General features: G+C 55.5%; 153 protein-coding genes, 2 tRNA genes and 3 pseudogenes (1 of these 158 only partly in view). 97 read left to right on the top strand and 61 right to left on the bottom strand.

Going from position 1 to position 175,943, the window contains the following annotated elements; translation table 11 throughout:
* The coding region (locus tag ACOTYN_RS07465; RefSeq protein ID WP_421634570.1) for an IS1 family transposase at nucleotides 1-466 on the top strand (466 nt) is incomplete at its 5' end.
* Between the two features lie 14 nt (nucleotides 467-480).
* Here ACOTYN_RS07465 and ACOTYN_RS07460 read toward each other — a convergent pair.
* From ACOTYN_RS07460 to ACOTYN_RS07425, 8 genes and pseudogenes are all read right to left on the bottom strand, one after another.
* Nucleotides 481-621 (bottom strand): annotated as a pseudogene (locus tag ACOTYN_RS07460) (maltose acetyltransferase domain-containing protein); the annotation flags it as partial.
* Between the two features lie 65 nt (nucleotides 622-686).
* Nucleotides 687-1,940, bottom strand: coding sequence for a lactose permease (gene lacY / locus ACOTYN_RS07455; protein ID WP_064181444.1), 1,254 nt, complete (start codon nucleotides 1,938-1,940; stop codon nucleotides 687-689).
* A 51-nt stretch (nucleotides 1,941-1,991) separates the two neighbouring features.
* On the bottom strand, nucleotides 1,992-5,066 hold the full coding sequence (gene lacZ, locus ACOTYN_RS07450; RefSeq protein WP_015386474.1) for a beta-galactosidase: 3,075 nt from the start codon (nucleotides 5,064-5,066) through the stop codon (nucleotides 1,992-1,994).
* 121 nt (nucleotides 5,067-5,187) lie between these two features.
* Nucleotides 5,188-6,270 carry a DNA-binding transcriptional repressor LacI gene (gene lacI, locus ACOTYN_RS07445; protein WP_007851507.1) on the bottom strand — a complete coding sequence of 361 codons (1,083 nt, stop codon included), beginning with the start codon at nucleotides 6,268-6,270 and terminating at the stop codon, nucleotides 5,188-5,190.
* A gap of 236 nt (nucleotides 6,271-6,506) precedes the next feature.
* Nucleotides 6,507-6,728: pseudogene (locus ACOTYN_RS07440) on the bottom strand (transposase); the annotation flags it as partial.
* A 143-nt stretch (nucleotides 6,729-6,871) separates the two neighbouring features.
* Nucleotides 6,872-8,071, bottom strand: a complete 1,200-nt coding sequence (locus ACOTYN_RS07435; RefSeq protein ID WP_007851503.1) for a tyrosine-type recombinase/integrase — start codon at nucleotides 8,069-8,071, stop codon at nucleotides 6,872-6,874.
* A gap of 175 nt (nucleotides 8,072-8,246) precedes the next feature.
* Nucleotides 8,247-8,321, bottom strand: a tRNA-Arg gene (locus ACOTYN_RS07430).
* A gap of 75 nt (nucleotides 8,322-8,396) precedes the next feature.
* On the bottom strand, nucleotides 8,397-9,326 hold the full coding sequence (locus ACOTYN_RS07425) for a formate/nitrite transporter family protein (protein WP_063433924.1): 930 nt from the start codon (nucleotides 9,324-9,326) through the stop codon (nucleotides 8,397-8,399).
* Nucleotides 9,327-9,641: 315 nt separating this feature from the next.
* Here ACOTYN_RS07425 and mlaA point away from each other — a divergent pair, with 315 nt between their 5' ends.
* Complete coding sequence (gene mlaA / locus ACOTYN_RS07420) at nucleotides 9,642-10,394, top strand: phospholipid-binding lipoprotein MlaA (RefSeq protein ID WP_023338584.1); 753 nt, start codon at nucleotides 9,642-9,644, stop codon at nucleotides 10,392-10,394.
* Nucleotides 10,395-10,438: 44 nt separating this feature from the next.
* On the opposite strand, the gene fadL is transcribed toward mlaA, so the two are convergent.
* Entirely contained in the window at nucleotides 10,439-11,722 is a 1,284-nt protein-coding gene (fadL, locus tag ACOTYN_RS07415) for a long-chain fatty acid transporter FadL (RefSeq protein WP_014884687.1), read from the bottom strand.
* 372 nt (nucleotides 11,723-12,094) lie between these two features.
* On the opposite strand from fadL, the gene ACOTYN_RS07410 reads away from it, so the two are divergent.
* The 4 genes from ACOTYN_RS07410 (at nucleotide 12,095) to sixA (ending at nucleotide 16,768) form a co-directional block, all read left to right on the top strand.
* Complete coding sequence (locus tag ACOTYN_RS07410) at nucleotides 12,095-12,379, top strand: YfcZ/YiiS family protein (protein ID WP_014884686.1); 285 nt, start codon at nucleotides 12,095-12,097, stop codon at nucleotides 12,377-12,379.
* A gap of 236 nt (nucleotides 12,380-12,615) precedes the next feature.
* Nucleotides 12,616-13,926 carry an acetyl-CoA C-acyltransferase FadI gene (gene fadI, locus ACOTYN_RS07405; RefSeq protein ID WP_071922003.1) on the top strand — a complete coding sequence of 437 codons (1,311 nt, stop codon included), beginning with the start codon at nucleotides 12,616-12,618 and terminating at the stop codon, nucleotides 13,924-13,926.
* Nucleotides 13,926-16,073 carry a fatty acid oxidation complex subunit alpha FadJ gene (gene fadJ, locus ACOTYN_RS07400; protein WP_332957102.1) on the top strand — a complete coding sequence of 716 codons (2,148 nt, stop codon included), beginning with the start codon at nucleotides 13,926-13,928 and terminating at the stop codon, nucleotides 16,071-16,073. Before fadI ends, fadJ begins: the two co-directional genes overlap by 1 nt.
* Nucleotides 16,074-16,282: 209 nt before the next feature.
* Nucleotides 16,283-16,768, top strand: a complete 486-nt coding sequence (gene sixA, locus ACOTYN_RS07395; protein WP_014884683.1) for a phosphohistidine phosphatase SixA — start codon at nucleotides 16,283-16,285, stop codon at nucleotides 16,766-16,768.
* A 47-nt stretch (nucleotides 16,769-16,815) separates the two neighbouring features.
* Here the strand turns inward: sixA and smrB are convergent, their stop codons facing one another.
* Nucleotides 16,816-17,367, bottom strand: a complete 552-nt coding sequence (gene smrB / locus ACOTYN_RS07390; protein ID WP_014884682.1) for an endonuclease SmrB — start codon at nucleotides 17,365-17,367, stop codon at nucleotides 16,816-16,818.
* 145 nt (nucleotides 17,368-17,512) lie between these two features.
* Here smrB and prmB point away from each other — a divergent pair, with 145 nt between their 5' ends.
* Genes prmB through ACOTYN_RS07360 form a run of 6 tightly spaced genes read left to right on the top strand, consistent with a single transcriptional unit; the run spans nucleotide 17,513 to nucleotide 22,061 of the window.
* Nucleotides 17,513-18,445 carry a 50S ribosomal protein L3 N(5)-glutamine methyltransferase gene (prmB, locus tag ACOTYN_RS07385; protein WP_332957100.1) on the top strand — a complete coding sequence of 311 codons (933 nt, stop codon included), beginning with the start codon at nucleotides 17,513-17,515 and terminating at the stop codon, nucleotides 18,443-18,445.
* Between the two features lie 60 nt (nucleotides 18,446-18,505).
* Nucleotides 18,506-19,591, top strand: a complete 1,086-nt coding sequence (gene aroC / locus ACOTYN_RS07380; protein ID WP_014884680.1) for a chorismate synthase — start codon at nucleotides 18,506-18,508, stop codon at nucleotides 19,589-19,591.
* 2 nt (nucleotides 19,592-19,593) lie between these two features.
* The gene (gene mepA / locus ACOTYN_RS07375; RefSeq protein WP_014884679.1) at nucleotides 19,594-20,418 is read left to right on the top strand and encodes a penicillin-insensitive murein endopeptidase; all 825 of its coding nucleotides are present in this window, start codon (nucleotides 19,594-19,596) and stop codon (nucleotides 20,416-20,418) included.
* Nucleotides 20,418-21,227: a sulfite exporter TauE/SafE family protein gene (locus ACOTYN_RS07370; RefSeq protein WP_241820109.1), complete on the top strand. Its 810-nt coding sequence runs from the start codon at nucleotides 20,418-20,420 to the stop codon at nucleotides 21,225-21,227. The genes mepA and ACOTYN_RS07370 overlap by 1 nt, the downstream gene beginning before the upstream one ends.
* Nucleotides 21,227-21,772 carry an elongation factor P hydroxylase gene (locus ACOTYN_RS07365; RefSeq protein ID WP_071922004.1) on the top strand — a complete coding sequence of 182 codons (546 nt, stop codon included), beginning with the start codon at nucleotides 21,227-21,229 and terminating at the stop codon, nucleotides 21,770-21,772. The genes ACOTYN_RS07370 and ACOTYN_RS07365 overlap by 1 nt, the downstream gene beginning before the upstream one ends.
* 13 nt (nucleotides 21,773-21,785) lie before the next feature.
* The gene (locus ACOTYN_RS07360; RefSeq protein WP_014884676.1) at nucleotides 21,786-22,061 is read left to right on the top strand and encodes a YfcL family protein; all 276 of its coding nucleotides are present in this window, start codon (nucleotides 21,786-21,788) and stop codon (nucleotides 22,059-22,061) included.
* 97 nt (nucleotides 22,062-22,158) lie between these two features.
* Here ACOTYN_RS07360 and mnmC read toward each other — a convergent pair whose 3' ends face one another.
* Nucleotides 22,159-24,156, bottom strand: a complete 1,998-nt coding sequence (mnmC, locus tag ACOTYN_RS07355) for a bifunctional tRNA (5-methylaminomethyl-2-thiouridine)(34)-methyltransferase MnmD/FAD-dependent 5-carboxymethylaminomethyl-2-thiouridine(34) oxidoreductase MnmC (protein ID WP_332957097.1) — start codon at nucleotides 24,154-24,156, stop codon at nucleotides 22,159-22,161.
* A gap of 158 nt (nucleotides 24,157-24,314) precedes the next feature.
* Between mnmC and fabB the strand changes: the two genes are divergently transcribed.
* Nucleotides 24,315-25,532 (top strand): beta-ketoacyl-ACP synthase I, encoded by a 1,218-nt coding sequence (gene fabB / locus ACOTYN_RS07350; protein WP_014884674.1) that lies wholly within the window; start codon nucleotides 24,315-24,317, stop codon nucleotides 25,530-25,532.
* A 68-nt stretch (nucleotides 25,533-25,600) separates the two neighbouring features.
* Nucleotides 25,601-26,779 (top strand): MFS transporter, encoded by a 1,179-nt coding sequence (locus ACOTYN_RS07345; protein ID WP_014884673.1) that lies wholly within the window; start codon nucleotides 25,601-25,603, stop codon nucleotides 26,777-26,779.
* An 84-nt stretch (nucleotides 26,780-26,863) separates the two neighbouring features.
* Here the strand turns inward: ACOTYN_RS07345 and flk are convergent, their stop codons facing one another.
* A complete protein-coding gene (flk, locus tag ACOTYN_RS07340; protein ID WP_014884672.1) occupies nucleotides 26,864-27,868 on the bottom strand; it encodes a flagella biosynthesis regulator Flk in 1,005 nt (334 codons plus the stop codon).
* Between the two features lie 113 nt (nucleotides 27,869-27,981).
* Between flk and pdxB the strand changes: the two genes are divergently transcribed.
* The 15 genes from pdxB (at nucleotide 27,982) to hisP (ending at nucleotide 42,043) form a co-directional block, all read left to right on the top strand.
* A complete protein-coding gene (gene pdxB / locus ACOTYN_RS07335; protein WP_023338578.1) occupies nucleotides 27,982-29,118 on the top strand; it encodes a 4-phosphoerythronate dehydrogenase PdxB in 1,137 nt (378 codons plus the stop codon).
* Between the two features lie 67 nt (nucleotides 29,119-29,185).
* Nucleotides 29,186-30,199 (top strand): aspartate-semialdehyde dehydrogenase, encoded by a 1,014-nt coding sequence (locus ACOTYN_RS07330; protein ID WP_023330985.1) that lies wholly within the window; start codon nucleotides 29,186-29,188, stop codon nucleotides 30,197-30,199.
* Nucleotides 30,199-31,011, top strand: coding sequence for a tRNA pseudouridine(38-40) synthase TruA (truA, locus tag ACOTYN_RS07325; protein WP_014884669.1), 813 nt, complete (start codon nucleotides 30,199-30,201; stop codon nucleotides 31,009-31,011). The genes ACOTYN_RS07330 and truA overlap by 1 nt, the downstream gene beginning before the upstream one ends.
* 28 nt (nucleotides 31,012-31,039) lie before the next feature.
* Nucleotides 31,040-31,699: a DedA family protein gene (locus ACOTYN_RS07320; RefSeq protein ID WP_014884668.1), complete on the top strand. Its 660-nt coding sequence runs from the start codon at nucleotides 31,040-31,042 to the stop codon at nucleotides 31,697-31,699.
* A gap of 154 nt (nucleotides 31,700-31,853) precedes the next feature.
* Nucleotides 31,854-32,759 (top strand): acetyl-CoA carboxylase, carboxyltransferase subunit beta, encoded by a 906-nt coding sequence (accD, locus tag ACOTYN_RS07315; protein WP_014884667.1) that lies wholly within the window; start codon nucleotides 31,854-31,856, stop codon nucleotides 32,757-32,759.
* 70 nt (nucleotides 32,760-32,829) lie between these two features.
* On the top strand, nucleotides 32,830-34,098 hold the full coding sequence (gene folC / locus ACOTYN_RS07310; RefSeq protein WP_332957093.1) for a bifunctional tetrahydrofolate synthase/dihydrofolate synthase: 1,269 nt from the start codon (nucleotides 32,830-32,832) through the stop codon (nucleotides 34,096-34,098).
* Nucleotides 34,088-34,774 carry a cell division protein DedD gene (gene dedD / locus ACOTYN_RS07305; RefSeq protein WP_014884665.1) on the top strand — a complete coding sequence of 229 codons (687 nt, stop codon included), beginning with the start codon at nucleotides 34,088-34,090 and terminating at the stop codon, nucleotides 34,772-34,774. Before folC ends, dedD begins: the two co-directional genes overlap by 11 nt.
* Nucleotides 34,775-34,992: 218 nt before the next feature.
* Nucleotides 34,993-35,481 carry a colicin V production protein gene (cvpA, locus tag ACOTYN_RS07300; protein WP_000262116.1) on the top strand — a complete coding sequence of 163 codons (489 nt, stop codon included), beginning with the start codon at nucleotides 34,993-34,995 and terminating at the stop codon, nucleotides 35,479-35,481.
* A 33-nt stretch (nucleotides 35,482-35,514) separates the two neighbouring features.
* Nucleotides 35,515-37,032, top strand: coding sequence for an amidophosphoribosyltransferase (gene purF / locus ACOTYN_RS07295; protein WP_014884664.1), 1,518 nt, complete (start codon nucleotides 35,515-35,517; stop codon nucleotides 37,030-37,032).
* Nucleotides 37,033-37,121: 89 nt separating this feature from the next.
* Nucleotides 37,122-37,691 (top strand): UbiX family flavin prenyltransferase, encoded by a 570-nt coding sequence (locus ACOTYN_RS07290; protein WP_014884663.1) that lies wholly within the window; start codon nucleotides 37,122-37,124, stop codon nucleotides 37,689-37,691.
* A 290-nt stretch (nucleotides 37,692-37,981) separates the two neighbouring features.
* Nucleotides 37,982-38,764: a lysine/arginine/ornithine ABC transporter substrate-binding protein ArgT gene (gene argT, locus ACOTYN_RS07285; RefSeq protein ID WP_332957090.1), complete on the top strand. Its 783-nt coding sequence runs from the start codon at nucleotides 37,982-37,984 to the stop codon at nucleotides 38,762-38,764.
* Nucleotides 38,765-38,990: 226 nt separating this feature from the next.
* Entirely contained in the window at nucleotides 38,991-39,773 is a 783-nt protein-coding gene (gene hisJ, locus ACOTYN_RS07280) for a histidine ABC transporter substrate-binding protein HisJ (RefSeq protein WP_008502592.1), read from the top strand.
* Between the two features lie 88 nt (nucleotides 39,774-39,861).
* On the top strand, nucleotides 39,862-40,548 hold the full coding sequence (locus ACOTYN_RS07275; protein ID WP_332957089.1) for a histidine ABC transporter permease HisQ: 687 nt from the start codon (nucleotides 39,862-39,864) through the stop codon (nucleotides 40,546-40,548).
* Nucleotides 40,545-41,261: an ABC transporter permease gene (locus tag ACOTYN_RS07270; protein WP_008502590.1), complete on the top strand. Its 717-nt coding sequence runs from the start codon at nucleotides 40,545-40,547 to the stop codon at nucleotides 41,259-41,261. Before ACOTYN_RS07275 ends, ACOTYN_RS07270 begins: the two co-directional genes overlap by 4 nt.
* A gap of 8 nt (nucleotides 41,262-41,269) precedes the next feature.
* Nucleotides 41,270-42,043, top strand: coding sequence for a histidine ABC transporter ATP-binding protein HisP (gene hisP, locus ACOTYN_RS07265; protein ID WP_014884660.1), 774 nt, complete (start codon nucleotides 41,270-41,272; stop codon nucleotides 42,041-42,043).
* Nucleotides 42,044-42,547: 504 nt separating this feature from the next.
* On the opposite strand, the gene ACOTYN_RS07260 is transcribed toward hisP, so the two are convergent.
* The 4 genes from ACOTYN_RS07260 to yfcG all read right to left on the bottom strand — a co-directional run bounded on the left by ACOTYN_RS07260 (nucleotide 42,548) and on the right by yfcG (nucleotide 45,082).
* On the bottom strand, nucleotides 42,548-43,057 hold the full coding sequence (locus ACOTYN_RS07260) for a GNAT family N-acetyltransferase (protein WP_332957087.1): 510 nt from the start codon (nucleotides 43,055-43,057) through the stop codon (nucleotides 42,548-42,550).
* 44 nt (nucleotides 43,058-43,101) lie between these two features.
* Nucleotides 43,102-43,995 carry a TIGR01777 family oxidoreductase gene (locus ACOTYN_RS07255; RefSeq protein WP_273960689.1) on the bottom strand — a complete coding sequence of 298 codons (894 nt, stop codon included), beginning with the start codon at nucleotides 43,993-43,995 and terminating at the stop codon, nucleotides 43,102-43,104.
* 13 nt (nucleotides 43,996-44,008) lie between these two features.
* A complete protein-coding gene (gene folX, locus ACOTYN_RS07250) occupies nucleotides 44,009-44,377 on the bottom strand; it encodes a dihydroneopterin triphosphate 2'-epimerase (protein WP_023330977.1) in 369 nt (122 codons plus the stop codon).
* 75 nt (nucleotides 44,378-44,452) lie between these two features.
* Nucleotides 44,453-45,082 (bottom strand): GSH-dependent disulfide bond oxidoreductase, encoded by a 630-nt coding sequence (gene yfcG, locus ACOTYN_RS07245; RefSeq protein WP_014884653.1) that lies wholly within the window; start codon nucleotides 45,080-45,082, stop codon nucleotides 44,453-44,455.
* Nucleotides 45,083-45,223: 141 nt separating this feature from the next.
* Between yfcG and yfcF the strand changes: the two genes are divergently transcribed.
* From yfcF to yfcD, 3 genes are read left to right on the top strand one after another with little or no spacing between them, the layout of a single operon-like run.
* The gene (yfcF, locus tag ACOTYN_RS07240; protein WP_071922009.1) at nucleotides 45,224-45,868 is read left to right on the top strand and encodes a glutathione transferase; all 645 of its coding nucleotides are present in this window, start codon (nucleotides 45,224-45,226) and stop codon (nucleotides 45,866-45,868) included.
* 56 nt (nucleotides 45,869-45,924) lie between these two features.
* Nucleotides 45,925-46,476: a phosphodiesterase gene (yfcE, locus tag ACOTYN_RS07235; RefSeq protein WP_332957083.1), complete on the top strand. Its 552-nt coding sequence runs from the start codon at nucleotides 45,925-45,927 to the stop codon at nucleotides 46,474-46,476.
* A gap of 55 nt (nucleotides 46,477-46,531) precedes the next feature.
* Nucleotides 46,532-47,098, top strand: coding sequence for an NUDIX hydrolase YfcD (yfcD, locus tag ACOTYN_RS07230; RefSeq protein ID WP_006811396.1), 567 nt, complete (start codon nucleotides 46,532-46,534; stop codon nucleotides 47,096-47,098).
* A gap of 3 nt (nucleotides 47,099-47,101) precedes the next feature.
* Here yfcD and ACOTYN_RS07225 read toward each other — a convergent pair whose 3' ends face one another.
* Nucleotides 47,102-48,121: a LacI family DNA-binding transcriptional regulator gene (locus ACOTYN_RS07225; protein WP_048997210.1), complete on the bottom strand. Its 1,020-nt coding sequence runs from the start codon at nucleotides 48,119-48,121 to the stop codon at nucleotides 47,102-47,104.
* A gap of 232 nt (nucleotides 48,122-48,353) precedes the next feature.
* Here ACOTYN_RS07225 and ACOTYN_RS07220 point away from each other — a divergent pair, with 232 nt between their 5' ends.
* The 5 genes from ACOTYN_RS07220 to ACOTYN_RS07200 all read left to right on the top strand — a co-directional run bounded on the left by ACOTYN_RS07220 (nucleotide 48,354) and on the right by ACOTYN_RS07200 (nucleotide 52,335).
* Entirely contained in the window at nucleotides 48,354-48,797 is a 444-nt protein-coding gene (locus tag ACOTYN_RS07220) for a PTS sugar transporter subunit IIA (RefSeq protein WP_014884649.1), read from the top strand.
* 79 nt (nucleotides 48,798-48,876) lie between these two features.
* Nucleotides 48,877-49,149, top strand: coding sequence for a PTS sugar transporter subunit IIB (locus tag ACOTYN_RS07215; protein ID WP_014884648.1), 273 nt, complete (start codon nucleotides 48,877-48,879; stop codon nucleotides 49,147-49,149).
* Nucleotides 49,150-49,170: 21 nt separating this feature from the next.
* Complete coding sequence (locus ACOTYN_RS07210) at nucleotides 49,171-50,562, top strand: PTS ascorbate transporter subunit IIC (RefSeq protein WP_014884647.1); 1,392 nt, start codon at nucleotides 49,171-49,173, stop codon at nucleotides 50,560-50,562.
* Nucleotides 50,559-51,389: a transketolase gene (locus tag ACOTYN_RS07205; RefSeq protein ID WP_071922011.1), complete on the top strand. Its 831-nt coding sequence runs from the start codon at nucleotides 50,559-50,561 to the stop codon at nucleotides 51,387-51,389. The genes ACOTYN_RS07210 and ACOTYN_RS07205 overlap by 4 nt, the downstream gene beginning before the upstream one ends.
* Nucleotides 51,382-52,335, top strand: a complete 954-nt coding sequence (locus ACOTYN_RS07200; protein ID WP_071922012.1) for a transketolase family protein — start codon at nucleotides 51,382-51,384, stop codon at nucleotides 52,333-52,335. Before ACOTYN_RS07205 ends, ACOTYN_RS07200 begins: the two co-directional genes overlap by 8 nt.
* A 114-nt stretch (nucleotides 52,336-52,449) precedes the next feature.
* Here the strand turns inward: ACOTYN_RS07200 and pta are convergent, their stop codons facing one another.
* The gene (pta, locus tag ACOTYN_RS07195; protein ID WP_014884644.1) at nucleotides 52,450-54,591 is read right to left on the bottom strand and encodes a phosphate acetyltransferase; all 2,142 of its coding nucleotides are present in this window, start codon (nucleotides 54,589-54,591) and stop codon (nucleotides 52,450-52,452) included.
* A 76-nt stretch (nucleotides 54,592-54,667) separates the two neighbouring features.
* A complete protein-coding gene (ackA, locus tag ACOTYN_RS07190; protein WP_014884643.1) occupies nucleotides 54,668-55,870 on the bottom strand; it encodes an acetate kinase in 1,203 nt (400 codons plus the stop codon).
* Nucleotides 55,871-56,207: 337 nt separating this feature from the next.
* On the opposite strand from ackA, the gene yfbV reads away from it, so the two are divergent.
* The 4 genes from yfbV (at nucleotide 56,208) to ACOTYN_RS07170 (ending at nucleotide 59,829) form a co-directional block, all read left to right on the top strand.
* A complete protein-coding gene (gene yfbV, locus ACOTYN_RS07185) occupies nucleotides 56,208-56,663 on the top strand; it encodes a terminus macrodomain insulation protein YfbV (RefSeq protein ID WP_014884642.1) in 456 nt (151 codons plus the stop codon).
* A gap of 92 nt (nucleotides 56,664-56,755) precedes the next feature.
* The gene (locus ACOTYN_RS07180) at nucleotides 56,756-57,250 is read left to right on the top strand and encodes a YfbU family protein (RefSeq protein ID WP_008502874.1); all 495 of its coding nucleotides are present in this window, start codon (nucleotides 56,756-56,758) and stop codon (nucleotides 57,248-57,250) included.
* An 11-nt stretch (nucleotides 57,251-57,261) separates the two neighbouring features.
* A complete protein-coding gene (locus tag ACOTYN_RS07175) occupies nucleotides 57,262-57,921 on the top strand; it encodes a sugar phosphatase (RefSeq protein ID WP_071922013.1) in 660 nt (219 codons plus the stop codon).
* Nucleotides 57,922-57,996: 75 nt separating this feature from the next.
* Nucleotides 57,997-59,829, top strand: a complete 1,833-nt coding sequence (locus tag ACOTYN_RS07170) for an SLC13 family permease (protein WP_023338572.1) — start codon at nucleotides 57,997-57,999, stop codon at nucleotides 59,827-59,829.
* 52 nt (nucleotides 59,830-59,881) lie between these two features.
* On the opposite strand, the gene yfbR is transcribed toward ACOTYN_RS07170, so the two are convergent.
* Together yfbR and alaA are read right to left on the bottom strand one after the other, a co-directional pair.
* Complete coding sequence (yfbR, locus tag ACOTYN_RS07165) at nucleotides 59,882-60,481, bottom strand: 5'-deoxynucleotidase (RefSeq protein WP_014884639.1); 600 nt, start codon at nucleotides 60,479-60,481, stop codon at nucleotides 59,882-59,884.
* Between the two features lie 118 nt (nucleotides 60,482-60,599).
* Nucleotides 60,600-61,814: an alanine transaminase AlaA gene (alaA, locus tag ACOTYN_RS07160; protein ID WP_003861471.1), complete on the bottom strand. Its 1,215-nt coding sequence runs from the start codon at nucleotides 61,812-61,814 to the stop codon at nucleotides 60,600-60,602.
* Nucleotides 61,815-62,754: 940 nt separating this feature from the next.
* Here alaA and lrhA point away from each other — a divergent pair.
* The 14 genes from lrhA (at nucleotide 62,755) to nuoN (ending at nucleotide 79,263) form a co-directional block, all read left to right on the top strand.
* Nucleotides 62,755-63,693: a transcriptional regulator LrhA gene (lrhA, locus tag ACOTYN_RS07155; protein WP_014884638.1), complete on the top strand. Its 939-nt coding sequence runs from the start codon at nucleotides 62,755-62,757 to the stop codon at nucleotides 63,691-63,693.
* Nucleotides 63,694-64,323: 630 nt separating this feature from the next.
* The gene (nuoA, locus tag ACOTYN_RS07150) at nucleotides 64,324-64,764 is read left to right on the top strand and encodes an NADH-quinone oxidoreductase subunit NuoA (protein ID WP_014171000.1); all 441 of its coding nucleotides are present in this window, start codon (nucleotides 64,324-64,326) and stop codon (nucleotides 64,762-64,764) included.
* Between the two features lie 15 nt (nucleotides 64,765-64,779).
* The gene (nuoB, locus tag ACOTYN_RS07145; protein ID WP_003861482.1) at nucleotides 64,780-65,454 is read left to right on the top strand and encodes an NADH-quinone oxidoreductase subunit NuoB; all 675 of its coding nucleotides are present in this window, start codon (nucleotides 64,780-64,782) and stop codon (nucleotides 65,452-65,454) included.
* A gap of 89 nt (nucleotides 65,455-65,543) precedes the next feature.
* Nucleotides 65,544-67,346 (top strand): NADH-quinone oxidoreductase subunit C/D, encoded by a 1,803-nt coding sequence (nuoC, locus tag ACOTYN_RS07140; protein ID WP_332957078.1) that lies wholly within the window; start codon nucleotides 65,544-65,546, stop codon nucleotides 67,344-67,346.
* Between the two features lie 2 nt (nucleotides 67,347-67,348).
* Entirely contained in the window at nucleotides 67,349-67,849 is a 501-nt protein-coding gene (gene nuoE, locus ACOTYN_RS07135) for an NADH-quinone oxidoreductase subunit NuoE (protein WP_014884636.1), read from the top strand.
* Nucleotides 67,846-69,183 carry an NADH-quinone oxidoreductase subunit NuoF gene (gene nuoF, locus ACOTYN_RS07130; RefSeq protein WP_003861487.1) on the top strand — a complete coding sequence of 446 codons (1,338 nt, stop codon included), beginning with the start codon at nucleotides 67,846-67,848 and terminating at the stop codon, nucleotides 69,181-69,183. The genes nuoE and nuoF overlap by 4 nt, the downstream gene beginning before the upstream one ends.
* A 54-nt stretch (nucleotides 69,184-69,237) precedes the next feature.
* The gene (nuoG, locus tag ACOTYN_RS07125) at nucleotides 69,238-71,961 is read left to right on the top strand and encodes an NADH-quinone oxidoreductase subunit NuoG (RefSeq protein WP_332957076.1); all 2,724 of its coding nucleotides are present in this window, start codon (nucleotides 69,238-69,240) and stop codon (nucleotides 71,959-71,961) included.
* Entirely contained in the window at nucleotides 71,958-72,935 is a 978-nt protein-coding gene (gene nuoH / locus ACOTYN_RS07120) for an NADH-quinone oxidoreductase subunit NuoH (protein ID WP_008500211.1), read from the top strand. Before nuoG ends, nuoH begins: the two co-directional genes overlap by 4 nt.
* 13 nt (nucleotides 72,936-72,948) lie before the next feature.
* Complete coding sequence (gene nuoI / locus ACOTYN_RS07115) at nucleotides 72,949-73,491, top strand: NADH-quinone oxidoreductase subunit NuoI (RefSeq protein WP_003861491.1); 543 nt, start codon at nucleotides 72,949-72,951, stop codon at nucleotides 73,489-73,491.
* Nucleotides 73,492-73,501: 10 nt separating this feature from the next.
* The gene (gene nuoJ, locus ACOTYN_RS07110; RefSeq protein ID WP_008500212.1) at nucleotides 73,502-74,056 is read left to right on the top strand and encodes an NADH-quinone oxidoreductase subunit J; all 555 of its coding nucleotides are present in this window, start codon (nucleotides 73,502-73,504) and stop codon (nucleotides 74,054-74,056) included.
* The gene (nuoK, locus tag ACOTYN_RS07105) at nucleotides 74,053-74,355 is read left to right on the top strand and encodes an NADH-quinone oxidoreductase subunit NuoK (RefSeq protein ID WP_003861496.1); all 303 of its coding nucleotides are present in this window, start codon (nucleotides 74,053-74,055) and stop codon (nucleotides 74,353-74,355) included. Before nuoJ ends, nuoK begins: the two co-directional genes overlap by 4 nt.
* Nucleotides 74,352-76,193: an NADH-quinone oxidoreductase subunit L gene (nuoL, locus tag ACOTYN_RS07100; protein WP_014884634.1), complete on the top strand. Its 1,842-nt coding sequence runs from the start codon at nucleotides 74,352-74,354 to the stop codon at nucleotides 76,191-76,193. Before nuoK ends, nuoL begins: the two co-directional genes overlap by 4 nt.
* Before the next feature lie 76 nt (nucleotides 76,194-76,269).
* Nucleotides 76,270-77,799, top strand: coding sequence for an NADH-quinone oxidoreductase subunit M (nuoM, locus tag ACOTYN_RS07095; RefSeq protein ID WP_071922015.1), 1,530 nt, complete (start codon nucleotides 76,270-76,272; stop codon nucleotides 77,797-77,799).
* Between the two features lie 6 nt (nucleotides 77,800-77,805).
* Complete coding sequence (gene nuoN / locus ACOTYN_RS07090) at nucleotides 77,806-79,263, top strand: NADH-quinone oxidoreductase subunit NuoN (protein WP_332957072.1); 1,458 nt, start codon at nucleotides 77,806-77,808, stop codon at nucleotides 79,261-79,263.
* 90 nt (nucleotides 79,264-79,353) lie between these two features.
* Here the strand turns inward: nuoN and ACOTYN_RS07085 are convergent.
* A pseudogene (locus tag ACOTYN_RS07085) lies at nucleotides 79,354-80,357 on the bottom strand (chemotaxis protein).
* A gap of 64 nt (nucleotides 80,358-80,421) precedes the next feature.
* Nucleotides 80,422-81,339, bottom strand: a complete 918-nt coding sequence (gene rbn, locus ACOTYN_RS07080; RefSeq protein ID WP_071922016.1) for a ribonuclease BN — start codon at nucleotides 81,337-81,339, stop codon at nucleotides 80,422-80,424.
* A gap of 71 nt (nucleotides 81,340-81,410) precedes the next feature.
* Between rbn and ACOTYN_RS07075 the strand changes: the two genes are divergently transcribed.
* The 8 genes from ACOTYN_RS07075 to menE all read left to right on the top strand — a co-directional run bounded on the left by ACOTYN_RS07075 (nucleotide 81,411) and on the right by menE (nucleotide 89,322).
* Nucleotides 81,411-81,872 carry a GNAT family N-acetyltransferase gene (locus ACOTYN_RS07075; protein WP_071922017.1) on the top strand — a complete coding sequence of 154 codons (462 nt, stop codon included), beginning with the start codon at nucleotides 81,411-81,413 and terminating at the stop codon, nucleotides 81,870-81,872.
* A 53-nt stretch (nucleotides 81,873-81,925) separates the two neighbouring features.
* Nucleotides 81,926-82,231 carry a stress response protein ElaB gene (gene elaB / locus ACOTYN_RS07070; protein ID WP_008500219.1) on the top strand — a complete coding sequence of 102 codons (306 nt, stop codon included), beginning with the start codon at nucleotides 81,926-81,928 and terminating at the stop codon, nucleotides 82,229-82,231.
* 86 nt (nucleotides 82,232-82,317) lie between these two features.
* A complete protein-coding gene (gene menF, locus ACOTYN_RS07065) occupies nucleotides 82,318-83,613 on the top strand; it encodes an isochorismate synthase MenF (protein WP_071922018.1) in 1,296 nt (431 codons plus the stop codon).
* 88 nt (nucleotides 83,614-83,701) lie between these two features.
* Nucleotides 83,702-85,372, top strand: a complete 1,671-nt coding sequence (gene menD / locus ACOTYN_RS07060) for a 2-succinyl-5-enolpyruvyl-6-hydroxy-3-cyclohexene-1-carboxylic-acid synthase (RefSeq protein WP_332957068.1) — start codon at nucleotides 83,702-83,704, stop codon at nucleotides 85,370-85,372.
* Complete coding sequence (gene menH / locus ACOTYN_RS07055) at nucleotides 85,369-86,145, top strand: 2-succinyl-6-hydroxy-2,4-cyclohexadiene-1-carboxylate synthase (RefSeq protein WP_332957066.1); 777 nt, start codon at nucleotides 85,369-85,371, stop codon at nucleotides 86,143-86,145. The genes menD and menH overlap by 4 nt, the downstream gene beginning before the upstream one ends.
* Nucleotides 86,142-86,999 (top strand): 1,4-dihydroxy-2-naphthoyl-CoA synthase, encoded by an 858-nt coding sequence (gene menB, locus ACOTYN_RS07050; RefSeq protein WP_013098093.1) that lies wholly within the window; start codon nucleotides 86,142-86,144, stop codon nucleotides 86,997-86,999. Before menH ends, menB begins: the two co-directional genes overlap by 4 nt.
* Nucleotides 86,999-87,964: an o-succinylbenzoate synthase gene (gene menC, locus ACOTYN_RS07045; protein ID WP_032635987.1), complete on the top strand. Its 966-nt coding sequence runs from the start codon at nucleotides 86,999-87,001 to the stop codon at nucleotides 87,962-87,964. Before menB ends, menC begins: the two co-directional genes overlap by 1 nt.
* Entirely contained in the window at nucleotides 87,961-89,322 is a 1,362-nt protein-coding gene (gene menE, locus ACOTYN_RS07040; RefSeq protein WP_332957062.1) for an o-succinylbenzoate--CoA ligase, read from the top strand. The genes menC and menE overlap by 4 nt, the downstream gene beginning before the upstream one ends.
* Here menE and ACOTYN_RS07035 read toward each other — a convergent pair whose 3' ends face one another.
* The 3 genes from ACOTYN_RS07035 to ACOTYN_RS07025 are packed head-to-tail and all read right to left on the bottom strand — an operon-like array spanning nucleotide 89,323 to nucleotide 92,272.
* Nucleotides 89,323-90,837 carry a tripartite tricarboxylate transporter permease gene (locus ACOTYN_RS07035; protein WP_014884623.1) on the bottom strand — a complete coding sequence of 505 codons (1,515 nt, stop codon included), beginning with the start codon at nucleotides 90,835-90,837 and terminating at the stop codon, nucleotides 89,323-89,325.
* Nucleotides 90,838-90,848: 11 nt separating this feature from the next.
* Complete coding sequence (locus ACOTYN_RS07030; RefSeq protein ID WP_014884622.1) at nucleotides 90,849-91,280, bottom strand: tripartite tricarboxylate transporter TctB family protein; 432 nt, start codon at nucleotides 91,278-91,280, stop codon at nucleotides 90,849-90,851.
* A gap of 11 nt (nucleotides 91,281-91,291) precedes the next feature.
* Nucleotides 91,292-92,272: a Bug family tripartite tricarboxylate transporter substrate binding protein gene (locus ACOTYN_RS07025; protein ID WP_032635989.1), complete on the bottom strand. Its 981-nt coding sequence runs from the start codon at nucleotides 92,270-92,272 to the stop codon at nucleotides 91,292-91,294.
* Between the two features lie 141 nt (nucleotides 92,273-92,413).
* Between ACOTYN_RS07025 and tctD the strand changes: the two genes are divergently transcribed.
* From tctD to ACOTYN_RS07005, 4 genes are all read left to right on the top strand, one after another.
* Entirely contained in the window at nucleotides 92,414-93,088 is a 675-nt protein-coding gene (gene tctD, locus ACOTYN_RS07020; RefSeq protein WP_014884620.1) for a transcriptional regulator TctD, read from the top strand.
* Nucleotides 93,075-94,484 carry a sensor histidine kinase gene (locus ACOTYN_RS07015; protein WP_023330956.1) on the top strand — a complete coding sequence of 470 codons (1,410 nt, stop codon included), beginning with the start codon at nucleotides 93,075-93,077 and terminating at the stop codon, nucleotides 94,482-94,484. The genes tctD and ACOTYN_RS07015 overlap by 14 nt, the downstream gene beginning before the upstream one ends.
* A gap of 129 nt (nucleotides 94,485-94,613) precedes the next feature.
* Complete coding sequence (locus ACOTYN_RS07010) at nucleotides 94,614-95,153, top strand: YfaZ family outer membrane protein (protein WP_023330955.1); 540 nt, start codon at nucleotides 94,614-94,616, stop codon at nucleotides 95,151-95,153.
* A gap of 93 nt (nucleotides 95,154-95,246) precedes the next feature.
* Nucleotides 95,247-96,446 carry a nicotinamide mononucleotide deamidase-related protein YfaY gene (locus ACOTYN_RS07005; RefSeq protein ID WP_071922021.1) on the top strand — a complete coding sequence of 400 codons (1,200 nt, stop codon included), beginning with the start codon at nucleotides 95,247-95,249 and terminating at the stop codon, nucleotides 96,444-96,446.
* 32 nt (nucleotides 96,447-96,478) lie between these two features.
* On the opposite strand, the gene glpC is transcribed toward ACOTYN_RS07005, so the two are convergent.
* The 3 genes from glpC to glpA are packed head-to-tail and all read right to left on the bottom strand — an operon-like array spanning nucleotide 96,479 to nucleotide 100,501.
* Nucleotides 96,479-97,669, bottom strand: coding sequence for an anaerobic glycerol-3-phosphate dehydrogenase subunit GlpC (gene glpC, locus ACOTYN_RS07000; RefSeq protein ID WP_071922022.1), 1,191 nt, complete (start codon nucleotides 97,667-97,669; stop codon nucleotides 96,479-96,481).
* The gene (gene glpB, locus ACOTYN_RS06995; RefSeq protein WP_071922023.1) at nucleotides 97,666-98,883 is read right to left on the bottom strand and encodes a glycerol-3-phosphate dehydrogenase subunit GlpB; all 1,218 of its coding nucleotides are present in this window, start codon (nucleotides 98,881-98,883) and stop codon (nucleotides 97,666-97,668) included. Before glpB ends, glpC begins: the two co-directional genes overlap by 4 nt.
* Nucleotides 98,873-100,501 (bottom strand): anaerobic glycerol-3-phosphate dehydrogenase subunit A, encoded by a 1,629-nt coding sequence (glpA, locus tag ACOTYN_RS06990; protein ID WP_047026911.1) that lies wholly within the window; start codon nucleotides 100,499-100,501, stop codon nucleotides 98,873-98,875. The genes glpB and glpA overlap by 11 nt, the downstream gene beginning before the upstream one ends.
* Nucleotides 100,502-100,753: 252 nt before the next feature.
* Here glpA and glpT point away from each other — a divergent pair, with 252 nt between their 5' ends.
* A complete protein-coding gene (gene glpT / locus ACOTYN_RS06985) occupies nucleotides 100,754-102,106 on the top strand; it encodes a glycerol-3-phosphate transporter (RefSeq protein ID WP_014884613.1) in 1,353 nt (450 codons plus the stop codon).
* Nucleotides 102,107-102,117: 11 nt separating this feature from the next.
* Entirely contained in the window at nucleotides 102,118-103,176 is a 1,059-nt protein-coding gene (gene glpQ / locus ACOTYN_RS06980; RefSeq protein WP_059372080.1) for a glycerophosphodiester phosphodiesterase, read from the top strand.
* Nucleotides 103,177-103,279: 103 nt separating this feature from the next.
* Here the strand turns inward: glpQ and yfaE are convergent, their stop codons facing one another.
* The 4 genes from yfaE to ubiG form a co-directional block, all read right to left on the bottom strand.
* Entirely contained in the window at nucleotides 103,280-103,534 is a 255-nt protein-coding gene (gene yfaE / locus ACOTYN_RS06975; RefSeq protein WP_008500234.1) for a class I ribonucleotide reductase maintenance protein YfaE, read from the bottom strand.
* Nucleotides 103,534-104,664: a class Ia ribonucleoside-diphosphate reductase subunit beta gene (gene nrdB, locus ACOTYN_RS06970; protein WP_059372078.1), complete on the bottom strand. Its 1,131-nt coding sequence runs from the start codon at nucleotides 104,662-104,664 to the stop codon at nucleotides 103,534-103,536. The genes yfaE and nrdB overlap by 1 nt, the downstream gene beginning before the upstream one ends.
* A 100-nt stretch (nucleotides 104,665-104,764) precedes the next feature.
* A complete protein-coding gene (nrdA, locus tag ACOTYN_RS06965) occupies nucleotides 104,765-107,050 on the bottom strand; it encodes a class 1a ribonucleoside-diphosphate reductase subunit alpha (protein ID WP_014884610.1) in 2,286 nt (761 codons plus the stop codon).
* Between the two features lie 347 nt (nucleotides 107,051-107,397).
* On the bottom strand, nucleotides 107,398-108,126 hold the full coding sequence (ubiG, locus tag ACOTYN_RS06960) for a bifunctional 2-polyprenyl-6-hydroxyphenol methylase/3-demethylubiquinol 3-O-methyltransferase UbiG (RefSeq protein WP_023330949.1): 729 nt from the start codon (nucleotides 108,124-108,126) through the stop codon (nucleotides 107,398-107,400).
* A 146-nt stretch (nucleotides 108,127-108,272) separates the two neighbouring features.
* Here ubiG and gyrA point away from each other — a divergent pair, with 146 nt between their 5' ends.
* Together gyrA and rcsC are read left to right on the top strand one after the other, a co-directional pair.
* Nucleotides 108,273-110,909, top strand: coding sequence for a DNA topoisomerase (ATP-hydrolyzing) subunit A (gene gyrA / locus ACOTYN_RS06955; RefSeq protein WP_014884608.1), 2,637 nt, complete (start codon nucleotides 108,273-108,275; stop codon nucleotides 110,907-110,909).
* Nucleotides 110,910-111,043: 134 nt separating this feature from the next.
* On the top strand, nucleotides 111,044-113,890 hold the full coding sequence (gene rcsC, locus ACOTYN_RS06950; RefSeq protein WP_332957051.1) for a two-component system sensor histidine kinase RcsC: 2,847 nt from the start codon (nucleotides 111,044-111,046) through the stop codon (nucleotides 113,888-113,890).
* Nucleotides 113,891-113,969: 79 nt separating this feature from the next.
* On the opposite strand, the gene rcsB is transcribed toward rcsC, so the two are convergent.
* Nucleotides 113,970-114,620: a response regulator transcription factor RcsB gene (gene rcsB / locus ACOTYN_RS06945; RefSeq protein WP_003859405.1), complete on the bottom strand. Its 651-nt coding sequence runs from the start codon at nucleotides 114,618-114,620 to the stop codon at nucleotides 113,970-113,972.
* A gap of 16 nt (nucleotides 114,621-114,636) precedes the next feature.
* The gene (gene rcsD, locus ACOTYN_RS06940) at nucleotides 114,637-117,309 is read right to left on the bottom strand and encodes a phosphotransferase RcsD (protein ID WP_014884607.1); all 2,673 of its coding nucleotides are present in this window, start codon (nucleotides 117,307-117,309) and stop codon (nucleotides 114,637-114,639) included.
* 743 nt (nucleotides 117,310-118,052) lie between these two features.
* Between rcsD and ACOTYN_RS06935 the strand changes: the two genes are divergently transcribed.
* The 6 genes from ACOTYN_RS06935 to mgtE all read left to right on the top strand — a co-directional run bounded on the left by ACOTYN_RS06935 (nucleotide 118,053) and on the right by mgtE (nucleotide 125,424).
* Complete coding sequence (locus ACOTYN_RS06935; protein ID WP_014884606.1) at nucleotides 118,053-119,168, top strand: porin OmpC; 1,116 nt, start codon at nucleotides 118,053-118,055, stop codon at nucleotides 119,166-119,168.
* Nucleotides 119,169-119,283: 115 nt separating this feature from the next.
* A complete protein-coding gene (gene apbE, locus ACOTYN_RS06930) occupies nucleotides 119,284-120,339 on the top strand; it encodes an FAD:protein FMN transferase ApbE (protein WP_332957050.1) in 1,056 nt (351 codons plus the stop codon).
* 72 nt (nucleotides 120,340-120,411) lie between these two features.
* Complete coding sequence (gene ada / locus ACOTYN_RS06925) at nucleotides 120,412-121,470, top strand: bifunctional DNA-binding transcriptional regulator/O6-methylguanine-DNA methyltransferase Ada (RefSeq protein WP_071922025.1); 1,059 nt, start codon at nucleotides 120,412-120,414, stop codon at nucleotides 121,468-121,470.
* The gene (alkB, locus tag ACOTYN_RS06920) at nucleotides 121,470-122,126 is read left to right on the top strand and encodes a DNA oxidative demethylase AlkB (RefSeq protein ID WP_023330945.1); all 657 of its coding nucleotides are present in this window, start codon (nucleotides 121,470-121,472) and stop codon (nucleotides 122,124-122,126) included. The genes ada and alkB overlap by 1 nt, the downstream gene beginning before the upstream one ends.
* Nucleotides 122,127-122,195: 69 nt before the next feature.
* Nucleotides 122,196-123,839, top strand: a complete 1,644-nt coding sequence (locus tag ACOTYN_RS06915; RefSeq protein ID WP_071922031.1) for a multidrug ABC transporter permease/ATP-binding protein — start codon at nucleotides 122,196-122,198, stop codon at nucleotides 123,837-123,839.
* Nucleotides 123,840-123,987: 148 nt separating this feature from the next.
* The gene (gene mgtE / locus ACOTYN_RS06910; RefSeq protein ID WP_014884601.1) at nucleotides 123,988-125,424 is read left to right on the top strand and encodes a magnesium transporter; all 1,437 of its coding nucleotides are present in this window, start codon (nucleotides 123,988-123,990) and stop codon (nucleotides 125,422-125,424) included.
* Here mgtE and ACOTYN_RS06905 read toward each other — a convergent pair.
* Nucleotides 125,387-126,676, bottom strand: a complete 1,290-nt coding sequence (locus ACOTYN_RS06905; protein WP_071922026.1) for a SulP family inorganic anion transporter — start codon at nucleotides 126,674-126,676, stop codon at nucleotides 125,387-125,389. The two genes, mgtE and ACOTYN_RS06905, sit on opposite strands and share 38 nt — an antisense overlap.
* A 187-nt stretch (nucleotides 126,677-126,863) precedes the next feature.
* Here ACOTYN_RS06905 and mqo point away from each other — a divergent pair, with 187 nt between their 5' ends.
* Entirely contained in the window at nucleotides 126,864-128,513 is a 1,650-nt protein-coding gene (gene mqo / locus ACOTYN_RS06900) for a malate dehydrogenase (quinone) (RefSeq protein ID WP_014884599.1), read from the top strand.
* Between the two features lie 80 nt (nucleotides 128,514-128,593).
* Here mqo and eco read toward each other — a convergent pair whose 3' ends face one another.
* On the bottom strand, nucleotides 128,594-129,094 hold the full coding sequence (gene eco / locus ACOTYN_RS06895) for a serine protease inhibitor ecotin (protein ID WP_045134317.1): 501 nt from the start codon (nucleotides 129,092-129,094) through the stop codon (nucleotides 128,594-128,596).
* A 208-nt stretch (nucleotides 129,095-129,302) separates the two neighbouring features.
* Here eco and ACOTYN_RS06890 point away from each other — a divergent pair, with 208 nt between their 5' ends.
* Nucleotides 129,303-129,563 carry a DUF2534 family protein gene (locus ACOTYN_RS06890; protein WP_008500962.1) on the top strand — a complete coding sequence of 87 codons (261 nt, stop codon included), beginning with the start codon at nucleotides 129,303-129,305 and terminating at the stop codon, nucleotides 129,561-129,563.
* A gap of 92 nt (nucleotides 129,564-129,655) precedes the next feature.
* On the opposite strand, the gene ACOTYN_RS06885 is transcribed toward ACOTYN_RS06890, so the two are convergent.
* From ACOTYN_RS06885 to ACOTYN_RS06875, 3 genes are all read right to left on the bottom strand, one after another.
* Nucleotides 129,656-129,732: transfer RNA gene (locus tag ACOTYN_RS06885), tRNA-Pro, on the bottom strand.
* Between the two features lie 71 nt (nucleotides 129,733-129,803).
* Complete coding sequence (gene yejM / locus ACOTYN_RS06880; RefSeq protein ID WP_023330941.1) at nucleotides 129,804-131,564, bottom strand: LPS biosynthesis-modulating metalloenzyme YejM; 1,761 nt, start codon at nucleotides 131,562-131,564, stop codon at nucleotides 129,804-129,806.
* A gap of 19 nt (nucleotides 131,565-131,583) precedes the next feature.
* Complete coding sequence (locus tag ACOTYN_RS06875) at nucleotides 131,584-131,811, bottom strand: YejL family protein (protein WP_071922027.1); 228 nt, start codon at nucleotides 131,809-131,811, stop codon at nucleotides 131,584-131,586.
* A gap of 134 nt (nucleotides 131,812-131,945) precedes the next feature.
* Here ACOTYN_RS06875 and yejK point away from each other — a divergent pair, with 134 nt between their 5' ends.
* Complete coding sequence (gene yejK, locus ACOTYN_RS06870; protein WP_014884595.1) at nucleotides 131,946-132,953, top strand: nucleoid-associated protein YejK; 1,008 nt, start codon at nucleotides 131,946-131,948, stop codon at nucleotides 132,951-132,953.
* Between the two features lie 51 nt (nucleotides 132,954-133,004).
* Here the strand turns inward: yejK and rplY are convergent, their stop codons facing one another.
* The gene (gene rplY, locus ACOTYN_RS06865; RefSeq protein ID WP_014884594.1) at nucleotides 133,005-133,289 is read right to left on the bottom strand and encodes a 50S ribosomal protein L25; all 285 of its coding nucleotides are present in this window, start codon (nucleotides 133,287-133,289) and stop codon (nucleotides 133,005-133,007) included.
* Nucleotides 133,290-133,414: 125 nt separating this feature from the next.
* Entirely contained in the window at nucleotides 133,415-135,175 is a 1,761-nt protein-coding gene (locus ACOTYN_RS06860) for a DEAD/DEAH box helicase (RefSeq protein WP_071922028.1), read from the bottom strand.
* A 151-nt stretch (nucleotides 135,176-135,326) separates the two neighbouring features.
* Between ACOTYN_RS06860 and rsuA the strand changes: the two genes are divergently transcribed.
* From rsuA to ACOTYN_RS06845, 3 genes are all read left to right on the top strand, one after another.
* Nucleotides 135,327-136,034: a 16S rRNA pseudouridine(516) synthase RsuA gene (gene rsuA, locus ACOTYN_RS06855; protein WP_014884592.1), complete on the top strand. Its 708-nt coding sequence runs from the start codon at nucleotides 135,327-135,329 to the stop codon at nucleotides 136,032-136,034.
* A 15-nt stretch (nucleotides 136,035-136,049) separates the two neighbouring features.
* Entirely contained in the window at nucleotides 136,050-137,246 is a 1,197-nt protein-coding gene (locus tag ACOTYN_RS06850) for a Bcr/CflA family multidrug efflux MFS transporter (protein ID WP_023330939.1), read from the top strand.
* A gap of 279 nt (nucleotides 137,247-137,525) precedes the next feature.
* Nucleotides 137,526-137,870 (top strand): YejG family protein, encoded by a 345-nt coding sequence (locus ACOTYN_RS06845; RefSeq protein WP_014884590.1) that lies wholly within the window; start codon nucleotides 137,526-137,528, stop codon nucleotides 137,868-137,870.
* Between the two features lie 3 nt (nucleotides 137,871-137,873).
* On the opposite strand, the gene yejF is transcribed toward ACOTYN_RS06845, so the two are convergent.
* From yejF to ACOTYN_RS06800, 9 genes are all read right to left on the bottom strand, one after another.
* The gene (gene yejF / locus ACOTYN_RS06840) at nucleotides 137,874-139,463 is read right to left on the bottom strand and encodes a microcin C ABC transporter ATP-binding protein YejF (protein ID WP_071922029.1); all 1,590 of its coding nucleotides are present in this window, start codon (nucleotides 139,461-139,463) and stop codon (nucleotides 137,874-137,876) included.
* Nucleotide 139,464: 1 nt separating this feature from the next.
* Nucleotides 139,465-140,490: an ABC transporter permease gene (locus tag ACOTYN_RS06835; protein WP_014884588.1), complete on the bottom strand. Its 1,026-nt coding sequence runs from the start codon at nucleotides 140,488-140,490 to the stop codon at nucleotides 139,465-139,467.
* Nucleotides 140,490-141,584, bottom strand: coding sequence for a microcin C ABC transporter permease YejB (locus ACOTYN_RS06830; RefSeq protein WP_032636009.1), 1,095 nt, complete (start codon nucleotides 141,582-141,584; stop codon nucleotides 140,490-140,492). The genes ACOTYN_RS06835 and ACOTYN_RS06830 overlap by 1 nt, the downstream gene beginning before the upstream one ends.
* A gap of 9 nt (nucleotides 141,585-141,593) precedes the next feature.
* Nucleotides 141,594-143,399, bottom strand: coding sequence for an extracellular solute-binding protein (locus ACOTYN_RS06825; RefSeq protein WP_332957042.1), 1,806 nt, complete (start codon nucleotides 143,397-143,399; stop codon nucleotides 141,594-141,596).
* A gap of 74 nt (nucleotides 143,400-143,473) precedes the next feature.
* Nucleotides 143,474-145,030, bottom strand: coding sequence for a cyclic di-GMP phosphodiesterase (locus ACOTYN_RS06820; RefSeq protein ID WP_332957041.1), 1,557 nt, complete (start codon nucleotides 145,028-145,030; stop codon nucleotides 143,474-143,476).
* 127 nt (nucleotides 145,031-145,157) lie between these two features.
* Nucleotides 145,158-145,727: a bifunctional murein DD-endopeptidase/murein LD-carboxypeptidase gene (gene mepS / locus ACOTYN_RS06815; RefSeq protein ID WP_014884584.1), complete on the bottom strand. Its 570-nt coding sequence runs from the start codon at nucleotides 145,725-145,727 to the stop codon at nucleotides 145,158-145,160.
* A gap of 415 nt (nucleotides 145,728-146,142) precedes the next feature.
* Nucleotides 146,143-146,856: a phosphatase PAP2 family protein gene (locus ACOTYN_RS06810; RefSeq protein WP_014884583.1), complete on the bottom strand. Its 714-nt coding sequence runs from the start codon at nucleotides 146,854-146,856 to the stop codon at nucleotides 146,143-146,145.
* A gap of 33 nt (nucleotides 146,857-146,889) precedes the next feature.
* Entirely contained in the window at nucleotides 146,890-147,876 is a 987-nt protein-coding gene (locus ACOTYN_RS06805) for a CobW family GTP-binding protein (protein WP_071922034.1), read from the bottom strand.
* 123 nt (nucleotides 147,877-147,999) lie between these two features.
* Nucleotides 148,000-149,466: a mannitol dehydrogenase family protein gene (locus ACOTYN_RS06800; protein ID WP_071922035.1), complete on the bottom strand. Its 1,467-nt coding sequence runs from the start codon at nucleotides 149,464-149,466 to the stop codon at nucleotides 148,000-148,002.
* A 205-nt stretch (nucleotides 149,467-149,671) separates the two neighbouring features.
* Between ACOTYN_RS06800 and uxuA the strand changes: the two genes are divergently transcribed.
* Nucleotides 149,672-150,862, top strand: coding sequence for a mannonate dehydratase (uxuA, locus tag ACOTYN_RS06795; protein WP_071922036.1), 1,191 nt, complete (start codon nucleotides 149,672-149,674; stop codon nucleotides 150,860-150,862).
* Nucleotides 150,863-150,979: 117 nt separating this feature from the next.
* Here the strand turns inward: uxuA and yeiP are convergent, their stop codons facing one another.
* Nucleotides 150,980-151,552, bottom strand: coding sequence for an elongation factor P-like protein YeiP (gene yeiP, locus ACOTYN_RS06790; RefSeq protein WP_014884579.1), 573 nt, complete (start codon nucleotides 151,550-151,552; stop codon nucleotides 150,980-150,982).
* 161 nt (nucleotides 151,553-151,713) lie between these two features.
* On the opposite strand from yeiP, the gene ACOTYN_RS06785 reads away from it, so the two are divergent.
* Nucleotides 151,714-151,968 carry a YkgJ family cysteine cluster protein gene (locus ACOTYN_RS06785; protein ID WP_014884578.1) on the top strand — a complete coding sequence of 85 codons (255 nt, stop codon included), beginning with the start codon at nucleotides 151,714-151,716 and terminating at the stop codon, nucleotides 151,966-151,968.
* Here ACOTYN_RS06785 and setB read toward each other — a convergent pair.
* Nucleotides 151,965-153,146, bottom strand: coding sequence for a sugar efflux transporter SetB (gene setB / locus ACOTYN_RS06780; RefSeq protein WP_071922037.1), 1,182 nt, complete (start codon nucleotides 153,144-153,146; stop codon nucleotides 151,965-151,967). The two genes, ACOTYN_RS06785 and setB, sit on opposite strands and share 4 nt — an antisense overlap.
* Nucleotides 153,147-153,507: 361 nt before the next feature.
* On the opposite strand from setB, the gene fruB reads away from it, so the two are divergent.
* Genes fruB through fruA form a run of 3 tightly spaced genes read left to right on the top strand, consistent with a single transcriptional unit; the run spans nucleotide 153,508 to nucleotide 157,284 of the window.
* Nucleotides 153,508-154,638 (top strand): fused PTS fructose transporter subunit IIA/HPr protein, encoded by a 1,131-nt coding sequence (fruB, locus tag ACOTYN_RS06775; RefSeq protein ID WP_023330930.1) that lies wholly within the window; start codon nucleotides 153,508-153,510, stop codon nucleotides 154,636-154,638.
* Nucleotides 154,638-155,576: a 1-phosphofructokinase gene (gene fruK, locus ACOTYN_RS06770; RefSeq protein ID WP_008500936.1), complete on the top strand. Its 939-nt coding sequence runs from the start codon at nucleotides 154,638-154,640 to the stop codon at nucleotides 155,574-155,576. The genes fruB and fruK overlap by 1 nt, the downstream gene beginning before the upstream one ends.
* A 16-nt stretch (nucleotides 155,577-155,592) precedes the next feature.
* Nucleotides 155,593-157,284, top strand: a complete 1,692-nt coding sequence (fruA, locus tag ACOTYN_RS06765; RefSeq protein ID WP_047625337.1) for a PTS fructose transporter subunit IIBC — start codon at nucleotides 155,593-155,595, stop codon at nucleotides 157,282-157,284.
* Nucleotides 157,285-157,329: 45 nt separating this feature from the next.
* Here fruA and nfo read toward each other — a convergent pair whose 3' ends face one another.
* Together nfo and ACOTYN_RS06755 are read right to left on the bottom strand one after the other, a co-directional pair.
* On the bottom strand, nucleotides 157,330-158,187 hold the full coding sequence (nfo, locus tag ACOTYN_RS06760; protein WP_014884574.1) for a deoxyribonuclease IV: 858 nt from the start codon (nucleotides 158,185-158,187) through the stop codon (nucleotides 157,330-157,332).
* A 64-nt stretch (nucleotides 158,188-158,251) separates the two neighbouring features.
* Nucleotides 158,252-159,298, bottom strand: coding sequence for a YeiH family protein (locus ACOTYN_RS06755; protein ID WP_014884573.1), 1,047 nt, complete (start codon nucleotides 159,296-159,298; stop codon nucleotides 158,252-158,254).
* 97 nt (nucleotides 159,299-159,395) lie between these two features.
* Here ACOTYN_RS06755 and yieE point away from each other — a divergent pair, with 97 nt between their 5' ends.
* Nucleotides 159,396-160,262: a DNA-binding transcriptional regulator YeiE gene (yieE, locus tag ACOTYN_RS06750; protein WP_014884572.1), complete on the top strand. Its 867-nt coding sequence runs from the start codon at nucleotides 159,396-159,398 to the stop codon at nucleotides 160,260-160,262.
* A gap of 170 nt (nucleotides 160,263-160,432) precedes the next feature.
* Entirely contained in the window at nucleotides 160,433-161,902 is a 1,470-nt protein-coding gene (gene lysP / locus ACOTYN_RS06745) for a lysine-specific permease (RefSeq protein ID WP_014884571.1), read from the top strand.
* Nucleotides 161,903-161,956: 54 nt separating this feature from the next.
* Here the strand turns inward: lysP and ACOTYN_RS06740 are convergent, their stop codons facing one another.
* Nucleotides 161,957-163,942, bottom strand: coding sequence for a ligand-gated channel protein (locus ACOTYN_RS06740; RefSeq protein WP_063434523.1), 1,986 nt, complete (start codon nucleotides 163,940-163,942; stop codon nucleotides 161,957-161,959).
* Between the two features lie 259 nt (nucleotides 163,943-164,201).
* On the bottom strand, nucleotides 164,202-165,029 hold the full coding sequence (gene fghA / locus ACOTYN_RS06735) for an S-formylglutathione hydrolase (protein ID WP_045268786.1): 828 nt from the start codon (nucleotides 165,027-165,029) through the stop codon (nucleotides 164,202-164,204).
* Nucleotides 165,030-165,167: 138 nt separating this feature from the next.
* On the opposite strand from fghA, the gene ACOTYN_RS06730 reads away from it, so the two are divergent.
* From ACOTYN_RS06730 to mglC, 7 genes are all read left to right on the top strand, one after another.
* Entirely contained in the window at nucleotides 165,168-166,316 is a 1,149-nt protein-coding gene (locus tag ACOTYN_RS06730; protein ID WP_032636021.1) for a YbfB/YjiJ family MFS transporter, read from the top strand.
* Nucleotides 166,317-166,418: 102 nt separating this feature from the next.
* Nucleotides 166,419-167,087 (top strand): GTP cyclohydrolase I FolE, encoded by a 669-nt coding sequence (gene folE, locus ACOTYN_RS06725; RefSeq protein WP_014884567.1) that lies wholly within the window; start codon nucleotides 166,419-166,421, stop codon nucleotides 167,085-167,087.
* Nucleotides 167,088-167,105: 18 nt separating this feature from the next.
* Nucleotides 167,106-168,263, top strand: a complete 1,158-nt coding sequence (yeiB, locus tag ACOTYN_RS06720; RefSeq protein WP_023338540.1) for a DUF418 domain-containing protein YeiB — start codon at nucleotides 167,106-167,108, stop codon at nucleotides 168,261-168,263.
* Between the two features lie 155 nt (nucleotides 168,264-168,418).
* Nucleotides 168,419-169,441 carry an HTH-type transcriptional regulator GalS gene (galS, locus tag ACOTYN_RS06715; protein ID WP_014884565.1) on the top strand — a complete coding sequence of 341 codons (1,023 nt, stop codon included), beginning with the start codon at nucleotides 168,419-168,421 and terminating at the stop codon, nucleotides 169,439-169,441.
* A gap of 295 nt (nucleotides 169,442-169,736) precedes the next feature.
* Nucleotides 169,737-170,735 carry a galactose/glucose ABC transporter substrate-binding protein MglB gene (gene mglB, locus ACOTYN_RS06710; protein WP_014884564.1) on the top strand — a complete coding sequence of 333 codons (999 nt, stop codon included), beginning with the start codon at nucleotides 169,737-169,739 and terminating at the stop codon, nucleotides 170,733-170,735.
* Between the two features lie 79 nt (nucleotides 170,736-170,814).
* The gene (gene mglA, locus ACOTYN_RS06705; RefSeq protein ID WP_014884563.1) at nucleotides 170,815-172,335 is read left to right on the top strand and encodes a galactose/methyl galactoside ABC transporter ATP-binding protein MglA; all 1,521 of its coding nucleotides are present in this window, start codon (nucleotides 170,815-170,817) and stop codon (nucleotides 172,333-172,335) included.
* Between the two features lie 15 nt (nucleotides 172,336-172,350).
* Entirely contained in the window at nucleotides 172,351-173,361 is a 1,011-nt protein-coding gene (gene mglC, locus ACOTYN_RS06700) for a galactose/methyl galactoside ABC transporter permease MglC (protein ID WP_013097952.1), read from the top strand.
* A 37-nt stretch (nucleotides 173,362-173,398) separates the two neighbouring features.
* Here mglC and ACOTYN_RS06695 read toward each other — a convergent pair whose 3' ends face one another.
* From ACOTYN_RS06695 to cdd, 4 genes are all read right to left on the bottom strand, one after another.
* Nucleotides 173,399-173,836, bottom strand: a complete 438-nt coding sequence (locus tag ACOTYN_RS06695) for a helix-turn-helix transcriptional regulator (RefSeq protein WP_045134301.1) — start codon at nucleotides 173,834-173,836, stop codon at nucleotides 173,399-173,401.
* Nucleotides 173,833-174,120 (bottom strand): hypothetical protein, encoded by a 288-nt coding sequence (locus tag ACOTYN_RS06690; protein WP_071922039.1) that lies wholly within the window; start codon nucleotides 174,118-174,120, stop codon nucleotides 173,833-173,835. Before ACOTYN_RS06690 ends, ACOTYN_RS06695 begins: the two co-directional genes overlap by 4 nt.
* Before the next feature lie 296 nt (nucleotides 174,121-174,416).
* The gene (gene sanA, locus ACOTYN_RS06685; protein ID WP_032636024.1) at nucleotides 174,417-175,130 is read right to left on the bottom strand and encodes an outer membrane permeability protein SanA; all 714 of its coding nucleotides are present in this window, start codon (nucleotides 175,128-175,130) and stop codon (nucleotides 174,417-174,419) included.
* 127 nt (nucleotides 175,131-175,257) lie between these two features.
* A protein-coding gene (cdd, locus tag ACOTYN_RS06680) for a cytidine deaminase (protein WP_063862112.1) crosses the window boundary here: on the bottom strand, nucleotides 175,258-175,943 show its 3' portion. Its footprint extends 199 nt past the window's final position; only the last 686 of its 885 coding nucleotides appear in the window; its start codon lies off the right edge, out of view; its stop codon occupies nucleotides 175,258-175,260.

Genomic DNA, 175,943 nt, shown 5'->3' with positions numbered 1-175,943 from the left:
ACACGATTTTACGACACTTAAAAAACTCAGGCCGCAGTCGGTAAACTCACGCATACAACCGGGCAGTGACGTCATTGTTTGCGCGGAAATGGACGAACAGTGGGGTTACGTCGGGGCTAAATCACGCCAGCGCTGGTTGTTTTACGCGTATGACAGGATACGGAGGACGGTTGTGGCGCACGTATTCGGTGAACGCACGCTGGCCACGCTGGAGCGTCTTCTGAGCCTGCTGTCGGCCTTTGAGGTCGTGGTATGGATGACGGATGGCTGGCCGCTTTATGAATCACGCCTGAAGGGAGAACTGCACGTTATCAGCAAGCGATATACGCAGCGCATTGAGCGGCATAACCTGAACCTGAGGCAGCATCCGGCAAGGCTGGGCAGGAAGTCACTGTCGTTCTCAAAATCGGTGGAGCTGCATGACAAAGTCATTGGGCATTATCTGAACATAAAACACTATCAATAAGTTGGAGTCATTACCCTTTTTTCAACTTCTGATGGATGCGAGTGATTGAACTCATACATTAATGTTTTCCCACGAAGTCTTTTTTCAGGTAAGCCTTCGCACATATCGGTAAATAGCTTGCCTGCTTTTATTTTTTCTGTCATCGACATGTTCATTTTTAACATTCCGTCCTGATAAGTTGGTCGGATAAGGCGCTCGCGCCGTATCCGACATTAATTTCTTAAGCGACTTCATTCACCTGGCGACGCAGCAGAGAAAGTGGGCCGGGGCCGCTAAGCGTGAACACGGAAATTAAGGTGAAGCCCAGCGCCACCAGACCCAGCACCAGGTAAGCGCCCTGGAAACCGATGCTTTCATACATATTGCCCGCCAGAATAGACATAAAAATCATCGCCAGTTGCTTAAAGAAGCAGAAACAGACCAGATAAATCGTCGCTGAAAAACGCACTTCAAACTGGCTGGTAATATATTTAAAGCAGCCCACCAGCAGGAACGGTACTTCAAACATATGCAGCGTTTTCAGAATAACCACTTCCAGTGCTGAGGTAGCGAACGATGAGCCAATAATACGTACTGACATAATAGTGCCAGCCAGCAGCAGGGCGTTTTTCCCACCGATGCGATTAATGATCAGTGGCGCAAAAAACATAATCGAGGCGTTAAGTAATTCGCCCATTGTCGTTACGTAGCCAAATACCCGCGTACCCTGTTCACCGGTAGCAAAGAACGAAGTAAAGAAATTAGCAAACTGTTGGTCAAAAACATCGTAGGTGCAGGAAACGCCAATAACATACAGTGACAAAAACCACAGTTTTGGCTGTCTGAACAGTTCCAGCGCCAGCTTAAGGCTAAATGCCGAATGGTTGGCACCTACCGCATTGGCAACCGTGGCAGAAGAGGGCGCATCCGTTTTGGCGAAAAAGAGTAAAATGGCGAGGATGAATGCACAGCCAGAACCCAGCCAGAAAACAAACTGATTATTGATGGTGAACATGATGCCGACAATCGAGGCACACAGCGCCCAGCCAACACAGCCAAACATCCGCGCGCGACCATATTCGAAATTACTGCGACGGCTGACTTTCTCGATAAATGCCTCTACTGCTGGCGCACCGGCGTTAAAACAAAAGCCTAGATAAATACCACCAACAATCGATCCTACTAAAATGTTGTATTGTAACAGTGGCCCGAAGATAAAAATAAAGAACGGCGCAAACATCACTAACATGCCGGTAATAATCCACAGCAGGTATTTGCGCAGCCCGAGTTTGTCAGAAAGCAGACCAAACAGCGGTTGGAATAATAGCGAGAACAGAGAAATAGCGGCAAAAATAATACCCGTATCACTTTTGCTGATATGGTTGATGTCATGTAGCCAAATCGGGAAAAACGGGAAGTAGGCTCCCATGATAAAAAAGTAAAAGAAAAAGAATAAACCGAACATCCAAAAGTTTGTGTTTTTTAAATAGTACATAATGGATTTCCTTACGCGAAATACGGGCAGACATGGCCTGCCCGGTTATTATTATTTTTGACACCAGAGCAACTGGTAATGGTAGCTACCGGCGCTAAGGTGGAATTCCGCCGACACTGACGGGCTCCAGGAGTCGTCGCCACCAATCCCCATATGGAAACCGTCGATATTCAGCCATGTGCCTTCTTCCGCGTGCAGCAGATGGCGATGGCTGGTTTCCATCAGTTGCTGTTGACTGTAGCGGCTGATGTTGAACTGGAAGTCGCCGCGCCACTGGTGTGGGCCATAATTCAATTCGCGCGTCCCGCAGCGCAGACCGTTTTCGCTCGGGAAGACGTACGGGGTATACATGTCTGACAATGGCAGATCCCAGCGGTCAAAACAGGCCGCAGTAAGGCGGTCGGGATAGTTTTCTTGCGGCCCTAATCCGAGCCAGTTTACCCGCTCTGCTACCTGCGCCAGCTGGCAGGTCAGGCCAATCCGCGCCGGATGTGGCGTATTGCTCGCCACTTCAACATCAACGGTAATCGCCATTTGACCACTTCCATCAATCCGGTAGGTTTTCCGGCTGATAAATAAGGTTTTCCCCTGATGCTGCCACGCGTGGACCGTGGTAATCAGCACCGCGTCGGCAAGCGTATCTGCCGTGCACTGCAACAACGCTGCTTCGGCCTGGTAATGGCCCGCCGCCTTCCAGCGTTCGACCCAGGCGTTAGGGTCAATGCGGGTCGCTTCACTTACGCCAATGTCGTTATCCAGCGGTGCGCGGGTGAACTGATCGCGCAGCGGCGTCAGCAGTTGTTTTTTATCGCCAATCCACATCTGTGAAAGAAAGCCTGACTGGCGGTTAAATTGCCAACGCTTATTATCCAGCTCGATGCAAAAATCCGTTTCGCTGGTGGTCAGTTGCGGGATGGCGTGGGGCGCGGAGGGGAGTGTCACGCTGAGGTTTTCCGCCAGACGCCACTGCTGCCAGGCGCTGATGTGTCCGGCTGCTGACCATGTGGTCGCGTTCGGTTGCACTACGTGAACCGTTAGCCAGAGTTGTCCGGCGCTCTTCGGCTGCGGTAGTTCAGGCAGTTCAATCAACTGTTTACCTTGTGGAGCGACATCCAGAGGCACTTCACCGCTTGCCAGCGGCTTGCCATCCAGCGCCACCATCCAGTGCAGGAGCTCGTTATCGCTATGACGGAACAGGTATTCGCTGGTCACTTCGATGGTTCGCCCGGATAAACTGAACTGGAAAAACTGCTGCTGGTGTTTTGCTTCCGTCAGCGCCGGATGCGGCGTGCGGTCGGCAAAGACCAGACCGTTCATGCAGAACTGGCGATCATTCGGCTTATCGCCAAAATCACCGCCGTAAGCCGACCACGGATTGCCATTTTCATCATATTTAATCAGCGACTGATCCACCCAGTCCCAGACGAAGCCGCCCTGTAAACGGGGGTACTGACGAAACGCCTGCCAGTATTTAGCGAAGCCGCCAAGACTGTTACCCATCGCGTGGGCGTATTCGCAAAGGATCAGCGGGCGCGTCTCTCCAGGCAACGAAAGCCATTTTTTGATGGACCATTTCGGCACAGCCGGGAAGGGCTGGTCTTCATCCACGCGCGCGTACATCGGGCAAATAATATCGGTTGCGAAGGTGTCGGCTCCGCCGCCTTCATACTGTACCGGGCGGGAAGGATCGACAGATTTGATCCAGCGATAGAGTGCGTCGTGATTAGCGCCGTGGCCTGATTCATTCCCCAGCGACCAGATGATCACACTCGGGTGATTACGATCGCGCTGCACCATTCGCGTTACGCGTTCGCTCATCGCGGGTAGCCAGCGCGGATCATCGGTCAGACGATTCATTGGCACCATGCCGTGGGTTTCAATGTTGGCTTCATCCACCACATACAGGCCGTAGTGGTCGCACAGCGTGTACCACAGCGGATGGTTCGGATAATGCGAACAGCGCACGGCGTTAAAGTTGTTCTGCTTCATCAGCAGGATATCCTGCACCATCGTCTGCTCATCCATGACCTGACCATGCAGAGGATGATGCTCGTGACGGTTAACGCCGCGAATCAGCAACGGCTTGCCGTTCAGCAGCAGCAGACCATTTTCAATCCGCACCTCGCGGAAACCGACATCGCAGGCTTCTGCTTCAATCAGCGTGCCGTCGGCGGTGTGCAGTTCAACCACCGCACGATAGAGATTCGGGATTTCGGCGCTCCACAGTTTCGGGTTTTCGACGTTCAGACGTAGGGTGACGTGATCGGCATAACCACCACGCTCATCGATAATTTCACCGCCGAAAGGCGCGGTGCCGCTGGCGACCTGCGTTTCACCCTGCCACAAAGAAACCGTCACCCGCAGCTCATCGCGCAGCTCGCCGTACATCTGAACGTCTGCCTCCAGTACAGCGCGGCTGAAATCATCATTAAAGTGAGTGGCTACATGGAAATCGCTGATTTGCGTGCTCGGTTTATGCAGCAACGAGACGTCACGGAAAATGCCGCTCATCCGCCACATATCCTGATCTTCCAGATAACTGCCGTCACTCCAGCGCAGCACCATCACCGCGAGGCGGTTTTCTCCGGCGTGTAAAAATGCGCTCAGGTCAAATTCAGACGGCAAACGACTGTCCTGTCCGTAACCGACCCAGCGCCCGTTGCACCACAAATGAAACGCCGAGTTAACACCATCAAAAATAATTCGCGTCTGGCCTTCCTGTAGCCAGCTTTCATCAACATTAAATGTGAGTGAGTAACAACCCGTCGGATTCTCCGTGGGAACATACGGCGGATTGACCGCAATGGGATAGGTCACGTTGGTGTAGATAGGCGCATCGTAACCGTGCATCTGCCAGTTTGAGGGGACGATGACAGTATCGGCGTCAGGAAGATCGCGCTCCAGCCAGCTTTCTGGTACCGCTTCTGGTGCCGGAAACCAGGCAAAGCGCCATTCACCATTCAGGCTGCGCGACTCTTGGGAAGGGCGATCGGTGCGAGCCTCTTCGCTATTACGCCAGCTGGCGAAAGGGGGATGTGCCGCAAGGCGATTAAGTTGGGTAACGCCAGGGTTTTCCCAGTCACGACGTTGTAATACGACGGCCAGTGAATCCGTAATCATTGTCATAGTTGTATCCTGCGTGAATTGTTATCCGCTCACATTTTCGCATAACATACGAGCCGGACACATAGAGTGTAAAGCCTGGGGTGCCTAATGAGTGAGCTGACTCACATTAATTGCGTTGCGCTCACTGCCCGCTTTCAAGTCGGGAAACTTGTCGTGCCAGCTGCATTAAGGAATCTGCCAACGTGCGGGGAGAGGTGGTTTGCGTATTGGGCGCCAGGGTGGTTTTTCTTTTCACCAGTGAGACGGGCAACAGCTGATTGCTCTTCACCGCCTGGCCCTGAGAGAGTTTCAGCAAGCGGTCCACGCTGGTTTGCCCCAGCAGGCGAAAATCCTGTTTGATGGTGGTTAACGGCGGGATATAACACGAGCTGTCTTCGGTATCGTCGTATCCCACTACCGAGATATCCGCACCAACGCGCAACCCGGACTCGGTAATGGCGCGCATTGCGCCCAGCGCCATCTGATCGTTGGCAACCAGCATCGCAGTGGGAACGATGCCCTCATTTAGCATTTGCATGGTTTGTTGAAAACCGGACATGGCACTCCAGTCGCCTTCCCGTTCCGCTATCGGATGAATTTGATTGCGAGTGAGATATTTATGCCAGCCCGCCAGACGCAGACGCGCCGAGACAGAACTTAATGGGCCCGCTAACAGCGCGATTTGCTGGTGACCCAATGCGACCAGATGCTCCACGCCCAGTCGCGTACCGTCTTCATGGGAGAAAATAATACTGTTGATGGGAGTCTGGTCAGAGACATCAAGAAATAACGCCGGAACATTAGCGCAGGCAGCTTCCACAGCAATGGCATCCTGGTCATCCAGCGGATAGTTAATGATCAGCCCACTGACGCGTTGCGCGAGAAGATTGTGCACCGCCGCTTTACAGGCTTCGACGCCGCTTCGTTCTACCATCGACACCACCACGCTGGCACCCAGTTGATCGGCGCGAGATTTAATCGCCGCGACAATTTGCGACGGCGCGTGCAGGGCCAGACTGGAGGTAGCAACGCCAATCAGCAACGACTGTTTCCCCGCCAGTTGTTGTGCCACGCGGTTGGGAATGTAGTTCAGCTGCGCCATCGCCGCTTCCACCTTTTCCCGCGTTTTCGCAGAGACGTGGCTGGCCTGGTTCACCACGCGGGAAACGGTCTGATAAGAGACACCGGCATACTCTGCGACATCGTATAGCGTTACTGGTTTCACATTTACCACCCTGAATTGACTCTCTTCGGGTGCTATCATGCCATACCACGAAATGTTTTGCGCCATTCGGAGGGGGCACGCCGAAGTGAGATTCAAAATGCCGACGTCAGTTCACAGGTGGGTAATGATACCAACGTGTTGATTTCGTATTTTCACTGACACCAGGATCATCCTGATGTTACAAGGATTGAATGACTACAGATTAAAATAGTCATCAACAGGTTGACAGCATTACCGGTAACCCGTTTCAGCTCTTTCTGGAGACGGTGGATCTCGGCCTGAGCATCTGACTGTTCTTTATTAGTGGAAGAATCCGGACCGTACTTCTTTATCCATGCATAAAGGCTGTGGGTGGTGATATCGAGACGTGTTGCAACTCTGGAAACAGAATAACCGCGATCAACAACCTGTTTGACTGCTTCAGTTTTAAACTCTTCGGGATAACGCTTACCGCTCATGGGCACCTCTCTTTAAGCCATCTTAAATGACTCTGAGGTGTCTGTTAAACCCGTGGCGATTCATTTTAGGCATAAAAAAAGACCTCAGTTGAGGTCTATTTACATACTGTTGGTGCGAAGGCCGAACTCGAATCGGCTCTTCATTAACTAACTCTGGCAACGTTTCCATCCAATCGCAATCCATCCAAATAGTCCCCATACCACTGCATCATCTCTTTCCTCCCTTCAAGATACTGCGCATGGTTATAGGTCCCGCGAATCGCGTTCTTGTCCACATGCGCGAGCTGGGTCTCAATCCAAGCAGTGTTGAATCCTTCCTCATGCAAGATTGTGCTCATGGTGTGACGAAAACCATGTCCGGTTGCTCTCTTATCGTAACCAATCCTTTTAATAACCATATTGATGCTGGCTTCGCTCATTGGTTTATTAACATCGTTTCGACCTGCAAAGATAAACTGGTAAGTACCGGTCAATTGCTTTAGTTGCCGAAGTGCTGCTAAGGATTGAGCAGAAAGGGGCACTATGTGGGGTCGCCTCATCTTCATTCTACTTTTCGGTATTTCCCAGATATGGTTTTCGAAGTCGATTTCACTCCATTCTGCCATACGTAATTCGACGGTTCGTAAGCCCGTAAGCATGAGTAGTCGGGTCGCCAGAAGCGTTACTAGACTGCCGGTGTATTGTGAAAGCTTTTGTAAAAACTCGGGTAGCTCAGCAGCAGTAAGAAAGGGATAATGTTGTTTCTCGTACCCCTGTAAAGCACTACCAAGATCAGCCGCAGGGTTGTACTCGGCTCGGCCAGTAACAATAGCGTAACGGAACACTTCGCTACAACGTTGGCGCACTTTACTGGCAAGCTCCGGCGCACCTCGCTTTTCCATACGCTGCAATACAGACAGAAGCTCCAGTGGCTTTATCTCATTAACCGGCTGCGATCCAACAAAGGGAAATACATTGTTTTTGAAGGCCCGGTTAACATAGTCAGCGTAGTTTTTTGACCAGCCAGAAACTTTTGCGTTGTACCACTCAACCGCTATCGCTTCAAAAGTATTCGTAACCGATAGTTTTTGGGCAAGTAGTTCGGCTTTTTTAACTTCACCGGGATCTTTATCATTTGCCAATGTTTTTCTCGCTTCATCGCGCTTAGTGCGGGCTTCCGCAAGTGAGATGTCAGGATAGGTTCCGAACGAGAGTTTTTTCTCTTTACCGGCAAATCGATACTTCATTCGCCAGTACTTTGAACCGTTAGTATTGACCATGAGATAGAGCCCTCCGCCATCAGCGAGTTTATAGGCTTTATCTCTGGGCTTTGCAGTCTCGACCTGACGAGCATTCAGTGGCATTTGGGGGCCTCATTTTCCGTTGAACAGGATAAGCCCCCACTTAGGCCCCCAAACGTTTATTGATTCACGTAGATATGGGTAGACTTCAGTTGACGTCGCATAGCCTGAGAAGAGGGGTTATGGCTGATTATAAAAGGTTTTTATTGAATTCGGTAGACATCAGGAGAGTTATATCTGGTGTCCCCTGCAGGAATCGAACCTGCAACTAGCCCTTAGGAGGGGCTCGTTATATCCATTTAACTAAGGGGACGAGGCGGCACGAGTATAGCGTTATTTACACTTTGCGTTAAGCGCATCGCCGCCTGACTGCTCAAAGAGTCACCATTCAGTCCGTTTTTTTTGCCGAATTGCCCTCATTCTCTTGCGCCTTTAGCTCAGCTTTGCGTTTGTTAGACATGTCGTTACGGATTTGGGCATGGCTTAACAGCGCGAAGATAAACGTTCCGCCGCAGATATTCCCGGCCAGCGTCGGAAGGGCGAACGGCCAGAAAAAATCAGTCCAGTGAAGCGTACCATTAAAGACCAGATAAAGTATTTCAACGGTACCGACCACAATATGCGTGGTGTCCGCCAGGGCAATCAGCCAGGTCATCAGTATGATCACCACAATTTTGGCGCTGCCTGCGGAAGGAAACATCCACACCATCGTGGCGATAATCCAGCCGGAGATGATGGCGTTTGCGAACATTTCGGCCGGCGTGTTTTTCATCACGTCCATGCCAATTTTCACAAACGCATCCCGGGTAGGTTCATCAAAGATCGGCATATACTCAAACGCCCAGGCGGCGATACCCGTGCCGATAATGTTACCCAGCAGGACCACGCCCCACAAACGCAACAATAAACCGAAATTGCCGAGGGTAGGATTTTGCATCACTGGCAGAACGGCAGTCACCGTGTTTTCAGTAAACAGCTGCTGGCGGGCCATGATGACAATAATAAAGCCGAAGGTATAGCCGAGGTTCTCCAGTAAAAAACCGCCGGGTACACCCTCAAGTTGAACATGAAATATCCCTTTTGCGAGCAGTGACGCGCCCATTGACAGTCCCGCAGCGATGGCTGACCAGAAGAGGGCCATGGCATCGCGCTCCATCTCCTTTTCGCCATCCTGGCGTATATGTTCGTGAATTGCCATCGCGCGGGAGGGGAGGCGATCTTCATCAACTTCTATCTTCTCGCCGCGCGCTTTCTCCTCGCTCTCAATTTCAATATCCTCTTTGCTCTCTGCAATTTTGTCTTCACCCACTTCTTTCATAACGGCTCCCGGAGGTTGATCTTTCTTTTAAGCGTAGCGGCTTTTATCAGGATGCCTGTGGGGATGCTCTTAAATTGGCGGCAATGACAACAAAGGTGAGACATCTCTTTCAAAGGCATTATAAAATTGCCAGCGAAACGAATTCCAAAAGCCAGGCTATGCTGAGATCAGAGCCACGGTGTTTATTGCCCGTACTTGTGCTCATAGACATCGGTAAACGTGCTGTTACAATCACTTGCACGTTTACAGACGGAGCGCCAGATGCTTCGTTACGGATGGCAATCAACGATAGCCATACTGAACAGGGAGATATTTATGAAACTTCGGCTGTCGGCGCTTGCGCTGGGCATGACGATGCTTGTGGGCTGCGCCAGCTCCGGGGAGCAAACGGGACGCTCCGATCCTCTCGAAGGATTTAACCGCTCCATGTATAGCTTCAACTACAACGTGCTGGATCCGTATGTGGTTCGGCCGGTGGCAGTGGCATGGCGCGATTATGTTCCACAGCCTGCGCGTAACGGGCTAAGCAATTTTACCAGCAACCTCGAAGAGCCCGCGGTTATGGTGAACTACTTCCTGCAGGGCGATCCGTATCAGGGGATGGTGCACTTTACTCGCTTCTTCCTGAACTCCCTGCTGGGGATGGGCGGCTTTATTGATGTCGCTGGCATGGCAAACCCGAAACTGCAGCGTGAACAACCGCACCGCTTCGGCAGCACCCTGGGGCATTATGGCGTAGGTTATGGTCCGTATGTCCACCTGCCGTTCTATGGCAGCTTCACCGTGCGTGATGATGGTGGCGATATGGTCGATACGCTGTATCCGGTCCTGTCGTGGCTGACCTGGCCGCTGTCGATTGGTAAATGGACGGTGGAAGGGATTGAAACCCGTGCGCAACTGCTCGACTCAGACGGTCTGCTGCGCCAGTCTTCCGATCCTTACATTATGGTGCGCGAAGCATACTTCCAGAATCACGATTTTATTGCCAACGGTGGCAAGCTGAAGCCGGAGGAGAATCCAAACGCGAAGGCTATCGAAAACGAACTCAAAGATATCGATTCGGAATAAATAAAAAAGGTGAGCGATGCTCACCTTTTTCGATTTCAGTGCGCTTAGAACGCGTAGTTAAAGTTCGTACCGAACAGCCAGGCTTTACCTTCAGAGGTAAACTCGTACGGACCTTCCTGGAACGTCACTTTCTGACCGTGCATATAAGATACGCCCGCATCGATGGACGCATTCTCGTTGAACGCATATGTCGCACCAGCACTTAACCAGAAGCGGTCCTGATCCGGAATGGAAATGGAACGTTTGTCTGCCGGAACCGGGCTGTCGTCAAATGCGATACCGGAGCGGAAAGTCCAGTTTTTATCGTAGTAGTAGGTGGTACCCAACGCAATACGATAGGCGTCGTGGAAGCTTTCATCCTTATAGAACAGCGTTTGACCATTGTTGCCGGTTGCTTTCAGCTCCTGGAACTGGCTCCAGCTGGTGTAGGCCAGGCTATAGTGAATAGCCCATTGTGGTGCCACGCGGTTGTAACCGGAGACTTCCCACATTTCTGGTAAATGCAGCGACAGTGAACCTGGAACTGTCTGGTTTGAAGTACCCCATGGAATGGTGGTACCCGCGCCTGGAACCAGGTTGTTGACTGGCGCCAGGATGCCGCTCTTGTAATCGCCGTCAAAGTCAATTTTTACTTCGGAACGATAGGTCAGGCCCCAACGGTTGTTTTTGTCCAGCTCATACAGGATACCGGCGTTCCAGCCATAGCCCCACTCATCACCTTTCAGGCTGGCAATTTTATTGCTGTTTTTCGGCAGGCTGGCAGTCTGCTCGCCGGAGTAACGCTCAATTTTTGCATCAGCGTAGACGGCATCAAAGCCCAGACCAAAGCTCCAGCTGTCGTTCAGACGATAAGCACCGCTCAGGTTCAGGTTCAGCGTCGTCAGATCGGTTTTACCGCCGTATTCACCTGCCGGATAGTTGTTATTGAATTCAGTTGCAAGGCCGTAGTTGGACGTGACGGACGCCCCCCAGCCAAATTGCTCATTAATAGGTGCAACGAAGTGCAGGTTGGGTACCCATGCGGTCGGGGCAATATTGTCCGCTTTCAGGCTCGCACCTGTGTAAGGCGACTTGCCAGAAATGTTGACATCAGGATCGATATATACCGCACCCGCAGAGAAGGTCGGGCGATCGAACATCATGATCAGTGCAGGGTTACGGCTGGCGTTACCTGCATCATCAGCAATTGCACCTTCCCCAGAATACGCGCGGCCAAGGCCAGAGGAAGAAAATTCGTTTAACTGAAAGCCCGCTGACCAGGCGGAAGTGGAGACGATTGCCACTGCGACTGCCAGCGCAGTCTTGTTGAACAGGGTTTTCTGGCTCATGACCATAACCTCATTGAGTTATTTTTATTCAATAATTGTTACATACCGTAACAGGAGCGCGAAGTGTAGGGTCTGAGGTTTGACAGACAAATCAGACCAGTGGCCAGAGTATAGGTCTGACCAGCTAGGATGTTGCAAGTTTGTTTATTAATATTTTCAAACATGTTTCATGAAACGAGATCTGGTTGGCAAAAATGTGACCATCGCGACTCAGTCAAAAGGGTGGTTTTTGTTTTAGATCATTTTTTAGTGTGATATTGGTCACTTATCCGATTTTGCGCCATTAACGGCTGGAGAGAGCCTGCGCCGGGGCGTAAAATAGCAGCATCGTGTTTATCTCGCGCGCTGCGCGAATACAGAGGAAATTGAGCTATGAGTAAATGCAGTGCTGATGAAACCCCGGTTTGCTGCTGTATGGATGTTGGCACCATCATGGACAACTCCGATTGCACAGCGTCTTACAGCCGTGTGTTCACCAACCGCGCTGAAGCGGAAGAGACCCTGTCCGCGCTGAGCAAGCGTGCGCGTGATGTTGAATCCGATCCGTGCGAAATCAAATCTACCTTCACCGAGGTGGACGGCGGCGTGAAGCTGGATATTGACTTCGTGTTTGCCTGCGAAGCAGAAACGCTGATTTTCCAGCTGGGCCTGCGTTAATTCCTGCGGGCTGGTGCCCTCACCCCGACCCTCTCCCACGGGAGAGGGTGCAAACACTAAAAACGGTAACCTACGGGTTACCGTTTTGCTTTTTCCTCGGGGCATTTTCTTTTTCTTCTCTGTGTCTTACCTCGCACTTTTTCGTTTCCCCAATTGGCTGAATGTAAAAAAATGGTTAAGACTATTATCAGGTCAGACCACTTAACGTTTGCGTCAATTTTTTACAGGGGAGTGTTATGAGTCAGGCATTACCGCTTATTACCCGTCAGGGCGATCGCATTGCCATTGTCAGTGGTTTGCGTACGCCGTTTGCGCGTCAGGCAACGGCGTTTCATGGCATACCGGCTGTCGATCTGGGGAAAATGGTGGTGGGGGAGATGCTGGCTCGCAGCGAAATTCCGCCTGAGGTCATTGAACAGCTGGTTTTCGGCCAGGTGGTTCAGATGCCTGAAGCTCCCAATATTGCGCGAGAAATTGTCCTCGGCACCGGGATGAGCGTTCATACGGATGCCTATAGTGTCAGTCGCGCCTGTGCGACCAGTTTCCAGGCGGTGGCTAACGTGGCGGAAAGCCTCATGGCGGGCACCATTCGCGCCGGGATCGCCGGAGGTGCTGATTCCTCTTCGGTACTGCCTATTGGCGTCAGTAAAAAGCTGGCCCGTATTCTGGTGGATGCAAACAAAGCCCGCACGACCGGTCAGAAGCTCAAACTCTTCTCGCGTTTACGTCTGCGCGACCTGATGCCTGTACCCCCTGCTGTCGCAGAATATTCTACCGGCCTGCGCATGGGCGATACCGCGGAACAGATGGCGAAAACCTACGGCATTACCCGTGAGCAGCAGGACGCGCTGGCGCATCGTTCACATCAGCTGGCGGCGAAAGCCTGGTCAGAGGGCAAGCTCATCGACGAGGTGATGACCGCCTATACGCCTCCTTATCGGGAACCACTGGTTGAAGACAACAATATCCGCGGTACCTCGACGCTGGCGGATTACGCCAAACTGCGTCCGGCGTTCGACCGTAAACATGGCACCGTGACTGCGGCCAACAGTACACCGTTGACGGATGGGGCAGCCGCCGTGATCCTGATGACCGAATCCCGCGCGAAAGAGCTGGGCATCACCCCTCTGGGCTATTTGCGCAGCTATGCCTTCACCGCCATTGATGTCTGGCAGGACATGTTGTTAGGTCCGGCCTGGTCCACGCCGCTGGCGCTGGATCGCGCAGGGCTGTCGCTGGCTGATTTAACCCTGATTGATATGCACGAAGCCTTCGCCGCACAAACCCTGGCAAACGTACAGCTGCTGGCAAGCGAGCGTTTTGCACGTGATGTGCTGGGGCGCGCCCATGCCACGGGTGAAGTGGATCAAAGCAAATTCAACGTGCTGGGTGGTTCGATTGCCTACGGTCATCCGTTTGCGGCGACAGGGGCGAGGATGATAACTCAGACATTACACGAGCTACGTCGCCGCGGTGGCGGGTTTGGCCTGGTGACCGCCTGTGCGGCGGGTGGACTGGGTGCTGCAATGGTTCTGGAGGCTGAATAATGGAAATGACATCTGCATTTAACCTGACGGTTCGCCTCGACAACGTCGCCGTGATCGCCATTGATGTGCCTGACGAAAAAATGAATACCCTGAAGGCGGAGTTTGGCACTCAGGTTCGCGCGATGCTCAGGCAGATCCGCGAAAACAAGGCCATTCGCGGTCTGGTGTTTATCTCGGCCAAGCCGGATAACTTTATTGCCGGGGCCGACATTAACATGATCGCCCGGGCGCAAAGCGCGCAGGAAGCGGAAGATCTTGCGCGTCAGGGGCAGCAGGTAATGGCCGAGATCAACGCGCTGCCGATCCCGGTGATTGCCGCGATCCACGGTGCTTGTTTGGGTGGTGGACTGGAGCTGGCGCTGGCCTGCCACAGCCGCATTTGTACTGACGATGCGAAAACCGTTCTGGGCCTGCCGGAAGTGCAATTAGGTCTCCTGCCTGGTTCTGGTGGCACGCAGCGTCTGCCGCGCCTGGTAGGGGTTAGCACCGCGCTGGAAATGATTCTCACCGGCAAGCAGCTGCGCGCCCGTCAGGCGCTGAAAGCCGGTCTGGTTGACGATGTCGTTCCCCACGCGATTTTACTGGAAGCTGCTGTAGAACTGGCGCTGAAAGGTCGCCAGCCAAAACGTCCTCTTCCGGTGCGAGAGCGTGTGCTGGCGGGTCCTCTGGGAAGGACGATCCTGTTCAACATGGTGGGCAAAAAGACCGAACAAAAAACCAAAGGCAACTACCCGGCGGCGAAACGGATCCTGGAGGTGATTGAAACCGGGTTGTCACAGGGAAGCAGTAGCGGCTATGCCGCTGAAGCCAAAGCCTTTGGCGAGCTGGCGATGACGCCGCAGTCACGGGCGCTGCGCAGCATTTTCTTCGCCAGCACAGAGGTGAAAAAAGATCCGGGCAGCGAGGCTGAGCCTGCTCCGCTGCGTGCAATTGGCGTGCTCGGGGGTGGGCTGATGGGCGGCGGCATTTCTTTCGTTACCGCAAGTAAAGGGAAACTGCCGGTACGCATCAAAGACATTAACCCTAAGGGAATCAACCACGCGCTGCAGTACAGCTGGCAGAACCTTGATCAAAAGGTCAAGCGCCGCCATATCAAGGCAAGCGAGCGTGATAAAACCCTGGCGATGATCTCCGGCACGACGGACTACAGCGGTTTTGCGCACCGCGATCTGGTGATTGAAGCCGTATTTGAAGATCTGGCGCTCAAGCAGCAGATGGTGGCGGACGTTGAACAGCATTGCGCGCCGCATACCATTTTTGCCTCAAATACGTCGTCATTACCCATCGGCGATATCGCAGCGAAAGCCGCGCGTCCTGAGCAGGTGATTGGTCTGCACTTTTTCAGCCCGGTAGAAAAAATGCCGCTGGTGGAGGTGATCCCTCACGGTACAACCAGCCCGCAAACTATCGCTACCGTGGTGAAGCTGGCGAAAAAACAGGGCAAAACCCCCATCGTGGTTGCGGACAAAGCCGGCTTCTACGTCAACCGTATTCTGGCGCCGTACATCAACGAAGCGATGCGGCTGCTGACGGAAGGGGAGAAGATTGAGCACGTCGATGAGGCACTGGTAAAGTTTGGCTTCCCCGTTGGTCCTATCCAACTTTTGGATGAGGTGGGAATAGACACCGGCACTAAAATTATACCTGTACTGGAAGCCGCTTATGGCGATCGTTTTGCGCCGCCTGCAAATATTGTTTCTGCAATTTTGAAGGACGATCGCAAAGGCAGAAAAAATGAACGCGGTTTCTATCTTTACGGCGCGAAAGGGCGTAAAAGCAAGAAACAGGTCGACCCTTCTGTTTATGGGCTTATCCCGACCTCAGGTCAGGGGAGACTCTCCCCCGTTCAGTGTGCTGAACGTTGTGTGATGATGATGCTCAATGAAGCGGCACGCTGCTTTGGTGAGCAGGTGATCAAGAGCGCACGGGATGGCGACATCGGCGCCGTATTTGGTATTGGTTTCCCGCCTTTCCTTGGCGGCCCGTTCCGTTACATGGATACACTCGGTGCGGGTGAAGTGGTGGCTATTCTGCGACGTCTGGCATCGCAATATGGCCCGCGGTTTACACCGTGTGACGAATTATTGCAGATGGCGGAACGGGGCCAGACATTTTGGCCTGCAAGGGAAACTGTCCTCGTAAGCTGAGGTCAAAGAAGGGTAAATCCCGACGTGAATGAACCTGTTCTGGCGATTTTGTAAACAGAGATTGACTATACTTACGCCATTGAGGTAAAAAACAGCGTTTCATTCACCGAATGGATCAGGCACAATGCCCGGCCATCGGGTTTTCTACCTCAGAGCATTTATCGCGGGTAGTCAACGCCGGTGATTCTGGTTAACAAAAGCGGTGCAATATGCAAGTTTTTATCATGCGTCACGGCGACGCGGCACTCGATGCCGCCAGTGACTCAGTACGTCCTTTAACAGTCTGTGGTTGCGACGAATCTCGTCTGATGGCAACCTGGCTTAAAGGCCAAAAAGTGGATATCGAACGCGTTCTGGTGAGTCCGTTCCTGCGTGCAGAACAGACGCTGGACGTGGTAGGGGAGTGTATGAACCTGCCATCCAGTGTCGATGTTCTTCCTGAACTGACGCCATGCGGTGATGTCGGCCTTGTCAGCGCCTACCTTCAGGCACTGTGCAATGAAGGTGTCGCTTCCGCACTGGTCATTTCCCACCTGCCACTGGTTGGCTATCTGGTTTCTGAGTTGTGCCCGGGCGAAACGCCGCCAATGTTCACCACATCCGCCATTGCCAACGTCACCCTCGACGAAACCGGCAAAGGGGTCTTTAACTGGCAAATGAGTCCGTGTAACCTGAAGATGGCAAAAGCTATCTGACGTGACGTGCGACAGGGCGGGGTGCAAATGTGCTTCCCGCCATGCTGTCAGGGCAACTCAGGCGGTTGCCACTCCTCAACTTCTATCAACACCAGCAATGCGGCATCTCCGCCGTACTCTTTGGGTGCCTGATGAAACGCCATAACATGTGGATGCTGAGCCAGCCACAGCGGCGTTTGCTGCTTAAGAATATGTTTCCCATGGCCGTGCATCACGCAGGCGCAAAACACGTGTTCGCGGCGACAGGCGGCGATCAGTGCCCCCAGCTCCTGTTTTGCCTGCATCTGCGTTAACCCGTGCAGATCGAGAAACAGCTCCGGTGAATAATCTCCGCGACGTAATTTTTTCAGCTCAAAGTGGCTGACGTCCTCGCGCACGTATTTCACCGCGCCCTGCGTATTTAGCAGCGGTTGAAACTCATCTGAAAAATAGTGGCTGTTATCAGCCTGCTCCTGCAGCAGTCGTTTGACCGGAACGTCGCTGATTTTTTTACGCTGCGGGCGATGGACAATGGTGTCCTGCGTGATTTTACGCGTCCCGGTCATCAGCTGGCGGAAGAGAGCCTGATCCTCCTCGCTGAGCGATGTTTTCTTTTTCATTCGTCATTCTCATCTCGTATTTCCGATAGTGTACCCGACTAAACGCATTTTTTAACCTCAAGCGCGACGCGTCATTGCTGATTTATCGCCGTCTTCATGGCAAACTAGCCGCCGAAAATTATGCGAGCATGCCCTGGAGGAAAGAGTGGATAAAATATTTGTCGATGAAGCAGTAAACGAGCTGCATACCATACAGGACATGTTGCGCTGGTCGGTTAGCCGCTTCAGCGCCGCCAACATCTGGTACGGTCATGGTACCGATAACCCGTGGGATGAGGCCGTTCAGCTGGTGCTGCCGTCTCTTTATCTGCCGCTGGATATTCCGGAAGACATGCGCACCGCGCGCCTGACCTCCAGTGAAAAACACCGCATTGTTGAGCGGGTGATCCGCCGCGTCAACGAACGCATTCCGGTCGCCTACCTGACCAACAAAGCCTGGTTCTGCGGCCACGAATTCTATGTTGATGAGCGCGTGCTGGTGCCGCGTTCACCGATTGGTGAGCTGATCAACAACCACTTTGAAGGCCTGATTCACCATCAGCCGCAGCACATTCTGGATATGTGCACCGGCAGCGGCTGCATCGCGATTGCCTGCGCCTATGCCTTCCCGGAAGCGGAAGTGGACGCCGTCGATATCTCTACCGACGCGCTGGCCGTCACCGAGCACAACATTGAAGAGCACGGCCTGATCCATCACGTTACGCCAATCCGCTCGGATCTGTTCCGCGACCTGCCGACGCAGCAGTACGACCTGATCGTCACTAACCCGCCGTACGTCGACGCGGAAGACATGTCCGATCTGCCAAATGAATACCGTCATGAGCCGGAGCTGGGTCTGGCGTCAGGCACTGACGGCCTGAAGCTGACTCGTCGCATTCTGGCCTGCGCGCCGGATTACCTGACCGACGACGGTGTTCTGATTTGTGAAGTGGGCAACAGCATGGTACATCTGATAGAGCAGTACCCGGATGTGCCGTTCACCTGGCTTGAGTTCGATAACGGCGGTGACGGCGTCTTTATGCTGACCAAAGCGCAGCTGCTCGACGCGCGCGAATACTTCAGTATCTATAAAGATTAATCCAGCGGGCTTCGGCCCGTTTCACAACGCTCAAACACAAACAACAACATCGGAGCCGTGATGGCAGGAAACAGTATTGGACAGATATTCCGCGTGACCACCTTTGGTGAGTCGCACGGGCTGGCTTTAGGTTGTATCGTTGACGGCGTACCGCCCGGCATCGAACTGACTGAAGCTGATTTGCAGCACGACCTTGACCGCCGTCGTCCGGGCACCTCTCGCTACACCACGCAGCGTCGCGAGCCGGATCAGGTCAAAATTCTCTCTGGCGTCTTTGAAGGCCGCACCACCGGGACCAGCATTGGTCTGCTGATCGAAAACACCGACCAGCGTTCTCAGGACTACGGCGCTATTAAAGACGTATTCCGTCCGGGCCACGCTGACTATACCTACGAGCAAAAGTACGGTTTCCGCGACTATCGCGGCGGCGGACGCTCTTCCGCGCGTGAAACCGCGATGCGCGTGGCGGCGGGTGCCATTGCCAAAAAATACCTGCAGCAGAAATTTGGCATCGTCATTCGCGGCTGTCTGACCCAGATGGGCGATATTCCGCTAGCCATTAAAGACTGGGACCAGGTTGAGCAAAACCCGTTCTTCTGCGCCGATGCCGACAAGCTGGATGCGCTGGACGAGCTGATGCGTGGCCTGAAAAAAGAGGGTGACTCCATTGGGGCGAAGGTCACCGTGGTGGCCGACGGCGTGCCGCCAGGCTGGGGCGAGCCGGTGTTTGACCGTCTCGACGCTGACATTGCGCACGCGCTGATGAGCATCAACGCGGTGAAGGGTGTAGAGATTGGCGACGGGTTTGATGTGGTTCAGCTTCGCGGCAGCCAGAACCGCGACGAAATCACGAAAGCGGGCTTCCAGAGCAACCATGCGGGTGGCATCCTCGGCGGGATCAGCAGCGGGCAGCAGATTGTTGCGAATATTGCCCTGAAGCCAACCTCCAGCATTACCGTGCCGGGCCACACGATTAACCGCTCTGGCGAAGAAGTTGAGATGATCACCAAAGGACGTCACGATCCTTGCGTGGGGATCCGTGCGGTGCCGATCGCAGAAGCGATGCTGGCGATCGTGCTGATGGATCACTTCCTGCGCCAGCGCGCGCAGAATGCGGATGTGACGACCACCATTCCACGCTGGTAACCATGAAAAAAACCGCAATTGCTCTGCTGGCGCTGCTCGCCAGTGGAGCCAGTCTGGCCGCCACGCCGTGGCAAAAGATCACCCATCCGGTGGCGGGCAGCGCGCAGTCTATCGGCGCCTTTTCGAACGGCTGTATCGTCGGCGCGCAGGCACTTCCGCTGCAATCGGATACTTATCAGGTGATGCGTACCGACCAGCGCCGTTACTTCGGTCACCCTGACCTGGTGCTGTTTATTCAGCGACTGGGAAACCAGGTACATAACCTGGGGCTGGGGACGATGCTGATTGGCGATATGGGCATGCCTGCGGGCGGGCGCTTTAACGGCGGGCACGCCAGCCACCAGACCGGACTGGATGTCGATATCTTCCTGCAGCTACCGAAAACACGCTGGACGTCCGCGCAACTTCTGAAACCGCAGGCGCTGGATCTGGTGGCGAGTGACGGTAAGCGCGTGGTGCCCTCCCTGTGGACGCGGGATGTGTCCAGCATGATCAAGCTGGCAGCAGAAGATAATGACGTCACGCGGATCTTTGTGAATCCGGCCATCAAACAACAGCTCTGCCTGGATGCCGGAACTGACCGCGACTGGCTGCGCAAAGTGCGCCCGTGGTTCCAGCATCGTGCGCACATGCACGTTCGTTTGCGTTGCCCGGCAAACAGCCTGGAATGTGAAGATCAGCCGTTACCTCCGCCAGGCGATGGCTGCGGTGCGGAGCTGCAGAGCTGGTTTGAACCGGCAAAACCTGGAACCTCTAAGCCTGAGAAGAAGACACCGCCTCCGTTGCCGCCTTCCTGCCAGGCGCTACTGGATGAGCATGTACTTTAATGGATAATTTCGTCGATCTGTTTATGGTGTCCCCGCTGCTGCTGGTGGTGCTGTTTTTTGTTGCCATGTTAGCCGGGTTTATTGATGCGCTTGCTGGCGGCGGCGGGTTGTTAACGGTACCCGCGCTGCTGGCGGCGGGCATGAACCCCGCTCAGGCACTGGCCACCAACAAACTTCAGGCCTGCGGCGGCTCGCTTTCGGCATCGCTCTATTTTATCCGCCGCAAGGTGGTGAGCCTCGCCGATCAGAAGCTCAATATTCTGATGACCTTTATCGGCTCGACGTCGGGCGCGCTGCTGGTGCAGCACGTACAGTCCGATATTTTGCGCCAGATCCTGCCGATTCTGGTTATCTGCATCGGTCTCTACTTCCTGCTGATGCCAAAGCTCGGTGAAGAAGACCGTCAGCGTCGCTTGCATGGCTTGCCGTTTGCCCTGATAGCCGGGGGCTGCGTCGGTTTTTACGACGGCTTCTTTGGCCCGGGCGCAGGCTCGTTTTACGCGCTGGCGTTTGTGACGCTGGCCGGGTTTAACCTCGCTAAATCTACCGCCCATGCCAAAGTGCTTAATGCGACCTCTAACCTTGGTGGCCTGTTGCTGTTTATCATTGGCGGCAAGGTCATCTGGGCAACCGGTTTTGTCATGATGGCAGGGCAGTTCCTGGGCGCGCGCGCGGGCTCGCGCCTGGTATTAAGCAAAGGTCAGAAGCTGATCCGCCCGATGATCGTCATCGTTTCGGCGGTCATGAGCGCAAAGCTTCTTTATGACAGCCATGGACAGGAGATCCTCCACTGGTTGGGGATGAACTAATGTACAGTACGCATAACTACGAACAGCTGATTGAGATTTTTAACGGCTGCTTTGCTGATGATTTTAATACCCGTCTGATTAAAGGCGACGACGAACCGATCTATCTTCCTGCTGATGCCGAAGTGCCGTACAACCGGATCGTCTTTGCGCACGGCTTTTACGCCAGCGCGCTGCATGAAATTTCGCACTGGTGCATTGCGGGGAAAGCGCGTCGCGAGCTGGTGGACTTTGGCTACTGGTACTGTCCGGACGGACGCGACGCCGCAACCCAGGGCCAGTTTGAAGATGTGGAAGTGAAACCGCAGGCGCTGGAATGGCTATTCTGTGTCGCGGCGGGTTTCCCGTTCAACGTCAGCTGTGACAACCTCGAAGGCGACTTCGAGCCAGACCGTATCGTCTTCCAGCGCCGCGTGCATGCACAGGTGATGGAATATCTTGAGAAAGGCATCCCGGAACGTCCGGCCCGCCTGATCGAGGCTTTACAGAATTATTACCACACGCCGGTGATCACGGCGGAATGCTTCCCCTGGCCGGAAGATCTTTAACTGAGGAAAAAAGATGATCGCAGAATTTGAATCACGCATTCTGGCGTTAATTGATGACATGGTGGAACACGCCAGTGATGATGAGCTGTTCGCCAGCGGTTATCTGCGTGGTCACCTGACGCTGGCTGTTGCCGAGCTGGAGGCAGGAGACGATCATTCTGCCGAAGCAGTGCATGATGAAGTCACCCGCAGCCTGGAAAAGGCGATTCAGGCGGGTGAACTGTCCCCGCGCGACCAGTCTCTGGTGCTGGGCATGTGGGACACGTTGTTCCAGCAGGCTAAACGCTAAGTCATCGTATTTCGCTCGGTGGCGCTGCGCTTACCGGGCCTACGAATATCCCCTCTCCCTGTGGGAGAGGGTTAGGGTGAGGGCATCCGTCCGCACCCTACTTAACCTTCTTCCCCTTCAGCAGTTTTCGCACCCACAATCGATTCGGGTTCAGCCCCGCAAGCGTTGTTCTGTCCAGCGGTAGCGGTTCGTTGCTCATTTGTGCGGCTAAGGCTTCAGCCAGTAGCGGTGCAGAACACAATCCACGCGAACCCAGCCCACCCAGCATAAACAGTTCGGGATAAACCGGTGCAGCTACCGCCGTTTCCTGGTGGTTTGCAAGATCGTGATAGGCTTCAAGCGTTGCCTCATAGTTCGGCACATTCCCCATCATCGGCAGATGATCGCGCGTTGCGCAGCGCACGCCACAGCGGGCCGCGCCTTCGCTGACGTCAACCTCTTTCGCCCACGCTGCATCCGGGAAGCAGTCAATCAGGCGCTGGCGGTTTTGCTGTTGATCCGCCTCGCTGTAGCGCATATCCGCTTCGCCACGATGATAGCTCGCCCCGATGCAGTGATGACCATTAGACGGATTTTGTGGCGTCAGATAGCCGTCATAGCACAGCACCTGACGCAGTTTGCCCAGTTCGGACGTAGTAGGGATATGACTCACCTGGCCGCCGACCGGATAAACCGGCACGGGTTCTGTCTGGATAAACTGGTTGATGCTATGTCCGTTCGCCAGCACAACGCTGGCATGGCTTGCCTCTTTGCCATCAGCAAAACGCAAATTCCAGCGTTCTGTTCGGGACAGCGATTCAACCTTGTGGGCATAGTAGACCGTCAGCCCGCGTGACTGCGCAAGGTCAATCGCCGCAGCGGTCAGTTCAGCCGGGCACAGCCAGCCGCCGAGCGGATACTGAATGCCCTCGCAGCAGGTTTCAACGCCGGTGGTGTCGGCGGCCTCTTGCGCGCTTACCGCCCGCGCAATGTCTTCCGGCAGTCCCAGGGACAGCATCTGCGCGATTTTTTGCTGACTTCTCTCATCCCAGCCGAGCTGCGTCACGCCGCACCATTCATGATCGAACGTCACCGGCAGGGCATCATACAGGCGACGGGCAAAGGTAAAGGCCGCCGGGAAAAACTGGAACAGTGCCGGATCGTGCGCGCTTAAAAGGGGATAGAGCGCCCCCTGGCGGTTGCCGGAGGCCCCACCTGCTGGCGCATCGTCAGCACAATAAAGCGTCACCTGCCAGCCACGGTGGATAAGCGCAAGAGACAGCAGGGCGCTGGCGATCCCTCCGCCTGCTATCGCCACTTCCCGTGACGCGCTGGCGCTGCGCGCAAACCAGGGTGCACTGGCGGGGATGTCCAGCGTCTGCTCCATCCTGCCGACCAGCATGTCGCGCTTGCGGCCAAAACCTTTGGTTTTCTGCATGGTAAAGCCCGCTTCCTGCAAGCCGCGGCGAACAAAGCCTGCTGAGGTGAAGGTGGCGAGCGTTGCGCCCGGACGCGCAAGTCGCGCCATTGCGTTAAACAGATGCTGGCTCCACATATCCGGGTTTTTGGCAGGCGCAAAACCGTCCAGGAACCACGCGTCCACCGTCTGATTCATCGCATCATCAAGCTTATCGGTAAGGTCGTTGATGTCGCCCAGCCACAAATCCAGCGTCACGCGTCCGCCGTCCAGAATCAGGCGGTGGCACCCCCCAATGTGAGGCGGCCATTGTGCCTGAAGCTGTTCAGCCCAGGTTGCCAGCTCCGGCCAGCGTTGATGGGCCAGGCGCAGATCGTGCGCGGTGAGCGGGAATTTTTCGAAACTGATGAAATGTAATCTTTGTAGCGTAGCCTCAGGGTGGGCAGCGTGAAACTGGTCAAACGCCTGCCAGAGGGTCAAAAAATTGAGCCCGGTGCCGAATCCGCTTTCCGCGACCACAAACAGGCTCCGCGGATGCTCCGGGAAGCGGGTGCTGAGCTGGTTTCCGTCGAGGAAAACATAGCGAGTTTCTTCGAGTCCGTTATCATTAGAAAAATAGACGTCATCAAAATCTCGGGAAACAGGTGTACCCTCAGCGTTGAATTCGAGGTTGGCGGGTTGTATAGCGTTTTGTTTCACGTAAGTTACTCGTCTGACAGGCAGTGGCACGATCTTAACGATGTGAGTCCATCGGTGCAAATTTCCGCAGAAAATGTCTGATCGGACTTGTTCGGCGTACAAGTGTACGCTATTGTGCGACTCGAAACTTACTATAGTGCGACTTACAGAGGTATTGAATGAAACGTGCAGTGATTACTGGCCTGGGCATTGTTTCCAGCATCGGTAATAACCAGCAGGAAGTCCTGGCATCTCTGCGTGAAGGACGCTCCGGGATCACTTTCTCTGAAGAGTTTAAAGATTCAGGTATGCGTAGCCACGTATGGGGTAACGTCAAACTGGACACCACCGGTTTGATTGACCGCAAAGTGGTTCGTTTCATGAACGATGCCTCTATTTATGCTTATCTCTCCATGCAGGAAGCGATTGCAGATGCAGGTCTGAGCGCGGAAGTTTACCAGAACAATCCCCGCGTAGGTCTTATCGCTGGTTCCGGCGGCTCATCTAAAGCGCAGGTATTCGGTGCTGACGCAATGCGTAGCCCGCGTGGTCTGAAAGCGGTAGGTCCGTACGTGGTCACCAAAGCCATGGGCTCTGCGGTTTCCGCATGCCTGGCCACTCCGTTCAAAATCCACGGTGTGAACTACTCCATCAGTTCCGCGTGTGCGACGTCCGCACACTGCATCGGTAACGCGGTTGAGCAGATCCAGCTGGGTAAACAGGACATCGTCTTTGCTGGCGGCGGCGAAGAGCTGGGCTGGGAAATGGCCTGTGAGTTCGACGCGATGGGCGCTCTGTCCACCAAGTACAACGAAACCCCGGAAAAAGCGTCCCGTACTTACGACGCGCACCGTGATGGCTTCATCATCGCAGGCGGCGGCGGTATGGTTGTGGTTGAAGAGCTGGAGCACGCGCTGGCACGTGGTGCGCATATCTACGCTGAGATCGTGGGCTACGGCGCAACGTCTGATGGCGCTGACATGGTTGCGCCATCCGGTGAAGGTGCGGTGCGCTGCATGAAGATGGCGATGCACGGCGTTGATACGCCAATCGACTACCTGAACTCTCACGGTACCTCTACTCCGGTAGGCGACGTGAAAGAGCTGGGTGCAATCCGCGAAGTCTTCGGCGACAACAGCCCGGCAATTTCTGCCACCAAAGCAATGACCGGTCACTCTCTGGGTGCTGCGGGCGTGCAGGAAGCGATCTACTCTCTGCTGATGCTGGAAAACGGCTTTATCGCCCCAAGCATCAACATTGATGAGATGGACGAGCAGGCTGCTGGCCTGAACATCGTAACGAAACCAACGGAAGCGACACTGACCACCGTCATGTCTAACAGCTTCGGTTTCGGCGGCACGAACGCGACGCTGGTAATGCGTAAGTACAAAGCATAAGCGTTTGAATGTATAGTAGAAGGGAACCGGAAGGTTCCCTTTTTTTATGCCTCAACACGGAGTTATGCATGAAGGCTGTTATCCCAGAGAAGAGCGCCCCTTCCGGTAACCTTTCCCTTTTCCGAATCGCCTTTGCGGTATTTCTGACCTACATGACCGTTGGCCTGCCGCTGCCGGTGATCCCACTGTTCGTTCATCAGGAACTCGGCTATGGCAACACTATGGTCGGCATTGCCGTGGGCATTCAGTTTTTAGCCACGGTGTTAACCCGCGGGTACGCCGGACGGCTGGCAGATCAGCATGGTGCAAAACGCTCGGCGTTACAGGGGATGTTTGCCTGTGGTCTGGCGGGCGGGGCATGGCTGTTAGCCGCGCTTTTGCCGGTAGACGCAGGGTATAAATTTGCGCTGCTGGTGCTGGGACGTTTAATCCTTGGCTTTGGTGAAAGCCAGCTGCTGACCGGTACCCTGACCTGGGGAATGGGTCTGGTGGGGCCTGCTCGTTCGGGCAAAGTGATGTCCTGGAACGGCATGGCTATTTATGGCGCGCTGGCCGCTGGCGCACCGCTGGGACTGCTGATCAACAGCCAGTTTGGTTTTGCGGCGCTGGCAGCCACCACCATGGTGTTGCCGCTGCTGGCGTGGGCGTTTAACGGCTCGGTACGTAAGGTACCCGCTCACAAAGGGGAGCGTCCTTCCCTCTGGAGCGTGATCGGCCAAATCTGGCAGCCGGGTCTGGGCCTGGCGCTGCAGGGCGTAGGTTTTGCGGTGATTGGCACGTTCGTCTCGCTCTACTTTATGAGCCGCGGCTGGGCGATGGCCGGATTTACGCTCACCGCGTTTGGCGGGGCGTTTGTGCTGATGCGCGTGTTCTTCGGCTGGATGCCGGATCGCTTTGGTGGCGTGAAGGTGGCGGTGGCATCGCTGATGATAGAGACCGTTGGCCTGCTGCTGCTGTGGCACGCACCGGTCGCCTCTGTCGCGCTGATTGGCGCAGCACTCACCGGCTGCGGTTGCTCGTTGATTTTCCCGGCGCTTGGCGTGGAAGTCGTGAAGCGTGTGGCCCCGCAGGTGCGTGGCACAGCACTCGGCGGCTATGCGGCGTTTCAGGATATCTCATACGGAGTAACCGGACCGCTGGCCGGACTGCTGGCCACCTCGTTTGGCTACCCGTCCGTCTTCCTGGCCGGTGCTGTTTCTGCAGTGATGGGTATTGTGGTGACGCTGGTGGCGTTTCGCCGGTCGTAGTTTTTGCCCGGTGGCGCTTCGCTTACCGGGCCTACAACCGCACTGGCCTTAGGCCGGGTAAGGCGAAGCCGCCACCCGGCAGTGTTAAGCAACCAGCCAGAAAATCGCCAGCGCAATCAGTAACGCAATAAACAACAATCCCGGACGGGCAGAAAGCGTTCTGAACGTCTCCACAACGGGCGCAAAAAGCGGGCTGTAGATCGGCTGAATGTTTCTTGCCTCCGGTACGCCGCCTTCCCGCTCGGCGCGGCGCACGAAGATCTGATTGAGCACATCCTGCACCTGCGCGGTGGTCAGTACCGTTTGCGGTGTCGCCTGCCAGTTCTGCTGGGCGTAATCCCGAATCGCCTCGAACTCGTGCGGTTCCAGCGGCTGTTTAAGCGCAGCCTGAACGGTATGCAGGGTAGGGGCGCTCTGGGTGCTGAGCGTCTGGCGCGCCTGTAGCCAGGTCACCAGATGGGGAAACTGTTTGGCCGGGATCAACTCGCCCGCCTTTACGCCGGACAGTTCGAGCATGGATTGCCAGATAAGCTTTGTTGACTCGCCGGTGGCGGCGGCCAGTTTGGTCACCATTTGATTCAGCGTGTTGTGCTCAGCAGGCAGCAGCGAACGCTCGGTCGCTGGCCGCAGCTGCGGCTGTGGGATCGACAGCTGATTGTTCTGCAACAGCGTCAGCACGGTTTTAAGCTGGTCTGGCGTCAGCTGGCTCAGGGCAGTCTGGCCATACTGCTGGCGGATAAAGTCGCTGACCGCCTGACGGTTATTTCCCTGGCCGAGCAGCTCGGTCAGTTGCGTGACAATCTGCCGTGTGGTGTGGTTCTGCTGTGCGGTCGTAATACGCTGGTTAAGATTTTGCTCGGCAGCAGGGAAATGTCGCGACTGCAGCGGTGCGTCGTTCCTTACGCCTAAATCATGCTTTACCCCGGCCCAGACTTCCGCGTTTTGCTGTGAAGTCAGCGCAATCAGGCGCGTGATCAGTCGCTCCAGCACGGTGCGCTGTTGCGTGGATAGCGGTTGTTCACCGGCAACGTTTGGCGTGACAGGGCCTTCACCCGGAGGGCGTGGCGGCGTACCTGAAATGGGCTGCATCGTCAAAAATCCTTAAAGTCAAAACTCAGCGTAAACCTGGCAGACGTATATGCCTGGCGGCCAGATTATGGCACACTTGGCAGGTTTACTTCCTCTCAAACAGGTACTCAGACGTGAAAATCCTCGTTGATGAAAATATGCCTTATGCCCGTGAGCTGTTTAGCCGCCTGGGTAACGTTAAGGCTGTCCCTGGTCGCCCGATCCCGGTCAACGAACTGGATGACGCAGACGCGCTGATGGTGCGCTCGGTGACCAAAGTAAATGCGTCGTTGCTCGCCGGAAAAGCGATTAAGTTTGTCGGAACCGCAACGGCAGGGACCGATCATGTGGATGACCAATGGCTGAAGCAGGCGGGGATCGGCTTTTCCGCCGCGCCCGGCTGTAATGCTATTGCCGTCGTGGAATATGTCTTCTCCTCTTTGCTGATGCTGGCCGAGCGCGACGGTTTTGTGCTGAAAGACCGCACCGTGGGGATCGTCGGGGTGGGTAACGTGGGTGGACGCCTGCAAAAGCGCCTGGAGGCGTTAGGTATTCGCACACTGCTGTGCGACCCACCGCGTAAAGACAACGGTGACGAAGGGGATTTCCGCTCGCTGGATGAGCTGGTTGAACAGTGCGATGTGCTGACGTTCCACACGCCGCTGTTTAAAGAGGGCCCCTATACGTCCCTGCATCTTGCCGATGAAGCACTGATCCGTCGTCTGAAGGCTGGCACTATTCTGATAAATGCCTGCCGTGGCCCGGTGGTGGACAACGCCGCGCTGCTGAAATGTCTGAATGAAGGACAAGACCTCCGCGTTGTGCTGGACGTCTGGGAGCCGGAGCCGGATCTTAACGTTGAACTGCTTAACAAGGTGGACGTAGCCACTGCGCATATCGCGGGCTATACGCTTGAAGGCAAAGCCCGCGGCACAACGCAGGTGTTTGAAGCCTACAGCACGTTTATTGGCCATCCGCAGCAGGTGGCGCTGGATACCTTACTTCCCGCACCTGAATTTGGCCGCATTACCCTGCACGGCCCGCTCGATCAGGCAACGCTGAAAAGGCTGGTGCATTTGGTGTATGATGTGCGCCGCGATGATGCGCTGCTGCGTAAAGTGGCGGGGATCCCGGGTGAATTTGACAAGCTGCGTAAGAACTATGTTGAGCGCCGCGAGTGGTCGTCCCTGTATGTGATGTGCGACGACGCAACGGCCGCGACGCTGCTGAAAAAACTGGGTTTTAACGCCGTTCATCACCCGGCGCATTAATGTCTTCTTAATGCTCCCTGTCGGATACTCCGACAGGGACGCTTTTTTATTTCTGGAGTAAACCACCATGTCTGAAGGCTGGAACATTGCCATTTTAGGTGCCACCGGTGCCGTGGGCGAAGCCCTGCTCGAAACCCTTGCTGAGCGTCAGTTCCCGGTGGGCGATATCTATGCGCTGGCGCGTACCGATAGCGCGGGTGAGCATCTGCGCTTTAACGGTAAATCCGTCATGGTCCAGGATGCGGCTGCGTTTGACTGGACCCAGGCGCAGCTGGCATTTTTCGCCGCGGGTGCTGAAGCCACGGCGTCTTACATCGAAGAGGCGACTAATTCAGGTTGTCTGGTGATCGACCTGAGCGGTCTGTTCGCCATGGAGCCGGACGTGCCGCTGGTGGTGCCGGACGTCAACCCGTATGTCCTGGCTGACTACCGTAACCGTAATATCATCGCGGTACCGAACAGTCTGACCAGCCAGCTGCTGACCGCGCTGAAACCGCTGATTGACGACGGTGGCCTGTCGCGTATCACCGTCACCAGCCTGCTGTCTGCCTCCGCAAATGGCAAAAAGGCCGTCGATGCGCTGGCCGGGCAGAGCGCGAAGCTGCTGAACGGTATCCCGATTGATGAGGATGATTTCTTCGGTCGCCAACTGGCGTTCAACATGCTGCCACTGCTGCCGGATCGTGAAGGTTCCGTGCGCGAAGAGCGCCGTATCGTCGATGAAGCGCGCAAAATTCTCCAGGATGAGGGGCTGATGATCTCCGCAAACGTCGTGCAGTCGCCGGTATTCTACGGTCACGCGCAGATGGTAGGTTTTGAAGCCCTGCGCCCGCTGGCGGCGGAAGAAGCGCGCGATGCGTTTGGCCGCGGTGAAGATATCGTACTTTCCGAAGAGAGCGAGTTTCCGACGCAGGTGGGTGACGCCACCGGTAGCGCCCATCTTTCAGTCGGTTGCGTGCGGAACGATTACGGTATGCCGGAGCAGGTTCAGTTCTGGTCCGTTGCGGACAACGTTCGTTTTGGCGGCGCGCTGATGGCGGTCAAAATTGCTGAGAAACTGGTGCAGGAGTACCTGTACTGATGTCAGAAGTGGAACAAAAGCCGGTTCATAAAATTGCCCTCGGTATCGAGTACGATGGCAGTAAATATTATGGCTGGCAGCGTCAGAATGAGGTGCGTAGTGTCCAGGAAAAGCTGGAGAAAGCGCTCTCTCAGGTGGCAAACGAGCCGATTAACGTTCTGTGCGCAGGCCGTACGGATGCGGGTGTTCACGGTACCGGGCAGGTGGTCCACTTTGAAACCACTGCCGTGCGCAAAGATGCCGCCTGGACGCTGGGTGTAAATGCGAATTTACCTGGTGACATTGCGGTGCGTTGGGTGAAAGCTGTGCCGGATGATTTTCACGCGCGCTTCAGCGCGACGGCGCGTCGCTACCGCTATGTCATCTACAACCAGCGTCTGCGTCCGGCGGTGCTAAGCCAGGGCGTAACGCATTTTTATGAACCGCTCGATGCTGAACGCATGCATCGTGCGGCGCAGTGTCTGATTGGTGAAAATGACTTTACGTCGTTTCGTGCGGTGCAATGTCAGTCCCGTACGCCGTGGCGTAACGTTATGCACATAAACGTCAGCCGTTTTGGCGCGTATGTGGTGGTGGATATCAAAGCCAATGCCTTTGTACATCATATGGTGCGGAATATTGTAGGCAGCCTGATGGAAGTGGGTGCCGGACACCAGCCGGAGAGCTGGATTGCAGACCTGCTGGCAGCGAAGGACAGAACGCTTGCGGCAGCCACGGCGAAAGCAGAAGGACTGTATCTGGTTGCGGTAGACTATCCGGATCGGTTTGACCTGCCAAAACCGCCAATGGGCCCGCTGTTTTTAGCGGACTAAACAAAGGTGCAATTAAGGCTTAGACAATATGGACGTAATACGTTTTCTGATTGATTTCATTCTGCATATTGATGTTCACCTGGCGGAACTGGTCGCGCAGTATGGCGTCTGGGTTTATGCCATCCTGTTCCTCATTCTGTTCTGTGAAACCGGTCTGGTCGTTACCCCCTTCCTGCCGGGGGACTCCCTGCTGTTTGTTGCGGGTGCGTTATCGGCCCTACCGACCAATGACTTGAACGTGCATCTGATGGTGGTGTTGATGGTGATTGCCGCAATTATCGGGGATGCCGTCAACTATACCATTGGCCGGGTGTTCGGTGAGCGCTTGTTCAGCAATCCTGATTCGAAAATTTTCCGTCGCAGCTATTTAGATAAAACCCATGCGTTTTATGAACGTCATGGCGGAAAAACCATTATCCTTGCGCGTTTTGTGCCTATTGTGCGCACATTTGCACCGTTTGTGGCGGGAATGGGGCATATGTCCTATCGTCATTTTGCGATGTATAACGTCGTTGGCGCGCTGCTGTGGGTGCTGTTGTTTACCTATGCAGGCTACCTGTTTGGCGACTTGCCGGTGGTTCAGGAAAACCTTAAGTTACTGATTGTAGCGATTATTGTGCTTTCCGTACTGCCTGGCGTTATCGAGATTATTCGTCACAAACGCGCGGCGGCAAAGCAAGCGAAGTAAATGCACGCTGGCGGTTCGACCACTTTTTTATCCAAAGTTTCGGGCTGTTATGTTTTAATGTGCAACATTCATGGTCTGTTGGAGGCAAAAATGGCATTATTCGCCTCTTATAGCAAAACTGGCATACGACCAGGTTCAGGCAGAAAGGTTATCAATGAGCTGGATTGAACGAATTAAAAGCAACATTACCCCAACGCGCAAAGCGAGCATTCCTGAAGGGGTATGGACGAAGTGTGATAGCTGCGGCCAGGTTCTGTACCGTGCAGAGCTGGAACGCAATCTTGAAGTGTGTCCGAAGTGTGACCACCATATGCGTATGTCGGCGCGTAACCGCCTGCATAGCCTGCTGGACGAAGGTTCACTGGTAGAACTGGGCAGCGAGCTTGAGCCAAAAGATGTGCTGAAGTTCCGCGATTCCAAAAAATACAAAGATCGTCTGGCCTCTGCACAGAAAGAGACTGGCGAGAAAGACGCGCTGATCGTCATGAAAGGCACCCTGCATGAAATGCCGGTTGTCGCCGCGGCGTTTGAGTTCTCCTTTATGGGTGGCTCAATGGGCTCTGTCGTGGGCGCACGTTTTGTGCGTGCCGTTGAGCAAGCGCTGGAAGATAACTGCCCGCTGATCTGCTTCTCTGCCTCTGGCGGAGCACGTATGCAGGAAGCGCTGATGTCTCTGATGCAGATGGCGAAAACCTCTGCGGCGCTGGCGAAAATGCAGGAACGCGGTCTGCCTTACATTTCCGTGCTGACCGACCCAACCATGGGTGGCGTCTCTGCAAGCTTCGCGATGCTGGGCGATCTGAACATTGCTGAGCCAAAAGCACTGATCGGTTTCGCTGGTCCTCGCGTCATTGAGCAAACCGTTCGTGAAAAACTGCCGCCGGGCTTCCAGCGCAGTGAGTTCCTCATTGAGAAAGGCGCCATCGATATGATCGTCCGCCGTCCGGAAATGCGCCTGAAACTGGCAAGCGTTCTGGCGAAGCTGATGAATCTGCCCGCGCCAAACCCGGATGAGCCGCGCGAAGGCGTGGTGGTACCGGATCAGGAACCCGAGGCCTGATAACTGAAAAGGGCAGGGCCAGATGGCGCTGCCCTTTTGCTTTATAACCTGCTAATGACAACCGGGCATCATGGAAAATAAAAGCATTCCTCAAGCCACGTCGCCCCTGGCCGCGTGGCTTTCTTATCTGGAAAACCTGCACAGTAAAACCATTGATATGGGGCTTGAGCGCGTAAGCCAGGTTGCCGCGCGTCTGGACGTGCTGAAACCTGCGCCTTTCGTTTTCACCGTCGCAGGCACCAACGGTAAAGGCACTACCTGCCGTACGCTGGAATCCGTCCTGATGGCGGCGGGTTACAAGGTAGGCGTTTACAGCTCACCACACCTGGTACGTTACACTGAGCGGGTTCGCGTGCAGAACAGCGAGCTGCCGGAATCGGCGCATACGGCGTCGTTCGCGGAAATCGAAGCCGCGCGAGGTGATATCTCGTTAACCTATTTCGAGTACGGCACGCTTTCGGCATTGTGGCTGTTCAAACAGGCGCAGCTGGATGTGGTGATTCTGGAAGTGGGTCTTGGCGGGCGGCTTGATGCCACCAATATGGTGGATGCGGACGTGGCGGTGGTCACCAGTATCGCGCTGGACCATATCGACTGGCTGGGGCCGGATCGTGAAAGCATTGGTCGCGAGAAGGCCGGTATTTTCCGGGCGAATAAACCCGCCGTGGTCGGTGAGCCGGATATGCCGCACACTATTGCTGACGTGGCCCAGGAGAAGGGCGCTCTGTTGCTGCGCCGTGGCGTTGACTGGCAATATGAGGTTCAGGATAACGGCTGGCGTTTTAGCGATGCGCAGGGAATGCTGGACAACCTGCCGCTGCCGCAGGTGCCACAGCCTAACGCGGCAACCGCGCTGGCGGCATTGCGCGCCAGCGGATTAGCGGTCAGCGATCAGGCGATCCGCGACGGCATTCAGAATGCGCTGCTGCCGGGACGTTTTCAGATAGTGAGTGAGTCACCGCGCCTGATCCTGGACGTGGCGCACAACCCACACGCAGCGGCGTACCTCGCAGGACGTCTCAAATCGTTACCAAAAACCGGGCGCGTGCTGGCGGTTATCGGTATGCTTCATGATAAAGATATCGGTGGCACGCTGGCCTGCATGGAGAGTGTGGTCGATAGCTGGTATTGTGCTCCTCTTGAGGGGCCGCGTGGTGCGACGGCCGAGCAGTTGATGGAACATCTCGGCAAAGGCGCAATCTATAGTAGCGTGGCTCAGGCCTGGCATGCCGCGATGGCGGATGCTAAACCAGAAGATACCGTGCTGGTGTGTGGCTCTTTCCACACGGTGGCACATGTCATGGAAGTGATGGACGCGGGGAGAACCGGTGGCGAGTAAGTTTCAGAACCGTTTAACAGGAACCATTGTGCTGGTCGCGCTCGGGGTGATTATTCTTCCCGGGTTGCTCGACGGGCAGAAAAAGCATTATCAGGACGAGTTTGCAGCCATTCCGCTGGTGCCGAAACCGGGCGACCGTGATGAACCGGATATGCTGCCTGCGGCGACACAGGCGCTGCCTGCCCAGCCGCCGGAAGGGGCGGCTGAAGAAGTTCGCGCGGGCGATGCCGCTGCGCCGTCGCTCGACCCGTCGCGTCTGGCGGCGAATAACAACATCGAGATTGATCCGGTACCGGTAGAGAAGCCGAAGCCTGTTGAAAAACCGAAGCCGGTAGAGAAACCGCAGCCGAAGCCACCGCGTGATAAAGCGGCAGAGCAACTGGCTGCAGCGTCAGAAACCCCTCCGCCAGCGAAGCAAGACGCAGCCCCGACCGGCAAAGCCTATGTTGTGCAACTGGGAGCGTTGAAAAACGCCGATAAAGTTAACGAGGTCGTGGGTAAACTGCGCAGCGCGGGCTATCGTGTTTACACTTCACCTTCCACGCCGGTGCAGGGTAAAATTACCCGTATCCTTGTGGGGCCGGAAGCGTCTAAAGATAAGCTGAAAGGCTCGCTGGGTGAACTGAAGCAGATCTCCGGTCTGAGCGGTGTGGTGATGAACTATAGCGCGAACTGATAAGATCTCCCCCTCACCCTAACCCTCGCCCTCAAGGGAGAGGGCCGGGGTGAGGGGGAGAAGACGTCCACAGAGATGTCAAAAGGACCGTGGCGTTGATTATTTTTTCAGCGCCTTTTTTATTTACGCGCGGGAAGGAAATCCCTACGCAAACGTTTTCTTTTTCTGTTAGAATTCGCCCCGAACTGGATGACAGGGCGTTAAATCGTGGGACACATATGGTCTGGATTGATTACGCCATCATTGCGGTGATTGGTTTTTCCTGTCTGGTTAGCCTGATCCGTGGCTTTGTTCGTGAAGCGTTATCGCTGGTGACTTGGGGTTGTGCTTTCTTTGTTGCCAGTCATTACTACACTTACCTGTCTGTCTGGTTCACGGGCTTTGAAGATGAACTGGTCCGAAATGGAATCGCCATCGCGGTGCTGTTTATCGCGACGCTGATTGTTGGTGCTATCGTCAATTACGTGATAGGTCAGCTGGTCGAGAAAACCGGTCTGTCAGGAACGGACAGGGTACTCGGGATCTGTTTCGGGGCGTTGCGAGGTGTGCTGATTGTGGCCGCCATCCTGTTCTTCCTGGATACCTTCACCGGGTTCTCCAAAAGTGAAGACTGGCAGAAATCGCAGCTCATTCCTGAGTTCAGCTTCATCATCAGATGGTTCTTTGACTATCTGCAAAGCTCGTCGAGTTTTTTGCCCAGGGCATAAACCCTGAGATGTGGCTTAACGAGGAAAAGACGAATGTGCGGTATTGTCGGTATCGCCGGTTTCATGCCGGTAAACCAGTCGATTTATGACGCGTTAACGGTGCTTCAGCACCGTGGGCAGGATGCTGCGGGTATCATCACCATTGATGCAAACAACTGCTTCCGTTTACGTAAGGCGAATGGCCTGGTAAACGATGTGTTTGAAGCCCGCCATATGCAGCGTCTGCAAGGTAATATGGGGATCGGTCACGTTCGTTATCCTACTGCTGGCAGTTCCAGCGCCTCTGAGGCACAGCCTTTCTACGTCAACTCACCGTATGGCATCACCCTTGCCCATAACGGCAACCTGACCAACGCCCATGAGCTGCGTAAAAAGCTGTTCGAAGAGAAACGTCGCCACATTAACACCACCTCTGATTCTGAAATCCTGCTCAACGTGTTCGCCAGCGAGCTGGATAACTTCCGTCACTACCCGCTGGAAGCAGACAATATCTTTGCTGCCATTGCTGCGACCAACCGCCAGATCCGCGGTGCATACGCCTGCGTGGCGATGATTATCGGTCACGGTATGGTTGCCTTCCGCGATCCAAACGGCATTCGTCCGCTGGTGCTGGGCAAGCGCGACCTTGGCGATGGCCGTACCGAATATATGGTTGCCTCTGAGAGCGTGGCGCTGGATACCCTGGGCTTCGAATTCCTGCGTGATGTTGCGCCGGGCGAAGCGGTGTATATCACCGAGAAGGGCCAGCTGTTTACCCGTCAGTGTGCCGACAACCCGGTCAGCAACCCGTGCCTGTTTGAATACGTCTATTTCGCCCGCCCGGACTCCTTCATCGACAAGATTTCCGTCTACAGCGCGCGCGTAAATATGGGCACGAAGCTCGGCGAGAAGATTGCTCGCGAATGGGACGATCTCGACATCGACGTGGTTATTCCTATCCCGGAAACCTCCTGCGATATCGCTCTGGAAATTGCCCGTATTCTGGATAAACCTTACCGTCAGGGCTTCGTGAAGAACCGCTACGTTGGCCGCACCTTCATCATGCCGGGCCAGCACCTGCGCCGTAAGTCTGTACGTCGTAAACTGAACGCCAACCGCGCCGAATTCCGTGATAAGAACGTTCTGCTGGTGGATGACTCCATCGTGCGTGGTACCACCTCTGAGCAGATTATCGAGATGGCGCGCGAAGCGGGGGCGAAGAAAGTGTATCTGGCGTCTGCCGCACCGGAAATTCGCTTCCCGAACGTGTACGGCATCGATATGCCAACCGCCAATGAGCTGATTGCCCACGGTCGCGAAGTGGACGAAATTCGTCAGATTATCGGCGCCGATGGCCTGATTTTCCAGGATCTGAACGATCTTATCGACGCGGTGCGCGCCGAGAACCCGGAGATTCAACAGTTCGAATGCTCCGTGTTTAACGGCGTCTATGTGACGAAAGACGTCGACCAGCAGTACCTTGACTATCTTGATTCGCTGCGCAACGACGATGCGAAAGCCGTTCAGCTGCAAAACGATCTCGAAAGTTTAGAGATGCACAACGAAGGTTGATCTCTCTGCAGGTGAGGGCGCTTGCCCTCACTTGCAACTCCCCGCGAAATCCTGCACAGTCTGCCCTGAAATCAGTAAGGGCGAAAATCATGAAACGACTCATTGTTGGGCTCAGCGGTGCCAGTGGCGCCATTTACGGCGTACGTCTGCTGCAGGTTTTGCGCGACGTAGCGGAAGTCGAAACCCATCTGGTGATGAGCCAGGCGGCGCGACAAACCCTCTCTCTTGAAACCGATCTCTCCCTGCGTGATGTTCAGGCACTGGCCGACGTCGTGCACGACGCGCGCGATATCGCCGCCAGCATCTCCTCAGGCTCGTTTAAAACCGCTGGCATGGTGATCCTGCCCTGTTCAATTAAAACGCTCTCCGGCATTGTGAACAGCTATACCGACACGCTGGTGACGCGCGCGGCGGATGTCGTGCTGAAGGAACGTCGCCCGCTGGTGCTTTGCGTGCGGGAAACGCCGCTACATCTGGGGCATTTGCGCCTGATGACCCAGGCCGCCGAGCTGGGCGCCGTGATCATGCCGCCGGTACCGGCGTTTTATCATCGCCCGCAGTCGCTGGATGATGTGATCAACCAGACCGTCAACCGCGTGCTGGATCAGTTTGATATCGACCTGCCGGAAGATCTCTTCACCCGCTGGCAGGGAGCCTGATTCTTTGCACACATGCTGTGCATGAAAAGAGACGTTGCCCTGTTTCAGGGCAATTATGCAACGGCGATCATATCCTCGACATTTAATTCGTTTTTTCCCTTTTTCTCTCTCCGGTTCGTTCGGCAGACCTGCTATCTTTCACCATTAAGGCAATATCGCAACGTTTTATTAACATATTTAACGTCGAAGTTTTGACCAGACGGCAATGTGGCATAAGACCTGCAAGAGAAGCCTGCAACACAACACACAACACAATACATAATAAAATCACGGTACTTGAGGGTAAATGTATGAAGAAGACGGTTCTGGCTCTGTCTTTGCTGGTGGGGTTAAGTGCGGCGGCAGGTAGCTATGCAGCGCTTCCACAGACGGTTCGTATCGGTACAGACGCAACCTACGCGCCATTCTCTTCCAAGGATGCGAAAGGCGATTTCGTGGGGTTTGATATCGATCTGGGAAATGAAATGTGCAAACGCATGCAGGTGAAATGCACATGGGTGGGCAGCGACTTTGACGCATTAATTCCGTCGCTGAAAGCCAAGAAAATCGACGCCATTATCTCTTCTCTCTCTATCACCGAAAAACGTCAGCAGGAGATTGCCTTCTCAGACAAGCTCTACGCCGCTGATTCACGTCTGATTGCTGCTAAAGGCTCCCCGATCCAGCCGACCATCGACTCCCTGAAAGGCAAGCATGTTGGCGTGCTCCAGGGGTCAACGCAGGAAGGTTATGCCAATGCCAACTGGCGCGAGAAGGGTGTCGACGTGGTTGCCTATCAGAATCAGGATCTGATTTACTCTGACCTGTCGGCGGGCCGTCTGGATGCTGCATTCCAGGATGAAGTCGCCGCGAGCGAAGGCTTCCTGAAGCAGCCAGCCGGGAAAGACTACGCTTTTGCAGGCCCGTCCGTGAAAGACAAAAAATACTTTGGTGACGGCACCGGTATTGGCCTGCGTAAGGATGATATCGAGCTGAAAGCCGCCTTTGACAAAGCGTTTACAGAGCTGCGTAAAGACGGTACTTACGACAAACTGGCGAAGAAATACTTCGACTTCAACGTCTACGGTGACTGAGACCTGACGGTGATGCTCTGAAAAGAGGCATCAGGCGAAGGGGTGATCCAGTATGGTGCGTTAAATGCACTATATTGGATCGCTTTGTGCATACTTACGCATTTATAATGCAAAATATCCCGGCCCGAAGGCATTAATCTTTGCCTGTAGGTGGGGATTAATGGCACATTAGCACCACCCCGTCGTCGTAAAAATCCCGTATGAAGACAGTTTGTTGAGGACAAATATGAAAAAACTCGTGTTGTCACTATCTCTGGTGCTGGCCTTTTCCAGCGCCACCGCGGCATTCGCAGCCATTCCGCAGAAAATCCGTATTGGTACCGATCCAACCTATGCGCCGTTTGAGTCGAAGAATTCAAAGGGTGAATTGGTGGGTTTTGACATCGATCTGGCCAATGAGCTGTGCAAACGCATCAAAGCGCAATGTACCTACGTTGAGAACCCGCTGGACGCGCTGATCCCATCCCTGAAAGCAAAAAAAATCGACGTAATTATGTCCTCGCTTTCCATCACTGAAAAACGCCAGCAGGAGATTGCCTTCACCGACAAACTCTACGCGGCCGATTCACGTCTGGTGGTGGCGAAGTCTTCTGATATTCAGCCAACGCTTGAGTCGCTGAAGGGCAAACGCGTGGGCGTGCTGCAAGGCACCACCCAGGAAACCTACGGTAACGAACACTGGGCGCCGAAGGGGATCGAAATTGTCTCCTATCAGGGCCAGGAAAATATTTACGCAGACCTGACGGCCGGCCGGATTGATGCGGCATTCCAGGATGAAGTCGCGGCAAGCGAAGGCTTCCTGAAAACGCCGGTGGGCAAAGATTACAAGTTCGGCGGTCCGTCCATTAAGGATGTGAAGTTGTTCGGTGTGGGTACCGGTATGGGCCTGCGCAAAGAAGACAACGAACTGCGCGAAGCGCTGAACAAAGCGTTTGCGGAAATGCGCGCTGACGGTACCTATGACAAGCTGGCGAAAAAGTACTTTGATTTCAATGTGTACGGCGGCTAATCGCTCCGTCAAATAACGTGCGGCCCCTCCCGATGCGGGAGGGGAAAAGACACGGTTTCACCACTCACGATACGACAGGGCTCGCGGTATGCTGTACGGATTTTCTGGCGTCATTTTACAGGGCGCGCTTGTCACCCTTGAGCTGGCTATCAGCTCCGTGGTGCTGGCGGTGCTGATAGGTCTGGCGGGCGCAGGGGCGAAGCTTTCGGCTAACAAACCGCTGGCGCTCATTTTTGAAGGCTATACCACGCTCATTCGCGGCGTACCCGATCTGGTGCTGATGCTGCTCATCTTTTATGGTCTGCAGATTGCGTTAAACAGCGTAACGGATGCGATGGGACTGGGACAAATTGATATCGACCCGATGGTGGCCGGTATTATTACCCTCGGTTTTATCTACGGTGCCTACTTCACCGAAACCTTCCGCGGTGCTTATATGGCCGTGCCGAAAGGTAACATTGAGGCGGCAACCGCATTTGGTTTTACCTCTTCACAAACGTTTCGCCGGATCATGTTCCCGGCCATGATGCGCTATGCGCTGCCGGGCATTGGTAACAACTGGCAGGTTATCCTCAAAGCGACGGCGCTGGTCTCTTTGCTCGGTCTGGAAGATGTGGTCAAAGCCACTCAGCTGGCGGGTAAAACCACCTGGGAGCCCTTCTACTTTGCGGTGGTCTGTGGCGTGATCTATCTGGTCTTTACGACCGTCTCCAATGGTGTGCTGCTTCTGCTTGAGCGTCGCTACTCCGTGGGTGTGAAGAGGGCTGACCTGTGATTGAGATTATTCAGGAATACTGGAAATCCCTGCTGTGGACGGATGGCTATCGCTTTACCGGCGTGGCGATCACGCTGTGGCTGCTGATTTCGTCCGTGGTGATGGGCGGCATTCTGGCGGTGTTTCTCGCCATTGGCCGCGTGTCGAACAATAAATTTATTCAGTTCCCCATCTGGCTGTTTACCTATGTCTTTCGCGGTACGCCGCTGTACGTGCAGCTGCTGGTCTTCTATTCAGGCATGTACACGCTGGAAATCGTAAAAGGCACGGAAATGCTGAATGCGTTCTTCCGTAGCGGCCTGAACTGTACGGTGCTGGCGTTGACGCTCAACACCTGTGCCTATACCACCGAGATCTTCGCCGGGGCTATTCGTTCCGTGCCTTATGGCGAGATTGAAGCGGCGCGGGCGTATGGCTTTTCGTCGGTAAAACTTTACCGCTGCATTATTCTGCCATCGGCGCTGCGTATTGCGCTGCCTGCGTACAGCAACGAAGTGATTCTGATGCTGCACTCCACTGCGCTTGCCTTTACCGCGACGGTACCGGATCTGCTCAAAATCGCGCGCGATATTAACTCTGCGACCTATCAGCCGTTTACCGCGTTTGGCATTGCGGCGGTGCTCTATTTAATTATCTCTTATGTCTTGATTAGCCTGTTCCGCAAGGCTGAAAAACGCTGGTTGCAGCATATAAAACCTTCTTCGACGCACTGAGAAAGATGATGGCTGAGAACAAATTAAACGTTATTGATTTGCACAAACGCTACGGCGAACATGAAGTGCTGAAAGGGGTGTCGCTGCAGGCGAATGCAGGCGACGTAATCAGTATCATCGGCTCATCCGGCTCGGGTAAAAGTACCTTCCTGCGCTGCATTAACTTCCTCGAAAAACCGAGTGAAGGCTCGATTGTGGTGAGCGGGCAGAATATTAATCTGATACGTGATAAAGACGGCCAGCTGAAGGTGGCGGATAAGAATCAGCTGCGTCTGCTGCGCACGCGTCTGACCATGGTGTTCCAGCACTTCAACCTCTGGAGCCACATGACGGTGCTGGAGAACGTGATGGAAGCGCCGATTCAGGTGCTGGGCCTGAGCAAACAGGAAGCCCGCGAGCGCGCGGTGAAATACCTGGCGAAAGTGGGTATCGACGAGCGTCAGCAGATGAAATACCCGGTGCACCTCTCCGGCGGTCAGCAGCAACGTGTCTCCATCGCCCGCGCGCTGGCGATGGAACCCGAAGTGCTGCTGTTCGATGAACCGACCTCAGCGCTGGATCCTGAACTCGTTGGCGAAGTGCTGCGCATCATGCAGAAGCTGGCCGAAGAGGGCAAAACGATGGTGGTGGTGACGCACGAGATGGGCTTTGCCCGTAACGTTTCTAACCACGTCATCTTCCTGCATCAGGGCAAAATTGAAGAGCAGGGCCATCCGGACGACGTCTTAGCGAATCCGCAAAGCCCGCGTCTGCAGCAGTTCCTGAAAGGCTCCCTGAAATAACGGGGGTTTTCCCTCTCCCTTGAGGGAGAGTGCTGGGATGAGGGGGAACATACGGCTGTAGTGGTCATTCCGTTCACTTTATGTACCATGCTACTCTGTAACGACATGACCGGTGAACGTGCCAGGGTGGCTCAGTCGCCACCACCCTGGCGACCCGGGCTCCCGGCGGTAAATCGCCGCTTCGCGGTGCCCTCGGCTTATTCCTTCCGGCTTATCGGGTACGGGCGGAGGCAACGTCCCTGTAAAGCCCGCCCTCTCGGCGCATCCATGCGCCTCGCCCCGGCCTACAGGAAACGCCTTAGCGATTTACAGCCGGACCAGGGCGTCGCAGTAAGTTATTCATTTTTCATAAGAAGCGTTCATCGCTTCAGGAAAAAAATTACTGGGGATCCCTCAGCCCTGTGGGAGAGGAGCGGGGATGAGGGCATCAGACCGCAGTACAGCCCAATCGCCCGGTGGCGCTTCGCTTACCGGGCCTACAAAAACCGCAGTGCCGCCCGGCATTCAGACCGCACCACACTCCAGCCGATAGACCCAGTCGTCATACCGCACCCCATTAATTTCATATGCCTTTTCCAGTACCTGCGTACGCACAAAACCGGCTTTCTCCAGCACGCGCACCGACCCGCCGTTATCCGCCAGCACAAACGCGTTAATGGCCTTCACGCCGGTCTGGTTAAAGGCGTAACCACACACCGCGCGTAGCGCCTCGCTGGCAATACCTTTCCCCTGCGCAGCAGGCACAACCGTATAGCCGATATCTGCCTCTTCATGATTCGCCGGGCTAATTTGCAGGCCAATATCGCCAAGCGGGGTCTCCTCATCCCGAAAACGGATCACGAAAACATGCTCGGCCATCAGGCGCGCGGCAAACACGCGTCGGGTCTCTTTTTCCGGCGCGATGGCGGACATATAGCGCATGATGTCGCGGTTTTCACGCAGCGAGCGGAAAAAGGCCCAGTCGGTGGGTTCGAAAGGGGTGAGATGAAGCCGGGGAGTGGTGATGGTTGCCATTGTTACGCCATTTCATCGGAACATGGCGTACAACTGTAACATATTCACCGCACCACATCCCCCAGCGCCTCTTCTAAGTCATACCAGCGGAACGCGAACCCCGCCGCTTCCAGCCGTTTGGGGAGCGCCCGTTGTCCGCCTAATACCAGCACGGACGCTTCACCCATCATCAGGCGAATCACCGTGGCAGGTACGCGCAATATCGCCGGGCGATGCAGGGCGTGCCCCAGAGCGTGAGCAAACTGTTCATTACGCACGGGATATGGCGCGACCATATTAAACGGTCCGCGCAGATCGTTATCCAGCAGCCAGAGAATGCCGTTGATCATATCGTCGATATGGATCCACGCCAGATACTGACGGCCGTTGCCAATGGGTCCACCGAGTCCCAGCTTAAAAGGCGGGAGCATTTTGCCCAAAATACCGCCGTTCGGCGCAAGTACCACACCGGTACGCAGCAGGCAGACGCGGGTACGATCGCTTTGCGCCGCACAGGCGATGCGTTCCCACTGGGCACAGAGTTTATGGGTAAATTCGTTGTGGGGCGGCTCTTCCTCGGTCACCACCACTTCGCCAAGATCGCCGTAATAGCCCGTCGCTGAGCCCGAAATCAGCACCGACGGCGGCGTGTGGCTGTTGCGAATCAGCTCAACCAGCTTCTCGGTGATGTTCCAGCGGCTGCTGCAGAGCCGCTGTTTCTGCTCTTCGGTCCAGCGCTTATCGGCAATGGGTTCACCCGCGAGGTTGATGACGGCATCAAAGCCGTCCAGATTTTGCTGCTCAGCCAGCCCTTTCCAGATGTCGACGCCTGCGCCGAGCACCTGACGCGCTTTTTCCGGGCTGCGCGTCACCACGGTGATGTCATGATGCAGCGCCTGAAGACGCGCAATGAGATGGCGACCAATCAGGCCCGTACCGCCGGTCAGCAAAATCTTCATACAACCTCCAGGTTTATCCCTGGCGTCGCCAGCTTAACGTCATAGAGACGGAGTCGGCGTAGCGCAGGGCGTGAAGTTTATCGATCTCTACTTCAGCATAAGTGACCCAGTGATGATCGCGTGCGATATCGAGCACATCCTGAGTTAATTTCTCCAGCAGAGAGAAGCGGTTGTTCTCCACGTACTGAATGATGTTTTTGGTTATCGTGCGATAGTTCAGCGCGTCATTGATGTCTTCGCTGGCCCGCGCTTTGTCGGCGGGATAGTGAATAACCACATTAATGACAATATCCTGACGGTTGGCAATCTCTTCCTCTTTGATACCGATGAAGGTACGCAAGCGTAAATTTTTTATACGAATAATAGCGTCTGGCTGTGACATTGCAGGTCTTCTCCGTGTCAGTAATTGCCGCCCATAATACATGAGAGGCTCGCAGGCACACAGCCTCCTATAAGGTTAAATCTGCTGGATTTTTTGCAGTGCGCGTTCGGTGGCCGGGCGGGTACGGATACGTTCAAACCAGTTGTTCACCGCCGGGTAGGACGCGAGATCAATCCGGTGTTTTTCATGGGTATTCACCCACGGCCAGCAGGCGATATCGGCAATGCTGTAATGATCTCCCCCAAGCCACGGCGTTTTTTCCAGCCGCTGGTTTAGCACGCCATACAGACGTTGCGTCTCCACCTGATAGCGTTCTATCGCATAAGGGATGGGCTGCGGGGCGTAAGCGGTAAAATGGTGATTCTGTCCCAGCATGGGCCCAAGTCCGCTCGCCTGCCAGAAGAGCCATTGCAAGGTATGGTGACGTTCACGCAGCTCCCCGCTCAGGAGTTTGCCGGTTTTCTCCGCCAGATAGAGCAAAATTTCGCCGGATTCAAACAGGCTCAACGGTCTTCCTCCGTCGGCCGGCTGATTATCAATAATGGCCGGAATTTTATTGTTCGGCGAGATAGCCAGAAAGAGAGGACTGAACTGTTCACCTTTGCTGATATCCACGCGAATGATTCTGTAATCCAGTTCGGCTTCTTCGAGAAAGAGGGTGATCTTATGGCCGTTTGGGGTAGGGGCGTAATAAAGGTCAATCATTCTCAACTCCTGTCCATGCGAATAGTAGTGCCACGACAACTGAGTATAGGTAATTGTTGTAAATCGTGAGTTTTCATCAAGTGACAGCGGGGCAAAGAGATTATATGTTGAGTAAAAAACCGATCAGCCGATGAGGATGTTATGAACCAGCCCCTAATCACGTTGTGGTCCGATGCGAATTTCTTTTCCCCCTATGTCATGAGCGTGTACGTTGCGCTGGCTGAAAAAGGGCTTACTTTTACGCTGAAGACCGTTGATCTCGACGGCGGGGAACATCTCAAACCGCAGTGGCAGGGTTACGATCTCACCCGACGCGTACCGGTGCTGGAGGTTGACGGCTTTGCGATGAGTGAATCATCAGCGATCGATGAATACCTGGAAGATCGTTTTGCGCCGCCCGAGTGGGAACGGATCTATCCTCACGATCTGCAAAAACGCGCCCGTGCGCGGCAGATCCAGGCGTGGCTACGTAGCGACCTGGTGCCGATTCGTGTAGAGCGCTCGACGGATGTCGTGTTTGCCGGGGTGAAAAAGCCAGCTCTGAGCGCGGAAGGCACGAACAGCGCCCAAAAACTGATTGAAACGGCCACGTCGCTTCTCGCGCATGGCAATCCGAACCTGTTTGGTGAATGGTGCATTGCCGATACCGACCTGGCGCTGATGCTGAACCGCCTGATCCTCAACGGCGATGAAGTCCCTCAGCTGCTGGTGGATTATGCAGCGTTCCAGTGGCAGCGCGCCTCTGTGCAGCGCTATGTGGCACTCTCCGCTAAGCGCGCGGGCTGATAAGCCCTGACGCTTCAGGTATGATAAGGGCAGTGAGTTTTCCGAGGGAGAGACGAATGAAATTGATGTTTGCGTCGGATATCCATGGATCGCTGCCCGCGACCGAGCGCCTGCTTTCTCTGTTTGCGCAAAGCGGCGCGCAATGGCTGGTGATTCTGGGGGATGTGTTAAACCATGGCCCGCGCAATGCGCTGCCGGAAGGCTATGCCCCTGCGCAGGTCGCGGAGAAGCTCAATCCGTTTGCCTCGCGCATTATTGCCGTGCGCGGTAACTGCGACAGCGAAGTCGACCAGATGCTACTGCACTTTCCCCTTACCGCTCCGTGGCAACAGGTACTGCTGGAAAACAGCCGCCTGTTCCTGACCCACGGGCACCTTTTCGGCCCGGATAATCTCCCGGCACTCGCGGCTGGCGATGTCCTGGTTTACGGTCATACTCATATTCCGGTGGCTGAAAAACGCGGTGAAATTTATCACGTTAACCCGGGGTCGGTCAGCATACCCAAAGGCGGATATCCTGCGAGCTATGGCATGCTGGATGGAAATACCCTGAGCGTTATCGCACTTAATGATCAGCAAGTTATTGCGCAGGTAGCGATTAATCCGTAAGTTACACCCCAACTGCAAACGCGCCGAAAGAGCGCTTAGACGAGAAGGTTTCCCGATGGTGGAGCAGAATCATTTGGCAAGTACTGAATGGGTTGACATTGTCAGCGAAGAAAATGAAGTGATCGCGCAGGCCAGCCGCGAACAAATGCGTGCAGAGCGTCTCCGTCACCGTGCAACCTACATTGTTGTGCATGACGGCATGGGCAAGATTCTGGTTCAGCGTCGCACGGACACGAAAGATTTTCTGCCAGGTATGCTGGATGCCACAGCGGGTGGTGTCGTGCAGGCCGATGAAGTGCTGCTGGATTCCGCGCGTCGTGAAGCGGAAGAAGAGTTAGGGATTGCCGGTGTGCCATTTGCTGAACACGGGCAGTTCTATTTCGAAGACGAACATTGCCGCGTCTGGGGCGGACTGTTTAGCTGCGTTTCCCACGGGCCTTTCGCCCTGCAGGAAGAGGAAGTGAGCGAAGTCTGCTGGATGACGCCGGAAGAGATTACCGCGCGTTGCGACGAGTTCACGCCGGATTCGTTAAAAGCACTGGCGCTGTGGATGACCCGCAACGCCAAAAACGAATCCGCTAAGCCGGAAAATAAAGCGGAAAAAGAGGAAGAGGCTGAATAAGCCTTAACAGCTTTCCCGCAGACACAGGCTGGACGCGATAGGTTTATGGTCGCGCCAGTCTCCATCATTCAGACGTTCCAGTAACGCTTTCCCGGCCTCAATTCCAATCTTTCGATGCGGTACCGCCATGGTCGTCAGCGGCGGCTGACAGACGCGGCTGACGTCGCTATCCCCAAAGCCCACGACGGCAAGATCGTCCGGCACTTTGATTCGCCGACGCTGACACTCATACAGCACACCACAGGCCAGTTCGTCTGAAACGCATACCAGCGCATCCAGCTCCGGCCACGCCAGCAGAAACTCAGGCAGCTGCGCCGCACCGGTCGAGAAGCTCGGCGGCATGGCGGCGTTAATTACCCGGTTCGGCGACAGATGATGGCGCAGCATCGCTTTGTACCAGCCCTGCAAATGCTGCTGGAAAATCCACTGTTCCTGGTTGGCGCACAGCAGGCCGATATTCTGGTAGCCGCGCTTAATAACCATTTCTGTTAGCTCATACATGGCCGCCACGTTATCAATCCCGATATTCATATCAATCGGGTCGGCGCGCATAGCACCCATCTCCATCACCGGGATGGAGGCATTTTTCAGCCAGTGGCGAACGGTGTCGGTATGCTCCACGCTGAGCAGGATCGCGGCGGCAATATTTGACGCCAGCAGCGTTTCCAGCAGCTTTTCCTCCTGTTCAAGACGATGCTGAGACTCGGCCAGCATGATCTGGTATCCGGCAGGCTGAAGCACCTGCTGTAGCCCGGCAAACATCTCTGAACACCCAGCTTCGGAAAGATTAGGAACAACCATTGCGATCGTCCATGACGACGCCGATGCCAGTGCGCTGGCGGCGAGATTGGGCATATAACCCAGTTCCTGCACCGCAGCTTCAATTTTTTCACGCAGTTTATCGGAAACCTGTTCCGGCGTGCGGAGCGCACGGGAGACGGTCATCGTGCCAACTCCGGCAAGCTGTGCGACATCCGCGAGCGTGACTTTTCCGGTACTGCGCCGTTTTCGGGTTAAAGACATACACCTTCCTGCTGACCAGACGCGTTCTTATTTCCTTCATTCCAGGTGACAGGCAGTATACGCCTTAAATCCCTTTTTTGCTGTGATTTCACACGATGATGGCATTTTGATAGCGCTATCACACTTCTGCATGTTAATCGTTGGTAGCGCTATCTTTGTGACCGGGATCGCAGTCAAGGATTGATGGGTTGAATAAAGTTTGCTCATCTTTGGCGTGACGACGGAGTGAAAAGTGCTCAAAAAGTGGATATATGATACAACCATCACGCTTCAGGAGAGCGTTGAAAGCTGGCCGCAGGCGCTGGAGATATGCGCGAAACCGTTACTGGAGCTGCAGGTGATTGAACCGGAATACGTGACGGCAATCATTCAGCAGCACCATGCTTTAGGACCGTATTATGTGCTGGCACCAGGGCTGGCCATGCCGCATGCGCGGCCGGAAGAAGGCGCCAAAGGACTGGGGTTGTCATTACTAAAACTAAAACAGGGCGTCTCTTTTGGTGCCGGGGAGTTTGACCCTGTCGATGTCATTATTATGCTCGCGGCACCGGACAAACATAGCCATATCGAGATGATCTCATCGCTGGCAGAGTTATTTTCCAGCGACGAAGATATGGAAAAATTACATCAGGCGAATACCCTGGAGGACATTAAAACCATTATTGACCGCTTCTGATTTAATTCTTTAATCCGATTATTCACAACATTACGCGCCAGCGTGATGGGGCGTGCTCTACTCATAAAAGGGGACAACAATGAAAATCATGGCTATTTGTGGGTCTGGCCTGGGCAGCAGTTTTATGGTCGAAATGAACATTAAAAAGGTGCTCAAAAAGCTGGAAATTGACGCCGAGGTTGAACACTCCGATCTCTCCTCCGCCACGCCGGGCGCGGCTGACCTGTTCGTGATGGCAAAAGATATTGCCGCCAGCGCCAGCGTACCGGAAAGCCAACTGGTGGTGATCAATAACATCATTGATATCAACGAACTTGAAGCGCAACTGCGCGCCTGGTTCGAAAGACAATAATCCTGATAAGGCGAGGTGGATATGTTTATCCTTGAAACGCTGAATTTCGTTGTTGATATTTTAAAAGTCCCTTCGGTGCTGGTCGGATTAATTGCCTTGATCGGTCTGGTGGCGCAGAAAAAAGCGTTTTCAGATGTGGTGAAGGGAACCATTAAAACGATTCTTGGTTTTATTGTGCTGGGCGGTGGCGCCACGGTGCTGGTGGGGTCATTAAATCCATTGGGGGGTATGTTCGAGCACGCCTTTAATATTCAGGGCATCATTCCCAATAATGAAGCGATTGTTTCGATTGCGCTGGAAAAATACGGTGCCTCTACCGCGCTGATTATGGCGTTTGGGATGGTAGCGAATATTATCGTCGCGCGCTTTACCCGTCTGAAGTACATCTTCCTGACCGGGCACCACACGTTTTACATGGCGTGCATGATTGGCGTAATTCTCACCGTGGCGGGCTTTGAGGGGGTAGGGCTGGTCTTTACCGGATCGCTGATCCTCGGCCTGATTATGGCTTTCTTCCCGGCCATTGCGCAGCGTTACATGAAGCGCATCACCGGTAACGATGAGATCGCCTTCGGCCACTTCGGCACCCTGGGCTACGTGCTGTCTGGCTGGATTGGCAGCAAGGTCGGCAAAGGCTCTCGTTCAACCGAAGAGATGAACCTGCCGAAGAACCTGAGCTTCCTGCGCGACAGTTCGATCTCTATCTCCCTGACGATGATGATTATCTACCTGATCATGGCGGTGAGCGCCGGGCGGGAGTACGTCGAAGCCACCTTCAGCGGCGGTCAGAACTACCTGGTTTACGCCATTATCATGGCGATCACCTTCGCGGCGGGCGTTTTCATCATCCTGCAGGGCGTGCGCCTGATTCTGGCGGAAATCGTCCCGGCCTTTACCGGCTTCTCTGAAAAACTGGTGCCGAACGCACGCCCCGCGCTGGACTGCCCGGTGGTCTACCCGTATGCGCCAAATGCCGTGCTGATTGGCTTCCTGTTCAGCTTCCTCGGGGGAATTGTCGGGCTGTTCATCTGCGGGCAGTTCAGCTGGGTGCTGATCCTCCCGGGCGTCGTGCCGCACTTCTTTACCGGTGCAACGGCGGGCGTGTTCGGTAATGCCACCGGCGGACGTCGCGGGGCGATGATAGGCGCCTTCGCCAATGGTCTGCTGATTACCTTCCTGCCGGTTCTGCTGCTGCCGGTGCTGGGCGCGATTGGCTTTGCTAACACCACCTTCTCGGACGCCGATTTCGGCGCGGTGGGGATTGTGCTCGGTAACCTGGCGCGCTTCCTGTCACCGCTTGCCATCACCGGGCTGGTCGTGGCGCTGTTCGCGCTGCTGGTGGCCTACAACCTGTTTGCGAAAAACAAACCTGCGGGCGGTAACGCGCAGGAAAATACCGGAGCCAAATCATGAATGAGAATGAGATAACCGAGCTGGCGCGCCAGATTCGCCTTGAGACGCTGAAATCGCTGACGCAGCTCGGATTTGGACACTACGGCGGCAGCATGTCGGTGGTCGAAACGCTGGCCGTGCTGTACGGCGCGGTGATGAAAATCGACCCGGCGGATCCGGACTGGCCAGAGCGCGACTACTTTGTCCTGTCGAAAGGCCATGCGGGCCCGGCGCTGTACAGCACGCTGGCGATCAAGGGCTACTTCCCGGTGGAGGAGCTGAGCACCCTGAACCAGAACGGTACGCGCCTGCCGAGCCATCCGGATCGCCTGAAAACGCGCGGCGTGGATGCGACCACCGGTTCGCTGGGGCAGGGGATTGCCATTGCTGGCGGGATGGCGCTATCGCACAAGCTCGCGGGGCGACCGAATCGGGTTTTCTGCATTGTCGGTGACGGCGAGCTGAACGAGGGACAGTGCTGGGAAGCCTTCCAGTTTATTGCCCACCATCGTCTGAACAATCTGACGGTATTCGTCGACTGGAACAAACAGCAGCTGGATGGCGAACTGGATGAAATCATTTGCGCGTTTGACCTCGAAGGGAAATTCCGTGCCTTTGGTTTTGACGTGGTGACCGTGAAGGGAGACGACATTTCGGCGCTGCTGGACGTGACGTCGCGCGTGCCGGCGAAAGACGCCCGCCCGCAGGTGGTGATCCTCGACAGCATTAAAGGGCAGGGGGTGCCGTATCTCGAACAGCTCAGCAATTCGCACCACCTGCGATTGACCGCGGAGAGCAAAGCGGCCCTCAACGAGACGATTCGCCACCTGGAGGCTTCACATGATTAAGGTTGCACCGGCAGGACAGAAAGACGCCGTTGAGATGCGTAAGGTCTACGCGGGCTTCGTGGCAAAGCAGATTGAGGCCGGAAGCGACATTATCGCCCTGGAAGCGGACCTGATGAGTTCGATGGCGATGGACGGCGTGGCGCGCGATTATCCGCAGCACGTGATTAACTGCGGCATCATGGAGGCCAACGTGATCGGTACAGCTGCCGGGCTGTCGCTCACCGGTCGCAAACCGTTCGTGCATACGTTCACCGCGTTTGCCAGCCGACGCTGCTTCGACCAGTTGTTTATGTCCCTGGACTATCAGCGTAACAACGTGAAGGTGATAGCCTCGGATGCTGGCGTGACGGCCTGTCACAACGGCGGGACGCATATGTCGTTCGAGGATATGGGCATCGTGCGCGGTCTGGCGCACTCGGTGGTGCTGGAGGTGACCGACGCGGTGATGTTTGACGATGTGCTGCGCCAGCTTATCGATCTGGAAGGCTTCTACTGGGTACGCACCATCCGTAAGCAGGCCCCGAGCGTGTATGCGCCGGGCTCAACATTCACCATCGGCAAAGGCAACGTGCTGCGTGAGGGAAGCGATATTACGCTTATCGCAAATGGCATTATGGTAGCGGAAGCGCTGGAGGCGGCGCGTCAGCTGGAGCAGGAGGGGGTCAGTGCAGCGGTTATTGATATGTTCACCCTGAAGCCCATCGACCGCATGCTGGTGAAAAACTACGCTGAGAAAACCGGGCGCATCGTGACCTGTGAAAACCACAGCATTCACAACGGCCTTGGCTCGGCGGTGGCGGAAGTGCTGGTGGAAACCTGCCCGGTGCCAATGCGACGCGTGGGGGTGAAAGAGCGTTACGGTCAGGTGGGGACGCAGGACTTCCTGCAGAAGGAGTACGGCCTGACGGCACATGACATCGTGTCGGCGGCGCGAGAGCTGCTGTAATAAAAAAGGCGACCCTTTGTGGTCGCCTTTTTGTTGCCCGGTGGCGCTAGCGCTTACCGGGCCTACGGTCCTGTAGGCCGGATAAGCGAAGCGCCATCCGGCAAGACCTTACAATTACTGCTGCTGTGAAGACTGGATCGCCGTCAGCGCGATGGTATAGACGATATCGTCAACCAGCGCACCACGGGACAGGTCGTTCACAGGTTTGCGCATACCCTGCAGCATTGGCCCGATGGAGATCAGGTCTGCTGAACGCTGTACCGCTTTATAGGTGGTGTTACCGGTGTTCAGATCCGGGAAGATGAACACGGTAGCGCGACCTGCAACCGGAGAGTTCGGCGCTTTGGATTTTGCAACGTCAGCCATCACGGCGGCGTCGTACTGCAGCGGACCGTCGATCATCAGATCCGGACGTTTTTCCTGAGCAATACGGGTCGCTTCACGCACTTTCTCTACGTCGCTACCTGCACCAGAAGTACCGGTGGAGTAGGAGAGCATCGCAACGCGCGGCTCGATGCCGAAGGCAGTCGCGGAATCTGCGGACTGAATAGCGATCTCAGCCAGCTGCTCTGCGGTTGGATCCGGGTTGATCGCGCAGTCGCCGTAAACATAAACCTGTTCAGGCAGCAGCATGAAGAACACGGAGGAGACCAGAGAGCTGCCCGGTGCGGTTTTGATCAGCTGCAGCGGTGGACGGATGGTGTTTGCGGTGGTGTGAACTGCACCGGAAACCAGACCGTCAACTTCGTCCTGCTCCAGCATCAGCGTACCCAGCACCACGTTGTCTTCCAGCTGCTCGCGCGCAACGGCTTCGGTCATGCCCTTGCTCTTACGCAGTTCAACCAGACGGGCAACGTAGCTTTCACGAACCACTTCAGGGTCAACGATTTCGATGCCCGCACCCAGCTCAACGCCCTGAGACGCCGCAACGCGGTTGATCTCATCCGGGTTACCCAGCAGCACACAGGTCGCGATGCCGCGCTCTGCACAGATAGCCGCCGCTTTAACGGTACGTGGCTCGTCACCTTCTGGCAGAACAACGCGTTTGCCCGCTTTACGCGCCAGCTCGGTCAGCTGGTAACGGAATGCAGGAGGAGACAGACGGCGGCTGCGCTCGGAGGTCGCGGTCAGGGATTCGATCCAGTCTGCGTTGATGTAACCTGCAACGTATTCCTGAACTTTCTCGATACGCTCGTGGTCATCAACCGGCACTTCCAGGTTGAAGCTCTGCAGGCTCAGGGAGGTCTGCCAGGTGTTGGTATTCACCATGAAGACCGGCAGGCCAGTGGCAAACGCGCGTTCGCACAGCTTGCTCACGCGTGGGTCCATCTCGTAAGCGCCGGTCAGCAGGATGGCACCGATCTCTACGCCGTTCATCGCCGCCAGACACGCTGCAACCAGCACGTCAGGACGATCGGCAGACGTTACCAGCAGGGAACCTGCGCGGAAGTGTTCCAGCATGTGCGGAATGCTACGCGCACAGAAGGTCACGGACTTCACGCGGCGGGTATTGATATCGCCTTCGTTAACGATGGTCGCGTTCAGGTGACGCGCCATATCGATTGCACGGGTGGCAATCAGATCGAAGCTCCAGGGTACCGCGCCGAGAACAGGCAGCGGGCTGGAATCCTGCAGTTTCGCCGGATCAACTTTGATGACCTTCGCTTTGGAAGAGTCGTCGAAGATCTCAGACAGGTCTGGGCGAGTACGGCCCTGATCGTCAACCGGGGCGTTCAGTTTGTTCACGATCACGCCGGTGATGTTGGTGTTTTTCGTGCCGCCGAAGCTGCTGCGTGTCAGTTCGATACGCTCGTTCAGCTGTTCCGGGGTATCAGTGCCCTGGGACATGACGAAAACGATCTCTGCGTTCAGGGTTTTCGCGATTTCAAAGTTCAGAGACTGAGCAAACTGGTGTTTGCGCGTCGGAACCAGACCTTCAACCAGCACCACTTCTGCGTCCTGCGCATTTGCATGGTAGTTGGCGATGATCTCTTCCATCAAAACGTCTTTTTGGTTGCTGGAGAGCAGCGACTCAACGTGACTCATCTTCAGCGGTTCAGCCGCTGGCAGATTGGAGTTTTTGCGAACGATGGTGGTGGTCTGGTCAGGCGCATCGCCACCGGCACGAGGCTGGGCGATTGGCTTAAAGACGCTCAGACGAACGCCTTTGCGTTCCATAGCACGGATTACGCCAAGGCTGACGCTGGTCAGGCCGACGCTGGTTCCGGTAGGGATCAGCATAATAGTACGGGACACGGTTTATCCTCTTTCGTTACCGCCGACACGGGGCGGGTTACAAAACAGCACCGCCAGCATTGCTGGCGGTGTGGAATCAGGCAGTCAGGCGGTGTGCGTCTTGCGCGATGACCAGCTCTTCGTTAGTTGGGATAACGATAGCCGGACGGGTGCCTTCTTTGTTGATGAAGCCAGACTTGCCGAAACGCGCAGCCAGGTTACGCTCGTGATCAACGTCGAAGCCCAGAACGCCCAGTTTGCCCAGGGACAGTTCACGAACCATAGCCGCGTTCTCACCGATACCACCGGTGAAGATAACCGCGTCCAGACGACCGTCCATCAGCGCAGTGTAAGAACCGATGTATTTCGCCAGACGGTGGCAGTAAACGTCCATTGCACGTTTAGCGTCTGCTTTCTCTGCGTAGTTGTCTTCAACATAGCGGCAGTCGCTGGTGACTTCGGTCAGACCCAGCAGGCCAGACTCTTTAGTCAGCATTTTGTTGATGTCGTCAACGCTCATGCCCAGAGTGTCGTGCAGGTGGAAGATGATCGCCGGGTCGATGTCACCGGAACGGGTACCCATCACCAGACCTTCCAGCGGGGTCAGACCCATGGAGGTATCAACACATTTACCGTTGCGGATAGCAGAAACAGAACCACCGTTGCCCAGATGGCAGGTGATGATGTTCACTTCTTCAACAGGTTTGTTCAGGATTTTTGCGGCTTCCTGAGTCACAAAGAAGTGGCTGGTGCCGTGCGCGCCGTAACGACGTACGCCGTGCTCTTTGTACAGGCTGTATGGCAGGGCATAGAGGTAAGACTCTTCCGGCATGGTCTGATGGAACGCGGTGTCGAACACGGCCACGTTTTTGTCTTTCAGATTCGGGAAGGATTTCAGCGCTTCAGCGATACCGATCAGGTGCGCCGGGTTGTGCAGCGGAGCAAAAGAGGCAGAATCTTTGATGCCCTGGATAACAGATTCGTCGATCACGACGGAGCTGGTGTATTTTTCGCCGCCGTGGACGATACGGTGACCAATCGCAGTCAGCTGAGCAGACAGTTCTGGTTTTTGTGCCAGAATAGTGTTAACGATAAAGTTCAGCGCTTCACTGTGAGCGGCGCCTGCACCTAAAGCCGCTTCTTGTTTGCTGCCGTCCATCTTCCACTTGATACGTGCTTCAGGCAGATGGAAACATTCGGCCAAACCAGAGAGGTACTCGTCACCGTTGAGCGCATCGATGATGGCGAATTTCAGTGAGGAGCTACCGCAGTTCAGAACCAGTACTAACTTACTCGACATGGAAGTACCTATTATTGATACGTGGCTAAAAAAACGTCAGTGAGTCTAACAGCGTAACGCATAATGACTCGGACATTTATGATTAACATCATGCCAAACGAACATTGTGGCATGATGGAAGAAATAACTATGATTTTATGCCATTTTGCACAATTTTCAGCCAATGGCATAATGTGCGATAATTTGACGAGTGAATGATTCTCGTCTATGGCCCAATCAGGCTGGCACAGGATACCCGATACGGGGTAGCGATGACAAAATATTTTGAACGTTGTCATAGCCTGTTGTGGTTTTGCACAAAAATTTTAATTTTTATACGTGAAGTTGAGGTACAGCCATGTCGACACCCGAAACCCCTACCGTGAATTTCTTCAGTCTGTTTCGTCGGGGACAGCATTACGCAAAGACGTGGCCGATGGAAAAGCGCCTTGCGCCAATGTTTATTGAGAATCGCACCATCCGCGCCACGCGCTACGCGATTCGCTTTATGCCCCCTGTCGCCATTTTTACCCTGTGCTGGCAAATAGCGTTAGGCGGACAGCTTGGCCCGGCCGTGGCGACAGCACTCTTTGCGTTAAGCCTGCCGATGCAGGGGCTGTGGTGGTTAGGAAAACGGTCCATCACGCCACTGCCACCTTCTATTTTACACTGGTTTTATGAAGTCCGTGGAAAACTGGAGGAGGCCGGGCAGGCGCTTGCTCCGGTTGAAGGCAAGCCTGATTACCAGGCGCTGGCGGACACGTTAAAGCGCGCTTTTAAGCAGTTGGATAAAACATTCCTCGATGACTTGTGATTGATCATCGAAACGACCAACAAAAAAAGGCACAGTAACAAACCGTTACCGTGTCTTTTTTTTACAGTGCAATGCGCTACAGGAGTCGAAAGATGGAAATGACCCATGCTCAACGTCTGATTTTGTCTAACCAGTACAAAATGATGACAATGCTTGATCCCGATAACGCTGCGCGCTACAGCCGCCTGCAGACTATCGTCGAACGGGGGTTTGGTTTGCAAATGCGCGAACTGGACCGCGAGTTTGGTGAGCTGAAAGAAGAAACCTGCCGCATCGTGATCGACATTATGGAGATGTACCACGCCCTGCATGTTTCCTGGACTAATCTCAAAGATCAGCAGTCCATTGACGAGCGCCGTGTCACCTTCTTAGGCTTTGATGCAGCGACGGAAGCGCGTTATCTGAGCTATGTCCGCTTTATGGTGAATACCGAAGGGCGTTATACCCACTTCGATGCGGGTACCCACGGCTTTAACGCGCAGACCCCAATGTGGGATAAATACCAGCGCATGCTGAGCGCGTGGCACGCCTGCCCGCGCCAGTACCATTTAAGCAGCAACGAAATTCAACAAATCATTAATGCCTGACGGAGGTGCGTGTGCAGTGTAGAGGTTTTCTGTTTGATCTGGACGGTACGCTGGTGGATTCGCTGCCGGTTGTGGAGCGTTCATGGTGCCATTGGGCTGACAGACAGGGTATCGACCATCAGGACGTACTGAATTTCATCCATGGCAAGCAGGCCATAACCTCATTGCGGCACTTCTTAGCGGGGCGTTCTGAGGAAGAGATTCAGGCGGAGTTCAAATACCTGGAGCAGATTGAAGCCACCGATACGGAGGGTATCACTGCACTGCCTGGCGCACGCGAGCTGCTTGAACATCTTAACGACGCGCAGATCCCGTGGGCTATCGTCACGTCCGGCTCTGTTCCGGTCGCGCATGCCCGTCACAAAGCGGCCGGTTTACCGAAGCCCGAGGTGTTCATTACCGCTGAGCGCGTTAAGCGCGGCAAGCCAGAGCCGGACGCGTTTCTGCTTGGCGCTGAACTGCTGGGCCTCGCTCCCGCTGAGTGCGTGGTCGTGGAAGACGCGGCGGCCGGCGTGCTGGCCGGGCTGAACGCCGGGAGTCACGTCATTGCCATTAACGTTCCGGCGGGGTCTCCCCGGCTGAGTGAGGCGGACTTTGTGCTGGATTCCCTGACGGCACTGGCGGTGTCTAAGGCGCCCGATGGCGTTGTAACCGTCTCGCTAAAAATGTAATCCCATGATTTAGCCCCACGTTGCTGGGGCTTTTTTATGGCAAAATTCCTCATCTTCCACTGACAAGGATAGGTTGTGAACGGTGAACTGATTTGGGTCCTGAGCCTGCTTTTAATCGCCATTATTCTCTTCGCCACAGGCAAGGTGCGCATGGATGCCGTTGCCCTGTTTGTCATCGTCGCGTTTGTGCTGAGCGGCACGCTTACGCTACCGGAAGCTTTCTCCGGGTTCAGCGATCCTAACGTTATCCTGATTGCCGCCCTGTTTATTATTGGCGACGGCCTGGTGCGCACCGGTGTGGCGACCATCATGGGCGCGTGGCTGGTTAAAGTGGCCGGCAGCAGTGAAACCAAAATGCTGATCTATCTGATGCTGACGGTTGCCGGGCTGGGGGCGTTTATGAGCTCAACGGGCGTGGTCGCTATTTTTATCCCGGTGGTACTGAGCGTCTCCATGCGGATGCAAAGCTCGCCGTCGCGACTGATGATGCCTCTGAGTTTTGCCGGTTTGATAAGCGGTATGATGACGCTGGTGGCGACGCCGCCGAACCTGGTCGTCAACAGTGAGCTGCTCCGGGAAGGTTTTCAGGGCTTCAGCTTTTTCAGCGTCACCCCGTTGGGTCTGGTGATTCTGGCGATGGGCGTGGTCTATATGCTGCTGACCCGTTTTGCCCTGAAAGGCGAGAACCAGGACAAAAACAAAGACGGGTGGAAGCGGCGCACTTTCCGCGATCTCATCAAAGAGTACCGCCTGACCGGGCGGGCACGGCGTCTGGCCATTCGCCCCGGCTCGCCGATGGTCGGCCAGCGTCTTGACGACCTGAAACTGCGCGAGCGCTATGGGGCGAACGTGATCGGCGTGGAACGCTGGCGCCGTTTTCGCCGGGTGATCGTCAACGTCAATGGCGTATCGGAATTTCGGGCGCGTGACGTCCTGCTGATCGATATGTCCACTGCGGATGTGGATTTGCGCGAGTTCTGCAGCGAACAACTGCTGGAGCCAATGGTGCTGCGCGGGGAGTATTTCTCCGATCAGGCGCTGGATGTCGGTATGGCTGAAGTCTCGCTGATCCCCGAGTCCGAACTGTTGGGCAAAACCGTGCGCGAAATGGGGTTCCGCACCCGGTATGGCCTGAACGTCGTGGGGCTGAAGCGCGACGGCGTGGCGATGGAAGGGGCCGTCGTGGATGAACCGATCCTGCTGGGGGATATCTTCCTTGTGGTGGGAAACTGGAAGTTGATTAGCCAACTCGGGCAAAAAGGGCGTGATTTTGTGGTGCTCAACATGCCGGTTGAGGAGAGCGATGCGTCTCCGGCGCACAGCCAGGCGCCGCACGCGATTTTTTGTCTGGTGCTGATGGTCGCGCTGATGCTGACTGATGAAATTCCAAACCCCATAGCCGCCATCATTGCCTGTCTGCTGATGGGGAAATTCCGCTGTATCGACGCCGAGAGCGCTTATAAAGCCATTCACTGGCCGAGCATCATTCTTATCGTGGGGATGATGCCTTTTGCCCTCGCGCTGCAAAAAACCGGCGGGGTAGATTTAATCGTTAAAGGGCTCATGGACATGGGCGGTGGGTACGGACCGTATTTGATGATGGTGTGCCTGTTCATTATGTGCGCCACGATCGGGTTGTTTATCTCCAATACCGCCACGGCGGTGCTGATGGCGCCCATTGCGCTGGCGATGGCGAAATCCATGGGCGTGTCACCCTACCCGTTTGCGATGATGGTGGCGATGGCGGCTTCCGCGGCATTTATGACGCCGGTTTCATCCCCGGTCAATACGCTGGTGCTGGGGCCAGGAAATTATAAATTCAGTGATTTTGTAAAGATTGGCGTGCCATTCACCGTGCTGGTGATGGTGGTGTGCGTGGTGTTAATTCCGGTTTTATTCCCGTTTTAGCGTGAGCGCAGAAACGTAGGCCGGGTAAGGCGAAGCCGCCACCCGGCTAAAATTACAACGGTGAATCCTGGCTAATCTCATCCAGCGATAAATGGAAGCTCGGCACAAATACCTGCATAAAATAATCCATCTCGTCGCTGCGGCGGGATGCCAGGGTTTTTTCCAGACGCGTTTTCGCCAGTAAAAACTCGTTATTGCCCGCAGACAACTCTTCAAGACACTTCAGATAGGCGCACAGCGCGTCGGCCTGTTTGACCAGCGACTTTTCATCTTCCGTATACTGATGCTCGTCGATGAGCGGTTCAAAGATATCGCGCAGCTCCTCCGGCACCATGTCGATCAACTTCTGCTGGGCGATTTTCTCAATGGCCTTATATTCCTGCGCAATCTGTGAGTTGAAATATTTCACCGGCGTCGGCAGATCACCGGTTAACACTTCTGACGCGTCGTGGTACATCGCCAGCAATGCGATGCGCTCGGCATTCACCTGCCCGTTAAATTTGCGGTTTTTAATGGCGGCCAGCGCGTGCGCGACCATGGCAACCTGAAGACTGTGCTCTGATACGTTCTCTGTGCGCACGTTGCGCATCAGCGGCCAGCGGTTGATGAGTTTCAGGCGGGAGAGGTGGGCAAAGAAATGACTCTGACTCATAGGTTACCTTTTGTCTTCACTGCGACAGGACTTCATTGTGCGGAGAGGGGAGGCAAGATGCAAATTTGCGGATTTTGTAGGCCGGGTAAGCGCAGCGCTACCCGGCAGAATGGCTACATTACTGATGATAACCTGAGAGGAATCGCCCGAAGCGGCTGATAGCCATTTCGAGATCGTCCTCGCGCGGCAGCGTCACGATACGCACATGGTCCGGCCACGGCCAGTTAAATGCTGTCCCCTGAACCAGCAGCACTTTTTCCTGCAACAGGAAATCGAGCACCATCTTCTGATCGTCGTGAATATTGAAGCGCTTCGCGTCAATTTTCGGGAACATATAGAGCGCCCCATTTGGCTTCACGCAGGAGACGCCCGGGATATCGTTGATCAGCTCCCACGCGCGGTTACGCTGTTCGTACAGGCGGCCTCCAGGGACGATAAACTCGCTGATGCTCTGATAGCCACCGAGCGCGGTCTGGATTGCATGTTGTGCCGGCACGTTGGCGCAAAGACGCATAGACGCCAGCATTTCCAGCCCTTCAATATAGCCTTTGGCGTGCTTTTTCGGGCCGTTGAGTACCATCCAGCCCTGGCGGAAACCGGCCACACGGTAGGTTTTAGACAGGCCGTTAAAGGTAACGGTCAACAGGTCTGGGGCCAGCGCGGCAATGGAGTGGTGTTGCGCCGCGTCATAGAGGATCTTGTCGTAAATTTCGTCGGCAAAAATGATCAGGTTGTGCTGGCGGGCGATCTCAACGATCTCCATCAACAGCTCTTTTGAGTAGACCGCGCCCGTCGGGTTGTTCGGGTTGATAATTACGATGCCGCGCGTGCGAGGGGTAATCTTCGCGCGAATATCATCCAGATCCGGGAACCAGTCAGAGGATTCGTCGCAAAGATAATGGACAGCTTTACCGCTGGACAGTGATACGGCAGCCGTCCACAGCGGATAGTCTGGCGCGGGAACCAGCATTTCGTCACCGCTGTTCAGCAGCGCCTGCATGGCCTGGACGATCAGTTCAGATACACCGTTGCCAATGTAGATATCTTCTACGGTAACGTCACGCATGCCGCGAGCCTGGTAGTGCTGCATAATGGCTTTACGTGCGGAATAAAGTCCTTTTGAGTCGCAATAGCCTTGCGCTGTGGGCAGGTTGCGGATCACATCAACCAGAATCTCATCCGGCGCTTCAAAACCAAATGGCGCAGGGTTACCAATGTTGAGCTTCAGAACCTTATTGCCTTCTTCCTCAAGGCGTTTTGCCTCTTTCAGAACCGGGCCACGGATGTCATAACAGACGTTATCTAGCTTGCTGGATTTTTCGATAGGGGACATGAACCTTTAACCTTTTCGCTATTATTGCCACTCCCTGCCGTGGAAGTCAGCACGGAATAATGTACTCCCCCCACGCTTCGTTTTGAAGGGTGTGCAGTAGAAGATTTTGTGCATGTTGTGAAATTCTGGTGAATCTTTTTTGCTGTTTGTTGACGCTTTTACTGTTGTAACGTAAGGTCAAATGCGCTAGTTAAGGGTGATTGTGCTGAAAATCATTATAAAAAATGGATATTATCCCGGTGTGAAATAAATGACCCGTAGAGGAGAGACAGAAGTCACGCTGCGTGACTTTTCGTAAAACCTGAGTGTTGAAAAAATCTTGCAGTAATAGCCTGCAGCGGCTAAAAGTTACTCATGTGAAAATAATGTTAAGTGTTATTAATGAATGACCTTAATCGAAATTAAAATTTATTTATTATTAACCAACAAAATGCAACTTTAGTTAATTTTAATAAAATTAGTTGAGAAGCTTAACAAAGCGCTTTACTCCTTAATATTGCAATAAGACTTATAAATAAAGTGGATTTGGGTTAAGATGTCTTTAGGTAAAGCAGATGAAAGATACCCAAATGTTGTATATCTGAAACTGGTTTTCCGATTTAATTGATTGTTATTGTTAGAGTTATCTCTGGCTGGAATGTGTAAAACATCTCCTGCTACGTTGACAGCGCTGCGATAAAGATGGCAGAAAAGGTGTCACGCCTTTAATGTAATTTACATAAACCTGCGAACATCTAAATATCCTGAACGTTTAAGAGAATAAAAATATCGTCATGAAACGTGCTTTCTGACTGTTGATATAAAGCAGCACAATAACTATCTGTCAGGCAGTCTGCCGGGCCGGGATGCGAGGGAAAATCTTCAGAGGGAATTGCTTAACTGTTACACACACAGCTTCAACCCGGGCAGCTCCGCACGAGCAACCTGAAAGTGAATAGATATGATAAATGCAAATCGTCCGATAATGAATCTCGACCTCGATCTGCTGAGAACGTTTGTTGCGGTCGCCGATCTCAACACTTTTGCAGCAGCTGCTGCCGCCGTCTGCCGAACTCAGTCCGCCGTTAGCCAGCAAATGCAGCGGCTGGAGCAACTGGTCGGTAAAGAGCTTTTTGCCCGTCACGGACGCAATAAGCTCTTAACGGAACACGGTATTCAGCTACTGGGTTATGCCAGGAAAATTCTTCGCTTTAATGATGAAGCATGTATGTCACTTATGTTTAGCAACCTTCAGGGGGTGTTAACCTTAGGGGCATCTGATGAGTCAGCGGATACGATATTACCGTTTCTTCTCAACCGAATTAGTTCGGTTTATCCGAAACTTGCGCTGGATGTGAGCGTCAAGCGCAATGCTTTTATGGTTGAGATGTTAAATGAGAATAAGGTCGATCTGGTGGTCACCACGCATCGTCCCGGGCAGTTTGATTGCCTGACGTTGCGCAGATCGCCAACGCACTGGTATTGCGCGGCTGAATATGTGTTGCAAAAAGGGGAGCCCGTTCCACTGGTTTTACTGGACGATCCGAGCCCTTTCCGCGATATGGTGCTGACGGCATTAAATGAAGCCAATATTCCATGGCGTCTGGCGTATGTAGCGTCCACGCTGCCTGCGGTGCGTGCCGCCGTCAAAGCAGGACTTGGCGTAACGGCCCGTCCGGTGGAGATGATGAGCCCTGACCTGCGCGTTCTCGGTAAATCTGATGGTCTTCCTGCGCTGCCAGATACTGAGTATCTGCTTTGCCATAATGCGTCCAGTCATAACGAGCTGGCGAAAGTGGTGTTCGAGGCGATGGAAAACTACCATAACCCGTGGCAGTACGAGCATGTTACCTCCGAAGGAGGGGATGATTCCCTGATCGTTGAAGGTGACTTTGAGTGATCAAACGCTCAAAATTCTGGTAACAAAATGTAAGTGTAAAAAAAAGCCACTCGTGTCGTTTTCGCACGCAGTGGCTTTTTTTTGTCAATATTATCCCTGTTTGACGAAGGGGCTTCATAAATAGGGTCTATTTATCAATGTCATAAATGCTTTTGCTTAAATTCTGTTCGTTTTCAGTTCTAACTTCATCCATAACCTAACGATGTTAAAAAAACAGCAAATATGTTGCTGGTTTTTTGGTTGAATTAACAAAAGCGTGTCTCAGATCAAGAAAATACTCCTATTTGGGGGGAGGAATCGTTGGCAAATCCTGTCAAAATAGGAGGGTTATTTTTTTTACTTCCAAAACGGACACGATTCAACAACCTGCATTTGACGGAAAGTCATGTACCCACCAGGGTTAAAGGGCACCAAATGTTAATGAGAATCGCTCGATGTAATTTAATGTGAAGAAACCTTTGTTAAAGTTGACAAAAGGTTATAGAAAGGAGTAAAAAACCCCATCATTTTGCTGTCTACGTCTCATTTCAGACAGTTAGTGTAAGGTTATTTGTTCCTCCCCATGAATCGATGTGATGCCTATCTGCCAGCAAGAGCAGTGTCGTCGGTATCACTTTTGATGAGTAAGCAATGAGTATGTCAACATCCACAGAAGTCATCGCTCATCACTGGGCATTCGCAATCTTTCTTATTGTAGCCATTGGCCTGTGCTGCCTGATGTTAGTCGGCGGCTGGTTCCTGGGCGGTCGCGCCCGTGCAAGGCACAAAAACACACCTTTCGAATCAGGTATTGATTCAGTAGGTTCCGCTCGCTTACGCCTGTCTGCCAAGTTCTATCTGGTAGCGATGTTCTTCGTCATCTTCGACGTGGAAGCGCTCTACCTGTTCGCATGGTCGACCTCCATCCGCGAAAGTGGTTGGGTGGGCTTTGTCGAGGCCGCAATTTTCATTTTAGTGTTACTGGCCGGTCTGGTTTATCTGGTGCGTATTGGCGCGCTTGACTGGACGCCTGCGCGTTCACGTCGTGAACACATCAACCCGGAAAACAGTATCTCTAATCGTCAGCAGTAACAGCGAGGCAATAAGATGGATTATACGCTCACCCGCATAGATCCTAACGGTGAGAATGACCGTTACCCCCTGCAAAAACAGGAGATCGTAACCGACCCCCTGGAGCAAGAAGTCAACAAAAGCGTGTACATGGGCAAACTCGAACATGCCATGCACGATATGGTCAACTGGGGTCGTAAGAACTCTATCTGGCCCTACAACTTTGGCCTTTCTTGCTGCTACGTTGAAATGGTGACGTCATTCACTGCGGTGCATGACGTTGCGCGTTTTGGCGCCGAGGTACTGCGTGCATCCCCGCGTCAGGCTGACCTGATGGTGGTAGCCGGTACCTGCTTTACCAAGATGGCACCTGTTATTCAGCGTCTTTATGACCAGATGCTGGAGCCAAAATGGGTTATTTCCATGGGCGCATGTGCAAACTCTGGCGGCATGTACGACATTTATTCCGTTGTGCAGGGCGTTGATAAGTTCATTCCGGTGGATGTTTACATCCCGGGCTGCCCGCCGCGTCCAGAAGCCTATATGCAGGCGCTGATGCTGCTGCAGGAGTCTATCGGTAAAGAGCGTCGTCCGCTTTCATGGGTTGTTGGCGATCAGGGTGTCTACCGCGCGAACATGCAATCTGAGCGCGAGCGTAAACGTGGTGAACGTATTGCCGTCACCAACCTGCGTACGCCTGACGAAATTTAATTTGCGCCTGTGGGCCTGGAGAACACCTTCGCATATCACTACTCAAATAGCGCGAAGCCAGGCTTAACAGTCACCACGGACCATTTGCAATGGTGAACAATATGACCGACTTAACCGCGCAAGAAGCCGCATGGCAGACACGGGATCATCTGGATGACCCCGTCATTGGCGAACTGCGCAACCGTTTTGGGCCGGATGCCTTTACCGTTCAGGCGACCCGCACCGGGGTACCCGTTGTTTGGGTGAAGCGTGAACAATTACTGGAAGTGGTCGATTTCCTCAAGAAATTGCCAAAACCTTACGTCATGCTGTTTGACTTACACGGCATGGATGAGCGTCTGCGTACTCACCGCCAGGGTCTCCCTGCTGCGGATTTTTCCGTTTTCTACCACCTGATCTCAATAGACCGCAACACGGATATCATGCTCAAGGTGGCATTGTCTGAAAACGACATGCATCTGCCGACGATCACCAAACTTTTCCCGAACGCGAACTGGTATGAGCGTGAAACCTGGGAAATGTTCGGCATAACCTTCGACGGCCACCCACATCTGACGCGCATCATGATGCCGCAGACCTGGACCGGCCACCCGCTGCGTAAAGACTACCCGGCACGTGCAACCGAATTCGATCCGTTTGAGCTGACCAAAGCCAAGCAGGATCTGGAGATGGAAGCGCTGACCTTCAAGCCGGAAGACTGGGGCATGAAGCGCGGTACCGAAAACGAGGACTTCATGTTCCTCAACCTCGGTCCGAACCACCCGTCTGCGCACGGTGCATTCCGTATTATTCTTCAGCTTGATGGCGAAGAGATTGTCGACTGCGTTCCTGACATCGGTTACCACCACCGTGGTGCTGAGAAGATGGGCGAGCGTCAGTCCTGGCACAGCTACATTCCGTATACCGACCGTATCGAGTACCTCGGCGGTTGCGTCAACGAAATGCCTTACGTGCTGGCCGTTGAGAAACTGGCGGGTATCGTTACGCCGGATCGCGTTAACGTGATTCGCGTCATGCTGTCAGAACTGTTCCGTATTAACAGTCACCTGCTGTACATCTCCACGTTCATTCAGGACGTCGGCGCGATGACCCCGGTCTTCTTCGCCTTTACCGATCGTCAGAAAATCTACGATCTGGTGGAAGCGATTACCGGTTTCCGTATGCACCCGGCCTGGTTCCGTATCGGCGGTGTGGCACACGATCTGCCGCGCGGCTGGGATCGTCTGCTGCGTGAATTCCTTGACTGGATGCCAAAACGTCTGGCCTCTTACGAGAAAGCCGCACTGCGCAACACCATCCTGAAAGGCCGTTCCCAGGGCGTTGCTGCCTACGGCGCAAAAGAAGCGCTGGAGTGGGGGACGACAGGTGCAGGTCTGCGTGCGACCGGTATTGATTTCGACGTGCGTAAAGCCCGTCCTTACTCTGGCTATGAGAACTTCGACTTTGAAGTCCCGGTGGGCGGCGGTGTTTCCGACTGCTACACCCGCGTGATGCTGAAAGTGGAAGAACTGCGCCAGAGTCTGCGCATCCTTGAGCAGTGCCTCAACAATATGCCGGAAGGCCCGTTCAAAGCGGATCACCCGTTGACCACGCCGCCACCGAAAGAGCGCACGCTGCAACATATCGAAACCTTGATCACTCACTTCCTGCAGGTTTCCTGGGGCCCGGTCATGCCGGCGCAAGAATCCTTCCAGATGATTGAAGCGACCAAGGGTATTAACAGTTACTACCTGACCAGTGATGGCAGCACCATGAGCTACCGTACCCGCGTGCGTACGCCGAGCTTTGCGCACCTGCAGCAGATCCCGTCCGCCATTCGCGGCAGTCTGGTCTCCGACCTGATTGTGTATCTGGGTAGTATCGATTTTGTTATGTCAGATGTGGACCGCTAATTATGCACGAGAATCAACAACCACAAACCGAGGCTTTTGAGCTGAGTGACGCAGAGCGTGCCGCCATTGAGCACGAGATGCACCACTACGAAGACCCGCGTGCGGCGTCCATTGAAGCGCTGAAAATCGTACAGAAACAGCGTGGTTGGGTGCCGGATGGGGCGATCTACGCGATCGCAAAAGTGCTGGGTATTCCGGCCAGTGACGTAGAAGGCGTAGCCACGTTCTACAGCCAGATCTTCCGTCAGCCGGTGGGCCGCCATGTGATCCGCTACTGTGACAGCGTGGTCTGCCACATTACCGGTTATCAGGGCATTCAGGCTGCCATTGAGAAGAAACTCAATATCAAGCCGGGCCAGACCACGTTCGATGGTCGCTTTACTCTGCTGCCAACCTGCTGCCTGGGTAACTGCGACAAGGGGCCGACCATGATGATTGATGAGGATACTCACAGCCATCTGACGCCGGAAGCGATTCCTGACCTGCTGGAGCAGTACAAATGAAAACTGTAATTCGTACTGCTGAGACGCATCCGCTGACCTGGCGTCTGCGTGATGACAAACAGCCGGTATGGCTTGACGAATACCAGAGCAAAAACGGCTATGCCGGTGCGCGTAAAGCCCTTGGCGGCATGGCGCCGGACGACATCGTTAACGCGGTGAAAGAGTCGGGCCTGAAAGGCCGCGGCGGCGCAGGTTTCTCCACCGGTCTGAAGTGGAGCCTGATGCCGAAAGACGAATCCATGAACATCCGTTACCTGCTGTGTAACGCTGATGAAATGGAGCCGGGCACCTATAAAGACCGCCTGCTGATGGAACAGCTGCCGCACCTGCTGGTGGAAGGCATGCTGATCTCCGCGTTTGCGCTGAAAGCCTACCGTGGCTATATCTTCCTGCGCGGTGAGTACATCGAAGCGGCGGAAAACCTGCGTCGCGCGATTGCCGAAGCCACCGAAGCCGGCCTGCTGGGTAAAAACATCCTGGGCACGGGTTTTGACTTTGAACTGTTCGTGCACACCGGTGCAGGGCGATATATCTGCGGTGAAGAGACCGCGCTGATTAACTCCCTGGAAGGCCGCCGCGCGAACCCGCGTTCCAAGCCACCGTTCCCGGCAAGCTCTGGCGTATGGGGTAAACCGACCTGCGTCAATAACGTTGAAACCCTGTGTAACGTTCCGGCTATCCTCGCCAACGGCGTGGAGTGGTATCAGGGCATCTCTTCAAGTAAGGATGCCGGTACCAAGCTGATGGGCTTCTCCGGTCGCGTGAAAAACCCGGGTGTCTGGGAACTGCCGTTCGGTACCACCGCACGCGAAATTCTTGAAGACTACGCGGGCGGCATGCGTGATGGCCTGAAATTCAAAGCCTGGCAGCCGGGTGGGGCAGGGACAGACTTCCTGACCGAAGCCCATCTTGACCTGCCGATGGAATTCGAAAGCATTGGTAAAGCAGGCAGCCGTCTGGGTACGGCACTGGCGATGGCCGTCGACCACGAGATCGGCATGGTTTCGCTGGTGCGTAACCTGGAAGAGTTCTTTGCCCGCGAGTCCTGCGGCTGGTGTACACCTTGCCGTGACGGACTGCCGTGGAGCGTGAAGATCCTGCGTGCTATCGAACGTGGCGAAGGTCAGCCGGGCGATATCGAGACACTTGAGCAACTGTGTCGATTCCTTGGCCCTGGTAAAACCTTCTGTGCCCACGCACCGGGTGCCGTCGAGCCGCTGCAGAGCGCGATTAAATATTTCCGCGACGAATTCGAAGCAGGCATCAAGCAGCCGTTCAGCAATACCCATTCTATCAATGGGATTCAGCCGAACCTGCTGAAAGCACGCTGGTAAAGACAGAATTTTGATTAACGCTCGGTTACGACCGAGCCAACTGGAAGCATGCTAATGGCTACGATTCATGTAGACGGCAAAGAATACGAAGTCAACGGGGCGGACAACCTTCTGGAAGCTTGTCTGTCTCTTGGCCTCGATATTCCGTACTTTTGCTGGCATCCGGCGCTGGGCAGCGTCGGTGCTTGCCGCCAGTGTGCGGTGAAGCAATATCAAAACGCGGAAGACACGCGTGGTCGCCTGGTGATGTCCTGTATGACGCCAGCCACCGAAGGCACCTTTATTTCGATTGATGACGAAGAAGCCAAACAGTTCCGCGAAAGCGTGGTGGAGTGGTTGATGACCAACCACCCGCACGACTGTCCGGTCTGTGAAGAGGGCGGTAACTGCCACCTTCAGGATATGACCGTAATGACCGGTCACAGCTTCCGTCGCTATCGCTTTACTAAACGTACCCACCGTAACCAGGATCTGGGGCCGTTCATCTCTCACGAAATGAACCGCTGCATCGCCTGCTACCGCTGCGTGCGTTACTACAAAGACTACGCAGACGGTCAGGATCTGGGCGTGTATGGCGCGCATGACAACGTCTACTTCGGTCGCCCGGAAGACGGAACGCTGGAAAGCGAGTTCTCCGGTAACCTGGTAGAAATTTGCCCGACCGGCGTATTCACGGATAAAACCCACTCCGAGCGTTACAACCGTAAATGGGACATGCAGTTTGCGCCTAGCATCTGCCAGCAGTGTTCCCTCGGCTGTAACACCAGCCCGGGTGAGCGTTACGGCGAACTGCGTCGTATCGAAAACCGTTACAACGGTACCGTTAACCACTACTTCCTGTGCGACCGCGGTCGTTTCGGCTATGGCTATGTGAACCTGAAAGACCGTCCGCGTCAGCCGGTTCAGCGCCGTGGTGACGACTTCATTACCCTGAACGCTGAGCAGGCGATGCAGGGCGCGGCAGATATTCTGCGTCAGTCTAAGAAAGTGATCGGTATCGGTTCCCCGCGCGCCAGCATCGAAAGCAACTTCGCGCTGCGTGAGCTGGTTGGGGCTGAGAACTTCTATACCGGCATCGCCGAGGGCGAGCAGGAACGTCTGCAGCTGGTTCTGAAAGTGCTGCGTGAAGGCGGTATTCATACCCCTGCGCTGCGCGAAATTGAATCCTACGATGCGGTTCTGGTGTTGGGTGAAGACTTGACTCAGACCGGCGCACGCGCGGCTCTGGCGGTTCGTCAGGCGGTGAAAGGAAAAGCACGTGAAATGGCTGCCGCGCAGAAAGTGGCTGACTGGCAGATTGCGGCGATCCTGAACATCGGTCAGCGTGCGAAGCATCCTCTGTTTGTGACCAACGTCGACAACACCCGTCTGGACGATATCGCTGCGTGGACCTACTGCGCGCCGGTTGAAGATCAGGCACGCCTTGGCTTTGCCATCGCCCACGCGCTGGACAACAACTCTCCCGCCGTTGAACTGGATCGCGATCTGCAAAACAAGGTTGACGTGATTGTTCAGGCTTTGGCTGGTGCGAAGAAACCGCTGATTATTTCCGGTACCAACGCCGGTAGCGCGGAGATCATTCAGGCGGCAGCTAACGTGGCTAAAGCGCTGAAAGGCCGTGGTGCAGATGTTGGTGTGACCATGATTGCCCGTGCGGTGAACAGCATTGGTCTGGGTATGATTGGCGGCGGCTCGCTGGAAGCGGCGTTAAGCGAACTGGAGTCTGGTTCTGCGGATGCCGTTGTGGTGCTGGAAAATGACCTGCATCGCCATGCTTCTGCCGCTCGCGTTGACGCCGCGCTCTCCAAAGCGCCGCTGGTCATGGTCATCGACCATCAGCGCACCGCGATCATGGACAAAGCACACCTGGTGCTCTCTGCGGCAAGCTTCGCAGAAAGTGACGGTACCGTTATCAACAACGAAGGTCGCGCACAGCGTTTCTTCCAGGTCTATGATCCGGCGTACTACGACAGCAACACCGTGATGCTGGAAAGCTGGCGCTGGCTGCACTCTCTGCACAGCACCGTACAGAGCCGTGAAGTGGACTGGACGCAGCTTGACCACGTTATCGACGCGGTGGTGGAAAAACTGCCTCAGCTGGCGGGCATTAAAGATGCAGCCCCTGAAGCAAGCTTCCGTATTCGCGGCCAGAAACTGGCACGTGAACCGCACCGCTACAGTGGCCGTACCGCAATGCGTGCCAACATCAGCGTACACGAACCGCGTCAGCCGCAGGATAAAGACACCATGTTCGCCTTCTCAATGGAAGGGAACAACCAGCCGTCTGCGCCGCGTTCGCAAATCCCGTTCGCATGGGCTCCGGGCTGGAACTCCCCGCAGGCGTGGAACAAGTTCCAGGCTGAAGTGGGCGGTTCCCTGCGCCACGGCGATCCGGGCGTGCGTCTGATTGAAGCGTCTGAAACCGGTCTGGATTTCTTCACGACCGTGCCAGCAAGCTTCCTGGCCCAGGACGGTAGCTGGCGTATTGCGCCGTACTACCATCTGTTCGGTAGCGACGAGCTGTCCCAGCGTTCACCTGTCTTCCAGACCCGTATGCCGCAGCCGTATATCAAGCTCAACCCGGCGGATGCCGCAAAGCTTGGCGTTAACGCGGGTGCGAATATTGCCTTTAGCTATGACGGCCAGACCATCAGCCTGCCGCTGATTATCTCTGAAAGTCTGACAGCAGGGCAGGTGGGTCTGCCGATGGGTATGCCAGGCATCGCGCCGGTTCTGGCGGGTGCGCGTCTTGATAATCTGCAGGAGGCAAAAGCATGAGTTGGTTAACGCCGGATCTTATCGACATCCTGCTGAGCATTCTGAAAGCGATTGTTATCCTGCTGGTGGTGGTCACCTGCGGCGCGTTCATGAGCTTCGGTGAACGTCGTCTGCTCGGTCTGTTCCAGAACCGTTACGGACCGAACCGCGTGGGCTGGGGTGGTTCACTCCAGCTGGTCGCGGACATGATCAAGATGTTCTTTAAAGAGGACTGGATCCCGCGCTTCTCGGACCGCGTGATCTTTACGCTGGCGCCGATGATCGCCTTCACCTCGCTGCTGCTGGCATTTGCTATCGTTCCCGTTAGCCCGACCTGGGTGGTCGCAGACCTGAACATTGGCATTCTGTTCTTCCTGATGATGGCAGGCCTCGCGGTTTACGCGGTCCTGTTCGCAGGCTGGTCCAGTAACAACAAATACTCGCTGCTGGGTGCGATGCGTGCTTCCGCGCAGACGCTGAGCTACGAAGTGTTCCTGGGACTCTCCCTGATGGGCGTGGTGGCGCAGGCCGGTTCATTCAACATGACCGACATCGTCAACAACCAGGCTGACATCTGGAACGTTATCCCGCAGTTCTTTGGTTTTATTACCTTTGCTATCGCGGGCGTGGCAGTGTGTCACCGTCACCCGTTTGACCAACCAGAAGCCGAACAGGAACTGGCCGACGGTTACCACATCGAATATTCCGGTATGAAGTTCGGTCTGTTCTTCGTGGGCGAGTACATCGGTATCGTCACCATTTCCGCGTTGATGGTAACGCTGTTCTTTGGTGGCTGGCATGGCCCGTTCTTACCGCCGTTCATCTGGTTCGCGCTGAAAACCGCGTTCTTCATGATGATGTTCATTTTGATTCGCGCAGCGTTACCGCGTCCACGTTATGACCAGGTAATGTCCTTCGGCTGGAAAGTGTGCCTGCCGCTGACGCTCGTCAACTTGTTGGTAACGGCAGCTGTCATTCTCTGGCAGCAGCCATAAGGGGCTATAGACCATGACCTTAAAAGAATTACTGGTAGGCTTCGGTACCCAGGTACGCAGTATCTGGATGATCGGCCTGCACGCGTTTGCCAAACGCGAAACCCGGATGTACCCGGAAGAGCCGGTATATCTGCCGCCGCGCTACCGTGGCCGTATCGTGCTGACGCGCGACCCGGACGGTTCCGAGCGCTGCGTTGCCTGTAACCTGTGTGCGGTAGCGTGTCCGGTCGGCTGTATCTCTTTGCAGAAAGCAGAGACGGTAGATGGCCGCTGGTACCCTGAGTTCTTCCGCATCAACTTCTCACGCTGCATTTTCTGTGGTCTGTGTGAAGAAGCGTGCCCAACCACGGCGATTCAGCTGACTCCAGACTTCGAGCTGGGTGAGTACAAGCGTCAGGACCTGGTGTACGAGAAAGAGGATCTGCTGATTTCCGGTCCGGGCAAATACCCGGAATATAACTTCTACCGGATGGCGGGTATGGCAATCGACGGCAAAGATAAGGGCGAAGCAGAGAACGAAGCTAAGCCTATCGACGTCAAGAGCCTGTTACCGTAAGGAGAGGGCAATGGAATTCGCTTTTTATATCTGTGGCCTTATCGCCATCCTGGCTACGCTGCGAGTGATTACGCACACCAATCCGGTGCATGCGCTGCTGTACTTAATCATCTCGCTGCTGGCTATCTCCGGGGTGTTCTTCGCACTGGGCGCGCACTTCGCCGGTGCGCTGGAAATCATCGTCTACGCCGGGGCCATTATGGTGCTGTTCGTGTTCGTGGTGATGATGCTGAACCTGGGCGGCTCTGAAATTGAGCAGGAACGTCAGTGGTTAAAACCGCAGGTGTGGATTGGCCCGGCAATTTTGTCGGCCATCATGCTGGTGGTGATTGTTTACGCCATTCTGGGCGTGAACGATCAGGGCATCGACGGCACGCCGATCGGCGCTAAAGAGGTGGGTATCACGCTCTTTGGCCCATACGTTCTGGCGGTGGAACTGGCCTCTATGCTGCTGCTGGCAGGCCTGGTGGTTGCTTTCCACGTTGGTCGCGAAGAGCGTGCTGGCGAGGTGCTGAGCAACCGCACTGACGACCGCGCGAAAAGAAAAACGGAGGAGCGCGCATGATCCCCTTAACACATGGACTGATCCTCGCTGCGATTTTATTCGTTCTGGGTCTGACCGGTCTGGTTATCCGCCGCAATCTGCTGTTTATGCTGATCGGTCTGGAAATCATGATTAACGCCTCCGCGCTGGCCTTCGTGGTCGCCGGAAGCTACTGGGGCCAGACCGATGGTCAGGTGATGTACATTCTCGCCATCAGCCTCGCGGCTGCTGAAGCGAGTATTGGCCTGGCGCTGTTGCTGCAGCTCCATCGTCGCCGCCAGAATCTGAACATCGATTCAGTAAGTGAGTTGCGTGGATGAACATGCTTGCCTTAACCATTATTTTTCCGCTGATTGGCTTCGTGCTGCTGGCGTTTTCTCGCGGCCGCTGGTCTGAGAATCTGTCTGCGACCGTGGGCATTGGCTCAATCGGTCTGGCTGCGCTGGTCACAGCGTATGCGGGGATCGACTTCTTTAACAACGGACGTCAGCCTTTCAGCGTGCCGCTGTGGACCTGGATGTCGGTCGGTGATTTCAACATCGGCTTCAACCTGGTGCTGGACGGCCTCTCGCTGACCATGCTCTCCGTGGTCACCGGCGTTGGCTTCCTGATCCACATGTTCGCCTCCTGGTATATGCGCGGTGAAGAGGGGTACTCCCGCTTCTTCGCCTACACCAACCTGTTTATCGCCAGCATGGTGGTTCTGGTGCTGGCCGATAACCTGCTGCTGATGTATCTGGGCTGGGAAGGCGTGGGTCTGTGTTCTTACCTGCTGATTGGCTTCTACTACACCGATCCGAAGAATGGCGCAGCGGCCATGAAAGCGTTCGTCGTGACCCGCGTGGGTGACGTCTTCCTCGCTTTCGCGCTGTTCATTCTTTACAACGAACTGGGCACGCTGAACTTCCGCGAAATGGTGGAACTGGCGCCAGCGCACTTCGCTGCAGGCAACAACATGCTGTGGTGGGCAACGCTGATGCTGCTGGGTGGCGCTGTGGGTAAATCCGCACAGCTGCCGTTGCAGACATGGCTGGCCGACGCGATGGCGGGTCCAACCCCTGTCTCCGCGCTGATCCACGCCGCGACCATGGTCACCGCCGGTGTCTACCTGATTGCGCGTACCCATGGCCTGTTCCTGATGACCCCGGAAATTCTGCATCTGGTGGGTATCGTCGGTGCGGTCACGCTGGTGCTGGCAGGCTTTGCTGCGCTGGTACAGACCGACATCAAACGCGTTCTCGCGTACTCCACCATGAGCCAGATTGGTTATATGTTCCTGGCGCTGGGCGTTCAGGCGTGGGACGCGGCCATTTTCCACCTGATGACGCACGCGTTCTTTAAAGCGCTGCTGTTCCTCTCATCCGGTTCGGTGATTCTGGCCTGCCACCACGAGCAGAACATCTTCAAGATGGGCGGACTGCGTAAGTCCATTCCGCTGGTGTATGTCTGCTTCCTGGTGGGCGGCGCGGCGCTGGCGGCACTGCCGCTGATCACCGCGGGCTTCTTCAGTAAGGACGAAATCCTTGCGGGTGCTATGGCGAATGGTCATATCAATCTGATGGTTGCGGGTCTGGTCGGTGCATTCATGACCTCCCTCTATACCTTCCGTATGATTTTCATCGTATTCCACGGTAAAGAACAAATTCACGCTCACGCAGGGAAGGGGATTACCCACCACCTGCCGCTGATTGTGCTGCTGGTACTGTCCACCTTCGTTGGCGCAATGATTGTGCCGCCGCTGCAGGGCGTACTGCCAGACACCACCGAGCTTGAGCACGGTCGTGTTCTGACGCTTGAAATCACCTCCGGTGTAGTCGCTATTGCGGGCATCCTGATTGCGGCATGGCTGTGGCTGGGCAAACGCACGCTGGTGACCGCCGTTGCCAACAGCGCGCCTGGCCGTCTGCTGGGCACCTGGTGGTACAACGCGTGGGGCTTCGACTGGCTGTACGACATGATCTTCGTTAAGCCGTTCCTGGGCATCGCGTGGCTGCTGAAGCGCGACCCACTGAACAGCCTGATGAATATCCCGGCGATCCTCTCCCGCTTTGCAGGTAAAGGCCTGCTGTACAGCGAGAACGGTTACCTGCGCTGGTATGTGGCGTCCATGAGCATCGGTGCGGTTGTCGTGCTGGCGCTGCTGATGGTGTTGCGTTGATCGTTAAGTGAATTTTATTCGAATTCGTTGAAAATCAGGCCCCTGCTGGGGGCCTTAAAAAGGAATGTAAATCGCCATGTTACTACCCTGGCTAATATTAATTCCCTTCATCGGCGGCTTCCTGTGCTGGCAGACTGAACGCTTTGGCGTGAAGATGCCGCGCTGGATCGCGCTGATCACCATGGGATTGACGCTCGCGCTTGGCCTGCAACTGTGGTTGCAGGGCGGTTACTCACTGACCCAGTCTGCGGGCATCCCGCAGTGGCAGTCTGAGTTCATCCTGCCCTGGATCCCACGTTTCGGTATTACCATCCACCTGGCGATTGACGGTCTGTCGCTGCTGATGGTGGTGCTGACCGGTCTGCTCGGTGTTCTGGCGGTACTCTGCTCCTGGCGAGAAATCGAAAAATACCAGGGCTTTTTCCACCTGAACCTGATGTGGATCCTGGGCGGCGTGATCGGCGTGTTCCTTGCCATCGACATGTTCCTGTTCTTCTTCTTCTGGGAGATGATGCTGGTGCCGATGTACTTCCTGATCGCGCTGTGGGGCCACAAGGCATCCGACGGTAAAACGCGTATTACGGCGGCGACCAAGTTCTTCATCTACACCCAGGCGAGCGGTCTGGTGATGTTGATTGCCATTCTGGCGCTGGTGTTTGTTCACCATAACGCGACGGGCATCTGGACCTTCAACTACGAAGAACTGCTGAAAACCCCGATGTCGCACGGCGTTGAATACCTGCTGATGCTGGGCTTCTTCATCGCATTCGCGGTGAAAATGCCGGTGGTTCCGCTGCACGGCTGGCTGCCAGACGCGCACTCTCAGGCACCCACTGCGGGTTCCGTTGACCTGGCGGGCATCTTGCTGAAAACCGCGGCCTACGGTCTGCTGCGCTTCGCGCTGCCGCTGTTCCCGAATGCGTCCGCTGAGTTTGCCCCGATTGCCATGTGGCTCGGTGTGATCGGTATCTTCTACGGTGCCTGGATGGCCTTCACGCAGTACGACATCAAGCGTCTGATTGCCTACACCTCCGTTTCCCACATGGGCTTCGTGCTGATTGCCATCTACACCGGCAGCCAGCTGGCGTACCAGGGCGCGGTGATCCAGATGATTGCGCACGGTCTGTCCGCTGCCGGCCTCTTCATCCTGTGTGGTCAGCTGTACGAACGTCTGCACACGCGTGACATGCGCATGATGGGCGGTCTGTGGAGCAAAATTAAATGGCTGCCAGCGCTCTCCATGTTCTTCGCGGTTGCCACCCTGGGGATGCCTGGCACCGGTAACTTCGTCGGCGAATTTATGATTCTGTTCGGCAGCTTCAAAGTGGTGCCGGTGATCACCGTGATCTCCACCTTTGGTCTGGTGTTCGCTTCCGTCTACTCGCTGGCGATGCTGCACCGCGCTTACTTCGGTAAAGCGAAGAGCGAAATTGCTGCTCAAGAACTGCCGGGGATGTCGCTGCGTGAGCTGTTCATCATCCTGCTGCTGGTCGTACTGCTGGTGCTGCTGGGCTTCTTCCCGCAGCCGATTCTGGATACCTCGCACAGTGCGATGGGCAACATCCAGCAGTGGTTTGTTAATTCTGCTTCTACTACAAGGCCGTAAATCGCCATGACAATAACTCCACAACAACTGATTGCGCTGCTACCGCTGCTGATCGTCGGATTGACGGTGGTGGTTGTGATGCTCTCCATTGCGTGGCGACGCAATCACTTCATGAATGCCACGCTGTCGGTCATCGGCCTGAACGCCGCGTTAGTCTCTCTCTGGTTTGTTGGCCAGGGCGGTGCGATGGACGTCACGCCGCTGATGCGCGTTGACGGCTATGCCATGCTCTACACCGGTCTGGTGCTGCTGGCGAGCCTGGCGACCTGTACCTTTGCGTACCCATGGCTCGAAGGCTACAACGACAACAAAGAAGAGTTTTATCTGCTGGTTCTGATTGCCGCGCTGGGCGGCATTCTGCTGGCGAATGCTAACCATCTGGCCGCGCTGTTCCTCGGTATTGAGCTGATCTCTCTGCCGCTGTTCGGTCTGATTGGTTACGCCTTCCGTCAAAAGCGCTCTCTGGAAGCAAGCATCAAGTACACCATCCTGTCTGCTGCTGCGTCCTCGTTCCTGCTGTTTGGTATTGCGCTGCTGTACGCACAGTCCGGTAACCTCTCTTTCATGGCGCTCGGCAAGAGCCTCGGCGACGGCATGCTCCACGAGCCGCTGCTGCTGGCGGGTCTGGGCATGATGATTGTAGGCCTTGGCTTTAAACTCTCACTGGTTCCGTTCCACCTGTGGACACCAGACGTATACCAGGGCGCGCCTGCGCCGGTGTCGACCTTCCTGGCGACAGCGAGCAAAATCGCTATCTTCGGTGTGGTCATGCGTCTGTTCCTGTACGCGCCGGTGGGTGACAGTGAAGCGGTTCGCGTGGTGCTGGGCATCATCGCGTTCGTCTCCATCATCTTCGGTAACCTGATGGCGCTGAGCCAGACCAACATCAAGCGTCTGCTGGGCTACTCGTCCATCTCTCATCTGGGCTACCTGATGGTGGCGCTGATTGCGCTGCAGAGCGGTGAAATGTCGATGGAAGCCGTGGGCGTGTATCTGGCCGGTTACCTGTTCAGCAGCCTCGGCGCCTTCGGCGTGGTGAGCCTGATGTCCAGCCCATACCGTGGCCCGGATGCCGACTCACTGTTCTCTTACCGTGGTCTGTTCTGGCACCGTCCGATCCTGTCCGCGGTGATGACCGTGATGATGCTCTCTCTGGCGGGTATCCCGATGACGCTGGGCTTTATCGGTAAATTCTACGTGCTGGCCGTCGGTGTGCAGGCACACCTGTGGTGGCTGACTGCCGGTGTGGTTATCGGTTCCGCGATTGGTCTCTACTACTACCTGCGCGTTGCCGTGAGCCTCTACCTGAGCGCGCCTCAGCAGCTCAACCGCGATGCGCCATCTAACTGGCAGTACAGCGCCGGTGGTATCGTAGTGCTTATCTCAGCCCTGCTGGTGCTGATCTTCGGTATCTATCCGCAGCCGCTGATTGATATCGTGCAGCGAGCGATGCCATTAATGTAAAAGTAAAACCCGCCTCGGCGGGTTTTTTTATGGTTTTCTCCCTCTCCCTGTGGGAGAGGGACGGGGTGAGGGCACCAGCCCGCACCAGACCTAAGCCAGCTGCTTCCGGCTAATCAACGGCCCATCAATCTTCTTCATCGAGCGATCCAGCACCTCTTCAATCACCGACGACAGCTCGTTCAGCTCAAACTTCGCCACGTACCCGTCCGCCTTCACCTTGCGAATATGGTCTTCGTTGGCGTTGCCGGAAAGGGAAGAGTGGATCACCACCGGAATATCCTTCAGTACCGGGTCGGTTTTGATTTTGCGCGTCAGCGTAAAACCGTCCATCTCCGGCATTTCGAGGTCGGTCAGCACCAGGGCAATCTTATCGGTGATCGGCACACCTTCGGCCTGCGCCTGAGCGGCCAGCAGGCTAATTTTTTCCCACGCATCTTTGCCGGTGATATGCAGCTGCGCCGGGATCTCCATCGCCTGCAAACCTTTCTCCAGCATCGAGCCGCCACTTTGGAATCTTCCGCCACAATCGCCACAGAACCCGGCTTGATGTTGAATTTAGTGGTCTTCAGATTCGTGGCGTGCAGGTCGTGGTTCGCCGGGGTGATGTCATACAGGATCTGCTCAACGTCCAGCACCATCGCCAGTTCGTTGGTATCGGCCTTCTCGTCCAGGCAGGCAATACTGGTGATGTAGCGCCCGCTGACGGCAGTTTCCGCCGCGTGCACCTGCTTCCAGTCCAGACGCATGATGTTCTCAACCGACTCCACGGCAAACGCCTGCACGCTGCGGGCATATTCGGTAATCAGCAGGATGTTCAGCCCGGTGGTGGGTTTACAGCCCGCCACGGCGGCCAGATCGATAACCGGGATCACCTGATCGCGAATATTCACCATCCCCATCAGCGGAGACTTCATCCCGGCAGGTTTCGTGAACTCCGGCATCGGTACAATTTCGCGCAGCTTGAAAACGTTAATACCAAACAGCTCGGATTTGTTGTCGTTCAGAGAGGTGCCAAGACGGAACAGCAACAGTTCAAAACGGTTCGACAGGGTCAGATTCGCCCTGTCATCAATATCTTTCTGGAAATTATCCATTCTACCCTCGAGAGAAATGCTGGCCTTTTAATCGTTATCGGCATCCTGAGGGAAAAATGAAGGGCTAAACGCTGACCTTAGCGAAATCTTCGGCCAGCTCACATTCCGGGAACAGCGCCCGACACTCTGCCAGCAGGCTTTCGCACCCCCGCGCGTCGTAACGCGAGCTGACATGGGTGATAATGAGCCTGCCGACAGCCGCGTCACGGGCAAGCAGCGCCGCCTGACGCGTTGAGCTATGGCCCCGACTGTTGGCTTTCTCTTCCATCGCCGTCTCCAGGGTGGCTTCATGCACCATCACGTCCACGCCCTGAGCAAGCTGAACGGCGGCAGGGCACGGTGCCGTGTCGCCAAAAATGGCCAGTTTTTTGCCCGGCTGCGGTGCGGCGAGATAATCCTGGCCGTTGATGACGCGCCCGTCCTCCAGCGTAACGTGCTGTCCGTGCTTCAGGCGCTGGAACAGCGGTCCAGGCTTTACGCCATCGGCGATGAGCGCGGCGGCATCCAGCGCGCCGGGTTTGTCGTGTTCCTCAATGCGGTAGCCATAGCACTCCACCGGATGATTAAGCGGTCGGGCGGTGACCTGATAATCCCCATCGTCGAAAACCAGGCCTTCGGTAATCTCAACGACCTCGAGCGGATAGTCGGTCCAGGAGCCGCTGAGGCGTAGCGTGGTTTCAACAAACTCCCGGATCCCCGCAGGCCCATAAATCGTCAGCGGGTTGGCATTACCGGCCATTGAGCGACTGCAAAGCAAACCGGGAAGGCCAAAAAGATGGTCGCCATGCAGGTGAGTGATGAAAATTTTATCCAGCTTGCCGGGGTGATAAGCGGTATGTAAAAGCTGATGTTGTGTCCCTTCACCACAGTCAAACAGCCATAGCCCGCCACGGGTGGGATGTTTAAGATCCAGCAGTATCGCGGTCACATTTCGTGATCGGGTTGGCACGCCAGCAGACGTCCCCAGAAAAATCAGTTCCATAATGCAATCAGCCCTTTGCCGAACGGGAAGGGGTTTAGTATAACGTGATGAACCCCAGGAAGGAGAAAGAGATGATCCAGTGGCAAGATTTACACCATAGTGAGCTCACCGTTCAGTCGCTCTACGCGCTGCTCAAACTGCGCTGCGAAGTGTTTGTGGTTGAACAAACCTGTCCATATCAGGATATCGACGGTAATGACCTGGTCGGCGAGAACCGCCATATCCTCGGCTGGAAGGATAACGAGCTGGTGGCGTATGCGAGGATTCTGAAAAGCGAGGACGATTTTGAGCCCGTCGTGATAGGTCGCGTCATTGTCAGCAACAAAGCACGGGGCGAAAAACTCGGCTATCAGCTGATGGAAAAAACGCTGGATGCGTGCCGGAAACAGTGGCCGGACAAGGCGTTATACCTGGGCGCGCAGGCGCACCTGCAACCCTTCTACGGCCATTTTGGTTTTACGCCGGTTACCGACGTTTATGACGAAGATGGCATCCCGCACATCGGCATGGCACGGGAAGTGAAACAGGCGTAATGGCACGTCGTTGTCTATAGTTAGCGGACTGGTGTACTAACATGGAGAAAAATATGTCATTTCAATCCTGGGATACCCGTATCGACGACGACCTGGCTTTGCTGAGCGAAACGCTGGAAGAGGTGTTACGTTCCTCGGGCGACCCTGCCGATCAGAAATATATTGAGTTAAAAGCCCGTGCTGAACAGGCGCTGCATGAAGTGAAAAACCGCGTCAGCCATGCGTCTGATACTTACTACTACCGTGCCAAAAAAGCGGTTTATCGTGCCGATGACTATGTCCATGAAAAACCGTGGCAGGGCATTGGGGTGGGTGCTGCCGTAGGGCTGGTGCTGGGTCTGCTGCTGGCCCGTCGTTAAGCCGCTTAACCACTCCCTATACGTGGGTACTGCTATTTATGTTCAGTACCCCGTATAATATGCGGTTTTAACAGGGAGAGGTTCGCGTGAATTCGATTTTCCTTGCGCTGGAGCAACTGCAAAGCCAGCTTTCGCAAGCGTTACCCGCCACACCCGGCCTGCGTCATTTCGACGTATCTTTCCCGTTAAACGACGCCTTCGATCCTCTCGCCTGGCTTGGCGAGCAGCAGTGCTATCCGCAATTTTACTGGCAGCAGCGTAACGGTGATGAAGAGCTGGCTGCGCTGGGGGCGGTCACCCAATTTTCCTCTCTGGCGCTGGCCTCACAGTTTTTGAGTGCAGAACATGCGCCAAAAGAGACTCGCATCTGCGGCCTCAACGCATTCAGCCCGGAGCAGGGCAGTCTTTTTCTGCCGCGCCTGCTCTGGCGACGTACCGCTGGCAACGCCACCTTGCGCCTGCAGCTGTGGAGTGATCGCTCGCTTCAGGACGACGCGCGCACTGCCCTGGAATTACTCCAGCAACTCCGTCCAGCCAGAGCCATTCGTCCGCTGTCTGTCCAGGTTGAGCGCGAAACGCATCTGCCGCAAAAACCGGAATGGTTGACCCTGATCGGCAAGGCGACGGAGACTATCGCGCGCGGCGATTTCGAAAAGGTCGTGCTTGCCCGGGCCACCGATCTGCAGTGTAAACAGCGGGTTAATCCTGTCGCTCTGATGGCCGCCAGCCGCGCCCTGAATCTCAACTGCTATCATTTCTGCATGGTATTCGACGCCCGCAACGCGTTCCTCGGCTCCACGCCCGAGCGCCTCTGGCGGCGACGTGGCAAGCTGCTGCGCACCGAAGCGCTGGCGGGCACCGTCGCCAGCCATACGGATGATAAACAGGCGCAGCGCCTGGGCGAGTGGTTGCTGAATGATGATAAAAACCAGCGTGAAAATATGCTGGTCGTGGAAGATATCTGCCAGCGTCTTCAGCACCATACGCAGACGCTTGAGGTATTGCCTGCTCAGGTCGTCCGGCTGCGTAAAGTCCAGCATTTACGACGCTGTATCTGGACGGAGCTAAAACAGGCCGATGACGAATTGTGTCTGCATGTGCTCCAGCCGACAGCCGCCGTTGCCGGGCTTCCGCGACAGCCCGCGCGTGCGTTTATCCACAACGTTGAGCCTTTCAACCGCGAATGGTACGCCGGTTCGGCCGGGTATTTATCGCCCGATCAAAGCGAGTTCTGTGTGGCGTTGCGCTCGGCGCGCGTCCAGGATGACGCCCTGCGGCTCTACGCCGGGGCGGGCATCGTCAGCGGATCTGACCCGGAGCAGGAGTGGCAGGAGATCGAAAACAAAGCCGCTGGCTTGCGCTCTCTGCTCCTTAGGGATTAATACTGATTCGCGCAATCCCGATTCATATCAAAATTCCAATTTTTTCTATTATTTATACTGTGTCGCATTCTTGATACCGGACAATCTCATGTCAGTAAGTTCTTTTAACCGACGCTGGGCGGCGGTGATCCTTGAAGCCCTGACGCGCCATGGCGTCAGGCACGTGTGTATTGCACCGGGTTCTCGCTCAACGCCGCTGACGCTGGCGGCCGCCGAAAATCGGGCAATGATTCATCACACCCATTTTGATGAGCGTGGCCTTGGGCATCTGGCGCTTGGGCTGGCAAAGGTCAGCAAAGAACCTGTGGCGGTGATTGTCACCTCCGGTACCGCCGTGGCGAACCTCTACCCGGCCCTGATTGAAGCCGGGCTAACTGGTGAAAAGCTGATCCTGCTGACGGCCGACCGTCCTCCTGAGCTTATCGACTGCGGAGCGAATCAGGCCATTCGTCAGCCGGGACTCTTTTCCTCGCATCCTTCGCAGACGGTTTCGCTGCCGCGTCCTACCCAGGATATTCCGGCAAGCTGGCTGGTCTCCACGGTCGATCACGCCATGGAGACATTGCGCAGCGGGGCGTTGCACATTAACTGTCCATTTGCCGAGCCGCTGTATGGCGAACTGGACGATACCGGCCTTGACTGGCAGCGCTCCCTCGGTAACTGGTGGCAGAGTGAAAAACCGTGGCTGCGCGGGCAAACGCATCTTGAGAGCGCGAAACAGCGCGACTGGTTCTTCTGGCGCCAAAAACGCGGCGTGGTTATTGCCGGGCGCATGAGCGCCGCCGAAGGCAGGCGGGTCGCCGAATGGGCGCAAACCCTCGGCTGGCCGCTGATTGGCGACGTGCTTTCCCAGACCGGTCAGCCGCTGCCGTGCGCCGATCTCTGGCTCGGGAATGCGAAGGCGGTCACTGAGCTTTCACAGGCGCAGATTGTGGTCCAGATCGGCGCCAGCCTGACCGGGAAACGCCTGCTGCAGTGGCAGGCGACCTGCACGCCGGAAGAGTACTGGCTGGTCGACCCGCTGGAAGGGCGGCTTGACCCGGCGCACCATCGCGGCCGCCGTCTGGTGAGCAACATTGAGAGCTGGCTGGAACTGCATCCGGCGGAAAAACGTCAACCCTGGGCGGTGGCAATCCCCGAATTGTCTCGTCAGGCGTGGGAAATCACCAAAGCGCACTGTGAGACATTCAGCGAAGCCGGTCTGGCGCACCGTATTGGTCAGTATCTGCCTGAACAGGGCCAGCTGTTTGTCGGTAATAGCCTGGTGGTGCGTCTGATTGATGCCTTTTCGAAGCTGCCTGCGGGCTACCCGGTTTACAGCAACCGCGGCGCCAGCGGCATCGACGGGCTGATCTCGACGGCGGCGGGCGTGCAGCGCGCCAGCGCGAAATCGACGCTGGCGATCGTGGGCGATCTCTCCGCGCTCTACGATCTCAACGCGCTGGCGCTGCTGCGTCAGGCTTCCGCACCGTTTGTGCTGATCGTCGTGAACAACAACGGCGGGCAGATTTTCTCTCTGTTGCCAACGCCCCAGAGCGAGCGTGAGCGTTTCTATCTGATGCCGCAGAACGTGCAGTTTGAACATGCCGCGGCAATGTTCAGCCTGAAATACCACCGCCCGGAGAGCTGGGAACAGCTGGAAGCCGCGCTAAGCAGCGCCTGGAAGCAACCGGGCGCGACGCTGATTGAGCTGGTCGTGAACGATGCCGACGGTGCGCAGAGCCTGCAAAGCCTGCTGGCACAGGTGAGCCAGCTGTGATCCTCGCAGGCGTGCAGCAGACCGGAAAACCAGGCTATCCCTGGCTGGTCTTTTTGCACGGTTTTTCCGGAGACTGCCGCGAGTGGCAGGTTGTCGGGGAGACGCTGAGCGAGTATCCCCGGCTCTATCTTGACCTGCCGGGGCACGGTGAATCCCGGAATATTACCGTGACGGGGTTCGAGGAGATGAGCGATTTGCTGACCCGGACTCTGCTTAGTTACAACATACTGAGTTTCTGGCTGGTGGGGTACTCCCTCGGCGGCCGCATTGCGATGTTTCACGCCTGCCAGCAGCCGAAGGGGCTGTTGGGCGTGGTGGTTGAGGGCGGACATCCGGGCCTGCAGAACGCCGACGATCGCCATGCGCGGCGGGTATCCGACCACCGCTGGGCGACACGTTTTCGCACCGAACCGCTGGATAAGGTCTTTGCTGACTGGTACCAGCAGCCGGTGTTTGCCTCTCTCCCGGACGCTGAGCGGAAGGCGCTTATTACCCTGCGCAGCCAAAACAACGGCATAACGCTGGCGAAAATGCTTGAAGCGACCTCGCTGGCCGGGCAGCCGGATTTACGTCCCGCGCTCAGCACCCGCCATTTCTCTTTTGATTACCTCTATGGCGAACGTGATAAAAAGTTCGCGGCCCTTGCCGCCGAACTGCACGCCGTTCGCCATGCAATTCCAAACGCCGGACACAACGCCCACCGGGAAAACCCCGCTGCGGTCGCCGCGAGTCTGGCTCAGATACTGCGTCTTCGAACAAAGGACACTCTATGATCTATCCTGATGAAAACATGCTTTACGCGCCGGTCGAATGGCAAGACTGCTCCGAAGGCTACACCGACATTCGTTACCACAAATCCGCTGACGGCATCGCTAAAATCACCATCAACCGTCCGCAGGTGCGTAACGCCTTCCGTCCGCTGACCGTCAAGGAGATGATCCAGGCCTTGGCGGATGCTCGCTATGACGATAACATCGGCGTGATTGTCCTGACCGGCGAAGGTGAGAAAGCCTTCTGCTCCGGTGGCGATCAGAAAGTGCGCGGTGACTACGGCGGATACCAGGACGATGCGGGTACGCATCACCTGAACGTGCTTGATTTCCAGCGCCAGATCCGCACCTGCCCGAAACCGGTGGTGGCGATGGTGGCGGGTTACTCCATCGGCGGCGGTCATGTGCTGCACATGATGTGTGACCTGACCATTGCCGCCGAGAATGCCATCTTCGGCCAGACCGGTCCAAAAGTGGGCTCTTTCGACGGCGGCTGGGGCGCTTCCTACATGGCGCGCATCGTCGGGCAGAAAAAAGCGCGTGAAATCTGGTTCCTGTGCCGTCAGTACAACGCCCAGGAAGCGCTGGATATGGGCCTGGTGAATACCGTGGTACCGATTGCCGATCTCGAAAAAGAGACCGTCCGCTGGTGCCGTGAAATGCTGCAAAACAGCCCAATGGCGCTGCGCTGCCTGAAAGCGGCACTCAACGCTGACTGTGACGGTCAGGCGGGCCTGCAGGAGCTGGCGGGCAACGCCACCATGCTGTTCTACATGACCGAAGAGGGTCAGGAAGGACGCAACGCGTTTAACGAAAAACGCCAGCCTGATTTCAGCAAATACAAACGGAACCCGTAATGCGTCGCGCGCAGGTTTACCGCTGGCAGATACCGATGGACGCGGGCGTGGTGCTGCGTGAACGGCGGTTAAAAACCCGTGATGGCTTCTTTGTGTATCTTCAGCAGGGTGAGCGAGAAGGCTGGGGCGAGATTTCGCCGCTGCCGGGCTTTAGTCTGGAATCGCTCGATGATGCACAGGCTGCGCTGCTGGCGTGGGCAGGTGCGTGGCGTGAGGGCGCGAACCCGGCGTTGCCGGACGTGCCTTCTGCGGCCTTTGGTATCAGCTGTGCGCTGGCAGAACTGGAGGGCAGCCTGCCGGAAGAGGGCAATTACCGCGCGGCACCGCTGTGCACGGGCGACCCGGACGAGCTCTTTGCTTTGCTCTCCACCATGCCGGGCGAGAAAGTGGCGAAAATTAAGGTCGGTCTCTACGAAGCGGTGCGCGACGGAATGGTCGCCAACCTGCTGCTGGAAGCGATTCCCGATTTGCACCTGCGTCTTGACGCAAACCGCGCCTGGACGCCGCTTAAGGCGCAGCAGTTTGCGAAATACGTCAACCCGGCGTACCGCAGCCGCATCGCCTTCCTGGAAGAGCCGTGCAAAACCCGCGACGATTCGCGCGCGTTTGCTCGTGAAACGGGGATTGCTATCGCCTGGGATGAAAGCCTGCGCGAAGACGATTTTGAATTTATTGCCGAGCCGGGCGTCAGCGCAGTGGTGATTAAACCGACGTTAACCGGCAGCCTGGCGAAGGTCCGCGAGCAGGTTGCCGCGGCGCATGCGCTGGGTCTGACGGCGGTGATCAGTTCGTCGATTGAGTCCAGCCTTGGGCTGACCCAGCTGGCACGTATTGCCGCCTGGTTAACGCCTGACGCTGTCCCCGGCCTCGATACGCTGAACCTGATGCAGGCTCAGCTTCTCCGCCAGTGGCCGGACAGCGCGCTGCCGTGCCTCAGCGTTGAGGCGCTGGAGCCGCTGCTATGAGTTTTATCGACTGGCCATGGCGGCACTGGTGTGCGCAGTTTGCCGACAAACCTGCTCTCAGGCTGAACGACGACGCGCTGAGCTGGCGACAGCTGTGCACGCGTATCGATCGCCTTGCAGCGGGCTTTCATCAGCAGGGGGTGGAGGAGGGTGACGGTGTTCTGCTGCTGGCCTATAACCACCCGCAAACGCTGATGGCATGGCTGGCGCTGCTCCAGTGCGGCGCGCGTATTCTTCCAGTGAATCCACAGCTGCCGCGTCCGCTGCTGGACGTGCTGCTCCCCCAGATGACCCTGCGCTTGGCGCTGGTGCTGGACGGCAGCTACGACGCTCTTCCTGCCCTGAGCATGCGTGAGCCAGCCGATGCATACCGCGTTGCATGGCAACCGGCGCGGCTGGCCTCGATGACGCTCACCTCCGGCTCGACCGGGCTACCGAAGGCGGCGGTGCATACCTGTGCCGCCCACCTTGCCAGCGCACGCGGCGTGTTGTCGCTGATGCCCTATGGGGACAACGACGACTGGCTCCTTTCGCTGCCGCTGTTTCACGTTTCCGGTCAGGGAATTTTATGGCGCTGGCTGGTGGCCGGGGCACGCTTAACGGTGCGCGAGAAACAACCTCTGGAACAGGCGTTACGCGGCTGCACCCACGCCTCGCTGGTGCCGACCCAGCTCTGGCGTCTGCTTAATCGTCACAAGCCTGTTGCACTGAAAGCGGTGCTGTTGGGCGGGGCTGCAATCCCCGTTGATTTAACACAGCAGGCGCGCGAACAGGGTATTCACTCCTTCTGCGGTTACGGCCTCACCGAGTTTGCCTCTACCGTCTGTGCGAAAGAGGCAGACGGCGAGCCGGACGTAGGGTATGCGCTGCCGGGCAGAGAGGTGCAGGTCGTTGAAGGTGAAGTCTGGATCAGGGCTGAAAGTATGGCTTCCGGCTACTGGCGGGACGGTGCGCTGATGCCGTTGACCAATGCGCAGGGATGGTTCGCCACCCGCGACCGTGGGGAATGGCATAACGGGCGACTGACGATTTTAGGCCGCATAGACAATCTCTTTTTCAGCGGAGGAGAGGGGATCCAGCCGGAATCGCTGGAACGTGTTATCGCCGCACACCCGCAGATTAACCAGGTGTTTATCGTCCCGCTGGACGATGCCGAGTTTGGACAACGTCCGGTGGCGGTGGTGGAGTGCGAGCCGGGAACGGATATCGCGCAATTTCCTGACTGGATCCAGGGCAGACTGGCGCGCTTTGAGCAGCCGGTCCACTGGCTGGTACTGCCGGCTGAGCTAAAAAATGGCGGGATTAAGATCTCCCGCCAGGCGTTAAAACAGTGGGTGAATGCCCAGCTGTCGGCGTAATTAACCGATATCCGGCTCCGGTTTGCGCTGGCGACGGCGCAGCAGGCGTAATACCGGCGGCACCACAATCACCATGATTGCCAGCGCTAACAGGACCTTCGCGACGCTGCTGTCCCACAGGATCGACATATTGCCGTTACTGATGGACAGCGCGCGGCGCAGGTTCTGCTCCAGCATCTCGCCAAGCACGAACCCCAGAATCAGCGGTGACATCGGGAAGTGCATCTTACGGAGTATGTATCCCAGCACGCCCAGGACCACCATCAGCACCAGGTCAAACGTGGTGCTGTGCACCGCGTACACCCCTACAGCAGAGACGGCGGCAATCGCCGGGACCAGGAACCACAGGGGAATGGTCAACATGCGGGTGAACAGCCCAATCAGCGGGATATTCATCACCAGCAGCATCACGTTAGCGATCAGCAGGGCGGCAATCAGCCCCCAGACAATATCCGGCTGCTCGGTAAACATTGCCGGTCCCGGCGTGATGTTGTAGAGCGTCAGGGCGCCCATCATCACCGCCGTGGTGCCGGAGCCCGGTACGCCAAGGGTCAGCATCGGGATAAACGAGCCACAGGCCGAGGCGTTATTGGCCGCCTCAGGCGCCGCCACGCCGCGAATATCGCCTTTACCAAAGCTGTCGCTGTTGCCGCTGAGCTTTTTCTCGGTCATGTAGGTAATGGCGCTGGCGATGGTGGCCCCGGCGCCCGGCAGGATGCCGACAAAGAAGCCAATTACCGATGAGCGCAGCGTGGTGCCGATGCACTGTGCGCCCTCTTTAGCGCTAAAGAGCATCCGGCCGGTTTTGCGCACCAGCGTCTGCCCGCTGCTGGTATGTTCCAGCATCAGTAAGATTTCAGAGACAGAGAACAGACCAATCACGACCACGATAAACTGCACGCCGTCGGACAGGTGAACGCTGTCGAAGGTAAAGCGATAGACCCCGGTGTTGGCATCCACGCCGACGGTGGCTAACCCTAAGCCAATCAGCGCGGACAAAAACGACTTGAGCGGATTTTGCGCCATCATGCTGCCGAGACAGGCAATGGCAAACACCATCAGGGCAAAATATTCTGCCGGACCAAACGCCAGCGACCACTGGGCCAGCGCAGGCGCAAACAGAATGATGCCGCCAATGGCAACCAGCGAGCCAAAGAACGAACTGACCGCTGAAATGGAGAGCGCCACGCCCCCGCGACCCTGTCGCGCCATCGGATAGCCATCCAGCGCGGTCATGATCGCCGCCGCATCTCCCGGCACGTTAAGCAGGATCGACGAGATGCGCCCGCCATATTCACAGCCGATATAGACCGTTGCCAGCAGGATCAGCGCCGATTCCGCAGGCAGATGCAGGGCAAAGGCCAGCGGAAGTAAAATTGCTACCCCGTTGATCGGCCCAAGACCCGGCAGCAGGCCGACAATCGTGCCCACGAAACAGCCGATCAGGGCGATCACCAGGTTTTCCGGGGTCATCGCCACGGCGAACCCCTGTGAGAGGTAAATCCAGGTATCCATAGCGTGCTCCGTTAATTAAGCCAGGCGCCGAGCGGTAACGTCACGTCCAGCAGGCGGTCAAAGGCGTACCACAGTAAAATCCCCATCACCACGCCTGAGATCCCTGCCGCAGGCAGGGTGGCGTTAAACAGCATGCCGATCACCATCGTCAGGATGGCGGTCGCCACCGGGAAGCCGAGCCATTCAAAGCCCCAGGCGTACATCAGCAGGACAATGACCATCACCAGCAGACGCTGCAGAATGCGACGCGGTGGCCACTCGACGGTGTCCGGGTGGCGCAACAGCAGCGCCACCGAGCAGAGCAGCATCAGGCCGACGATGCCCATCGGGAAGGGGCGTGGCCCTACGGGTTCATAGCTGTATTCGCTGTGGATCTGCCAGGCGACAAACATCCCGCCAACGCAGAGCAGCAGCCATATCCCGGCAAAAATACGATCGCTCATAGCGCCTCCGGTTATTTCGCCAGACCAAAGGCTTTCGCCTGCTCGCGGTAGTCATTCACCTGTTTTTTGACGTACTCATCCAGTGGCTTACCGGTCAGGTTAAATTCAAACAGCCCGCGCAAATCGCGCTGTTTCTTAAACTCTTCGGTCTGCTGGAGTGTGTTGAACGCGTCGACCCACCATTGGTACTCGGCATCGGTCACTTTTGGCCCGACGAAGAACCCGCGGATGATCGGCCAGACCAGGTTGTAACCCTGCTCTTTGGCGGTCGGCACGTTAGCCAGCTGTCCCGGCAGACGGTTTTCCGAGAAGACCGCCAGCACGCGGATTTTGTCCCCGTTCAGGTAGGGCACCATCTCGCTAAGATCGCCGGAAACGGCCTGAACGTGGTTGCCCATCAGTGCCGTAACCGGCTCGCCGCCGCCTTCAAAGGCCACGTAGCGCATTTTGTGTGGGTCAACCTTCGCCTGTTGCGCGAGAAGGGCGGCTTTCATCCAGTCCTGGCTACCGATCGACGCGCCTGCGCCAATCACCACGCTGTTCGGATCTTTTTCCATGGCGGTGAGCAGGTCTTTCAGGGACTTCCACGGTGAGTCGGCACGCACGGCAATCATCCCGTAGTCGGTACCGACGGTCGCCAGCCAGCGCACGTCATCCACGCCATAACGGCCAAACTTGCCCTGAGACAGGTTCAGCAGTGAACCACCGGAGAAGGCCACCACCGTCCCCGCTTCCGCAGGTCGTTGTGCGACGATGGCGTTATAGGCCACCGCGCCCACGCCGCCGGGCATGTAGGTCACGCGCATCGGTTTCTCGATGGCCTTCGTCTCCAGCATGCTGACCTGAATCAATTTGCAGGTGAGATCGAAACCGCCACCCGGTTTGGCCGGGGCGATACATTCGGTACGGGACGGGGCGTCCTGCGCCTGAACGACAGAGGTACTCAACAGGAATGCGCTTGCAGCAAGGGTAGAAAGTAAGTGTTTTTTCATCGTTTATCCTCACGCCGGGGTACGGGTATGGGTCTTTTTTCTGATTATGTGAACCGCCTTGTAGCGGTTCCGTTGCGTGATTGTTAAAACAATAACCTTTCATTTCCCTTTCAATGGGGAACCAACTTTACAGGATGTGACATGCGTCTCTTACTCGCAGAAGATAATCGTGAGCTGGCTCACTGGCTGGAGAAAGCGCTGGTGCAGGAGGGCTTCGCCGTGGATTGCGTGTCTGACGGGCGTGCCGCCGACCATCTGCTGCAGGGAGAACATTACGCGGTTGCTATTCTGGACATCGGCATGCCCGGTTTTGACGGCCTGGAAGTGGTCCATCGCCTCAGAAAACGGGGGCAGACGCTGCCCGTCCTGTTCCTGACTGCGCGCAGCAACGTGGCGGACCGGGTAAAGGGCCTGAACGCCGGGGCGGATGATTATCTGCCAAAACCGTTTGAGCTGGAGGAGCTTGACGCCCGGCTGCGTGCCCTGTTGCGAAGAAGCGAGGGGCGCACGCAGGAACGTCAGCGTCTTGGGGAGCTGGAGTATGACGACGAGGGCTTTTTCCTGCTCCGCGATGAACCGCTTTCCCTGACGCCGCGCGAGCTCTCTCTGCTGAAAGTGCTGATGCACCGCCGCACCCGTCCGGTTTCGCGGCAGCAGCTTTTTGACCAGGTGTTCAGCCTGAACGACGACGTCAGCCCTGAAAGTATCGATCTTTATATTCACCGCCTGCGAAAGAAGCTCACCGGCAGCGGCGTGCGGATCACCACGTTACGGGGGCTGGGATACGTGCTGGAGTGCGGCGATGAGAGGGTTTAAGCCGCAGTCGCTCTACCTGCAACTGCTGCTTTTCCTTGGCCTGCCGCTACTGTTGCTGTGGGGATTGTCAGCCTTTAACAGCTACGTCAGCGCGTTGCAGGCGGCCACGCAGGCTTACGACCGCACGCTGTTATCCTCTGCCCGCACCATCTCGGAACGGCTGGAGGTACGCGACGGCAAGCTGGCGGTGGACGTGCCCTGGGTGGTGCTTGATAGCTTTGAGCTCAACATGAACGACCGGCTCTATTACAAGGTGGTCGACCCCGACGGGCGGGTGATCTCCGGCTATGACGATCTGCCGAAGATGCCGCCTGCAACGTCGCGTACCACGCTCTACCCCGCGCTGGCGTGGTTTTACCATACCGAATATCGCGGGCAGGCGATTCGGGTGGCGCGTCTGCTGCAGCCCGTGAATCAAGATTCTATTTTTGGCATGGCGGAAATTTACGTTGCGGAGACGCTCCAGTCACGCCGCTATCTCGCCAGCCAGTTGCTCTTTTCATCCTGGGTTTCGCAGGGGCTGCTGGTGCTGCTGACGCTGGTGCTAACCGCCTGGATGCTGCGCCGCGTGTTGCGCCCGATGCGCCAGCTCTCCTCGCTGATGGTGCGGCGCGAGCCGGGCCTGCTGGCACCGCTGCCGGAGCTGTTGCCCTGGTCCGAGACCCGGCTGCTGATTGTGGCTTTTAACCGCTATATCGACCGTCTGCGCGGCGTGCTTTCGCGTCAGGAACGTTTCAACGCGGATGCATCGCACCAGCTCAAAACGCCACTGGCGGTACTTAAAACACAGGTGTCTGTCGCGCTTACTCGCCAGGATCCCGCTTTGTGGCAGGAGAGTCTGCGGGCAATGAACGCCACGCTGGATGAGACTATCGTACTCACCGAGCGGCTGTTGCAGCTTTCGGCGGTGAAGGGGAGAGAGCAGGGCGATCGTCAGTTCTCGCCTGTGGATTTGGTTCAGGTGGTGCAGAACTGCTGCTTCTCCCGACTGGCGCAGGCGCGGAGCAAAGGGATCGATCTGGGTTATGACGGTGTGGAGCAGCCGGTCATGATCGAAGGCGATGACGTCCTGCTGGGCGAACTGTGCGCTAACCTGCTGGAGAACGCGATTAAATATACCCCAGCAGGCGGGACCGTGACCGTTTTCCTGCGTGCGGAGGCCGGTGCCGTTGAGCTGCGCGTTGAAGATAGCGGCCCCGGCATTGAAGAGGATCAGATCCACCAGGCAATGCTCCCTTTCCACCGCCTGGACAACGTCGGGGATGCTGCCGGTTCCGGGATCGGGCTGGCACTGGCGGGTGATATTGCCCGGCTGCACCGCAGCCATTTGCAACTCAACCGCAGTGAATCCCTGGGTGGCCTGTGTGTCAAAATGCGCTTTCTGTTGCTTGCATAAAAAAGCCGCAAGTTTCAAATCGTTACAATCTTCCCCCCCGCCGCACGCAGAGTGCTTGATCCCCGGGAGACTCAGGTTAAAATCTCGCGGTTTTGGGACTTCTCTATAAAATTGCGCGGGATCATGACAATGAAAAAAGTGGCATTACTGGGCTTCGGCCTGATGGTTGTATCGGCGGCGGCTAACGCCATCAGCTTCAACGGCTCGGCGGGTCAGGACTATACCCACCTGGGCTTCGGCCTGGGAACAGAGACTTCCGGCCTGGCGATGACCGGTGGCTGGACGCATAACGATGACGACGGCGATGCGGCAAGCCTCGGTCTGGGTCTGAACATTCCTCTTGGTCCATTCCTGGCGACCGTCGGCGGTAAAGGTATCTATACCAACCCGAACGACGGTGACGAAGGGTATGCGGCAGCGGTGGGTGGCGGCCTGCAGTGGAAAATTGGCGACAGCTTCGGTCTGTTTGGCGAGTATTACTACTCTCCGGACTCGCTCTCCAGCGGTATCGACAGCTATGAAGAAGCCAACGCCGGCGCGCGCTGGACCATCATGCGTCCGATTACCATCGAAGCGGGCTATCGCTACCTGAACCTGGCGGGCAAAGACGGCAACCGCGACAACGCGCTGGCCGACGGTCCCTATGTGGGCGTAAGCGCAGGCTTCTAATCCTGTCGGCGCGGCGTTCCGTCGCGCCAGTTTCTCTCTTCTCCCTCCCGCGTTTGCGCTATAGTGTTTTCACTAAATAAGCGGGAGAACACAATGATTAACGTGGAGATGTTATCCACCGGCGACGAAGTGCTGCATGGACAAATTATTGATACCAATGCTGCCTGGCTTGCCGATCTTTTCTTTGAGCAAGGATTACCGTTAACGCGTCGCAATACGGTAGGCGACAATCTTGAGTCGCTGGTCAGCATTCTGCGTGAGCGGAGCGAACACTGCGATGTGCTGATCGTGAATGGCGGACTCGGTCCTACCAGTGACGATCTCAGCGCGCTGGCCGCCGCAACCGCAAAAGGTGAAGGGCTGGTGCTGCATGAGGCATGGCTTTCACAGATGGAACGCTTTTTCTCCGAACGTGGCCGCGTGATGGCCCCCAGCAACCGCAAGCAGGCTGAAATCCCCGCCAGTGCTGAGCTGGTTGATAACCCGGTCGGCACCGCGTGCGGGTTTGCCCTGCAGCTGAACCGTTGCCTGATGTTCTTCACGCCCGGCGTACCTTCCGAATTTAAAGTGATGGTTGAGCAGCAGATCCTGCCGCGCCTTCGCGACCGTTTTACCCTGCCTGAACCTCCGCTGTGCCTGCGACTGACCACGTTTGGCCGTTCTGAAAGCGATCTGGCCCAGAGTCTTGACCACCTGCAATTGCCGCCGGGCGTGTCCATGGGCTATCGCTCCTCTATGCCGATCATTGAGCTCAAGCTGACAGGACCGGCGACGCAGAAAGCGGCGATGCTGGCCCTGTGGCCCGAAGTGCAGCGCGTGGCGGGCGAGAGCCTGATCTTTGAAGGGACGGAGGGGTTGCCTGCGCAGATTGCGAAGCACCTGCAGGATCGTCAGCTGAGCGTGACCTTAAGCGAGCAGTTCACCGGTGGCCTGCTGGCGCTGCAATTGTCGCGCGCCAGCGCGCCGCTGCTGGCCAGCGAAGTGGTGCCGTTCCAGCAGGAGACCCTGGCGCAAACCGCCCGCTGGGCCTCGGAGCGACGGGTTAAACATTTTGCCGGTCTGGCGCTGTTCGTGGGTGGGCTGGATGAGGAGCACCTTAACGTCGCGTTGGCGACGCCGGAGGGGACCTGGGCTCTGAGGGTTAAAATGAGCATCACTCGCCACAGTCTGGCGGTGCGTCAGGAAGTCTGCGCCATGATGGCGCTGAATATGCTGCGCCGCTGGCTCAATGGCAAAGAGGTCGCCAGCGAGCACGGCTGGATTAACGTTATTGAGTCGCTGTTCGTCGAGTAATGTTTGTGCCGGGGCGTTCGCCCCGGCCATGTTCAGCCCAGCGCGTTCGCCAACAGGGTAATCGGATGCTCACAGCGCTTGCTGGTGGACATCTCGATCTGCCATTTACAGGTTTCGCAGTCGGTCACCACGATATCCGCGCCGCTCTCTTCGATCTGTCGGAACAGCGGGGCGCCAATCGCCTGGGAGGTTGCGTAGTTTTCGCGCTTAAAGCCGTAGGTTCCCGCAATCCCGCAGCAGCGCGAATCCAGCACCGTCAGCTCAAGTCCGGGAATTAACCGCAGCAGCTCAAGCGTATAGAGCGACCAGCCCATTTTCTCCATATGACACGGGGTGTGATACACCACTTTCAGGGGCAATTTCCCCAGCGGCAACGTCTGCCCGCTATCGAGCTTGCGCCACAGGAAGCGTGTCGCCAGCTCGATGTGCTCGCGCAGGCCGGTATTATCCACGTCCAGCAGATGCGGGTACTCATCGCGCAGGGTGAAGGTACAGGTGGACGAGGTCGCCAGCACCGGAATACCTTTATCGACAATCGCTTCGCGCAGTGACGTGACATTGCTCTGAGCCTGCATGCGCGCTTTATCGGTAAACCCGTTGGCGATCAGCGGTACGCCGCAGCACTTCTCTTTGTTCAGTAGCTGAACGCCCGTTCCCATGGCGTTCATCACCTTCAGCAGATCTTTGCCCAGCTGCGGGTGGTTGTAATTCACATAGCAGCCGTGGAAAAAGGCCACCTGGTCGGCGTACTGCGCCTGCTCCGCCGCGACGGATTTGTACCAGCGGCGGAAGGTGCCGTGAGAATATTTCGGCAGGCTGCGGTGATGGTCTATCTTCAGCGTGGCATCCAGCAGCTGGCGCACCGGTTTGAGGGCGGTCGCGGCATTGACCAGCGGGGCAAACGGCGTTGAGACGCTGCCCATCAGGTCGGTATGGCTGAGGATGGCATCGCGCAGGGACGGCTTTTGCGTGCTGTAGCGCGCCCTGGCGCGCTGGATGATATCGCCGATTTTCACATCCGACGGGCAGGCAACTTCGCAGCGTTTGCAGTTGATACAGTATTTCAGCGCCTCGTCGTACAGCTTACCGTCCTTCAGACGCAGACGCTCGCCGTCAGGCCCGGCCTGTTTCGGTCCGGGATAGCGCGGGTTCACGCCGCTGACCGGGCAGACGGTCGTGCAGACCGTGCATTTAATGCAGCTTTCAAAACGGGTATCGTTCATTGTTCCGCCTCCGCGCGCTGGCTAATCTGCTCTGCCACATACAGCGCCGTGACGGCGCAGACCCCGCCACCGCACCCCTGAGTTATGGGATCGTACCCGCCCAACAGCGAGCCAATGGCAAAGAGATTCCTGACGGGCTTACCGGACAGTTGCGGGTGCAGCTGGTTATCAACCATCACGCCGAACTGTTGCCAGGGCTGCGGCGAGAAGAAATCACTCTGATACCAGTCCGCGCGGGACGCGCCTTGCCGGACATCAAGCCCCATAATGGCTTCCCGGATGCCCTCCCGGCTGCTCAGCAGCCCGTTGCTGAAGAAACTGCCGCTTGCCAGCACCGTATAGCGGGCGCGAAGCGGAATATCACCGTGGTTGCGGGTCCAGATTTCACTCACCGCGCCGTCCGTCAGGGTGATTTTTTTCACCTCGTCACCCGCCATCCACACGCCGCCCAGCGCCACAAACTGGCGCTGGAGCTGGGTATGCAGGCGAATGCCGGGCACGGAAGGGGGAAGCGTTGGCAGCAGGCCGAGCGAGCAGGGCAGACGGTCCGACAGCCAGCGCCACAGGCGGTTATCGCTGAGTCCAAAGCAGGCAGGCATCAACAGCGTATCGCAGGTTTCACCGAGCGGTCTGAGCGCCTCATACAGCAGCGGCCATCTGTCTTCGTTATCCAGAAAGCGGGCGATATTCACCGCGCGAAACTCGCTCGGGTTTTCGCGCAGGACATCCAGTTCAGGCAGTTCTATCTCTGCCGTCTCGGCGTTCACGCCCTGGCGACACAGTGACGCCGCCGCTAGATGGGGCTGAAAATCCAGAAAGCCGCTAATACCCACGACCCTTACCCGTCCTGTGCTCACAGGGGCAACGGGGACCTCCTCCGGGCTGAGCCACGCGGAACGCAGGGTGCCAAGCGGCGTGATGCGTTGATGATTTTGCCTGGCGCTCCCCTTCAGACGCGCACCGCAGTCAGCCAGCAGCGCTTCGGTTTCCAGCGCAAAGCGGTCAATATGCTGCGCGCCAACCCGATGATACGGGTGCTCCGGCGGCAGTTTGTCGCGGTACGTGTCGTCCACCAGATCCAGCGATCCCGACGAGAAGTGCAGGGCACTCTGGCCCCGGGTGATAATGGCGCAGCGCAGCCCCTGCTTCGTGAGCTTGATGCCACAGAGCAAGCCCGCCAGCCCGCCGCCGACAATCACGGTATCAAATTTCATCGTGTTGCTCCTTCTCAAGACCGCAAAGCCCCTGGTAGACCCAGCGGGTAAACTCGCTCTCACGCAGGGCATCGCCCCAGGCGACAGGCTGAATGCCTTTCCAGCGCTCGTTTAAAAAGGCGCTGAGCTGATCGAGCGACTGGGTGGCAGTCGTGGTATGAAAACGCTGCAGCAGACCCGCCGCACGGCAGGCGCACAGTTCACCCTGGCAGGTTCCCATGCCGACGCGGGTGCGACGGCGGAGATCGAGCAGGCTCTTGACCGTCAGGTTCTCCACCGCGTATTGCACCTCGCCCGCGGTGACGGCTTCGCACTCGCACACCAGGCTGCGGCTCAGCCGACCTTCGCCGAGCCAGACCGGCGTTCTGTCCCCGTGGCGGTAAATCGCGGAACCGCGCAGCGGGGCGGGCAGGGAGATGATTTTTTGCAACGTTTTTTCGGTGGACTGACGCGATCCTGGCAGCGGTTGTTCTGCCGTCACGCACGGCTCGGTATTCCCCAGCTTGCGGCAGACTGCATCGGTGGCCCATTCGGCCATCAGGCGGTAGGTCATTAATTTGCCGCCTGTAATGGTGATAAATCCGTCCATGCCGTCGCGTTCGGCGTGGTCGAGCAGCACGATGCCCCGGCTAACGTTACGTCCGCTCGGATCGTTATCGCTGGCGACAAGAGGACGCACGCCCGCGTAGGCACGCAGAATACGCGTCTGGGCCATCACCGGGGCCAGTTTCTCGCCTTCACGCAGCAGGATATCCACCTCTTCGGCGGTCACGCGGTTGTAGTCAATGTCGCTGTAGTCGACGTGGGTTGAGGTCGTACCAATCAGCGAAATGGTATCGCCCGGCACGAGGATATCGGCATCAGACGGTTTGCGGCAGCGGTTGATCACATGGTTATTGATGCGATGGTCGAGGATCAGCAGCGAGCCTTTCGCCGGGAACATGCGCACCGACAGGTCAGCGTATTCTGCAATGCGCTGCCCCCAGATCCCCGCGGCATTAATGACGACGGAGGCAAACAGCTCGCTGTGTTCGTGGTATTGCGTATCAAACACCCGCACGCCGCAGACGCGATGGCCTTCGCGGATAAGTCCGGTCACTTCATGTCCGGTCAGAATGCGCGCCCCATGTTCCCGGGCATCCAGCATATTGGCGGCGGTCAGGCGGAACGGATCGACGGTGCCATCCGGGACTTTCACTGCGCCAATAAGCGCCGGGTTGACCGACGGTTCCAGCTGCCGTGCCCGCGCCGGATCCATGGCCTCCGCCTGAATACCTGCTGCGTTACAGGCGGTGATAAAGGTTTCCTGAAAGGCGAGGTCATCTTCGGGAAGGGTGATAAAGAGGCCATCGGTCGGTTCAATGCAGTGGCGGGCGATACGCTTGAGGATCTGGTTTTCCGCAATACATTCCCGTGCCGACTCACCGTCAGTGACGGCGTATCGTGCGCCGCTGTGAAGCAGGCCGTGGTTACGCCCGGTCGCGCCCGTGGCAATATCGTGGCGTTCCAGAAGCGTGACGCTTAATCCGCGAAGGGCGCAATCGCGAGCGATACCGGCGCCGGTGGCACCACCGCCAATGATAATCACATCGCTGTAGCGAGGATCGTGAATTGTCATTGTCTTCCCTTAATGTTCGTTTTTTTATCATTTAGCCACATGAAAACTGTGGTTTGTTTGATTGCGAACATAAACGCGCGAAATTCGAAAGTGAAACGTGCTTTCATGCGCTTTTTTGCGCATTCTGTCATATTTCTGTAACAATCTGTGCGTTGATTCACAGTAACAATCACCATGATTTCTTAACATCCCCGGCTCTGGAATTCAGGTGCGAGCCACCTGCTCATTCAATTCAAGGCCACGGAGGCTGTCATGCTCAGTATTTTCAAACCCGCGCCGCATCGGGCGCGTCTGCCAGAGGCAGAGATTGATCCGCTATACCGTCGTCTGCGTTGGCAAATTTTCCTGGGGATCTTCTTCGGGTACGCGGCGTACTATCTTGTGCGTAAAAACTTTGCGCTCGCCATGCCGTATCTGGTGGAGCAGGGCTTTTCACGCGGCGATCTGGGGTTCGCGCTGTCGGGGATCTCTATCGCGTATGGTTTTTCCAAGTTCATTATGGGGTCCGTGTCAGATCGCTCGAATCCGCGCGTGTTTCTGCCCGCCGGTCTGATTCTGGCGGCTGCGGTGATGTTGTTCATGGGTTTTGTGCCGTGGGCAACCTCCAGCATTGCCGTTATGTTCGTGCTGCTGTTCCTCTGTGGCTGGTTCCAGGGGATGGGATGGCCGCCATGCGGACGTACCATGGTGCACTGGTGGTCGCAGAAAGAGCGCGGCGGCATTGTGTCGGTGTGGAACTGCGCGCATAACGTGGGTGGCGGTATTCCGCCGCTGCTGTTCCTGCTGGGGATGGCCTGGTTCAACGACTGGCACGCTGCGCTCTACATGCCTGCGTTTGGCGCCATTCTGGTGGCGATTATTGCCTTCGCGCTGATGCGCGATACGCCGCAATCCTGCGGCCTGCCGCCGATTGAAGAGTATAAAGACGACTATCCGGATGATTACAGCGAGAAGCACGAAGAAGAGCTGACCGCGAAGCAGATCTTCATGAAGTACGTGCTGCCTAACAAACTGCTGTGGTACATCGCGGTGGCCAACGTGTTCGTTTATCTGCTGCGTTACGGCATTCTGGACTGGTCACCGACCTACCTGAAAGAGGTGAAACACTTCGCGCTGGATAAATCCTCCTGGGCCTACTTCCTGTATGAATACGCGGGGATCCCGGGCACGCTGATCTGCGGCTGGATGTCGGACAAAGTGTTTAAAGGTAACCGTGGTGCAACAGGCGTGTTCTTCATGACCCTGGTGACCATCGCCACCGTGGTGTACTGGCTCAACCCGCCGGGCAACCCGGGCGTAGACATGGCCTGTATGATCGTCATCGGCTTCCTGATTTATGGCCCGGTCATGCTGATTGGCCTGCATGCCCTGGAACTGGCACCGAAAAAAGCGGCGGGCACGGCGGCAGGCTTTACCGGTCTGTTCGGCTACCTGGGCGGTTCAGTCGCGGCGAGCGCCATCGTGGGCTACACCGTGGACTTCTTCGGTTGGGACGGCGGCTTTATGGTGATGATTGGCGGTAGCGTGCTGGCGGTACTGCTGTTGATTGTCGTAATGATCGGTGAGAAACGTCACCACGCTGAAGTGCTGGCGCGTCGTCAATAAGGAACATGACCATGAAATTATCTCATTTAACCACCGGTCTGCTGCTGGCGGGCCTGATGACAGGCTCCGCGCTGGCGGCGGATAAAATCGTGATTGCCCACCGCGGCGCGAGCGGCTATCTGCCGGAGCATACGTTGCCGGCGAAAGCAATGGCCTATGCGCAGGGCGCGGATTATCTGGAGCAGGATCTGGTGATGACGAAGGACGACCAGCTGGTCGTCCTGCATGATCACTATCTTGACCGCGTAACGGACGTGGCGGAGCGTTTCCCGGACCGCGCGCGTAAAGATGGCCGTTTCTACGCCATTGATTTCACCCTGGCGGAGATCCGCTCCCTGAAGTTTACCGAAGGGTTCGAGATTGAAAACGGCAAGAAGTTACAGGTCTATCCGGGACGTTTCCCGATGGGCAAATCTGACTTCCGTATTCACACCTTCCAGGAGGAGATAGAGTTTGTTCAGGGGCTGAACCACTCGACCGGTAAAAATATCGGTATCTACCCGGAAATCAAAGCGCCGTGGTTCCATCATCAGGAAGGGAAGGATATTGCCGCGAAAACCCTGGAGGTCCTGAAGCAGTACGGCTACACCAGCAAGAAGGACAAAGTTTACCTGCAGTGTTTTGACGCCGCCGAGCTGAAGCGCATTAAAACCGAGCTGGAGCCGAAGATGGGGATGGATCTCAATCTGGTGCAGCTGATTGCCTACACCGACTGGAATGAAACCCAGGAGAAACAGCCAGACGGGAAGTGGGTGAACTACAACTACGACTGGATGTTTAAGCCGGGCGCGATGAAGCAGATTGCGCAGTACGCTGACGGCATCGGACCGGATTACCACATGTTGGTGGCAGAAGGCTCCACGCCGGGTCACGTGAAGCTGACGGCGATGGTGAAAGAGGCGCATGCCAGCAAGATGCAGGTCCATCCGTATACCGTGCGTGCAGACCAGCTGCCGCCGTATGCCACGGACGTGAATCAGCTTTATGAGGTGTTGTATAACCAGGCGGGCGTGGACGGGTTGTTTACGGATTTCCCGGATAAAGCGGTCGAATTCATTCACCGGAAGTAGGTTTGGCAGGTCGGGTAAGGCGAAGCCGCCACCCGACAATCAGGCTCTGCGGCCTGATGCCCTCACCCTAACCCTCTCCCACAGGGAGAGGGAACCAGGGCAATCACATCTCGATCTCAATATCGCCTTTTGCCCGGCAGCAGCAGGGTAAAATTTCCCCTTCGTTGATAAAGGCCAGCGGTTCGGTCAGCCAGTCCACCTGGCCGGCGACCAGACGGCAGCGGCAGGAGCCGCAATAGCCGGAACGACACTGGTACTCTACTTCTACCTGATGCGCCTCAAGCGCCACCAGCAGAGAAGGGTGCTCCTCCCGACACAGCACCTCAGTGCCGGAAAGACTTAACGTGACGCGTGACATCAGAGCTGGAAGTCGCTCAGGTCGTCAGTGTTGACTTCAGAATCAATCTGACCGACCAGGTAAGAACTCACCTCCACTTCCTGAGGCGCAACCTGCACGTTATCGGACACCAGCCAGGTGTTGATCCACGGGATTGGGTTAGAACGCGTCTGGAACGGCAGGTCGAGACCGACAGCCTGCATACGGATGTTGGTGATGTACTCAACGTACTGGCAGAGAATGTCTTTGTTCAGGCCAATCATGGAACCGTCGCGGAACAGGTAGTCTGCCCACTCTTTCTCCTGCTGAGCCGCCAGCACGAACAGATCATAGCACTCCTGCTTGCACTCTTCGGCGATTTCCGCCATCTCCGGGTCATCCGTACCGCTGCGCAGCAGGTTCAGCATGTGCTGGGTGCCGGTCAGGTGCAGGGCTTCGTCACGGGCGATCAGACGGATGATTTTGGCGTTGCCTTCCATTAGCTTGCGCTCGGCAAAGGCGAAGGAGCAGGCGAAGCTCACGTAGAAGCGGATCGCTTCCAGCGCGTTGACGCTCATCAGGCACAGGTACAGCTGTTTTTTCAGCGCGCGCAGGTTCACGGTAACGGTTTTACCGTTCACGTTATGCGTACCCTCGCCCAGCAGGTGCCAGTAGCTGGTCATCTTGATCAGTTCGTCGTAATAGTGCGCAATGCCTTCCGCACGCTTCTGGATCTGCTCGTTGGTGACGATATCGTCAAACACCACCGCCGGATCGTTCACGATGTTGCGGATGATGTGTGTATAAGAGCGGGAGTGAATCGTCTCGGAGAACGCCCAGGTTTCCACCCAGGTTTCCAGCTCGGGAATGGAAATCAGCGGCAGCAGTGCCACGTTCGGGCTACGGCCCTGAATGGAATCCAGCAGCGTCTGGTACTTCAGGTTGCTGATGAAGATATGCTTTTCGTGATCCGGCAGCGACTGGTAATCAATGCGATCGCGGGAGACGTCTACTTCTTCCGGACGCCAGAAGAAGGAGAGTTGCTTTTCAATCAGCTTTTCGAAGATGTCATATTTTTGCTGATCGTAGCGTGCCACGTTGACCGGCTGGCCAAAGAACATCGGCTCTTTGAGCTGGTCGTTTTTCGTCTGTGAAAATGTGGTGTATGCCATTGCGGTGAGTCCTGTTGAGATTTTATTGCCCGGCAACACTGCGTTTGCCGGGCCTACAAAACCGTAGGCCGGGTAAGCGTAGCGCCACCCGGCGAAGTGCTTAGATCTTACATGCGCCGCTTTCGCAGCCATCGTCCTGAATTGACGGTACCATGTCGTCCTGCGCGTCTTCTGCACCGTCACGGGTGTTGTGATAGTACAGCGTTTTCACGCCAAATTTGTAGGCGGTCAGCAGGTCTTTCAACAGCTGCTGCATCGGTACCTTGCCAGACGGGAAACGCGTCGGGTCATAGTTGGTATTGGCAGAGATCGACTGGTCGATAAACTTCTGCATGATACCCACCAGCTGCAGGTAGCCGTCGTTGTTTGGCATTTCCCACAGCAGCTCGTAGTTGTTCCCGAGTGTTTCGTAGTCCGGTACCACCTGACGCAGCACGCCGTCTTTCGACGCTTTAATGCTGACGTGGCCGCGCGGCGGCTCAATACCGTTAGTGGCGTTGGAGATCTGCGAAGAGGTCTCAGACGGCATCAGGGCAGAGAGCGTGGAGTTGCGCAGACCGTGAGTCTTGATGGACTCGCGCAGGCCTTCCCAGTCAAGGTGTAGCGGCTCGCTGACGATCGCATCCAGGTCTTTCTTGTAGGTGTCGATCGGCAGAATGCCTTTTGCATAGGTGGTTTCGTTGAACCACGGGCATGCGCCTTGCTCTTTCGCCAGCTCGTTAGACGCTTTCATCAGGTAATACTGAATGGCTTCGAACGTCTGGTGCGTCAGGTTATTGGCGCTGCCGTCGGAGTAACGCTTACCGTTTTTCGCCAGCCAGTAGGCGAAGTTAATCACGCCGATACCCAGGGTACGACGACCCATCGCGCCACGTTTAGCGGCCGGAATTGGGTAATCCTGGTAGTCCAGCAGGGCGTCGAGCGCGCGAACCGCCAGCACGGCCAGCTCTTCCAGCTCGTCCAGGCTTTTAATTGCACCCAGGTTGAACGCAGACAGCGTACACAGCGCAATTTCGCCATTTTCGTCGTTCACGTCTTCCAGCGGCTTGGTCGGCAGGGCGATCTCAAGGCACAGGTTAGACTGGCGTACTGGCGCAACCACCGGATCAAACGGGCTATGGGTGTTGCAGTGGTCAACGTTCTGGATGTAGATACGGCCGGTAGAGGCACGCTCCTGCATCATCAGGGAGAACAGATCGACCGCCTTCACGCGCTGCTTGCGGATGCTGTCGTCTTTTTCATATTTGGTGTACAGACGCTCGAACTCGTCCTGATCGGCGAAGAACGCGTCGTACAGGCCCGGGACGTCGGACGGGCTGAACAGGGTAATGTCTTCCCCTTTCAGCAGACGGGTGTACATCAGTTTGTTGATCTGTACGCCGTAGTCCATGTGACGCACGCGGTTGCCTTCCACGCCACGGTTGTTTTTCAGCACCAGCAGGCTTTCCACTTCCAGGTGCCACATTGGGTAGAACAGGGTCGCAGCACCGCCGCGCACGCCGCCCTGAGAGCAGGATTTCACTGCCGTCTGGAAGTGTTTGTAGAACGGGATACAGCCGGTGTGGAACGCTTCACCGCCGCGAATCGGGCTGCCCAGTGCACGGATGCGACCGGCGTTGATGCCGATACCGGCGCGCTGGGAGACATATTTCACAATGGCGCTGGAGGTCGCATTGATGGAATCCAGGCTGTCGCCACACTCGATCAGTACGCAGGAGCTGAACTGACGGGTAGGGGTACGCACGCCAGACATGATTGGCGTTGGCAGAGAAATCTTGAACGTCGATACCGCATCGTAGAAACGCTTCACGTAATCCAGACGGGTGTCACGCGGGTAGTTTGAGAACAGGCAGGCGGCCACCAGAATATAGAGGAACTGGGCGCTTTCGTAGATCTCACCGGTAACGCGGTTCTGAACCAGGTATTTGCCTTCGAGCTGCTTCACCGCCGCATAGGAGAAATTCATATCGCGCCAGTGATCGATAAACCCGTTCATCTGCTCGAACTCTTCTTCCGTATAGTCTTCCAGCAGATGCGTGTCGTATTTGCCCAGCTCAACCATTTTCACCACGTGATCGTAAAGCGCAGGCGGCTCAAACTGGCCGTAGGCTTTTTTACGCAGGTGGAAAATCGCCAGACGTGCAGCAAGGTACTGATAATCCGGTGCGTCGCGGGAGATCAGATCTGCCGCTGCTTTGATAATCGTTTCGTGGATATCAGACGTTTTGATGCCGTCGTAGAACTGAATGTGGGAACGCAGTTCAACCTGGGAGATAGATACGTTGTTCAGTCCTTCTGCTGCCCAGTCGAGAACTCGATGGATTTTGTCCAGATTGATACGCTCGGTCGTCCCGTCGCGCTTTGTCACCAGCAGACTCTGATTCATGTGGGTTTTACCTGTCCGTGAAATAAAAAATATCCCCCGTTTATCCACAGAACCGTCTTGTGACTAACTCTGTGGATAAATACTACATATAGGGGGTTTGCGATAAGAAAAACGCTATATGGTGAGTATTCTAGTATCGAATCTTTTCAGCACAAGGGTTGATTTTGACGTTAAATTGAGGTTGTGAAAGGGTAAAAAAGGCTAAGTCCTCGTACCGTAAGGCCTGGACGACATGTCAATAATTAAGAAAAAAAATTCAAAATTTGATCGAGTGCTGATTTCTTCAACGGGAGGGCAGAATTGCGCAACATGATGTCGCGCAATCTTTATAAGAAGAACGAATGACGTTAGTCGTTTTTGGCGGTTGTATGCAACATATAGTTAACATCTACGCCCGGGGCGAGTTTGAATTTATCGGTCAATGGATTGTAGTGCAGGCCGGTAATGTGCTGCTCTTTAAGCCACGTCTCGTCAACCCAGCTTAACAGCTCCGCTGGCTTAATGAATTTCTTCACGTCGTGCGTGCCTTTTGGCACCATGCGCAGCACATATTCCGCGCCGACGACGGCCATCAGCCAGGCTTTACCGTTACGGTTGATGGTTGAGAAGAAGACCTGACCGCCCGGTTTCACCAGTTTTGCGCAGGCGTTCACCACGGATTGCGGATCGGGAACGTGTTCCAGCATCTCCATGCAGGTCACCACATCATACTGGTGGGCATGTTTTGCCGCGTGTTCTTCCACGGTTTCCTGCACGTATTCAACCTGGATCCCTGACTCCAGCGCATGGAGACGGGCCACCTGCAAGGGTTCAAAGCCCATATCCAGACCGGTGACCGTCGCGCCTTCGCGCGCCATGCTCTCCGCCAGGATGCCGCCGCCGCAGCCGACATCAAGCACCTTCTTACCGAACAGGCCGCCGGAACGCTCCGCGATATAGCCCAGACGCAGCGGGTTAATGCGATGCAGCGGTTTGAACTCACCTTCGAGATCCCACCAGCGGGACGCCACCGCTTCAAATTTGGCAATCTCTTCGTGGTCAACGTTGTGAGCCACCGGGGATTTTTCGGCATTCATGGGCGCTTTTACTCCTTATTTAGCAAGACAAAGGAGTATATCAGGCAATCCCCATGAATAAAGCGTATAGGTTTACCTCAATCACTGCGGCTGTGTTATAATTTGCGACCTTTGAATCCGGGATACAGTAGAGGGATAGCGGTTAGATGAGCGACCTTGCGAGAGAAATTACACCGGTTAACATCGAGGAAGAGCTGAAGAGCTCCTATCTGGACTATGCGATGTCGGTCATTGTTGGCCGTGCGCTGCCGGACGTCCGCGATGGCCTGAAGCCGGTACACCGTCGCGTACTATACGCCATGAACGTATTGGGCAATGACTGGAATAAAGCCTACAAAAAATCTGCCCGTGTCGTTGGTGACGTAATCGGTAAATACCATCCCCATGGTGATTCCGCGGTGTACGACACTATCGTCCGTATGGCGCAGCCATTCTCGCTGCGTTACATGCTGGTAGATGGTCAGGGTAACTTTGGTTCTATCGACGGCGACTCCGCCGCGGCAATGCGTTATACGGAAATCCGTCTGGCGAAGATTGCCCATGAGCTGATGGCCGACCTGGAAAAAGAGACGGTTGATTTCGTTGATAACTACGACGGCACGGAAAAAATCCCTGACGTCATGCCGACGAAAATCCCTAACCTGCTGGTGAACGGCTCGTCCGGTATCGCCGTGGGTATGGCAACTAACATTCCGCCGCACAACATCACGGAAGTGATCAACGGCTGCCTGGCCTATATCGAAGATGAAGACATCAGCATTGAAGGGCTGATGGAGCACATCCCGGGCCCGGACTTCCCGACGGCGGCGATCATCAACGGTCGTCGCGGTATTGAAGAAGCGTACCGCACCGGTCGCGGCAAGATTTACATCCGTGCCCGCGCCGAAGTGGAAGCGGACGCTAAAACCGGCCGTGAAACCATTATTGTTCACGAGATCCCGTATCAGGTGAACAAAGCCCGTCTGATTGAAAAAATCGCCGAGCTGGTAAAAGAAAAACGTGTTGAAGGCATCAGCGCGCTGCGTGACGAGTCTGACAAAGACGGTATGCGCATCGTGATTGAGATCAAACGCGACGCGGTGGGTGAGGTTGTACTGAACAATCTGTACTCCCAGACTCAGCTTCAGGTCTCCTTCGGTATCAACATGGTGGCACTGCACCATGGTCAGCCGAAGATCATGAACCTGAAAGAGATCCTGAGCGCGTTCGTGCGTCACCGCCGCGAAGTGGTGACCCGCCGTACCATCTTTGAACTGCGCAAAGCGCGCGACCGTGCGCACATCCTTGAAGCGCTGGCGGTTGCGCTGGCCAACATCGACCCGATCATTGAACTGATCCGTCGCGCGCCAACCCCGGCAGAAGCAAAAGCCGGACTGGTATCCCGTCCGTGGGATCTGGGTAACGTGGCGGCGATGCTGGAGCGTGCGGGTGATGACGCGGCGCGTCCTGAGTGGCTGGAACCTGAGTTCGGCGTACGTGACGGTCAGTACTACCTGACTGAACAGCAGGCCCAGGCGATTCTGGATCTGCGTCTGCAGAAACTGACCGGCCTTGAGCATGAAAAACTGCTCGACGAATACAAAGAGCTGCTGGAGCAAATTGCCGAGCTGCTGCACATTCTGGGCAGCGCAGAGCGCCTGATGGAAGTGATCCGCGAAGAGCTGGAGCTGGTCCGCGACCAGTTTGGCGACGAGCGCCGCACCGAAATCACCGCGAACAGCTCTGATATCAACATTGAAGATCTGATCAACCGCGAAGATGTGGTGGTCACCCTGTCTCACCAGGGCTATGTGAAGTATCAGCCGTTGACCGACTACGAAGCACAGCGTCGTGGCGGCAAGGGCAAGTCTGCGGCACGTATTAAAGAAGAAGACTTTATTGACCGTCTGCTGGTGGCCAACACCCACGACACGATCCTCTGCTTCTCCAGCCGTGGCCGTCTGTACTGGATGAAAGTCTATCAGCTGCCTGAAGCGAGCCGTGGCGCGCGTGGTCGTCCAATCGTCAACCTGCTGCCGCTGGAAGCGAACGAACGTATCACCGCCATTCTGCCGGTACGCGAGTACGAAGAGGGCGTGAACGTCTTTATGGCGACCGCCAGCGGTACCGTGAAGAAAACCGCGCTGACCGAGTTCAGCCGTCCACGTTCCGCCGGGATCATCGCGGTGAACCTGAACGAAGGCGACGAGCTGATCGGTGTGGATCTGACCTCCGGTTCTGATGAAGTCATGCTGTTCTCTGCGGCTGGTAAAGTGGTGCGCTTCAAAGAGAACGCCGTGCGCGCAATGGGTCGTACAGCGACCGGTGTACGCGGTATCAAACTGGCGGGTGAAGATTCCGTTGTTTCCCTGATCGTTCCTCGCGGCGAAGGTGCAATCCTGACCGTCACCCAGAACGGTTACGGTAAACGTACCGCGGAAAGCGAATACCCGACCAAATCACGTGGCACGCAGGGCGTTATCTCTATTAAGGTTACCGAGCGCAACGGTTCCGTTGTGGGTGCGGTACAGGTCGATGATGCCGACCAGATCATGATGATCACTGATGCCGGTACGCTGGTGCGTACACGCGTATCTGAGATCAGCGTGGTGGGTCGTAACACCCAGGGCGTTATCCTCATCCGTACTGCGGAAGATGAAAACGTGGTGGGTCTGCAGCGCGTGGCTGAGCCGGTGGATGACGAAGAGCTCGATTCCATCGACGGTAGCGTTGCGGAAGGTGACGATGAAATCGCGCCGGAAGCGGACACCGACGATGATGCAGCGGATGACGCTGACGAGTAATGTCTCCTGACGCAAAAAGGGCCGGATTCCGGCCCTTTTCTTTTACGTAAGCAGACAAGTGAACGTTGCGGCAAGCCGCGTTTACCGCTACCTTAACCACATTCTTTTGACCCCGACGGCGGAGCCTCGCCCCTTTGAAATACCTCGTCTCCTTTCGTACCACGCTGAAAGTTTCTCGCTATCTGTTCCGGGCGCTGGCGCTCCTGCTTTGGTTGCTGGTGGTCCTGCTGTCGGTGTTCTACATCGTCAACGCGCTGCACAAGAAAGAAGCGGAGATCCGCCAGGAGTTTAATTTAAGCTCCGATCAGGCCCAGCGTTACATTCAGCGAACATCTGATGTAATGAAGGAGCTGAAGTATATTGCCGAAAACCGACTGACGGCGGAAAACGGCATCCTGGCGCTTCGCGGGCGTAATGACAAAACCGAAGTGCCGGAATTCCAGCCGCTGTTCCCGGACTCCGACTGCTCCACCATGAGCAACACCTGGCGCGGGTCGCTGGAATCCCTCGCCTGGTTTATGCGCTACTGGCGCGACAATTTTTCCGCCGCCTACGATCTCAATCGCGTCTTCCTGATTGGCAGCGAAAATCTCTGCATGGCTGACTTCGGCCTGCGCGATGTGCCCGTCGAGCGTGATGATGCGCTGAAAAGCCTGCATGAGCGTATTGTGAAATATCGCAATGCGCCGCAGGACGAGCGCGTGAATAACATCTTCTGGATTAGCCAGGGACCGCGCATGGGCGTGGGCTATTTCTACGCGCTGACGCCGGTTTACCTCGGTAACCGCCTGCAGGCGCTGCTGGGCATTGAGCAGACCATCCGCATGGAAAACTTCTTCACCCCAGGCAGCCTGCCGATGGGTGTGACCATTCTGGATGAAAACGGACATCAGCTGATCTCGCTTGCCGGGCCGGATAACCGTTTGAACGTCGATCCGCACTGGATGCAGGAACGCTCGTGGTTTGGTTACACCTCCGGCTTTCGTGAGCTGGTGCTGAAAAAAAGCCTGCCACCGTCGTCGCTGAGTATCGTCTACTCGCTGCCGGTCGATATGGTGCTGGAGCGGATACGCATTCTGATTATGAATGCAATTCTGCTCAACCTGCTGGTGGGAGGGGCGCTGTTTACGCTGGCGCGCATGTATGAGCGAAGAATCTTTATTCCCGCCGAAAGCGACGCCCAGCGTCTGGAAGAGCACGAGCAGTTTAACCGTAAGATAGTCGCCTCCGCACCGGTGGGGATCTGTATTCTGCGTACTCAGGACGGGACCAACATCCTGAGTAACGAGCTGGCGCACAACTATCTGAACATGCTGACGCATGAGGATCGTCAAAGGCTGACGCAAATCATCTGCGGTCAGCAGGTAAACTTTGTCGACGTGCTCACCAGCACCCATACCAACCTGCAGATCAGCTTTGTTCACTCCCGCTATCGTAATGAAAACGTGGCGATTTGCGTGCTGGTGGATGTCTCCGCACGCGTGAAGATGGAGGAGTCGTTGCAGGAGATGGCGCAGGCGGCGGAGCAGGCCAGCCAGTCGAAATCTATGTTCCTTGCCACCGTCAGCCACGAGTTGCGTACGCCACTGTACGGGATTATCGGTAACCTCGACCTGTTGCAGACGAAAGAGCTGCCGAAAGGGGTCGACAGGCTGGTGACGGCGATGAACAACTCCTCCAGCCTGCTGCTGAAAATCATCAGCGATATTCTCGATTTCTCTAAAATTGAGTCTGAGCAGTTGAAAATCGAACCGCGGGAGTTTTCGCCGCGTGAAGTGATGAACCACATCAGCGCCAACTATCTGCCGCTGGTGGTGCGTAAACAGCTGGGTCTCTACTGCTTTATTGAACCGGATGTGCCGCTGACGCTGCACGGCGATCCGATGCGCCTGCAGCAGGTCATCTCTAACCTACTTAGCAACGCCATCAAATTCACCGATATTGGCTGTATCGTGTTACACGTCTGCCGGGCGGGGGATTACCTGAGCATTCGCGTCCGTGACACGGGTGTAGGCATCCCGGCGAAAGAAGTGGTTCGCCTGTTCGACCCGTTTTTCCAGGTCGGCACCGGCGTGCAGCGTAACTTCCAGGGTACCGGTCTGGGGCTGGCGATTTGTGAGAAGCTCGTCAGCATGATGGACGGTGATATCTCGGTGGATACCGAGCCCGGCATGGGTAGCCAGTTCACCATCCGTATTCCGCTCTATTCGGCGCAGTATCCGGCAAAAGCGACGGTTGACGGGCTGAGCGATAAGCGCTGCTGGCTGGCGGTGAATAACGCTTCGCTGAATGATTACCTGACGGCGCTGCTTACCCATAGCGGCGTGAGGGTGTGCCGCTATGAAGACCAGACGCCGGACGCGGATGACGTGCTGATCGCCGACGAGATGCCGGAACAGGCGTGGCAGGGGAGAGGAACGGTACTCTTCTGTCGTCGCCACATTGGCATACCGGTTGAACGTGCGCCGGGAGAGTGGGTACACAGTGTCGCCACGCCGCATGAGCTGTTGAGCCTGCTGGCACGCATCTACAAAGTGCAGCTGGAAGAGAACGACGGAGCCGGTGAATTGCCGTCACCGGAAGGTCTGGCGTCAGTGAATGACGATATGATGATTCTGGTCGTGGATGACCATCCGATTAACCGCCGACTGCTGGCAGACCAGCTCGGGTCGCTTGGCTACCAGTGCAAAACGGCCAATGACGGCGTGGATGCGCTGAATGTGCTGAGTAAAAATCATATTGATATCGTTCTCAGTGACGTCAACATGCCTAACATGGACGGCTACCGTCTGACGCAACGTATCCGCCAGCTTGGCCTGACGTTGCCGGTGGTGGGCGTCACGGCGAACGCGCTGGCGGAAGAGAAACAGCGATGCCTGGAGTCAGGCATGGACAGCTGTCTGTCGAAACCGGTCACGCTGGACGTGCTGAAGCAGACCTTGTCGGTCTATGCGGAACGCGTCAGGAAAACGAGGATCTAAAAAAGGCCCTTTCGGGCCTTTTTTATTTGCCCGGCGGCGCTTCGCTTGCGCGAACACCACCCGGCATTTACTGCGGTGATCAATCCTTGTCCGTTGCGCTCAGCGTCACGGAGGAGAGATAGTTCAGCAGGGCAATATCGTTGTCCACACCCAGCTTCATCATTGCGGATTTCTTCTGGCTGCTGATGGTTTTAATACTGCGGTTCAGCTTCTTGGCAATCTCGGTCACCAGGAAACCTTCAGCGAACAGGCGCAGAACTTCGCTCTCTTTCGGTGACAGACGTTTGTCACCGTAGCCACCCGCGCTGATTTTTTCCAGCAGACGAGAGACGCTCTCAGGCGTGAACTTCTTGCCTTTCTGCAGCGCAGCGAGCGCTTTTGGCAGATCGGTCGGTGCGCCTTGTTTCAGCACAATCCCTTCGATGTCCAGATCCAGCACGGCGCTCAGGATCGCCGGGTTGTTGTTCATGGTCAGAACAATGATCGAGATGTCCGGGAAGTGACGTTTGATATATTTGATGAGCGTAATCCCATCACCGTACTTATCTCCAGGCATGGAGAGATCGGTAATGAGCACGTGCGCATCAAGCTTTGGGAGGTTATTGATCAGTGCTGTAGAGTCTTCAAATTCACCGACTACATTCACCCACTCGATCTGTTCAAGCGATTTGCGAATACCGAACAGTACAATCGGATGGTCATCGGCAATAATTACGTTCATATTGTTCATGTATAAGGCTACCTTGCTACAGCAAGCTTTTGACGTAGTCGTCAATGTCGCTGATGTATTTTTCAATGCCAGAGGCATCTTTCTCACGAATTAGATGTTCCAGCGTTTCACATAACTGCTTGCCGGGAACCAGATTAAGCATGGCAAACACCCCTTTAAGCCGGTGTGCTGTCTGCGCCAGCGCTGCAAAATCATTCGCAGCGGACTCAGTATACAACCGCTTAACATCATCTGGTACTGTATCAACAAAGAGTGAATAGTATCCGCTGGCGTGAAGCTCGGCGTTTTCATTGCCGCCTAACGGGGATTCCGTTATCTCATCCTGCGCCAGCTGCTCTTCTATTAGTTGTAGTACAGCTTCCTGCATCGCATTGCTTATATTAAAGTTGACGCGCAGCTGGCCAGGGCCGATTTTCCGCACGCCTGACTCATCATCGCTTAAAAGCAAGCCCGAGGCAGTAAGATTAGACGGATTATCCGTTAAAAACAGATCAAATTCTTGACTTGCCAGTCGTTCATCCGGCGTGATGCAGGCCGCGCCCCAGTTTTCTAACTGACGCACCACGATGTTGCGAATCTCGTTTGAGGTCACATCCACCATCGCCACCACGTCATCCAGCAGGCGCTCTTCATCTTCTTCCTGCGGATTGACGGCCATTTTCACGTGCAGAGAGTAGCGAGTGCCGAGCGATTCACGTGCTTTGATATTCAGGTGGCCGCCGAGCTTACGCGCCAGCTGATCGCACAGCCAGAAGGTCAGGGCATTAGCCTTACCGTAATGATCGCTTTGTGTGTCATTCAGGAACGGGAAGTGCAGATTATCAATTTCACTCGTCGTGACGCCTTCACCGGTGTCCAGAATGCGGAACGTCAGGCGATCTTCTGCCGACTCGTCGGTGCTCACTTCGAGGGTGATCTTGCCGATCTGCGTGGTGGTCACGGCATACTGAATAATCATCAGCAGAATGCGACGTAGCGCTTCGCGATCGCCATGGCGTTCGTCATTTGCCGGTAAATGGTTGTTGATCAGCAGCTGCAGACCTTTACGCTTGATCACCGGCAGGACTTCCGGAACCACTTCATCGATCAGATCCTGAATGGAGAAGAGGGAAGGCGTACCTTTCCAGAAATCATTCTCCAGCATGTTCGCTAACTGGATCTCATCCACCATACGAACCAGCGAGTCGGCCTGGCAGGCTAGCTGGTGGCTTTCAGAGGTGTTTAACGCCGCCGCCTGGGTTGCCAGCGTTTTTAATGGCTGTTTGAAGGCGTCGCCAATATTCTGCATAAAGGCGGCGCGCCCCTGCTGGTTCTTCTCATACAGCCTTTGCGCCTGCTTGAGTTTCTTATTCACCAGCACTTCGCGATCCTGGTCGCGGATAATGAAGATTTGCGTGCGTGGGGCTACCTGACTGCGGAACTGACGGATCTCGTACAGTTCATTATTGATGGTGGCCTGAATAACCCCCTGGTGCTGATCCGCCATGGTGGTGATGTTCTGCAGGTTAAGATGCGGCAGCAGATGGTCTGCAATTTTATTGCTCATCACCGTGCGGTTCGCTTCCTGATCGTGGACTAATACGCCCAGCGGCAGTACGGAAACAATCTCTTCATTGAGCGCGCGTAACACGCGAAGTTCATTCGTGTTGCCCGCGGTGACCGCAGAGGCGTCGCTCTGACGTCCCGGCTGGAAGCGGAAGGTGCTGTAGCCAAACAGGGCCAGCGCCAGCAGGCCGATATTCAGCAGCAACGGCAGCAAAATATTTTGCAGGGTATCGAGCAGCAGGGTGCCAAACGGTACCTGCCACACCAGGCGCATGCCGGTTGAGTTCAGTGACGAGGCAATTTCAATTTTCGAGCCGTTAAAGGAGATGGTGACGCTCTCTGCGGCCTCTTTGTCGGACGCCGCGCGCATGTTCTGGGTACTGCTGTCTGGCTCCATACGGAAGCTGTCGAGCGGCATATCCGGCGGGATCAAATCATTAATAGGCAAATCAAACGCCACGACCGTCGCCAGATGTCCCGGCTGGTTGAACGTGGTACGCAGGGTAAAATAGTGACCATTTTGCCAGGCCAGGCGGCGCAGCGATGAGAAACTTTCACGCTCATCAAGGGCATTCGCCTGCTGCAGCATTTCTGCACGGCGGGAATCGACAATGCCGCCAACGGTCGTCTCTTTAAAACCAGAAGAGAGATCTTTCAATGGCAGCGTCGAGATCAGGATCATGCTGTTGTCCTGACCATTCAGATAGTACATCGACCACGGCACCGTCTCGGCACCCCAGAGGGTATCCAGATAGGTTGAAATACGCTGCGTCATCTCAAGCGTTGCGCTGTCGTGAGAGCCAAAGATAAGCGCCTCAGTCTTACGCTGCGGTTTTTCGAGATAGTAGACATCCTGCTTAAGCCGGGTCTCCTGAAGCCCATCCCCCGATGCGCTTGCAGGCGCTGCGGCAATATTGTCGTAAATCTGCCAGGTGGCGTAGCGCCAGGTATCAATGCGCTTGTGGACGGCATGAGTGATATCAACCACCTGGTAGCTCTTGTCCTTCAGCCAGGCGTTTACCGCGCTCTGCACCATCACGCCCAGGGTGACTAATAACACAACGATCAAAAGAAGAAAGAAACGGGTGATGCTCCCGGGAAGAAGGGAGAATTTGCTCGGGGCGGTAGTTTCAGTCTGACTCATTGATATCTTTAACCCGTAATGGTCGTGCTCTGTGGCGATAGGGCAGTATAAAGGGTAATACCTGAATTTCCAGCGCCACTGGCCTGGAACAGGCGACTTTTTCAGGGAACACTGAGGAAGAGGCGATGTGCGTTAAAAGTGTACAAGTTCACGATGCGTGTACAAATAAAAGAAACTTCTCGCCAGTAAATAGCACGAATTAACAAGAAATTAAGTTTCTGCTGAATTTTTACACGTTGGTTGACCCTCGTAACGGGATTAGTTAATAGTCGTTACAATTTCGTGCTGGTAGCACATAAAAAGAAAAGTTACGTAAAGAAGGGTAAAAAAAAACCGAATGCGATGCATTCGGCTCAATTAGGGATAAACAGACATTCAAAACTGAATGACGGTAATAAATAAAGTTAATGATGATAGCGAGAGTTATTTTAGAGATTAGGTGCGATCTTGTTTTGTCATTCAGTGCTGTAACGATTTATATCTCAACCAATTGAAATTTAATGGAATAATATTAATTTTGATAATAAATGCTAATTTTCTAAGCTATTTGTGCTTTGTAAAAGTTCCTTGATATTAACATTTTGAAACATGTTGATAGATGAATGAAACATCTTCAAAGTTTTCGTATCATATTCGCATTGGATTATTCTGTAATTTTGCGGAGAATGAAATTGCCGACTGGTTAATGAGGGTTAGCCAGTAAGCAGTGGCAATTATAAGGCATATAACAGAGGGTTAATAAAATGAAAGTTAAAGTACTGTCCCTCCTGGTACCAGCACTACTGGTAGCAGGCGCAGCAAATGCGGCTGAAATTTATAACAAAGATGGCAACAAATTAGATCTGTACGGCAAAGTTGATGGTCTGCACTATTTCTCTGACGACAAGAGTGCTGACGGTGACCAGACCTACATGCGTCTTGGCTTCAAAGGCGAAACTCAGGTTAACGATCAGCTGACCGGTTACGGCCAGTGGGAATACCAGATCCAGGGCAACACAACAGAAAGCGACAACCAGGCCTGGACCCGTGTGGCGTTTGCTGGTCTGAAATTCGCTGAAGCGGGTTCTTTCGATTACGGTCGTAACTACGGTGTGATCTACGACGTAACATCCTGGACTGACGTGCTGCCAGAATTTGGTGGTGATACCTACGGTGCAGACAACTTCCTGCAATCTCGTGCTAACGGCGTGGCAACCTACCGTAACCAGGACTTCTTTGGTCTGGTGGATGGCCTGAACTTTGCTCTGCAGTATCAGGGTAAAAACGGTAGCGTAAGCGGTGAAAACGACACCGGTCGTAGCACCCTGAAACAGAACGGCGACGGTTACGGTGCGTCCCTGACCTATAACCTGGGCGAAGGCTTCAGCATCGGTGGTGCAATGTCTTCTTCCAAACGTACCGCCGATCAGAACAACACGGCTAACCCAGCCCTGAAAGGCGAAGGCGATCACGCCGAAGTCTATACGGGTGGCCTGAAATACGATGCCAACAACATCTATCTGGCCGCGCAGTACTCTCAGACTTATAACGCAACACGTTTCGGCAACTCTCAGAGCAGCAGCGATATCTACGGTTTCGCTAACAAAGCGCAGAACTTCGAAGTGGTTGCTCAGTACCAGTTCGACTTCGGCCTGCGTCCATCCGTGGCTTACCTGCAGTCTAAAGGTAAGGACATCGAAGGGTATGGCGACCAGGATCTGCTGAAATATGTTGATGTGGGTGCGACTTACTACTTCAACAAAAACATGTCCACCTACGTGGATTACAAAATCAACCTGGTTGATGAAAATGAGTTCACCCGTCAGGCCGGTATCGGTACTGATGATATCGTCGCGCTGGGTCTGGTTTACCAGTTCTAATCGCGTCGTAGTATGACTCAGGGGCCTGATGGCCCCTTTTTTGTGCGTGTTTTTGGATCTCACAATTGACCCGTTTTGGTGTACTCTTGCCGCCCTGGCATGAGGATAATAATGAATGGATATGACTTTTTTACGCGCCAGCTTTCTGGCTATGCTTTTTTTCCTGACCGCATGTAACGATCCCGCCCCCGTGGCGAAAACCGACGCACCCGCTGCCACGGTGCTGGAAGGCAAAACGATGGGCACCTTCTGGCGCGTGAGCGTGATGAATCTCGATAAAACGCGCACGGAAGAACTTCGCGGCAAAATCCAGGCTCAGCTGGACGCCGACGATCAGCTGCTGTCGACCTACAAAAATGACTCGGCGCTGATGCGCTTTAACCTCTCCACCAGTACGTCTCTGTGGCCGGTGAGTGAAGCGATGGCTGATATCGTCACCGAGTCCATTCGCGTGGGATATAAAACCAACGGTGCGATGGACGTGACCGTCGGGCCGCTGGTGAACCTCTGGGGATTTGGCCCGAATAAACAGCCGGTGGCGACGCCCGATCAGGCGGCTATTGATGATGCCCGTGCCCGGACAGGGCTGCAGCATCTGACGGTGATCAATCAGTACGGCCAACAGTACCTGCAAAAAGATATCCCCGATCTGTTTGTCGATCTGTCGACGGTAGGGGAAGGCTACGCGGCGGATCACCTTGCCGCGCTGATGACGCAGGAAGGCATTTCGCGCTATCTGGTCTCCGTGGGCGGTGCGTTAGTCAGCCGGGGCATGAACGCCAGCGATAAACCGTGGCGCGTAGCGATTCAAAAACCGACCGATCGGCAAAATGCCGTGCAGGCGATAGTCGATATCAACGGACATGGCATCAGCACCTCCGGGAGTTACCGTAACTATTACGAGCTTGACGGGAAGCGCATCTCGCATGTTATTGATCCGCAGACCGGGCGGCCGATCGCGCATAATCTGGTCTCGGTGACGGTGATTGCGCCGACGGCGCTGGAAGCCGATGCCTGGGATACCGGCTTAATGGTCCTCGGCCCGGAAAAAGCGAAAGAGGTGGCTCGTCAGGAAGGGCTGGCGGTGTACATGATCACCAAAGAGGGCGACGAGTTCAAAACCTGGAGCTCGCCGCAGTTCAACAGTTTCCTGGTGAGCGACAAAAATTAAAAAGCAAGGTTGCGGGTTTTTTATCAGTGGCACTCAGGCACGCTACAGGTATGCTTGTAAGAGGAGCTGATGATGAAAAATCCAACCTATATGACCGATGAGGATCGCTGGCAGGCTGTACTGGCTCGCGATCCGCGTGCTGACGATCAGTTTGTCTTTGCCGTGCAAACGACGGGGATTGTCTGTCGTCCGTCATGCCGGGCACGTCACGCCCTGCGAAAAAACGTCCACTTTTATCCTGATGTTCACCATGCCATTGAGGCTGGGTTTCGCCCGTGCAAGCGCTGTATGCCGGATAAACGCGATCCGCAGCAGCAGAAGCTGGCGAAAGTGGAGCACGCCTGTCGCCTTCTGGAGCAGGATCCTGCGTTAACGCTGGACGGTCTGGCGCAGCAGGTGGCCATGAGTCCTTTTCACTTCCACCGGCTGTTTAAGTCCGTCACCGGAATGACGCCAAAAGCCTGGCAGCAGGCGGCGCGCGGTCAACGTCTGCGCACGGCGCTTGCCCAGGGGGATACCGTTACCGATGCCGTGCTGGCCGCAGGCTTTCCCGACAGCAGCAGCTATTATCGTAAAGCCACAGATGCGCTGGGTATGACGGCGAAACAGTACCGCAAAGGCGACGTGGCGGTGCAGTACGCCATCAATGACTGCTCATTAGGACGCTGTCTGGTTGCTGAAAGCGAGCGGGGGATTTGCGCAATACTGCTCGGTGACGACGATGCCGAATTAGCCGGGGAGCTGGCGACGCTGTTTCCAAAAGCAGAGCCCGCGCCGCAGGAAGATGCCTTCGCGCAGCGTATCCGCCAGGTGATTGCCAGTATTGATAACCGCGCAGCGCCGCTTGAACTGCCGCTGGATATACGCGGAACCGCGTTCCAGCAGCGAGTCTGGCAGGCCCTTCGTGAAATTCCCTGCGGTGAAACGGCAAGTTATCAGCAGGTGGCGCAGGCGATTGGACAACCCAACGCGGTACGTGCCGTCGCGGGAGCCTGTGCGGCAAACAGGCTGGCGATTGTGATCCCCTGTCACCGCGTTGTCCGTAACGATGGCGCACTGTCGGGTTACCGATGGGGGACGGCGCGAAAAGCGCTATTGCTAAAACGTGAGGCGAAACGCCAGGAGGGATAATGCTCGATCTTTTTGCAGATGCGGAACCCTGGCAGGAACCACTGGCACCGGGGGCGGTTATTTTGCGTCGCTTCGCGCTCTCCCGTGCGGCGGCGCTGCTTGCGGGTATAGAAGAGGTGACGGCGGTTTCCCCGTTTCGCCATATGGTCACGCCGGGCGGTTACACGATGTCGGTGGCCATGGCGAACTGCGGCGAATTAGGGTGGGCGACGAATGAACGAGGCTACCTGTATGCGCCTAACGATCCCGCGACCGGCCAGCCGTGGCCCCCGATGCCTGCGGTTTTTCAGGCTCTCTGCCACGAGGCTGCCGTTGCCGCTGATTATCCTGACTTCCGACCGGATGCCTGCCTGATTAACCGCTACGCCGTCGGCGCGAAACTCTCCCTGCATCAGGATAAAGATGAACCCGATCTCCGCGCGCCCATCGTCTCGGTATCGTTAGGGCTTCCTGCCGTCTTCCAGTTTGGCGGATTACGCCGTAACGATCCGCTCAAACGCATTATGCTGGAGCATGGCGACGTGGTGGTGTGGGGCAGGGAATCGCGGCTGTATTATCACGGCATTCAGCCTCTGAAACCCGGGGTGCATCCCCTCACTGGCGAGTACCGTTTTAACCTGACGTTTCGCCAGGCAGGGTTTAGTAAACAAAAATAAGAATTATTCTTGATGTACACGCCGGGCAGTTTACACTGCTGGCTGATTTTTATTGTCCGGATTGCCTGCATGCAACTACTTCTCCTTGTCTGGCGTCAGTATCGCTGGCCCTTCATTGCCGTCATGGCGTTAAGCCTTGCCAGCGCCGCATTGGGTATTGGCCTGATCGCGTTTATTAACGTGCGGTTGATTGAAATGGTCGATACCTCACTCTCTGTTTTGCCAGAGTTTCTCGGCCTGCTGCTGCTGTTGATGGCGGTTACGCTTGGCTCTCAGCTGGCGCTAACCGCGCTCGGCCACCATTTCGTTTTCCGTTTGCGCAGCGAATTTATCAAGCGGATCCTGGACACTCAGGTTGAACGGGTAGAGCAACTTGGCAGCGCCTCCCTGCTGGCGGGGCTGACCAGCGACGTGCGGGCTATCACCATCGCGTTTGTTCGTCTGCCGGAGCTGGTGCAGGGGATCATTCTGACCTTTGGCTCGGCGGCTTATCTTGCCTGGCTCTCCAGTAAAATGCTGGCGGTGACCGCTCTGTGGATTGCCATTACCATCTGGGGCGGCTTTGTGCTGGTGTCACGCGTCTATAAACACATGGCGGTGCTGCGCGAAACGGAAGATAAACTGTATAACGATTACCAGACGGTGCTGGAAGGCCGCAAGGAGCTGACCCTGAACCGCGAGCGCGCCGAGTATATCTTCAATCACCTCTATATCCCGGACGCGCGCGAATATCGGCATCACATCATCCGCGCCGATACTTTCCACCTGAGCGCGGTGAACTGGTCAAATATCATGATGCTGGGTGCCATTGGCCTGGTATTCTGGATGGCGAACAGCCTGGGCTGGGCGGACACCAACGTGGCGGCAACCTACTCACTGACGCTGCTGTTTTTACGCACGCCGCTGCTCTCGGCGGTCGGCGCATTGCCCACCTTGCTGAGTGCGCAGGTGGCGTTTAACAAGCTCAAAAAATTCGACCTCGCGCCATTTAAGGCGGAATTCCCGCGCCCGCAAGCCTTCCCGGGCTGGCAGACGCTGGAGCTGCGCGACGTGACGTTTCGCTATCAGGACAACGCCTTCTCCGTGGGGCCGGTCAACCTGACGATTCACCGCGGCGAACTGCTGTTCCTCATCGGCGGTAACGGCAGCGGTAAATCCACGCTGGCGATGCTGCTCACCGGACTCTACCAGCCGCAGTCGGGCGAGATTTTGCTGGATGGTAAGGCGCTGAGTGCCGGGAAACCTGAGGACTACCGCAAGCTCTTTTCGGCGGTATTTACCGACGTCTGGCTGTTCGATCGGCTGCTCGGCCCTGAAGGGCAGCAGGCCAATCCTGTGCTGGTGGAAAAATGGCTGGCACAGCTGCAGATGTCGCACAAGCTGGAGCTTCAGGACGGTAAAATTCTCAACCTGAAGCTCTCTAAAGGGCAGAAGAAGCGCGTGGCGCTGCTGCTGGCGCTGGCGGAAGAGCGCGATATCATTCTGCTGGACGAATGGGCGGCGGATCAGGATCCCCACTTCCGCCGTGAGTTCTATCAGGTGCTGCTGCCGCTGATGCAGGAGATGGGCAAAACCATTTTCGCCATTAGCCACGACGATCACTACTTCATTCACGCCGACCGTTTGCTGGAGATGCGCGATGGCAAGCTGAGCGAGTTGACCGGTGACGAGCGTGAGGCGGCCTCGCGTGATGCGGTGGCGCGCACGGCCTGATGTCCTCACCTTAACCCTCTCCCACAGGGAGAGGGGATAGATCGTGGCCGTAATGCCGTTTTTTTCTCCATCCCGTCCCGTTGTTTATTCTTATTTACATATCCTCGCGCTATGCTTAACGCCAACTCATTTAATGGATTTATGATTGATGTCGGTATTAAAGAAAAACAGCGCCAGGCAGCGCGATCAGGAGCGTGCGCGACTCATCTGGCTTCTCACGACCGATAAAGCGGTCACTTCTACGTTATTAGGCAAACTGACCCTGGCTGAGCAATATGATGTCGGCACTTTAGCCGACGATATTGCTGAGGTAGGTGCGCTGGTTGCTCATTTACCCCCGCCGGATCTGGCGGATACGCTCGAAGCACTTCCCTCCGAAGAGCGTCACGCCCTGTGGCGTCTGGTGCAGGATCACGAGCGCGGGCAGGTACTGCTTGAAGCTTCGGAAAACGTCTGGGATGACCTGATCGACGAGATGAGCGACCGGGACATCCTCGATGCGCTGCAAACGCTGGATATCGACGAACAGATTTACCTTGTACAACACCTGCCGCGTAACCTGACCGGTCGCCTGCTGGCCTCCCTGCCTGCCGATGAGCGCGCGCGTGTCCGTCAGGTGATGCACTACGAGAAAAATAGCGTCGGCGCGATCATGGAGTTTGGCGTTATCACGGTGCGTCCGGACGTCACGCTCGGTACCGTGCAGCGCTACCTGCGTCGCCTGGGCAAGATGCCGGATAACACCGATAAACTGTTCGTTACCTCGCGGGATAAAACCCTGCTGGGCGAGCTGGAGCTGAAAACGATCCTGCTTAACAGCACCCAGCGGCGAGTCAGTGAGGTGATGGAAAACGAGCCGATGGTCTTCTCTCCGGAAGACGATGCTGAAAAAGCGGCACGTACCTTCGAACGTGACGACCTCGTGAGTGCGGCCGTCGTGGATTCCGTCGGCAAGCTGATGGGCCGTCTGACGGTTGATGAGATCGTTGACGTGGTCTACGAAGAGACCGATAACGACCTGCGCGCGCTCGGGGGGATCAGTGCCGAAGATGACGTCCACGCCTCCGTCGGTAAGGCGGTGAAAACGCGCTGGGCGTGGCTTGCCATTAATTTGTGTACCGCCTTTATCGCCTCCCGCGTAATCGATGGCTTTGAACACACCATTTCACAGCTGGTGGCCCTGGCGTCATTGATGCCGATTGTGGCCGGGATTGGCGGCAACACCGGAAACCAGACCATCACGATGATCGTCCGCGCGCTGGCGCTGGAAAATATTCAGCCCGGCAATTTCGCCTTTCTGATCTTCAGGGAGATGGGGGTGGCGCTGATCAACGGCCTGGTGTGGGGCGGCATTATGGGGGGCATCACCTGGTGGCTGTATGACGATATGGCCTTAGGCGGGGTGATGATGCTGGCGATGGTGCTGAATTTACTGGTGGCATCGATGATGGGGGTCATTATTCCACTGACCATGACCAAACTGGGGCGCGACCCCGCGGTGGGGTCGAGCGTGATGATCACTGCCATCACCGATACCGGTGGTTTCTTTATTTTTCTTGGGCTTGCAACGCTTTTTCTGCTTTAAGACGACGTTTAATGCGGGCGGGAAGCAGTGCCATGACGATAATCCCCCCCAGCACGCCAATCGCCAGGTTACCGGTTGATACCGTTGCGGCGACCGTCACCAGCATCACGACGGTTTCCGCAACCGGTGCATTTTTTACCGTTGCGGGCTGAATGCTGTGCCAGCTGAAGGTTTTGATGGCGACTATCGCCATAATGCCTGCCAGCACCGCCATCGGAATTTTAGCCATCACGTCGCTCAGCGCCGTCACCAGCACCAGTAAAACGATGCCAGCCGCTAACGTTGAAATACGGCTTCGGCCTTTCCCCATCTCCACGTTGACGATGGTTTGTCCAATCATCGCGCAGCCTGCGATCCCGCCATAGAGCCCGGCCAGGATATTGCCCACGCCCAACCCGATGCTTTCACGGCGTTTACTGGACGGTGTGACGGTCAGTTCATCCACCAGCTTCGCCGTCAGCAGTGACTCCAGCAGCCCGACGAACGCAATGCTTAACGCGCACGGCCAGATAATGCTTAACGTTTCTATGTTCAGGGGGACCAGCAGTTGCGTCAGTCCCGGTAACCCGCCACTCATCGAGCCTTCATCACCCACCGTCGGCAGAATTTGCCCGCTGGTAACGGTGAACACCGTGAGCACCACTATCGCAATCAGCGGGGAAGGGATGCTTTTGATATAGCGCGGCACCCACAGCACGATAAGCAGCGTGAGCACGAACAGGCCGACGATTAACGGGCTTCGGCTCCAGAAGTGCGGAACCTGAGCAAAGAAAATTAAGATGCCGAGGGCGTTAACAAACCCGGTCATCACCGACTGAGGGATAAAGCGCATCAGCCTTGCCATGCCCAGTGCGCCAAACAGTATTTGGATCACCCCCGCCATGAGAACCGCCGGAAGAATGTACTGCACGCCGTGCTGGTGCACCATCGGGCCAATAACCAGCGCCACGGAACCGGCCGCCGCCGTGACCATCGCCGGACGACCGCCCAGCACAGACAAAGCAAAACACAACACCACGGAGGCGATCAGGCTGACTTTGGGATCAACGCCTGCAACCACCGAAAATGAGATCACTTCAGGGACCAGGGCCAGGGCGGTAATGACGCCCGCCAGAGTTTCACGCATCAGAAGTTTTGGCGAGCTAAGGACCGTGGTGACGCGGTCTTCGCCGGGTACAGCAGAATGGGGTAAGGACATAACTTTTCGCAGATTAGGGCAGGCTTCCGTGCGCGCGATCACAAAACGCCACATACTAGCCAGTAAACCCACGATTTACCAGCCACATCGATAATTCCTTACAAACAACCCACCATTAAATTTCACAATTACAATAATTTCGTAACCTTTAAACAATATTTAAAAGTTGTTACCGTGCCTCCGCAGCTTTTTTCACCTGCAATTTCCACGCATCAAGCACTTTTACACTAAGGCATAAATTATGAAAAAAATGACTGCCATGCTCTTTTCTCTGGCCGTGGGGCTTAACACCGTCTCTATGGCGGCGAAAGCTGACACCCCTAAAGAGCAGGAAACGGACGTCCTTTTAATTGGTGGCGGTATCATGAGCGCCACGCTGGGAACCTATCTGCAAGAACTTCAGCCGGACTGGTCCATGACCATGGTCGAGCGCCTTGATGGCGTGGCGCAGGAAAGTTCGAACGGCTGGAACAACGCCGGTACCGGACATTCGGCACTCATGGAACTGAACTATACGCCGCAGAAAAAGGACGGTTCCATTAGTATCGAGAAGGCGGTAGAGATCAACGAAGCGTTTCAGATCTCACGCCAGTTCTGGTCTCACCAGGTCAACAGCGGCGTGATGCATGACCCGCACTCCTTCATTAACACCGTACCGCACATGAGCTTTGTGTGGGGCGAGCAGAACGTCAACTTCCTGCGCGCGCGTTACGCTGCGCTGCAGCAGAGCACGCTCTTCCGTGGGATGAAATACTCTGAAGACCACGCTCAGATCAAAGAGTGGGCGCCGCTGGTGATGGAAGGTCGTGACCCGAACCAGAAAGTGGCCGCGACCCGGACCGAAATTGGTACCGACGTTAACTATGGCGAAATTACCCGTCAGCTGGTGACGTCTCTGAAGAAGAAAGAGAACTTCAACCTGCAGCTCAGCACCGAAGTGCGTGGTTTTAAGCGCAACGCGGATAACAGCTGGAGCGTGACCGTTGCCGATCTGAAAAACAACGAAGCCGAGCACGTCATCAAGGCGAAGTTTGTCTTTATTGGTGCCGGTGGGGCGGCGCTGAAACTGCTGCAGGAGTCCGGTATTCCTGAAGCTGACGACTATGCGGGCTTCCCGGTTGGCGGTCAGTTCCTGGTATCCGAGAACCCGGAAGTGGTGAATCGTCATCTGGCAAAAGTGTACGGTCAGGCTTCCGTCGGTGCACCGCCGATGTCTGTTCCACACATCGACACCCGTATGCTTGACGGTAAGCGCGTGGTGCTGTTCGGACCGTTCGCGACCTTCTCCACCAAGTTCCTGAAAAATGGCTCCCTGTGGGATCTGCTCAGCGCCACGACCACCTCTAACGTCAAGCCGATGATGGACGTGGGTCTGGATAACTTCGATCTGGTGAAATATCTCATCAGCCAGGTGATGCTCTCTGACGAGGAACGCTTCGAGGCGCTGAAAGAGTACTATCCGCAGGCGAAGAAAGAAGACTGGCGTCTGTGGCAGGCGGGACAGCGCGTTCAGATCATCAAGCGTGACCCGAAAGAGGGCGGCGTGCTGCGTCTGGGTACGGAAGTGGTGAGCGATAAGGATGGCACGATTGCCGCGCTGCTGGGCGCGTCACCGGGTGCATCTACTGCTGCGCCAATCATGCTGCACCTGATGGAAAAAGTGTTTAAAGATAAAGTTGCCAGCCCGGAATGGCAGGCGAAGCTGAAAACGATTATTCCATCCTACGGTACGAAGCTGAACGGGAATGTCGACGCGACGGAGCAGGAGCTGGAATACACCAGCCGCGTATTGCAGTTGCAATATGTGAAGCCGCAGGCAGCGGATGCTGCGCCAAAGGCGGAACTGAAGCCTCAGGCTGAAAACAAACCGGTTGCGGATATCGCCCTGTAAGGTAAAAGCAAAACGGTAACATTCGTTACCGTTTTTAGTGTTGTAGGTCGGGTAAGGCGAAGCCGCCACCCGACTTAATTTCAACGTACTACCGCTTGTCCGACATTCTCATCCGCTTTCCATACGCGGTATTTCACTTCTACGTTTTCAGGCGTATACACCACGACAGGCAACTTGCTGTTATAGCGCAGCAGACTGTTATCACCCAGATATGCCGTTACAAATTTCTTCTCTTTCTTGCCGTCCGGGCACGCCATCATGGTGGAGACGGGGGAGGTCACTTTGTCGAAGACGTAGTAATCGTAGCCCCAACCTTCCAGCGTTTTGCTCTCCAGTTGGCCGCCCAGTCGGTGCTGGTTACAATCCACTTCCAGCGTTTTACCAATCAACAGCTCCACTTTGTAGTTCGCTTCGTCCTGCAGAACCGGTAGCTGAATCACCTGACGTTTCATCCCTTTGTCCGCTTTCGGATAGGGGGCAACTTTTTCCAGCGGCTGCTCTTTTTGGGTTTCGCTGGCGAAAGCGCCGGTGCTGATGCACGCGGCAATCAGGGCGATGGCAAATTTAGGTGCGTTTTTCATTGTCATTCCTTTATGTCAAAACGAGCCGAATCAGATTAGCATAACACTTATGAATGATTAGCGTCATTTACTTACATTTTCAATATAAGTGGTGTAATAAACCTGGCTTATACTATAAATCCAGTTTTTTGTGCTGAAATGGTATCTGGCGGCAGATCGTGTTATTTTGAACGCCACATAATGTTATTCATCTGTAAAGGGAAGAGAGATGGTTCGTGCAAAACTGAAAACACCTGAAGGCCGCAAGTTCCTCCTGGCGCTACTGGTTGTGTTTATGATTGCGGCCGCGTGCGTGGGGCGGGCGACCATTGTTGGCGTTATCGAACAGTACAACATTCCTCTCTCCGCCTGGACCACCAGCATGTATGTTCTGCAATCGGCGATGATCTTCGTTTACAGCCTTGTCTTCACCGTTCTGCTTGCCATCCCGCTGGGTATTTTCTTCCTGGGTGGACGTGAGAAGCACTAAGCGCCGACGTGCGATAAGGAAGCCATCCTGCGGGGTGGCTTTTTTATGCATAAAAAAAACCAGCCATAAGAGGCTGGTTTTCAATGTATTTTTGGTCGGCACGAGAGGATTTGAACCTCCGACCCCCGACACCCCATGACGGTGCGCTACCAGGCTGCGCTACGTGCCGACGCATAAAAAGATACTACTCGATTCCGTTTCGAATGCAAGAGAATCTGTCGCTAACTGGTTTATAATTAATCAGTTAGCGATAAAGCGCTTCTCATCCGTCAGGACCTGCAGCAACAGGCTCAGCTGCGGTTTCTGGTCCTTCAACCGTTCACCCTGCAGATTATACGTCTGGTAATTTCCGTTACTGTTCAGCACCAGCGTCAGCGTCGGTGTGGTCACCGCCAGCGTGTTACCGTCTGCTGATGTCACCCAATTATGGCGACGCGCGGCGCTGAAGAGATCCTGCCCCTGCGAATACTCGTTTGCTGGCGTACTGACGTGCAGCAGGCGTTGCATCAGGGTCGTCATAACATCTTTATGTTCAGTGAGCATATTGATGCGCTGCGCCGGCGTTCCCGGCCAGTGGATCACCAGCGGTACATGCAGGTTCGGGCGTGACCAGCTCATGCTCTTCGTTTCGTCGCCGAGCGGTACACCATGGCCTGCGGTCACAATCACGACAGTGTTATCGAGCTTGCCTGATTCGCGTAGCGCGTCAAGAACGCGGCCAATCTGCGCGTCAACATTGCTGGCCGCACGGCTGTATCGGCGGGCAAAGCCAGTCTGGTTGCTGTCGTCAAGCGTGGTGCCGTTAAAGGCCACCCACGAGAACCAGCGGTTATCTTCCTGGGCGTAGCGCTGCAGCCAGTTTATCCACTGGTTTGCGGTCTGGGTATCAGACTGGCTCTGCGCAGCAGGCAGCGAGAAATCAGACAACAGCGCCTGGCGGTAGAGTGGGCTGTTAAAGCCATCGGATGAGAACAACCCTAACTGATAGCCTTGCTGATTCAGTCCGGTAATTAGCGCCGCAGGAATGCGCGCAGCCAGAACGCCATCCATGTATCCGGCAGAAATGCCATAGAACAGGCCAAAGATGCCCGCATCGGTAGTGTTCCCGGAACTCATATGCTGGGTGAACGAGACGTTTTGACTCGCGAAATCGGCCAGCGCAGGCATCTGCTTCTCGTAACGGGAATAGTTCAGACCATCGACGGTAATCAGCAGGACGTTTTGTCCGCGGCCCATATCGCGATAGCGCAGTTCACTCAGCGGATACTGAACGCTGACCGCTTCCGGATTACCCTGTTCGACCAGACGACGCTGATACTCCTGGGCATCTAACAGGCCGTGTTTCTCAAGGAAGCGACGGGCCGTCATGGGGTACGAGAGCGGCAGGTTGGCACGCTGCATCGTAATGGGGCGATAGAAGTTCGCATCCGCCCAGATGTACATGATGTGCGAACTGATAAATGAGATGAAAAAGAGTGCGGCGACGGGCTTCGCGTAGTGGCGGCGTCGGGTCAGGCTGCGGAGCTTTTGCCAGCTCCAGGTGGCGAACAACATCTCAATCAGCAGGATCACCGGGACGCTGATAAACATCAGCTGCCAGTCACGGGCCGTTTCGTTCTGGTCAGGGTTGATCACCAGTTCCCAGACGATAGGGTTAAGATGCAGGTGGAAACGGGTGAAGACTTCACTGTCGATAAGCAGCAGCGTCATCCCTGCTGTGGCAAGGATTGCGGATAAGAACCGCATCAGACGCTGCGACATGACGATAAACGTCAGAGGAAACAGGATCAGCAGATAGGTGGCGAATACCAAAAAGCTAAAGTGACCGACAACGCTTATCCAGGAGTAGATACGCCCGGTTAGCGTGGTTGGCCAGTCTGCGACAAACAGATAACGACAGCCAATCACCGCCGCTAACAGAATGTTAAACAGGGCAAACCAGTGTCCCCAGCTGACCATCTGGGAGACTTTTTCACGGTAGCGCTGACGATTCGTCACCATAAACTGTTGTTCGTTTCCCTTAATGGGCCTTGTCGTTGCTGACGGATGACTGTAAAGCCTGGGCGAAAGATTTTGCGATCGCCTGACGCTGAGCCGGAGCAACGCTGGTGTTGATAAGGTTGGTGACCATATTTCCCAAAACCATCAGGGAGAGATCGGTCGGCGTTTTATGTTTTTCCAGTACGTTGACCAGCTCACTGAGCAGTTGTTCAACGTGTTCATCACTGTAGCGGGAATGTTGTGGCATAAATCAAAATCAGTTTGTTGATGAAAGGGCAACATATTACCGTAGCAACAGCTTTTTTTCCCCTTTTTTATCTGTTGTTGCACACATGTCCTGGTGGTGGTTGAATACCGCCCGGTCTAAAAGGAGAGTTTATCATGAGTCTGGAAATCAACCAGATTGCCTTGCACCAGCTTATCAAGCGTGATGAGCAAACCCTTGAAGTGGTGCTACGCGATTCGTTACTGGAACCCACGGCGACCGTTGTGGAAATGATGGCTGAGTTGCATCGCGTCTACAGCGCCAAAAATAAAGCCTATGGTCTGTTCAGCGAAGAGAGTGAACTGGCTGATAGCCTGCGCCTGCAGCGTCAGGGGGAAGAGGATTTCCTGGCGTTTAGCCGCGCGGCCACCGGGCGTCTGCGCGACGAGCTGGCAAAATATCCGTTCGCTGACGGCGGCATCGTCCTGTTCTGCCACTATCGCTACCTGGCGGTAGAGTATCTGCTGGTTACCGTGCTGAATAACTTAAGCAGCATGCGCGTGAATGAGCAGCTGGATATCAGCTCGACGCATTATCTGGATATCAACCATGCGGATATTGTGGCGCGGATTGATTTGACCGAGTGGGAAACCAACCCGGAATCGACCCGCTACCTGACCTTCCTGAAAGGGCGTGTGGGCCGCAAAGTGGCCGATTTCTTTATGGATTTCCTCGGCGCCAGCGAAGGACTTAACGCCAAAGCGCAGAACAAAGGGCTGTTGCAGGCGGTAGATGACTTTACGGCTGAGGCGCAGCTCGATAAATCTGAACGCCAGAACGTGCGTCAGCAGGTTTACAGCTACTGCAACGAACAGCTGCAGGCGGGGGAAGAGATTGAGCTGGAGTCGCTCTCAAAAGAGCTGGCGGGCGTCAGCGAAGTCAGCTTCCAGGCGTTCACCGCAGAGAAAGGCTATGAGCTTGAAGAGAGCTTCCCGGCGGATCGCAGTACGCTGCGTCAGTTAACCAAATTTGCCGGGAGCGGCGGTGGGTTAACCATCAACTTCGATGCCATGCTGCTGGGGGAACGTATCTTCTGGGATCCTGCCACCGATACGCTGACCATCAAAGGCACGCCGCCAAACCTGCGCGATCAGCTTCAGCGTCGCACCTCGGGCGGTAAATAATCGCCATAAAAAAACCCCGCCGAAGCGGGGTTTTTCTCGACAGGTTTGCGATTACGCGCGAACGAAGTCGATGTGAGTCAGTTTTGGCTTGAACGCGTGACGCTGAACAGCCTGAACTTTCACTTTTTCTTCTTTACCGCCAACAACGATGGTCAGAACTTCGCTGTAGAATTCAGCTTTGGTCTGCAGGTTCCATACTTTGTCGTGATCCAGTTCGATTGCAACTGGAGCAGCTTCGCCACCGTAAACGATAGCCGGGAACTTGTTAGCGGTACGCAGGCGGCGGCTCGCACCCTTACCCTGCACGTTACGTACTTCTGCTTCGATAGTGAACATTGATTTCTCTCTGTATTTAAAACCCTACTACAGGCGACCCAGCAGCAGGTGAGTGTTCTGCCCCACGGATGTGAAGCGGGCGGCATTTTATACTCAAACGCTGTCCACATCAATGAAAAGTCCTGCTAACCACGCAATTCATTTGCCCGACGATAGCGACCTTCATAGTCAAAGACCTTCTCACGTACCTGCCAGAACTGGCCTTTTTTGCGGGCGACAACAAAATCCGGATGGCGCAGCAGCGCCTGCTGATGCACGATATCCGCCACGGTGATCCAGCGCAGCGGCACGCCAGGCGTGCGGGTATGTGGGCGGATAAACAGTTGCTCAAATGCCGTGCGCTGGGCTGGCGTCTGTACCCGGAACCGCTCGCTGACGTCAGCGCCGTCCTCGTCGTAATAGGTAATTTTTAGCCACTCGCCTTTTTCATCCGCGCCCGGCTGTAAGGCCATGCCGGAACAGCGCAGCACCAGCGCATCTTTCAGCTTCAGCGCCGCTTTCAGCATGTCGTCCGGGTCGACCAGCACCGTGTCGCACTCACGGCAGCGGCGGGCGGCAATGTCATTTTCGGCGTTGCACTGTGGACAGTTTTTGAAACGAAAACGGAAATCGCACTGCTCGCGATGCCCGTCACCATCTTCAAACCAGCCCTGACAGCGGCGGCCAAAGTGTTCAATCAGCGTGCCGTCGGCGGTGGTTTTCCCCCAGAAGGTGTTGGCAAACCCGCAGGCTGGACAAAACACCTGTACCGGCACGTTGTCACTTTTGCCTTTTGGCGTGCCCACTTCGGGAGAGTAAAGATCGTGCGGGTTACCGGCGTAATCGAGGATCAGACAGTCAGTTTTGCCCGGTGCCAGGCGCAGACCACGACCGACAATCTGCTGATACAGGCTGACGGATTCCGTCGGGCGCAAAATCGCAATCAGGTCGACGTGCGGGGCGTCAAAACCGGTGGTTAGCACGGAAACATTCACCAGATAGCGGAACTGCTGGGCTTTAAACGCCTCAATCAACCTGTCACGCTCAGGGCCGGGCGTTTCGCCGGTAATTAACGCGGCATCGTCAGCGGGGAGCAGTCCGGTAATTTCTCGCGCGTGCTCGACTGTCGCGGCAAAGATCATCACCCCTTTGCGCGCCGCGGCAAACTCCTCAATCTGGCTGATGATATGCGGCGTTATGCGCTTTTGCTTATTCAACTCCTGGTTGAGATCCGCTTCGCTGAATAAGCCGTTGCTCTGCGCCTGTAACCGGCTGAAGTCGTACTGTACCACCGGCATATCCAGCCGCTCGGGCGGCGTCAGGTAGCCGTGTTTAATCATGTAGCGCAGCGGAAGTTCGTAGATACAGTCGCTGAACAGCGCTTTTTCATCGCCACGCACCATGCCGTGATAATGAAAGCGGTAAATCCAGCCTTTGCCCAGGCGAAACGGAGTTGCCGTCAGGCCCAGCAGGCGTAAGTGAGGGTTCACCTCTTTCAGGTGCGTGAGGATTTGCTGATACTGGCTGTCGTCGTCATCGCTGATGCGGTGACACTCGTCGACAATCAGCAGCGAAAATTCGCTGCGAAACAGATCCAGGTTGCGGGCGACCGACTGCACGCTGCCAAAGACAACCTTACCGTGGCTCTCTTTACGCTTGAGCCCGGCGGCGAAAATATCGGCCTCCAGCCCCAGCGCGCAATACTTGGCGTGGTTCTGCGCGACCAGCTCTTTGACGTGCGCCAGCACCAGCACGCGGCCACGCGCCAGGCGGGCCAGCTCGGCAATGACCAGGCTTTTGCCTGCGCCGGTCGGGAGGACAATCGCCGCCGGTTCCCGGTGTTTGCGAAACCAGGCGAGGGTAGCGTCAACGGCTTCCTGCTGATAGGGACGAAGTGTAAAAGTCATGGTGTCTCAGTTTCGTTAATCCGCATATAGTATGCCACGAAACTTTTTCCCTTGAGTGGCGCAACCAGACCATTATACTGAACCGTTCCTGACTGCTTCTTTTTCGGACGCACGGTCCGACTTCCAGCACCATTAAGGCTAAAAAGATTTCATGCGACTTGATAAGTTTATCGCTCAGCAACTCGGCGTAAGCCGCGCTATTGCCGGGCGCGAAATTCGCGCCAGCCGCGTTACCGTGGATGGCGACATTGTGAGAGACAGCGCTTTCAAACTTCAACCTGAGCATCAGGTTGAATACGACGGCAATCCGCTGACCCAGCAGAACGGCCCGCGCTACTTCATGCTCCACAAGCCGGAAGGCTACGTCTGCTCAACGGACGATCCCGATCACCCGACGGTACTCTATTTCCTCGACGAACCGGTGGCGCATAAGCTGCATGCCGCGGGCCGCCTCGACATCGACACCACCGGGCTGGTGCTGATGACCGACGACGGGCAGTGGTCACACCGTATTACTTCCCCACGCCACCACTGCGAGAAAACCTATCTGGTCACGCTGGAGTCGCCGGTTGCGGATGACACGGCAGAGCAATTCGCGAAAGGCGTTCAGCTGCATAATGAAAAAGACCTGACTAAACCGGCGGTGCTGGACGTGATCACGCCGACGGAAGTCCGTCTGACCATCAGCGAAGGGCGCTACCATCAGGTTAAACGCATGTTTGCCGCAGTGGGTAACCGCGTTGTCGGTCTGCATCGCGAACGTATTGGCGCAATCGCGCTCGATCCCGACCTGGCGCCTGGCGAATATCGCCCGCTGACGGAAGAAGAGATCGCCAGCGTCGGTCTGCCTTCGCACTAATTTCAGGAGATTTCTGTGACCACCAGGCCACACTCGTCGTTCAAAATTGTCTTCATTCTTGGCCTGCTGGCCATGTTGATGCCGCTGTCTATAGATATGTATCTGCCCGCGCTGCCGGTCATTTCCGCGCAGTTTGGCGTACCGGCTGGCAGCGCACAGATGACGCTCAGCACCTATATTCTCGGCTTTGCTCTCGGCCAGTTATTGTACGGCCCGATGGCCGACAGCCTGGGGCGCAAACCGGTTATTCTGGGCGGAACGCTGGTCTTTGCCGGGGCGGCGGTGGCCTGCGCGCTGGCGCAAACCATCGATCATCTGATTTTCATGCGATTTTTGCACGGTCTGGCCGCTGCTGCAGCGAGTGTGGTGATCAACGCCCTGATGCGTGATATCTACCCGAAAGAAGAGTTCTCCCGCATGATGTCGTTTGTCATGCTGGTGACGACGATTGCGCCGCTGGTGGCTCCGATGGCCGGTGGGGCGGTTCTGGTGTGGTTTAGCTGGCATGCGATTTTTTGGATCCTGGCGCTGGCTGCACTGCTGGCCTCTGCAATGATTTTCTTCTTTATTGATGAAACGCTTCCTGCCGAGCACCGCCAGAAATTCCACATTCGCACCACAATAGGTAACTTTGCCTCGCTGTTTCGCCACAAGCGCGTGCTGAGCTATATGCTGGCAAGCGGGTTCAGCTTCGCCGGGATGTTCTCCTTCCTGAGCGCCGGGCCGTTTGTTTATATCGAGCTGAACCATGTTTCTCCGCAGCACTTTGGTTATTACTTTGCGCTCAATATCGTCTTCCTGTTTGTACTGACTATTATTAACAGCCGCTTTGTCCGGCGGGTCGGCGCGCTGAACATGTTCCGCGCCGGGCTGTGGATCCAGTTTGTGATGGCTGTCTGGCTGGTGGTCAGTGCATTCCTGGGCGTGGGCTTCTGGGCGCTGGTGATTGGCGTGGCGGCCTTTGTGGGCTGCGTGTCGATGATATCCTCAAATGCGATGGCGGTGATCCTCGATGAATTCCCGCATATGGCGGGAACCGCATCGTCACTGGCGGGGACGTTCCGCTTCGGAATTGGCGCTATCGTCGGGGCATTACTGTCTATGGCGACCTTCACCACGGCCTGGCCTATGCTATGGGCGATGGCGTTTTGCGCAACCAGCTCCGTCCTCTTCTGTCTTTATGCCAGCCGGCCACGAAAAGTGGCTCATTGATGAGCAGATAAGGCCCGACAGGGCCTTTTTTGTTGATACATATCAACCAAACCCGCGTTCGTTTATCCCGTGTTTGTTTATTTTATGTAAAATCTATTTATGTAAAAAGTCACATCATTGTATTCAAAAAGGTTGAGTTAGATCGCAGAAACGGGTACATATAGCGCCGACGCGAACCTCTATACCGATAAAAAAGCGCTGAATAGTGCAGGTTAGCGATGATGTGTTACTATAAATGTAAATAAATTGTGAAGTAAATTTTGCTTCCGGGGAACGAACGTGAATACATTACAACTCTCCATTGTCCATCGCTTGCCCCAGAGCTATCGCTGGTCGGCGGGTTTTGCAGGTTCGAAAGTTGAACCGATTCCGCAAAACGGCGCGGGCAGTGACAATTGCCTCGTGGCGCTCAAACTGTTGAGCCCAAGCGACGAAAATGCGTGGCGGGTGATGGAGCGTCTCAGTCAGGCCCTGACGGATATCGAAGTGGACAGCTCCGTACTGGAGTGCGAAGGCGAGCCGTGCCTGTTTGTTAAAAGCCAGGATGAATTTGCCGCCACCTGCCGTCTGAAAAACTTTGGTGTTGCGATTGCTGAGCCTTTTTCCGGCCAGTACCCGTTCTGAGCGCTAGTCTGCTGCCAGCAGCTGGCGCGTGTAGCTCTGCGTTGGCGCAGTAAATACGGGCTGGCATTCCCCCTGTTCGACCACCTCACCCTGTCGCAAAACAATCACCTGATGGCATAGCGCCCGCACCACCTGCAGATCGTGGCTGATGAAGATATAGGCCAGCCGATGCTTTTCCTGTAGCCCTTTCAGCAATGCCAGAATCTGCGCCTGGACAGTTCTGTCCAGAGAGGAGGTGGGTTCATCCAGAATAATCAGCTCCGGTTTCAGGATCAGCGCACGGGCGATGGCGATACGCTGGCGCTGCCCGCCGGAAAATTCCGCCGGATAACGGTGACGGGTATCGGGATCTAAGCCCACTTCGGCCATCGCCTGGATGACCTCCTGCTCACGCTGCTGCGCGTTCAGGCCGGGCTGGTGAACGCGCAAACCCTCTTCGACAATCTGCAACACGCTGAGGCGCGGGTTAAGCGAGGAGTTGGGATCCTGAAACACCACCTGCATACGCGGGCGCACCGGCAGCATCTGGCGGCGGTTCCAGCGATGCAGCGGCATGTCGTCAAAAAGGATCTCGCCCTGAGAGGCAATTAAGCGCAGCAGTGCCAGACCGGTGGTGCTTTTACCCGAACCGGATTCGCCCACCAGCCCCAGGGATTCACCGGGACGCAGCGAGAAGCGGATATTTTTCAGGACCGGGTTTGGGTCGACGATACGCCGCAGAATGCCTTTGCGGATCGGGAAGGAGACGGACAAATCCTCAACGCGCAGCAGCGGAGTGCTGTCCGCCGTGAGCGGAACCGGGTCGCCGGAAGGTTCGCTGTTGAGCAGACGCTGCGTATAAGGGTGCTGTGGCGCGTTCAGCAGCGTGGATGCGCTATTCTGTTCAACGCATCGGCCGTTTTGCATGACCGCGACGCTGTCCGCCAGCTTTTTCACAATACTCAGGTTGTGCGTGATAAACAGCAGGCTCATGTTCAGCTCGTCGCGCAGCTCCCGCAGCAGCGTCAATATTTGCGCCTGCACCGTCACGTCCAGCGCCGTCGTCGGCTCGTCGGCAATTAACAGTTCGGGCCGGGTGAGCAGAGCCATGGCAATCATCACTCGCTGGCGTTCACCGCCGGAGAGCTGATGCGGAAAATCATTCAGCCGTTTGGCCGCATTGCGTATGCCCGTCCGTTCAAGACAATCCAGTATTTCCCCCCGCGCAGCCTCTTTGCGCATGCCCCGGTGCAGAGACAAGACTTCATAGAGCTGTTTCTCCAGGGTATGCAGGGGGTTGAGAGAGACCATGGGCTCCTGGAAGATCATGGCAATTTTATTGCCGCGAATACCGCGCAGGGTATGTTCGTCGGCATGAAGCAGTGAACTGCCGTGAAAAAGAATATCCCCCTGCGCATAGCTCGCCGGTGGTGAAGGCAGCAGCCGCAGGATAGAGAGCGCTGAAACACTCTTACCTGAACCGGATTCCCCCACCAGGGCCAGCGTTTCACCTCGCTGGATCTGCAGCGACAAATCGGTGACCACGGTGCGCGTCTCACCCTGTTTCGAGAAAGCAATCGACAGGTTATCAATACTGAGAAGAGGCTGGGTCATCTTATACCGCCTTATTGGGGTCAAAGGCATCGCGCACGGCTTCGCCAATAAAAATCAGTAGCGAAAGCAGCACGGCCACGGAAAGAAAGGCGGTGATGCCTAACCACGGTGCCTGAAGGTTATTCTTGCCCTGCAGCAGCAGTTCGCCGAGCGACGGTGAGCCCAACGGCAGGCCAAAGCCCAGAAAATCCAGCGAGGTGAGGGTGGTAATGGAGCTGCACAGAATAAACGGCAGGAAGGTGAGCGTGGCCACGACGGCATTAGGCAGCATATGGCGGAAGATGATCCCCCGGTCGCTCACCCCAAGCGCCTGCGCGGCGCGAATATAGTCGAAATTACGGGTGCGCAGGAACTCCGCCCGCACGACACCCACCAGCGCCATCCAGCCGAACAGAACGGTGATGCCGAGCAGCCACCAGAAGTTCGGCTGTACCACGCTGGACAGCAGGATGATCAAAAATAGCGTTGGCATACCGGACCAGACTTCGATGATACGCTGGCCCCACAGGTCGATTTTCCCGCCGTAGTAGCCCTGAACGGCACCCGCCACCACGCCCATCACGCTGGAGAAGAGTGTCAGCATCAGCCCAAAGAGAATTGAAATCCGTGTGCCATAGAGGATGCGTGCCAGCACATCACCACCGTTAGCGTCCGTCCCCAGCCAGTTTTGCGTCGAGGGTGGGGAAGGGAAGGGGGTCGTGGTGGCAAAGTTTATGCTGTTCGCACCAAAACGCACCGGCGCCCAGAGGGCCCAGCCGTGCTGCTCAATCTGCTGGCGCAGCCACGGATCCTGATACTCCGCCGGTGTTGCAAACGGGCCACCAAAGTCGCTTTCACTGTAGTTAGCCAGCACCGGCACATACCAGCGGTCGTTAAAATGCACCAGCAGCGGTTTGTCGTTGGCGATAAGCTCCGAACACATGCTCAGGACAAACAGGACGGCAAAAATCCACAGCGACCAGTAGCCGCGACGGTTGTGGCGAAAACGGGCCCAGCGGGCCTGGTTGACGGGGCTTAAACGCGGCATCAGCGGCCCTCAAAATCAATTCGGGGATCGACCAGCGTATAGCTGATATCGCTGACGATATTCAGCAGCAGGCCAATCAGGGTGAAAATATAGAGTGTGCCAAACATCACCGGATAATCACGCGACACGGTGGCCTCATAGCCCAGCAGCCCCAGACCGTTGAGCGAGAACATCACCTCTATCAACAGTGAGCCGGTAAAAAACATACTGATGAACGTGGCGGGAAATCCGGCAATCACCAGCAGCATGGCGTTGCGGAAGACGTGTTTCCACATAATCTGCTTCTCGCTGACCCCTTTGGCGCGGGCCGTGACAACATACTGCTTGCGGATTTCATCGAGAAACGCGTTTTTGGTCAGCATGGTCAGAGCGGCAAACCCACCGATCACCGTTGCCAGAACCGGCAGCGTGATATGCCAGAGATAGTCGGTGATTTTCTGATACCACGGCAGCGTGCTGAAATCGGCGGAGACTAAACCTCGTAGCGGGAAGATGTCGAAATAGCTGCCCCCGGCAAAGAAGACGATCAGCAGGACGGCAAACAGGAACGCCGGGATGGCATAGCCGATGATGATGAAGGTGCTGCTCCAGATATCGAAGCGGCTGCCGTTGTAAACCGCTTTACGGATCCCGAGCGGGATAGAGACCAGGTAGATAATCAGCGTTCCCCACAGCCCCAGCGTGACCGAAACCGGCAGGCTTTGCTTGATCAACGTTAACACTGACGCACTGCGAAACAGGCTATCGCCAAAATCAAAGCGGATATAATCCCAGAGCATCTTGAAATAGCGTTCGTGAATGGGCTTATCGAAGCCGTAGCGGTGGGTGATCTCGGCGATCACCTCAGGATCAAGCCCGCGCCCGCCGCGATAGTGGCTTTCACTGATATTCCCCACGCCGGTACGCGCATGGCTCGCGCCCATGCCTTCGCCGCCGCCGCCGGGCATGCCGCCGTTGTTACCAAACTCAATAGCAGCAATCGCCTGATCGACCGGGCCGCCGGGGGCGATTTGCACGATAAAAAAGTTAATGGTGATGATGGCCCACAGCGTGGGAATGACCAGCAGCAGACGGCGAATCAGATAGGCACCCATGATGATTCCTTATCGCCGCTCAGCGGGCAGTCTGGCGGCTTTATTGACGTCATACCACCAGGTGTCAAAGCCCAGCGAGTAGACAGGGCGCACGGCAGGTACGGAGAATTTATCCCAGCGTGCCAGACGGTCTTCGCCCATATACCACATGGGCAGCATGTAGTAGTTCCAGGTTAAGACCCTGTCGAGGGCACGGCCGAGCGGCAGGAGTTTTGCTTTATCGCCCTGCGCCTCCACAATTTTCGCAATCAGCGCATCAATCGCCGGGCTTTTTACGCCTGGCGCATTGTATGAGGAGTCAATGTAGCTGGAAGCCCAGGAAATTTGCAGGTCCGAGCTCGGCCACGGCTGAGCCGGCCACAGACGCTGCATCATGTCGTAATCACGGTTGCGCATGCGGTTGGTGATCTGCGCGTTATCGACCTGGCGAATGTTCATGGTAATCCCCAGTCGCTCCAGGTTGTGCTTAAACGGCAGTACCCACTGATCGTTGCCCCCGGATGAGAGCAGCAGCTCAAAGCTGAGAGGCTTACCCGTTTTGGCATCCACGCGCTTTTGATTTTTAAGGTGCCAGCCCGCCTCATCCAGCAGCTTGCTGGCCTTAAGCAGGTTGTCGCGGTCGTAGCCGTCACCGTTTGAGGCCGGGGGCTGAAAGACCGTGGTAAACACCTCCGGCGGCACTTCCGCCTTCAGCGGGGCCAGCAGAACCAGTTCGTCGGCTTTCGGATAATCACGCGCGGCATATTCCGTATTCTGGAAATAGCTGTTCGCACGGCTGTAAGCCCCGTAAAACAGCGCTTTGTTCATCCATTCAAAATCAAAGGCCAGGGAAATCGCTTCCCGAACGCGGCGGTCAGCGAATACCGGACGCTGAATATTAAACGCCAGCCAGCGCGTGTCCTGGGCGGATTCGTTTTTCTGCTCGTCTTTAACGATATAGCCTTTCGCGAAATTCTTGCCGATATAACGGGTCGCCCAGTTTTTCGCGCTGCTCTCCACGCGTAAATCGAAGGCGCCCGCTTTGAACGCTTCAAATGCGACATTATCGTCAAGGTAGTAATCATAGCGAAGGGTATCGAAATTCCAGCGCCCACGGTTTACCGGCAGGTTTGCCGCCCAGTAATCTTTCACCCGGGAATAGACCACGTACTGCCCCATGCGCCAGTCGGTGATGCGGTAGGGGCCGCCGGCCAGCGGCGGCGTGGAGAGCGGGTCGCTGAGCTTATGCTTTTTCCAGAACGATTCAGGCATAACCGGCAGCGAAAACAGGCTGAGCATATTCTCTTTATTCGGCTCGCTCAGCTCAATGCGCACGGTCAGGGGGGCAATGGCGCGCACCGTTGCGCCTTTATACACAATGCGGAACTGGGGTACGCCTTCGGTCATAAATTTATGAAACGTAAAGGCCACATCGCTGGCCTTAACCGGCGTGCCATCGTGAAAACGGGCCCGGGGGTTGAGCGAAATTTCGGCCCAGGCGAAGTTATCCGCATAGCGGACATTATCAGCAATCAGCGGATAGTAGCTGCCGGGTTCATCATCGGAGGTCACAAAAAGCGTATCGTAAAGGGATTCCGTTCGCGCCGCCGCGACGCCACGCAGGGCGAAGCGGTTAAAGTTGTCAAATGTTCCCGTGGCGGAGAGCGTGACCTTTCCGCCTTTGGGGGCGGCAGGATTGACGTAATCGAAGTGCGTAAAATTGACCGCGTACTTTGGCTCGCCAATCACGGCGAACGCGATGTTTTCTTTGATGGTTTGCGCCTGGCTCGACAGGCTTGCTAATACCAACAAAAGCAACATGAAGCGCATAAACATCTCGCGGCGACTCCCTTTTTTACAGACCGGCTCAGTTAAGCTGAATAATAAGTGACGTCACAGGCAATGTGAAATTATTCGGCCTGAGACGACACCTTATTTTGCCAGGTGCGGAATTGTTCCAGCGGCATAGGACGGCTAATCCAGTATCCCTGCAGGAAGTGGACGCCATGCTCACGCAGCCAGGCTGCCTGTTCCGGCGTTTCCACCCCTTCCGCAACGGTTAACATATTCAGCTTTCTTGCCAGCGTCAGCACAGCATCCAGCACCGGAGAGGTGACGGTTTCGGTGCCAATTGCGTTGACAAACCCACGGTCGATTTTCAGGTAGTCCATGGTGAAATGTTCAAGATAGATCAGCGCACTGTGGCCGGTACCGAAATCATCAATGGCGATTTCGAATCCTTCGTTATGTAGCCATTCGAAGAGGCTGCTGGCTTCCCGATGGTTAAGCATGTCGCGCTCGGTGATCTCCAGCACGATCTGGAAGTAATCTGGCGGCAGTAAGCTTTTGAAGGTGCGCATATCATCTTTGAAGCTTTCCGCATGCAGATGCCCCGGCGCGATATTGATCCCCAGTTTTGCGCCCGGCGGCAGCACGGTTTGTAACACCGGCGCATCGCGAATGATGAGGTCAAACAGATGCAGCGTCAGCGGGACAATCAGCTTTTGCGCTTCGGCAAAATTGATAAAGGCGTCCGGTGGGATCTCACCCATGGTCGGGTGTTTCCAGCGCATCAGCACTTCAACGCCCCGCATCTGCAGTGCATCCGTATCCACCACTGGCTGATAAACCACATAAAACTGACCGCGCTTGATGGCGCTCAGAATTTCTTTGCCCGGGTTGAGACGCAGGGTGAGGATGTAGAAGTTAAGCGACCCTGCCGCAATCCCGCATAACAGTCCGAAGAACAGGGCGAAGAGGATCTCGTCGCTCGTCCACTCCCTGGCGTACAGTTTGATGGTCAGAGGGACCTCTGTGAGCGTCGCGGTGCGCGCAGGCGTTTGATGTAAATCACGCGCCCTGACGAGGGTGCTTGAGGAGGTGGATAGTGCATTGTCGCCGATGATAATCGCGATGCCGGCAAACTCTTCCTGGCGCGCGGTATAAAGCAGGTACGGCGTCAGGTTGAGATTCACCGAGGTGAATACGCCGCCGTCCTTCACTAACGGATTACGATACCAGATGGCAATGGCGGGTCTGTTGGGCAGCATGGGCGTGCCGGGCAGCAGTGCGATATCAATCTGCTTGTTGATGTGCAGTTCGGGTATCAGCTCCTCCATCGGCGTATTCATCGGCCCTGTGGCTGACGAGCAGAACGCCATTTTGTTTCTGACCAGCAGAAAGGCGCGCACGTTGATGCTGAAGGCCGCGCGCGAGGTAAGCTCCGCGTTAACGTCCTGGCAATTATTCAGCGTGAGCGGCTGGAGTACGTCGATCGAGGTTTTCAGCTCCTCGAAATAGTTCTCCATGTAGATGCTCACATCCTTAATTAGCGTATCGAATCGGATTTCCCGCTTATGGTAGCTCCAGAAAAATTGCAATGAGCCCAGTAGGATAGCCGCGATCAGGCCGGTAATAATGCTGAAGAACAGTATCTTGCGATGACTGGCGAAGTAGCGGGTGAGCATAAACGTCGTGATTCCTGAATTGCCGCTGATTATATTCAGTGTAACGGGCAAAAAAAAGCACCGCCTAAGCAGTGCTTTTTTTTATTATATCGCCAGCCAAGGGATAACCAGCGATACAATCATGATATTAACTGCGTGTCAGTACGCGGCGCGCTTCGTTGTAGCGCTTCTTCCAGTACGGTTCGTTCATGCTGGAGATGGTGACGCCGCTGCTGGTGGAGGCATGTACAAACTGGTCATTACCAATGTAGATGCCAACGTGTCGACCTGTTGAACCAGCACGGAACAGAACTAAGTCACCGGTGCGCAGCTTGGTGCGGGAAATTGACTTGCCCATCTCCTGCTGTTCGTAGGTCGAACGCGGAAGATCTAATCCAAATTGCTCACGGAACGTACGTTGTACAAAACTGGAACAGTCAATACCTTTTTTAGTATTGCCGCCAAGACGATAACGCACGCCTTTCCAGTCAGCATACTGGTCCATAATACGGGACTTCACGTCCAGATTACGTACCATATTTTCAAATTCATCCTGAGAAGCTTGCAGTGAAGAGGAATCTTCCGTTCCCACAACACGCGTCTCAGGATGCATATTCTTTGCGGTGTTCGATGTACTACATGCAGATAACAGTACCGCGACTGCTATCGCCGGGATCCCCCGTAAGATATATCTCAGAAACGGTTGAGATTTGACCATTTTGTTTATTTTCCCTTGAAGTCCTTAACGACAAATATCGTTATAAAAATGCCAAACGTGACGAGACTAATTATCTGTACACAATGAGACAATTGTTTCTGATGACATTTGTGGCACAGCGCACAAAATTATTCACCATCGAAATAATTATCCCTATGGGGCAAAACGAGTTCGAGATTAACCGATTGCCTGGGGTATTGCGAGTAAAAAAACCGTTTTTTTTATAAGAAATTGTGATACAGAAAGTAAAAATGGGCAATTGCTCAAAATAGCGGCAGATCCGCAGCGTTATCGCGCAATTGCTTCATTTTTATCATGAATACGATGACGAGAATATGACAGCGTGAAAGGATCGGGGGACGTGATCTATCAGGGATCGCAATGATCCCTGACGGTTAACGTTAAAAAACGGTAGTTATTTGTTTAATACTTGTTGCTTTCTGCGCGGGAGATAGCGATCAAAAACGGCAATCAGGCGATCGCTCAAGGGGGTCATCAGCACCCACGGCAGACCAATCAGCACTGCTGAAAGAGAACCCACGACAATATCTGTCAGCCAGTGAGCGCCAATCATCACGCGCGGGAAGGCAAATATCACCACAATAAGCAGGGCAATAGTGAATGCCTTCTTGCCGAAATAGCGCAGCATGAAACCCGAAAAAATAAGCAGCATCATGCCGTGATCGCCCGGAAAACTGTCTTTCGACGCATCTTTCGTTGGAATATGCAGCAATTCGCTGACGCGGTAAATATTCGGGAAAGAGAGCGACGGGCTGGCGCGTTTTACCGGCATCAGATGTTGCGCCAGCTGATTAATAACCACCGCAGCCAGAAGCATCACCAGACCGATGATCAGGATACGGCGACGCCCTGTGCCATCCTCTTTGAGCCAGAAAGAGAGCATCAGACCGCCCATCGCCAGCAAGGAAATGCCGTCGAAGGCGCGGTTGTTGGTGATTGCCACCAGCCACAGGAACGCATCGCTCTTCACCAGCGCCTGGTTGAAGAAATGAAACAGGCCTGAATCCAGCGGGAACCAGAAACCGTGATTCGCCGGGATATACCAGGAGAAAAAGAGCGCCAGACCGGCGACATTAAGCAGTAATATCAGGGGAAATCGAGTTGTCATAACGTTCAGCATAGAGTGAAAACTGGGGCAACGTTAGCCGCCTGAACTTAAACGAAGTTTCAACAGGCTGGACTGCAGGGCATTCCAGTCGGCGTTAACCGCACTAATTAACTCTATTCGGCTATCCGGCGGCGCGACGTTTTGCGTTTCGATAAAGAAATCCTCGCCCTGGCGGTTGATCCGCACCAGCCCGTCTGGCGTGCGCATAATGCCTTTTACGCGATCAACCGGCGCAAGTCTGGCCCACTCAAGGGTGCCTATGGTGTCGAAAACCGTATCGGCATCGAAAATCCATCCGCAGGCCTGATATCCCTGGCCGCTATTCAGATTACGCCGCCAGCGCTGGTGCTCTGGCAGGCTAAGCGCCGCCAGTCCCTGTTTAACGGGATGGTGATGAGCATGCTCTGCGCTGGCCGGGAGTTCCGCCAGATTCTGGCGAGGCAGGTCGAGCAGGGCGCTATCGATTTTTCCCTGGGTGGTCTGCACGCGGGTACGATTGCCGCCGAAATGTTGCCACCACGCCTCCAGCGCGGCCTGGCTTTCCGCCGTGGCGCGATCTTCTTTATTAGCGACAATAACGTCCGCCGAGGCGAGCTGATCGCGGAAGTTCTCATTGGCCACCGATTTTTCATCAAGCAACAGACGCGGGTCGAGCAGGCACAGGGTGGCGCGCAGATCGATCCACGGCTCGTAGACCGGTGCGGTCAGCAAATCGAGGATCTGCTTCGGATGGCCCAGACCGGTAGGCTCAATCAGCAGGCGGTCCGGTTTACCCTGACGCAGCAGCGTATTGAGCCCGACCTGCATCGGCAGGCCATTGACGCAGCACATGCACCCGCCGGGGATCTCTTTAATCATTGCGCCACTCTCTGACAGCAGCGCACCATCAATGCCCACTTCGCCAAATTCATTGACCAGTACGGCCCATTTCTCTGCAGGATTTTTATTCGCCAGCAGATGGAGAATTGAGGTGGTTTTACCGCTGCCGAGAAAACCGGTGATGAGGTTCGTTTTGGTCACATGCACTCCAGACGAGAATTGTGATGCTATAACACTATTCTCTTATCCTGGCGAAAAACGTACCCAATGAGAAGGGGAAGGGCGAACGGAGGCGACGTCCGTTCGCGTTAAGCGCAATAATCGTTAAATATTTAACGTTTCTATAACAGCCTGACGGGCGCCGTGGCGGGTGATGCGCGCGTATGCCTCGCTCACCGCCTCAATAAATACGCCATTCTGGGGGAGATCGTGGCCAAAGACCTCGCTCAGCCCCAGCAGCGCGTTAACGCGGTCAGCGTCGTGGCTGGCCCCGACAATCGCGCGAATTTTATCGCTGAGGGGATCGCGAACATCAATCGCATTGCCGCGTTCGTCGGTACCGCTGACGTACCGTATCCAGCCGGCAACGCCCAGTGCCAGAAGAGGCCAGTCGGTATTTCGCTCAAGGTGGATGCGGATGCCATCCAGCATCCGTTGCGGCAGTTTCTGGCTACCGTCCATCGCAATCTGCCAGGTCCGGTGTTGCAGCGCCGGGTTGGCGAAGCGCGCAATCAGGCTGTCGGCATAGGCGGTCAGGTCCACATCCTTTATACGCAGCGTAGGCGCCTGCTCCTCCAGCATTAACCGCCGGGCGGCTTCACGGAAGGCGGCATCCTCCATACATTCATTAATATGCGCGTACCCGGCGAGGTATCCCAGATACGCCAGGAAAGAGTGGCTGCCGTTGAGCATGCGTAATTTCATCTGTTCCCACGGCAGAACGTCCTGCACCATCTGGACACCTGCCACTTCCCACTCCGGACGCCCGGCAACAAAATTATCTTCCACCACCCACTGAATAAACGGCTCGCAGCTGATGGCACACGGATCGTCGACGCCGAGCGCATCGGCGATTTCTGCAAGCGAGGCCTCCGTCGCCGCGGGAACAATTCTGTCGACCATCGTGCCCGGAAAACTCACGTGGCCTTCGATCCACTCCGCCAGCGCCGGGGAACGTTTCTGCGCTATGCCAAGCACGGCATTTTTCACCACGTGGCCATTGTCGGGAATATTGTCACAGGAAAGCACGGTAAACGCTGGCAAACCTCGCTCGCGGCGGCGATGTAGCGCCTCGACCAGGATCCCAGGCGCAGAATGCGGTTCGGCGGGGTTGTCCAGGTCGTGCTGGATCCGCGCGTTTTGTCGATCCAGCTTACCGGTCGCGGGATCGATGCAGTAGCCTTTCTCGGTGATGGTGAGCGATACAATCGCCACCTGGGGCTCACAAAATTTCTCAATAATGGCGGACAGGGAGTCAAGCTTTGCATTCAGACATTCATGAACGGCGCCGACAATGATTGGCTGATTTCCTTCAGCACCTTTCTCCAGCACGGTAAACAGATGATCCTGCGCGCGCAGCTGGCCCATCAGCACATCACCGCTAAAGAGGCTAATCTCACAAATCCCCCAGTCGCCGCCTTTTTCATTCAGCACCCGGTTTGTTAACAGCGCCTGGTGCGCGCGGTGAAATGCGCCAAAGCCAAAATGGACGATCCGGGAGCGTAATTGCTTGCGATCGTAGCGAGGTTGCTGAACATGGGCAGGAAGCGAGGTGGAGGCAATTGTCTTCATGAAATACACACCTGATTAACCATTAATTAACAATGCCAGTGTAAAGTTATATGACAGCAAATAAAATTGGTGAGCCGTAAATATCCCCGTTCTGTGAGTTAGATCAATCAACGTGTGGCGGTATGTTGACCCTGTACGCTAAACATGTATGGTAGTCGTCATTGCGGTAACACATATTGGTATAACAACTTTAGAGGGTGAGGCAATGGAACAAACCTGGCGTTGGTACGGGCCGAACGATCCGGTTTCTCTTGATGATGTGCGTCAGGCTGGCGCAACGGGTGTCGTGACGGCGCTGCATCACATTCCTAACGGCCAGGTCTGGCCGGTTGAGGAAATTCAACAGCGCCAGGCGCTGCTGGCGGAGAAGGGATTAACCTGGTCTGTCGTGGAGAGCATTCCGGTCCACGAAGATATCAAAACCCATTCCGGGGATTACCAGACCTGGATTGCGAACTACCAGCAGAGCATTCGCAACCTGGCGGCCTGCGGCATTGATACGGTTTGCTATAACTTCATGCCTATTCTGGACTGGACGCGGACCGATCTGGAATACCCGATGCCGGACGGCTCAAAAGCGCTGCGTTTCGACCAGATTGCCTTTGCGGCATTTGAGCTGCACATCCTGAAACGCCCTGGCGCCGACGCGGATTACACCGCTGAAGAGCAGCAGCAGGCGCTTCAATGGTTTAATGACGCGAGTGCAGCGGATATTGAAAAGCTGACCCGCAACATCATTGCGGGCCTGCCGGGCGCAGAAGAGGGGTACACGCTGGACCAGTTCCGCGCGCGTCTGGCGGAATACGGAGATATTGATAAGAACCAGCTGCGTGAAAACATGGCTTATTTCCTGCGCGCTATCGTACCGGTTGCGGAAGAAGTCGGCGTGCGTCTGGCCGTGCATCCGGACGATCCACCGCGTCCTATCCTCGGTCTGCCGCGCATCGTTTCCACTATCGAAGATATGCAGTGGCTGAAAGAGACGGTCAACAGCATCTATAACGGCTTTACCATGTGTACGGGCTCCTACGGTGTTCGCGCGGATAACGACCTGGTGCAGATGATTGAAGCCTTTGGCGATCGCATTCACTTCACGCATTTGCGCGCGACCTGCCGGGAGGATAATCCTAAGACCTTCCACGAAGCCGCGCACCTGGGCGGAGACGTCAATATGGTCGCGGTGGTCGATGCCATCCTGGCAGAAGAGGTGCGTCGTAAGCAGGCTGGCGATGTCCGTCCTATTCCGTTCCGCCCGGACCACGGGCACCAGATGCTGGACGATCTGCGCAAGAAAACCAACCCTGGCTATTCGGCGATAGGCCGACTGAAAGGGATGGCGGAAGTGCGCGGCGTTGAGCTGGCGCTGAAGATGACGAAATACCCGGAGCTTCTTTAAGTTCTGTTGCCCGGTGGCGCTACGCTTACCGGGCCTACAAAAAAACCGGCCTGAGAGCCGGTTTTTGTGTTTTTGTAGGTCGGGTAAGGCGAAGCCGCCACCCGACAAACGCCGCGATCAGTCAGCGCGACCCATATAGCGTTTTTCTTCGATATGGATGCGGATCTTCTCGCCTGCGGAGAGGTATTCCGGCACCTGCACAACCAGACCGGTGGTCAGAGTGGCAGGTTTGTTGCGGGCACTTGCGGATGCGCCCTTGATGCCAGGTGCCGTCTCAACGATTTCCAGATCGACGGTCTGAGGCAGTTCCAGCGCCAGCAGCACGCCATCCCAGGTCAGAACCTGCATGTCAGGCATACCGCCTTCAGGGATGAACAGCAGCTCTTCTTCAATCTGATCTTTGGTGAAGATATACGGGGTGTAATCTTCTTTATCCATGAACACGTACTCGTTGCCGTCGACGTAAGAGAAATCAACATAGCGACGGGTCAGGGTCACGGTATCGACAATATCGTCACCTTTAAAGCGCTCTTCCACTTTCAGGCCGGTACGCACATCGGCAAAACGCATTTTGTACAGCGTGGCAGCACCACGGGCGCTGGGAGCCTGAATGTCGATGTCTTTCACAATCAGCAGTTTGCCGTTGTAATTCAGTACCATACCTTTCTTAATTTCGTTCGCTCTTGGCATTGCAATAATCCTGTTTACGGGAGGTAAAAAATATCGCGCCAAATTACTCGTGCGCGGCCTTTCAGGCAAGCGGAATTCGTGGCTTTTGCTATCAACGCACAAAAGGTGTTACTGTGCGCCCGATGCCCGACTGCACGGGCTTCGTCACTGAGAGAGCATGTATGGATTGTCGTCCAGATTGCGGCGCGTGCTGTACCGCTCCGTCCATTTCAAGCCCGATACCCGGAATGCCGGAGGGCAAGCCCGCCAATACCCGCTGTGTTCAGCTCTCTGAATCCAACCTGTGTATGATCTTTGGTTCGCCCCTGCGCCCGAAGGTCTGCTCCGGGCTACAGCCTGGGGTCGAGATGTGCGGCAGTTCGCGCGCGCAGGCGATGATCTACCTGCTTGAGCTGGAAGCGCTCACCGCGCCTTAAACGTCTTTGATTCTCGCCAGACAGCCAATGGTCAGCGTACACATCACCAGCGCAATCCAGAACACCGTGTGGTAGTTCCAGATCTCAGCAACGACCCCGGCCATGGAGCCTGCTATAATCCAGCCCACGCGCGTGGTATTAGTATAAAGGGTGGTCGCTGAGCCTGCCTGGCCCGGCATCAGATCCTGGAAGTAGAGCATGCCAATCCCCGCCAGAATCCCGATATAGATGGCGTTCAGCAGCTGTAAAGCCAGCAGCAGCCCCGGCGTATGGACCGTCAGCATACCAACGTAGAACAGCAGCCCGGCGACGGCCGCGATGCGCATCAAAAAACGTTTTCCGAAACGCTTCGCGTAATAGCCCGCTATCAGCATGGTCGGGATCTCCAGACCGGCAGCGGTGCCCATCATTATGCCGGCCAGTTTCTCCGGCAGATGCAGTTCATCAATAATAAACAGCGGCATGTTAATGATATACAGGCTGTTGGTGCCCCACATCAGCGTGCAGATAATAAACAGCAGCAGGGCATCGCGACGATTACGGCGCGGGGCCTCCAGGACGCCTGTCGCCACTTTGGGCTCTTTGCGCATTGACGGCAGGAAGCACCACACCATCGCACCGCACGCCACAAACGCGACCGCCGCGCTCAGGTACATCATCGTAAAGCCAAACCCCATCGCCAGCGCGTAAGCCAGCGGCGGGCCAATCACCCACGCCAGCGACACCTGAGCACGTAGGACCGAGCTGAACATCACCGCTTCACGCCCGGTATGGTCGGCATGCTCGCGGGCGAGGGCAAACAGCTGCGGGTTGGCGGTTGAGCCAAAGCTGCTCAGAAAAACCCCCACGAACAACAAAATGAAGTAGCTACGGTTCCAGGCAAACAAAACGCAGGCCAGGACGCCCATCAGGCAGCAGAAAACGATCAGGCTTTTACGATCGCCTTTTCGGTCGGAACGGCCCGCCAGGAACTGGCTTACCAGGATGCCGATAATGGCGCTCCCGGTAAAAAAGAAGCCAACCATCGCAGGACGGGCGTGAACCTCGTTGGTCAGGAATAAGCTCAGTGTTGGGGTTTGCAACGCGCCAGCAATGCCCGTGAAGAAGGCAACAATCAGGAACGCCGTTGACGTCAAATCGAAGGGCTTCGGCGAGGTGGCCGCAGGGGTGTTATGCATGTTTTATAATTAGCGAGTAACAGAGAGGGGCGGAGTTTACGCCGTTAGCTAAAAAATAAACAGTGGACGAGGTCAATGATGCCACGAAAAATCAAAATGGCATTTCAACTTCTCATCCTGCTGGCTGAACTTAGCTGAAACTGATTTGCTGAACTTCAGCAAAATTCAGCTGAATGCGGAAGAAATGTGCTGCATCTCTAAATTCTGAGATCGGAAATACGACTTTTCTTGCAAGACATTGCAGAAAGCGCAAGACTTTTTGAAACGTTTCAGCGCTATCTTGTTTTAGCAAACGGAGCAGGCTAGCGTATTTTTTCTCATGTAAGCTGAAACGATTCACTTTCAGCAGGAGAGGAGAACCATGTTCCAGTTATCTGTTCAGGATATTCACCCGGGCGCTCAGGCCGGGGATAAAGAAGAGGCTATTCGTCAGGTTGCCGCTGCCCTTGTGCAGGCAGGCAACGTCGCGGACGGCTACGTAAACGGTATGCTGGCGCGCGAGCAGCAGACCTCCACCTTCCTCGGTAATGGGATTGCCATTCCGCACGGTACAACAGACACCCGCGACCAGGTGCTGAAAACCGGCGTGAAGGTTTATCAGTTCCCGCAGGGCGTGCTCTGGGGCGAAGGTCAGGTAGCGTATGTGGCTATCGGCATTGCGGCCAGCAGCGACGAACATTTGGGCCTGCTGCGTCAGCTAACGCATGTCCTGAGCGATGACGCCGTGGCAGAACAGCTGAAGTCAGCGACAACCGCTGAAGAGCTGCGTGCCTTGCTGATGGGTGAAAAACAGAGTGAAGCGCTGAAACTGGATAATGACACGCTGACGCTGGATGTTGTGGCTTCGGATCTGGTCACGCTGCAGGCGCTGAACGCGGGTCGTCTTAAAGAAGCCGGGGCGGCTGATGCCACCTTTGTGACGCGCGTGATTAACGACAAACCGTTGAATCTTGGCCAGGGTATCTGGCTGAACGACAGTGCTGAAGGCAACCTGCGCAGTGCTATCGCGGTGAGCCGTGCAGCCACAGCGTTTGACGTTGAGGGTGAGCCTGCCGCCATGCTGGTCACCGTGGCGATGAACGATGAGCAGCCAGTGTCGGTGCTGAAGCGTCTGGGCGATCTGCTGCTGAATAACAAAGCTGAAAAACTGCTGAACGCGGATGCTGCCACCGTGCTGGCTCTGCTGACCAGTGATGACGCGCTGACGGATGACCTGCTGACCGCTGAGTTCGTGGTACGTAACGAACACGGCCTGCACGCCCGTCCAGGCACCATGCTGGTGAATACCATTAAACAATTCGAAAGTGAGATCACCGTGGCTAACCTTGATGGCACGGGCAAACCGGCCAACGGCCGTAGTCTGATGAAAGTGGTCGCGCTGGGCGTGAAGAAAGGTCACCGTCTGCGTTTCACCGCGCAGGGTGCTGATGCTGAACAGGCGCTGAAAGCGATTGGCGACGCCATCGCGGCAGGTCTGGGGGAGGGCGCATAATGAGCAGACGTGTTGCGACTATTACGCTGAACCCGGCATATGACCTGGTGGGGTTTTGCCCGGAGATTGAGCGCGGCGAAGTAAACCTCGTGCGTACCACTGGCCTGCATGCTGCGGGCAAAGGGATTAACGTCGCGAAAGTGCTCAAGGATCTCGGTATCGATGTCACCGTGGGTGGATTCCTCGGTAAAGATAACCAGGACGGTTTCCAGCAGCTGTTCAGCGAGCTGGGCATTGCTAACCGCTTCCAGGTCGTTCAGGGCCGTACCCGTATCAACGTCAAGCTGACGGAGAAAGACGGTGAAGTGACTGACCTGAACTTCTCTGGCTTCGAAGTCACCCCGTCAGACTGGGAGCGCTTTGTTAACGACTCTCTCACCTGGCTCGGTCAGTTCGACATGGTGTGCGTCAGCGGCAGCCTGCCGTCTGGCGTGAGCCCGGAAGCGTTTACCGACTGGATGACGCGCCTGCGTAGCCAGTGCCCATGCATTATTTTCGACAGCAGCCGTGACGCACTGGTTGCGGGTCTGAAAGCGTCTCCATGGCTGGTGAAGCCGAATCGCCGCGAACTGGAGATTTGGGCTGGCCGTAAGCTGCCAGAATTAAAAGATGTGATTGATGCAGCCCATGCGCTGCGTGAGCAGGGTATCGCTCACGTCGTGATCTCGCTGGGTGCAGAAGGCGCGTTGTGGGTTAACGCTTCTGGCGAATGGATTGCCAAACCGCCGTCAATGGAAGTTGTGAGTACCGTTGGCGCTGGGGATTCGATGGTTGGCGGCCTGATTTACGGCCTGCTGATGCGTGAATCCAGTGAACATACGTTACGTCTTGCCACCGCCGTTGCAGCCCTGGCCGTGAGCCAGAGCAATGTCGGTATTACCGATCGTACCCAGTTAGCCGCGATGATGGCGCGCGTTGACTTAAAACCTTTTAACTAACAGCAGGAGAGGAATAATGAAAACGCTGCTGATCATTGACTCCGGTCTCGGACAGGCTCGCGCCTATATGGCGAAGACCCTGCTGGGCGCGGCGGCACAAAAAGCACACCTGGACATCATTGATAACCCGGGTGATGCTGAACTGGCGATTGTTCTGGGTGATAAAATCCCTGCGGACAGTGCGCTGAACGGTAAAAAAGTGTGGCTGGGCGATATTAATCGCGCGGTGGCACATCCAGACCTGTTCCTGAGTGAAGCGAAAGGCCACGCGTCGGTTTACAGCGCACCTGTCGCGACAGCACCGACCGCGGCTGCGGCCACCGGGCCGAAACGCATTGTGGCGGTAACGGCGTGTCCAACTGGGGTAGCGCATACCTTTATGGCGGCTGAAGCCATTGAAACCGAAGCGAAAAAACGCGGCTGGTGGGTAAAAGTCGAAACCCGTGGCTCCGTGGGTGCCGGTAACGCCATCACCCCGGAAGAAGTGGCGGAAGCCGATCTGGTGATTGTGGCGGCCGATATCGAAGTCGATCTGGCGAAGTTTGCCGGTAAGCCGATGTACCGCACCTCAACCGGCCTGGCGCTGAAAAAGACCGCTCAGGAATTTGATAAAGCGCTGGCGGAAGCCAAACCTTACCAGGCTACCGGTGCGGCTAAAACCGCCACCGAAGGGAAGAAAGAGTCTGCGGGGGCCTACCGTCACCTGCTGACGGGTGTGTCTTACATGCTGCCGATGGTGGTGGCGGGTGGTCTGTGTATCGCGCTGTCGTTTGCGTTTGGTATTACAGCATTTAAAGAAGAAGGTACGCTTGCGGCTGCGCTGATGCAGATCGGCGGGGGGTCAGCGTTCGCGCTGATGGTGCCGGTTCTGGCAGGCTTTATCGCTTTCTCCATCGCTGATCGTCCTGGTCTGACGCCGGGTCTTATTGGCGGTATGCTGGCCGTCAGCACCGGTTCCGGCTTTATCGGCGGTATCATTGCTGGCTTCCTGGCCGGTTACGTCGCGAAGCTGATCAGCTCGAAGCTGAAGCTGCCGCAGAGTATGGAAGCGCTGAAACCGATTCTCATCATCCCGCTGATTTCCAGCCTGGTGGTGGGTCTGGCGATGATTTACCTCATCGGTAAACCGGTAGCGGGCATCCTGACGGGTCTGACCCACTGGCTGCAAACCATGGGTACGGCGAACGCGGTTCTGCTGGGCGCAATCCTCGGCGGTATGATGTGTACCGATATGGGCGGTCCGGTGAACAAAGCGGCATACGCGTTTGGCGTTGGCCTGCTGAGTACCCAGACCTACGCGCCGATGGCGGCGATCATGGCGGCCGGTATGGTGCCACCTCTGGCGCTCGGCCTGGCGACCATTATCGCCCGTCGTAAGTTCGACAAAGCGCAGCAGGAAGGCGGTAAAGCGGCGCTGGTGCTGGGTCTGTGCTTCATTACCGAAGGTGCAATCCCGTTCGCGGCGCGTGATCCAATGCGTGTGCTGCCATGCTGTATCGTGGGCGGTGCGGTGACGGGGGCCATCTCCATGGCGATTGGCGCGAAGCTGATGGCACCACATGGTGGTCTGTTCGTCCTGCTGATCCCAGGCGCAATCACCCCGGTACTGGGTTACCTGCTGGCAATCATTGCCGGTACGCTGGTGGCGGGACTCTCTTACGCGGTGCTGAAACGTCCGGAAGCGGAAGTGGTTGCAAAAGCAGCGTAAGCGATAAGCAACAAAAAAGCCGGGTGCGAAGCAACCCGGCTTTTTTTATGCCGCCTGTTCAGCGGTCTGCTGTGCCTTGAGCCAGGCGATCTCTTCCGCCCAGATATCCGGATTGATGGTTTCCAGCACCATGGGGATACCGTCGAAACGGGCATCCTGCATAATAAAGCGAAATGCATCGTGACCGATATTGCCTTCGCCCAGGCTATGGTGGCGGTCAACCCGGCTACCAAAGGCGCTTTTCGCATCGTTGAGGTGCATACCGCGCAGGTACTTGAAGCCAACGATGCGCTCAAACTCATCGAACGTGTTTTTCGTTGCCTCGGTTGTACGCAGATCGTAACCGGCCGCAAACGCGTGACAGGTATCAATGCACACGCCCACGCGGGATTTATCTTCCACGCCGTCGATGATCGCCGCCAGATGTTCGAACTTAAAGCCGAGATTGCTGCCCTGACCGGCGGTGTTTTCGATCACCGCGGTCACGCCGTTGGTTTTCTCCAGGGTGATGTTGATGGACTCAGCAATACGCGCCAGACAGGCGTCTTCGTCGATCTGCATCAGATGGCTACCCGGATGGAAGTTCAGCAGCGTCAGCCCCAGCTGTTCACAGCGCTGCACTTCATCAAGGAACGCCTCGCGGGATTTATCCAGCGCTTCCTGAACCGGATGACCGAGGTTAATCAGATAGCTGTCGTGGGGAAGGATCTGGCCCGGCCCGTAGTGGTATTTTTCACAGGCGGCTTTGAAATCATCAATCACGTCGGTGGTGAGCGGTGCGGCGCGCCACTGGCGCTGATTTTTGGTGAACAGGGCGAAAGCGGTTGCCTCGATTTCGGCGGCGCGAATGGCGGCGTTTGCAAGGCCACCTGCAGCGCTGACGTGCGCTCCAACATATTTCATAAAAAGACTCCTGTTAACCCGAAACGCTTATCATAACGGGTTAACAGGAGAACGACGAGAGGGTTTATGCCATCAGGCTGTGTACGGCGAGGTTAATCGCGCCGCCGCCCACAATCAGCCAGATAAAGAGCACCAGCGCCATCAGCAGCGGTTTTGCACCGGCTTTTTTCAGGGCGCTGACGTGCGTGGTCACACCCAGAGCCGCCATCGCCATGGCCAGCAGCACCGTATCCAGCGTCACCAGCATATCCACGACCGCTTTTGGCAGCAGGTGGAACGAGTTAAAGATAGCGACCACGATGAACAGGATCGCAAACCACGGAATGGTGATTTTGCTTTTCTCGCTGCCACCTGCCGGAGCCAGTTGCTTAACCCGCGCGGCCAGGAAAATCAGGAACGGGGCCAGCATCATGACGCGCAGCATTTTGGCGATGACCGCGGCATTTTCCGCTTCCGGATTGATGGCGTGACCTGCTGCGACCACCTGTGCTACCTCGTGCATCGTCGAACCGATATAGATGCCGTAGGTTTCCGGGCTAAACCAGTGCGCCACCAGCGGATACATAGCCGGATAAAGGAAGATCGCCAGCGTACCGAAGATGACCACCGTCGCGACGGCCACCGTCACTTTACTGGCTTCAGCTTTAACGACCGGTTCCGTTGCCAGTACCGCTGCCGCACCGCAAATGCTGCTGCCTGCGCCAATTAACCAGCTGGTCTGCTTGTCCAGGCCAAACACCTTCTGGCCGATAAAGCAGGCCAGCATAAAGGTGCTCGAAAGGGTCAGGACATCAATGGCAATCCCGCTCACGCCGACATCCGCAATCTGCGAAAAGGTCAGGCGGAAACCGTAAAGAATAATGCCCAGACGTAATAAATGTTGTTTGGCGAAAATGACGCCCCCGTCGCAGGATTTCCAGATGTGCGGGTAGACGGTATTCCCGACCACCATGCCGAGCAAAATAGCCAGCGTTAAGGCACTAAACCCGGCACCGGCCACTGCCGGTATACTGCCGCCCCATAAGGCCACACCGGTGACGACGGCGCTGAGCGCGAGACCCGGCACGAAGTGCCACACTGTACGATGATGTTGTAAGGTGAGTTCTGACATAACCTTCTCCTTTGTCTGGCTAAAGGTTACGGCGATCTGGCTTAAAAATAAAATTGATTATATACTTATAATCAATCTATATAAGTGGTAAGTGACTATGCACATTACATTGCGTCAGCTGGAAGTGTTTGCCGAAGTGCTGAAGAGCGGCTCTACGACTCAGGCGTCACAAATGCTGGCGCTCTCTCAGTCTGCCGTTAGCGCGGCGTTGACCGATCTTGAAGGACAGTTAGGCGTTCAGCTTTTCGACAGGGTAGGGAAGCGTCTGGTGGTCAATGAGCATGGCCGCCTGCTTTACCCGCGCGCGCTGGCCCTGCTGGAGCAGGCTATCGAAATTGAACAGCTGTTCCGCGAAGACAACGGCGCGATCCGCGTTTTTGCCAGCAGTACCATCGGTAACTACATCCTGCCGGAAGTGATTGCCCGCTATCGCCGGGATTTTCCCTCGTTGCCGCTGGAGATGAGCGTGGGTAACAGCCAGGACGTCATCAACGCGGTGATCGATTTTCGCGTGGACATCGGTCTCATTGAAGGTCCGTGCCACAACGTCGATATCATCGCTGAGCCCTGGCTGGAAGACGAGCTGGTGGTGTTTGCCTCCCCGGCCTCTTCTTTATTACAGGGCGAGGTGACGCTGGAGCGCCTGGCGCAGGCTCAGTGGATCCTGCGCGAGCAGGGTTCCGGCACGCGTGAAATTGTCGATTACCTGCTGCTGTCTCATTTGCCGCATTTCCAGCTGGGAATGGAGCTGGGGAACTCGGAGGCGATTAAGCATGCGGTGCGTCATGGACTGGGTATCAGCTGCCTTTCCCGACGCGTGATTGCCGAACAGCTTGAGACGGGATCGCTGGTGGAAATTCCTGTTCCATTGCCGAAACTGGTGCGCACGCTGTGGTGCATCCATCATCGTCAGAAACACCTTTCCAGTTCGCTGCAGCGTTTTCTGCGCTATTGCGAGATGTGAAATTGCCCCTCATCCTGGCCCTCTCCCCAAAAGGGGGAGGGAAAAATGATGCTTTACTTATAATCCTGGCCGCGTCATGAAGCTCTCTTATAACTGAGTATTTCTGCCGGAAGGAACGCCGATCGTCTGCTACAATCGCGCCTCATTTATTGAATGGACAGCATTTTCACATGGTTTCAGAAACTAAAACCACAGAAGCGCCCACGCTACGTCGTGAACTCAAGGCGCGTCACCTGACGATGATCGCCATTGGCGGCTCCATCGGTACAGGTCTTTTCGTTGCCTCTGGCGCAACGATTTCGGCAGCTGGCCCGGGTGGGGCATTATTCTCTTATATCCTGATTGGCCTGATGGTCTACTTCCTGATGACCAGCCTGGGTGAACTGGCGGCATACATGCCGGTATCCGGTTCGTTTTCGACCTACGGACAAAAATACGTGGAAGAAGGCTTCGGCTTCGCGCTGGGCTGGAACTATTGGTACAACTGGGCTGTTACCATCGCCGTTGACCTCGTCGCCGCACAGCTGGTGATGACCTGGTGGTTCCCGGACACGCCGGGCTGGATCTGGAGCGCGTTGTTCCTGGTCGTCATTTTCCTGCTGAACTACATCTCCGTACGCGGGTTTGGTGAAGCGGAATACTGGTTCTCTTTGATCAAAGTGGCAACCGTCATCATCTTTATCGTCGTCGGTGTGGCGATGATCGTTGGTATTTTCAAAGGGGCAGAGCCTGCGGGCTGGAGCAACTGGACAATAGGCGATGCGCCGTTTGCCGGTGGGTTCTCGGCCATGATTGGCGTGGCGATGATTGTCGGCTTCTCTTTCCAGGGCACTGAGCTGATTGGTATTGCGGCCGGTGAATCTGAAAACCCGGAGAAGAACATTCCTCGCGCGGTGCGTCAGGTCTTCTGGCGTATCCTGCTGTTCTACGTGTTCGCGATCCTGATTATCAGCCTGATCATTCCGTATACCGATCCAAGCCTGCTGCGTAACGATGTGAAAGACATCAGCGTCAGCCCGTTCACTCTGGTCTTCCAGCACGCGGGACTGCTCTCTGCGGCGGCGGTAATGAATGCGGTGATCCTGACGGCAGTGCTGTCAGCGGGTAACTCCGGTATGTACGCGTCCACCCGTATGCTTTACACCCTGGCCTGCGACGGTAAAGCGCCGCGCATCTTCGCTAAACTGTCTCGCGGTGGTGTGCCACGTAACGCTCTGTACGCCACCACGGTGATTGCCGGTCTGTGCTTCCTGACCTCCATGTTCGGCAACCAGACGGTTTACCTGTGGCTGCTTAACACTTCCGGGATGACGGGCTTTATCGCCTGGCTGGGCATTGCCATCAGCCACTATCGCTTCCGTCGCGGTTACGTAATGCAAGGTCATGATCTGAACGACCTGCCGTATCGCTCAGGGTTCTTCCCGCTGGGGCCAATTTTCGCCTTCATTCTGTGTCTGATTATTACGCTGGGTCAGAACTATGAAGCGTTCCTCGCGGATACTATCGACTGGGGCGCCGTCACGGCAACCTACATTGGTATTCCGCTGTTCCTGATCATCTGGTTTGGTTACAAACTGACGAAAGGAACACACTTCGTTCGCTACAGTGAAATGGAATTCCCGGAACGATTTAAACAATAACCGCAATTCCTCTCTTTCAGCCCGCTCATTCGAGCGGGCTTTTTTATGGGGCGGTTAGAAGCTGTAAGTCATGCCCACGGTATAACGACGTCCATCAAGCACGGTGTCATACGTATCGTAATCAATTTGCTTATCGAGCACGTTATACACACCGGCAGTCACAAGCAGGTTTTTGTTCGCGTTGTAGCGCAGACCCACATCCACCTGGGTATAGGACGGTGTACCCTGGGACATTGATGTACGGCTCAGATACTCAGACGTTTTACCGCGTAGGTTCAGACGACTCCAGAAGCCGACGTCTGGTGTCGCCTGCCAGTCCAGGGTGGTATTGAACATATGTTTTGGCATTTTGTTCAACGGCTTACCGGAGAACTGGCCGCTCTTCTGCTCGGATTCCGTATAAGTGTAGTTGGCAGTCCAGTTCACATCGCGCGTGATTTTCCAGCCGAAGGTAGACTCCACGCCGCGCATGTTGGCTTTGTCCACGTTGACGCGGTCGCTCACGAAATCATAGCTGTGATCGCCAATCGTACAGGCGGGATCGGAACTGCTGTTACAGCGGCGAACTTCAGTAATTTTGTCTTTGAAGTCGGTATTGAACAGCGTCACACCGGCATTAAGATTGTCGTTATTATCCCAGAGCAGGGCGATCTCTTCACTCAGACTCTTCTCTGGTTTCAGGTCCGGGTTGCCAACGATGATACCGTCAAGACGGCCACCACCCGTTACCTGCCCCCAGCTGGCAGACGACTGACGCAGGTCCGGTGCACGGTAGCCCGCAGAAACCCCGCCTTTCAATGTCCACTGATCGGCGAGGTGCCATACACCGTAACCACGTGGCGTCCAGTTAGTACCATAGTTTTGGTCTTTGTCCATGCGCAGGCCGCCGGTTAACGTAAAGCTTTCCGTCATTGCCCATTCATCTTCGGCAAACAGTGCCCAACTCCAGCGTGTCAGTTTGTTCAGGCCATCGGCAGCCTCCAGCTGATTGCCGTTGTCGCGCAGTTTCTCATAGCGATATTGCCCGCCGAGAGTCAGGGTATGATCGGCGAGGAAGATCTGGTTCTGGTTGTTGAAGGTGGTGTTGTACGAGCGCATTTCACGATCCGGGTTATTCGTCTCTTCCTGTTGGATATAGCTGGTGGTATTGAAGTCGTCGTAATAACCGCTGTGGGTTAATGAGTAGGTGGTATGTTCATAGCGGGTTTCGCTTTTGGTATTTGGTGTACAGGTCGTTCCACGGCAGGTTTCCGTCGCTTTCGACATCCCCGGCGTGCTGTTTCTGTCCTGAAGTTCACGGGCAAAGTCGAGGTCGAAATCATTTTGCTCGTCCGGCGTGAAATTCAACGTAATACCGCCGTTACGCATTTTCTGCTCGTTATACCCGTTCACAATCTTATCTTCTGCGCGGCGTGACAAAAGCCCCGTCACTTTTGCGCCAAGCAGCCCGTCAATCAGGGGACCTGAAGCGTAGGCGTTGGTCTGAAAGATATCACCGGAATCATTGTTTTCCTGGAAGGTTGCATCGCCATGCAACGAACCTGTCCAGGCTTTGGTGTTCGACACTTTTTTGGTAATGACGTTGATGACTCCACCCATTGCATCAGAGCCGTAAAGTGAGGACATCGGGCCACGGATAACCTCGATACGCTCAATGGACTCCAGCGGCGGCAGCCAGCCTTGTTCAATGCCCGAGTTGTCGCTGTTTGGGCGGGTACTGCGCGTACTCACGCGTTTGCCGTTCACCAGGAACAGCGTGTACTGCGATGCCATGCCGCGAATACTGATATCACTGCTGCTCCCGCCGCCAGTAACGACGACACCCGGGACGTCTTTCAGGGCATCGGTGACATCACGGTAGGCTTTATCTTCAATCTGCTGTTTTGAAATCACCGAGATGGAGGCGGGGGCATTCTGGATTTTTTGTTCAAAACCCGTCGCAGTGACGACAACGGTGTCCTGATCGGCTGCGTGAACGAAGGAGGAAAGTGTGGCGGCGCCAATGGCAGCGGCCAGCAATTTAACGTGTGGTATTGTCATTTGTACATTCCGTATAAAAAGAAAAAAACTCCATCGGGATAACCCTGAGAACTGTATGTATTTGTCTTGTAAGCACTCTTTGTGATGGAGAAGAGTCTGGAATTGTACAAAAGAATGTATAATTGTAAACACAAATGATAATTGAAATCATTTGTGTTTGATGCGTTGGCAAGAAAATAGCCTGGATTCAAGCGGATAGGATTATGTCAATAAGGGGAAAAGCCCGACAGGCGAGAGGCTATCGGGCAAATAGCGAAAATTACGCGAACAAATGCGCCGCGTGGAAGCGGAGATGATCCTCAATAAAGGAGGCCATAAAGTAATAGCTGTGGTCATATCCTGGCTGAATGCGCAGCGTGAGCGGCCAGTCCTTCTGGCGTGCCGCTTCAGCTAAAACGGCGGGCTGGAGTTGCCCGGCGAGGAACTGATCCGCATCGCCCTGATCGATAAGCATCGGGATCGCATTCGCTGAGTCGCTCGCCAGCATCAGCGTACAGCTGTCCCATTCCTGCCATTTCGTTTCATCTTTGCCCAGATAGTGGGTGAAGGCTTTTTGTCCCCACGGTACCTGCGTTGGGTTAACAATCGGTGCGAACGCAGAGACGCTGGTATATTTCCCGGGGTTTTTCAGCGCCATGATTAGCGCCCCGTGTCCACCCATGGAATGTCCGCTGATGGCGCAGCGATCGTTTACCGCGAATTCGGCCTGAATCAGCGCAGGCAGCTCGTCACGGATGTAGTCATACATACGATAATGACTCGCCCATGGCTGCTCGGTCGCATTCAGGTAAAACCCGGCGCCTTTACCCAGGTCGTATCCTGCATCATCCGCCACATCGTCCCCACGGGGGCTGGTATCGGGCATCACCAGCGCGATACCCAGCTCGGCCGCAATACGCTGCGCACCGGCTTTGGTTGTGAAGTTTTCGTCGTTGCAGGTCAGGCCAGAAAGCCAGAACAGAACAGGCGGATTCTCTGCCGGAGGCAGGAAAATACTGAACGTCATGGCGCAGTTCAGCGTGGTGGAGTCGTGCCGCCAGCGCTGCTGTCGACCTTCAAAACAACGGTGCTCTTCGAGCAGTTCCATGCAAGGCTCCTTAATGAGAATAGCTATTCATTAGCATCATAATACAGCGTTTTCATTTACCTGTGAGCAACTTTCACTTTCGCGGAACGGCAAGATGCTGCATCATAAATTTACTTTTCTTTAACAATTGGAGCGGTCATGGCGCTGCGTATTGCGCTTAGTGGGTTTGTCGTGCTGGTGGTGGCGATGGGGATAGGGCGCTTTGCCTTTACGCCTCAGGTACCGCTGATGATTGCCGCCGGGCAACTCACGCTCACCAGCGCAGGCCTGGTGGCGGCGATGAATTATCTTGGCTATCTGGTGGGAGCATGGGATGCCATGCGCGCGCACCGCTTTGTTGAAACGCGGCTCTGGCTCGGCATTACGGGTGCGGTTGCTTTGACGCTGCTCTCCGCGGCGGCGGATAACGCCGTCGTACACGGCCTGCTGCGCTTTGCGATCGGCTGCATGAGTGGCTGGTCAATGGTACTCATTGCCGCCTGGACCAACGAGCGGCTGGGGCAACTGGGTAAACCGGGGCTCAGTGCTGCGGTGTTTGCCGGCCCCGGCGCGGGTATCGCCCTGAGCGGCCTGCTCGCGGTCTATATTCAGGCGAAATCCCTTTCGGCCGGTGCGGCGTGGCAGATCTACGGCGTGCTGGCGCTCGTGTTGATTGCGCTGGTGGCACGCTATCTGCCGCGTGCGGGCCAGCTTCATCGCCCGGGGACTGCGCCTGAGCCGTTGCGGCTGACCGCGGATTTAAAGCGCCTGGTCTGGAGCTACAGCCTGGCGGGATTTGGCTATATCCTTCCGGCGACCTTTTTATCGCAAATGGCCGCCGTGCGCTTTCCCGGCAGCCTGTTTGCTCAGTTTGTCTGGCCGATTTTTGGTCTCGCCGCTGTGGTGGGGATTGCGCTCAGCATTGCCTTGCGACATATCTCCACGGCTAACCGCAGGCTGGCTATCGTGCTGTGGCTTCAGGGCGCGGGTGTCCTGGCGGCCTGGCTGCTGCCGGGCATCGGCGGTTTGCTGACGGGCGGGCTGCTGGTAGGTGGTGGGTTCCTTTGCGCCGTGCAGCTCTCTCTTTTATACGGCCGAGAGCTGGCACCGAACCACACGCGTTATATGGCGGGACTGCTCACCACCGGGTATGCCATCGGGCAGTTGATTGGCCCGGTGACGTCGGCGCTATCGACCTGGCTAACCCACCGGCTGGAGCCTGCGCTGGGGCTGGCGGGCGTCGCGTTGTTCATCGGCGGCGCCCTGGTCTGGAATCGTCACGCTGAAAGGCAACAGCAATTGCAATAATTATCGTCGTGAATACTGGATTATGTGCGTCGCCTCACGCACAATGAGCGCATACTTTTGCCACAACGAGGGCGAAAGACGCCACACCTGCAGGAGAAGAAAATGTCATCACTCAGTAAAGAAGCTGCCCTGGTCCATGAAGCCCTGCTTGCGCGCGGTCTCGAAACGCCATTGCGTCCGCCCGTTGAGGATATGGACAATGAAACCCGTAAAAGTCTGATTTCCGGGCATATGACCGAGATCATGCAACTGCTGAATCTCGATCTGAGCGATGACAGTCTGATGGAGACGCCTAAGCGCATCGCGAAAATGTACGTCGACGAAATTTTCTCTGGCCTGGATTACGCCAACTTCCCGAAAATTACCGTTATTGAAAATAAGATGAAGGTGGACGAGATGGTCACGGTACGTGATATCACGCTGACCAGCACCTGCGAACATCACTTCGTTACTATCGACGGTAAAGCGACCGTGGCTTACATTCCGAAAGATACGGTGATTGGTCTGTCGAAGATCAACCGTATTGTGCAGTTCTTCGCGCAGCGTCCTCAGGTTCAGGAGCGTCTGACGCAGCAGATCCTGATTGCCCTGCAAACGCTGCTGGGCACCAATAACGTGGCGGTCTCCATCGATGCCGTTCACTACTGCGTGAAAGCCCGCGGCGTACGTGATGCGACCAGTGCAACCACCACCACTTCGCTGGGCGGTCTGTTTAAATCGAGCCAGAACACCCGCCAGGAGTTCCTGCGCGCCGTGCGTCACCACAACTAATCTCACAGGGCAGGGACCATGGAGCGAAACGTCACGCTCGATTTTGTTCGCGGCGTCGCCATACTGGGTATCCTGCTGCTGAATATTAGCGCCTTTGGTCTGCCGAAGGCCGCTTATCTCAATCCCGCCTGGTACGGTGACATCACCCGAAGCGATGCCTGGACCTGGGCAATCCTTGACCTGTTTGCCCAGGTTAAATTCCTCACGCTCTTTGCCCTGCTGTTTGGCGCAGGACTACAGCTTCTGCTTAAACGCGGCACCCGCTGGATCCAGTCGCGCTTAACCCTGCTGGTGATCCTCGGTTTTATCCACGGTCTGTTCTTCTGGGACGGCGATATTCTTCTCGCGTATGGGTTAGTCGGGCTTATCTGCTGGCGTCTCATTCGTGATGCGCACAGCGTGAAAAGCCTGTTTAACACCGGCGTGATGCTTTACCTCATGGGGCTTGGGGTGCTGCTGCTGCTGGGGATGATCTCTGGCGAAGCGACCAACCGTTCCTGGATCCCGGATGCTGCAAACCTCCAGTACGAGCAGTTCTGGAAGCTAAAAGGCGGTACGGAAGCCATTAGCAACCGGGCGGATATGCTGGGGGATAACCTTCTTGCGCTGGGGGCGCAATACGGCTGGCAGCTGGCAGGGATGATGCTGATGGGGGCGTCATTGATGCGCACCGGGTGGCTGAAAGGGGAGTTCAGCCTGCGTCATTATCGTCGCACCGGGGCGGGGCTGGTTCTGCTCGGCGTGCTGATAAACCTCCCGGCGGTGATGACACAGTGGCACATTCACTGGGATTATCGCTGGTGCGCTTTCCTGCTCCAGGTACCGCGTGAACTGAGCGCGCCATTCCAGACCATCGGCTACGCGGCGCTAATATATGGCTTCTGGCCGCAGCTTTCTCGCCTGTGGCTTGTCAGCGCAGTCGCCTGCGTCGGGCGCATGGCGTTAAGCAATTACCTCCTGCAAACGTTGATATGCACCACGATTTTCTATCGCTTTGGCCTGTTTATGAAATTCGACCGCCTCGGGCTGCTGGCGTTTGTTATTCCGATCTGGGCGGTTAATCTGGCGTTTTCCGTTATCTGGCTGCGTTATTTCCGTCAGGGGCCGCTGGAGTGGGTGTGGCGTCAGTTAACCGCACATGCTTCAGGGGTATCATTGAGTAATACATCCAGATAACGATCTGGATCACAATCATTAACAAAACGGATGTAAGCGTTTTCATGACTGTGAGCTTCTTCACGTAGTCCCTTTTCTCTCGCTGCCAAAATAGCCACCTTGCTAAACACAGGGGGTGTCTGTGAGTTGCTGCAATCCTTTGAAGGATGGTGAATATGATCACCATTCGTGATGTCGCCCGTCTGGCGGGCGTTTCTGTGGCTACCGTCTCCCGCGTACTGAACAACAGTGCGCTGGTGAGCCCTGAAACCCGTGAAACCGTAATGAAAGCCGTGACCCAGCTCGGGTACCGGCCAAATGCCAACGCGCAGGCGCTTGCCACGCAGGTCAGCGATACCATCGGCGTGGTGGTGATGGATGTCTCAGACGCCTTTTTCGGTGCGCTGGTGAAAGCGGTCGATGTGGTTGCCCAGCAGCATCAAAAATATGTGCTGATTGGCAACAGCTATCATGAGGCGGAGAAAGAGCGTCATGCCATCGAAGTACTGATTCGCCAGCGCTGTAACGCCCTGATTGTTCACTCCAAAGCCTTAAGTGATGAAGAGCTTGCCGGGTTTATGGAACAGATTCCGGGCATGGTGCTGATTAACCGGATTGTGCCGGGCTATGCCCACCGCTGTGTTGGGCTGGATAACGTCAGCGGCGCCATGATGGCCACCAAAATGCTTATCAATAACGGCCATCAGCGGATCGGTTATCTTGCCTCCAGCCATCAAATTGAAGATGACGCGTACCGGCGTGAGGGCTGGCAAAACGCCCTGAAAGAACACGGCATTACCGCATCAGAGAGCTGGATCGGCACCGGTACGCCTGACATGCAGGGCGGTGAGGCGGCAATGGTGGAGTTGCTGGGCCGCAATCTGCAGCTTTCTGCGGTGTTTGCGTATAACGACAGCATGGCAGCGGGCGCGCTGACGGCACTGAAAGATAACGGCATTGCGGTGCCGCAGCATTTGTCGTTGATTGGCTTTGACGACATTCCGATCGCCCGTTACACCGACCCGCAGCTGACCACGGTGCGCTATCCCATTGCTTCTATGGCAAAACTGGCTACTGAACTGGCGTTACAGGGAGCCGCAGGGCTGCTGGATCCTGGGGCGACGCATTGCTTCATGCCAACCCTGGTGCGTCGACATTCCGTCGCGTCGCGGCAAATTGTGGCTCCGATCACTAACTGATTACATGAGGTGATGTAACCGTTTTCAATCTGTGAGTAAATTCACAGTATCTTAACAAGGCGCTGACTATGATGTCAGCGTTTTAGCAGCTGAAACGCTATGTAACGGTGATTATTCACTTTAACAGTAGCCAATGTGCCGCAAACAACGAATAAAACGCATTTCTGGAGCGTTACCGACCACGGAAGAGAGAAATTTTATAAGTGAACGTCGGCTGTCAGTAACGTTTTATTAACATCTGCCTGCCGCTCGTTATTCACCAGAACTACCCTGCATAAAAAAAACCGGAGATACCATGAATAAGAAGGTGTTGACCCTGTCTGCTGTAATGGCAAGCATGCTTTTTGGTGCAGCAGCGCACGCTGCAGATACCCGTATTGGTGTGACGATTTATAAATACGACGACAACTTCATGTCTGTTGTACGTAAAGCTATCGAGAAAGATGCGAAAGCAGCGCCAGACGTACAGCTGCTGATGAATGACTCCCAGAATGACCAGTCCAAACAGAACGACCAGATCGACGTTCTTCTGGCGAAAGGCGTGAAAGCCCTGGCGATCAACCTGGTTGACCCGGCTGCAGCAGGCACGGTAATTGAAAAAGCGCGCGGCCAGAATGTGCCAATCGTCTTCTTCAACAAAGAACCTTCACGTAAAGCGCTGGATAGCTATGACAAAGCGTATTACGTCGGTACTGACTCCAAAGAGTCCGGCATTATTCAGGGCGATCTGATCGCGAAACACTGGGCAGCGAACCCGAACTGGGACCTGAACAAAGACGGTCAGATCCAGTTCGTTCTGCTGAAAGGCGAACCTGGTCACCCGGATGCTGAAGCGCGTACGACTTACGTTATCAAAGAGCTGAATGATAAGGGCCTGAAAACCCAGCAGCTGGCATTAGATACCGCGATGTGGGATACCGCCCAGGCGAAAGATAAGATGGATGCCTGGCTGTCCGGCCCTAACGCGAACAAAATCGAAGTGGTTATCGCCAACAACGATGCGATGGCAATGGGTGCGGTAGAAGCGCTGAAAGCCCACAATAAATCGTCCATTCCGGTATTCGGTGTGGATGCCCTGCCAGAAGCGCTGGCGCTGGTTAAATCTGGCGCGATGGCCGGTACCGTTCTGAACGATGCCAATAACCAGGCGAAAGCCACCTTCGATCTGGCGAAAAACCTCGCTGACGGTAAAGGCGCGGCAGATGGCACCAGCTGGAAAATTGACAACAAAATCGTTCGCGTACCTTACGTGGGCGTAGACCAGTCCAACCTGGCTGAGTTTATCGGTAAATAAGTGAGTTAACCTGTCTCCACTGGGCGCAATTCGTTGCGCCCTTTTATAACGCGATATGCGAGGCCAACAAGGTATAATTATGGTCAGCACAACTACTCAGTCAACCGGTGAATACTTGTTGGAAATGAACGGTATTAACAAGTCATTTCCCGGTGTTAAGGCACTCGATAATGTTAATTTAAAAGTCCGTCCTCACTCTATTCATGCATTAATGGGGGAGAACGGTGCGGGTAAATCAACATTATTAAAATGTCTTTTTGGGATCTATCAAAAAGATTCTGGCAGCATTCTTTTTCAGGGGAAAGAGATCGATTTCCATTCAGCGAAAGAAGCACTGGAAAACGGTATCTCGATGGTTCACCAGGAATTAAACCTGGTACTGCAACGTTCCGTTATGGATAACATGTGGTTGGGGCGTTATCCAACCAAAGGTGTCTTTGTCGATCAGGACAAAATGTATCGTGACACCAAAGCGATTTTTGATGAGCTGGATATTGATATCGATCCGCGCGCTCGCGTGGGAACCTTATCCGTCTCACAAATGCAGATGATCGAAATTGCCAAAGCGTTCTCCTATGATGCGAAAATCGTCATCATGGACGAACCGACATCGTCATTAACGGAAAAAGAGGTTAATCACCTTTTTACCATTATTCGTAAGCTGAAAGAACGCGGCTGCGGCATTGTCTACATCTCTCACAAAATGGAAGAGATCTTCCAGCTGTGCGATGAGATTACCATCCTGCGCGACGGCCAGTGGATTGCCACGCAGCCGCTGGAAGGGCTGGATATGGACAAGATCATCGCCATGATGGTTGGCCGCTCCCTTAACCAGCGCTTCCCGGACAAAGAGAACAAGCCGGGTGAAGTGATTCTTGAAGTGCGCAATCTCACCTCGCTGCGTCAGCCGTCCATCCGCGATGTCTCCTTCGACCTGCACAAAGGCGAAATCCTGGGGATTGCCGGTCTGGTGGGGGCAAAGCGTACCGACATTGTAGAAACCTTGTTTGGTATCCGTGAGAAGGCCCAGGGCACCATTACGCTGCACGGAAAGAAAATTAACAACCACAATGCCAACGAAGCCATTAATAACGGTTTTGCGCTGGTAACGGAAGAACGTCGTTCGACGGGTATTTATGCTTATCTGGATATTAACTTTAACTCGTTAATTTCTAATATTCGTAATTACAAAAATAAAGTCGGACTGCTGGATAACTCCCGCATGAAGAGCGATACCCAGTGGGTGATTGACTCCATGCGCGTGAAGACGCCTGGCCACCGCACGCAAATTGGTTCGCTTTCGGGGGGTAACCAGCAAAAAGTCATTATCGGACGTTGGTTATTAACCCAGCCAGAAATTCTGATGCTGGATGAACCTACCCGTGGCATTGACGTCGGCGCGAAGTTTGAAATTTATCAGCTGATTGCCGAGCTGGCGAAAAAGAATAAAGGGATCATTATTATTTCTTCCGAAATGCCGGAACTGTTAGGGATCACAGACCGTATTCTGGTTATGAGCAATGGTCTCGTTGCCGGTATTGTTGACACCAAAACGACAACGCAAAACGAAATTTTGCGTCTTGCGTCTTTGCACCTTTAAGATCAGGGGCTCCTCATGAGTGCGTTAAATAAAAAAAGTTTTCTCACTTACCTGAAAGAAGGCGGAATTTACGTTGTTCTTTTAGTCCTGCTGGCCATTATCATTTTTCAGGACCCTACGTTCTTAAGTCTGCTGAACCTGAGTAACATTCTGACCCAGTCTTCCGTGCGTATTATCATTGCACTGGGCGTGGCGGGCCTTATCGTCACCCAGGGTACTGACCTTTCTGCCGGTCGTCAGGTCGGCCTGGCGGCGGTTATTGCGGCAACCCTGCTGCAGTCGATGGAAAACGCCAACAAGGTCTTCCCGGAAATGGCGACCATGCCGATTTTCGTGGTGATACTGATTGTCTGCGCCATCGGCGCGGTGATTGGTCTGATCAACGGTATCATCATCGCTTACCTGAACGTGACGCCATTTATCACCACGCTGGGTACGATGATCATCGTTTACGGTATCAACTCCCTCTACTACGACTTCGTGGGCGCGTCTCCTATCTCGGGCTTTGACAGCGGCTTCTCAACCTTCACGCAAGGGTTTATCGCGCTGGGCAGTTTCCGCCTGTCGTATATCACCTTCTATGCGCTGATCGCGGTGGCGTTCGTCTGGATCCTGTGGAACAAAACGCGCTTTGGTAAAAACATCTTTGCTATCGGCGGTAACCCGGAAGCGGCGAAAGTCTCCGGCGTCAACGTGGCCCTGAACCTGCTGATGATCTATGCCCTGTCCGGGGTGTTCTACGCCTTCGGTGGGATGCTGGAAGCGGGTCGTATCGGTTCTGCAACCAACAACCTCGGCTTTATGTACGAACTGGATGCGATTGCAGCCTGTGTGGTCGGCGGCGTCTCCTTCAGCGGCGGCGTAGGTACCGTACTCGGCGTGGTCACCGGTGTGATCATCTTCACCGTGATCAACTACGGCCTGACCTACATCGGCGTGAACCCGTACTGGCAGTACATCATTAAAGGCGCGATTATTATCTTCGCTGTTGCGCTGGATTCACTGAAGTACGCACGTAAGAAGTAAGCTCAACAATGAAAAACCCGCAGCGATGCGGGTTTTTTTATGAGAAAAGTGAGGCTATCAGCGATTTTGAAATGGGCACCAGCCCGGTTTGAAGCCCGAAGGGTTTAAAGATTTTGTTAATGATGTCAGCGGAATAGTTGCCTCTGTTATTTTCTACATCTGACAATGTTTTTCGGGATACGCTGACTAATTTTGCATATTCATCCTGTTTTAGCCCCAACACCTCGACCCTGAGTTTCCTCAGTGCTTCTCCTTGCGTGATTTTACCCAACAATATGTCCCGAATGGCTGCGTGCAAGAGATCCTGACGATCGCGTGTATCGACGCGTGTTAAGCCTGGTGAAACGCGTTGCCTGTTTACCTGCGTTAACTTGTCAGGATCCTCTGCGTCGTCATGATGTCTCCTTCCATTTGCGCTGCGTATACGGGCTAATGTTTGCAGAAACTCTGACTCTGTCTTATCGGGTGTTTTCATAATAAGCCCCAGCGGGAAAGTTTGTCTGGAATAAAGCGAAAACCGATTGCAGGCATTTCCAGTATCTGTTTTGGAACACCGCGCGCCGCCAATCTTTCCGGTAGGTCGACGAGTTGAACGGCTGTCTCATGCAGGGCGTTAAGCAACGTCGAAGGGGGAATCCACTCCGCCAGCTCCGGTTGCGCCACCTGCCGCGGCGCCTCTTTCCTGGGCATAATCCAGAAAGTCGGCTGCCCGCTCGATGACGTCCGTAACTGTAAACGTTTTAGCGCTTGCGAATTCATTCCATTCCGGTACGGATTCTTTAATGCGTAAATTCCCAACAGGGGACATTGTGCCAAATTTTAGCAATAAAAAATTTTGCTGGCTGAGTGGTAATTCACTGATACCAAGCGCATTTATCCAGTAGCGACGACTGGCGCCGGCGGGAATGATATCGTCGATGAATCGCAGCCAGCCTGGATTTCCGTGGTCATTAAAAAAAGTGATACGGGGTGATTAAGGCAAGTAATGCCACTTATATCTCACATTATCCATTTTTTGAGAGGTTAATGAGTAATATATTACTCATTGTGCAAATTTATTTTTTCTTCTGCAGATCAAGCAGTTGCTCCGGTGTCACAGCCGGGTAACCCTGCGCGTCTTCCGGTACTTCATGCATCGCCGGAATCGGCACCAGCGGGCCTAAAAAGCGCGGTTCACGTTTGAAAATGTAGAGGTCCGCCAATGCGCCAAAGCGCGCGCCAAATTCGCGCACGCGCACGCTCAGCATATCTTTAGGCGACGGCACCGCGTAGCACTGCGCCTGAATACCCATATGCAGCGCAATAAACAGCGCGCGCTCGCAGTGGAAACGCTGGGTGATGATGATGAAGTCGTTGGTGTCGAACACTTTGCGGGTGCGCACGATGGAGTCGAGGGTGCGGAAGCCTGCGTAGTCGAGCACGATGTCGGCAGGATCCACGCCTGCGGCAATCAGGTCCTTACGCATCGTCACCGGTTCGTTATAGCTTTGCAGCGCGTTATCACCGCTTAACAGCAGATAGTTCACCTTGCCGCTGTTGTAAGCGTTCAGCGCGCCCTGAATTCGGTAACGATAATACTGGTTGATCACCCCGGTTCGGTAGTACTTGGCGGTGCCGAGCACCACACCCACCTGGCGATAGGGCAGGTCCTGCAGGTCATCAAAGATGTAAGGAGCGGTTTTCCAGCTCATCCAGCGGTCGAGACCCAGCACGATCAACAGCAGTATGCCGACCAGGACAGACAGGCTGTAAAAAACGCGCTTTAACATGGAGATGGCTCGTTCGTGGATGAAAGTTCACTCAGGCTACTTTACCCGTCTGGTTAGCGCAAGAAACAGCGACTCAACTGAGGGGTTTTTCAGCAATGTGGCGGACATTTCAGTCCGCCGGAAGGATTTATGCCAGCAGTACGCGGTCGATCGTCGTGCAGCCTAACGCCCTGAGCGTCGCGGCGGTGGCATCCCACTGAATCAGTGGCGCATCGGCCTTTTCGGCCAGAATTGCGCGCTGAATGTCGGGGTAGTCGTAGCCGCTCAGGCTCAGCAGGTTGAGCGCACCCTGCAGCGGCGGCAGCGTTGGGTTAAACGCGGCGTTTTCCGCATAGCTGCCGGTGAAGATACGGCCATCGCGGCACTGCAGCGCCACGCCGCTTGGGGCGTTACTGTACGGCGTGTGGCTCTTGTTAGCCGCACGAATGGCCGCTTCGCTCAGGTCATCGCCGGACAGGGCGAAACCATGATCCTGCTCGTCCATCAGCAGCGTTTTAATGTCCAGATCTTTCGGGCCGAAGGCATCCGGCAGGTAATCGCCCAGCGTGTGTGGCGCACGTCCCGGCAGGTTGATGCGCAGTTGCAGCCCGCTGTTCAGCTCGTTCATAAACTGACGGCAGTGGCCGCACGGCGTGTAGTTCACGGTGATGGCGCTCAGAGCCTTTTCACCGCGCAACCAGGCGTGGCTGATGGCGCTCTGCTCCGCATGAACGGTTTGCTGCATGGTTGCGCCCAGGAACTCCATGTTTCCACCGAAGTACCAGGTTCCGCTGACGCCGCGCGCAATAGCGCCGACGTTGAAGTGGGAGAGAT

Source organism: Enterobacter cloacae complex sp. IR5458 (assembly GCF_049238025.1).
Lineage (GTDB): Bacteria > Pseudomonadota > Gammaproteobacteria > Enterobacterales > Enterobacteriaceae > Enterobacter > Enterobacter kobei.
Note: the sequence above shows the minus strand (reverse complement) of the source record. Positions and strands in the feature narration are given on the sequence as shown.

Bases quoted from the DNA above. Each gene is read 5' to 3' on its own strand.
- lacY (WP_064181444.1), bottom strand. From the start codon at position 1,940: ATGTACTATTTAAAAAACACAAACTTTTGGATGTTCGGTTTATTCTTT.
- lacZ (WP_015386474.1), bottom strand. From the start codon at position 5,066: ATGACAATGATTACGGATTCACTGGCCGTCGTATTACAACGTCGTGAC.
- ACOTYN_RS07435 (WP_007851503.1), bottom strand. From the start codon at position 8,071: ATGCCACTGAATGCTCGTCAGGTCGAGACTGCAAAGCCCAGAGATAAA.
- ACOTYN_RS07425 (WP_063433924.1), bottom strand. From the start codon at position 9,326: ATGAAAGAAGTGGGTGAAGACAAAATTGCAGAGAGCAAAGAGGATATT.
- mlaA (WP_023338584.1), top strand. From the start codon at position 9,642: ATGAAACTTCGGCTGTCGGCGCTTGCGCTGGGCATGACGATGCTTGTG.
- fadL (WP_014884687.1), bottom strand. From the start codon at position 11,722: ATGAGCCAGAAAACCCTGTTCAACAAGACTGCGCTGGCAGTCGCAGTG.
- ACOTYN_RS07410 (WP_014884686.1), top strand. From the start codon at position 12,095: ATGAGTAAATGCAGTGCTGATGAAACCCCGGTTTGCTGCTGTATGGAT.
- fadI (WP_071922003.1), top strand. From the start codon at position 12,616: ATGAGTCAGGCATTACCGCTTATTACCCGTCAGGGCGATCGCATTGCC.
- fadJ (WP_332957102.1), top strand. From the start codon at position 13,926: ATGGAAATGACATCTGCATTTAACCTGACGGTTCGCCTCGACAACGTC.
- sixA (WP_014884683.1), top strand. From the start codon at position 16,283: ATGCAAGTTTTTATCATGCGTCACGGCGACGCGGCACTCGATGCCGCC.
- smrB (WP_014884682.1), bottom strand. From the start codon at position 17,367: ATGAAAAAGAAAACATCGCTCAGCGAGGAGGATCAGGCTCTCTTCCGC.
- aroC (WP_014884680.1), top strand. From the start codon at position 18,506: ATGGCAGGAAACAGTATTGGACAGATATTCCGCGTGACCACCTTTGGT.
- mepA (WP_014884679.1), top strand. From the start codon at position 19,594: ATGAAAAAAACCGCAATTGCTCTGCTGGCGCTGCTCGCCAGTGGAGCC.
- ACOTYN_RS07370 (WP_241820109.1), top strand. From the start codon at position 20,418: ATGGATAATTTCGTCGATCTGTTTATGGTGTCCCCGCTGCTGCTGGTG.
- ACOTYN_RS07365 (WP_071922004.1), top strand. From the start codon at position 21,227: ATGTACAGTACGCATAACTACGAACAGCTGATTGAGATTTTTAACGGC.
- ACOTYN_RS07360 (WP_014884676.1), top strand. From the start codon at position 21,786: ATGATCGCAGAATTTGAATCACGCATTCTGGCGTTAATTGATGACATG.
- fabB (WP_014884674.1), top strand. From the start codon at position 24,315: ATGAAACGTGCAGTGATTACTGGCCTGGGCATTGTTTCCAGCATCGGT.
- ACOTYN_RS07345 (WP_014884673.1), top strand. From the start codon at position 25,601: ATGAAGGCTGTTATCCCAGAGAAGAGCGCCCCTTCCGGTAACCTTTCC.
- flk (WP_014884672.1), bottom strand. From the start codon at position 27,868: ATGCAGCCCATTTCAGGTACGCCGCCACGCCCTCCGGGTGAAGGCCCT.
- ACOTYN_RS07330 (WP_023330985.1), top strand. From the start codon at position 29,186: ATGTCTGAAGGCTGGAACATTGCCATTTTAGGTGCCACCGGTGCCGTG.
- truA (WP_014884669.1), top strand. From the start codon at position 30,199: ATGTCAGAAGTGGAACAAAAGCCGGTTCATAAAATTGCCCTCGGTATC.
- ACOTYN_RS07320 (WP_014884668.1), top strand. From the start codon at position 31,040: ATGGACGTAATACGTTTTCTGATTGATTTCATTCTGCATATTGATGTT.
- accD (WP_014884667.1), top strand. From the start codon at position 31,854: ATGAGCTGGATTGAACGAATTAAAAGCAACATTACCCCAACGCGCAAA.
- folC (WP_332957093.1), top strand. From the start codon at position 32,830: ATGGAAAATAAAAGCATTCCTCAAGCCACGTCGCCCCTGGCCGCGTGG.
- cvpA (WP_000262116.1), top strand. From the start codon at position 34,993: ATGGTCTGGATTGATTACGCCATCATTGCGGTGATTGGTTTTTCCTGT.
- purF (WP_014884664.1), top strand. From the start codon at position 35,515: ATGTGCGGTATTGTCGGTATCGCCGGTTTCATGCCGGTAAACCAGTCG.
- ACOTYN_RS07290 (WP_014884663.1), top strand. From the start codon at position 37,122: ATGAAACGACTCATTGTTGGGCTCAGCGGTGCCAGTGGCGCCATTTAC.
- argT (WP_332957090.1), top strand. From the start codon at position 37,982: ATGAAGAAGACGGTTCTGGCTCTGTCTTTGCTGGTGGGGTTAAGTGCG.
- hisJ (WP_008502592.1), top strand. From the start codon at position 38,991: ATGAAAAAACTCGTGTTGTCACTATCTCTGGTGCTGGCCTTTTCCAGC.
- ACOTYN_RS07275 (WP_332957089.1), top strand. From the start codon at position 39,862: ATGCTGTACGGATTTTCTGGCGTCATTTTACAGGGCGCGCTTGTCACC.
- hisP (WP_014884660.1), top strand. From the start codon at position 41,270: ATGGCTGAGAACAAATTAAACGTTATTGATTTGCACAAACGCTACGGC.
- ACOTYN_RS07260 (WP_332957087.1), bottom strand. From the start codon at position 43,057: ATGGCAACCATCACCACTCCCCGGCTTCATCTCACCCCTTTCGAACCC.
- ACOTYN_RS07255 (WP_273960689.1), bottom strand. From the start codon at position 43,995: ATGAAGATTTTGCTGACCGGCGGTACGGGCCTGATTGGTCGCCATCTC.
- folX (WP_023330977.1), bottom strand. From the start codon at position 44,377: ATGTCACAGCCAGACGCTATTATTCGTATAAAAAATTTACGCTTGCGT.
- yfcG (WP_014884653.1), bottom strand. From the start codon at position 45,082: ATGATTGACCTTTATTACGCCCCTACCCCAAACGGCCATAAGATCACC.
- yfcF (WP_071922009.1), top strand. From the start codon at position 45,224: ATGAACCAGCCCCTAATCACGTTGTGGTCCGATGCGAATTTCTTTTCC.
- yfcE (WP_332957083.1), top strand. From the start codon at position 45,925: ATGAAATTGATGTTTGCGTCGGATATCCATGGATCGCTGCCCGCGACC.
- yfcD (WP_006811396.1), top strand. From the start codon at position 46,532: ATGGTGGAGCAGAATCATTTGGCAAGTACTGAATGGGTTGACATTGTC.
- ACOTYN_RS07225 (WP_048997210.1), bottom strand. From the start codon at position 48,121: ATGTCTTTAACCCGAAAACGGCGCAGTACCGGAAAAGTCACGCTCGCG.
- ACOTYN_RS07215 (WP_014884648.1), top strand. From the start codon at position 48,877: ATGAAAATCATGGCTATTTGTGGGTCTGGCCTGGGCAGCAGTTTTATG.
- ACOTYN_RS07210 (WP_014884647.1), top strand. From the start codon at position 49,171: ATGTTTATCCTTGAAACGCTGAATTTCGTTGTTGATATTTTAAAAGTC.
- ACOTYN_RS07205 (WP_071922011.1), top strand. From the start codon at position 50,559: ATGAATGAGAATGAGATAACCGAGCTGGCGCGCCAGATTCGCCTTGAG.
- ACOTYN_RS07200 (WP_071922012.1), top strand. From the start codon at position 51,382: ATGATTAAGGTTGCACCGGCAGGACAGAAAGACGCCGTTGAGATGCGT.
- ackA (WP_014884643.1), bottom strand. From the start codon at position 55,870: ATGTCGAGTAAGTTAGTACTGGTTCTGAACTGCGGTAGCTCCTCACTG.
- yfbV (WP_014884642.1), top strand. From the start codon at position 56,208: ATGTCGACACCCGAAACCCCTACCGTGAATTTCTTCAGTCTGTTTCGT.
- ACOTYN_RS07180 (WP_008502874.1), top strand. From the start codon at position 56,756: ATGGAAATGACCCATGCTCAACGTCTGATTTTGTCTAACCAGTACAAA.
- yfbR (WP_014884639.1), bottom strand. From the start codon at position 60,481: ATGAGTCAGAGTCATTTCTTTGCCCACCTCTCCCGCCTGAAACTCATC.
- alaA (WP_003861471.1), bottom strand. From the start codon at position 61,814: ATGTCCCCTATCGAAAAATCCAGCAAGCTAGATAACGTCTGTTATGAC.
- lrhA (WP_014884638.1), top strand. From the start codon at position 62,755: ATGATAAATGCAAATCGTCCGATAATGAATCTCGACCTCGATCTGCTG.
- nuoA (WP_014171000.1), top strand. From the start codon at position 64,324: ATGAGTATGTCAACATCCACAGAAGTCATCGCTCATCACTGGGCATTC.
- nuoB (WP_003861482.1), top strand. From the start codon at position 64,780: ATGGATTATACGCTCACCCGCATAGATCCTAACGGTGAGAATGACCGT.
- nuoC (WP_332957078.1), top strand. From the start codon at position 65,544: ATGGTGAACAATATGACCGACTTAACCGCGCAAGAAGCCGCATGGCAG.
- nuoE (WP_014884636.1), top strand. From the start codon at position 67,349: ATGCACGAGAATCAACAACCACAAACCGAGGCTTTTGAGCTGAGTGAC.
- nuoF (WP_003861487.1), top strand. From the start codon at position 67,846: ATGAAAACTGTAATTCGTACTGCTGAGACGCATCCGCTGACCTGGCGT.
- nuoG (WP_332957076.1), top strand. From the start codon at position 69,238: ATGGCTACGATTCATGTAGACGGCAAAGAATACGAAGTCAACGGGGCG.
- nuoH (WP_008500211.1), top strand. From the start codon at position 71,958: ATGAGTTGGTTAACGCCGGATCTTATCGACATCCTGCTGAGCATTCTG.
- nuoI (WP_003861491.1), top strand. From the start codon at position 72,949: ATGACCTTAAAAGAATTACTGGTAGGCTTCGGTACCCAGGTACGCAGT.
- nuoJ (WP_008500212.1), top strand. From the start codon at position 73,502: ATGGAATTCGCTTTTTATATCTGTGGCCTTATCGCCATCCTGGCTACG.
- nuoK (WP_003861496.1), top strand. From the start codon at position 74,053: ATGATCCCCTTAACACATGGACTGATCCTCGCTGCGATTTTATTCGTT.
- nuoL (WP_014884634.1), top strand. From the start codon at position 74,352: ATGAACATGCTTGCCTTAACCATTATTTTTCCGCTGATTGGCTTCGTG.
- nuoM (WP_071922015.1), top strand. From the start codon at position 76,270: ATGTTACTACCCTGGCTAATATTAATTCCCTTCATCGGCGGCTTCCTG.
- nuoN (WP_332957072.1), top strand. From the start codon at position 77,806: ATGACAATAACTCCACAACAACTGATTGCGCTGCTACCGCTGCTGATC.
- rbn (WP_071922016.1), bottom strand. From the start codon at position 81,339: ATGGAACTGATTTTTCTGGGGACGTCTGCTGGCGTGCCAACCCGATCA.
- ACOTYN_RS07075 (WP_071922017.1), top strand. From the start codon at position 81,411: ATGATCCAGTGGCAAGATTTACACCATAGTGAGCTCACCGTTCAGTCG.
- elaB (WP_008500219.1), top strand. From the start codon at position 81,926: ATGTCATTTCAATCCTGGGATACCCGTATCGACGACGACCTGGCTTTG.
- menD (WP_332957068.1), top strand. From the start codon at position 83,702: ATGTCAGTAAGTTCTTTTAACCGACGCTGGGCGGCGGTGATCCTTGAA.
- menB (WP_013098093.1), top strand. From the start codon at position 86,142: ATGATCTATCCTGATGAAAACATGCTTTACGCGCCGGTCGAATGGCAA.
- menC (WP_032635987.1), top strand. From the start codon at position 86,999: ATGCGTCGCGCGCAGGTTTACCGCTGGCAGATACCGATGGACGCGGGC.
- menE (WP_332957062.1), top strand. From the start codon at position 87,961: ATGAGTTTTATCGACTGGCCATGGCGGCACTGGTGTGCGCAGTTTGCC.
- ACOTYN_RS07035 (WP_014884623.1), bottom strand. From the start codon at position 90,837: ATGGATACCTGGATTTACCTCTCACAGGGGTTCGCCGTGGCGATGACC.
- ACOTYN_RS07030 (WP_014884622.1), bottom strand. From the start codon at position 91,280: ATGAGCGATCGTATTTTTGCCGGGATATGGCTGCTGCTCTGCGTTGGC.
- ACOTYN_RS07025 (WP_032635989.1), bottom strand. From the start codon at position 92,272: ATGAAAAAACACTTACTTTCTACCCTTGCTGCAAGCGCATTCCTGTTG.
- tctD (WP_014884620.1), top strand. From the start codon at position 92,414: ATGCGTCTCTTACTCGCAGAAGATAATCGTGAGCTGGCTCACTGGCTG.
- ACOTYN_RS07015 (WP_023330956.1), top strand. From the start codon at position 93,075: ATGAGAGGGTTTAAGCCGCAGTCGCTCTACCTGCAACTGCTGCTTTTC.
- ACOTYN_RS07010 (WP_023330955.1), top strand. From the start codon at position 94,614: ATGAAAAAAGTGGCATTACTGGGCTTCGGCCTGATGGTTGTATCGGCG.
- ACOTYN_RS07005 (WP_071922021.1), top strand. From the start codon at position 95,247: ATGATTAACGTGGAGATGTTATCCACCGGCGACGAAGTGCTGCATGGA.
- glpC (WP_071922022.1), bottom strand. From the start codon at position 97,669: ATGAACGATACCCGTTTTGAAAGCTGCATTAAATGCACGGTCTGCACG.
- glpB (WP_071922023.1), bottom strand. From the start codon at position 98,883: ATGAAATTTGATACCGTGATTGTCGGCGGCGGGCTGGCGGGCTTGCTC.
- glpA (WP_047026911.1), bottom strand. From the start codon at position 100,501: ATGACAATTCACGATCCTCGCTACAGCGATGTGATTATCATTGGCGGT.
- glpT (WP_014884613.1), top strand. From the start codon at position 100,754: ATGCTCAGTATTTTCAAACCCGCGCCGCATCGGGCGCGTCTGCCAGAG.
- glpQ (WP_059372080.1), top strand. From the start codon at position 102,118: ATGAAATTATCTCATTTAACCACCGGTCTGCTGCTGGCGGGCCTGATG.
- yfaE (WP_008500234.1), bottom strand. From the start codon at position 103,534: ATGTCACGCGTCACGTTAAGTCTTTCCGGCACTGAGGTGCTGTGTCGG.
- nrdB (WP_059372078.1), bottom strand. From the start codon at position 104,664: ATGGCATACACCACATTTTCACAGACGAAAAACGACCAGCTCAAAGAG.
- nrdA (WP_014884610.1), bottom strand. From the start codon at position 107,050: ATGAATCAGAGTCTGCTGGTGACAAAGCGCGACGGGACGACCGAGCGT.
- ubiG (WP_023330949.1), bottom strand. From the start codon at position 108,126: ATGAATGCCGAAAAATCCCCGGTGGCTCACAACGTTGACCACGAAGAG.
- gyrA (WP_014884608.1), top strand. From the start codon at position 108,273: ATGAGCGACCTTGCGAGAGAAATTACACCGGTTAACATCGAGGAAGAG.
- rcsB (WP_003859405.1), bottom strand. From the start codon at position 114,620: ATGAACAATATGAACGTAATTATTGCCGATGACCATCCGATTGTACTG.
- rcsD (WP_014884607.1), bottom strand. From the start codon at position 117,309: ATGAGTCAGACTGAAACTACCGCCCCGAGCAAATTCTCCCTTCTTCCC.
- ACOTYN_RS06935 (WP_014884606.1), top strand. From the start codon at position 118,053: ATGAAAGTTAAAGTACTGTCCCTCCTGGTACCAGCACTACTGGTAGCA.
- apbE (WP_332957050.1), top strand. From the start codon at position 119,284: ATGGATATGACTTTTTTACGCGCCAGCTTTCTGGCTATGCTTTTTTTC.
- ada (WP_071922025.1), top strand. From the start codon at position 120,412: ATGAAAAATCCAACCTATATGACCGATGAGGATCGCTGGCAGGCTGTA.
- alkB (WP_023330945.1), top strand. From the start codon at position 121,470: ATGCTCGATCTTTTTGCAGATGCGGAACCCTGGCAGGAACCACTGGCA.
- ACOTYN_RS06915 (WP_071922031.1), top strand. From the start codon at position 122,196: ATGCAACTACTTCTCCTTGTCTGGCGTCAGTATCGCTGGCCCTTCATT.
- mgtE (WP_014884601.1), top strand. From the start codon at position 123,988: ATGTCGGTATTAAAGAAAAACAGCGCCAGGCAGCGCGATCAGGAGCGT.
- ACOTYN_RS06905 (WP_071922026.1), bottom strand. From the start codon at position 126,676: ATGTGGCGTTTTGTGATCGCGCGCACGGAAGCCTGCCCTAATCTGCGA.
- mqo (WP_014884599.1), top strand. From the start codon at position 126,864: ATGAAAAAAATGACTGCCATGCTCTTTTCTCTGGCCGTGGGGCTTAAC.
- eco (WP_045134317.1), bottom strand. From the start codon at position 129,094: ATGAAAAACGCACCTAAATTTGCCATCGCCCTGATTGCCGCGTGCATC.
- ACOTYN_RS06890 (WP_008500962.1), top strand. From the start codon at position 129,303: ATGGTTCGTGCAAAACTGAAAACACCTGAAGGCCGCAAGTTCCTCCTG.
- yejM (WP_023330941.1), bottom strand. From the start codon at position 131,564: ATGGTGACGAATCGTCAGCGCTACCGTGAAAAAGTCTCCCAGATGGTC.
- ACOTYN_RS06875 (WP_071922027.1), bottom strand. From the start codon at position 131,811: ATGCCACAACATTCCCGCTACAGTGATGAACACGTTGAACAACTGCTC.
- yejK (WP_014884595.1), top strand. From the start codon at position 131,946: ATGAGTCTGGAAATCAACCAGATTGCCTTGCACCAGCTTATCAAGCGT.
- rplY (WP_014884594.1), bottom strand. From the start codon at position 133,289: ATGTTCACTATCGAAGCAGAAGTACGTAACGTGCAGGGTAAGGGTGCG.
- ACOTYN_RS06860 (WP_071922028.1), bottom strand. From the start codon at position 135,175: ATGACTTTTACACTTCGTCCCTATCAGCAGGAAGCCGTTGACGCTACC.
- rsuA (WP_014884592.1), top strand. From the start codon at position 135,327: ATGCGACTTGATAAGTTTATCGCTCAGCAACTCGGCGTAAGCCGCGCT.
- yejF (WP_071922029.1), bottom strand. From the start codon at position 139,463: ATGACCCAGCCTCTTCTCAGTATTGATAACCTGTCGATTGCTTTCTCG.
- ACOTYN_RS06835 (WP_014884588.1), bottom strand. From the start codon at position 140,490: ATGCCGCGTTTAAGCCCCGTCAACCAGGCCCGCTGGGCCCGTTTTCGC.
- ACOTYN_RS06830 (WP_032636009.1), bottom strand. From the start codon at position 141,584: ATGGGTGCCTATCTGATTCGCCGTCTGCTGCTGGTCATTCCCACGCTG.
- ACOTYN_RS06825 (WP_332957042.1), bottom strand. From the start codon at position 143,399: ATGTTTATGCGCTTCATGTTGCTTTTGTTGGTATTAGCAAGCCTGTCG.
- ACOTYN_RS06820 (WP_332957041.1), bottom strand. From the start codon at position 145,030: ATGCTCACCCGCTACTTCGCCAGTCATCGCAAGATACTGTTCTTCAGC.
- mepS (WP_014884584.1), bottom strand. From the start codon at position 145,727: ATGGTCAAATCTCAACCGTTTCTGAGATATATCTTACGGGGGATCCCG.
- ACOTYN_RS06810 (WP_014884583.1), bottom strand. From the start codon at position 146,856: ATGACAACTCGATTTCCCCTGATATTACTGCTTAATGTCGCCGGTCTG.
- ACOTYN_RS06800 (WP_071922035.1), bottom strand. From the start codon at position 149,466: ATGAAGACAATTGCCTCCACCTCGCTTCCTGCCCATGTTCAGCAACCT.
- uxuA (WP_071922036.1), top strand. From the start codon at position 149,672: ATGGAACAAACCTGGCGTTGGTACGGGCCGAACGATCCGGTTTCTCTT.
- yeiP (WP_014884579.1), bottom strand. From the start codon at position 151,552: ATGCCAAGAGCGAACGAAATTAAGAAAGGTATGGTACTGAATTACAAC.
- ACOTYN_RS06785 (WP_014884578.1), top strand. From the start codon at position 151,714: ATGGATTGTCGTCCAGATTGCGGCGCGTGCTGTACCGCTCCGTCCATT.
- setB (WP_071922037.1), bottom strand. From the start codon at position 153,146: ATGCATAACACCCCTGCGGCCACCTCGCCGAAGCCCTTCGATTTGACG.
- fruB (WP_023330930.1), top strand. From the start codon at position 153,508: ATGTTCCAGTTATCTGTTCAGGATATTCACCCGGGCGCTCAGGCCGGG.
- fruK (WP_008500936.1), top strand. From the start codon at position 154,638: ATGAGCAGACGTGTTGCGACTATTACGCTGAACCCGGCATATGACCTG.
- fruA (WP_047625337.1), top strand. From the start codon at position 155,593: ATGAAAACGCTGCTGATCATTGACTCCGGTCTCGGACAGGCTCGCGCC.
- nfo (WP_014884574.1), bottom strand. From the start codon at position 158,187: ATGAAATATGTTGGAGCGCACGTCAGCGCTGCAGGTGGCCTTGCAAAC.
- ACOTYN_RS06755 (WP_014884573.1), bottom strand. From the start codon at position 159,298: ATGTCAGAACTCACCTTACAACATCATCGTACAGTGTGGCACTTCGTG.
- yieE (WP_014884572.1), top strand. From the start codon at position 159,396: ATGCACATTACATTGCGTCAGCTGGAAGTGTTTGCCGAAGTGCTGAAG.
- lysP (WP_014884571.1), top strand. From the start codon at position 160,433: ATGGTTTCAGAAACTAAAACCACAGAAGCGCCCACGCTACGTCGTGAA.
- ACOTYN_RS06740 (WP_063434523.1), bottom strand. From the start codon at position 163,942: ATGACAATACCACACGTTAAATTGCTGGCCGCTGCCATTGGCGCCGCC.
- fghA (WP_045268786.1), bottom strand. From the start codon at position 165,029: ATGGAACTGCTCGAAGAGCACCGTTGTTTTGAAGGTCGACAGCAGCGC.
- ACOTYN_RS06730 (WP_032636021.1), top strand. From the start codon at position 165,168: ATGGCGCTGCGTATTGCGCTTAGTGGGTTTGTCGTGCTGGTGGTGGCG.
- folE (WP_014884567.1), top strand. From the start codon at position 166,419: ATGTCATCACTCAGTAAAGAAGCTGCCCTGGTCCATGAAGCCCTGCTT.
- yeiB (WP_023338540.1), top strand. From the start codon at position 167,106: ATGGAGCGAAACGTCACGCTCGATTTTGTTCGCGGCGTCGCCATACTG.
- galS (WP_014884565.1), top strand. From the start codon at position 168,419: ATGATCACCATTCGTGATGTCGCCCGTCTGGCGGGCGTTTCTGTGGCT.
- mglB (WP_014884564.1), top strand. From the start codon at position 169,737: ATGAATAAGAAGGTGTTGACCCTGTCTGCTGTAATGGCAAGCATGCTT.
- mglA (WP_014884563.1), top strand. From the start codon at position 170,815: ATGGTCAGCACAACTACTCAGTCAACCGGTGAATACTTGTTGGAAATG.
- mglC (WP_013097952.1), top strand. From the start codon at position 172,351: ATGAGTGCGTTAAATAAAAAAAGTTTTCTCACTTACCTGAAAGAAGGC.
- ACOTYN_RS06695 (WP_045134301.1), bottom strand. From the start codon at position 173,836: ATGAAAACACCCGATAAGACAGAGTCAGAGTTTCTGCAAACATTAGCC.
- ACOTYN_RS06690 (WP_071922039.1), bottom strand. From the start codon at position 174,120: ATGAATTCGCAAGCGCTAAAACGTTTACAGTTACGGACGTCATCGAGC.
- sanA (WP_032636024.1), bottom strand. From the start codon at position 175,130: ATGTTAAAGCGCGTTTTTTACAGCCTGTCTGTCCTGGTCGGCATACTG.